This window comes from Marinobacter nauticus ATCC 49840, assembly GCF_000284615.1.
Taxonomy (GTDB): domain Bacteria; phylum Pseudomonadota; class Gammaproteobacteria; order Pseudomonadales; family Oleiphilaceae; genus Marinobacter; species Marinobacter nauticus.
Window position 1 is genome coordinate 2933372 of record NC_017067.1, and the last position, 225774, is coordinate 3159145.

The 225774-nt window shown below is 57.6% G+C and carries 220 protein-coding genes and 1 pseudogene (2 of these 221 only partly in view); 97 read left to right on the top strand and 124 right to left on the bottom strand.

All coding sequences use genetic code 11. The features are described 5' to 3' along the window. From MARHY_RS13600 to MARHY_RS13605, 3 genes are all read left to right on the top strand, one after another. On the top strand, positions 1-449 hold the final stretch of the coding sequence (locus MARHY_RS13600) for an NAD(P)/FAD-dependent oxidoreductase (RefSeq protein ID WP_041654924.1). The gene continues 712 nt to the left of window position 1, outside the view; only the last 449 of its 1161 coding nucleotides appear in the window; its start codon lies beyond the left edge, outside the window; its stop codon occupies positions 447-449. Positions 450-582: 133 nt separating this feature from the next. Continuing rightward, positions 583-849 (top strand): EAL domain-containing protein, encoded by a 267-nt coding sequence (locus tag MARHY_RS18630; RefSeq protein ID WP_081496573.1) that lies wholly within the window; start codon positions 583-585, stop codon positions 847-849. A gap of 479 nt (positions 850-1328) precedes the next feature. Continuing rightward, positions 1329-1733: a hypothetical protein gene (locus tag MARHY_RS13605; RefSeq protein WP_224849668.1), complete on the top strand. Its 405-nt coding sequence runs from the start codon at positions 1329-1331 to the stop codon at positions 1731-1733. Between the two features lie 20 nt (positions 1734-1753). On the opposite strand, the gene MARHY_RS13610 is transcribed toward MARHY_RS13605, so the two are convergent. Beyond that, positions 1754-2659, bottom strand: a complete 906-nt coding sequence (locus tag MARHY_RS13610) for a DMT family transporter (protein ID WP_011786375.1) — start codon at positions 2657-2659, stop codon at positions 1754-1756. Positions 2660-2779: 120 nt separating this feature from the next. Here MARHY_RS13610 and MARHY_RS13615 point away from each other — a divergent pair, with 120 nt between their 5' ends. After that, positions 2780-3712, top strand: a complete 933-nt coding sequence (locus MARHY_RS13615; protein WP_041654925.1) for a helix-turn-helix domain-containing protein — start codon at positions 2780-2782, stop codon at positions 3710-3712. Between the two features lie 21 nt (positions 3713-3733). Here MARHY_RS13615 and mtgA read toward each other — a convergent pair whose 3' ends face one another. The 3 genes from mtgA to MARHY_RS13630 all read right to left on the bottom strand — a co-directional run bounded on the left by mtgA (position 3734) and on the right by MARHY_RS13630 (position 7574). Next, positions 3734-4441 carry a monofunctional biosynthetic peptidoglycan transglycosylase gene (gene mtgA, locus MARHY_RS13620; protein ID WP_011786377.1) on the bottom strand — a complete coding sequence of 236 codons (708 nt, stop codon included), beginning with the start codon at positions 4439-4441 and terminating at the stop codon, positions 3734-3736. 11 nt (positions 4442-4452) lie between these two features. Then, entirely contained in the window at positions 4453-6192 is a 1740-nt protein-coding gene (locus MARHY_RS13625; protein ID WP_014422306.1) for an N-acyl-D-amino-acid deacylase family protein, read from the bottom strand. A 77-nt stretch (positions 6193-6269) separates the two neighbouring features. After that, the gene (locus MARHY_RS13630; protein WP_014422307.1) at positions 6270-7574 is read right to left on the bottom strand and encodes an MFS transporter; all 1305 of its coding nucleotides are present in this window, start codon (positions 7572-7574) and stop codon (positions 6270-6272) included. A 185-nt stretch (positions 7575-7759) separates the two neighbouring features. Here MARHY_RS13630 and MARHY_RS13635 point away from each other — a divergent pair, with 185 nt between their 5' ends. Both MARHY_RS13635 and MARHY_RS13640 read left to right on the top strand, forming a co-directional pair. After that, positions 7760-8521, top strand: a complete 762-nt coding sequence (locus MARHY_RS13635; RefSeq protein WP_014422308.1) for an SDR family NAD(P)-dependent oxidoreductase — start codon at positions 7760-7762, stop codon at positions 8519-8521. A 7-nt stretch (positions 8522-8528) separates the two neighbouring features. Continuing rightward, a complete protein-coding gene (locus tag MARHY_RS13640) occupies positions 8529-9176 on the top strand; it encodes a TetR/AcrR family transcriptional regulator (protein WP_041654928.1) in 648 nt (215 codons plus the stop codon). Here the strand turns inward: MARHY_RS13640 and MARHY_RS13645 are convergent. From MARHY_RS13645 to MARHY_RS13660, 4 genes are all read right to left on the bottom strand, one after another. Next, positions 9158-9649: a hypothetical protein gene (locus MARHY_RS13645; protein WP_014422310.1), complete on the bottom strand. Its 492-nt coding sequence runs from the start codon at positions 9647-9649 to the stop codon at positions 9158-9160. The genes MARHY_RS13640 and MARHY_RS13645 overlap by 19 nt on opposite strands. After that, a complete protein-coding gene (locus MARHY_RS13650; RefSeq protein WP_011786381.1) occupies positions 9649-9978 on the bottom strand; it encodes an ElaB/YgaM/YqjD family protein in 330 nt (109 codons plus the stop codon). Before MARHY_RS13650 ends, MARHY_RS13645 begins: the two co-directional genes overlap by 1 nt. Before the next feature lie 148 nt (positions 9979-10126). Continuing rightward, complete coding sequence (locus tag MARHY_RS13655; RefSeq protein WP_014422311.1) at positions 10127-11842, bottom strand: sensor domain-containing diguanylate cyclase; 1716 nt, start codon at positions 11840-11842, stop codon at positions 10127-10129. A gap of 77 nt (positions 11843-11919) precedes the next feature. Continuing rightward, on the bottom strand, positions 11920-13236 hold the full coding sequence (locus MARHY_RS13660; protein WP_014422312.1) for a methyl-accepting chemotaxis protein: 1317 nt from the start codon (positions 13234-13236) through the stop codon (positions 11920-11922). A 194-nt stretch (positions 13237-13430) separates the two neighbouring features. On the opposite strand from MARHY_RS13660, the gene MARHY_RS13665 reads away from it, so the two are divergent. Next, positions 13431-14834: an ethanolamine ammonia-lyase subunit EutB gene (locus MARHY_RS13665; protein ID WP_014422313.1), complete on the top strand. Its 1404-nt coding sequence runs from the start codon at positions 13431-13433 to the stop codon at positions 14832-14834. Between the two features lie 2 nt (positions 14835-14836). Next, positions 14837-15661 carry an ethanolamine ammonia-lyase subunit EutC gene (gene eutC, locus MARHY_RS13670; RefSeq protein WP_014422314.1) on the top strand — a complete coding sequence of 275 codons (825 nt, stop codon included), beginning with the start codon at positions 14837-14839 and terminating at the stop codon, positions 15659-15661. A 6-nt stretch (positions 15662-15667) separates the two neighbouring features. Here eutC and MARHY_RS13675 read toward each other — a convergent pair whose 3' ends face one another. The 4 genes from MARHY_RS13675 to MARHY_RS13690 all read right to left on the bottom strand — a co-directional run bounded on the left by MARHY_RS13675 (position 15668) and on the right by MARHY_RS13690 (position 17766). Further along, positions 15668-16054 (bottom strand): DUF2750 domain-containing protein, encoded by a 387-nt coding sequence (locus MARHY_RS13675; RefSeq protein ID WP_041654930.1) that lies wholly within the window; start codon positions 16052-16054, stop codon positions 15668-15670. A 36-nt stretch (positions 16055-16090) separates the two neighbouring features. Continuing rightward, positions 16091-16729, bottom strand: a complete 639-nt coding sequence (locus tag MARHY_RS13680) for an SDR family oxidoreductase (RefSeq protein ID WP_014422316.1) — start codon at positions 16727-16729, stop codon at positions 16091-16093. 68 nt (positions 16730-16797) lie between these two features. Next, positions 16798-17130 carry a ribbon-helix-helix domain-containing protein gene (locus MARHY_RS13685; protein ID WP_011786387.1) on the bottom strand — a complete coding sequence of 111 codons (333 nt, stop codon included), beginning with the start codon at positions 17128-17130 and terminating at the stop codon, positions 16798-16800. A gap of 54 nt (positions 17131-17184) precedes the next feature. Further along, positions 17185-17766: a DJ-1/PfpI family protein gene (locus tag MARHY_RS13690; RefSeq protein ID WP_014422317.1), complete on the bottom strand. Its 582-nt coding sequence runs from the start codon at positions 17764-17766 to the stop codon at positions 17185-17187. 159 nt (positions 17767-17925) lie between these two features. Here MARHY_RS13690 and MARHY_RS13695 point away from each other — a divergent pair, with 159 nt between their 5' ends. Continuing rightward, positions 17926-18594: a glutathione S-transferase gene (locus MARHY_RS13695; protein WP_014422318.1), complete on the top strand. Its 669-nt coding sequence runs from the start codon at positions 17926-17928 to the stop codon at positions 18592-18594. 24 nt (positions 18595-18618) lie between these two features. On the opposite strand, the gene MARHY_RS13700 is transcribed toward MARHY_RS13695, so the two are convergent. The 4 genes from MARHY_RS13700 to pdxR all read right to left on the bottom strand — a co-directional run bounded on the left by MARHY_RS13700 (position 18619) and on the right by pdxR (position 21856). Beyond that, positions 18619-19074, bottom strand: a complete 456-nt coding sequence (locus MARHY_RS13700) for a GatB/YqeY domain-containing protein (protein WP_011786390.1) — start codon at positions 19072-19074, stop codon at positions 18619-18621. Positions 19075-19157: 83 nt separating this feature from the next. Beyond that, a complete protein-coding gene (locus MARHY_RS13705) occupies positions 19158-19895 on the bottom strand; it encodes a ZIP family metal transporter (RefSeq protein WP_014422319.1) in 738 nt (245 codons plus the stop codon). Between the two features lie 26 nt (positions 19896-19921). Continuing rightward, positions 19922-20377 carry a DUF4112 domain-containing protein gene (locus MARHY_RS13710; protein ID WP_022992816.1) on the bottom strand — a complete coding sequence of 152 codons (456 nt, stop codon included), beginning with the start codon at positions 20375-20377 and terminating at the stop codon, positions 19922-19924. Positions 20378-20428: 51 nt separating this feature from the next. Next, positions 20429-21856 carry a MocR-like pyridoxine biosynthesis transcription factor PdxR gene (pdxR, locus tag MARHY_RS13715; RefSeq protein WP_041655591.1) on the bottom strand — a complete coding sequence of 476 codons (1428 nt, stop codon included), beginning with the start codon at positions 21854-21856 and terminating at the stop codon, positions 20429-20431. A gap of 188 nt (positions 21857-22044) precedes the next feature. Between pdxR and MARHY_RS13720 the strand changes: the two genes are divergently transcribed. Together MARHY_RS13720 and MARHY_RS13725 are read left to right on the top strand one after the other, a co-directional pair. Further along, a complete protein-coding gene (locus MARHY_RS13720) occupies positions 22045-22557 on the top strand; it encodes a pyridoxamine 5'-phosphate oxidase family protein (protein ID WP_223268785.1) in 513 nt (170 codons plus the stop codon). Between the two features lie 77 nt (positions 22558-22634). After that, positions 22635-23087, top strand: a complete 453-nt coding sequence (locus tag MARHY_RS13725) for an MgtC/SapB family protein (RefSeq protein ID WP_011786395.1) — start codon at positions 22635-22637, stop codon at positions 23085-23087. A gap of 19 nt (positions 23088-23106) precedes the next feature. Here MARHY_RS13725 and MARHY_RS13730 read toward each other — a convergent pair whose 3' ends face one another. From MARHY_RS13730 to MARHY_RS13775, 10 genes are all read right to left on the bottom strand, one after another. Next, on the bottom strand, positions 23107-24267 hold the full coding sequence (locus MARHY_RS13730; protein WP_014422323.1) for an AI-2E family transporter: 1161 nt from the start codon (positions 24265-24267) through the stop codon (positions 23107-23109). 153 nt (positions 24268-24420) lie between these two features. Then, positions 24421-24582: a PFL_1563 family small protein gene (locus MARHY_RS18860; protein WP_022992820.1), complete on the bottom strand. Its 162-nt coding sequence runs from the start codon at positions 24580-24582 to the stop codon at positions 24421-24423. Between the two features lie 125 nt (positions 24583-24707). Beyond that, complete coding sequence (locus tag MARHY_RS13740; RefSeq protein WP_041655593.1) at positions 24708-25982, bottom strand: SO2930 family diheme c-type cytochrome; 1275 nt, start codon at positions 25980-25982, stop codon at positions 24708-24710. A 97-nt stretch (positions 25983-26079) separates the two neighbouring features. Further along, positions 26080-27672, bottom strand: coding sequence for a parallel beta-helix domain-containing protein (locus MARHY_RS13745; RefSeq protein ID WP_041654935.1), 1593 nt, complete (start codon positions 27670-27672; stop codon positions 26080-26082). A 219-nt stretch (positions 27673-27891) separates the two neighbouring features. Continuing rightward, positions 27892-28935 (bottom strand): AraC family transcriptional regulator, encoded by a 1044-nt coding sequence (locus MARHY_RS13750; protein WP_041654937.1) that lies wholly within the window; start codon positions 28933-28935, stop codon positions 27892-27894. Between the two features lie 76 nt (positions 28936-29011). Continuing rightward, a complete protein-coding gene (locus MARHY_RS13755; protein WP_226374338.1) occupies positions 29012-29887 on the bottom strand; it encodes a bifunctional transcriptional activator/DNA repair enzyme AdaA in 876 nt (291 codons plus the stop codon). A 149-nt stretch (positions 29888-30036) separates the two neighbouring features. After that, entirely contained in the window at positions 30037-30465 is a 429-nt protein-coding gene (locus tag MARHY_RS13760; RefSeq protein ID WP_041654939.1) for a hypothetical protein, read from the bottom strand. Beyond that, complete coding sequence (locus tag MARHY_RS13765) at positions 30462-31352, bottom strand: hypothetical protein (RefSeq protein WP_158011892.1); 891 nt, start codon at positions 31350-31352, stop codon at positions 30462-30464. Before MARHY_RS13765 ends, MARHY_RS13760 begins: the two co-directional genes overlap by 4 nt. Positions 31353-31457: 105 nt before the next feature. Beyond that, on the bottom strand, positions 31458-33215 hold the full coding sequence (radD, locus tag MARHY_RS13770) for a DNA repair helicase RadD (protein WP_014422332.1): 1758 nt from the start codon (positions 33213-33215) through the stop codon (positions 31458-31460). Positions 33216-33277: 62 nt separating this feature from the next. Further along, positions 33278-34153, bottom strand: a complete 876-nt coding sequence (locus MARHY_RS13775) for a metal-dependent hydrolase (protein WP_014422333.1) — start codon at positions 34151-34153, stop codon at positions 33278-33280. 181 nt (positions 34154-34334) lie between these two features. Here MARHY_RS13775 and MARHY_RS13780 point away from each other — a divergent pair, with 181 nt between their 5' ends. After that, positions 34335-34613 carry a YebG family protein gene (locus MARHY_RS13780; protein WP_014422334.1) on the top strand — a complete coding sequence of 93 codons (279 nt, stop codon included), beginning with the start codon at positions 34335-34337 and terminating at the stop codon, positions 34611-34613. Between the two features lie 36 nt (positions 34614-34649). Here the strand turns inward: MARHY_RS13780 and MARHY_RS13785 are convergent, their stop codons facing one another. Further along, the gene (locus MARHY_RS13785) at positions 34650-35132 is read right to left on the bottom strand and encodes an FKBP-type peptidyl-prolyl cis-trans isomerase (RefSeq protein WP_011786404.1); all 483 of its coding nucleotides are present in this window, start codon (positions 35130-35132) and stop codon (positions 34650-34652) included. A 96-nt stretch (positions 35133-35228) separates the two neighbouring features. Here MARHY_RS13785 and MARHY_RS13790 point away from each other — a divergent pair, with 96 nt between their 5' ends. From MARHY_RS13790 to MARHY_RS13800, 3 genes are all read left to right on the top strand, one after another. After that, the gene (locus MARHY_RS13790; RefSeq protein WP_014422335.1) at positions 35229-35831 is read left to right on the top strand and encodes a DUF938 domain-containing protein; all 603 of its coding nucleotides are present in this window, start codon (positions 35229-35231) and stop codon (positions 35829-35831) included. A gap of 195 nt (positions 35832-36026) precedes the next feature. Next, complete coding sequence (locus MARHY_RS13795; RefSeq protein WP_014422336.1) at positions 36027-36575, top strand: DUF2975 domain-containing protein; 549 nt, start codon at positions 36027-36029, stop codon at positions 36573-36575. A gap of 4 nt (positions 36576-36579) precedes the next feature. Further along, a complete protein-coding gene (locus MARHY_RS13800) occupies positions 36580-36795 on the top strand; it encodes a helix-turn-helix domain-containing protein (RefSeq protein ID WP_014422337.1) in 216 nt (71 codons plus the stop codon). Positions 36796-36910: 115 nt separating this feature from the next. Here MARHY_RS13800 and MARHY_RS13805 read toward each other — a convergent pair whose 3' ends face one another. After that, on the bottom strand, positions 36911-37249 hold the full coding sequence (locus MARHY_RS13805; RefSeq protein WP_041654942.1) for a thioredoxin family protein: 339 nt from the start codon (positions 37247-37249) through the stop codon (positions 36911-36913). 86 nt (positions 37250-37335) lie between these two features. On the opposite strand from MARHY_RS13805, the gene MARHY_RS13810 reads away from it, so the two are divergent. The 5 genes from MARHY_RS13810 to MARHY_RS13830 all read left to right on the top strand — a co-directional run bounded on the left by MARHY_RS13810 (position 37336) and on the right by MARHY_RS13830 (position 41141). Then, complete coding sequence (locus tag MARHY_RS13810) at positions 37336-37680, top strand: PBPRA1643 family SWIM/SEC-C metal-binding motif protein (RefSeq protein ID WP_014422339.1); 345 nt, start codon at positions 37336-37338, stop codon at positions 37678-37680. A 28-nt stretch (positions 37681-37708) separates the two neighbouring features. Continuing rightward, positions 37709-38149, top strand: a complete 441-nt coding sequence (locus tag MARHY_RS13815) for a DUF3010 family protein (RefSeq protein WP_014422340.1) — start codon at positions 37709-37711, stop codon at positions 38147-38149. A gap of 162 nt (positions 38150-38311) precedes the next feature. Next, a complete protein-coding gene (locus tag MARHY_RS13820; RefSeq protein ID WP_014422341.1) occupies positions 38312-39259 on the top strand; it encodes an ABC transporter substrate-binding protein in 948 nt (315 codons plus the stop codon). Positions 39260-39361: 102 nt separating this feature from the next. Next, positions 39362-39919 (top strand): nucleoside 2-deoxyribosyltransferase, encoded by a 558-nt coding sequence (locus MARHY_RS13825; RefSeq protein WP_041654945.1) that lies wholly within the window; start codon positions 39362-39364, stop codon positions 39917-39919. A gap of 40 nt (positions 39920-39959) precedes the next feature. Continuing rightward, positions 39960-41141, top strand: coding sequence for an AAA family ATPase (locus tag MARHY_RS13830; RefSeq protein WP_014422343.1), 1182 nt, complete (start codon positions 39960-39962; stop codon positions 41139-41141). Between the two features lie 69 nt (positions 41142-41210). On the opposite strand, the gene MARHY_RS13835 is transcribed toward MARHY_RS13830, so the two are convergent. Both MARHY_RS13835 and MARHY_RS13840 read right to left on the bottom strand, forming a co-directional pair. Further along, a complete protein-coding gene (locus MARHY_RS13835; RefSeq protein ID WP_041654948.1) occupies positions 41211-41777 on the bottom strand; it encodes a hypothetical protein in 567 nt (188 codons plus the stop codon). Between the two features lie 48 nt (positions 41778-41825). After that, positions 41826-42155 carry a YMGG-like glycine zipper-containing protein gene (locus MARHY_RS13840; RefSeq protein ID WP_014422345.1) on the bottom strand — a complete coding sequence of 110 codons (330 nt, stop codon included), beginning with the start codon at positions 42153-42155 and terminating at the stop codon, positions 41826-41828. Positions 42156-42491: 336 nt separating this feature from the next. Between MARHY_RS13840 and MARHY_RS13845 the strand changes: the two genes are divergently transcribed. The 3 genes from MARHY_RS13845 to MARHY_RS13855 all read left to right on the top strand — a co-directional run bounded on the left by MARHY_RS13845 (position 42492) and on the right by MARHY_RS13855 (position 44392). Next, positions 42492-43052 (top strand): LOG family protein, encoded by a 561-nt coding sequence (locus tag MARHY_RS13845; RefSeq protein ID WP_014422346.1) that lies wholly within the window; start codon positions 42492-42494, stop codon positions 43050-43052. A 427-nt stretch (positions 43053-43479) separates the two neighbouring features. Continuing rightward, positions 43480-44055 carry a hypothetical protein gene (locus MARHY_RS18770; protein ID WP_014422347.1) on the top strand — a complete coding sequence of 192 codons (576 nt, stop codon included), beginning with the start codon at positions 43480-43482 and terminating at the stop codon, positions 44053-44055. A 31-nt stretch (positions 44056-44086) separates the two neighbouring features. Beyond that, a complete protein-coding gene (locus tag MARHY_RS13855) occupies positions 44087-44392 on the top strand; it encodes a hypothetical protein (protein WP_147423436.1) in 306 nt (101 codons plus the stop codon). A gap of 413 nt (positions 44393-44805) precedes the next feature. Here MARHY_RS13855 and MARHY_RS13860 read toward each other — a convergent pair whose 3' ends face one another. Beyond that, complete coding sequence (locus MARHY_RS13860; protein ID WP_014422349.1) at positions 44806-45108, bottom strand: hypothetical protein; 303 nt, start codon at positions 45106-45108, stop codon at positions 44806-44808. Positions 45109-45134: 26 nt separating this feature from the next. Then, positions 45135-45575, bottom strand: a complete 441-nt coding sequence (gene trxC, locus MARHY_RS13865) for a thioredoxin TrxC (RefSeq protein ID WP_014422350.1) — start codon at positions 45573-45575, stop codon at positions 45135-45137. A gap of 147 nt (positions 45576-45722) precedes the next feature. Between trxC and MARHY_RS13870 the strand changes: the two genes are divergently transcribed. Together MARHY_RS13870 and MARHY_RS13875 are read left to right on the top strand one after the other, a co-directional pair. Further along, positions 45723-47207, top strand: coding sequence for a glutamate-cysteine ligase family protein (locus MARHY_RS13870; RefSeq protein ID WP_014422351.1), 1485 nt, complete (start codon positions 45723-45725; stop codon positions 47205-47207). Continuing rightward, a complete protein-coding gene (locus MARHY_RS13875) occupies positions 47204-48244 on the top strand; it encodes a M14 family metallopeptidase (protein ID WP_226374340.1) in 1041 nt (346 codons plus the stop codon). Before MARHY_RS13870 ends, MARHY_RS13875 begins: the two co-directional genes overlap by 4 nt. A gap of 105 nt (positions 48245-48349) precedes the next feature. Here MARHY_RS13875 and MARHY_RS13880 read toward each other — a convergent pair whose 3' ends face one another. Genes MARHY_RS13880 through puuE form a run of 3 tightly spaced genes read right to left on the bottom strand, consistent with a single transcriptional unit; the run spans position 48350 to position 50642 of the window. After that, on the bottom strand, positions 48350-48841 hold the full coding sequence (locus tag MARHY_RS13880) for an ureidoglycolate lyase (RefSeq protein WP_014422353.1): 492 nt from the start codon (positions 48839-48841) through the stop codon (positions 48350-48352). 20 nt (positions 48842-48861) lie between these two features. Continuing rightward, complete coding sequence (locus MARHY_RS13885; protein ID WP_014422354.1) at positions 48862-49710, bottom strand: bifunctional allantoicase/(S)-ureidoglycine aminohydrolase; 849 nt, start codon at positions 49708-49710, stop codon at positions 48862-48864. Then, the gene (gene puuE / locus MARHY_RS13890; RefSeq protein ID WP_228703065.1) at positions 49710-50642 is read right to left on the bottom strand and encodes an allantoinase PuuE; all 933 of its coding nucleotides are present in this window, start codon (positions 50640-50642) and stop codon (positions 49710-49712) included. Before puuE ends, MARHY_RS13885 begins: the two co-directional genes overlap by 1 nt. A 286-nt stretch (positions 50643-50928) precedes the next feature. Here puuE and MARHY_RS13895 point away from each other — a divergent pair, with 286 nt between their 5' ends. Beyond that, the gene (locus MARHY_RS13895; protein WP_014422356.1) at positions 50929-51678 is read left to right on the top strand and encodes an aspartate/glutamate racemase family protein; all 750 of its coding nucleotides are present in this window, start codon (positions 50929-50931) and stop codon (positions 51676-51678) included. A 129-nt stretch (positions 51679-51807) separates the two neighbouring features. After that, a complete protein-coding gene (locus MARHY_RS13900) occupies positions 51808-53178 on the top strand; it encodes an NCS1 family transporter (RefSeq protein ID WP_041654952.1) in 1371 nt (456 codons plus the stop codon). Positions 53179-53243: 65 nt separating this feature from the next. On the opposite strand, the gene MARHY_RS13905 is transcribed toward MARHY_RS13900, so the two are convergent. Continuing rightward, entirely contained in the window at positions 53244-53978 is a 735-nt protein-coding gene (locus tag MARHY_RS13905; protein WP_050999049.1) for a GntR family transcriptional regulator, read from the bottom strand. Positions 53979-54077: 99 nt separating this feature from the next. Continuing rightward, positions 54078-55130: an NAD(P)-dependent alcohol dehydrogenase gene (locus MARHY_RS13910; protein WP_041654954.1), complete on the bottom strand. Its 1053-nt coding sequence runs from the start codon at positions 55128-55130 to the stop codon at positions 54078-54080. A 537-nt stretch (positions 55131-55667) separates the two neighbouring features. Between MARHY_RS13910 and MARHY_RS13915 the strand changes: the two genes are divergently transcribed. Further along, entirely contained in the window at positions 55668-56576 is a 909-nt protein-coding gene (locus MARHY_RS13915) for a bestrophin family protein (protein WP_041654957.1), read from the top strand. An 11-nt stretch (positions 56577-56587) separates the two neighbouring features. Here the strand turns inward: MARHY_RS13915 and MARHY_RS13920 are convergent. Both MARHY_RS13920 and MARHY_RS13925 read right to left on the bottom strand, forming a co-directional pair. Then, a pseudogene (locus tag MARHY_RS13920) lies at positions 56588-56911 on the bottom strand (DCC1-like thiol-disulfide oxidoreductase family protein); the annotation flags it as partial. Positions 56912-57132: 221 nt separating this feature from the next. After that, the gene (locus tag MARHY_RS13925) at positions 57133-57651 is read right to left on the bottom strand and encodes a calcium:cation antiporter family protein (protein ID WP_014422363.1); all 519 of its coding nucleotides are present in this window, start codon (positions 57649-57651) and stop codon (positions 57133-57135) included. A 180-nt stretch (positions 57652-57831) separates the two neighbouring features. Here MARHY_RS13925 and MARHY_RS13930 point away from each other — a divergent pair, with 180 nt between their 5' ends. Continuing rightward, positions 57832-58119 carry a type II toxin-antitoxin system ParD family antitoxin gene (locus tag MARHY_RS13930; protein WP_041654958.1) on the top strand — a complete coding sequence of 96 codons (288 nt, stop codon included), beginning with the start codon at positions 57832-57834 and terminating at the stop codon, positions 58117-58119. Positions 58120-58420: 301 nt separating this feature from the next. Then, the gene (locus MARHY_RS13935) at positions 58421-59245 is read left to right on the top strand and encodes a DNA adenine methylase (protein WP_014422365.1); all 825 of its coding nucleotides are present in this window, start codon (positions 58421-58423) and stop codon (positions 59243-59245) included. On the opposite strand, the gene MARHY_RS13940 is transcribed toward MARHY_RS13935, so the two are convergent. The 15 genes from MARHY_RS13940 to urtA form a co-directional block, all read right to left on the bottom strand. Then, a complete protein-coding gene (locus tag MARHY_RS13940; RefSeq protein ID WP_041654961.1) occupies positions 59242-60480 on the bottom strand; it encodes a hypothetical protein in 1239 nt (412 codons plus the stop codon). The genes MARHY_RS13935 and MARHY_RS13940 overlap by 4 nt on opposite strands. A gap of 1 nt (position 60481) precedes the next feature. Further along, complete coding sequence (locus MARHY_RS13945) at positions 60482-62014, bottom strand: DGQHR domain-containing protein (RefSeq protein WP_014422367.1); 1533 nt, start codon at positions 62012-62014, stop codon at positions 60482-60484. 1151 nt (positions 62015-63165) lie between these two features. Next, complete coding sequence (locus MARHY_RS13955; protein WP_014422371.1) at positions 63166-63741, bottom strand: HupE/UreJ family protein; 576 nt, start codon at positions 63739-63741, stop codon at positions 63166-63168. Positions 63742-63784: 43 nt separating this feature from the next. After that, complete coding sequence (gene ureG, locus MARHY_RS13960) at positions 63785-64423, bottom strand: urease accessory protein UreG (RefSeq protein ID WP_011786432.1); 639 nt, start codon at positions 64421-64423, stop codon at positions 63785-63787. A gap of 25 nt (positions 64424-64448) precedes the next feature. Then, the gene (locus MARHY_RS13965; RefSeq protein WP_041654970.1) at positions 64449-65177 is read right to left on the bottom strand and encodes an urease accessory protein UreF; all 729 of its coding nucleotides are present in this window, start codon (positions 65175-65177) and stop codon (positions 64449-64451) included. Continuing rightward, positions 65149-65712, bottom strand: a complete 564-nt coding sequence (ureE, locus tag MARHY_RS13970; RefSeq protein WP_014422373.1) for an urease accessory protein UreE — start codon at positions 65710-65712, stop codon at positions 65149-65151. Before ureE ends, MARHY_RS13965 begins: the two co-directional genes overlap by 29 nt. A gap of 62 nt (positions 65713-65774) precedes the next feature. After that, positions 65775-67478: an urease subunit alpha gene (gene ureC, locus MARHY_RS13975; RefSeq protein WP_014422374.1), complete on the bottom strand. Its 1704-nt coding sequence runs from the start codon at positions 67476-67478 to the stop codon at positions 65775-65777. Next, positions 67475-67792 (bottom strand): urease subunit beta, encoded by a 318-nt coding sequence (locus MARHY_RS13980; RefSeq protein ID WP_014422375.1) that lies wholly within the window; start codon positions 67790-67792, stop codon positions 67475-67477. Before MARHY_RS13980 ends, ureC begins: the two co-directional genes overlap by 4 nt. 11 nt (positions 67793-67803) lie before the next feature. After that, positions 67804-68106, bottom strand: a complete 303-nt coding sequence (ureA, locus tag MARHY_RS13985) for an urease subunit gamma (RefSeq protein ID WP_014422377.1) — start codon at positions 68104-68106, stop codon at positions 67804-67806. Positions 68107-68131: 25 nt separating this feature from the next. Beyond that, positions 68132-69028 (bottom strand): urease accessory protein UreD, encoded by an 897-nt coding sequence (locus MARHY_RS13990; RefSeq protein WP_014422378.1) that lies wholly within the window; start codon positions 69026-69028, stop codon positions 68132-68134. Next, positions 69025-69723 carry an urea ABC transporter ATP-binding subunit UrtE gene (urtE, locus tag MARHY_RS13995; RefSeq protein WP_014422379.1) on the bottom strand — a complete coding sequence of 233 codons (699 nt, stop codon included), beginning with the start codon at positions 69721-69723 and terminating at the stop codon, positions 69025-69027. The genes MARHY_RS13990 and urtE overlap by 4 nt, the downstream gene beginning before the upstream one ends. Next, positions 69723-70547: an urea ABC transporter ATP-binding protein UrtD gene (gene urtD / locus MARHY_RS14000; RefSeq protein WP_014422380.1), complete on the bottom strand. Its 825-nt coding sequence runs from the start codon at positions 70545-70547 to the stop codon at positions 69723-69725. The genes urtE and urtD overlap by 1 nt, the downstream gene beginning before the upstream one ends. Next, positions 70544-71677, bottom strand: coding sequence for an urea ABC transporter permease subunit UrtC (gene urtC / locus MARHY_RS14005; RefSeq protein WP_014422381.1), 1134 nt, complete (start codon positions 71675-71677; stop codon positions 70544-70546). Before urtC ends, urtD begins: the two co-directional genes overlap by 4 nt. Positions 71678-71680: 3 nt before the next feature. Then, positions 71681-73285 (bottom strand): urea ABC transporter permease subunit UrtB, encoded by a 1605-nt coding sequence (urtB, locus tag MARHY_RS14010; RefSeq protein WP_014422382.1) that lies wholly within the window; start codon positions 73283-73285, stop codon positions 71681-71683. A gap of 78 nt (positions 73286-73363) precedes the next feature. After that, positions 73364-74665, bottom strand: a complete 1302-nt coding sequence (gene urtA, locus MARHY_RS14015; protein ID WP_011786443.1) for an urea ABC transporter substrate-binding protein — start codon at positions 74663-74665, stop codon at positions 73364-73366. 704 nt (positions 74666-75369) lie between these two features. On the opposite strand from urtA, the gene MARHY_RS14020 reads away from it, so the two are divergent. Together MARHY_RS14020 and MARHY_RS14025 are read left to right on the top strand one after the other, a co-directional pair. Then, the gene (locus tag MARHY_RS14020; protein ID WP_023008528.1) at positions 75370-75645 is read left to right on the top strand and encodes a ComEA family DNA-binding protein; all 276 of its coding nucleotides are present in this window, start codon (positions 75370-75372) and stop codon (positions 75643-75645) included. Between the two features lie 100 nt (positions 75646-75745). Then, positions 75746-76690: a DMT family transporter gene (locus tag MARHY_RS14025; RefSeq protein ID WP_041654974.1), complete on the top strand. Its 945-nt coding sequence runs from the start codon at positions 75746-75748 to the stop codon at positions 76688-76690. 27 nt (positions 76691-76717) lie between these two features. On the opposite strand, the gene gloA is transcribed toward MARHY_RS14025, so the two are convergent. Further along, positions 76718-77266 carry a lactoylglutathione lyase gene (gloA, locus tag MARHY_RS14030; protein ID WP_011786447.1) on the bottom strand — a complete coding sequence of 183 codons (549 nt, stop codon included), beginning with the start codon at positions 77264-77266 and terminating at the stop codon, positions 76718-76720. Positions 77267-77419: 153 nt separating this feature from the next. Here gloA and MARHY_RS14035 point away from each other — a divergent pair, with 153 nt between their 5' ends. From MARHY_RS14035 to MARHY_RS14055, 5 genes are all read left to right on the top strand, one after another. Further along, complete coding sequence (locus tag MARHY_RS14035) at positions 77420-78076, top strand: GntR family transcriptional regulator (protein ID WP_014422387.1); 657 nt, start codon at positions 77420-77422, stop codon at positions 78074-78076. Between the two features lie 187 nt (positions 78077-78263). After that, positions 78264-79280, top strand: coding sequence for a DUF6160 family protein (locus MARHY_RS14040; protein ID WP_014422388.1), 1017 nt, complete (start codon positions 78264-78266; stop codon positions 79278-79280). A gap of 64 nt (positions 79281-79344) precedes the next feature. Then, entirely contained in the window at positions 79345-80403 is a 1059-nt protein-coding gene (locus tag MARHY_RS14045; RefSeq protein ID WP_023008531.1) for a lysylphosphatidylglycerol synthase transmembrane domain-containing protein, read from the top strand. Continuing rightward, positions 80400-82631, top strand: a complete 2232-nt coding sequence (locus MARHY_RS14050) for a glycosyltransferase (protein ID WP_014422390.1) — start codon at positions 80400-80402, stop codon at positions 82629-82631. The genes MARHY_RS14045 and MARHY_RS14050 overlap by 4 nt, the downstream gene beginning before the upstream one ends. An 87-nt stretch (positions 82632-82718) precedes the next feature. After that, positions 82719-83666 carry a YbgA family protein gene (locus tag MARHY_RS14055; protein ID WP_041654977.1) on the top strand — a complete coding sequence of 316 codons (948 nt, stop codon included), beginning with the start codon at positions 82719-82721 and terminating at the stop codon, positions 83664-83666. A 66-nt stretch (positions 83667-83732) separates the two neighbouring features. Here MARHY_RS14055 and MARHY_RS14060 read toward each other — a convergent pair whose 3' ends face one another. The 3 genes from MARHY_RS14060 to MARHY_RS14070 form a co-directional block, all read right to left on the bottom strand. Then, positions 83733-84464 (bottom strand): DUF481 domain-containing protein, encoded by a 732-nt coding sequence (locus MARHY_RS14060; RefSeq protein ID WP_014422392.1) that lies wholly within the window; start codon positions 84462-84464, stop codon positions 83733-83735. A gap of 23 nt (positions 84465-84487) precedes the next feature. Next, positions 84488-85507, bottom strand: coding sequence for an oxygen-dependent tRNA uridine(34) hydroxylase TrhO (gene trhO / locus MARHY_RS14065; protein ID WP_011786454.1), 1020 nt, complete (start codon positions 85505-85507; stop codon positions 84488-84490). Positions 85508-85629: 122 nt separating this feature from the next. After that, positions 85630-86358, bottom strand: a complete 729-nt coding sequence (locus tag MARHY_RS14070; RefSeq protein WP_011786455.1) for a DsbA family protein — start codon at positions 86356-86358, stop codon at positions 85630-85632. A 123-nt stretch (positions 86359-86481) separates the two neighbouring features. Here MARHY_RS14070 and MARHY_RS14075 point away from each other — a divergent pair, with 123 nt between their 5' ends. Further along, complete coding sequence (locus MARHY_RS14075; RefSeq protein ID WP_041654979.1) at positions 86482-87447, top strand: NAD(P)H-dependent flavin oxidoreductase; 966 nt, start codon at positions 86482-86484, stop codon at positions 87445-87447. On the opposite strand, the gene MARHY_RS14080 is transcribed toward MARHY_RS14075, so the two are convergent. The 6 genes from MARHY_RS14080 to MARHY_RS14105 all read right to left on the bottom strand — a co-directional run bounded on the left by MARHY_RS14080 (position 87430) and on the right by MARHY_RS14105 (position 94432). Further along, on the bottom strand, positions 87430-88023 hold the full coding sequence (locus MARHY_RS14080) for an acyl carrier protein phosphodiesterase (RefSeq protein WP_014422394.1): 594 nt from the start codon (positions 88021-88023) through the stop codon (positions 87430-87432). The two genes, MARHY_RS14075 and MARHY_RS14080, sit on opposite strands and share 18 nt — an antisense overlap. Positions 88024-88026: 3 nt before the next feature. After that, on the bottom strand, positions 88027-89529 hold the full coding sequence (locus MARHY_RS14085) for a DUF5666 domain-containing protein (protein WP_041654981.1): 1503 nt from the start codon (positions 89527-89529) through the stop codon (positions 88027-88029). Positions 89530-89568: 39 nt separating this feature from the next. Beyond that, positions 89569-89970, bottom strand: coding sequence for a hypothetical protein (locus MARHY_RS14090; protein WP_014422396.1), 402 nt, complete (start codon positions 89968-89970; stop codon positions 89569-89571). Beyond that, a complete protein-coding gene (locus tag MARHY_RS14095) occupies positions 89967-90812 on the bottom strand; it encodes a DUF6502 family protein (protein ID WP_014422397.1) in 846 nt (281 codons plus the stop codon). The genes MARHY_RS14090 and MARHY_RS14095 overlap by 4 nt, the downstream gene beginning before the upstream one ends. Positions 90813-90891: 79 nt before the next feature. After that, positions 90892-92322 (bottom strand): DUF5666 domain-containing protein, encoded by a 1431-nt coding sequence (locus tag MARHY_RS14100; protein ID WP_041654983.1) that lies wholly within the window; start codon positions 92320-92322, stop codon positions 90892-90894. 169 nt (positions 92323-92491) lie between these two features. Next, positions 92492-94432, bottom strand: coding sequence for a methyl-accepting chemotaxis protein (locus MARHY_RS14105; RefSeq protein ID WP_041654984.1), 1941 nt, complete (start codon positions 94430-94432; stop codon positions 92492-92494). Positions 94433-94615: 183 nt separating this feature from the next. Between MARHY_RS14105 and MARHY_RS18775 the strand changes: the two genes are divergently transcribed. Then, the gene (locus MARHY_RS18775; RefSeq protein WP_011786463.1) at positions 94616-94792 is read left to right on the top strand and encodes a DUF6435 family protein; all 177 of its coding nucleotides are present in this window, start codon (positions 94616-94618) and stop codon (positions 94790-94792) included. Positions 94793-94825: 33 nt separating this feature from the next. On the opposite strand, the gene MARHY_RS14110 is transcribed toward MARHY_RS18775, so the two are convergent. Beyond that, positions 94826-95170 carry a chaperone modulator CbpM gene (locus MARHY_RS14110; protein WP_041654986.1) on the bottom strand — a complete coding sequence of 115 codons (345 nt, stop codon included), beginning with the start codon at positions 95168-95170 and terminating at the stop codon, positions 94826-94828. Positions 95171-95181: 11 nt separating this feature from the next. Beyond that, positions 95182-96141, bottom strand: coding sequence for a DnaJ C-terminal domain-containing protein (locus MARHY_RS14115; RefSeq protein WP_014422401.1), 960 nt, complete (start codon positions 96139-96141; stop codon positions 95182-95184). Between the two features lie 255 nt (positions 96142-96396). On the opposite strand from MARHY_RS14115, the gene MARHY_RS14120 reads away from it, so the two are divergent. The 7 genes from MARHY_RS14120 (at position 96397) to MARHY_RS14150 (ending at position 103684) form a co-directional block, all read left to right on the top strand. Continuing rightward, positions 96397-97170, top strand: a complete 774-nt coding sequence (locus tag MARHY_RS14120) for an SGNH/GDSL hydrolase family protein (protein ID WP_050999021.1) — start codon at positions 96397-96399, stop codon at positions 97168-97170. A 67-nt stretch (positions 97171-97237) separates the two neighbouring features. Then, the gene (locus tag MARHY_RS14125) at positions 97238-98260 is read left to right on the top strand and encodes a hypothetical protein (RefSeq protein WP_014422403.1); all 1023 of its coding nucleotides are present in this window, start codon (positions 97238-97240) and stop codon (positions 98258-98260) included. Between the two features lie 57 nt (positions 98261-98317). Further along, positions 98318-99553, top strand: coding sequence for an MFS transporter (locus MARHY_RS14130; protein ID WP_014422404.1), 1236 nt, complete (start codon positions 98318-98320; stop codon positions 99551-99553). Between the two features lie 90 nt (positions 99554-99643). Continuing rightward, positions 99644-100345, top strand: a complete 702-nt coding sequence (locus MARHY_RS14135) for a DUF3348 family protein (protein WP_226374341.1) — start codon at positions 99644-99646, stop codon at positions 100343-100345. Further along, positions 100342-102414 (top strand): DUF802 domain-containing protein, encoded by a 2073-nt coding sequence (locus tag MARHY_RS14140; protein ID WP_014422406.1) that lies wholly within the window; start codon positions 100342-100344, stop codon positions 102412-102414. Before MARHY_RS14135 ends, MARHY_RS14140 begins: the two co-directional genes overlap by 4 nt. Beyond that, positions 102414-103067: an OmpA family protein gene (locus MARHY_RS14145; RefSeq protein ID WP_041654988.1), complete on the top strand. Its 654-nt coding sequence runs from the start codon at positions 102414-102416 to the stop codon at positions 103065-103067. The genes MARHY_RS14140 and MARHY_RS14145 overlap by 1 nt, the downstream gene beginning before the upstream one ends. A 2-nt stretch (positions 103068-103069) precedes the next feature. Next, the gene (locus MARHY_RS14150; protein ID WP_041654991.1) at positions 103070-103684 is read left to right on the top strand and encodes a DUF2894 domain-containing protein; all 615 of its coding nucleotides are present in this window, start codon (positions 103070-103072) and stop codon (positions 103682-103684) included. A 45-nt stretch (positions 103685-103729) separates the two neighbouring features. Here the strand turns inward: MARHY_RS14150 and MARHY_RS14155 are convergent, their stop codons facing one another. The 10 genes from MARHY_RS14155 to tkt all read right to left on the bottom strand — a co-directional run bounded on the left by MARHY_RS14155 (position 103730) and on the right by tkt (position 119720). Then, positions 103730-104683: a transglutaminase family protein gene (locus tag MARHY_RS14155; RefSeq protein WP_014422409.1), complete on the bottom strand. Its 954-nt coding sequence runs from the start codon at positions 104681-104683 to the stop codon at positions 103730-103732. A 10-nt stretch (positions 104684-104693) separates the two neighbouring features. Then, complete coding sequence (locus tag MARHY_RS14160; protein WP_014422410.1) at positions 104694-107198, bottom strand: circularly permuted type 2 ATP-grasp protein; 2505 nt, start codon at positions 107196-107198, stop codon at positions 104694-104696. Positions 107199-107287: 89 nt separating this feature from the next. After that, the gene (locus MARHY_RS14165) at positions 107288-110590 is read right to left on the bottom strand and encodes a transglutaminase family protein (protein WP_014422411.1); all 3303 of its coding nucleotides are present in this window, start codon (positions 110588-110590) and stop codon (positions 107288-107290) included. Positions 110591-110625: 35 nt separating this feature from the next. Next, positions 110626-111564 carry an alpha-E domain-containing protein gene (locus MARHY_RS14170; protein ID WP_041654995.1) on the bottom strand — a complete coding sequence of 313 codons (939 nt, stop codon included), beginning with the start codon at positions 111562-111564 and terminating at the stop codon, positions 110626-110628. Between the two features lies 1 nt (position 111565). Continuing rightward, on the bottom strand, positions 111566-113026 hold the full coding sequence (locus MARHY_RS14175) for a circularly permuted type 2 ATP-grasp protein (protein ID WP_011786477.1): 1461 nt from the start codon (positions 113024-113026) through the stop codon (positions 111566-111568). 14 nt (positions 113027-113040) lie between these two features. Then, a complete protein-coding gene (locus tag MARHY_RS14180; protein ID WP_014422413.1) occupies positions 113041-114102 on the bottom strand; it encodes a zinc-binding metallopeptidase family protein in 1062 nt (353 codons plus the stop codon). Between the two features lie 231 nt (positions 114103-114333). Beyond that, positions 114334-115398: a class II fructose-bisphosphate aldolase gene (fba, locus tag MARHY_RS14185; protein ID WP_011786479.1), complete on the bottom strand. Its 1065-nt coding sequence runs from the start codon at positions 115396-115398 to the stop codon at positions 114334-114336. Positions 115399-115445: 47 nt separating this feature from the next. Further along, positions 115446-116600 (bottom strand): phosphoglycerate kinase, encoded by a 1155-nt coding sequence (locus tag MARHY_RS14190; RefSeq protein WP_014422414.1) that lies wholly within the window; start codon positions 116598-116600, stop codon positions 115446-115448. Positions 116601-116691: 91 nt separating this feature from the next. Further along, positions 116692-117720: a type I glyceraldehyde-3-phosphate dehydrogenase gene (locus MARHY_RS14195; protein ID WP_014422415.1), complete on the bottom strand. Its 1029-nt coding sequence runs from the start codon at positions 117718-117720 to the stop codon at positions 116692-116694. Further along, positions 117720-119720 (bottom strand): transketolase, encoded by a 2001-nt coding sequence (tkt, locus tag MARHY_RS14200; protein WP_041654997.1) that lies wholly within the window; start codon positions 119718-119720, stop codon positions 117720-117722. The genes MARHY_RS14195 and tkt overlap by 1 nt, the downstream gene beginning before the upstream one ends. A 236-nt stretch (positions 119721-119956) precedes the next feature. Here tkt and MARHY_RS14205 point away from each other — a divergent pair, with 236 nt between their 5' ends. From MARHY_RS14205 to MARHY_RS14235, 7 genes are all read left to right on the top strand, one after another. Beyond that, positions 119957-120958 carry a metalloregulator ArsR/SmtB family transcription factor gene (locus MARHY_RS14205; RefSeq protein ID WP_041655001.1) on the top strand — a complete coding sequence of 334 codons (1002 nt, stop codon included), beginning with the start codon at positions 119957-119959 and terminating at the stop codon, positions 120956-120958. A 143-nt stretch (positions 120959-121101) separates the two neighbouring features. Further along, entirely contained in the window at positions 121102-122292 is a 1191-nt protein-coding gene (gene metK, locus MARHY_RS14210; protein ID WP_023008553.1) for a methionine adenosyltransferase, read from the top strand. A gap of 73 nt (positions 122293-122365) precedes the next feature. Beyond that, positions 122366-123760, top strand: a complete 1395-nt coding sequence (ahcY, locus tag MARHY_RS14215; protein WP_011786485.1) for an adenosylhomocysteinase — start codon at positions 122366-122368, stop codon at positions 123758-123760. Between the two features lie 12 nt (positions 123761-123772). Next, positions 123773-124642 (top strand): methylenetetrahydrofolate reductase [NAD(P)H], encoded by an 870-nt coding sequence (gene metF, locus MARHY_RS14220; RefSeq protein WP_011786486.1) that lies wholly within the window; start codon positions 123773-123775, stop codon positions 124640-124642. Between the two features lie 204 nt (positions 124643-124846). Further along, the gene (locus tag MARHY_RS14225; protein ID WP_011786487.1) at positions 124847-125605 is read left to right on the top strand and encodes a transporter substrate-binding domain-containing protein; all 759 of its coding nucleotides are present in this window, start codon (positions 124847-124849) and stop codon (positions 125603-125605) included. 71 nt (positions 125606-125676) lie between these two features. Further along, on the top strand, positions 125677-126348 hold the full coding sequence (locus MARHY_RS14230) for an amino acid ABC transporter permease (protein ID WP_031210002.1): 672 nt from the start codon (positions 125677-125679) through the stop codon (positions 126346-126348). 13 nt (positions 126349-126361) lie between these two features. Continuing rightward, a complete protein-coding gene (locus MARHY_RS14235) occupies positions 126362-127108 on the top strand; it encodes an amino acid ABC transporter ATP-binding protein (RefSeq protein WP_011786489.1) in 747 nt (248 codons plus the stop codon). A 9-nt stretch (positions 127109-127117) separates the two neighbouring features. Here MARHY_RS14235 and MARHY_RS14240 read toward each other — a convergent pair whose 3' ends face one another. Further along, the gene (locus tag MARHY_RS14240; protein ID WP_023012220.1) at positions 127118-127606 is read right to left on the bottom strand and encodes a DUF2505 domain-containing protein; all 489 of its coding nucleotides are present in this window, start codon (positions 127604-127606) and stop codon (positions 127118-127120) included. A gap of 199 nt (positions 127607-127805) precedes the next feature. On the opposite strand from MARHY_RS14240, the gene MARHY_RS14245 reads away from it, so the two are divergent. From MARHY_RS14245 to MARHY_RS14260, 4 genes are all read left to right on the top strand, one after another. After that, on the top strand, positions 127806-129155 hold the full coding sequence (locus MARHY_RS14245) for an adenosylmethionine--8-amino-7-oxononanoate transaminase (RefSeq protein ID WP_011786491.1): 1350 nt from the start codon (positions 127806-127808) through the stop codon (positions 129153-129155). An 11-nt stretch (positions 129156-129166) separates the two neighbouring features. Further along, positions 129167-129901: a 16S rRNA (uracil(1498)-N(3))-methyltransferase gene (locus MARHY_RS14250; protein ID WP_011786492.1), complete on the top strand. Its 735-nt coding sequence runs from the start codon at positions 129167-129169 to the stop codon at positions 129899-129901. Positions 129902-130053: 152 nt separating this feature from the next. Continuing rightward, a complete protein-coding gene (locus MARHY_RS14255) occupies positions 130054-131283 on the top strand; it encodes a DUF445 domain-containing protein (RefSeq protein ID WP_011786493.1) in 1230 nt (409 codons plus the stop codon). Between the two features lie 90 nt (positions 131284-131373). Next, entirely contained in the window at positions 131374-132423 is a 1050-nt protein-coding gene (locus MARHY_RS14260; RefSeq protein ID WP_041655005.1) for an HDOD domain-containing protein, read from the top strand. Here the strand turns inward: MARHY_RS14260 and MARHY_RS14265 are convergent. Continuing rightward, positions 132406-133761, bottom strand: coding sequence for a YihY/virulence factor BrkB family protein (locus MARHY_RS14265; protein ID WP_014422423.1), 1356 nt, complete (start codon positions 133759-133761; stop codon positions 132406-132408). The genes MARHY_RS14260 and MARHY_RS14265 overlap by 18 nt on opposite strands. A 125-nt stretch (positions 133762-133886) precedes the next feature. Continuing rightward, positions 133887-134822: a D-2-hydroxyacid dehydrogenase gene (locus MARHY_RS14270; RefSeq protein ID WP_041655007.1), complete on the bottom strand. Its 936-nt coding sequence runs from the start codon at positions 134820-134822 to the stop codon at positions 133887-133889. Positions 134823-134896: 74 nt separating this feature from the next. On the opposite strand from MARHY_RS14270, the gene tmpT reads away from it, so the two are divergent. From tmpT to MARHY_RS14290, 4 genes are all read left to right on the top strand, one after another. Then, positions 134897-135556, top strand: coding sequence for a thiopurine S-methyltransferase (gene tmpT, locus MARHY_RS14275; RefSeq protein ID WP_011786497.1), 660 nt, complete (start codon positions 134897-134899; stop codon positions 135554-135556). 258 nt (positions 135557-135814) lie between these two features. Beyond that, positions 135815-137737: a PrkA family serine protein kinase gene (locus tag MARHY_RS14280; protein ID WP_011786498.1), complete on the top strand. Its 1923-nt coding sequence runs from the start codon at positions 135815-135817 to the stop codon at positions 137735-137737. Positions 137738-137757: 20 nt separating this feature from the next. Continuing rightward, complete coding sequence (locus tag MARHY_RS14285; protein ID WP_022990879.1) at positions 137758-139053, top strand: YeaH/YhbH family protein; 1296 nt, start codon at positions 137758-137760, stop codon at positions 139051-139053. Next, positions 139050-140609 carry a SpoVR family protein gene (locus tag MARHY_RS14290; protein WP_014422426.1) on the top strand — a complete coding sequence of 520 codons (1560 nt, stop codon included), beginning with the start codon at positions 139050-139052 and terminating at the stop codon, positions 140607-140609. The genes MARHY_RS14285 and MARHY_RS14290 overlap by 4 nt, the downstream gene beginning before the upstream one ends. Here the strand turns inward: MARHY_RS14290 and MARHY_RS14295 are convergent. The 3 genes from MARHY_RS14295 to MARHY_RS14305 are packed head-to-tail and all read right to left on the bottom strand — an operon-like array spanning position 140576 to position 142994. After that, positions 140576-141937 (bottom strand): sensor histidine kinase, encoded by a 1362-nt coding sequence (locus MARHY_RS14295; protein ID WP_014422427.1) that lies wholly within the window; start codon positions 141935-141937, stop codon positions 140576-140578. The two genes, MARHY_RS14290 and MARHY_RS14295, sit on opposite strands and share 34 nt — an antisense overlap. Further along, entirely contained in the window at positions 141937-142608 is a 672-nt protein-coding gene (locus MARHY_RS14300) for a winged helix-turn-helix domain-containing protein (protein ID WP_014422428.1), read from the bottom strand. The genes MARHY_RS14295 and MARHY_RS14300 overlap by 1 nt, the downstream gene beginning before the upstream one ends. Continuing rightward, positions 142608-142994 carry a PepSY domain-containing protein gene (locus MARHY_RS14305; RefSeq protein ID WP_036148083.1) on the bottom strand — a complete coding sequence of 129 codons (387 nt, stop codon included), beginning with the start codon at positions 142992-142994 and terminating at the stop codon, positions 142608-142610. The genes MARHY_RS14300 and MARHY_RS14305 overlap by 1 nt, the downstream gene beginning before the upstream one ends. Before the next feature lie 149 nt (positions 142995-143143). On the opposite strand from MARHY_RS14305, the gene MARHY_RS14310 reads away from it, so the two are divergent. Next, positions 143144-143608: a hypothetical protein gene (locus MARHY_RS14310; protein ID WP_014422430.1), complete on the top strand. Its 465-nt coding sequence runs from the start codon at positions 143144-143146 to the stop codon at positions 143606-143608. 52 nt (positions 143609-143660) lie between these two features. Here the strand turns inward: MARHY_RS14310 and MARHY_RS14315 are convergent, their stop codons facing one another. From MARHY_RS14315 to MARHY_RS14330, 4 genes are all read right to left on the bottom strand, one after another. Further along, positions 143661-145019 carry a TrpB-like pyridoxal phosphate-dependent enzyme gene (locus tag MARHY_RS14315; protein WP_031210004.1) on the bottom strand — a complete coding sequence of 453 codons (1359 nt, stop codon included), beginning with the start codon at positions 145017-145019 and terminating at the stop codon, positions 143661-143663. Positions 145020-145120: 101 nt separating this feature from the next. Further along, on the bottom strand, positions 145121-145858 hold the full coding sequence (locus MARHY_RS14320; protein WP_022990872.1) for an LrgB family protein: 738 nt from the start codon (positions 145856-145858) through the stop codon (positions 145121-145123). Next, positions 145851-146231 (bottom strand): CidA/LrgA family protein, encoded by a 381-nt coding sequence (locus MARHY_RS14325; RefSeq protein WP_011786507.1) that lies wholly within the window; start codon positions 146229-146231, stop codon positions 145851-145853. The genes MARHY_RS14320 and MARHY_RS14325 overlap by 8 nt, the downstream gene beginning before the upstream one ends. Positions 146232-146234: 3 nt before the next feature. After that, complete coding sequence (locus MARHY_RS14330) at positions 146235-147128, bottom strand: bile acid:sodium symporter family protein (protein WP_014422434.1); 894 nt, start codon at positions 147126-147128, stop codon at positions 146235-146237. Between the two features lie 215 nt (positions 147129-147343). On the opposite strand from MARHY_RS14330, the gene MARHY_RS14335 reads away from it, so the two are divergent. Next, on the top strand, positions 147344-148765 hold the full coding sequence (locus MARHY_RS14335; protein ID WP_014422435.1) for a WS/DGAT/MGAT family O-acyltransferase: 1422 nt from the start codon (positions 147344-147346) through the stop codon (positions 148763-148765). Positions 148766-148777: 12 nt separating this feature from the next. Here the strand turns inward: MARHY_RS14335 and MARHY_RS14340 are convergent, their stop codons facing one another. Beyond that, complete coding sequence (locus MARHY_RS14340; protein WP_014422436.1) at positions 148778-149401, bottom strand: TetR family transcriptional regulator; 624 nt, start codon at positions 149399-149401, stop codon at positions 148778-148780. A 195-nt stretch (positions 149402-149596) separates the two neighbouring features. Here MARHY_RS14340 and MARHY_RS14345 point away from each other — a divergent pair, with 195 nt between their 5' ends. Both MARHY_RS14345 and MARHY_RS14350 read left to right on the top strand, forming a co-directional pair. Next, a complete protein-coding gene (locus MARHY_RS14345; RefSeq protein WP_041655011.1) occupies positions 149597-150703 on the top strand; it encodes a ferredoxin reductase in 1107 nt (368 codons plus the stop codon). A 45-nt stretch (positions 150704-150748) separates the two neighbouring features. Then, a complete protein-coding gene (locus MARHY_RS14350) occupies positions 150749-151822 on the top strand; it encodes a fatty acid desaturase family protein (protein WP_014422438.1) in 1074 nt (357 codons plus the stop codon). Between the two features lie 69 nt (positions 151823-151891). Here MARHY_RS14350 and MARHY_RS14355 read toward each other — a convergent pair whose 3' ends face one another. Genes MARHY_RS14355 through MARHY_RS14365 form a run of 3 tightly spaced genes read right to left on the bottom strand, consistent with a single transcriptional unit; the run spans position 151892 to position 152996 of the window. Beyond that, entirely contained in the window at positions 151892-152329 is a 438-nt protein-coding gene (locus MARHY_RS14355; protein WP_011786513.1) for an RrF2 family transcriptional regulator, read from the bottom strand. A gap of 27 nt (positions 152330-152356) precedes the next feature. Next, positions 152357-152749 (bottom strand): YbaN family protein, encoded by a 393-nt coding sequence (locus MARHY_RS14360; RefSeq protein ID WP_014422439.1) that lies wholly within the window; start codon positions 152747-152749, stop codon positions 152357-152359. Between the two features lie 13 nt (positions 152750-152762). Then, a complete protein-coding gene (locus MARHY_RS14365) occupies positions 152763-152996 on the bottom strand; it encodes a hypothetical protein (RefSeq protein WP_014422440.1) in 234 nt (77 codons plus the stop codon). Between the two features lie 216 nt (positions 152997-153212). Between MARHY_RS14365 and ytfE the strand changes: the two genes are divergently transcribed. From ytfE to moaA, 3 genes are all read left to right on the top strand, one after another. Beyond that, positions 153213-153896, top strand: coding sequence for an iron-sulfur cluster repair protein YtfE (gene ytfE, locus MARHY_RS14370; protein ID WP_014422441.1), 684 nt, complete (start codon positions 153213-153215; stop codon positions 153894-153896). Beyond that, positions 153889-156174: a nitric-oxide reductase large subunit gene (locus tag MARHY_RS14375; RefSeq protein WP_041655012.1), complete on the top strand. Its 2286-nt coding sequence runs from the start codon at positions 153889-153891 to the stop codon at positions 156172-156174. The genes ytfE and MARHY_RS14375 overlap by 8 nt, the downstream gene beginning before the upstream one ends. Before the next feature lie 151 nt (positions 156175-156325). Then, a complete protein-coding gene (gene moaA, locus MARHY_RS14380) occupies positions 156326-157318 on the top strand; it encodes a GTP 3',8-cyclase MoaA (RefSeq protein WP_014422443.1) in 993 nt (330 codons plus the stop codon). Here moaA and MARHY_RS18780 read toward each other — a convergent pair. From MARHY_RS18780 to MARHY_RS14450, 15 genes are all read right to left on the bottom strand, one after another. Further along, positions 157296-157433: a hypothetical protein gene (locus MARHY_RS18780; protein WP_157680649.1), complete on the bottom strand. Its 138-nt coding sequence runs from the start codon at positions 157431-157433 to the stop codon at positions 157296-157298. The two genes, moaA and MARHY_RS18780, sit on opposite strands and share 23 nt — an antisense overlap. A gap of 80 nt (positions 157434-157513) precedes the next feature. Continuing rightward, complete coding sequence (locus tag MARHY_RS14385) at positions 157514-158104, bottom strand: nitrous oxide reductase accessory protein NosL (RefSeq protein WP_014422444.1); 591 nt, start codon at positions 158102-158104, stop codon at positions 157514-157516. A gap of 22 nt (positions 158105-158126) precedes the next feature. Continuing rightward, positions 158127-158957 carry an ABC transporter permease gene (locus tag MARHY_RS14390; RefSeq protein WP_011786517.1) on the bottom strand — a complete coding sequence of 277 codons (831 nt, stop codon included), beginning with the start codon at positions 158955-158957 and terminating at the stop codon, positions 158127-158129. Continuing rightward, positions 158954-159886 (bottom strand): ABC transporter ATP-binding protein, encoded by a 933-nt coding sequence (locus MARHY_RS14395; RefSeq protein WP_014422445.1) that lies wholly within the window; start codon positions 159884-159886, stop codon positions 158954-158956. The genes MARHY_RS14390 and MARHY_RS14395 overlap by 4 nt, the downstream gene beginning before the upstream one ends. After that, positions 159883-161151, bottom strand: coding sequence for a nitrous oxide reductase family maturation protein NosD (locus MARHY_RS14400; protein ID WP_041655013.1), 1269 nt, complete (start codon positions 161149-161151; stop codon positions 159883-159885). The genes MARHY_RS14395 and MARHY_RS14400 overlap by 4 nt, the downstream gene beginning before the upstream one ends. 71 nt (positions 161152-161222) lie before the next feature. Then, positions 161223-163118, bottom strand: coding sequence for a TAT-dependent nitrous-oxide reductase (nosZ, locus tag MARHY_RS14405; protein ID WP_022990859.1), 1896 nt, complete (start codon positions 163116-163118; stop codon positions 161223-161225). An 83-nt stretch (positions 163119-163201) separates the two neighbouring features. Beyond that, positions 163202-165310: a transcriptional regulator NosR gene (gene nosR, locus MARHY_RS14410; protein WP_050999023.1), complete on the bottom strand. Its 2109-nt coding sequence runs from the start codon at positions 165308-165310 to the stop codon at positions 163202-163204. 141 nt (positions 165311-165451) lie between these two features. Next, positions 165452-165853: a hypothetical protein gene (locus MARHY_RS14415; RefSeq protein WP_011786522.1), complete on the bottom strand. Its 402-nt coding sequence runs from the start codon at positions 165851-165853 to the stop codon at positions 165452-165454. A 57-nt stretch (positions 165854-165910) separates the two neighbouring features. Further along, a complete protein-coding gene (locus MARHY_RS14420) occupies positions 165911-166660 on the bottom strand; it encodes a Crp/Fnr family transcriptional regulator (protein WP_014422450.1) in 750 nt (249 codons plus the stop codon). A gap of 152 nt (positions 166661-166812) precedes the next feature. Then, entirely contained in the window at positions 166813-167619 is an 807-nt protein-coding gene (locus MARHY_RS14425) for a peptidylprolyl isomerase (RefSeq protein ID WP_041655016.1), read from the bottom strand. Between the two features lie 65 nt (positions 167620-167684). After that, positions 167685-168365 (bottom strand): respiratory nitrate reductase subunit gamma, encoded by a 681-nt coding sequence (narI, locus tag MARHY_RS14430; RefSeq protein WP_014422452.1) that lies wholly within the window; start codon positions 168363-168365, stop codon positions 167685-167687. Positions 168366-168384: 19 nt separating this feature from the next. Then, positions 168385-169125, bottom strand: coding sequence for a nitrate reductase molybdenum cofactor assembly chaperone (gene narJ / locus MARHY_RS14435; protein WP_023008578.1), 741 nt, complete (start codon positions 169123-169125; stop codon positions 168385-168387). A 10-nt stretch (positions 169126-169135) separates the two neighbouring features. Next, positions 169136-170713, bottom strand: coding sequence for a nitrate reductase subunit beta (gene narH / locus MARHY_RS14440; RefSeq protein ID WP_014422454.1), 1578 nt, complete (start codon positions 170711-170713; stop codon positions 169136-169138). Beyond that, entirely contained in the window at positions 170710-174453 is a 3744-nt protein-coding gene (locus MARHY_RS14445) for a nitrate reductase subunit alpha (protein WP_041655603.1), read from the bottom strand. The genes narH and MARHY_RS14445 overlap by 4 nt, the downstream gene beginning before the upstream one ends. Before the next feature lie 130 nt (positions 174454-174583). Next, positions 174584-175843, bottom strand: coding sequence for an MFS transporter (locus MARHY_RS14450; protein ID WP_022990853.1), 1260 nt, complete (start codon positions 175841-175843; stop codon positions 174584-174586). 185 nt (positions 175844-176028) lie between these two features. On the opposite strand from MARHY_RS14450, the gene MARHY_RS14455 reads away from it, so the two are divergent. The 3 genes from MARHY_RS14455 (at position 176029) to ubiT (ending at position 179209) form a co-directional block, all read left to right on the top strand. Beyond that, complete coding sequence (locus MARHY_RS14455; RefSeq protein WP_014422457.1) at positions 176029-177885, top strand: histidine kinase; 1857 nt, start codon at positions 176029-176031, stop codon at positions 177883-177885. 28 nt (positions 177886-177913) lie between these two features. After that, positions 177914-178573, top strand: coding sequence for a two-component system response regulator NarL (narL, locus tag MARHY_RS14460; RefSeq protein WP_011786531.1), 660 nt, complete (start codon positions 177914-177916; stop codon positions 178571-178573). A 90-nt stretch (positions 178574-178663) separates the two neighbouring features. Further along, positions 178664-179209 (top strand): ubiquinone anaerobic biosynthesis accessory factor UbiT, encoded by a 546-nt coding sequence (ubiT, locus tag MARHY_RS14465; protein WP_022990852.1) that lies wholly within the window; start codon positions 178664-178666, stop codon positions 179207-179209. Here the strand turns inward: ubiT and MARHY_RS14470 are convergent. The 5 genes from MARHY_RS14470 to ubiU all read right to left on the bottom strand — a co-directional run bounded on the left by MARHY_RS14470 (position 179184) and on the right by ubiU (position 185038). After that, complete coding sequence (locus MARHY_RS14470) at positions 179184-181172, bottom strand: putative bifunctional diguanylate cyclase/phosphodiesterase (protein ID WP_022990851.1); 1989 nt, start codon at positions 181170-181172, stop codon at positions 179184-179186. The genes ubiT and MARHY_RS14470 overlap by 26 nt on opposite strands. An 89-nt stretch (positions 181173-181261) precedes the next feature. After that, positions 181262-181624, bottom strand: a complete 363-nt coding sequence (locus tag MARHY_RS14475; RefSeq protein ID WP_011786534.1) for a DUF488 domain-containing protein — start codon at positions 181622-181624, stop codon at positions 181262-181264. 83 nt (positions 181625-181707) lie between these two features. After that, positions 181708-183039, bottom strand: a complete 1332-nt coding sequence (locus tag MARHY_RS14480; protein WP_041655604.1) for a ferredoxin reductase family protein — start codon at positions 183037-183039, stop codon at positions 181708-181710. 90 nt (positions 183040-183129) lie between these two features. Next, positions 183130-184029, bottom strand: a complete 900-nt coding sequence (locus tag MARHY_RS14485) for a U32 family peptidase (RefSeq protein ID WP_022990848.1) — start codon at positions 184027-184029, stop codon at positions 183130-183132. Positions 184030-184042: 13 nt separating this feature from the next. Then, entirely contained in the window at positions 184043-185038 is a 996-nt protein-coding gene (gene ubiU / locus MARHY_RS14490; protein ID WP_014422462.1) for a ubiquinone anaerobic biosynthesis protein UbiU, read from the bottom strand. A gap of 283 nt (positions 185039-185321) precedes the next feature. Between ubiU and MARHY_RS14495 the strand changes: the two genes are divergently transcribed. Beyond that, the gene (locus MARHY_RS14495) at positions 185322-187340 is read left to right on the top strand and encodes a methyl-accepting chemotaxis protein (RefSeq protein ID WP_014422463.1); all 2019 of its coding nucleotides are present in this window, start codon (positions 185322-185324) and stop codon (positions 187338-187340) included. 76 nt (positions 187341-187416) lie between these two features. Here MARHY_RS14495 and hemN read toward each other — a convergent pair whose 3' ends face one another. Then, positions 187417-188826: an oxygen-independent coproporphyrinogen III oxidase gene (gene hemN / locus MARHY_RS14500; protein ID WP_014422464.1), complete on the bottom strand. Its 1410-nt coding sequence runs from the start codon at positions 188824-188826 to the stop codon at positions 187417-187419. Positions 188827-189003: 177 nt separating this feature from the next. Here hemN and MARHY_RS14505 point away from each other — a divergent pair, with 177 nt between their 5' ends. Together MARHY_RS14505 and MARHY_RS14510 are read left to right on the top strand one after the other, a co-directional pair. Further along, positions 189004-190536 carry a cryptochrome/photolyase family protein gene (locus MARHY_RS14505; RefSeq protein ID WP_014422465.1) on the top strand — a complete coding sequence of 511 codons (1533 nt, stop codon included), beginning with the start codon at positions 189004-189006 and terminating at the stop codon, positions 190534-190536. Between the two features lie 89 nt (positions 190537-190625). Beyond that, the gene (locus MARHY_RS14510; RefSeq protein WP_022990843.1) at positions 190626-191882 is read left to right on the top strand and encodes a type 2 periplasmic-binding domain-containing protein; all 1257 of its coding nucleotides are present in this window, start codon (positions 190626-190628) and stop codon (positions 191880-191882) included. A gap of 16 nt (positions 191883-191898) precedes the next feature. Here MARHY_RS14510 and MARHY_RS14515 read toward each other — a convergent pair whose 3' ends face one another. Next, a complete protein-coding gene (locus tag MARHY_RS14515; RefSeq protein ID WP_014422467.1) occupies positions 191899-193587 on the bottom strand; it encodes an HAD family hydrolase in 1689 nt (562 codons plus the stop codon). A gap of 68 nt (positions 193588-193655) precedes the next feature. On the opposite strand from MARHY_RS14515, the gene MARHY_RS18635 reads away from it, so the two are divergent. Continuing rightward, positions 193656-193796 (top strand): DUF2256 domain-containing protein, encoded by a 141-nt coding sequence (locus MARHY_RS18635; RefSeq protein WP_011786546.1) that lies wholly within the window; start codon positions 193656-193658, stop codon positions 193794-193796. Further along, on the top strand, positions 193796-195313 hold the full coding sequence (locus tag MARHY_RS14520) for an FAD-binding domain-containing protein (RefSeq protein ID WP_041655021.1): 1518 nt from the start codon (positions 193796-193798) through the stop codon (positions 195311-195313). The genes MARHY_RS18635 and MARHY_RS14520 overlap by 1 nt, the downstream gene beginning before the upstream one ends. Here the strand turns inward: MARHY_RS14520 and MARHY_RS14525 are convergent. Together MARHY_RS14525 and MARHY_RS14530 are read right to left on the bottom strand one after the other, a co-directional pair. Then, on the bottom strand, positions 195293-195793 hold the full coding sequence (locus MARHY_RS14525; RefSeq protein ID WP_050999024.1) for a universal stress protein: 501 nt from the start codon (positions 195791-195793) through the stop codon (positions 195293-195295). The genes MARHY_RS14520 and MARHY_RS14525 overlap by 21 nt on opposite strands. After that, the gene (locus MARHY_RS14530; RefSeq protein WP_041655023.1) at positions 195765-197384 is read right to left on the bottom strand and encodes a BCCT family transporter; all 1620 of its coding nucleotides are present in this window, start codon (positions 197382-197384) and stop codon (positions 195765-195767) included. Before MARHY_RS14530 ends, MARHY_RS14525 begins: the two co-directional genes overlap by 29 nt. Before the next feature lie 104 nt (positions 197385-197488). Between MARHY_RS14530 and cadR the strand changes: the two genes are divergently transcribed. After that, positions 197489-197953 (top strand): Cd(II)/Pb(II)-responsive transcriptional regulator, encoded by a 465-nt coding sequence (gene cadR, locus MARHY_RS14535; protein ID WP_041655025.1) that lies wholly within the window; start codon positions 197489-197491, stop codon positions 197951-197953. Between the two features lie 64 nt (positions 197954-198017). Then, positions 198018-198659 (top strand): cation diffusion facilitator family transporter, encoded by a 642-nt coding sequence (locus MARHY_RS14540; protein WP_041655027.1) that lies wholly within the window; start codon positions 198018-198020, stop codon positions 198657-198659. Between the two features lie 5 nt (positions 198660-198664). Here the strand turns inward: MARHY_RS14540 and MARHY_RS14545 are convergent, their stop codons facing one another. Both MARHY_RS14545 and MARHY_RS14550 read right to left on the bottom strand, forming a co-directional pair. Then, positions 198665-199123 carry a DUF6174 domain-containing protein gene (locus tag MARHY_RS14545; RefSeq protein WP_041655029.1) on the bottom strand — a complete coding sequence of 153 codons (459 nt, stop codon included), beginning with the start codon at positions 199121-199123 and terminating at the stop codon, positions 198665-198667. Next, positions 199108-201255: a M12 family metallo-peptidase gene (locus MARHY_RS14550; RefSeq protein ID WP_014422474.1), complete on the bottom strand. Its 2148-nt coding sequence runs from the start codon at positions 201253-201255 to the stop codon at positions 199108-199110. The genes MARHY_RS14545 and MARHY_RS14550 overlap by 16 nt, the downstream gene beginning before the upstream one ends. Before the next feature lie 154 nt (positions 201256-201409). On the opposite strand from MARHY_RS14550, the gene rrtA reads away from it, so the two are divergent. Further along, a complete protein-coding gene (gene rrtA, locus MARHY_RS14555; RefSeq protein ID WP_158011893.1) occupies positions 201410-201949 on the top strand; it encodes a rhombosortase in 540 nt (179 codons plus the stop codon). Here rrtA and MARHY_RS14560 read toward each other — a convergent pair. Further along, a complete protein-coding gene (locus MARHY_RS14560) occupies positions 201909-202835 on the bottom strand; it encodes an AEC family transporter (RefSeq protein ID WP_011786555.1) in 927 nt (308 codons plus the stop codon). The genes rrtA and MARHY_RS14560 overlap by 41 nt on opposite strands. 190 nt (positions 202836-203025) lie before the next feature. Here MARHY_RS14560 and MARHY_RS14565 point away from each other — a divergent pair, with 190 nt between their 5' ends. The 6 genes from MARHY_RS14565 to MARHY_RS14590 all read left to right on the top strand — a co-directional run bounded on the left by MARHY_RS14565 (position 203026) and on the right by MARHY_RS14590 (position 208592). After that, complete coding sequence (locus MARHY_RS14565) at positions 203026-203475, top strand: c-type cytochrome (RefSeq protein ID WP_022990832.1); 450 nt, start codon at positions 203026-203028, stop codon at positions 203473-203475. 10 nt (positions 203476-203485) lie between these two features. After that, a complete protein-coding gene (locus tag MARHY_RS14570) occupies positions 203486-204901 on the top strand; it encodes a cbb3-type cytochrome c oxidase subunit I (protein WP_011786557.1) in 1416 nt (471 codons plus the stop codon). A 61-nt stretch (positions 204902-204962) separates the two neighbouring features. Further along, the gene (locus MARHY_RS14575) at positions 204963-205913 is read left to right on the top strand and encodes a 4Fe-4S binding protein (RefSeq protein WP_014422478.1); all 951 of its coding nucleotides are present in this window, start codon (positions 204963-204965) and stop codon (positions 205911-205913) included. Between the two features lie 16 nt (positions 205914-205929). Beyond that, positions 205930-207753: a nitric oxide reductase activation protein NorD gene (locus MARHY_RS14580; protein WP_014422479.1), complete on the top strand. Its 1824-nt coding sequence runs from the start codon at positions 205930-205932 to the stop codon at positions 207751-207753. Between the two features lie 11 nt (positions 207754-207764). Beyond that, the gene (locus MARHY_RS14585; protein ID WP_014422480.1) at positions 207765-208340 is read left to right on the top strand and encodes a cytochrome c oxidase subunit 3; all 576 of its coding nucleotides are present in this window, start codon (positions 207765-207767) and stop codon (positions 208338-208340) included. A 12-nt stretch (positions 208341-208352) separates the two neighbouring features. Beyond that, complete coding sequence (locus MARHY_RS14590; protein ID WP_011786561.1) at positions 208353-208592, top strand: cytochrome C oxidase subunit IV family protein; 240 nt, start codon at positions 208353-208355, stop codon at positions 208590-208592. Between the two features lie 77 nt (positions 208593-208669). Here MARHY_RS14590 and MARHY_RS14595 read toward each other — a convergent pair whose 3' ends face one another. From MARHY_RS14595 to MARHY_RS14615, 5 genes are read right to left on the bottom strand one after another with little or no spacing between them, the layout of a single operon-like run. Beyond that, positions 208670-208981 (bottom strand): hypothetical protein, encoded by a 312-nt coding sequence (locus MARHY_RS14595; RefSeq protein ID WP_014422482.1) that lies wholly within the window; start codon positions 208979-208981, stop codon positions 208670-208672. A gap of 34 nt (positions 208982-209015) precedes the next feature. Continuing rightward, a complete protein-coding gene (locus tag MARHY_RS14600) occupies positions 209016-209798 on the bottom strand; it encodes a CbbQ/NirQ/NorQ/GpvN family protein (RefSeq protein WP_041655034.1) in 783 nt (260 codons plus the stop codon). A gap of 13 nt (positions 209799-209811) precedes the next feature. Continuing rightward, positions 209812-210543, bottom strand: coding sequence for a substrate-binding domain-containing protein (locus MARHY_RS14605; protein WP_014422484.1), 732 nt, complete (start codon positions 210541-210543; stop codon positions 209812-209814). 1 nt (position 210544) lies between these two features. Next, positions 210545-211747 (bottom strand): cytochrome D1 domain-containing protein, encoded by a 1203-nt coding sequence (locus MARHY_RS14610; RefSeq protein WP_014422485.1) that lies wholly within the window; start codon positions 211745-211747, stop codon positions 210545-210547. A gap of 14 nt (positions 211748-211761) precedes the next feature. Beyond that, entirely contained in the window at positions 211762-212127 is a 366-nt protein-coding gene (locus MARHY_RS14615; RefSeq protein WP_041655036.1) for a c-type cytochrome, read from the bottom strand. Positions 212128-212350: 223 nt separating this feature from the next. On the opposite strand from MARHY_RS14615, the gene MARHY_RS14620 reads away from it, so the two are divergent. The 9 genes from MARHY_RS14620 to MARHY_RS14660 all read left to right on the top strand — a co-directional run bounded on the left by MARHY_RS14620 (position 212351) and on the right by MARHY_RS14660 (position 220666). Next, positions 212351-214075: a nitrite reductase gene (locus MARHY_RS14620; protein ID WP_014422487.1), complete on the top strand. Its 1725-nt coding sequence runs from the start codon at positions 212351-212353 to the stop codon at positions 214073-214075. Positions 214076-214104: 29 nt separating this feature from the next. Next, a complete protein-coding gene (locus tag MARHY_RS14625) occupies positions 214105-214569 on the top strand; it encodes an AsnC family transcriptional regulator (protein WP_014422488.1) in 465 nt (154 codons plus the stop codon). Further along, positions 214566-215102 (top strand): siroheme decarboxylase subunit beta, encoded by a 537-nt coding sequence (gene ahbB, locus MARHY_RS14630; RefSeq protein ID WP_014422489.1) that lies wholly within the window; start codon positions 214566-214568, stop codon positions 215100-215102. Before MARHY_RS14625 ends, ahbB (MARHY_RS14630) begins: the two co-directional genes overlap by 4 nt. A gap of 22 nt (positions 215103-215124) precedes the next feature. After that, positions 215125-215586, top strand: a complete 462-nt coding sequence (locus MARHY_RS14635; RefSeq protein WP_014422490.1) for an Lrp/AsnC family transcriptional regulator — start codon at positions 215125-215127, stop codon at positions 215584-215586. Continuing rightward, the gene (gene ahbB / locus MARHY_RS14640; protein WP_050999026.1) at positions 215561-216082 is read left to right on the top strand and encodes a siroheme decarboxylase subunit beta; all 522 of its coding nucleotides are present in this window, start codon (positions 215561-215563) and stop codon (positions 216080-216082) included. Before MARHY_RS14635 ends, ahbB (MARHY_RS14640) begins: the two co-directional genes overlap by 26 nt. Before the next feature lie 133 nt (positions 216083-216215). After that, complete coding sequence (gene nirJ / locus MARHY_RS14645) at positions 216216-217415, top strand: heme d1 biosynthesis radical SAM protein NirJ (RefSeq protein ID WP_014422492.1); 1200 nt, start codon at positions 216216-216218, stop codon at positions 217413-217415. Positions 217416-217425: 10 nt separating this feature from the next. Beyond that, a complete protein-coding gene (cobA, locus tag MARHY_RS14650; RefSeq protein ID WP_014422493.1) occupies positions 217426-218286 on the top strand; it encodes a uroporphyrinogen-III C-methyltransferase in 861 nt (286 codons plus the stop codon). Positions 218287-218324: 38 nt separating this feature from the next. Beyond that, positions 218325-219839 carry a cytochrome D1 domain-containing protein gene (locus MARHY_RS14655; RefSeq protein WP_014422494.1) on the top strand — a complete coding sequence of 505 codons (1515 nt, stop codon included), beginning with the start codon at positions 218325-218327 and terminating at the stop codon, positions 219837-219839. Positions 219840-219952: 113 nt separating this feature from the next. Then, the gene (locus tag MARHY_RS14660; protein WP_014422495.1) at positions 219953-220666 is read left to right on the top strand and encodes a Crp/Fnr family transcriptional regulator; all 714 of its coding nucleotides are present in this window, start codon (positions 219953-219955) and stop codon (positions 220664-220666) included. A 54-nt stretch (positions 220667-220720) separates the two neighbouring features. Here MARHY_RS14660 and wrbA read toward each other — a convergent pair whose 3' ends face one another. Next, a complete protein-coding gene (wrbA, locus tag MARHY_RS14665; protein ID WP_014422496.1) occupies positions 220721-221320 on the bottom strand; it encodes an NAD(P)H:quinone oxidoreductase in 600 nt (199 codons plus the stop codon). A 208-nt stretch (positions 221321-221528) separates the two neighbouring features. Here wrbA and trhA point away from each other — a divergent pair, with 208 nt between their 5' ends. The 3 genes from trhA to MARHY_RS14680 all read left to right on the top strand — a co-directional run bounded on the left by trhA (position 221529) and on the right by MARHY_RS14680 (position 225284). Continuing rightward, positions 221529-222188 carry a PAQR family membrane homeostasis protein TrhA gene (gene trhA, locus MARHY_RS14670; protein ID WP_041655039.1) on the top strand — a complete coding sequence of 220 codons (660 nt, stop codon included), beginning with the start codon at positions 221529-221531 and terminating at the stop codon, positions 222186-222188. Between the two features lie 95 nt (positions 222189-222283). Next, positions 222284-223435 carry an NnrS family protein gene (locus MARHY_RS14675; RefSeq protein WP_226374345.1) on the top strand — a complete coding sequence of 384 codons (1152 nt, stop codon included), beginning with the start codon at positions 222284-222286 and terminating at the stop codon, positions 223433-223435. Positions 223436-223691: 256 nt separating this feature from the next. Continuing rightward, on the top strand, positions 223692-225284 hold the full coding sequence (locus MARHY_RS14680; RefSeq protein WP_011786579.1) for an MFS transporter: 1593 nt from the start codon (positions 223692-223694) through the stop codon (positions 225282-225284). An 82-nt stretch (positions 225285-225366) separates the two neighbouring features. On the opposite strand, the gene MARHY_RS14685 is transcribed toward MARHY_RS14680, so the two are convergent. Then, positions 225367-225774 carry the 3' portion of an ankyrin repeat domain-containing protein gene (locus tag MARHY_RS14685; protein ID WP_014422499.1) on the bottom strand. Its footprint extends 219 nt past the window's final position, so the window shows 408 of its 627 coding nt (coding positions 220-627); its start codon lies off the right edge, out of view; the stop codon is at positions 225367-225369.

Below are 225774 nucleotides of genomic sequence, written 5' to 3' on the forward strand. Positions count from 1 at the left end.
TCGGTATAGGAGCCATCCCCAATGCTGAACTTGCGCAAGACGCAAACCTGGATTGCGACGGTGGTATTATAGTAGACAGCGGCATGCGTAGCTCTGACCCTGACATATTTGCGATCGGAGATTGCGCTAAAGCCGTCAACGTTTCCACCAATACACCCATCCGAATAGAAACTATTCACAATGCCATGCTTCAAGCACAAATTGCGGCGGCTCATATTTGTGGTAAACCGTCTCCGCCTGCCTCTCCTCCTCGTTTTTGGTCAGATCTCAACGGCATGAAAGTCCAGTGTATTGGAATCGCCACTGGATACGACCGAATTCAGCGGCGTCCCACAGAGAGTGACAATGCCTGTGAATTCTGGCTCTTTTCCGGAGACCGGATGATCGCAGCTGAAACGGTCAATCTTCCCACCCGGCAAGCCAAGCTATCTAAAGCTCTCTCCGGGTAAGTGTAAGCGAGATGGGATGCAACTCATTCTCATCTCTGAGATTTCTATGTGTCGAGCCTCGTGACTGAGCATATCCAGCTGCAGGGGGATTCTGGCCCTCCCACAAGCTCTGCTGTAGAGCAGGAGATACAGAATCGCCCAGCCCAGCTGTGATGGCCACAGTGACCAGTCATTCACCCGGGGCTTACCTAACGACCAGGAAAGTGGAGCAATTGCCAAAGCGATTATTCAGATGGGACATAGCCTAGGACTCGATGTACTGGCCGAGGGAATTGAGACCAAAGAGCAAGAAAACCATCTCCGAATCCTTGGCTGTGATGCGGGACAAGGCTATCTATATGCTAAGCCGCTCTCAGTCAAAAGGTGCGAGGAGTACCTACAAGTTACTGACTGGGTTTAATTGGCCCGATGGTGGTCATCGAATCAATTTGGGATCACCGAACGCTTAGTGTGCGCCGGCGTTATCGCACCATCTGAACGTTCGCTTTGCGACCTTAGCGTTGACTACGCCTTGAAAGCGCCGAGTTATGGTTTCAATAACATTCTCCACAACCGGCGAAACAATGATCAAACAGCAAAGAGTTTTCCCACAGAATCTGTGGATAACTGTGTTGGCAACCCAAGGATAGCCGGTGTGAACGGCCCAACCACAAGGCCTGGCGATGAGCGGAGGTAAAATAATCAACTCGCCCTTTGCTTCAAGGTTACCGCGCTGTGTGCAACCTGTAATCGCAGCCTTTACGAAATATCCGTAGCCTGTCTCATCACATCCACAGGTCACGGTGAAAACGCATGCTCGACAGGTTGAGAAGTATTCCAGTACGCGGTTTGTTCGCCAGGCTGTTCTCCTGGTTGTTTTTCGGATTGGCCTTCGCTCTTGTGGCAGCAACCATCGTCGATGTCTTTGAACTCCTGAATTCCGATGAGCCCTTGATGCAGGCCATGATTAATGGCGTTAACGGCAGCATTATCGCACTGGCCGTTTACGAACTGGCCATGGTGATCCGCTCGGAATACAGCGGCCGTTCAGAAACTCACGATATAGTGACTATGATGCGCCGTACCCTGCCCCGCTTCATCAGTACCGTTTGCGTGGCCATGTCGCTTGAGGGACTGATCATGATCATCAAATACAGCCAGCTTGATTTGGCGGGGAATCTCGTTTATCCGGTTGCGATTATTGCGAGTACAGCATTGTTGTTGGCCGCACTGGGTGTGTTTTTAAAAATGGCCCCCAAAGAGATCGGTGCGAACGGGTGCGATGAGTCCTGCACGACAAAGTGAGCCCACGGCAGCAGAGTCAGTCAGGTCCGTTGCTCTGGAACGCTGGTTGCGCTGACGCTCTGACGCTTGCCGGGACGAAACAACACATAGTTTCCCAATATGGCCAGCAGGGCGCCCAGCATAGCCGGCGTCGTCCACTCGAATCCCTCCAGCCAGGTGGAGACCGAAAGAGCGACAACCGGGAACAGTACCGCGGCATAGCCTGCCTTGTCGGCGCCCAGCACCTGGATGACCGTAATGTAGCAGTAGAACGCCACAATAGAGCCGGGAACGGCAAGGAACACGGTCGCTCCCCAGAATACTGAGGTGGCAGGCAGCATCCACTCTACCCCCTGGATCAGGCACCACAATCCGAGAATAAGTGCTCCATAAACCATTGCCCAGGCATTGGCCGTAAACAACGGAACCCCTGCGGCCTTCACCTTCACGCTCACCAGGTTACCCATGGAAAACCAGAAGGTTCCAGCGACCGCAAACAGTATGCTCGCGCCAGTGGCATTGCCGAGTTGGAGGTCATGCCAGAACAGCAGCGCGACACCGGTCACACCAAGGGCCACGGCGGGGTAGAGCCTCGCTGTCGGTCTGGTTCGCAACCAGAGCCAACCGTTGAAGGCATTGAACAGTGCCGCCAGAGAAAACACGACCGCCAACAACCCACTGGTCATCGATTCGGCGGCCCGATAGATCAGGAGAAAATTCACGCTGTATAGCGTCAGCCCTTGCAAAAAAAGCCAGCCATGCTGGCCAAGCGTCAACCTGCTCAGCCGCCGGGTAACGGCAAGAACCGCAAGTGCAACCACAGAAGCCATCACAAAGCGATAGAACACTGCCAAATCCACAGACGCAGATTCGACCTGCAGTCGAATCGCCGTCCAGGTCAGACCCCATATCAATACAGTCAGTCCATAATGGGCACTAATGGGCATGATTCGAATGCTCCGCATTGAATTGAAAGTTCGGGCGTCAGGTGGTCAGATTATGGAAACGAACGCGCGATAGCTTGTCAGATCCTGCGGAACCATGGATGATTCTTGCGGAGGCCTTCCATGATCGATAATCCAACGACAGCAAACCACTCACCGGTGCAAGACAGACCGGGGCAGCTGGACATTGCCGACAGCCTTCGCACGGCGGGCGTTGCGCCGCAGCGAATGATGAACCTGGAGCATGGAAAAACCCTCGCCCAATGGCAGAACCGCGAGGGTGAGGTTCGCTACGAGCGCCCTCGTCATCACGCCCTGAGCATCTACATCGACAAGGGCCAGCAAGCCCAGCGGATGGTCAACGGAAAGGCGGTCAGCCGCGGCTTTCCCGGCGCCATGTGCCTGTTTCCTGCGGGCAGCCGCTCCATCTGGCAAATCGGCGGGCAATTCGAGTTTTTCCATTTCTATTTCAATGATGTCGATGTCGCTCGATGTGCCAGTCAAACCTGGGATTCCGACCCGGATAAGATTCAACTGAACGAGCGCTACCACCGTGAGGATCCGATCCTGGCCCAGGCAGGTAAACTCCTGGTGCTTAGCGACTGGCAGGCACCCGGCCAGGCAATGGCGATGGATCACCTGGCACAGTGGCTCCTGCTACAGGTGGTCAGCCGACACGCCAGCGTCACCAAAGCACCTCCCGCAGTTACCGGGCAACTGTCCCATCAGTACCGGCGACTGTTACAGGAGCAGATTCATGCGGAACTGGACCGGCCTCTCACACTGTCGGAAATGGCCGGCTGGGTGAATCTCAGCCCCTACCATTTCGCAAGACTGTTCCGGGCCACGTTTGGCTGCGCCCCCTACCAATATGTACAGGAACAACGGCTCATCCGGGCACGCGATCATCTGCGCCAATCAACCACCAAAATCACTGCCATCGCTCTCGCCTGCGGCTTCAACGACGCCAGCCAGTTCAGCCGGGCATTCAAAGCCCGGTTTGGTATGACACCATCCCAGTGCCGGAGCGAGGCCCACTCATCAAAGAGCCGGTGAACCATAAACAACGGTTTGGCATTACCTGCCAGCGTTGATTTCGGCGAGATACCCCGCCCTCGATAACCGAGCCATCTGCCCCTCAATCCAGGCCACACGTTCCTGGACGTAAGGCGTGGGCGAAAGCACGCTCAACACGTTCGGGTTAGGAAGGACTGCAGCGAGATGTGCAGCCTGGAGTGGCGACAGCACGCCCGCCGGAATTCGGTAGTAGGCGCGGCTGGCTGCCTGTACACCGTAGATGCCCGGTCCGAATTCTGCGATGTTCAGATAGACTTCAAGAATCCGCTGTTTAGGCCAGATCGCATCAATTGCCAGTGCCAGACCCGCCTCGATGGCTTTTCGGACAAAGCTTCGATCATTCCAGAGAAACAGATTCTTGGCCGTTTGCTGCGTGATGGTACTGGCACCTCGCAAGCCCTCTCCGGCCTGATATTCAGAGACCGCCTTATGAACAGCCTTGAAATCAACCCCGTGGTGCTCCGGAAATCGCTGGTCTTCACTGGCGATCACCGCCAGCGCCATCCATTCGGATACCTCAGATATTGGCACCCATTCGTGCTGCAAAGGCTCGCGGGCATCACCCATCTGATAACCCAGCATGAAGGCCGAGGTCGGAGGGTTCACGAACCTGAACAGCAGGATAATTGAAAACATCAGCACCAGTGCGGCTACAACTACCCAGAACATCAGCCGCAGTGACTTTCTAGCAAAAGAGGCCTTGGCCATAACCTGATTAATTACCTCGCCGGGATAAACTGTCCATAGCCCATTTCACGACCGAATGACGGCGAGAATTCCTCGTCGTCGACCGCCAGCCGTCCGTTGATCAGAACCGTTTTTACAATGCCGGGATTGCGATTGACCAAACGCTGCAGATCAAAGTTTTCCATCTCGCCCCAGTGCACCTGCTCAAGGTCCTGATTGAACCCCGCCGGATCAATAACCACAACATCGGCGCGGTCCCCTTCACGAATCTTGCCCGCATCCACACCGAACCAGTCGGCCTGATCTCCCGTCAACCGATGTACGGCCTGCTCCATGGTCATGATGGGGTCTCCGTCATTGATAGACTCATGAACGAGCTTGAGCATGCGCAGTGGCAGGTTGTAGAACGCCATATTCCGAATATGGGCGCCGGCATCACTGAAGGTAATCAACGACCGGGGGTCTTTCACCAGGCGTTTGAGTACCTGTTTTCGATGGTTCCCGACGGTGGTGTACCAACGAATATTCCTGCCGAACTCCACCACCAGATCCAGGAACAGATCGACGACATGCACACCACGGGCCCTAGCCACCTCTTCGAAATTCTTGCCGATCAGGGCTGCATCGGGGCAGTCGATAATCATGGCATCACCGAAATCCCTTTGCCACACCCGGGGGCTGAGCTTCTCACCATAGAACTTCCGGAATTGTCGACGGTACGACTCGTCTTTCAGGAGATCATTACGTTCCACCGCATCTTTCAGGTCCAGCGCCATCTCACCGGCGCCAAACTCCTCGAAGAACACGACATCAATGCCATCGGCATACACGGTGAAGGGCGTCGGCAATACCTGCCAACGGAAGTCGCCCCGAAGCGCATTTGTCACCCGCGAGGTCAGTTTGGTCAGATTGGTCAGGTAAGCGCTGCCTTTGAGATCCATCTGACTGATCAGTGTTGTCTTGAGCGGTTGGCGCAACCACCCCAGACATTCACGCACGTACTGAAGGATCTGTAGTGGCGTGGCCGCATTTGGCGCCCCCTGGTGCACGCGGTTGTAGGCCCGCACCAGTTTGTTCAGGCGCGCAATCTCGCTCCAGCGCGCGTAGGTGCTGGGCAGGCTTTTGGACCACTCTCGGTCGCCATCCACCTTGTCCCACTTCAGACACATGGTCGAAAGTCCCAGGAAGCCCTCATCCAATGCCTCCTTCAACAAGCGTTCCATGGTTTTCAACTCTTCCTCGGTGGGCTGCGTTGAGAGATCCGTTGCCCGACTGAGTCCCATCACCCCCACCCGCAAATCACTGTGCCCGAGAAAGCTGATAATGTTTGGGCCCAGAGGAACCTGACGAAGATGTTCCACCCATTGACGCGGCGTCGACCAGGTCTTGTGAGCTTTCAGAATTGGCAACACCCGCTCCCTGGGTACAGTCTCGACCCGCGTAAAGATATCCGAGGCATCCTCGTAGTCGCTGCACACCATGCTCAAAGAGCAGCTCCCCACCAGCACGGTTGTCACGCCGTGACGCACAGATTCCGAGAGGCTTGGGCTTACCAGCAGTTCGGCATCGTAGTGCGTGTGGGTATCGAGAAAACCTGGCATCACCCAAAGCCCGGAGGCATCGATAACGCGCTCGGCATCGTCATGAGGAATCGGATCGGCCGTCACACGGACAACCCGGCCATCCTTGATGGCGAGGTTGCGGGTAAACGAGAGTGCCCCGGTGCCGTCGAAATAGCGGCCGCCCTTGATGATGAAGTCATATCTGGCCATGGCAAAACGCCCCTCAGGATCTTGTTGTTGTGGGAAGGCTATGAATCAGAATAGCCGAAGCTGGGGCAGATACCGTGTCAGTCCTCCGCTTTTCGGGCCTCAGTCGCAGGCACTTTCAGCATCAGCACAAACCCGATCAGCAGGAACAGCAAGATCGTACTCATGCCCCAACGCTGGCTGTCGGTAACCGACGTCACCCAACCCACCAGCAAAGGGCCGGCAAAGGCGGTTGCCTTCCCGGAGAATGCGAACAAGCCGAACATCTGAGTCTGCAGATGCGGCGGGGCCACACGGGCCAGATGAGAACGGCTGGCCGATTGCAGCGGCCCCACGAAAATGCCCAGAATCATGCCCCATATCCAGAACGCGGTGGCCCCATCCACCACCAGAATTGCGAACGCACTGCAGCCCAGGCCCACCAGCGACAGCAGGATGGTATTGCGACCACCCAGAGCATCGTCAATCCAGGCAAAGCCCAGTGCCCCCAGCCCGGCAGTGACGTTCAGGGCAATGGCAAACTGCAGCACTTCCGTGGGACTCATGTTGAACGTGCCGGCAGCGTAGACGCCACCAAAGGTAAAAATCGTCGCCAGGCCATCGGTGTACAGCATCCTCGCAATCAGAAACCGCACGATGTCCCGATACTGCCGTACATGAGCAATGGATTGTTTCAGTTGGGCCAGTCCGGCCCGCGTCGCCGCCCCCAGACCCAAACCGGTTGACGGACGATCCGGGATAAAAAAGAACGCCGGCAAGGCAAATACCAGATACCACACGGCCACCAGAACAAAGGTTGCCCGCACGTGCTCTGCGGCGTCTCGATCAAGGTTAAAAATCGTGCCGTCCGCTTCGATAAAGCCATAGAGCGCCACCACCAGACTGGCGATACCGCCCACATAACCCAGTCCCCAGGCCCAGCCAGACCACCGTCCGGTACGCTCCGGCCGAGCCAGATCCGGCAACATCGAGTTATAGAAGATGAAAGCGAACTCAGCCCCAAGTGTACCCAACCCCACCCACAGAGCGGCCGTCCAGAACTGACTCTGATCCGGCGTCACCGTCCACAACATGGCCGACGAAATCACACACAGGAGTGTAAAACTGATCAACCAGGGTTTGCGCCGGCCTGACTGATCGGCAACAGCACCGAGAATTGGAGCAAGTATGGCAATCACCACCCCGGCTATACCAACGATGTTGCCCCATGCCCGCGTGCCCGCCACTTCATCCTGAATCACTGAGACGCTGAAGTACTGGGCGAAGACAAAAGTAAGAATGATCGTAAAGAAGGCACTGTTTGCCCAGTCGTAGAGCGCCCACGACCAGAGTGCGCGTTTATTCTCCGGTCCGTTGAACGGCTCTGTTTGGAAGCGCATTGCCATTCGCTAATCTCCCTGGCGTAACTCATGATCAAGGAAACTGATTGTGGCCGCTTATGCTGCGAATGCACACCCCCGACGCATTAAAGACACGACAGATGAACGTCATTAAGTTACCAGCGGTTATTTACATCCCGCGCAAGGCAAAGTAGATTAAATAACCATTGTTCACTTAACAGGAGAGTGTCATGAACTATGTTTTGGTCACCGGCGCCAGCGCCGGCATTGGCGAAACCTTTGCCCGTGAGTTAGCCAAAGAAGGTGAAAATCTTATTCTCGTTGCAAGGCGCGAGGAGCGTCTGAGCGCACTGGCGAGCGATCTGATGCAGACATTCGGTGTATCCGTCGAAACTCTGGCAGCCGACCTCTCTTCACCTGACGGCGTTGATCAGGTGATCAAAGCAGTGGCAAGCAATCAATGGCAGCTGCGAGGCCTGATCAACAACGCCGGATTTGGTGACCGGGGCCAGTTCCACGAACTCAGCGTAAAACGTCAACTGGATATGATTCAGGTGAACGTCACCTCACTGGTTGCCCTGACCCATCACCTGATCGACAACCTGCGAAAAACCGACAACAGCTTTATCATCAACGTGGCCTCTACGGCAGCGTTCCAGGCTGGGCCGGGCATGGCGATCTACTACGCCACCAAGGCCTTCGTGCTCTCTTTCTCGGAAGCCCTGCATGAGGAACTGAAAGCCTCCGGAGTGTCTGTCAGCGCTCTGTGCCCCGGCGCGACCTCGACGGAGTTCGCGGCTGAAGCCAACATGACCAACACCCGACTGTTTAAATCAGGAGCCATGTCTACCGAAGATGTCGTCAGGGAGGCCTTAACCAAGCGAGGACAGGCCATAGTGATCTCGGGACTGCGGAACCGGTTGATGGTATGGTTAGGCAAGTTTTCTCCGCGGCTCGTCACGCGGCGTCTTGCAGGTTGGTTACAGGCGTAATGGAATAATGAAACACAGGCTTTGCGGTGGTCGACAGAGGGCGCGGAGTGACGCGGAGAAATTCGCTCGCGAGCAACACATTCTGGATGCCGCCGCAGAACTCTTTGTCACCAAGCGTTTTCACGAGCTCACACTGGCAGACGTTGCCAGTGCAAGTGGCCTGACCAAGGCCGCGCTGTACCGCTATTTTCGCAGCAAAGAGCTGCTGTTTATTGCTGTCTATAAACGCGCCTTTATTGAGCTGACGGAACATGCCCGCTCCGGGGCGCCGGTCCGACTGCCAGAAGAAATGACCACGTTACTGGTATCGCACCCGCTGTTCTGCGGTCTGACCGCAATTCTTCACGTTGCCCTGGAAACCGGGCTGACAGAACAGGAGGCACGAGAGTTCAAGTTGTTTTTGCTGGAGCAATCCCAGCTACTGGTGAACTTGATCCGGGAGACAACCGGAAAGGGCCCCCAGGCGTGTTTTCATTTCTTGATGCAGTGCCAACAGGCGCTTATTGGCTGCTGGCACATGACCCATCCTCCCGAAGCTGCGCGCAAAGCCATGCAGCAGGAGCCGCTGACGATCTTTCAGATGGCGTTTGAGCCAACCTTGAGCGCCCACCTGAACGCACTGACGCAGGCATTTCGTCAGGAAGGCGACGACTGAACCTCGTCATCACCTGAGTCCGCAGGATTGTCCGGGGAAGACTGAGCATCTTTCATCAGAACCATCCCACCCTGCAGCAACAAAGCTTTCAAACGCGGATCACCCTGTTCAACCACACCCAGTGCAAACGCCACTGACGCGGCCTCCAGCGGATTCTTCCGGATCACATCAAGCAGAAGATTAGTCGGTGAACGGGCAGCCGAAGAACTGCCACTGTCTGAAGATCCGGGCTTGCCGGGCCGGGAAAGACGGTAGAGAACCAGTAAAAGCAGTAAAAAACAGAATGTACCCGTCAATGCCATGGCCCCGGCTTCTCCCACCCAGGGAGACAGCGCCAGGGTTGCGGCATTGACGAGGAGATAGATGCCAGTAATGAGCAGGGCCAGCAACAATACGAAAAGCAGCATGAAGCCAATGATGGCCGCGACTGCTTTTCGGAGCGCGCCCTGCAACCAGGCCGAGTCAGGCATCATCAGCGATCCAACAAGCGACCCACCAACAACCCGGCCAGAAACATAAGAACAATACTGAGGAATGGACGCTCCTCAATTTTGTGTTCCACGTTTTCCACCGCTTTGCCGCTAACATCCTTTGCGCGATCAAGGGCTTCATCGCCCCGCCGCTTTACCTGGTCAAACGCTTCCCGGCTTTCGCGGCGTATCTCGTCTCGGAGATGACTGATGTTGTTCTTCTGGCCTTCAGCGACGCTTCTGGTCAGCTTGGCCATATCTTCCTGAAGACGGCGCAGATCCTCACGTACCTGTTCGTACTCATTTTGTTGACCGGATTTCGCTTCCATCATCTTGCCTCCTTATCAGTATGATTACTGCTATTTCGGCTATGGCTGCGTGTATCCAAAGCAACCACGGTCACTCCAACTCTAGCACAGGGTTCAAACAACGTGATTAGCGCTTCTTAATGTGCGGGACGCCAATAGAGGATCTCCACTCTCAGGTGGGTAGGGCCTTGCCGGCCGGACCATCATAGCCACAAACCCGGTTGCGGCCCCCGGCCTTAGCTTCATACAGTGAATGGTCGGCCCGTTTGACCGCCCCCTCCACAGATTCCAGAAGGGGGTTTACCTCAGCCACACCGACACTTACTGTGACTTGAACCACCAACCCATCGCCTCCATCAATCATCATGGCTTCGACAGCGTTCCTGATACGTTCAGCACAGCCAAACGCCTCTGCCAGATCCGCACCCGGCAGGAGAATGACGAATTCCTCACCACCGAAGCGCGCGACCAGATCCCTGTCCCGGCTGAACTGACGAAATACCGAGGCAACTTCTACCAGAACCAAGTCGCCCACATTGTGGCCATGGGTGTCATTGACCGCTTTGAAATGATCGATATCAATGGCTATAACCGACAACGGCTCACCCGAGGTCCGGGCCTGTTCCAGCACGTACTCTCCCTCCGCCATGAAATACCGGCGATTGAAGAGCCGTGTCAGAGGGTCCGTCGAGGCCTGGCGTTTCAGTTCATCCTGCTTTGACCGGATATCCTCCAACACCTTGATTCTGTAAGAAATAATGAAAGCCAGGGTGAGCGCTTCCAGAACAATACCAATACCGACTCCATGACTATTGATGTAGTTCGGTTCAACCAGACCTTTGTAATACAGAACGGCAAACCCGTTGAACACCACAAAAAAGGTGTGACCAACAAGGAAAAATTTGACCAGAGGGTGCCCCTTCCTGAACAGCGAAATGCTCACGGAGAAGGTCACTACCATCATCAGGGCGGCAAGACTGCTGGCAGGCTTCAGGGCCGTCGCGATATCAAACAGGCCGTAAACAAACGTCACCACCAGCAATGCCAGCATACCCTGAAGCACGCGATGTTCGGTGCGGAAATACTCATGTGTTTCGAAAATGGCCATCATGAACAACAGCAGGAAAATCGGCATGGTTATCAAAGAGAGATTCAGGACAAACACTGCGTCGCCGTAAGCGTTGAACGCCTTCGCCACCAAACCGTAAGACAGAGCGATCCAGACCAGGCCTGAAATCAGATAGAGTGAGTAGTAAATGTTTTCCTTCTTGCTGGTGGCGAAATACAAAAGGCCGTTATAGAACACCAGCGCCAGCATCATCCCCACCATAAGGGCAATATCGAGGTGCCCCCCGGCCAGCGCCCGCCGGGAATTCTCGTCATCGTATACCTTCAACGAGAACCACTGGTGTGAGTATGCGTGACTACGCACATACACAACCGTCGTTTTCCCGGCTTGCAGTTCGAACGGATACACCAGTGTTCCCCGATACATGGCAGGGTGGGCGTCAGCCTCATTGAGGTTAACGGAAAGCCGATTGACGACGCGTGAGGAGCGCTCTTCAACAATATCGATTGAACGAACGTGATAAGCCTTGGGAAGGTGCAGAAACAGCGAACGGTCATCAGGGCCTGGGTTGTGTAATGAAACCCGATACCAGGTCACCGCCGCCCGGGTACCGAGGGTGGTGGTGCTCATGGTCTGGTCGAAAGACTCAAGCCGAACGGTTTCATAGTCCTTCGTTTGCGATCCATCGATGAAGTATTCGATGGAAAAGTCTGTCAGCGCCACGCCTTGCTCTCCCGGCGCAACCGATTCCAGAGCAAGGGCGGGGAGAGAAACAAGCGACAGCATCAACACAACGAGCAGCAAACGGCCAAGCGCCATTGAGGGTTTCCTTACACCTGCAGGGATTCCAAGTCTAGCACCTGTCGCAATTCAGGGCAGTAGAACCTTAGGCCGAGTCAGTTGCCCAACCGGTTGGCAAATTGAGAGACAGCATCAACAACCTCACGGGCGGCCTCCTGAATCTCATTGATCACATCCCCGGCCTCGCCAACGAGCGACCGCACCTCTTCCGCCCTGGATTTTCCGGATTCGATCACACCCACCGCTCTGGAAGTCAGCTCCTGGTTACGACTGACAACCGAGGTGATCTCTTCGGTCGCTTCCGACGTCCGGGATGCCAGCTTTCTTACCTCATCGGCCACCACCGCAAAGCCCCGTCCCTGATCGCCCGCCCGGGCCGCCTCAATGGCAGCGTTAAGCGCCAGCAGATTGGTCTGCTCCGCGATTCCGCTAATACTCTGGATCAGTGCATTGATGGTCTGGGATTGCTGATCAAGTTCGCCAATACGTTCAACCGCCCGACTCATTTCGTCCGCCAGCTGCTGCATCACCGTGACCGTATTCTCCATAACTTCCTTGCCTCGCTTGGCGCTGGCATCCGTCGCTTTAGATGTGTCGTAGGCGACGCCTGCAGCGTTGGAGACTTCCCGTTCCTGAAGGACCTGCTCGGTGATCACCGTTGCAAATTTCACAACCTTGTAGAGCTCATCACGGGCATTCATCAACGGGTTATAGGAAGCTTCAAGCCAGACTTCACGGCCCGCCTTGTCAACCCGCTTGAAGCGTTCAGCGACAAAATCACCGCTACGCAGTCGCTGCCAGAACTGCTCGTAGTTTGGGGAGTTATATACTTCCGGAGGACAAAAGATGCGGTGGTGTTTTCCCTTGATTTCGTCGAGCCGATAGCCCATCGCATCCAGAAACAGGTGGTTGGCGGTCAGCACATGGCCATGGAGGTCAAACTCGATCACCGCTGTCGAACGCTGCATCGCCCGAATCAGGTTTTCGTGCTCACGAGAGGTCTCAATGGTCCGGGTAAGGTTGTTGGCGAAGATCGTGATGTGGTCCAGCTCACCGTCCCGCCGTTTGATCGGACATACCATGGCCCGGAACCAAAGATGAGTGCCTGCGCCATTCTGCACCTGCCAGGCGCCTACCCATACACGTCCTTTGCTGACCGCCTCCGTCATCAACCGGAAATGCTGGGTAGATCTCAGGTATTCGGGCACCAGATCTCTGGGGTGCCGGCCAATCACCGCATCACTGCCGGCACCAAACTCGCTTTGGAAACGCGAATTGACAGACTTGATCAGGCCACCGGAGTCCAACTCCAGGGCCATCATCTCCTCCGCGACGTCTTCAACGAGTTGCTGCAACATGTACAGCTCTTCCTTGAGGTTCTCGTTTTCTTGTTGCAGTTTTTTGCCGAACATTTGTCCAGTGCTCCTAGTCGCCCCAAACCATCAGCCAGACTGACAGTACTTCCACTTTTCAACTAACGGCTCAACCGATCTAAACTTAAGGCTTCACGCCCTTGTGACAGCATTTTCTTCCAGAAACTACAGTGTAGTTAAAGGAATCTGATCGTGGGTACGGCAGAGACACCCCAGGACCAAAGGAGAAGACCATGAGTGGCCAGTATACGTACCGTATGGGATTTCAGACCATGGATTTCAGGGACCTGGGGACCTTGATGGCAAAGGCAACGCCAGAGCGCTCAGGCGATCATCTCGCCGGCGTTGGCGCAGCGTCGGCTGAAGAGCGGGTACTGGCACAAATGTGTCTGGCCGACCTGCCACTCAAGACATTTCTGACCGACGCCCTGATTCCCTATGAAACGGATGAGGTAACCCGCCTGATCATGGACTCTCATGACGCCACCGCCTTCGCCCCCGTTTCTCACCTGACGGTCGGCGATTTCCGGAACTGGCTTCTGAGCGATAACGCCTCGCCGGAGGTGCTGGCACGACTGCGTCCCGGTCTGACGCCGGAAATGGTGGCGGCGGTGAGCAAGCTCATGCGCAACCAGGATCTGATCCTGGTTGCGCAGAAGTGCCAGATAACCACGGCATTCCGAAACACCGTCGGGTTGCCGGGGCGCCTTTCCACCCGGCTGCAACCGAACCACCCTACAGATGACATGGCAGGCATCGCCGCCAGCATTCTTGATGGCCTGCTTTATGGCAATGGCGACGCCGTCATCGGCATTAATCCAGCGACCGATAACGTGGCTCAAACCAAGCGGCTACTGACCATGGTCGACGAGGTAATCCAGCGCTACGACATTCCAACTCAGTCTTGTGTGCTTACTCACGTGACCAACACCCTCGAAGCCATCGAACAGGGGGCGCCCGTAGATCTGGTTTTCCAGTCTATAGGCGGCACCGAAGCCACCAACCAGAGTTTCGGATTCAACCTCGCCACCCTGAAAGAGGCCCAGGAAGCCGCTCTGAGCCTGAAACGCGGGTCCGTCGGCCAAAACGTAATGTACTTTGAAACCGGTCAGGGTAGCGCCCTCTCCGCCAATGCTCACCACGGCCTTGACCAGCAAACCTGCGAGGCCAGGGCCTACGCGGTCGCCCGCCATTTTGACCCGCTGCTGGTGAATACGGTGGTCGGCTTTATCGGCCCGGAATATCTCTATGATGGCAAGCAGATCACCCGGGCAGGCCTGGAGGATCATTTCTGCGGAAAGCTGCTCGGGCTGCCGATGGGTTGCGACATCTGCTACACCAACCACGCCGAAGCCGACCAGAATGATATGGATAACCTGCTGACGCTGCTCGGAGTCGCCGGATGCACATTCATCATGGGCATTCCAGGGTCAGATGACATCATGCTCAATTACCAGACCACGTCATTCCACGACGCCCTTTACGCCCGCCGTGTGCTCAACCTGAAACCGGCACCGGAGTTCGAGCAATGGTTGCGTGCCATGCAGATTTTCGAGGATTCGGATCGGGTGTCGCTGAATAACGACATACCAGCGGCCTTCCGCCACAGCCTCTCCGGCCCGCGAAGGAGAGCATAACCATGACCGACTCAAAGTTCCCGACCGTCGTTCACAACCCCTGGCGAGGTCTGCGCCAGTACACCCCAGCCCGCATCGGCCTTGGCAGGGCGGGCGTCAGCCTCCCCACAGCAGAGCTTCTTGAGTTTCAGCTGGCACATGCCCGCGCCAGGGATGCCGTGCACCATCCACTGGATATTGAGCAGTTGATCGTCGAATTCCAGCAGATACCCGAGATGTCGGCCCTGGGCCCACCGATTCAACTTCAGAGCCAGGCACCAGACCGGGCCTGCTACCTGCAAAGGCCGGATCTGGGGCGTGTTCTGAGCGAATCATCCAGCAGCCGTCTACAATCGTCGAAAACAGGCTCTGCTGAGCCCCCTGATCTGGCCATAGTGATCGCCGACGGACTGTCAGCCAGAGCCGTGCAGCAAAACGCCCCGGCGTTCATGCGCAGCTTCCTCGGGAAACTGACCCATGACGACCCTGAGTGGCGGGTTGCAGCACCCCTGCTGGTAGAACAGGGGCGCGTAGCGATTGGCGACCACATAGGCCAGGTGCTCGGGACACAACAAGTGGTGGTACTGATCGGCGAGCGACCGGGGCTCAGCTCACCCGACAGCCTCGGCGTCTACCTTACTCATCATCCCGAGCCGGGGCTGCCAGACGCCCGCCGCAACTGCGTATCCAACATCCGCCCTGCCGGACTGGGGGTGGAACAGGCGAGCGAGAAAGTGATCTACCTTCTTAAGGAAGCCAGGCGACTGGGCACCTCAGGGGTCGCCCTAAAGGATCGAAGCGAAGAAGTGGAACTGACCGTATCAGAGAGGGGGAATTTTCTGGTGTAGCCGGGATCAGAAAGATCCCGACAACACGTCCTGAAGATCCTGCTTCAGCTCTTCCGGCTGCGTTATCCATAGCTCACTGTCGGCGCCCGGAAAAACACCCACCTCAAGCCCGTCACGGCTTAACCCGGGCACCCACTTTTTGAAGAAGTCCGGCAATGAAATCGCTTTGGGGCTCAGGTCACCCGAAGGCCCTGCGTAATCTGCTGCAAAGTCCTCAGCGGGCCACACCGGGAGATACCCGACGCCATCTTCCTCCGAGACAATTTTGAGAAACTGGTTATCGCCATTGACCAGTATCCAGAGCTCGCGCTCTTCCACCACAGCGTCCAGAAAATAGTCGTAGCGTTCTTCGCCATCCATTTCCAGAATCGAGGCTAACGGGTTATCGCTCATTGCGGCTCTCTTGTTGATCATGCCGGCGGATGCGGCTTACAGGTTCGCCAGCGCATCACGCACCGGCACATCTCCAGACACTACATCAAAAACGCAATTGCCGGTATTGTCAGAATCCAGCACAGCCAACAGAACCCGGGCAACGTCCTGGCGAGGAATCTCTCCGAACGCGTCCAGTCGCTCGCTGACAGACACCTTACCGTTGCCATCGTCATTGGTAAGTCGGCCAGGGCGCACAATGGTGTAATTCAGACCACTGCTTTTCAGGTGTTCATCGGCATTACGCTTGGCACGCAGGTAATGCTGAAGCTTTTCAGGGCCTTTTTCGGGCTCTTCAGCTCGCATACTGCTGACCATGATGAAACGTTTGATGCCCATGGCCTTGGCGGTATCCACGAGGCGAATCGCGCCATCCTGATCCACATCTACTGTCTTGTCCGGACCAGTATGGGGGCCGGACCCGGCAGTAAAGATAACGGCGTCACAGCCCCGCATGGCTTCGCTGCAATCCTGCTCCAGGTCGCCAATCACCGTTTCCGTGGCACCAAGCTGCTGCAACTCCGGCCCCTGGTCTGCGTGGCGAACCAGTGCTCGTGCCTCATGCTTGCTATCCGCGATTTCCTGTAATAGAAAACGCCCGATCTGCCCGTTGGCTCCGGCAATGAATACATGCATGGGGTGCCTCCCCTGTCTGTTGTGTGAAATGAACCTACCCTACTAGCTGCGCCCGGACGGCGGATAATTCAAGGGACCGACGCGACCCGGGACTGGGCCTTACCCGATGAATGAGCCGTTATCAGGGGAACGGGACGGGCTTCGCGCTGCGCCAGATAGCGTGTGCAGCTTACACGGAGAAAGGAGGCGAAGTTCTCTACTTCACCTCTCAGTTCCATCACCTCTTCGTGGAGTTTGGTGATGAGCTGATTGGTGGTCATGCCGTCCACTTCGGCAATCTCCCGGAGAATATCCCAGAACTGGTTCTCAAGCCGAAGCGTTGTGACCACCCCCCGGATACGGAGAGAACGGGACCGACTTTCAAACAGGATCGGGTCGGCTTTCACATAGAGTTCACACATGAAGTCGGTCTCCTGTGATAACGGCAGCCTCCAGCGGAGGCTGCCGGGTTAAGACTAGATCGAGATCTCAGCACCAAGCAGTTTAGCAAACGCTGACAGCCATGCCGGATGGGCAGGCCAGGCCGGAGCCGTCACCAGGTTGCCCTGAACGTGAGCCTGATCGACCGGAATGTCCATGTAACGACCACCCGCCATTTTCACATCGGGCCCACAGGCAGGATAGGCACTGCACTCGCGCCCCTCCAGCACTCCGGCGGCGGCCAGGATCTGGGCGCCATGACAAACCGACGCAATGGGTTTGCCCGCGTTGTTGAACGCCTGCACGATCTCAATCACCCGCTCATTCAGGCGCAGGTACTCCGGGCCCCGACCACCGGGAATCACCAGCCCAGCATAGTCATCAACCTGAACCTTATCGAAATCGTAATTGAGCGCGAAGTTATGACCCGGCTTTTCGGTGTAAGTCTGGTCACCTTCGAAATCATGGATGGCGGTTTTCACGCTGTCGCCGGATTTCTTTTCCGGGCAAACCGCGTGTACTTCGTAGCCCAGCATGGTCAGTGCCTGGAACGGCACCATGGTCTCGTAGTCTTCGGTGAAATCGCCGGCCAGCAGCAACAGTTTTTTATTCGACATGTTCATTCCTCCCTGTTTGATCAACAATGCATATCCATCATGCGCCACTTTCAGCAGGGATAGGTAACAGCGGAATACTACATTTCGAGTGAACCAATCAGCCTTTTTCAGCCTACTGTACTACCCTGACCACTTATAAAACGGGAACGGAGCTTCCGAATGATCACAGTTCACCACCTCAATAATTCACGTTCACAACGCATTCTCTGGATGCTGGAAGAACTGGGCGTACCCTACGAGATCCAGCGCTATGAGCGCGACCCTGAAACCATGCTGGCTCCAGCCAGTCTCAAGAAAGTGCACCCCCTCGGAAAGTCCCCGATCATCACCGACGGAGATCTGGTGGTTGCCGAATCCGGTGCCATCATCGAATATCTGGCGCACACTTATGGTAAAGACACCATGCTGCCCGAAGCCGGAGGCCAACAGTGGCTGGATTACACCTACTGGATGCACTATGCCGAGGGCTCACTGATGCCACCGCTGGTCATGCGCCTGGTGTTTGAAAAGGTGAAGACCAGCCCAATGCCGTTCTTTATCAAGCCGATCGCCAAAGGAATTTCGGACAAAACCAACCAGATTTTTATCGGCCCGATGATCAAGACCCACCTGGACTTCGTGGAGTCACAACTGGCCAAAAACACCTGGTTTCTTGGGGAACAGCTGAGTGCGGCGGATATTCAGATGAGCTTTCCTCTGGAGGCATCCGTCGCAAGGGGCATCGTTGGTAACGACAGGCCAAACATCAAGGCCTGGGTAGCGCGGGTGCATGCGCGCCCCGCGTACCAGAGAGCACTGGAGAAAGGTGGAGACTACGACTTCGCCTGACCAGGCCGTGGTCCCAGCGCTGGCTTAACCCGCCAGCGCAGCTCGAACTTTCTTGCTCAGGTGCCCCATATCCACCCGGCCGAGCACCTGAGGCTTGAGTTCATTCATCACGTTTCCCATATCCTGCATACCGGAGGCTCCCGTCGCGTTAATGGTTTCGCGGATAAGCGCATCCAGATCGTCCTCAGACAGCGCGGCAGGCATAAACTCCTCGATGATCACCATCTCCGAGCGCTCTTTGTCTGCCAGTTCGCCCCGGCCTGCGTCATCATATTGTGCAGCGGCGTCCCGGCGCTGTTTCAACATCTTGTCCAGCACCTTCAGAACATCGTCATCAGTGAGTTCCCGGCGCTCGTCGACCTCAATCTGCTTCACCGCAGCCTGAGCCATACGCAGCGTCACCAGGCGGTCTTTGTCCTTGCTCCGCATTGCGTCCTTGACTGCGCTGGAAAGTTTTTCCTTAAGTGATGTATCCGCCACGGTTAGTCTCCTGTTCTGGGATAATAAAAAAGTAAACAACGCATGAAGGGCAGAATGATAGCCAAACTACGCCGGAACGTCCCCTATCCGGATAAGGCAACCTCTCCCATCACCCCAAGCAGAAAGCCTGCAAGCGCACCCAATGGTGGCGCCCAGTGTTTTTTCAGGCGTACCTGAGGCGCTATGTCCTGGAAAATGATGTAAAGAATACCCCCTGCCGCAAACAGCATGATGCCGGATACCAGACTCGGGGCATCCGACAGCAGAAAGTAGCCAAGGGCACCGGCCACCGGCCCAAGCAACGCCATCAGCGCCAGGGCACCCACAATCTTCAATCCTCGATAATGGGTTGCGTCCACCAGTTCCCGATAGGAGTTAAAGCCCTCCGGAATATTCTGCAACGCAATGATGCCGGCCAGCAGAATTCCGCCCTCACTGGACACCGAAAAAGTGGCGCCGAGGGCCATGGCTTCCGGCACAAAATCCGAAAGCATGGCCACCAACTGACTCGCCGGCGTGCCGTTGGCAGCCAGCCATCGATCCAGAAGCATAAAGCTGATACCGCCTCCGGCAAAACAGACAACGATACCCACCATGGGCAGGTTAGCCGTCCCTTCTGGCACCAGTACCAGCGCAACCGCCGCCAGCAGCGCGCCACCACCAAACGCGATCACACTGTGCCGCACCTCGGTTTCCAGCCAGCGCGGGTGAATACGCTCCACCGATGCCAGTGCTGCGCCCACAGGCATTGCAAGACCGGCCATCAATGTCAGTAGTAGTATCTGCATAAGGCCATTGGCCTGAAGTGCGTCCAGCATCATGCTCTATCCATAGTCAGTTCGGGTATTCAAAGAATGAGCGACAAACCACCGGTTATCACGGCAAACAGAATCGACAACCCAATCAGCGTTCCCCAGGGGAACGGCGGTGGCGGTGGTTCAATCGCCAATTCCTTCTCAAGATAGTTTCTCAGCAGTCTGGTATTGCGAGTATTCGCCTTATACACGGCATCAAAGGCATCTCCCACCACCGGCAACAGGCCACCCAGAAAATCGATGACCATATTTCTGAGCATTCTTAACTTCACAGCCTTGCTGGCGCCCGCCCGTTGCGCTTCTACCAGCACATAGCCCGACAGGATCAGGCCAGCCATATCACCAACCACCGGTAACAGCCCGATGATGGCCTCTATGCCAATCCGGAACCTGGTAAATGGAAGGCCGATGCTGCTGTCCATCAGACGACTGAACCGGTCAAGACGATTCAGAATGGCGCGCTGTCTCGCCTCGGATGGTGTTGTCATGCTGCTTCCCTTTGCTATTCCGACGGATTTTGAGTCAATTACAAGCTGCGGTTACATCCGGGTTAACGCGCTTCTTAGGATGCTGACGCAGTCCTCCATTTCCCGCTCACTGGCACTGGCAAACCCCATGACCAGACCGGATGATGCGGTTTCTCCGATGTAGTGCGCACTCAAGGGCGTGCTGCCAAAGCCTTGTTTCCTCAGCCATCCACTCAAGGCTGAGTCATCAAACCGGCCTTCAAGCACCAGATGCATACCCGCACTCTCGGCCACCGGTTGCACCAGATTGCCGAGTTTCCTCTGCACCGCGTCCTGGAAGTACTGCCATTTGTCCCGATACAACTGACGCGTCCGGCGAACGTGCCGAACAAACTGGCCACTCTCCATAAACTCGGCAATAGTGGCCTGAATCAGCAAGGGCGTTTCGCCACCACTGACCTGTTTGGCCCAGAGCACCGGCTCCACTACTTCCTCCGGAAGAACGACATATCCCACTCTTAATGCCGGCAGCAGCGTTTTGCTGAAACTTCCCACGTACAGTACCGGCGCATTGTCGAACATACCCTGCACCGCCGCAAACGGCTTGTTGAAGAAATGAAACTCGCTGTCATAGTCGTCTTCCACTATCCAGCAATCGTTCTGCCGAGCCCACTGCACCAGGGCCATCCGTTGGGAGAGGTCCAGAATCCCCCCCATGGGATATTGATGGGTGGGGGTGCAGAACAGCAACCTGGCGGAGCCCAGATGTGGCAACGCGGTCACATCAAGAACCTGATTTTTCAGGGGAATGGGCACCAACGGATTGCCAAGGCGCCCCAACGCATTGCGGGCACCTCGATAGCCCGGATTCTCGCATAGGACACGATCGCCGGGACTCAGAAACACATCCGCCAGCAACGACAAGGCCTGCTGCGCACCATTGGTGATCACAATCTGATCGGCATGGCAACGCACGCCACGCGACGTTCGGAGGTAGTTCGCAATGGCCGTCCGCAGCGGCAGGTAGCCCTGAGTGCTGTCATAACCGCGAAGCCCCCGCCGGCTTTCCTGATGGTGCAGCACGCGGTTCCAGGCGTTGACGGGAAAGGCGTCCAGATCCGGCAGGCCGGGCTGAAATGGCAGGCAGGCATCTTCCGCTCTGCGGGGAGTCCCACGCACCCTGTCTGGCAGTGAAGGCAGTCGGAAACTCCCGCCGGAGGGTATTTTCAATTTTTTCCCAGCCGGTTCGATAGCCGACCCGATATCCTCGTGAACGAATACTCCCCTACCTGCCTGGCTCTGAAGGAAGCCTTCTGCTTTCAACTGATCGTAGACCGCATTCACTGTGTTCCGACTGACGCCAAGATCCTCCGCCATCTGGCGACTGGACGGCAACCGGTGTCCCGGAGGATAGCGTTGAGCCAGAATCCGATCAGCCAACTGTCGATAGAGCTGAAGTTGCAGAGGTTGGTCAGCATCAAACCGAATATCATCAATCACAACCACTGGTCCTATAAAAAAACACAATCTGGGTCTTTTGAGGGTATCAGAAGTGACGTGAAATAGAACGCAACTGTCCAACCTACAACCTTGAGGACCAGCGAATGAATCAGCCAGATACTCAACTAGCCTCACCTCTCACGTCCTGCCCAAGGAGCACCGTGAGGCGGGCCACCAAAAGAGCGTCGGTGGACCGCCAGGTTGCCTACACGCTGATTGACCGACTCAAAACCGCGCACCTGGGCTTTGTGGAGGACGGCGAGCCCCGCATCATCCCGATTACCGCCTGGCGAATGGATGACCACCTGTACGTTCACACCCTTAATGGAGGCCGGTTGTCAAAACGCCTCGGCTCGGGCCAACTCCTTTGCATCTCGTTTGCCGTCACCAATGAATGGGTTTTGACCAAGTCTGCGTACCACCACAGCGCCAACTACGAATCTCTGGTGTTGTTCGGCCGCGCCCAGCTCGTAGAGGATACTGCAGAATTCGACGCCGCATTCCGGGCCATCATCAACCAGATTGAGCCAGGGCGTTGGGAGCAGGTACGGGCACCGAACCAGAAGGAGCGCCGGGCAACCGCTCTGTTCCGGATACCGATTGAAGAAGGCTCATTCAAGAGCCGGACTGGCGGCCCCAATGAAGATCCCGAGGATATGGGATTGCCAATATGGCACGGAACCGTGCCGGCAATAACCTGATAGAAGGACGATCCCGGCCTCACCTGCTAATCTGCGTGAGCAGATACAAACAAAATTGAAAGACCAGGAGACGAGCCGTGCTGGAAAGCGAAATCCCTTTAATGGACATGGTCATTCGACTGCTTATGGCGGCTGGCCTGGCACTGGTGCTTGGGCTTGAACGTGAACTACGAGGGAAGCCAGCGGGACTGCGATCGCACATGCTCGTCTCCGTGGGGGCATCCGCATTCATCATGATGGGCATGCACATTTTGCTCGCCACGGCGGAAGGCGACCCTTCTGCCCGAATAGACCCCACACGCATTGTCGAAGGCGTGATTGGCGGCATTGGCTTTCTGGGCGCCGGCAGTATCATCCAGAGCCGCGGCAATGTTCAGGGCATTACCACGGGAGCCTCCATCTGGGTATCCGGCGCCATTGGCGTAGCCTGCGGCCTTGGCACCCTGGCCCTTGCCAGCATGGTGACGGTGCTTTCACTGATTATCGTGGTCGTGCTTGGCCGATTCGAGCGAGAAGTCATCAAGGATTGAAGCTGTGGTCACACCCGAATCATTTACCCAACAACTCCCCTACCGGACGAAAGTTCACCACATGATCGCACACGGACTTTGCGATCATGAGAATGGGCGTAGCCACAATCAAGCCCACTGGCCCCCACAACCAACCCCAGAACAACAACCCGATAAAAATGGCGACGGCATTCAAACTGGAGACGTAACTCGTCAGCCACGGCATCAGCAGATTCCCCTGAATACTGGTGATGACCAGCGATGTAAGCGCAACAATCACGGCAGTATTGAGCTCGCCGAACTGCAGGAATGCGGCCACCCCAGAGCCGACCAGAACCAGGAAAGGCCCCAGATACGGCACACCACTGGCAATACCAGCCACGACGCCCCACAGCGCCGCTTGCTCAACTCCTAATAGCAGGAATGCCAGCCAGGTGAGAATGCCGACAAAAAGCGCACTGATGACCATGACAAAAAGGAACCGGCGTACCTGGTGATGCAGCTCGTTCATAATTCGTGCCGCCTTGCGCATACGCCGGAACGACGGACCGGATATTCTAACGATCTTGCGCCGGTATAGCTTGCCGACGGAAAGCAGGAAAAACACCAGTAAAAGCACAGAAAACATCTGGGAAATCAGCACTAATGTGGCCGGCGAGTTGCGGATCACGTAATCACGAACGTCCATCGGCTCGTCCACCAGCCGCACGGGTGTCACGCCGGCCTGAACAGCCGGTTCCTCCTGGCTTTTCTCGGCGGTTTCCTCAATCTGCTTGGCGGCAATCTGCGCTTTCTCCATGATGCTTTCTTCATCCTCGGACGCAGACGCATCTTCACGCTGAAGCTCCTTGATGGCCTGGGGAATCTTGTCCAGCATGGCCATGGCTTCCTGCTTGAGCGGCACACTTGCCGCCGCCAGAATCGCTATCAGTGCGCAAAGAACCAGAGCTGCACCCAATGGACGGGGTATGTGAATCCGATCCAGTGTCGCCACCAGCGGATCCAGGGCGTAACTGATCAAAACTGCGACCACAAGTGGCAGCAGAACAGGCTGGGCCCAGTCGATAAAATACAGGGAGGCGATGCTGGTCAGCACAATCAACGACATGCTGCGGATATTGATGGCTTCAATCAGGGCCGTGGTTGAGTCCTGTTCACCCGAACCCGACCCGACACCCGGGCTTTCCTCGTTGTGACTCATAACCGCAGCTATGCCTCATATCAGATCCATGATTCAGAAGAGTGTAGCTTGCCTGCTGTCGGCTAGTGGTTACGATATTTTATGACGTGGTTCGACTGATATGAGTGGCACATAAACAAAAAGGCAGCCGAAGCTACCTTGTTTGAAAATCTCTTAATTACTCTTCAGATTAATCTGCTTCGGGCCAGCCGAGGTCAACTGCGAACTTTTACCTTTAGCCACATACTCAACGCGCCCACCGGACTTTAAAAAGGCAGCCGTCTGCTCTTCAATCTCTGCAGACGTTAAAACAACTTTGACGACTTTCTTGCTCATGAGATTTCCCCGATTGGATATCGGCCTGTTCGCCAATATCAAAGCGACAGTGTATCTGAAACAGGAAATAATTGCCGGGGGAGTGTGCAATACCAGTCCCCCGGCGCTCATGCTCCACCATGTTTCTAAGGCACCGGGGAGCAACTCGCCAGAGGCAACTGATTGATCCAGCTACGAATCAGAAGAGCTCCCTCCTGGTGAACCGTACTCCGGCCAAGCTCAGGCATCTTGTGTCGGCTATCCGTGGTTTCGATGCGGAACTGCAGATACGATTCATCGGCATTGCCAGGGATAACGTCATAGGGATAGCCGTCTTTCCCCCCCGCTACCGGATCTTTACAGACACCAAATTTGCCAGGTGCATCCGCATAACGGCGATTGTACTCGAGCTGAACACCGCTGCTGCCCGCCGCACCGGCGTAGCCCTCAGGCAAGGTAAGATCAGCACGGTGGCAATGAGCACAGTTGATGTCCAGATAGGCTCGGGCCTTGTCATTCAGCTCGCTGTCACTGAGCGACGCCACATTCGTCTCATCATTGAATACCGCAGCTTTCTCTACGCTGTTGAAATCCGAGGGTAATCCAGACAGTAACTCGCCTTCCGCCCAGTACTGAAGCTGGTTGTATACCGTGCCATCCGGATAGGTGAAGTCCTTGTTCAGATAGCGGGCCTTGGGACCAATGGGCAGGAAAATCTGCTCTCGTTGATCGTCCGGGCCCGTCAGGTTCGGAACGATGGAATGGCAAGACGTACAGTCCGCGGCTTTGGGCACCGCATAATCGAACGTCAGCGTCTGCCCCTGATTGTTGATGGTGGACAGATCCGTCAGCCGCTTACCCGCAATGGCCAGGGTGGCATCGGTCTCTGATGACCAATAATAAGGCAACGCCATCCAGCCGTCGGTCCGGTGGATCAGCAACCGGGTCTCGATCACCAGTTCGTCGCCATCTCGCATCGCGGTGTTGGCCGGTAAGGCAAAGGTTTTGGTAATCACAGTGCCGACCGGGAAATCCAGAGCTTCAGATTCGTCAAAGCTGACGGTTTTGCCCTCAGGCACAAACACAAACCGATACTTGGTGGTGTAGTCCGAGAATAACGCCGTAGAAAGATCGTAGGGCACCCCGCCCCGGGTTGGTCCCGCTGTCGGGTCACTGGCATCGGTAAACAGTTTGTAGTCGGAAAGATTCGGGCACACTTCGGTCATCAGCGCATCCCAGTTCACACCTCGGGTTTGCGCATCGCAACTCCCCTTTGCACCGGACGGTGCACCGGCGCCTGCATTCAGGGCGGTACTGGCGGGGCTGTCGCCATCGTCTGAAGACGAGCCGCCGCCACCACAGGCGGCCATCAACATTGACGCCATCAGCGCCGCGATCATTGGGTTCTTATTGTTTCTCATCTGAAATGCTCTCTTGCCACGGAAGGGGCCGCCAGGCTGTTCTGGCGGCCCCTTCCTGTCTTGATGGATGCGGGCAATCATGAATCCGGCGTTGCGCTTAGAGCGCGCAAGCCGCTTCTGCCAGGTCATCACCGGTACAGCCGTAGATGTTGTTGCGGAAATTCACCACGGCAGGTGCCAGTCTCGGCTGGACACAACTCAGGTAGGTATTGTTGACCATCTGATCAATCAACAGATGCGGCAACGGGTTACCGTCACCATCCACCTGCGTCACATCAGCAGGGTCGTCGGGGTATACCAGGCCGGTGTTGACCTCATCGTAGGCCGGGGCCGGGTTAGCGTTGATATTGCTGTTGGCGCAGATCTGGTCGCCAGCACCATACGGATCATAGTTCACGCCATCCGCCTGAGCGTCCGGACCAACCAGTGCATTGAATCCCGCCAAATCACCGGTGTTGGAGAGCAGTTCCCCAATACCGTCGTAGAGGATAGCCGGGAAGGTCTGGGGCGAGCCCTTGCTGTTCATATTGGAGCCGTAGCCATCAATGATGGGTTGCAGCAAGGCTCCCTGTGGGTCATCGCCGTTACGGGCAATGGTATTGTTGTGCAGGTACACGTTTTTGAGGGTTGGGCTCCAGCCGTCACCCATGGTGGCACCGTAGTTGGCGGGGTAGTTGGCCAGATCATCATTCACCAGCAAGTAGCTGGTAATGGCGACGGCCGTTGTAGCGTTGTCCGTAAGCTGATTGTTGTACATCTCCACATCGCTGGTGGCGAGGATCAGAGCGCCAGTACCAGGCGGCACCAGCCCGACCACGCCGGCCCCGACATTGGCTGCGTTGTTGCTGTAGGCGTGATTATTGAAAATCCGGACGTTACCGCCATAGGCTTTATCCAGCCCCGGCAAATCAAACACCAGAATACCGCCGGAATTGCCCACCGCGATGTTGTTGTAGACGTCAGCCATGGTGGAATTCTCAATTTCGATACCAGCCACGTTTTGCTTGGCCGTGTTATTGCGAACAACAATGTTCTCAGACTGACCAACATAGATTCCGGCATCCGCCGATCCGAAGGCATAGTTGTTCTCCAGCAACACGTTCTGACTCTTGAGCGGATACAAGCCATAGGCACCATTGTTAGCCTCAAGCTCGCCCTCCCATACGGTGGCGGTGTACGTCATGTGAATGCCATTGACGTTGGTGGCCTTGATGCCGTTCTTGGGTGCCTCGTACACCGCCATATCACGCACGGTAATGCCATTCCCGCCCTGGAAACGAAAGGCGTCATCACCATTGGAAGTGCTGAAATCGAGAACAGTTTCGTGAATACCATGCCCGGTCAGTGTTAACCCGCTTGCGCTGTTCACAACGATGCTTTCGGTCACCACAAATCGTCCTTTTGGCAACACCACAAGAGCATCTTCAGGCAGATCAAAAAGGGCGACCGACAAGGCTTCCGTAATGTCATCCCCATCAACGGCGTCGGGAGCCACCAGGATCGCATCACCCGGGATCGCAAACCCGGACGTGGTAACTGCGAGCGGAGAACTGGCTTCGCCACCGGCTGACTGCCCGTCGGCACCATCCTTGCCGTCTTTGCCATCGTCGCCGTCACAGCCGGCAAGCAAAAGCCCCCCGGACATGGCGGTAATAAGGAGTAGTTTTTTGAACGTATGAGACTGGCGCATCGTATCCTCGGCTGACCGTGTTGTTTTTATTGAAGCGCTCCCCTGAGGGGCGGCGTGCAAATTGACATTAAGCAAGGTCAAACCGGTACGCGAGAACAACCGATATGCAGAAAAGCACAAGGCCTGTGCAAATTCTTCAAAGGCTTGTGAGACAGGGGCTGAAGGCAAAAAGAACTGAGACTGTGCAAAACCTGAAATGACACAGATTGCAGGATTTAATCAGGATTTGTCGGTTCCCTCCAACTGCTGGCGAAACTCTGTCGGCGTGGTGCTCATAATGTCCCGAAAGGCTCTGTTGAAGGAACTCAGGGTTCGGTAGCCGACATCCAGTGATATATTGAGAACCGGCGTTTCCGGTTCACTCTGCAATCGCTCTGCGGCATCGGCAACCCTGAGCTGGTTTATGTAGTCATTGAAATTACGGTAGCCGAGTGTCTGGTTAATGACCTTGCGAAGTCGATACTCCGGTATTTCAGTCGCTTCCGACAGCTTCCTGAGGGTCAGTTTTTCGGTTCGGTAGAAGCCTGAGGCCATAAGCCGGCCAAGCGCCCCGGAATCCTGGGACTGCTGCACGGAAGGCCCGTCCGGTGCCTCAACAGGCGGCCTCTGAACCTCGGCGTCAAACCGGGTTTTCGCCGGTTGATCATGGTCCACCAGCTCCATGATCCCACTGCGGGCAGTCACCAGGCAGATTAATGCGGCGAACGCGGCAAGCCCTGTAATAATCCCGCGAATGTATTCGTGGTAGATCCCGAAGTTAAGACTCACTGTCGCCACACCAACGGCGCTGCCAATGATCAACAGAAAAGCGAGCCTTGCCTTCCGACGGGTCTCAACCAGATCATTTCGCCAGTATCGCACCACAAAACTGAGCCCATGCAGCACCACCACGTATTCAAAAAACTGCCCTAACCGCCAGCCGAAAAACACCGCCACAGCGGGCGATTCCCCGGGTACCACGAAGGGCCGGGCCAACGCGGGGGCAATAAAACTGTATAGGGCCATAGCGCCCCAGACGGACCTCAGGCGCGGACGCGGAGCAAAGATTAACTGGCACAGCAACCAGAACAGGCCTGGTAAGGCGGTTTGAAGATCAGACGTAATCCAGCGCCACTCTCGGGGAATCAGCGGGTCAATCAGAAACGCGGCAGACGTGAGGGTCACCAGGAGAAACACCCGGCCTACCAGCAAGTGTCGGAAGTCCCTCAGGGTAATTACAAAAAGCGGCAGCAGGCAACCAAGCCCGAAGCCCGTCAGAAGCATCACGGTTTTTCACCTTTTATTGTTATTTATCTATGTCACGGCTCTATCAGGACGACCAGTTTACCCCAACGTCCACTTAATCGCTCCGGCGCATACGCTCCGCATCCAACAACGCCTGCTTTCGCTCCAGACCCCAGCGATAACCGCCAAGGCCACCATCCCCTCGCAGTACCCGATGGCAGGGAATCAACACGCCAATCCGGTTCTTGCCACAAGCCGACGCCACGGCCCGCACCGCCCTGGGCTTGTCGATCCTCGCGGCCACCTCGCTGTAGCTCAGGACATCGCCCTCGCGGATACTCAACAGAAACTGCCAGACTTTTACCTGAAACGCGGTGCCTCGCATATCCAACGGCAAATCCGGCCGTGGGGCTCCCGCACTGATATGCTGATCCAGGGCTTCCATCCAGGCATCAAGTTCCGGGGCGTTCCGGGCTGGTGAGGCGGTCAGCTCAGCCTCAGGAAATTCCGACCTCAATCGGCCCACCAGCGACGCTTCATCGTCACCGAATTCCACAAAGCAAACACCCCTATCCGTGGCCGCCATCATCATCAGCCCCAGTGAGGTGGTTCGGCCGGCATAGACGATGACTTCACCCGCACCACCGGCCCGATAGGTCCTGGGCGGCATACCGATGCTACGGTTCGCTTCCCCATAGACACGACTGACCGAACCAAACCCGGAGGCGAATATCGCGTCCGTCACTTTACTCCCGTCTTTCAGGGATTGCTTGAAGCGCCGCATACGGACGGCATCCTGATAGGCTTTTGGAGAGACACCAAACGCCGCCTTGAACTGTTTCTGTAAACGGGACGGTGACAGAGCGGCCACCTTCGCCAGGCTCGAGAGCGTGAGTGCTTCATCGGCGTGCATCTCAATGTGCTGTGCCACCCTGACCAGCCTGGCCACCCGCGCACTCTCCCCTGCCGCAGAGTCGCCGACGCCTGTCATCCAATCGCTATCCTGTTCCGGGGAGCGGGACATCTCATCACCCTTTTAATCATGGTCGTAGCGATGAGTAAAACCGACTTCGCCAATGGTTTCCATCCGATTGTTGCCGCCGTTGGTTTTCGGTTCTGCCCCCCTGACAATGGCAGGCCCTAGCTCGAGACGGTTTGACACGCTCCCAAACCCTGCGCCTTCACGTACTCACAAAACGCCTCGACATCCGGGTTGTGGAATTCGTCCGAGATAAACTCGCTGGGAATCAGCCCCTCATCCCAGCGCGTTGTCACCAGTGTCACCTCAGGGGTGGCGTGATCGTCTGAATAAATGCGGACCACTGCCGTGGTTTGATGAATGTACAGGTCCCGGAGTGGTCGGCTGCAACGCAGGCTGTCTGCAGGCTGATCGGCATGGCACTGATACCCCGAGCCGGTGAAGAAATCACGGGCAACCGACAACAGCTCCCCTGCTTCCTGCCCGGCAGACGACGATAGATGAATGGAACGGGGCACGTCCCCGATCACGTTGGTGCAACCCGACAGCACAAGCCCTCCGGCAATCACCAATGATGTGAATACCCTCATCCCTTAACGTCCTCCCTCAGCAGGAGGAGGGCTCCCTGTAAATCCAGCTCATACAGATCGATAGACCAGGTGGCATCCAATGCTCCATCCGCCCCGAGATCGATTTCCGCTTTGAGGAAACGACCTTCCAAACCAATGAAGTCGATGTAGAGACGACTGTTGCCGTCTGAAATGACGCTCCGCAACTCTCCGCCCTGTTCCTGAGACAGTTCAAAACGGCCTTGATCAGAGGCCGAAAGGTACCCCTGCCACTGCAAGGTTCTCAGGCCTGCATCCTCGTATGAAAGAGCCGCATCAAGCTCGAAGACGGGCTGTTCCGCGCCAGGCCCTCGCTCCGAGTTTACGAACTCACTTTCGTAGCCCGAATCGCCAACCCGGGAGAGCACATAAATTCCACTGTAGGCATGGGGCTCAGCCTCATCGGAAACAGCAATTGAGAAGTCATCCACCTCGACCACATACGCCGTCGAGGCCGGATTCCAGTATACGCCCAAATCACCTTGATACAGGGAGCCATCAGGCTTCTTGCAGTTCTCGAAACGGTAGCGCGACCCCGGAAGAGTGTTGCCCTGAAGATCGGTGACCGGAGATTCCACCTCATTCTCAAGGTTCACCTTTCCTTGCTCGCAGATGCCCAGTCGAATCGAGCTCCACGGCAGAAGCCCCTGATAGGTGATCGCAAAGCGATTCAATGCGAGCGTTTCAAGGGCAGCCTGCGCAGCTCGGCGACTGATGGCCTCAGCATTGTCCAGAGAAAGCGTTCCGGAAACCGGCTCAGGAGAACTGACAGGCGCGTCACTCGACGACCCCGAACCACCGCAACCCACAACGGCCAAGAGCGACCCCACCGCTAAACAACCACGCACCCAAGGATAGATCGTCGACAAAACAGCACTCCTTACTGAAACTGATTTCCATTTAGTGAGCAAGCATTCTACCCCAGATCTCGCACAATCGTGGTGCGAAAATCTCACGAACACAGCTAAAGCTCGTCAATACGCCTTACGATACTGCCCCCGATAATCGAAGATTCGCTCCTGCACTTGCCAGTAATGCTTCTGCTTGCGAGCAATCACGAAATCCGGCACGGGTAAGAGCACCTGCATATCCAGCACCTCATTTGCCCGGACAAAGACTTTCGGAGCCTGGCCATTGGCAAACCGTCGGCCAAACAGCTTGTTGAACACGGCGCGCTGGCCTGGCTTGCTGAAATCGAAAGACTCCCGGAGTTCCTCCCCGTCTTCTCCGTGGTAGGTCATCCGAAGTTTCTGGCCTTCTCCCGCCAGAGAAATGCCGGCACAGCGGATGACCATGGCATCCTTGAGCTTCAGGGCATCCCGAAGCTGATCATCCGGATCGATAATCGCCTGGTGGCAGTGCCCGCAGTTGCGGGCAGCGATGTCGTTCTCGCCACCGCAATGTGGACATTCCTTGAACCGGAACCGGTAGTCGCATTGCTGTGGCCGCCCAGCGTCATCTTCTATGGATTTCAGCAGGCCCTGGCACCGACGGCCATAGTGCTCAACGACACGACCGTCGCTGTCGGTTTTGCCCCAGAAGATGTTGGCAAAACCGCAGCCCGGGCAGAACACCTGCACCGGTTCACTGTCAGGGTTGGGCTTCGGCTCCCCAACTTCCGGGTGGTGCAGGTTGACATGATTGCCGGCGTAATCAATCACCAGGCAATCCTGTTTCCCCTCATCCAACCGCAGGCCTCGGCCGACAATCTGCTGATACAGGCTTACCGACTGAGTAGGCCGCAAGATGGCGATAAGGTCCACATGGGGAGCATCAAACCCGGTCGTCAGCACAGACACATTCACCAGGTACTTCAACTGCCGTTGCTTGAAGCGCTGGATCAGCTGGTCGCGATCTCGCAGATCAGTCGCGCCGGTCACCAGGGCGGTTTCCTGCTCGGGCAAATACCTGGCAATTTCCTGCGCGTGCTGCACTGTCGCCGCGAAAATCATCACCCCCTGGCGCTCGGCCGCCATCTCCATCACCTGTTCGATGATGGCACGTGTCACCCGCTGATGTTTGCTCAACAACTGGTTGACGTCTTTCTCGGCGTATTCGCCAAAGCGGTCCTGCGTGAGTGCGGAGAAATCGTATTGGGCCACAGCCGCGTTAACCAATTCAGGCCGGGTGAGGTAACCACGGTTGATCATGTAACTCAGGGGCAATTCGTAGATGCAGTGCCGGAAAGGCTTGTCCTGCTCGTCATCGGAGCCACGAACAAACCCCCGGTAGTGGTAACGATAGATCCATCCCATGGCCAGGCGGTAGGGCGTGGCGGTGAGCCCAAGCACCTTCAGGGAGTCATTCTGCTGCCGTAAGAGCTCGATGATCCGCTGGTACTGGCTGGTTTCCTCGCCACTCACCCGGTGGCACTCATCGATAATAACCAGCGAGTATTCATCCCGGAACTGGTCCAGATTCGCCGCCACCGACTGCACGCTGGCAAAGGTCACCTGATGGTGGTTCTCCTTGCGTTTCAGCCCGGCCGCAAAGATCCCCCCCGACAGACCATAACTCTGATACTTGGCGTGATTCTGCTCCACCAGTTCCTTCACATGGGTCAGGACCAGAATCTTTCGGCGCGCAAGGCGAGCCAGCTCGGCAATTACCAGGCTCTTGCCGGCACCGGTCGGCAGCACAATGACCGCAGATTCATCCGATTTACGGAAGTGGTTCAGCGTGGCGTCGACGGCTTCCTGCTGATAGGGCCGAAGCTGGAAAGGAGCATTCATGTTGCCGGACTTAGATCATCAACCCAGTGAAAAGTCCGACATGGTAGCAAATGCGGTGACCGTCAAGCCGCCTTTTTCATCACCGGAGCGAGCCATTTCCGTTTGGCTTTCTCCACCAGATCACGGGCATCGTGATTCCAGGGATGAAAACCGGGGCTGTAGTACTTGAAGTAAGAGGGCAGGAGTTTGCGGAATACACCTGGCTTGCCCCACATGTAATTGAGACCGTTCGCCCAGGATTTCAGATTGAACAACTGGCCGTCCTCTTTCATCAGTTGAATCAGATGAATACCGCTGGAGACTGGAAACAGCACGCTCACCACCATCATCTCCGACAGTCGGACAAACTCGCTACCTCCGATGGTCTTATACACGTCGAACGCCACCGCTTTGTGCTCGGATTCCTCAATCGCGTGCCAGGCCCAGATGGGGGCCATACGCGGGTCCATCTCTTCCAGAGCGTCATATTTCAGGAGGAATTCCTCTGCCATCAGTGCCGTGAAATGCTCCACCGCCACCGTATGGGCCAATTGGCGCTCCGGGCTCAGGCGCTTGCGCAGCACATTCATCAGCCACAGCACCTCGCGCTCAAGGCGTTTGAGGTTGATGCCGCGCGCCTGCATGTATCCGTTCAGGGCCTCGTGCTCTTTTGAGTGGTGCGCCTCCTGGCCGATGAACGCTCGCACCGCCGCCTTCAGTTCCGGGTCTGTAATCTCTTTCTGGTAATGGCGCACGGAGTCGATAAAAAACCGCTCACCGGGCGGAAAGCTCGCCGACAAGGCCGCCAGCAACAGCGTTTTGGCCGGATCACTATCCCACCAGTACTTAGGCACGTCTTCCGCCAGATCAAAATCCGGCTGACGGACTTCGGGAAGGGGCGCCTTGGTTTTGGGAGGCGGCGCGGGTTGAGTACCGGCGATGGTTGTTCTGGCGTTCATTTCAGGACTCCGGAGCTGATGTCTGACAATCCATCATACGGGGGCCAGGTCCGGCGCTGGAACAGCAAAAGAGGACAGGATGACGCAGCAAAATACTGTATAAATATACACTATTCGTGATAAGCTGCGATTTCATTAACGGTCTTACCAACCATCATTACCCCGGAGGCGATGGCATACCATGGGCGTAAAAGCACTCTACTATTCCGAGAGGGACGGACTGGACATGGCACTGAAGAACCCGGACAAAATGTTGTTTTCGTCCAAAGCAGAAGCCGATGCCCGAGACAAGGTTCTTGAACTGTCCGAAGAGATTACCACCTTCCTGCAACGTAAGGTCGGCGGCCTGTCTGAAGAGCTGGCAGAACAGTGCGCCCTGGCCATTGCGGAAGAAAAAGACTTGTTCACCAAGGCACTGAAAAAGCCGGAACTGCTGAACGAAACCGTCGAGGCCGAGTAACCCCCGGCCCGACTGGCGGTGATCAGCTGCTTCTAATTAATGATGATGACCGCCCGGGCCGTGAACGTGGCCATGGGCGATCTCGTCGGCCTCTGCCGCGCGCACCTCAATGATCTCGATATCAAAAGTGAGGGTCTTGCCAGCCATCGGGTGGTTGGTATCCACATCCGCAAACTTGTGGCCAACCTTGGCAACGAGCACATGGCGTGGCCCGTGTTCGGTCTGTACCTGAGCGATCATGCCCGGCTTCCAGCGCTTGGCGCCTATCAGATGTTTGATGGGTACTCGCTGGATCGCATCCGGCTTGCGGGTGCCATAAGCCTTGTCCGGTGACACCGTCACACTGAACGTATCGCCCGCTTCGCGGCCTTCCAGAGCGTCTTCCAGCCCCCGAATAATGCCACCATGGCCGTGCAGGTAGGCATTTGGCTCTCCGCCTCGGGAGTTTTCCACTTCATTGCCCTGTTCGTCTCTCACGATGTAATGAAACAGGACCACTTGATTCTTTTCGATTGGCATAGCGTTCTCTGCAATGATGAAAGGCGCCCATTATAGCTGCCTCATGGCCAAAACACCGTTTTATGATACCGTTCAAGGGAAAGGAGAGACGCATTCATGAATAGCCACCTGCCCTATTCCCAAGCCTGCGAAAACAACAAAGCGCCCATCCTGGAAAAGCTGCGCGAAATTTTCAACGCACCGGGCACCGTGCTGGAAATAGGAACCGGCACCGGCCAGCACGCCGAGCACTTCGCTGCGGCTCTGCCTTACCTGCAATGGCAGCCCACCGACCACCCCAGAGCGGCGCACCTGGCCGTTGCCCGACTGCAACAGGCCGCCTTGCCCAACGTCCTCCCAATCCTTGAGCTGGACGTAAACCAAATGCCATGGCCTGTGTCCGCCTGTCGATGGGCATTCTCAGCAAACACAGCTCACATCATGGCCTGGGAGGAAGTTGAAACGATGTTTCAAGGCGTCGCCGCCTGCCTTCAAAAAGACGGTGCGTTCTGCCTGTACGGGCCGTTCAAGCATAACGGCAAGTTCACCAGCGACAGCAACCGGACATTCGACCAGTCACTCAAAGCGAAAGCCTCCCACATGGGCATTCGGGATATCGAGGCGCTGTCAGAACTCGCGCAAGACGTCGGCCTGCAGCTTCACGACGACCATGCCATGCCCGCAAATAACGAGTTGCTGGTGTTCGTTCGCAGCGCCTGAGCTCAAAAAACCGCTCGCCGAGGAGATTCGTTACCAATAGCAACGCAATGTACTCCGGGGGCGCTGCCAGGGCTAACCACCGAGCAAACTGAACATTAACTCGATATTTTTTTATTGTTTATCGATAATTTTTTATTGCATGAACAGGTGAGAGTATCTATATTTCTCCTCGACCACACGTTAAGGAGAACCGCCATGGAAAACATCCAGAAGTACAGCCGCCGGGTACGGCGCGTCCTGCAGGGACTCTTCATTCTCGCCCCCCTGCTCACTCTCTATTACTGGCTAACGGTGAACACCGGCATGGACGCGCTATTCCGCTCCGGCATCATCGAAACCGACCTCGACCCGATGATCTTCGCTAGCGAGCCCCTCACGATGACCACCCGGTTTTTGGCTTTTCTGGCAAGCATGCTGCCCTGCGGGATTCTGATGTATGCCCTGCAACAACTGATTCACCTGTTCAGGCACTACGAAAACCAGGAAATCTTCACTCTGGCAACAGCCACCCACTATCAGAAGCTTGGCTATGTCTTCTTCTACTGGGCCGCCGGGGCCTTCCTGTACAGCGGACTGATCTCTGTCATCCTGTCGTTCAACAACCCACCCGGCGAGCGCGTGCTCAGTTTGACCTTCACCGGGATCGACCTGCTTTCCATTCTGTGCGGTTTCGTTGTGCTGATCATTTCCTGGGTCATGAAGGAAGCACAGAAAATCGCCGACGAGCACATGCACACGGTCTGACAACATGAGCATAATCATTGAATTGGACGTTATGATGGCAAAGCGGAAGATGCGCCTGAAAGAACTCGCCGAGAAGGTAGGGGTGACCGAGCAGAACCTCTCGATCCTCAAGAACGGGAAAGCCAAAGCCGTGCGCTTCTCGACCCTGGACAAGATCTGCGAAGCGCTGGATTGCCAGCCCGGTGACATTCTGGTGTACCAGGCAGGCGACGAAGGTTAAATGCTTTCGTTATTCCTGCCCCAAGACTGCCCCGACCTCTCGCTCAGCAAAAGGCCAGTGCACGATATCTTGAGGAGTCACGTGAGAAAGCCTACCAAATCACCGTAACACAAGGTCAGCCCTGGAATATTACCCGATACGGCCGCTCCAGGGCTGCCCGCACCTCGCCGATTGAAAACACCCGGGCGAATTCCGCAAATCGCTGCCCCTCAAACCATAACTGCACCACCGGCAGCGAGAAAATACCCTGAGCCGCACACAGCGCACCGGCTGATGCCTGGCAATCAATGTAGGCAGTTACCAGCTTCGGGAACTGTTCACTGGAAAGGCGTTCCAGTTGGGGCTTGATAGCCCGGCAGACGCCACAACTTGCCCCGCCATAGAGCAGCAATACCGCAGGGTTGGACTGCAACAGTGTTGAGAGCTCGTCGTCCGAGCAGACGTTTTGCATCATCTATTCCCTATATCACTATTTCCGCAAGCGTGATAAAAGATTGCGCCCGGCCGTCGCCTGGGTATTCTCTCCTTCAGGATATCAGCATGTCAGATAAATTTTTCTATAAAGGTCGGCAAGACGCCCGCCAGCACCACACGGCTTACGGCGGCTTTCAGACAAACGCCAGCCAAAAGAGCGGCAGCAAGAAGTACCCACTAACGCTGGTGGTTACCAGTGAAGCACGCAAGAAAGAAGTTGAAGCCCAGGTGACCGAGGCGAAACTTCACGCAACCATCTCCGTTGATACCCGCGAGGGCGCCGTTGAATCCGTCAACGAGCTCACCGCTATCCTGAATAAAACGGGAACAGTCACCACAGCAAAATCTCCCTCCCGCAACGACGCCTGCACTTGCGGTAGTGGAATCAAATTCAAGAAATGCTGCGGCTGAGAGTAACCGGGGCATAGGGGGCATTATTATGATTGTATGCGGAGTAGAACTGACCGGCAGCGATGCGGTGGTGTGTATGCTGAATATGGACCGGGGCCAATTCAACCTGCCCGACTGCAAAGTACGCAAACTCTCGCTACCCAAAAACCACAGCCGGGACGACCTGAAAACGTTTCAGGCCACCTTTGCGGCGCTGATGGCCGATTGCGGCGTGGCCACGGCTGCCATCAAGGAGCGGATGCAAAAAGGCAAGTTTGCCGGTGGCGCCATCAGCTTCAAAATGGAAGCCGCCATTCAGTTGATTGCCGACTCCGAGCTGAACGTGACCCTGGTGCCCCCGGCCCTGGTCAAGTCCACTCTGGCCAACAACCCTGTGCCCATCGCCTTTGCCGACACAGGCCTGAAAGCCTTCCAGGAAAACGCTTTTATTACCGCCTACGTCGCCCAACTCAGCGGCACCAACAGATAACCGAACCTCCGGCTACACAGCCGACACTCACTTCAAGCCCTCCCCAAGTGCCTAATTTTCAAACCTGAATCATTAGGCACTCTCATATCAATCTGGTTCACTTTTCGGTACTATCCCGCGCCAATTTTTTTATTAATTGAACGTTCAATTAAAGGATGTAACATGCGAACGATTTTTCTCCTGGTAATGCTTGCGTGGGTCTCAGTTGGGACAAAGGCTTACGCCGCCGGACAATGCGAGCAGATACAGTTCGGCATTGTGGACTGGACAGACGTGAAAGCGACCACCGCCGTGGCGTCGGAACTGTTGCAGGCGCTGGGCTACAACGTGGAGATGTCCAGCCAGTCGGTGGCAGACACGTACCAGGGCATGGCCAATGGCGACATCGACGTGTTCCTGGGCAACTGGATGCCCAGTATGGCGCCCGTGGCCGATCCGCTGATCGAAGCCAACAAGGTCGAACGGCTGGGGCCTAACCTTCAGGGAGCAAAATACACGTTGGCGGTTCCACAGGCGGTCTACGAGGCCGGCGTAAAAAGCTTTTCCGACATCGCCCGATTCAAGGACAAGTTTGATCACAGCGTGTACGGCCTGGAGAAAGGTAACGACGGTAATCAGCTCATCCTCGATATGATCGAAACCAACGCCTTTGGCCTGGGCGAATTCAACCTGGTTGAAACCTCCGAGCGCATCATGCTGGCCCAGGTGAATGGCAAGATTCGCGACAAGGAATGGATTGTATTCCTGGCGTGGGCACCTCACCCCATGAACGAGCGGTTCGATATTGTGTACCTGGATGGCGGCGATGAGTACTTCGGCCCGAACAAGGGTGGTGCTACGGTCTACACCAACACCCGTGCCGGATTCAGCGAAGACTGCGCGAATGTGGCGCAGCTTCTGGAGAACCTGGAATTCTCACTGGCAATGGAAGGCCAGGTAATGGACATGATTCTGAACCAGTTTGTTCCGCAGGAAAGGGCCGCTCGCCACTGGATGTACCAGAACCCAGACGCTGTTGAAGTCTGGCTGGAGGGCGTGACACATCGCGACGGAAGCCCGGCTGACGCCAACGCCATCGCACAGTCCATGAAGCTGACGGTGAATAACTGAGTGTTGCAGTAAGACGACAAAAGCCTCCTGCTGGGGGCTTTTGTGTTCATGGAGACTCGTAAGTACACTCGTTCGTTAACCGAAACGAGAGCCAAAGTTCACATGGCAAAACCCAAACGCATCTACCTGGCCGGCCCGGAAGTGTTTTTCCCACACGAGGAACACAACGCCATCGTCGCCGAGAAAAAGCGCCTGCTTCGCGAAGCCGGCTATGAAGGCATAGACCCACTGGACACCGCCATGACGTTTTCCGACCAGGAAACGAAACCGGCGCGCGGCCACCGAATCTACCAGGCCAACCGCGAACTGATGGACAGTTGCGACGCCATCATTGCCAACCTCACCCCCTTCCGCGGCATCAGTGCGGACCCGGGCACGGTGTTCGAAGTTGGCTACATGATCGGCCAGGGCAAAGCTGCTTTCGGATTCACAATGGACTGCAGGCACTACCGTGAACGCGCGGGCGCAGCCGATCGGGATGAACTGGGCCACAGCATTGAAGACTTCGAGATGAGCGATAACCTGATGATCGAGGGGGGCATCAAAGAGTCCGGTGGCCAGCTACTGGTGGCAGAGCAGCCCGGCGAACACCGGTTTTTCTCGGCTGAACTGTTCCGCCGTTGTGTTCAGGCGCTGATAGACTACTCCCACTCCAGGTAATACTCATTCGCGCCATCAGGACACAGGTTTAATCCGGATCATGATCAAAGCCTTTGCCGTTTCCAACTATCGCAGCCTCAGAGACGTGGTCGCGCCGCTGGCGGGCCTGAACGTTGTTACCGGTCCAAACGGCTGTGGCAAATCAAACCTCTATAAATCGTTGCGCCTGCTGGCGGAAACGGCAAAAGGCAACCTGATTTCCTCCCTGGCGGAAGAAGGCGGCCTGGACTACACCTTCTGGGCAGGGCCCGGCGAGTTCTCAAGGGAGATGCGGGACGGCTCAGCGCCCGTTCAGGGGACCGCCGGGAACACCCCATCCCGCCTACGGCTGGGGTTTGCCGGCGAAGAATTCGGCTACGCGATTTCTCTTGGGATTCCGGCCTCTACGGGGTTTGCAGGTTATCAGGAACCCAGCATGTTTCAGCTCGACCCTGAAATAAAACGCGAATGTATCTGGGTGGGTGATGTCTGCCGCCCAAGCAGTTGTCTGATTGATCGCGTCGGGCCGGTTGTCAAAGTACGTTCAGGGCGGAAATGGGAGGTCTACGACACCCGGCTAAACACCTATGAGAGCATTCTGAGCGAGATCAGTGATCCTGTGGCTGTACCTGAAGTCCATGCCGTCCGGCAGGCCATCAGGCAGTGGCGCTTTTACGATCAGTTCCGCACCGATCAACACTCCAGCATCCGCACCCCGCAAATCGGAACCCGTACACCGGTGCTGGACCACAATGGCCATAACCTGGTCGCAGCCCTGCGTACCATTCACGAAATCGGCGACCGGGAGGGCCTGCACAGCGCTATTGAAGATGCCTTTCCCGGAGCGAGGCTCGGGTTCAGCACAGACGCAGGCAACCGTTTCGTCCTGGAATTTGAGCAGGCCGGCCTGCTCCGCCCCCTGAATCAGGCCGAGCTTTCTGATGGCACCCTTCGCTACCTGCTGTTGGTCGCCGCGCTGCTCACACCCCGCCCACCATCACTACTGGTGTTGAATGAACCAGAAACAAGCCTGCATCCCGACTTGCTTCCGGCCCTCGGCCGACTGATCATTCGCGCCTCGCGGGAAACCCAGGTGTGGGTTGTTTCCCATGCCCCTCGACTGGTAGCCGCTCTGGAAGCAGACGACGATTGCCATTCCATCGCACTGAACAAAGAGCTGGGTGAAACCCGCATTCTTGGCCAGGGGCTTCTGGACGCGCCCCCCTGGAACTGGATGGATTGACGATGCGGAGAGTCACTAACCCGCTTCATTTAAAGCATAGTCAGCAGCCAGAGCCTCCAGCGTCCTGAATCAGGGGCACGGCCAGTGACGGGACAAATCGAAAAACACACGGCCTTCCAGCTCCGGAACCCTGGACTCGATGACCGTAAAACCGGTCGTGGACTGCAGAACCGGCGCCTGGGCGGGCATTCCTGAGTGTATGGTGACAGAAACAGGCTTCCCCTCCAGTGTCGCGAAAACGTGCCCCTTCGCCGTCCGTAATCGAATCCGGCATGCCGCCCGGTCAAATGTCCAGGTGCCGGTAACGTCACTATCCGACAACGGCTCGTACGTCACGCTCTCAAAAACCACCAGTTCGCCTTCGGGATTCGGCACCTCCGGCACACTGGCCTGCAGCGAGGTCAGGGTGAAGAGCGAAGCTTGCTCCGCTCCGCCTCTAACACTCTCAGCTCCCCCAGCCAGAAAAAGCCGGTACCGGTCCCGCTGAAACGTCGTGGTCATCATGCTGAAAGGAGTGAGTTGCCCGGTTGTCGCGCCAGGGGGTGGCGCCCGGTGTATCGGATCGTTCGACTTCCGGTACATCTGGCACCCGGACAAAAGGCCAAGCATCAATACCCATGCGGTTATACGAATCATGCCCGCCCCAGAGCAGACGCGTTACATTTCGTCAGCAACTCAAGCGTCTCAGCAGTTACCCTTTTTCGCCTGGCCTGGTGGGCAGAAATGGCCACGAGACTTCCGGTAAGACCCGCGATCATCGTCATACCGGCGGCGATCATAATCATAATCGCGATCGTGGTCCCGTTGGTCCCGGGTGGTCACGGCCGTTCCCGCTGCCGCACCGACAGCACCGCCAAGAATCGCTCCGTCTCTGCCACCCACCTCGTTGCCGATGGCGGCCCCCAGTGCGCCGCCAATACCTCCACCCAGCGCGGCGTCGGCGGTATCACCCGCAACGGCACCCAACGAGGTGGCACTCAGAGACAGAAAAACGAGCAGTGATTTCATATTCATGATGTAAATCCCATGGTTCAGGTGGTCTGACTTGTCCTGTATCGCCGGTGGGAGAGCCTCTTCTCAGCGCCCCACCAGGCACCTGTCAGTTTTGAACCACTCGAGAATATCAGAAACACACGAGACGCCACCTCTTACATTTTATTTATACTTCAACAGGTTACGAAGCCTTAACAACTGGCTTGCGGGTTCGGATGCACGATCAACGGCTAGACTGGGCAGACCGGAGGCGGCATTCTATTAGGCTCCGGCACTTAAAGACGCCCGGACCAACCACAACAGAGTGAAGAACTCACTCACCCCTCTGAACCGAATCGATGGAGCCTCGTAAGACCCATGAGAATTGCCGTATTTTGTGGTTCAAGCATTGGTGAAAACCCGGAATTCGCCCAGGCAACACGTGCTCTGGGGCACTACCTGGCAATGAACGGAGTGGATCTGGTGTACGGCGGTGGCAACGTCGGCCTGATGGGCGTGGTCGCAGACGCCTTTCTGGAAAAGGGCGCTCAAGTGTACGGAGTGATTCCCGAGTACCTGAAAGACCGGGAGCTGGCCCATCAAGGCCTCACCGAGCTGAAAATTGTTGCTGATATGCACGAAAGAAAAGCCACCATGGCCCGAATGGCCGATGCCTTTGTGGCTCTGCCCGGCGGCGTCGGTACCCTGGAAGAAATCTTCGAAGCCTGGACCTGGGCTCAACTCGGCTATCACGCAAAACCCTGCGCCTTTTACAACGTCCACGGTTTCTACGATAAATTGTTCGAGATGATCTCGAACATGACCGATTCCGGCTTCCTGAAACCGCACCATGCCGAGATGATTATCCACACGGATAACGAAGCGCAGCTGCTCTCGGCCATCCAGTCCTACCAAACACCCAAACTGAAGTGGAGCTGAACCGGCGGGCCGAACCAAACCCCGGAAGACCGGGACGACCGTCGGCCTGATTCCTGACCGGCTTTATCACGAACTTTACTCACAAAACCTGTGGATAACTGTGTTGGAAACCTCGGATTAAGCGCCCTGAAGCCCCGCAGCAAAAGGGCTCCGGAAAATTGATGCTAAAACGGGCAATCTCGTGACGATCCACCTGCCATAGCGTTCTTTGATGATCAGAAACTTCATGGTACGGCACCTTCGTCCCGATTCTTCCTAGCGAATACCGTCAAGTTTAGGACACCCGAGACACTCCAGAAATAAAGCTGCCCAGTATTCAATGAGTCGACCTCCCCATCAATATGACGCCAGGGCGCCCCTTTCCATCACACCATCCAAACAGTAACCTTGCATCCAAAGGACTGAAAATCCCCAAAGGAACCGGACAATGAAACGTTTTATTGCAACTGCTCTCGCGTTGCTTCTCTGTCTTTCAGCAGCGGCCTGCGCATCCTCTTCGAATCTCATTAAGCTCGAGGCTCCTGAGCCGCGAACCGAAACAGCCGTAGTCACCATCGCCCGAGCAGGCCACCCCGTCAGGCTCCCTCTGGAGTCCCTTGCGAACTCATCATTTATTGGCAGCGACGGAGAAATGATCTTATACGCCGGCAACAAAAGTCTCTTTGCCACAGTGGTCACGCCGGAGGACTGGGGCAATCCATCCGTTCAGATGAACCAGGCACCAGACTTTATCTTCCGACGCGACCTAAGTTCCATTCAGGACGCTGAGTTTCGGAAAGAGCTTGAAGGCATAATCAGCATGACGCTGGAGCCCGCGGAGGAGAAGGAAAACAGTTTGGTAACCGTTGGCGAAATCAACGTTTACATTGCCTTCAACCCCGCAAAAACCACCATTATGCTCACCTCACCGCGAAAGCCGGACCTTTTTACCCAGCTGGTACTGAACAACTTCAGCTGGCAAGACATCGAAAACGAAATCCTGAAAGGAATCGGGGGACAGTAAAATGCTTACGAGGCAAGAGAAAGATGACCTCATGACGGTCATCAACATACTCTTCGACGATAACCAGTTGCGGGGCTTGAAACCGAACCTGAACGAACGTACCGCAGAGGTTGTCGAGCAAGCTATGGAAGAACTGATCAAATGTAACAACAGCATGAAGGAACTGGTGACCGGATTAACAATGGGGATTTCCGTGTTTACCCGAGGCTGGCTGAAGCACTCGTTGGATAAGATCGCTCAGGCACTTCGCGACAAACAGCTCCAGTTCGATGGGATGGCATGCCGGCATCAAGTTTCGGCTAATTTCAGGACGGAGATTTATCGCTCCGCTTTTTAGGCTCACATACTCATTGCCGTTCGCTCCGGCGAGACATGGGAAATAGATCTGACCCGGTTACAGCCGGGCTAATCGCCCTGACCTGTCCGGGCATCAGCGCCCCCTTACACAGGAAATCCATGCATTGGCATAAGAGCCCTTTTGAGACTTTGAAAACATCTAGTCAACACGTCATTGTCCCTTGATGACGTCAACAACTGGGGAACTGGGCAGCAAGCAATGTCGGCACCGTCCCTTGTTGGTAGGTATGCCGCAGACTTTACTCACAAAAACTGTGGATAACTGTGTTGGAAACCTAAGGTTAACTAGGCAACACCCTTGAGCCACGGGGGCTCAGGAATGCTGATGCAAAAACGGACGATAGCAATGAATCTGCCATAGCGTTCTCCGATCATCAATTGAATTGATTCAGCTTAGGGCACAAGAGGGTAGGCCGCCCTCACCTGCCTCATCACAATCCTGGCATCCTCCGGCTTCAAACCCTGCTTTCGCAATTGCGGCATCACCATCGCGCCCACCTTCTGGCAACGGGAGCTATCAATTCCGTGCTTTTGAAACACATCGGCAATGGCCTGTGGTTGGACATCCGGATTGGCTTTCAGCAGGTTGCCGATGTCGATGGCACAGCCCTGCTCTTCAGGGGCAGTGTTCTGTTTACTACGCCAGATCAGGACAGCCACGATGGCGACGAAAACACCGATGATCAGAAACTTCATACTAAGGCACCTTTGTCCCGGTTTTCCTAGCGAATACCCTGCGATTGCAGCCACTGACTGATCTGGGCCTGATTCATGGCGCCACTCTGGCGCGCCACCTCCCGGCCGTTCTGGAACAGAATCAGGGTCGGTATGCTGCGAATCGCAAACTGACCGGCCGGCCCGGGGGCTTGTTCCGTATTCAGCTTGGCAAAGCGCACTTTCCCGCGCCAGGCCTTCGCGGCCTGCTCGAACTGGGGCGCCATCATTTTGCACGGGCCACACCAGCTGGCCCAGAAATCCACTAACACGGGCAGATCGCTACGCCCGGTATGGGTAGCAAAGGTCTGCTCCGTTAGCTCCAGACCCTGATCCGGCCAAAGCGGTTGTTTGCAGGCGCCACAATTGCCGCCGGAGGACAACTTGTCGGCCGGTACGCGATTCACTTTGTGGCAATGGGGACATACCAGGTGTCGAACGTCAGTCATGATGAACAGGCCTCTGATTGGCTGATGGTAGAAATAATCAGGGCAGGAGAAGAGAAATCAAGCGGCACGAAAAATCGCATCTCAAGAACACGCATCAACCGCTTTCCGCTACTATCAAAGTAAGTCGGTGTCAAAGGCTCAAGCGCCATGGGACTGTCGATAAAACAATCGGAATTTACAGCGGAAGAATTTGACCGTTTTTCGGCCAAGGTGCGAACGGACCTTACCGCACTCACCCGCCTTCTGGACCGGCCCGGTTTTGGTGAGGGGGCATCCTCCATTGGTGCCGAAGTCGAGTTCTACATCGTAAACCCGAACCTGCATGTTCAGCCGATCAACACAGACATCGCCGCCAGCGTTCAGGACCCACAACTGACTGTTGAGCTCAACCGGTTCAATCTGGAATACAACCTCAGCCCCCAGGCCTTCAAGGGTGCCCCCTTTGCCAGAACCGAGCAGGAACTGCTCAAGACCATGCAGCGAATCAACCAGCACGCCGCCCCGTTGAATGGCGAACTGGTGGCCATCGGCATTCTGCCCACGTTGCGCCAGTCCGATATGGGCGCGAAGGTGATGACAGACGAACCCCGCTACCATGCGCTATCCAGGGCATTGATCCAGCAACGGGGCGAGCCCTTCAGCATTCATATCGGTGGCAACGACGTTATCGACCTGCAAGCAGACGACGTCACCATGGAAGGGGCAACCACCTCATTCCAACTGCACTGGCGCGTTCCGGCCCACCGCTTTGCCGACTACTTCAACGCCGTGCAGCTAGTAACGCCCATTGCGCTGGCTCTGGCCAGCAACTCGCCCAGCCTGTTTGGCCACCACCTCTGGGACGAAACCCGTATCGCACTGTTCAAACAATCCGTCGACAGCCGCTCGCCCAACCACAGGACCTGGAAACACCCGCCTAGGGTCTATTACGGCAACGGCTGGGCACGCAGCGCCTGGGAGCTGTTTGCCGCCTCGGCCTCCCTGTATCCGCCCATCCTGCCATTGATGTCGGAAGAAGACCCAATGGCCGTCATTGATCGGGGAGAGGTACCGGAACTGGCCGAGCTGCGACTGCACCATGGCACCACCTGGCCCTGGAACCGCGCCATTTTTGATCACACAGAGGGCGGCCACCTGCGCATCGAGATTCGTTCCATGCCGGCCGGACCAACGGCGGTGGACATGTGCGCCAACGGGCTGTTCGTGATCGGGGCGGCGTTGGCGGTACTCGAGGATATCCGACACCTGACATCGATACTTCCCTTTCATTACACCGAACACAATTTCTATCGTGCCGCCAAATACGGCATCGGAGCCGACATCATCTGGCCCCATAAAGACCAGGTACAACTGCAGGATACGCCCCTGTTAAACGTTGCCCGCGACCTGCTCCCCCGCGCCCGGGAAGCCTTGCAACGGATCGCAGTGGACGAGGCGGAGATCCACCGCCTGCTGGGCATCATCGAAGGCCGCATCCAAACCCGGATGACCGGCGCCCGGTGGCAGCGACAGGTCACTGAGTCTTTTTTCCGGTCCCAGACTACCGACGAGGCGTTCAGGAGTATGCTGTCTGTTTACATGGGCCATCAGAAGACAAACACACCACTGCACGAATGGACCTTGTCACCATGAGCCGCTCGAACATTCTGGATTATCTCAACAACCCGTCTCCCCAGACCCTCGGCCGCTCGCCCCTGGAGTGGCTGGACCGGCTGCAACGGCCCACGGTGGTTCGCGTTGCTGGCCGCGACCCTTCCAGAACCCGGGCCATGGCAACCCTGCTTCACGGCAACGAACCCTCAGGGCTGTTCGCCATTCACCGATGGCTACTGGAGCAGCACACCCCGGAGGTCAATCTGCTGTTCCTTCTGGCCGGCGTGCGCTCCGCGAAAATTCCGCCGGTATTGTCGCTGCGGCAAGTGCCAGGCGGACGTGATCTGAACCGGTGCTTCAAAGAACCGTTTGCAGGAGAGGAAGGCGCCATTGCCGAGGCCATGCTGGCCGAGCTACAGACAGCCAACCCCGAGTGCCTGCTGGATGTGCACAACACCTCAGGCACCGGCCCAGCCTTCGCCGTGACCATCACCAATGACGCCGCCCACCAGGCGCTGGCGTCGCTCTTTACCGACCGACTGATCATGACGGATCTTCGCCTGGGGGCATTGATGGAGTATTCCGAGCAGGAGGTGCCCACCGTCACCATCGAGTGTGGCGGGGCCCAGGATGATCACGCCCACCAACTGGCGTACGAAGGGCTGGTTCGCTATGCCTCACAGCCAGACGTGCTATCGCTGGAAAAAGCGGAATGGAACGTTGCGGTACTGCGCAATCCGATTCGAGTGGAGCTCTCGCCCGATGCGACCATCGAGTATCGGTTGACGCCCAGCGGGCAGGCGGACCTCACGTTTCCGCCCGATTTCGAGCACCGCAATTTCGGGATTGTGTCGCCGGATGAGCCGCTTGGATGGGTTGGGCAAAAAGGCCTGGACGTGCTCACGGCGATCAGCCACAACCGGGCCGAGAACATGGAACAGGTACTGCAAATCAGGGATGGGCGAATCTACCCCGCCCAGGCCCTCAAGGCCTTCATGATCACCACCAACCCGGTGATTGCGAAGAGCGATTGCCTGTTCTATGCCGTCAAAGCCACGGGCGATCCTATTTTTTAGACCATAGCGGGCTGCTTTTGATCGTAGCCGAAGGACATGCTCGCCAGGAGGCGAGGTAACACCCACTCACGGATTGATGTACGACAAACCTGGCCAAGCGTAGGATCAATCCAGGTTGACGACTATCTCGACCGGGTGCTCATCACAGTTATGCCCTGGCCCACCCCGGTCAACAACGAGAAACTCACCCTCGCGCTCCAGCACCGAGTGCACCGCATGCCAGGTGCCTGCGCGATAATTAACACCCTGACGTCCGTCGGTTACGAACGCGCGTACGGCGTCGGGATCAATACCCTCACCCGGCGGAGCCACAACAACCAGAAAACGCTCACCGTGCATGGGAATGAACGCCTGGCTTCCCAATGGATGCCTCTCCAGGCAGTCAACCTGCAATGGAACCTGTACCGGCTGGCTTACGAAAATACTGATCATCGGCCGGCCGCTCTCGCCCAGTATCTCAACACCAGCCAGATCATGATGGCGCTGGGTGCGGCCACCGTTGATGGGGAAAGAGTTTGTGGCACTCCGGCTGTCAATCACATCGCCAAAGGGTGCGAAGACTTCCGGTGTCAAAGGCTGGGCGGTCAGTTTCAGCATGATGGTGTTCCCTTTGCTTTTCAGCGAGCGCCAAAGCCACTGAGCTTCATGTGGCGATTCACGTCTTTGTACAGCAGGTACCGGAAACGGCCCGGGCCACCGGCATAGCAGGCCTGGGGACAGAACGCCCGGAGCCACATGTAGTCACCGGCTTCCACCTCCACCCAATCCTTGTTGAGCAGGTAAACGGCCTTGCCTTCGAGCACATACAACCCATGCTCCATCACGTGGGTTTCTGCAAAGGGAATCACGCCCCCTGGCTGGAAAGTCACGATATTCACGTGCATGTCGTGGCGCATATCGCTCTGGTCCACAAAACGCGTGGTGGCCCAGCAGCCGTTGGTATCCGGCATCTCGATGGGCTCGATGTCGGCTTCGTTGGTCACGAACGGCTCTGGATAGTCAACGCCATCCACCGCTTCGTAGGCCTTTCGAATCCAGTGGAACCGAACCGTCGAGCCAGACTCGTTGCGCACCGCCCAGTCACTACCCGGCGGAATGAATGCATAGCCACCCGGCGCCATCTGATGCGTTTCCCCTGCCAGGGTCAGCGTCATCTGGCCTTCCACCACAAACAGAACGCCCTCGGCTCCGGGATCAATCTCCGGTCGCTCGCTGCCTCCACCCGGAGACACCTCCATGATGTACTGCGAGAAGGTCTCGGCAAATCCGGAGAGCGGGCGGGATAAAACCCACAGACGCGTTTTTTCCCAGAACGGCAGGTAACTGGCAACGATGTCCCGCATCACGCCTTTCGGGATGACGGCATACGCTTCAGTGAACACGGCGCGGTCCGTCAGCAGCTGTGTCTGAGGCGGATGCCCGCCGGTCGGTGCGTAGTAGGGAGAGGGATTGTTCCTGTCGATCATCAGAGTGCTCCGGATTCAAAAGGATGGTGCTCTGCCCAATGCCGGGCAATATCCACACGGCGTGTCACCCAGACACGGTCGTGGGACTCAATATGGTCAAGGAAACGCTGAAGCCCACGGAAGCGGCCCGGCCGGCCAATTAACCGGCAATGCAGCCCTACCGACAGCATCTTCGGCGTTTCCCTGCCCTCTTCGTAGAGAACGTCAAAAGCATCACGCAGGTATTCGAAGAAGTGATCTCCGGTATTGAAACCCTGCGGTGTTGCGAATCGCATGTCGTTGGTGTCGAGGGTGTACGGCACCACCAGATGATTATGGGACCCGCCGGCGGAATCCTCTTGCTGAACCCAGAATGGCAAGTCATCGCCGTAATAGTCGGAGTCGTACAGGAAGCTGCCCTCGTCCATCAGCAGGCGACGGGTGTTCGGACTGTCCCGGCCGGTATACCAGCCCATGGGTGTTTCGCCGTATAGCTCCCGGAATATCTCGATGGCACGGCGCATGTGCTCACGTTCGATGTCCTCCGGAATGTTCTGGTAATGAATCCACCGCCAGCCATGGCAGGCCACCTCATGGCCCAGCTCACGGAAAGCCTGCGCCACCTCCGGATGACGCTGCAGCGCCATCGCCACCCCAAACACCGTCAGCGGGAGACCACGGCGTTCAAATTCTTTGAGCAGACGCCAGACCCCGACCCGGGAGCCGTATTCGTAGATCGACTCCATGCTCATATGACGGTCTTCAAACGGTTCGGCACCCACAATTTCAGATAGAAAACGCTCGGAGTGGCTATCACCATGCAGCACGCAGTTCTCGCCGCCCTCCTCGTAGTTGAGCACGAACTGCACGGCCACTCTCGCCTGGCCCGGCCAGCGAACCTCCGGAAGGTCACGGCCATAGCCGATCAGGTCACGGGGGTAATCCGTTGTCATACTCATAACTACACGTCCTCAACTCAATACAGGAACTTGATTTCGGGGCTTGTGGTTTTAAATTGCCACAAAATTGTATACAAAAAAATCTGTTTTTGTGGAAATTTTACGGGACACAAGGCGGTAAAGCGCTTGCCAACCCCCCAAAATAGCCTCCCAAGTGCCCTGAAAAATCTGAGAATTGCCATTTTTCTGCAACAAAAACTTGCACCCTCCCCGGATGTCGCTCTAAATTGTGTACAATTACTTATTGTTTTGTTCACCATAAAATCGAATCGGGGAAACTATGCACATCCGAATCATCAACCCCAACACCACACGCGGCATGACCGAGACCATCGGCAAAGCGGCCGAAAACGTGGCGGCACCGGGCACGCGAATTACCGCAACCCAGCCCGACAGCGGCCCGGTCTCTATTGAAAGCCACTTTGACGAAGCCATTAGCGCCGTCGGTGTTGCCGAAGAGGTCCTGGCCGGCGAACGGGGTGACGACCCTGTTGATGCCTACATCATCGCCTGCTTTGGAGACCCCGGCCTTCTGGCAGCGCGGGAGCTGACCCGGGCACCCGTTATCGGCATTGCCGAAGCGGCCTTCCATGTGGCCACCATGATCAGTACCCGCTTTTCCGTTGTCACCACCCTGGGACGCACCGGCATCATTGCCGAGCACCTTCTGGAGAGCTACGGCTTCAGTCATCACTGCCGTCGGGTTCGGGCCGCAGAAATCCCCGTGCTGGACCTGGAAGACAACGCAGACGCCGCCCTTCAGCGCCTGATTGAAGAGTGTCTGCGGGCAAAAGAAGAAGACAACATTGGCGCCATTGTGCTCGGTTGTGGTGGCATGGCCGACCTCACCGATCACATCTCCGAGGCCGTCGGTCTGCCGGTTGTTGAAGGCGTCACGGCCGCTGTGAAATTGTCGGAAGCCCTGGTTGGACTGAACCTGGGCACCAGCAAACACGGCGACCTGGCGTTCCCGCGACCGAAGCCGTTCGTCGGTCGCTTCGAGAGTTTCTCTCACCTGAATACAAAATAAAAAAAGACATCACCGCCAAGAGATCTGATGCAGTCCCAACTATAAAGCCCCATCAGAACCACAAGGGGCACCCACATCTACACCGGTAACGGCGTGGACAACGACACTGCATGCACAACGAGGAAGACCATGAGCACCTCTCAAACACAGACCCATTTTGATGCTTCCTACCAGGAAGCACCCGACACTGACACCAAGGCGCTCGGGGCAGAATCCCTTGCCCCCCAGAAAACCCGCATTATGGGGCGCACATCCTACCTGCTGGCCTGGTTCGGTGGCTGCGTTTCCATCGGCACCTTCACCATGGGGTCCAGTGTGGTTGGCACGCTGAACCTGCTGCAGGCCTCGCTGGCCATTGCCATTGGTTGTTTCATTATTGGCGCAGCCCTGGCCCTGAATGGCGCAGCCGGCTACAAATACGGCATTCCCTTTATGGTGCAGGCCCGCAGCGCCTTCGGTTTCGGCGGCACCCGCCTGCCGGGGCTGGTTCGGGCGGTCCCTGCCATCGTGTGGTATGGCTTCCAGAGCTGGATTGGTGCCGGGGCGCTGAACATGGTCTCTACCACCCTGTTTGGCTTCGATAACCTGGTCTTTTTCTTCATCGCCTTCCAACTGCTGCAGATCGCCCTCTCCGTGACCGGCTTTCAGGGCATCAAATGGCTGGAGAACGTGGGCAGCGCTTTCATTCTGGCCTCCCTCGTCTACATGTTCTACAGCACGGTCCAGCGCTACGGCGACACCCTGTCGGCGAACCTGCTGACTATGGAAGGCTCCTGGGGCCTGCCATTCTGGGGTGCCACCATGCTGTTCCTGGGCATCTACAGCACGATGATTCTTAACGTGAGTGACTACGCCCGGGAGCATAAACAAGGCACCGGCCCCGGACTGCTGACCACCATCTACTCCATGTCCATTCTGCCCTGCACGCTGTTCATGGGCCTGATCGGCTACATGGTGTCGGAAGCCACCGGCATTGCCGACCCGATTCAGGTGTTCGCCAACGCGGTAGACAACAAGCCGCTGCTGATGACCACCCTGATGTTCATTGCTTTTGCACAGGTCACCACCAACGTGCTGAATAACGTGGTGCCGCCCACCTATGTCCTGATGGACGTGTTCAAGCTGACCTTCCGCAAGGCCACCATCATCGTTGGTCTGCTGGCGTTCGCCACCTTCCCCTGGGAACTGGTGAAAGACGGCTCTGCGGCTGGCCTGCAGATCTTTGTTCAGACTTACTCCGCGTTCCTGGGGCCGATCTTCGCCATCCTGGTGGTGGACTACTACCTGATTCGTGGCCGCACCCTGAACCTGGACCACCTCTATAACCCCCACGGCCCCTACAAGGGCGTGAACTACGCGGCTCTCATTGCCACCGCTCTGGGCGCGATCGTTGCCCTGAGTTTCTCGGCGGTGTCCTGGTACGCCAGCCTGATCCCGGCCGGGCTGAGCTATTACCTGCTGATGAAACACTGGCCCGCCTGCCAGCGCTTCCGCGACTGATCAGGCACTACCCAAGCACCATAAAAAAACGCCCCGCTCTGGAGCGGGGCGTTCTGGTTTCAGCCTCAGGCATCAACTGCAAATATGTCGCGCAGGTCCGGGGTTTCCTCGGGCTCTTCAAAAATCGACAACGACGCTTCGATTGACTTCAGGTGTCGCTCCATGAAGTCACTGGCCTTTGCCCCGTCGCCGGCGGCAAGGAAATCAATCAGGTTGTCGTGGTCGTGGGATTCACAGCCCAGGTGACCGGCATTGCCATACACTGCCAGAATCAGGGAGGAGCGGGAGGCCAGTTGACCCACAAAACCCGCCAGAGTCTGGTTACCGGAAATCTCGGCAAGACGGGCATGAAAGGTCGCCGAGAGCTTGATGGCGGTTCGCTGCTCTCGGTTTCGGAGCGCTTCCCGCTCCTGCTTTGCCATCTCACGCAGCTCCTGAATGTCTTCTTCGGTGATGCGTTTTGCCGCCGCCTCCATCAGGGCGCACTCCACCATCAGGCGGGCCTCGAACACATCCCTGGCTTCATCGACAGACGGCCGGGTGACACTAGCGCCCCGCATCGGTGTGAGGGTAACCAACTGCTCAAGAGCAAGGCGCTGCAGTACTTTCCGGATGCCGGTACGGCTGACACCAAACACGTCCGCCAGCGCGTCTTCACGCAGACGGGCGCCGGGCTTCAGCCGATGTTCAATAATAGCTTCAGATATTGACCGATAGATGGCATCCAGCCCCTTGCCCCCGGCTTTTCCGGTCCCGGAGCCAGCTCCCTGGCTCCGTCCACTTGAGGTAGTCTCCGCCATCTGCCGGCTACCGCTCATTCCGCTCTCCCCTGGTGGATAATCCAATTTCGCCCTCCATTGTATACGTTCTGTATGCAGGAGGGCGACTGGCGGGGAGAATCAGCCTTCGACGGACAGCGCCGACATATCCATCACATAACGGTGCGCAATATCACCCTTGCTCATCACCTCGAAGGCATCGTTGATCTGATCCGGGCGAATCACTTCACAGATCGGATGGATGTTGTGCTCACCGCAGAAATCCAGCACTTCCTGGGTTTCCTTGATGCCACCAATCAGGGAGCCGGCAACCCGGCGACGCCCCATGATCATGGGCACCGACATGAACCCCTTCATGGGGCCCACCTGCCCGACGATCACCAGCGTGCCGTCGATATCCAGAAGCGGGGTATAGGGTGTTACATCGTGCTCCACCGGAACGGTATCGATGATCAGATCCATGGACGCCGCCGCAGCTTCCATGGCGGCTTCATCGGTTGAGGCCAGAATGCCGGTCGCGCCGATGGAGCGGGCTTCTTCCTCTTTTTTCTTCGAGCGGCTCAACACGGTAACTTCCGCACCCATCGCCACTGCCAGCTTGACCGCCATGTGGCCGAGACCACCCAGGCCGATCACACCAACCCGGCTGCCTTCCCCGATGTTCCAGGTGCGCAACGGCGAGAAAGTGGTGATACCGGCGCACAGGATGGGCGCAGCGCGGGACAGATCCAGGGTTTCCGGAATACGCAGCACAAATTCCTCACGCACCACGATGTGCTTCGAGTAGCCGCCCTGGGTGATTTCACCGGAGATGCGATCCGGCGCGCCGTAGGTGGGCGTCATACCGTGACGGCAATACTGCTCTTCACTGTGGGCACACTGGTCACACTCCTGACAGCTATCCACCATGCAGCCAACGCCCACCTGGTCGCCCACTTTGTAATGGGTAACCTCCGGACCGACTTCCAGCACCCGACCGACAATTTCGTGACCCGGCACCAACGGATAGGGCTGGGGGCCCCAGTCGCCGTTCACCGTGTGAAGATCCGAGTGACACACACCGCTATAAAGAATCTCGATCGCCACATCGTTTGCCCGCAAGGCACGGCGCTCAAAGTGGTAAGGCACCATTTCCGCATCAGAAGAATACGCCGCATAACCGACCGTTTTCATGGGATCTCCTTGCATAATTTCTGGAATGAACAGGAAAATGGGCAACGCGAAGTGCATTGTCCAAGGTATGGGAACATTTTACGGTTCTGGCACTGAAAGGTGCTGTCCGATCCTGTCTGATACTTGCCTGATTCTCTCCACCCCCGGCAAAAGACAACCAACAGCCCCGGCGCCAGACGGTCTCCATGTGTTTCGGTTTTCCGAAGTTTTTTTATAGGAATGCGCCCCAACCTATTAGGTTGCAATTCAAATAAACCATCAGAGGGAATCTTGATGACACAGATTATCGAACAATTTCTCGAAGTTTCGAGCACTTACCTGCTATCACCCTGCGACAGTGACTGCTGCCACAAATCCGCCGCCTGATCGGGTTGCCCCTGAAACCACAGGGTAATGCCAGGCAACGGCCAGAGTGCTGCCCCCTCGTTTAAAAAAGCTTACCCTCTTGTGTAACGAGTGGGTTCTCCGTAAAAAGGCATAGGAATCACAGCGGCCAACCCTCAGGCAAGGCCATCATCCATCCCAGGAGTGTTAACCGTGATTGTTCGCGAGCGCCCCGGCCCACTCCGGCTGTTGCTGGCCTGGAAAGGGTCTGTTGTCCCCCACATTCTGCCGCACATTGTGCTTACGGGAATGTTTGCAGCCGCAGTTACCTGGGTTTCGCGCCACCACTACCTCGACGGCATGGTCGACTACACACTTCTGCCGTTCACGATCATGGGCATCGCCCTGTCCATCTTTTTAAGCGTGCGCAACACCGCCACCTACGACCGCTGGTGGGAAGCCAGAAAACACTGGGGGCATATGGTGTACGAATTTCGCAGCCTGGCGCGGACTGGCACCATTTACCTGAGCCCGGAGCGACGCCGGGAGCTTCTAACCCGATGCCTCGCTCACGCTCACCTGCTGCGCGGCCAATTGCGGGGAGAAGATGTACGGTCTGACCTGCCCGGGTCACTGGCGCCGGAACTCATTGACCAGGCCCTGAGCACCCGCAACCCCGCCGCCTTCATGCTGCACCGGGCCGGAGACGTACTCGCCGAAGCCCACAAGGCGGGCGATCTGGATTCTGTAGCAACCGCGGCCTTAGACCAGCACCTTCATGGCCTCGCGGGCATTCAGGCGGCCTCGGAACGCATTGCCCTCACCCCGTTGCCCTTTGCCTACACCCTGCTGGCTCACCGCACGGCGTATGTGTTCTGCTACCTGCTCCCGTTCGGTCTGGTAGGCGTCGCAGGCTGGTTTACGCCGGTGTTCACCGCCATCGTGGCCTACACGTTTTTCGGGCTGGATCGCCTGTCTGAACAGCTTGAGTTTCCCTTTGGCCGACACACCAACGACCTGCCGCTGGATGCCATCTGCCGCATTCATGAAATCAGTGTTGCCGAAGCCCTGGGCGACCCGGCACCCGAACCGCTGCAGCCGGTCAAATACCAGTTGCAGTAAGGGCCCGGCGGTTACAACGGCATGCGCCCGGTTCGCTCCAGCCGCTCGCTCACCCATTTGTGATACAGCTTCGCCAGCGCTGGCCGAATTACCGGCAAGCCAATCAGCCAGGCGAGCGGTTTCAGCAGCCAGACCCGCGACATCAACAGAATATAGGCATCCAGTTCCCGGTGGATGTTGCCCTGGCCATCTTCCACATGGAGCTCCTGAAGCGCGGCTTTCGGGTCTATACCACGTTCCTCCAACTCCTCATCACGGCCGGTGATATCCACCCACTCCACCGATTCGCCGGTCCTGCCCGCGAGTCGTTCATAGAGCCTGCGATCCTTGACACAGCTTGGGCAGGCGCGTTTCGATCACTGTCTGGCTCGCATGCTTTTCGTTCGTGAGTCTCAGATAGCTCATTGCTAATGGATGACGCCGCTATTCAGCCAGCAAACATCAGCACCACACCAAGCCCGTAGAGCACCGGGAACTCGGTCCAGAGACGGCTCAATGATGGCAAGCTGCTCTCGCTCTCCGGCTCGTCCTGCCGGGTATCACTAGTAACGGAGGGCTACCACATGGGGTTGTCGCCGGCACCCTGTATGAGCCGGGTGCCATAGAAATAGAAGCCCAGCAGTATCGGGGTAACTGGATGGATGTTCCAGACGGTCACATCCGGCAAGGTCGGCGCCAGAAGGAGCAATGCCAGGAGCCCGATCAGCAGTCCGTTCTGCATCATGTTCGGCGCCGAGGCCGCCGCGTGTTCCAGGTTTGCGCGACGGTAGACCATATCGGCAATAGCCAGGAAAAAGGTCTGTACCGCGATGCCCCCGAGAGCATTACTCACAGCCAACTCTGGGTGCCCGCGGTAGGCTGCTGTTACCGAGAGCACCGAACCACTGAGGGACGTGGCTGCCCCCAGAAGCACGGCTCCAGCGGTTGCCTCACCCAGCCCGGTCCGGTCGGCGAGCTGGTCGACCACCCGTGTGATGCGTGTGCCCGCAATCGCAATGACCAGCGCACAGACGCTGAAAACCACGATGCTCTGTGACAGCGTCCAGCTGTCCAGATCCATGATCGGCAATGTCATCCTCCTGTTGCCCCTGAAGCCTGCCGCGCAAGCAACGCGAAACGCGCGCCAGCTTACCGAAATGACCGCATTAATAGATCTGTCCCGGCTTTCCCATAGGTATCACAGTTATCCCACCCCTAGACAGCAAACCCATGCATTGGCATATTATGCCAATCCAGCGCTGACAGGATGACTCTCATGGCGACGAGAAACATAGTGCTCACGGACCATCAATCCCAGGTAGTCGATCACCTGGTTGCCTCGGGCCGTTATCAAAATGCGAGTGAGGTACTTCGAGCCGGCCTGAGAATGGTCGAAGAAGCCGAGTCCCGATACGTCACGAAAATGAATGACCTCAGAGCCGCCATTGATGCGGGCCAGAAAGACCTGGAGGCTGGCAGAACCAGAGCATTCACGGGTGACGAGTTCGCTACGTACCTTTCTGGGCGTGCTAAGCAAGCCTTCAGGAAAAAACAGGGTGCTTGATTACTATGAAACCATGGAACGTTGTTTTCACAGAAGCTGCTAAAGCCGATCTCGACGATATTCTCAAGACCAACCTAGAATGATTCGGCAAACTGCATATTACGACCATCAGCTCTAGAACACAGATCTGCCCGGATTTCGACAAAGATACGCGAAACTAACATTTATCTTGGTACTAAAAGTACTCGATTCAGGAACCCAACGGAGCAAGAACTCTGGCGAGCCATCAGCTTCATTAGTCCAGAGTCGGACTTTACGATATAATTTCGCAAAAGCTTGAACGCACTACTAAGGACACTAATTGATTAAAATCAATAAGACTCCGCCGAAACCTTTCTTGAAGTGGGCCGGAGGTAAGCGATGGCTTACCCAAGGCAATTTCAATGTTTTCCCGGCGGACTTCAACACCTACATCGAGCCATTCCTAGGAGGTGGCGCTGTCTACTTTCACTTACAGCCTGAAAATGCAATATTATCTGACTTAAACAATGAATTGATATCTACTTACAAAGCGATAAAGGAAAACCAAGAGCTAGTTGTAAAGCATTTAAAAAAACACCACTCAAACCATAGCAAAGAATACTATTACAAAGTTAGATCAGAAAAGCCTAGATCTATCTTCACACGCGCCGCTAGGATGCTCTATCTCAATCGCGCTTGCTGGAACGGTTTATATAGAGTCAACCTTAAAGGTGAGTTCAATGTCCCTATTGGCACAAAAACCAACATTCTCTTTGATATTGATAATTTCAAAATCACTTCTAGCTCGCTCAAGAATGCTACGCTACTTAGCAATGACTTTGAAGAAACCGTAAATCTCGCTGGTCCTGACGACTTTGTTTTCGTGGATCCCCCATATACTGTAAAACACAACTGCAATGGCTTTATAAAATACAATGAGAGCTTATTCTCGTGGAAAGATCAAATACGCCTCCGGAACGCCATAGACCGCGCAGTAACAAGAGGAGCCAAAGTTCTCTTACTTAACGCAGCCCACCAATCGATTGTTGACTTGTATGACGGCTTCAACCAAATCACCCTTTCTAGAAAGAATGCACTATCGGGAGACTCAAGATATCGCGGAAGATATGAGGAGCTTGCTATCATTTGCGGGTACAATATCTAAAACTCAATCCCCCAACAAAGGCTCGCTTTTAACTGCCCTGCGCGAGATGCACTTTCTGGTTCCTCAAGCCAAACCCGTCTAAGATTTAATTCTGCCACTTCAACCGCTGCATCCGCGAAGCTCTCAGAACTCCCTGCAACATCTTCTCTCGACACATCGTCATGTAATACACCAGATTCTTCCAGCCATCTCCGAATCCATTCTAGAGCTTGCTGGCATTTGCTTTTCGATAAATTAACGTTCAGCTTATTAGTTGCAAAGCGTGCTAATATAAACGCCCTTGCAACAACATTCTTTACGTCAGTACTACTAGATGCAGCGATATCGAAGAGATCAAACCTACTATCATCTTTATCGAAATCAAAATGCATTCGTAAAGACTCTATCGGAACTCCGGTATCCTTGCTAAGCTGTTCCAGTGTACTTTCTAGCTTCCTGTCAAACTCTGATTCTTCATCCTCAGCACCGGAACTATAGTCCTTGCAAGCGCCAGCTAACAAATATTGGGCATAAATCTTTTCAAAATATAACTGACCATCACTGCCAGTTGAAGACAAATGGCTCCAGATTAACGAAAGCAACTCCCCGTGCTTTTTCGAGTCCGAATCACCAATGCCGTTATAAACACGATAAACCTGATAGCTCGATCTATTGCGAGATGTGTGGTCTTTATCGAAGTTGAGCAGTTCATAACCCCATTTAAGAAGGCTCTGACTAGGGCTCTGCCTCAAATTAAGAGAGTTATAAACGTCAAAAAGGGTGACTGAAGGCAATACTTTAAGCGAAGTGAATGCTTCAACAGTATCAGGACGCTTACACCAGTCGTGCCAAACATCTCTCACAAACTGATGGGTCTTCACCCTACGTGCCCTTCGCTTTTGATTTGAATCTATGAAATAACTCTTATTTTCCTTGTTTGCGATCCCTGTAGCAGCCAGTAGCGAATTTGCAGAGCGAAGCTCTGAATAATAGGCCATGTGAATAGCTATATCATCTTGGCAACCAAGCATTGCCAAGATCGCTTGCGATAGATACTCCCACGCTTCCAAGCAATGCTCGATTTGTCTTGCAGCGAGATCGGCTTGCATTTCACTTACTACGTTCGATGAGGATTTTTGATCTACCAATATATCGCCGAACTTTAACTCTGGAAACCCTTTCAAGGATGCATCCAACAACGCTTCTTTAGCAGCTTTAATTGCGAACTGCACATCTGGATCTGTCTTTCTAGCCATTTTATTTAGCCTTAACCAAAACGCTACCAACGGCCTTAGCTATTTCCCTAACTTTCTGATCATTCTCGTATTCGGTCAAAACATGGACCAAATCAAGGAGCAAGTCTCCGTATCCGCTACTGCCTCGATATGAAGCTTGAATTTTCTTTTTTTCTCGATCTAGTCCTGGAGCCGTAGAAAGCCTCCAATCGAAATTATCAACTAGCGTAGATGAAATTGTTTTTATCGCATGATTTGCAACATTCAGCTTTTGAAATGATTTAAGTGCCTCTATAACAGCTTCTTCTGTCGGCTCTCCACTTTCAACTCTCCACTTATCTAGTTCAAAATAGTCCGGTTCGTGCTGAAAGATCGCATTAAAAATACTGTGAATTGCCCTCACACCTTGATCGGTTGCAATCAAGGTATGAGGGCCAGCAAACGCCGGATGCAAATCCTCAAAAAGACTAGCTTGCGATTCATTTTCGAGCGATTTAGCCCAAGCGGCATCTGTACGTTTAGTCGCCGATGCTACCGCGCTCCAAATTTTTATGAGAAAGGCTGCCTGCTGTGCTCTATTCCAAGGAATAACCCTTCCTAGCTGACCCAATGAGCCAAACAGACCACCAATTTTATCTCCCTCGACCCACTTTTTGATGAAACTACTATTCAGAGATCTAATAAATGCCGCATTCGACACATGCCCTCTAACCCGCTTTCCATGCAATTCAATTCTTCCATTCCACGGGCTCAGTGAATGCGACCAGAGAATCTCCGTCATTTCTTGAGATCTATGCTCTTGATATATTTTTATTGATTCAGACTGATCAAGCCACTCTTGTCTTCTCAATTCCGGATATAGGTCAAATGCAAGGCTCGCGTTAATCTTTTTGGGCTCAACATTTATTGTCCAAAAAAGGTACGCCTGCCAACCTAGTGATAAGTTATTAAATACTACAACGGGGACATCATAATCTCCCTCATAGGCACTACTATAATCAGAAGCAAAAAGACGATGTTGTCCGTCAATTATTTCGATAGGCTCAACAAAATCATCTTTTCCAAGCCTATATTGCTCGACCTCAGAAATCGATGGAAACTCCATACTAGAATAATCACCATCATTGATAGTAACTTCAACCTCTTTCGGCACAGTCACCATCTCACCGTTTCGGAAACGAGACTCTCCAGCCGGAATAATATTGACAATTATTGCATTTGGTAACCAGCCCGGGTTAATCAACTGTTCATGCTCTTCTGGCGACAAGCCTGAACTAGTAGATAGTGGGTAACCATACTTTACATATCTATTGATTTTTCGGGAGCGAATTTCCTCATGAGCACGCTGATATCCATGAATAGCGTTGGGATCTTTACGTTGCTCCACATCTCGCTTCGTCACGCCAGCGAGCGCTCGAAGCTTTTCAAGAGAAATTGCACCTACAAAAAAATGATCTGAAGGTTTTCCGAGACCTTTCTCATCATCCCAGTGAGCCTTATCCCATGTTCTTAACCACTGGTTTACACGAATTAAAGGTATCTTCTCTCTCGACATAATTAACCCAGAATAAATTAATTAAATAGACTAGTTTCAGAATTATCGAAGCGATTATCTCGGGCAGCCATAAATTAAACACATGGCAGACATAACCCACAATACTTGAGGGCACTTTCGTTTTGATCCACTTTTGTCTTACCCGTCCTACATCCATCGCCAAGCAACGTCATTTTTTTTTGCGCGATCGCTTAAAGGCCACGCAGGGCCCTGAGGAGCTACCCCTGCACCACGACCTCCTACCATAGCCTATGAATTTACTCGCGTCTCGCCCGATTACAAGATTTAAGACCCTCGCGTAGAAATTCTCTGACAGAGGTCTCTATCGACAACTATCTGATAATCTGCTTGGGCTATCTGAACTGCAGAAAGCGCGCCAGCATTTCTCTGCGTTGCTTACGTTTCCTTAAAACTGAAGCCGTGTTAGAGCAGTATCTGAGTTTGAGATCATATTCCAAGATTAGTTTGAGCTTCCTCAATTTAAACTGCGGAGTTCCTTAAATCCCTTGCACTGCCGGCGAACTCAGTCTATCCACATAGTTCATAACGGTCACTTGGGGGTACATTTGACGTTCAACGAAAGAGCATATTGCCATACAGTCAGACACTTCCTAAGCAATTCATTCGACAAACTCTTGATTCCCCTATCTGCATACTTCTGCACAACGAGTAGAACTGCGAGTCCATCCTCGTCAATCACCCTTCGGATAGCCTCCCTAATCGGAGCCAAAATGTTCGGCTGCCCCCTCGCCCGACTCATCCCAAACAAGCATCTCTGACACAATCATCAGGTCCCTTCCAATCGCCACAAGCGTTGGGAATTTTCTTACTAATTCCCTAGCAAGGCCAGGTCAGTGCGAAGGTCTTCTTCAGCGATCAGCAGGGGAAATATCCACATTCCCTGAGGAACACAGCCAATGCCGAGGCTTGATCTACCCTCGCTTTTCATTTTGGTCGGTTCCAGGTCTTGCGCAAATTTGATGCTGCCGCTTTTGGTGGTTTCCTCCCCCATAACGCATTTCATCAGGGCGGTTTTGCTCACGCCTTTGCGGCTTTCGCAGTGAACCTAGGACACCTCTTTTGAAAGGAAATATAGAAAAAGCCGCGCGGTTTCCCGAGCGGCTTTTTCGTTTCTGCAGGGAATTACAGAATCAGGTAGCAGCCAGGTACGCTCCCGCCACAGCCAGAACTCCCCCAACGCCCCGACTAAACCGGCTATCCGCCCTCAGCATCAGACTACCCAGCCCACGGCCAACCAGCGTGATGGCCAGTGTGGCGATGGAGAAACCGACCAGGTAGGCCGCCAATGTAGCGCCTTCCGGCATTTCCGCCCCATGCGCAAAACCGTGAAACAGCATGAACGCACCAACCAGGGTGCCACCCACGGCGGTTGGCAGTTTGGCCAGGGTGGCGATGAGGATGCCCGCCACCAGTACCGAGAAGGTGATGCCGGTTTCCACGCCCGGCAGGGTCAGGCCGCCCCAGGCCAGGGCTGCGCCGAATACCATGCCGCCGATCACGAAGGCGGGGGTGGCGTTTTTCATGAGCTTGCTCTGGCGCACGCTCCAGAAGCCAATGGCGGCCATGGCCAGCAGGTGGTCCAGGCCCAGCATGGGGTGCAGCAGGCCGCTGGTGAAGCCGCCTTCGGTGTGGCCGGGGTGGGCCATGGCGGTGGCGGAGGCGGTCAGCAGCGCGGCGGTGGCGAGAAGTTTTGAAGTCAGTTTCATGGTGTTGCTCCTGGTGGTTCTGTAATCGTATTGGTTCGTTTGCTCAGGCCATTTCGGCCAGTTTTTCCGGGCGCCTTTCCGGCAGCATGCCCCGCTCCAGAATGAAGCTGATGATGGTGTCCAGCCCTACCCCGTCGTACAGATTGGTGAACACGAAGGGGCGTTCGCCGCGCATCTTTTTGCTGTCCCGTTCCATTACGTCCAGGGAGGCGTGTACCTGTTCGGCAATGTCAATCTTGTTGATGATCAGCAGGTCGGATTTGGTGATGCCGGGGCCGCCTTTGCGGGGGATTTTGTCGCCGGCGGACACGTCGATCACGTACAGGGTGAGGTCGCTCAGTTCCGGGCTGAAGGTGGCGGAGAGGTTGTCACCGCCGGATTCCACCAGCACCAGTTCCAGGCCCGGGTGGCGGCTTTGCAGGTCGTCAATGGCGGCCAGGTTCATGGAGGCATCCTCGCGAATGGCGGTATGCGGGCAGCCGCCGGTTTCCACGCCCAGGATGCGGTCTGCGGCCAGGGCTTCGTGGCGCAGCAGGAAGTCTGCGTCTTCGCGGGTGTAAATGTCGTTGGTGACCACGGCGATGTCGTAGTGGTCCCGCAGGGCGGTGCATAGCTGGCGCAGCAATGCGGTTTTACCAGACCCGACCGGGCCGCCGACGCCTACTCTCAGACAATGTGTCATGGCTGTATCTCCTTGATGTTTTTATTCAGCTTCTGAAAAGCCGTGAATACTGGGTTTCATGCAGGGCACTGCCGAGCGCGAGGCCCGGCAGGATGGGCCCGAGTTCGTGGTCTTGCCGTGCCAGCGCCTGGTCGGTGGTAATCACCAGGGCCGGGCGCAGTTGTTCGATAATCCGTTGGGCGGCGGTGTGGCCCAGGGGCAAAGCTTTGCAGGCCACCGCCAGCTGGTTTTCCAGCCAGGCCCAGGCAAAGCCCAGCAGGGTTTGCCGCACCGGCACCCGGCGTACCTGGGCGGCCCAGGCAAACAGGGTGATGTAGCCGGGCTCGGCCGGAATCAGGGTTTGCTGCGGCAACAGGTTGAGGTTGCCCAGCAGGGTTTTCAGGGCACCGCCCAGGCGGGTGTCTTCGTCGCTCAGTTCGGCGGTTTCCCGGGTGGCGTGCAGCCACTGGTTCCAGTGCTCGATGGTGGCGCCGTCGTCGTTCGCCCAGGCGGTTTGCAGCCGGGCCAGTAAGGGCAGCTCACACCGGCTGAGGCCGTCTTCCAGTACGCCTTCAATCCACTGGGCCAGTTCCGCTTCGTTGTTCACCCAGCCCAGCTCAAAGGCGCTTTCCAGGCCCTGGGACCAGGCAAAGGCGCCGATGGGCAAAGCCGGGCTGACCAGCTGCATCAGCCCCAGCAGGGCCAGGTCGCCGCCGGGTTCGCCCTCACCCGCCATGGCTGCCGGCTCAGTGGGTGTGTTTGTGGCCGTGAGCATGGGTATGTCCAGCAGCGTGAGTGTGGTCATGGCTTTCACCGTGCGAGTGCGCGTGGGAATGGCCATGGCTATGACCGTGCGAATGGCCCTGGCCGGCCTGGTTATAGGCTCCGGGTTCCGGGTCGAAGGTGGCGGTGTGGTGCACCACGGTGGCGCCCAGGCGTTCGGCCAGTTCTTCCAGTACGTGATCGGGCGGGAAGCGCACGAAGGCGCCCTGCTCGTCTTCACCAATCGCCAGGGTGACGTGGCGGTTGCCCAGGTGGTAACACAAGCGGGCCAGCGGCAGGCCGGTTTCTACGCGGGCGGTGACCACCGGCTCTTCCGCGGCGCGAATGCGGATGATCTCGCCGGATTTCGCTTCCAGCAGGTCGCCGTCTCTCAGCACCGGGCCACGGTCCAGAAACAGGCCCACGTCCAGGTTGGTTTCGGTGGTGGCCCGGAGGCGGCCGCGAATGCGCAGTTCGTAGGGCAGCACCAGGTTGTCGTGGATTTCGCTGGCGTCTACGTGGGTGATGCGTTTAGTCAGTTCCAACATCCGTTCGTTCCTCTCAGAACAGCCTTGAGCTGTGTTGATTAAGCAGCCTTGAGCTGTATTGACTAAAAAAGGTGATAGCGCTGGGCCAGGGGCAGTTCTGTCGCCGGCTCGCAGGTGAGCAGTTCGCCATCGGCGTGCACTTCGTAGGTTTGCGGGTCTACGGTCAGGTGCGGGCAGGCGTCGTTCAGTTTCATGTGCTGCTTGCGCACGTCCCGCACGCCTTTGCAGGCGGAGAGGGGGCTGTCCAGGCCCAATTCTTCACCAATATTGGCGTCCAGCGCGGCCTGGCTGACGAAGGTCAGGCGGGTGGCACTGGCTGCCTTGCCGAAGGCGCCGAACATGGGGCGGTAATGCACCGGCTGCGGTGTGGGAATAGAGGCATTCGGGTCGCCCATGGGGGCGGCGGCAATCATCCCGCCCTTGAGGATGCAGGCTGGCTTCACGCCGAAGAATGCCGGGCTCCACAGCACCAGGTCCGCCAGTTTGCCCACTTCAACAGAGCCCACATCATGGGCAATGCCGTGGGTAATGGCGGAGTTGATGGTGTACTTGGCGATGTAGCGTTTGGCGCGGAAGTTGTCGGCGCCGCGCTCCTGGTCTTCCGGCAGCAGGCCGCGCTGCACTTTCATCTTGTGGGCGGTTTGCCAGGTTCGGCAGATTACCTCGCCCACCCGGCCCATGGCCTGGGAATCCGAGGAGATCATGGAGATCACGCCCATGTCGTGCAGGATGTCTTCCGCCGCGATGGTTTCCCGGCGGATGCGGGAATCGGCGAAAGCCACGTCTTCCGGGATGTTCGGGTCCAGGTGGTGGCACACCATCAGCATGTCCAGGTGTTCGTCGATGGTGTTCACGGTGTAGGGCCGGGTCGGGTTGGTGGACGACGGCAGTACATAGTCCTTTGAGCAGGCGGTAATGATGTCCGGGGCGTGGCCGCCGCCGGCGCCTTCGGTGTGGAAGGTGTGAATGCAGCGGCCTTTAAAGGCGGCCAGGGTGTCTTCCACAAAGCCGGATTCGTTCAGGGTGTCGGTGTGGATGGCCACCTGAATGTCGTACTGGTCGGCCACGGTCAGGCAGTTGTCGATGCTGGCCGGGGTGGTGCCCCAGTCTTCGTGCAGTTTGAGGCCGATCACGCCGGCTTTTACCTGCAGCTCCAGCGCTTCCGGCAGGCTGGCGTTGCCTTTGCCCAGAAAGCCAATATTCATGGGCAGGCTGTCCACGGCCTGCAGCATCTTGCCGATGTGCCAGGGGCCCGGAGTACAGGTGGTGGCGTTGGTGCCGGTGGCCGGGCCGGTGCCGCCGCCGAGCATGGTGGTCACGCCGCTCATCAGGGCTTCTTCTACCTGCTGGGGGCAGATGAAGTGGATGTGGGGGTCGATGCCGCCGGCGGTGAGGATCTTGCCTTCGCCGGCGATGATTTCGGTGCCGGGGCCGATGACGATGGTCACATCTGGCTGGGTGTCCGGGTTGCCGGCTTTGCCGATGGCGGCGATGCGGCCTTTCTGGATGCCTACATCGGCTTTGACGATGCCCCACCAGTCGAGGATGAGGGCGTTGGTGATCACGGTGTCCATCACCGCGTCGTCGCAGCGCTGGCTCTGGCCCATGCCGTCTCGGATGACTTTGCCTCCGCCGAATTTTACTTCGTCGCCGTAGTGGGTGTGGTCTTCTTCTACTTCTATCCACAGCTCGGTGTCGCCCAGGCGGACGCGATCCCCTACGGTGGGGCCATACATGTCGGCGTAGGCTTGTCTGCTGATTTTCATTTTGTGTCCTCCAACGGCCCCATCACTTCCGCCCGGAAGCCATAAATTTCGCGCGTTCCGGCAAACGGAATCAGCGTCACGGATCGGGTCTGGCCGGGCTCAAACCGAATAGCGGTGCCGGCGGCCACGTCCAGGCGATAGCCGCGGGCCTTGGCGCGGTCGAAGTCCAGGGCGGGGTTGGCTTCGGCGAAGTGGTAGTGGGAGCCGATCTGCACCGGGCGGTCGCCGGTGTTGCCGACGTCCAGCTGGATGCGTTCGCGGCCGGCGCAGAGTTCGATGTCGCCGTCTTTGAGTTGGTATTCACCGGGGATCATGTGTCTGCTCCTTAGACGATGGGGTTGTGAACCGTCACGAGTTTCGTTCCGTCCGGGAAGGTGGCTTCCACCTGAACTTCGTGCACCATGTCAGCCACGCCGTCCATCACGTCTTCGCGGGTGAGGATTTCGGTGCCGGCGCTCATCAGTTCGGCCACGGTGCGGCCTTCGCGGGCGCCTTCCATGATTTCGGCGCTGATCAGGGCCACCGCTTCGGGGTAGTTCAGTTTCAGGCCTTTGGCTTTGCGGCGTTCGGCCAGCAGGGCGGCGGTGAACAGCATCAGCTTGTCTTTGTCTCTGGGGGTGAGTTCCATGGATGACTCCGTTGTCTCTTATGCGTCAGGTAAGCCAGATTCTGGGTGTATGGGCCGGTACGCTGGCGAGCATGGGGCGCAGCAGGTGCCAGGCCTGTTCGCACAGGGCCCAGGCTTCGTTGCGTTCGGTACCCAGGTAGCGCAGGAGCAGCACGCCCCGGCGCCGGGTCACGGCCCAGCGGTTGTGGTCTGGTAACTGTGCTCTCAGCAATTCGATGGCGGCAGCTTCGTCGTCCAGGCCGACCGCCCAGAGGGTGGCCTGCACAGTGGCGCCGCCCTGGCCCCAGGGGCCGTTGAACCGGCGGTGTTTCGGGTCCAGCAACTGGCGCTCCAGCCACAGCGGCTGGCCGTCCAGGCTTAAATGGAAACGCTGTTCCAGTTCGCCGGTGGCAAACGGCAGGTCGCTGGCCGGGCGGCCCAGCGCGAGCACTTCCCAGCCCAAGGTTCGGGCGCCGGTTGCCAGTTCAATGCTGGTGGTTTGCAAACCACGGGAGCCGTCGAAGGCGATGGTTTCCTGGGGCAGGTATTCCAGAATCGCATCTTTGGCTACCTGCAACCGGGTGTGCTGGCCCCAGGCCACGCCATGGCTGTCGGCCTTGTACAGTTTCGCCGCGGCCGGGGTGGTCAGAAGCGCGTGGCCACCTTCGGCCACAGAGGCTTCAATGCGCAGTTCGTCGCCGCTCACCAGGCCACCCGGGGGGTGCAGCAGGTACACATGGCAGCAGCCGGTTTTGCCCTCCGGGTAGAAGGGGCGCTGCACCCGCAGTGGACCATGGTGGCGCCGGCGCACCAGCCGGGTTACCGGCGTCGGTTCGCTCTCGGCGCGGGCTTCAAAGCCCAGTTCCAGGGCCGCCGCCCAGCGCCGTTCGGTGTCGAAACGGTGGCCGGAGGCGTGGCGGTCGATGGCTTGGTAGGCGGTCATACGGTCAGGTGCTGTTTGATGAGTTCATCGGTCAGCCCGGCAATATCGCCTTCGGCCACGCGCCGGCCCCGGTCGAGGATGGCAAAGCGGTCGGCGTATTTGCGTGCGAACGGCAGTTTCTGTTCCACCAGCAGCACGGTCAGGCCGTCTTCTTCAATCAACCGTCGAATCACCTCGCCAATCTGGGCCACGATGTTGGGCTGGATGCCCTCCCCCGGCTCGTCGAGGATCAGCAGTCTCGGCTCAATCACCAGTGCCCGGCCAATGGCCAGCTGTTGTTGCTGGCCGCCGGAAAGGTCGCCGCCCCGGCGGTGTTTCATTTCTTTCAGCACCGGGAACAGCTCGTAAATGCGCTCCGGGATTTGCTTGCCGCCATCGGCCCGCACCGCCAGGCCGGTGCGCAGGTTTTCCTCCACGGTCAGCAGCGGGAAGATCTGCCGGCCCTGGGGCACGTAGCCGATGCCCAGGCGGGAGCGGTCTTCGATTTTCTTTTTGGTGAGTTCCACATCCCGGGCAAACTCGATGGAGCCGCTTTTCACGGTTTCCTCGCCCATGATGCATTTCATCAGGGTGGTCTTGCCCACGCCGTTGCGGCCCATCACGCAGGTACACTGGCCCTGGGGCACGTCCAGCTCCAGGTCCCAGAGGGTGTGGCTTTCGCCGTAGAACTGGTTGAGCTTTTCAATCTTGAGCATCAGGCCTCCTCCCCCAGATACACCTTGATCACGTCCGGGTCGTTGGAGACCTGGTCCATGGTGCCTTCAGCCAGCACGCTGCCCTGGTGCAGTACGGTGACTTTACGGGCGATGGAGCGCACAAAGCCCATGTCGTGTTCCACCACTACCACGGACTGTTTGCCCGCGAGGCTGGTGAGCAGTTCAGCGGTGCGTTCCATTTCCTGTTCGGTCATGCCGGCCACGGGCTCGTCCACCAGCAGCAGCCGGGGTTTCTGCATCAGCAGCATGCCGATCTCCAGCCACTGTTTCTGGCCATGGGAGAGGATGCCGGCGGGCTTGTCGCGCAGCGCCTGCAAGCCGATCATTTCCAGGATTTCGTCAATCCGGTCCCGGTATTCCGCGGTCATGATGGCAGTCAGGGTGGGTAGGATGCGTTTGTCGGCGGCCATGGCCAGTTCGAGGTTTTCGAATACAGTCAGGGCCTCGAACACGGTGGGCTTCTGGAACTTGCGGCCAATGCCCAGGGTGGCAATGTCCGGCTCGTTCATGCGCAGCAGGTTGTGGCGGCTGCCGAACCACACCGAGCCGGTATCGGGCCGGGTTTTACCGGTGATGATGTCCATCATGGTGGTTTTACCCGCCCCGTTGGGGCCGATGATGCAGCGCAGCTCGCCGTCGTCGATGGTGAGGTTGAGGTTGTTGATGGCCTTGAAGCCATCGAAGCTCACGCTCACGTCTTCCATGTACAGGATCGGGCCGTGGCGCACGTCAACCGGCGAGGCCACGGGGGTGAGAAACTCAAATACCTGATCCCGGTTGGCAAGTTGTTCAAAGATGCTCATGCGGTGGCCTCCTGAGCGCCGGGTTGGTCCTCGTCCTTCTGGCGGCGTTTCTGCAACAGCCCGGCAATGCCCTTGGGCAGGAAAACCGTCACCAGAACGAACAGCGCGCCCAGGGCGAACAGCCAGGCGTCCGGCATAATGCCGGTGAACACGGTCTTGGCGTAGTTCACCAGCAAGGCGCCGATAACCGCGCCATACAGGGTGGCGCGGCCACCGAGGGCAACCCACACCACGATTTCGATGGAGAACAGCGGCGAGAATTCGCTGGGGTTGATAATGCCCACCTGGGGCACGTACAGCGCGCCGGCCACGCCCGCCAGCATGGCGGAGACCAGGAACACGAACAGCTGCACCCGTTCCACCCGGTAGCCGAGGAACCGGGTACGGGCTTCAGCGTCGCGGCAGGCCACGCTGACCCGGCCCAGCTTGCTGGTCACAATGGCACGGCACACGACATAGCCCACTGCCAGCGCGATGCCGGTTGCCAGGAACAGGCCAAGCCGGGTGGCATCGCTGCGCAGGTCAAAGCCAAGGATGTCTTTGAAGTCGGTCAGGCCGTTGTTGCCACCGAAGCCCATCTCGTTACGGAAGAATGCCAGCATCAACGCAAAGGTCAGCGCCTGGGTGATGATGGACAGGTACACGCCGGTTACCCGGGAGCGGAAAGCCAGGAAGCCGAACACCAGCGCCAACAGGCCCGGGGCCAGCAGCACCATGATGAAGGCGAACCAGGCCATGTCGAAGCCCTGCCAGTACCAGGGCAGCTCCTGCCAGTTCAGGAACACCATGAAATCTGGCAATACAGGATCGCCATACACGCCGCGATCCCCAATCTGGCGCATCAGGTACATGCCCATGGCGTAGCCGCCGAGGGCAAAGAAGGCGCCATGGCCCAGGCTGAGAATGCCCAGATATCCCCACACCAGGTCCACTGCCACCGCCAGCAGCGCGTAACAGAGGTATTTGCCCAGCAGGGTAACGGTGTAGGCGCTTACGTGCAGGGCACTGTCTTCCGGCATAAACAGGTGCAGGAAGGTAACCACCACCAGGGCGGCGAACAGCACACCGAGGAAAAGCTGGGTGGAACGCTCCTGGAAGGGCCGGAGCAGCCAGGTTTGTGATGTCGCCATAACTCAGCCCTCCGCCGCACGGCCTTTCTGCGGGAATAGCCCGCGTGGCCGCTTTTGAATGAACAGGATGATCAGCACCAGCACCATGATTTTGGCAAGGACCGCCCCCGCCCAGGGTTCCAGCAGCTGGTTGATGGTGCCCAGGGAAAGCCCGGCAATGAGGGTGCCCCAGAGATTGCCCACGCCACCGAACACCACCACCATGAACGAATCGATGATGTAGTTCTGGCCCAGGTTGGGGCCGACGTTGGTGATCTGCGACAGGGCCACGCCCGCCAGCCCGGCCACGCCGGAGCCGAGGGCGAAGGTCATGATGTCCACTTTGGTGGCTTTGATGCCCATGGAGCGGGCCATGGCCCGGTTCTGGGTAACAGCACGGACTTCCAGCCCCAGGCGGGTCTTGCGCATGATCAGCATCAGCCCGGCGAATACCACCAGGGCAAAGCCGATCACGTACAGGCGATTCAGGGTGAGCGACAACGCCTCGTTCACCATGATTGAGCCGCTCATCCACTCGGGCGTGACCACGGTGCGGTTGAGGGGGGAAATCACGGTACGCACCAGTTGCTGAAGAATCAGGCTAATGCCGAAGGTGGCCAGCAGGGTTTCCAGCGGGCGGCCTTTCAGGTACTGGATAACGCTGCGCTCAATGGCGATGCCCGCCAGCGCCGCCACCAGGAAACCGGCCGGGATGGACAGGATCAGGGCCAGGCCGGGCTGGCCCGGGAACAGCTGCTGCATGCCCCAGGTGGTGTAGGCCCCGAGCATGATCAGCTCGCCATGGGCCATGTTGATCACGCCCATCACACCAAACGTGATGGCCAGGCCGATGGCGGCCAGCACCAGTACCGAGCCGAGGGACAGGCCAAAATACAGGGTCTCGGCAGCGCGGTTGAGTTTCAGTTTCTGTTCAATGCTGGCCAGGGCTTTCTCGGCCGCAGCCGCCAGCGCGGGGTCATCGCTGTTAACGGCATTATTCAGGGCGGCACGCACGGTCGGGTTCAGGCTGCCGGACAAAGTGGCAACCGCCTCAACATCGCCCTGCTCCACCTGGTAAATGGCCAGGGCATTGGTGAGCATGTCACGCACCTGGCCGTTGTCTTCCACCTGCAAACGGGCCTGGAGCTGTGTGGCCAGCGCTTCATTCACTTCGCCCAGCAGATTGCGCGCGGCATCGAGGCGTTGGCCAGGGTCGGCCACGGTCAGGTCGATCATCGAGAGGATGCCCTCGATGTCGGCCCGCAGGGCGTTGTTCACCCGCAGGCTTTGCAGATCCCGGCGCGACATTTCACCCAGGTCTTCGCCGGTCAGGGCGTCGGCGATCTGCCAGTTACGGCCCCGGTTATTAACCACAATTACCAGGGCACCGGTGTCTTCAATCATCGCGAGTTTGCCGTCGCGAACGGCTTCCAGCCAGCCCCGGGCGCGTTCATCGCCGGTTTCGGAGAGGGCTTTGAGTAAGTCGGTTTTTTCAGCTTGCCCGGCTTCTACGAGCCGTTTCAGCAGCGCTTCGGGCGCATTCGTCTGCGCCTGGGCATTCGCCAGTGTGGCCCCTAGGGCCAGACAGACAGCCAATACCATCCTGGCGAGCAATCGGTGAATGCTCATGATTCATTCCTGTTGGCTTGGGAATTCGGGAGCGGTACCGGGCAGGCTCAGGCCTGCCCGGCTGTGCCCGGTTGGAGCTTAGTTGGAGGCCACGTCAGCCGAGCCACCACCGCACTTGCCGGTGACCACGTTGAAGTTGCCGCAGCGCAGAGGCGCTCGCCAGTCACTGATCAGGTCCTTGGAACCTGGCAGGAAGTCAGACCAGGCATCGCCCGCCACGGTAGACGGTGTTTCCCAGACCACGGAGAACTGGCCGTTGTCCTGGATCTCGCCAATCAGCACCGGCTTGGTGATGTGATGGTTCGGCATCATGGTGGCGTATCCGCCGGTGAGGTTCGGTACGCTCACCCCGATGATGGCGTCTTTCACTTCATCCACGTCGGTGGTGCCGGCTTTCTTCACCGCTTCAACGTACATGTTGAAACCGATGTAGTGGGCTTCCATCGGGTCGTTGGTCACGGCGGCATCGTCGCCCTTGTAGGCAACCCAGGCGTCGATGAAGTCGTAGTTGGCGTCGTTATCCACGCTCATGAAGTAGTTCCAGGCAGCCAGGTGGCCAACCAGCGGAGCGGTGTCGATGCCGGAGAGTTCCTGTTCACCCACGGAGAACGCAACCACGGGAATGTCGGTGGCGGAAATGCCCTGGTTGCCCAGTTCACGGTAGAAGGGCACGTTGGCGTCGCCATTGATGGTGGAGACCACGGCGGTCTTCTTGCCGGCGCTGCCGAACTTCTTGATGTCAGACACGATGGTCTGCCAGTCAGAGTGGCCGAAAGGCGTGTAGTTGATCATGATGTCGCCGGCGGCCACGCCTTTATCTTTCAGATAGGTTTCCAGAATCTTGTTGGTGGTGCGCGGATAAACGTAATCCGTGCCCGCCAGAACCCAGCGCTCAACACCCAGGTCGTTCATCAGGTAATCCACCGCAGGAATCGCCTGCTGGTTGGGGGCCGCACCGGTGTAGAACACGTTTTCAGACGATTCCTCGCCTTCGTACTGAACCGGGTAGAACAGCAGGCCGTTCAGTTCCTCTACCACCGGCAGAACGGATTTACGGGACACCGAGGTCCAGTTACCGAAGATAACGTCGACCTTTTCTTTCTCCAGCAGCTCACGGGCTTTCTCCGCGAACAGCGGCCAGTTGGAAGCCGGATCAACCACCACCGGCTCGAGCTGGCGGCCAAGTACGCCACCGGCTTCGTTCTGCTTTTCGATCAGCATCAGCATGGTGTCTTTCAGTGCGGTTTCACTGATGGCCATGGTGCCGGACAGGGAATGGAGAATACCGACCTTGATGGGATCTTCGGCGGCAACAGAATTCAGGGAGACAGACAGCGCCAATGCAGAGAGGCCCAGTTTCACGTGTTTTTTGATGCTCATGTTGTGCGTCCTTTTCGTTGGTTTTGGGTCGTCAAACGCAAACAGCCAATTGCATTCGCCGTTCCAACAACCAAAAAAGCATTTATAAAACATAACGTTAAAAAACAAAAAACATACCCGAACCGGCTCTGCAATGAATTGGTGCGCCGTTTCAGGCCTCAATCCGGTGCCTCGGCCAACCCGCCGCCCTCAATTGGTGCAGAGCAGGCAAACCCCACTGCACCATCTGGTAGCGCGCAGATTTTCAGGCAATAAATTGCCCGCAAAAATACCCTGAAAACAATGAATTCAGGTTCACCGCAAAGCTCACAGCTCTGTGGGATATCTCGCACAAACCGTCTGGCGGATGTCCGATTTTCCGAAATTTCATCTTCCGTAGAATGAGCATTGTCAGGGATGACAAGCCAGCACGGACGTTGGCTCACGGATGAGAACTCCACGGATTCGGAGTTGCCCGATGGATCAGGGCTACAGGGATGACTGCAAGGATGAAGTGCTCAGGATGATGCGCAGCCTGATGGATCAGGCAGGGGTCAGCCACGGAATTTGGGGACTACACGGACAGTAGTCCCTTTCCGTGCACTAAACCGCCCTCGCACCCACCCTCCCCTTTTTGTTCTGCACCGTTTCGAATCACCAATACTCTCAATGGGTTGTCGTACCTGACTGTTCATAACAACGTTATTACAATCAGGAGATCACCGATGAAACCAACCTCATTTCTGGCCACCCTTGTTCTGTTTTTCAGCCTGATCACTGGCTCTGCCGCCTTCGCCAGCGAGCAGCCCGCCGTGAACATCAACACCGCAGATGTAGCCACTCTGGCGTCTCTGAGCGGTGTCGGTGAGAGCAAAGCCCAGGCCATTATTGACTACCGCGAAGCTAACGGCCCCTTTGCCAGCATTGAAGCACTGGCCGATGTGAAGGGTATTGGTGCGCGTACGGTTGAAAAGAACGCCGACCGCCTCGCCGTGAAATAACCCCCCGGGGCAGCCTCGCTGCCCCTCTCCTTTCCCTTATAGCGCCACGCACTTACCGCTGATACCCTTGCCTGTTTGTTTCTCCAACCGGCAGTTTGTCATGATCCACGGAGCACTTCTTATTGCCCTGGCCTCTTTGCTCTGGGCCACTACAGGGATTGTCGCCAAGTTTCTGTTCAACGGTACGGAACTGGAGGCCATCACCCTCGGTTTTTTGCGCCTGGTGGTTGCGCTGCCATTCTTCTGGCTATTGATGCGGCGCGAGCAACGGCAGCTGGTGGCCCGCAACCCCGGCCAGACGGTGACCGGCAGCTCTTTGCGCTCTCTCAGCGGCAAGGCCATGCTCACCCTCACCGCCCTGGGGCTGTTCCAGGCGTTCTATCAGGGCAGCTATCTGCTGGCGGTGGATCTGACCGGGGCAGGCATTGCCACCCTGATATCCCTGTGTCTGCCACCCGTTCTGGTGGCCATTCTGGCTGCCCCATTGCTGGGCGAGAAACCAGGGCTGCTCACTATCCTGGCCGCGATTGCCGCGATTCTGGGCACGGGCATGCTAGTAGTCAGTGACATGGACACCGCCGGCACCCTGCGACTGGCAGGCATTCTGATGGCACTGCTGGCGGCAGCGGTATACACCGGCTTCACCCTGACCAGCCGCTACAACTCAACGGGCACACCGGTGTTTACCACCGCCTTTATCTGCTTTGGTACCGCCGCACTGCTGCTGTTGCCGGTGGTGGCCCTGAGTGGCGGCTTTGCGGGGCTGGAGACGATGGGGCTAAAGCACTGGCTGATGGTGCTGTACATTGGCGTGGTGCCCACCTGCATTGGCTATCTGCTGTTTTTTACCGGGATGAAAACCACGCCGGCAACGGTATCCAGCATTGTCGTCGTGCTCGAACCTTTGTTTATTGCCTTGCTGGCCTGGCTGATTCTGGGAGAGGAACTGGGGCAGATTGGCGTTGCGGGCGCGTTCATTCTGACGGTGGCGGTGATTGTCGCCTCGCGCTATGGCAAGGCGCCCGGCGCCAGTCAGGAAAGCTGAACGCCGGGGTCAGGAACAGCGTAGTGATCAGCTGTCCTTGCGCTGTTTCTCCAGCATGTCTGGCTGCAGGATCTCAATCCAGTAGCCATCCGGGTCTTTGATGAACGCCAGGCCTTTCATTTTGCCGTCGTCGGGCTTTTTCACGAATTCCACGCCCAGCTTTTCGAAGCGCTCACAGGCAGCGTAGACATCGGGCACGGCAATGCCGATGTGGCCGAAGCCCTGGGGCTCATCATTGCCGTTGTGGTAGGCAAAGTCGGCATCGTCTTCGGTGCCCCAGTTATGGGTAAGCTCCAGCATCGCTTCCCGGCCAAAGGTGTAGGTAGTCCTGTGACCATCATCGTTTGGCACAAACTGAGCCTGCTTGTCGTCCAGGTAACCCAGGAAGTAGAGCGTGAACTTCATTTCCGGGAAATCCAGCTTGCGAACCAGGCGCATGCCCAGTACCCGGGTGTAGAAGTCCATGGAACGCTCAGGCTCCTTGATGCGCATCATGGTCTGGTTAAAGACATAGCCTTCGGTTTCGGGAACGGGGTCATCGTACAGGCCCGGGGCCTGCTCAAAATGCTTGGGCATGTTGGTTTCCCTTACGTTTGGAGGATTCAAACCCTATACCTGCGTGCGCCACAGGCAGATTTCAAGGTAGTGACCGGCATTACTCCGGCTGTGCTACACTCCCGCCGTTCCACGTTTGTCTAACAACCCGACAGCGAGCAGACAGAGCCCCCTATGGACTTTCAGGTGCCCAATACTCTGGCAGAGCAGATTGCCAATTTCCTGGCCGAACGCATCATGACCGGGCAGATCCGTCCCGGAGAGCGTATTCAGGAAGCCACACTGGCCTCAGAACTGAAAGTGAGCCGGGCATCAGTGAAAGAGGCACTCTATACCCTGGAGCGATGGCATCTGGTGGAAATCACACCACGGAAGGGAGCCTCTGCCACCCAGCTGAATGCCGAGTACGCGTCGGAGCTCTATGACGTCTATATGCATTTGCTGATGATGCTGGCCTCACGCCTGTGCGAGCGCTGGCAAGAGGCAGACAAAGACCGTTTACTGGTGGCGGTTTCGCAGGTGGTCGAACGGATAAAAGAGCCCCAACCCGATATCACCCGGGTGGTGGAAGCCAGCTTTAATGTGATGGAAGCTTGCTGCCAGGTTGTCGCCAATCCCTACCTGACCGAAGCGCTGTCCAACTTCAAACCTGCCGTAAGCCGAACCTATTACCTGGGGGCAGACCGTTACCGCAAGGGCCTCGCGACCACCAGTACGTTTTTCTCGGAGTTGCCGCAGGCGGTGTTGGCGAGAGATGCGACCAAAGCCACTGAGTTGATCCGGGGCTTCGCCGAACATCAGAAAAACCTCATCCGCCAGGCACTGGATTGAAACACCGGTCACGACTGTTCAGGTTGTGACCAGCCTCACAGATCACCCCCGCCTTCAGGCTTAAAGTAACAATGTGTAACTTTTAACGACCGCAGCTCTGGTTGTGTTGTCCCTGCGGCTGATCAGCACACGTCAGGTGTTCTGAAGCAATCAATAACAACAAATCGTCGAACGAACCGGGGCCAACATGTCTTTTCTCATTCCTGAGGCCAGAAAATCCCTCGCCTGCCTGAGTCTGATGGCCGGTGCCTCATTAGCCGTGCCTGCCATGGCCGAATTCCAGCCGCTGGATGACACAACCCTGGCGGGTGTGACTGGCCAGGCCGGTGTAACCATTGAACTGGAAACCAAGCTCAATATTGATCACCTGATCTGGACCGATGAAGGCTCCCTGGGAATCAACGGCCTGAGATTGTCCGGCCAGAACGATACCGTGCTGGACAACATGAAGCTGACGATTGATATTGCGGGCAGTGGCGAAGTTCTGGAGCACGGTTTCTCCGAGATAGCACGCCGCGCCAACGCCGGCCTGCTCGATACCAGTAATCCCGATGTCGCGGACGCGCTGGCGAAATACTCGGTTGGCGGCAGTTTCGGCAAACAGTTCGACAACGGCGACCTGGTGATCCATCTGGGGGCCAGCGATTACGGCGACCCCACCAGCCTGACCGACTATCTGCAGGCGGTGGATTTCGAACTGGCCATCGACAGCATCACCACCACCGGCAGTGAAGGCAGCGCCAGTCTGTTCTCAAACATCCTGCTGCAGGGCTACATCGGCCCCACCGATCTGGTTATCCGCAATAACGGCGGCGCCACGCGCACCCTGGCCAATGGCAACGTGGTGTCCGGCTCCGAACTGCAGCTCGATACCCATTTCGAAATCAGCAACGGTAGCCTGAACTGGGACGCAGCCGACGTGATCCTGCTGTTCAACTTCGCCGCCGTTGGCATTGAAGGGCTACAGATTCATAACCGCCGTGGCGCGGATACCCTGGGGCACTTTGGTATGGCCCATGCCAAGGCTAACCTGTCCCGGGGCACCAGTGCCGCTTCTGGCAAAGAAGGCCTTTCTGTACACGATGTGGAATTCCGGGCTGATATCGACATGCCGGTATTCCGCATGGGTGACACCAGCATCGGCTCGGTTCAGTTCACAGACTTTGCCATCACCAACACCAATCTGATGGTTTACGGTCACTAAGCCAAACTGGACAAGCACTGCCCTGCACAGGGTACACTGCCCGCCACCAACAGACGGGCAGAGCATGACCAACAGCACTGACAGCAACTACCAGAAACGGACTTCCTGGCGACGGCTTACGGCCTTCGCCCTATTGTTCCTGGTCATGACCGGCGCCGGCCTGTATGCGGTCTACGACCGCTTCGCCGGCCGCAGTTTCCAGTTCGACGATCGCCTGCTTTCTCCCACTCTGCTGTTGCCGGTCGCGGCCCTGCTGCTGATCTACTTCATGGCCGATGGTCTGCGCCTGCACTACACCCTCAAGGCGCTGGGGCACCGGCTGCCATTGCGTAAGATCTTCCGGCTGGTGTTCATTAATCTGTTTTTCTCCAACGTAACGCCCATGGCCACCGGGGGCGGGTTTGCCCAGATCTGGTATCTCACCCGCCATGGGGTGCCCGTGGCCCGCGCCACGGCGGCCACCACTATCCGCACGGTACTCGCGGTGGCGTTCATTTTCTCACTGACACCGGTCTTTCTATTGAGTCTGGAGGCCCTGGACGGCGGCATCTGGTCGTCCGGTATCGGCACCGCACTGGCGGTGTTTGTGTCGCTCTATCTGGGATTCTTTGCCGTGCTGCTGTTCCGGACACGCTGGATGATCCTGCCGTTGAGCGCTCTTGTCGCAGGCCTGCGCAAGGCACATCTGATCAACCACCGCCGGCACGACCGCTGGCAGTTCAAATTACGGCGGGAAATGCTGCGGTTTGCCCTGTGTTTCAGCGAATACCTCCGTGGCGCGCCACGGGACGTACTGCTGTCGGTAGTGTTCACCGCCGTGTTCCTGCTCAGCCTGTTCAGTTTTCCCGCCCTGCTGATTCACGGCCTGGGCTATGAGGTGGATTACCTGACCACTCTGGGCTTGCTGGTGGTAACCACCTTCATCATGTATTTCTCCCCCACTCCCGGGGCCTCTGGCATATCGGAAGGCGTGTTCGGCAGTTTCTTCCGGGATATCCTGTCGGGCAATCACCTGGTGCTGGTCACTATTGCCTGGCGTTTTCTCACTATCTACCTGGGCATGCTCATCGGTTTGCTGGTGATGCAGAGGGAACTGATCAAAAGCCACCGGAGGCCGGAATGATCCGTCGTAACCCGCTTAAACTGCTGTTCTATCTGTGCCTGGCCATTGTGGTGGCGCTGGTGGGCTACAAGGTATACCTGAATTTCTTCAAACAGGACTTTGAGGCCCTGCACAGCGAGCAGGTTGAACGCATCCACCAACGCACTCCGCCAGGCTCCGGTATCCGTTTTGCGGTGGTGGGCAACATCAACAATTCCGTGGGCATCTTCGAGCGCCGGTTTATCCCGACCCTGAATCAGGCCGGTGTGGACTTTCTGGTGTCGTCCGGCAATGCCGTGAGCGGCGGTGGCGAGGATAAATACCGGGCACTGTATGGCACCCTGAGCCACCTGGACATTCCCTATCTGCTCACCTTCGGCCCACACGAATACGAGAATTTTGGCAGTTTCCGGTTTTATGATCATTTCGGGCCCCATTTCTACAGTGTGCGGGCCGGTAATACCCGACTGATCTTCCTGGACAGCACCGGGAAAACGCCCTGGCGCTGGCAGATGCGCTGGCTCCGGGATCTTCTGGCCCACGACACCAGCAACGCACACATCCTGTTTATTGGCCACCCGCTTCTGCAACCGGAAACCCCAGCCCTGTTCGACGATGAAGACGACTACCTGCAACCTCCCGCCTTCCGGGAGGAGCTGCTGCAACTGATTCGGGAGCAAGGCATCGACCTGGTGTTTTCGGCCAACCTGTCGCTCTTTGACGAGCAGGTGGTGGATGGCACGCCCTACATCACCACCGGGGGTGCCGGCGGGCTGGTGCTGAATACGGAGGATAGCTTCTACCACTACGTGGACGTACGGGTCTCTCCAGACGGTGACGTCAGCTACCAGATGGAGCGTCTGGAAGTGGGCCAGCATCCGGTCTGGAAGCGGCTGGAGAGCTTCTGGTTCTTCGTGTATTCCCTGTTCTACACCGGCTATCTGAACTTCATCCTGATCGTCTCGGTGTTTTTGGCGCTGACCATCAAGCTTTACCAGGTTATCTTCATCGGCAAGGACTACTATCCGGATTACGACCTGGACCCCACCCCGTGGCTCGAAAAGCCGTTGCGGGTCACCATGTTCACCAACAACTATCTGCCTTTCATTGGCGGAGTTCCAATTTCCATTGAACGGCTGCGCCGTGGCCTGGAACATCTGGGAGATAGCACCCAGATTGTCGCGCCCCGGTATCGCGACCAGCCCAGTCATGAAGATGCGGTAGTGCGGGTACCATCACTGCTGGCCATGGGTGAGAAACGGGAATTCCGTCTGGCCAATATTTTCCTGGCCCGTATCCGCAAGCAGGTGCGGGCCTTCCGGCCGGATGTGATTCACCTGCATCATCCGTTCTGGCTGGGTAGCCTGGGGCTGTTTATGGCCCGTCAGCTTCGTATTCCGGCCATCTATACTTACCACACCCGTCTGGAGCACTACGCTCACTTTGTCCCCCTGCCCGGGATGCTGTTCCGGAACCTGATTTCCCACGCTCTGATCAAACGCTTTGCCAACCGCTGCGATGGCGTGATCGTACCGACTTACTCCACCGAGGAATACCTGCGGATGATCGGGGTGACCACACCCACCTTCGTACAACCCACTGGTATCGAGTACGAGCGTTTCCAGGCTGTGAAGCCCGCAGATGTGGAGACACTCCGGAAAAAACTGGCACTGAGCAACGAGAAGGTCTTTATCAGCGTGGCCCGTCTTTCCAACGAGAAGAACATCGACTTCATGATCGAAGCCATTGACCGGCTGCGGCAGGAGAGCGACGTGCCATTCCGGTTTCTGATGATTGGCGATGGCCACCAGAGGGACCGGCTACAGAAGAAAATTGACAGCCTGGAGCTGGGCTCTCACTTTACCCTGGTGGGCGCGGTTCAGCCGGAGGAGATGGCGCTCTGGTACAACCTTGGCGATGCCTTCCTGTTCGCCTCCAAATCCGAGACCCAGGGCATGGTCATTCTGGAAGCCATGTCTGCCGGGCTGCCGGTCGTGGCGGTTCGCTCCAGCGGTATTGAAGATGTGGTTCGGGACGGCCTGAACGGCTACAAGACTCCGGAGAACCAGGCCCGCTGGATTGAGAAAGCCCAACGGCTGCTTGAGGACGACAAACTGCGCACCGAGCTGTCGGACAAAGCCCGGGCCTTTGCCGAGGATTATTCCATCGAGCAATTTGCCCGGGATGTCCGGGGCATTTACGCGACCAGCCTGGCTGCCCGGGAGAAACGCAACAAAACGTCTTCATGAGTACCTTGGGTGCATTGCTCTGATCGGTTTACACTGAATCAACGTAAGCGGTATCAGTAACGTCACTTTTGTGTATTGGAGAAGCCTGTGAGCGGTATACCGGTTGGCATCAGCACTTGCCTGTTGGGCAAGGAAGTTCGGCACGACGGCGGCCACAAACACTCCCGCTACTGCACCCAGGTGCTGGCAAAGCACTTCGAGTTCCGCTCTATCTGTCCGGAACTTGAAGCCGGCCTTGGCGTTCCCCGCCCCGCCATTCATCTGCGGGAGCATGAAGACGGTCTTCATCTGGTGGAAAGCAAGGGCAGCAAAGACCACACCGAAGGCATGCAGAACTTCATTGCCGAGGTGCTACCCTCACTGGCCAACCTTCGCGGCTACATCCTGATGGCGAAATCGCCCAGTTGCGGCATGGAACGCATCAAGATCCACAACGCCGAAGGCAGTTTCATGCACAGGGATGGCCGCGGCATGTTCGCCGAGGCGCTGATGAAAGCCTACCCGCTGATGCCGGTGGAAGAGGAAGGCCGCCTGCACGATGACATGCTGCGGGAGAACTTCATTGAACGGGTATTTGCCTACGACGACTGGATGCAGAACGTGGCAGGCGAAAACCTGACCAAGCAGGCGCTGATTGATTTCCACACCCGCCACAAGTTTACGCTGCTGGCCCATTCAGAAAAGATCTACCGGCAACTGGGCCCGATGCTGGGCGACCTCAAATCCGAACCTCTGGAACAGATTGCCGACCGCTACACCCATCAGTTCATGGAAGCCATGACCCAACGGGTAAGCCGTGGCTCGCATGTGAATGCCATGCAGCATCTGCTGGGTTTTCTGAAAGAAGGCATGTCGGCCGAGGAAAAAACCGTTCTGCTGGAGCAGATCGAAGCCTACCGGCGCGGTGAGATACCTCTGGTGGTGCCCATGACGCTGCTGCGCCTGGCCCAACGCAAGGAACCGGTAGACTACCTGCACTCCCAGAAATACCTGACGCCCTACCCGGACGAACTGGGCCTGAGAAACAACGTATAACCCCAAAAACAAACGGGGCAGAGGATTCTTCCCCTGCCCCGTTTTTGTTTGTGGCTACCGGGTGTGTCAGAACCCGTACAGCAACGACAACGAGGTTTCTGTGTCAGTCTTGTCAGTACCGGCGGGTGCATCGGATACATGCTTTACCCGGAACGCAGCTTTCATCGACAGCGAACCCACGATACTGGTTTGCAGGGACGTTTCGGACTGGCTGATGGTGTTGTTCTCATCCAGTCCGATTTCGGTACTGAGCTTCTGCCGGAACAGGGCGGTGTCGGATAAGGCGTAGTCGAAATGGGCGGCTAATCTTGCGATCGCTTCCTTTTCGGCGTCGTCGCCATCGTCATTCACCCCTTCAAGCTTGTTATACCGATAACCCAGACCCGCCGAAAGGTCGAGGAACGATCGCTCTCCCACCTGCCAGACGCGGTTTCCGTAACCAGTGCTCAAGGTAGACTCGAAATCGTAACCGGAGAAACGATCGTCTTCCCAGGAACCTCTGACAAACCAGTATTGTTGCTCATCGAACTTGTAGTCGGATTCCAGCGCAACCTGATACTCCTCTGCCGTGGTTTCTTCATCGGCTTCAGTGTACCGGGAACTGAACTCGCCGGTATTCCGCCACATCGTTGTCTCATGTTTGAGAGCCAGCCGACCATTCACCTTGGTTTCTTCGGTGTTGCCAGAGGTCAGCAAAATGCCAAGCTCAGCCTCACCTTCGACGTTGCCGCTTTCCTGGGCCCAGGCCACGGGGGCCACCACCAGGCAGGCAACCGCCAGGGGTTTTCTGATCAACATACTGTCTCCTTACTCAGGGGCTGTTAATTCACAGCAGACTTACGCTGCTTTTCCCCCTCCAGACTCCTGCGCGCCTGTGCTTCCCGTTCGGCCTTCTTGCGGGCCTTTCGCTCAGCAATAATGCGTGCGGCCTCGCCGCCGACGTGTTCTTCTCCCCGCTCACGGGCCAGGCGCATCTGGCGCTCACGCTCCTTGAAACGGGCTTTCTGTTCTTCGGTCAGGCTGTCGATGCACTGGTGGCAACTGACACCCTGTTCATATTCCGGGCGCTGCTTGTCGGCCTCGGTAATAGGCCGACGACAGGCGTGGCACTGGTCGTATTCGCCACGTTCCAGGTTGTGATTCACCGTTACCCGGTCGTCAAATACGAAACACTCACCCTGCCACAGACTCTGCTCCTGGGGAACCTCTTCCAGGTACTTCAGGATGCCGCCCTTGAGGTGATACACCTCTTCGAAGCCCTGCTCTTTCAGATAAGCCGTAGACTTCTCGCAGCGGATACCGCCGGTGCAGAACATGGCAACTTTTTTGTGCTTCTGCGGGTCGAGGTTCTGCTTCACATACTCGGGAAACTCGCGGAAGGTGTCAGTGGCCGGATTGACGGCGTTTTTGAAAGTGCCGATCTCGACTTCGTACTGGTTACGGGTGTCGACCAGGACAACGTCCGGATCAGAGATCAGATCGTTCCATTGTTGCGGCTCCACGTAGGTGCCGACAATCCGCTTCGGGTCGATGCCATCGACGCCCATGGTGACGATTTCTTTCTTGAGTTTGACCTTGGTGCGTTTGAACGGCTGGATATCGACGAAGGATTCTTTGTAGTCGATGCCGTTGAAGCGGTCGTCTTTGCCAATCCACGCTTTCACAGCGTCGATGCCTTCTCGGCTGCCGGCGATGGTTCCATTGATGCCTTCGCGGGCCAGCAGCAGGGTGCCGTGCACGCCTTTTTCCAGCATCAGGTTCAGCAAGGGCTGGCGTAGATCTTTGTAATCATTGAGGACTGCGAACTTGTAGAGCGCGCAGACGACGATTTCGTTGCTCATGGTTTTCTCCTGCGGGCCGGATCGTAAATCCGGAGCATGATTTGATATTTGTCACGGCCGGTGGGCGCGAGGGGGCAAAGTTTAATCAACCAGGCCCCCGATGCAAGTTGCGGATGGCCGCATTACTCCGCTTTGGCCAACTCCCGTTCTACAACCGCCGACAACTGGCCCCAGCCGGGCCGGGTCAACTGAATATTGTCGACCATGACTGTGGGCGTGCTGGCGACCCGGAGCTGGACAGCCACTTGCAGGCTCTGTTCGACAGCTTCCCGGTGCAGTTCGGTTTCCATGCAACGACGGAAGCGGCGTTCTTCCAGGCCGAGGTCGTTGGCGTAGCGGGTGAAGGTGGCCGTCGGATCGTTGGAGCCACTCCAGTCCAACTGGGAACCGTATAGTTTGTCGTGCATGGCCCAGTACTGGTCCTGATCACCCGCACAACGGGCGGCCAGGGCGGCGGGCATGGCGTTCTGGTGCTGGCGCAGAGGCAGGTCGAAATAGACGAAACGGACTTTACCTGACTCCACATATTCTTTCTTGAGGCGCTGGCTGGCTTCGGCGAAGCGGGCACAGGCCGGGCACTGGTAGTCGGCGAACTCGCGGACGACAACCGGCGCGTCTTCGTTGCCAACGGAGACGCCGTACTGGTCGACAATGGCCGGGAATTCGTCGGCGTTGGGGGCCGCCACGGGAAGTGCCTCGGAGCTGGGTGCCGGTGGTTTGGTGACGAAATACAGGCCGGCAATGACGGCCACCCCGATCACCAGTGACAGGACGATGATCAGTGATTTGCGGCCCTGCGTGTTGCGTGGCGAGGGGGCGCCGGTCTGTTTACGTCGTTTTGCTTCACCCATGACGGGCTCCTTGTCTGGAGGTTAATAACACACTATCTCAGAAAACCGGTTTCGCGGCTCTGCGGGAACAGGCTAAGATCCCCCATAGCTTGAGAAAGTTCCAATAAAAATCAAGGACTCAACATGCCAATTCCCGCACAGCTCCAAAATCAGCTTCGTCTTCCGTTAATTGCCGCCCCCATGTTTCTGATTTCCTCACCCCGCCTGGCCTTTGCCTGTTGCAAAGCCGGCATCGTGGGCAGTTTTCCAGCCCTGAACCAGCGCAGCAGTGAGGGTTTTGAGCAATGGCTGGTGCAGATGAATGACGAGCTGGCGCAATGGCAAGCGCAGCAACCAAGCGCGACAACCGCGCCCTATGCCGTGAATCTGGTGGTGCACCGCACCAACCCGCGCTGGCAAGCGGATCTTGAACTGTGCGTAAAGCATCAGGTGCCAATTGTCATTACCTCCCTGGGCGCGGCCAGCCAGGTGGTGGAAGCCGTGCACAGTTACGGCGGGCTGGTATTCCACGATGTCACCAATCAGAAACACGCCCGCAAGGCGGCAGAAGCCGGGGTGGATGGCATCATTGCGGTCAGCGCCGGCGCCGGTGGCCATGCCGGTACCACCAACCCGTTTGTACTGGTGCATGAAATCCGTGAGGTGTTCGATGGCACCATTTTGCTGGCCGGCGGTTTGTCTCACGGAGAGGATCTGTTGGCAGCCCAGGCGCTGGGGGCAGATCTGGCCTATATGGGCACACGGTTTATCAATACCGAGGAATCCGAGGCAGAGGATGCCTATCGGAACATGATCATCGAAGCCGTATCAGCGGATATCATCCATACCCCGGCGGTGTCCGGTGTACCGGCCAGCTTTATGCGCCAGAGCCTGGAGGCCGCTGGCTTTGATATGCAGAAGCTGAACCAGGCCGGCGATGTGAATTACGGCGAGAAGCTCAAGCCCATGGACGATGAGGCCAAGGCCTGGAAGACCGTCTGGTCCGCCGGTCAGGGTGTGAGCCAGATTCATGATGTGGTGTCTGTTGAGGCCCTGGTTCAGCGATTGGAAGAGGAATATCAGCAGGCCCGTTCACGCCTGATGGGATGATTCCGGATAGCGGTTGGCGAAGGCCTGAAGTTCCGGAAAGAAGGCCAGAAAATGTTCCTCCAGTTCCGATTCATTGGCCCGGATTTCGTCGATGATGCCGGTAAACCGGTTGGCAAAGCGGATTCGGCTGGCCACGCGATCGAGGGCATAGCCGATGTTGTCCAGATCCTGATAGGCGCCAAACCAGTCATGCTCGACCATGCGACGGGTCACCACCGCCATGTTGTCGGGCATCAGCGCCTGGTGGCTTTGCAGTTCCTGGTATACGGTCCGGATAAAGGTATTTTTGTCCCAGTCACTGAACTGTTCCCAGTGCCGGAGCAGAAAGTGGTCGTAGAGGATATCCAGAGCCACGCCGGCAAAGCGCCGGCGCTCCCTTGAGAACAGGCTTTTACTGGCCAGCACCTGCGGATGCTGATCGGTGAATACATCAACCGCCAAGTGGTGCCGCACGCCCTCGAGCACCGGCGACGGCACATGATCCCAGTCCAGCCCCCGGGTGAAATCCCCGAGAATACTGCCCACTCTCGCCTCCGGTGAGTCCGGGGCGAGGAAGGTGTGGGCGAGGTGGTTCATGGCTCAGTCTTCGCTTTCCAGTTCGATTTCATCGGCCACGAAGTTGCCCGGTGTTGGCTCACGATACTCTACTTCAAGTACCGGCCGCTGCCCGGCATCGAAGGCATCAATCAACTCGTCGCGGCTGGTGCCTTCAAACTGGGTATCTATCGTGGTTTGCACATCAATTCCCAGTACCGTGAACACAGTCCCCTGCACGTGCGTGAGCTGACCCTGGCTTTCATATTCACGATCCGCCGCTGGCCCATTGTCTTCCTCATTGCGCTCAACCTTTATCGCTTCAAGCACAACGCCAGAGCCGGACTGCCGCTCAATCCCTTCCACTTCCAACTGATAACTGCCGTTCAGGTCCGCCAGTTTCAGACGCAGATCGCTGTCATCGTCGGTGATGATCGTCCGTGGCGTGAGCTGCACCAACACACCACCAACCCGGAAGGTCTGGTCGTTGAAGTTGAGCGTGTTGACGTCGAGGACACCGTCTACTGACGCGTTGCCCTCCCGAGCTTCAATTTCTTCAGCCAGTACGGAGCCATTGTCCTGGAAATCCCCCTCAACCTGTATCAGCATGCCGGCGGTCAGATCCGAGGCCGACAAACCATCATCAAACTCGGTGTTATCGTCGACAAAGACGATCAGGCCGTTGATGTGGAAGGATCGGGTCGATGCGTTGTAGTCGGTGCTCACAGGGCCTGAAAACTCAATGTCATCGCCGGAGCCCCGACGGTAGCGACGGGTTTCGCCTTCGTCGATTTCCCGGGCAATCAATACGCCATTGGAGATCGTACCTTCGGCCTCCACCAGCAGAAGATCGGCCAGATCGGCTTCCGTCAGCGACCCGGCGAACGCGCTGTCAGTGTAAGAGACCGACTGCCCGTTAATGCTGAACTGATTCAGATTCAGCTGCAATGAACCCTCGTCAATGCGGCCTTCAATCTCTACGTTGGTTTCGTCCTGCGTCATCAAACCAATGTGGCTTGCCCGGTACCGGCCGTTGGGGTCCGGCTCACGCCAGCCACTGATGCGCACGAAAGCGCCGTCTGCCAGGGTTTCAAGCGCAATGTCCTTGAACACCGTCTGCTGGTCGGCAACCACAGTCTGTCCGTAGATGGTGAACTGCACCGATTCGACCATACCGTCGGCATCCAGGGTCTGGGTCAGATTGGCGACAAGACCACGGAAGGTATCGTCGTACTCGACCGACTCCGCATTCCCCCGGCCATCAACCCGCCACTCGCCTTCGATCCTCAGGATCATGCCTTCCTGTAACTGGTCTTCACGCTCAATGCCGTCATCACTGCTGACGCGACCATCCGTCTCAAACTTCACGCCATTGACGAAGACACTGCCGAAACCGGAAACCGGCCCAACGCTGGAGCCAGTGCCTCGGATGCCGCCGTCGGCAACGTCGACACCACCGCCACCACCGCCGCAGGCACTCAACACGCCGAGTGCGATCGGTGCGGCGGCCAGTTTCAGCATTCTGTGAAGCGTTACTGCTCTGAACATTATTCTCTCCTGCAGGCCATCCGGGCCCGCCACTGATTGTCAGCTGTCGTTGTGGCGTCGTCGTAGCTTGTCGATGTCAACAAAATCATCGTAATTGCCCAGGCTCAGTGAACCGGTAGCACCCCAGGGAGCATAAGCGCTTCTCTTTAACAGAACGTGACCGCTCTCCAGGGTTTCCACAATGCCCTTTCGAAGCAGTTCCGCAAGCACGACAGAAGGCACCAGGTTTGGGTTGGCAATTTGCACCAGGTCAACAAAGGAATGGGGTTCATGGGGCGTTGCAAGCACCACCCTCGGGTGGTTCTGCTCATCCAGGAAATGCTCGGAACTCAGCCAGTATCTCACCACCTGACGGGCGCCCGGTGAAAGCAGCATGCTGACCAGTTCGGTGGTTTGCCAGCGCGGGGGCTGTCCGGTCGGGACATTAAGAGCCATCATCATTCGTCTCCGCTCTTGTTCGTCTGAACCGGCTCTTCAAAATAGAAAATGCTGACGCCGGTCCGTACCGATTCGCCGCCCTCCTGGCCGGATACTCCCCGGTCGTGAGGCCCTAACCAGCTGTCCAGATCTTCCAGCAGGGCCTGGGACTGCCTTGCGGCTTGTTCACGCCACGCAGTAATCACCTCTGGTGGTATTTCATTATAGGTCAGGGTGCGCTGGAACAGCGGCTCACGCCCGACATCCCGACTCACCAGATTGTGATCAATAGTGGCTACAAGATCAGATACGTCCTCTCCGAAGATCTGGAGCATTTCTTCGCTGTCTCCGGCCGGCACATACGCCCGCTGTTTCAGGATCAGGAACCCAGTATCCGGCTCAACCGCGACTACCCCAACCCGCTGGAGCTCATCCAGTACCGCTCTGGGAGTCATATCGCCACTGTATTTTCGAACCAGCTCACTGAAGCTCCCGGCGCCCTCGAATGCCAGCACCGCGGGCTGTCCATTCGCTGCCTGATAGGTCTCATCGTGCACCCATCCGGACACCACACGCGACGCGCGATTGGCATGAGAGGTTCGTTCACTGACCGGGCTTTGCCCCGCCAATATCTCTCGTTGTTTTCGCACTTCTTTGCGGGTAAGGCCTGTCATCACTGCCGCTCTGGAATCGGTTGGTTTGCGGCGCCCGTCAGAGAAATCCTCCAACGCAGCCTCCACATACGCCCTTTTCACCAGCTCAGAGAACTCGCCGAACGGAACGCCATTGCGCAACAGCAGTCTGGCCATCGGGCGCAAAATGCGGAACAGCGCTTGGTGCAGGGGATTGGATTTGGCATCAGTCATGTTTGGGATTGTATTCCCATCTTGCCCCGGAAAACCAGACACAGGTTGCGGTATCCCCCGCAACCTGTGTCCTTCGACCTCAGTTTTCGGGGTTTGCGGTCAACACATACTCTCCGCCGATGGTCTGGTCGTACTCAACCTCGGCTTCATCACCAACCTGAAGACCCGCAACGCTGAAGCCATTCAGCAGGATTTCCAGATTCATCACCGTCACCGACGTATCGGAAATGGCATCGATTCTGGCCTCCAGCTCAAAGTTATCATCTTCGTCGCTGTCTTCCCGCTCAATGGTGAAGGCTTCAAGGTGATCAGTACGCTGACGACCTTCAACCTCAACATAGTCCCCAACGCTGAAGGCGTTGATGTCATCAACCCGATTACGCAGGTCGTTATCGCTGTCATCGTCGTCGATCAGGGTATTGGCGGTGAGTTGAACGCGAACGCCACTGACCACCAGCAACTCATTGTCCAGATCGATCTGCTGGATGATGCCGTCCAGTTCCGCATCGCCTTCCCGGCCTTCCACTTCTTCCGCCAGCAGAGTGTTGTTGCGGAAATCACCCTCGACTTTCACGAACACGCCATCCTGAAGGCTGCCCTCGCTGATGTCGTCAAACTCAGTCTCAGCATTCAGCTGAACCAGCACGCCATTAATCCGGAAGGTGCGGGCAGACGCATCGAAATCGTAGATATCACCGGAAATTTCAACGTCGTCGTTATCGTCGAACAGGTCGTCCTCATCATCAATTTCCTCGGCAAGCAGGACATCGCCGTCTGCGTTGAGCTGACCTTCCACCTCAACCGCAAGCCCGTTCTCCAGTTGGTCCAGACTGAAGTCGTCATCCGCAACTGCGCTGGTGTAATCCACTGTGAAACCGTTGATGGTGAAGGTCTGCAACTGCGCATCCAGGTTCTGGACCACGCCTTCAAGTTCAGCTTCATTCACATCGTCAAAATCCGAGCCCAGCAGACGCGCACCCACGAAGCTGGCCCGGAAACTGCCGTCATCCAGCCGCCAGCCGCTTACCCGAACCCGATAGTTGGCAGGCGCGGCCGCAAGCTCAACCGGTGTGGCTCCGCGGAATACCGTCTGGTTGTTAAGCACAACCACCTGCCCCAGCAACTCCAACTGACCGGTGCTGGCGGTGGCATCCCAGGTTGCCGCAACCAGTGGTCCCCTCAGGGTATCGTCATAGAACACGGCGTCGGCCTGGCCCTGGCCCCGCTCGTCCCAGTCACCTTTGATTTTCAGCACCATGCCTTTTTCAAGCTGGCCCTCACGTTCGATGCCGTCGTCACTGCTAACGCTGCCATCGGTCGCAAACCGGGTTCCGTTGACATACACGCTACCAAAACCGGTCACCGCACCAACGCTGGTGCCCTCGGCATTGCCACTCGCCCCCACCGAACCGGAGGAGCCGGAGCCACCGCCACCACAGGCGGCCAGACCGCCGGCCAAGGTACCAACCAGAACCAACTTGATCGCTTTTGAAAGTCCGTTGCGCTTCATCTTCCTTCTCCCGACTGATTTGACAGAATCCGGCGCATTTTTCAGCGCCACAATAATTGGGATATTTTTCCCAAACAATTAAATGGGAAAATAATCCCAAATTTTCAATTTGTCCAGTCAGGAAAGATGAAAATTTCGTGAATCGTTTCTGGAAACGTGTCCGGGTCTGCTAGACCCGGAACTGGGATGCCTTTGTTTGCAGGGCCGACAGGGTGCTTGCTATTTCACCGCTGGCCTCGTCCGATTGCGTTATGGAATCAACGGTTTCCCGGGAGGAATCGGCGATTTCACGCACGCTGACACTGACTTCGCTGGCGTGCCCACTCTGATCTTCCGCCACCCCGGAGATCTCAAGGGCCCGCTGCTGAAGGCTGGCCAGCAGTTGGTTAATGCGGTCGAAGTGCTCATCGGCCCGGTGGAACTCGGTTGAGGATTCCGCGACCTGACCGGACACATCGTTAATGGTGCTGACGGCCTGACGACTGCCCTGCTGCAACCTTTCGATAATGGCCTGAATCTCGGTGGTCGACTCCTGGGTTCGGCTGGCCAGAGTGCGTACTTCATCAGCCACCACCGCAAACCCTCGACCGGACTCGCCAGCCCGCGCCGCTTCGATGGCGGCGTTCAGTGCCAGCAGGTTGGTCTGCTCCGCGATAGCTCCGATCACGGACAATACCGAGCCAATCTCTTTGCTCTGGGTATCCAACTGATTGACCGCCGCGACCGCCTGCTCAACGTTCCGCACGACGCTGTCGAGACGATCACGCACTTCTCGGGAGATCTCCGCCGTGGCCGCACTTTCGGCGCTGACATTCCGGACTTCGCCGGCGATATCCTGCACATCACCGGCGACTTCGGAAATGCTGCGCGACATCATCTCCATGGTGCCGGAAACCTGGGCGACACCCTGCTCCTGACGATTCACCGCGGCCACGGCGCGGCGACTGATATCCCGCTGGGCCTGCGCCTGGCCGGCGGCGGACTCTGCCGACGCCTTGACGTCTGAGACCAGTTCCTGGATCCGAGCAATAAACCGGTTTACTCCGTGCCCCATTTCGGTCAGTTCGTCATTGCCTTTAAGGGAGACTCTCCGGGTGAGATCGGCTTCGCCATCGGCAATCCCCCAGATCGCCTGGCTAAGGCGGTAAACCCTGGGCAATACGCCGCCGCCCAGCACCAGGGCCACAAGCACAACAAGGGTTACGACCGACACCACCGCCAGAAGCGACAGCTTGGTGGACAGGCTCTCGGCTTCGTCATTCAATGCCTGCACGGTGTTTTCCATGCTCGTGCGGGTTTCTGTGTCCATGGCTGCGAGCTGCTGTTGTAACCGCTGGTTTACCTGCTCCGTTTCGGTGCCAAGTGTCTCCCTGAGTGCATCAATACTGTCCGCAATGGTTGCTCCGAATTCCGCCTCGAGCTGAGTCAGGTCACGATTGATGCCCTCAAGCGACAACCCAAGTTTCAGCTCGCCGATGGCCGAACCCTGTGGCGCAATATCCGCGCTGATGATCACCACATCGGGATCCCGGCTGGCAGCATCCAGGACCCGATTTGCAGCACCACGACCTTCCCCCTGCTCCATAAGAGTGCGAACACGATCGTCCGTGCGATCCACATAGCGGGTCAGACGCTCACCGTATTGATCGTAATAAATCGCAAACAGAACAGACTCCCTGGCATCGGCCAGTTCCACCAGGTCGGTCAGGCGTGGGATGTCACGATCCCAGATCAGAGGCGCAGCGACGGCAGCCAGCACCTCGGCAAGCCCCTGGGCTTCCGCCATAACGGCTGTACGAACATTACCGGCCACACGCTCCTGCTGCTCGGTCTGCTGGCGGGTGAGTTCCGCGGAAAGTTCGTCGGTGGTTTTCTGGCGCATGCGCTCAAGCCGGCCCCGGACATCTTCCCGGGTTTCACCAAACGAGGCGCTGACATTATTGCTGCTGGCTTCCAGCGCGGTGCCTGCGGTTTCGACCAGCCGCTCAACCTGGTTCGATATCAACCATTGGCTGACAACGACCTGTATCAGGCCAGCAACCAGAAGCACAATGAACACCGGCCGCAACAGACGACTGGTCACGAGGTGTTTGAAAAAACGTATGGACATAGGGACTCCGCTAGTGTTCGCGCGCAAAGCATCCTGCACACCGACAGCCGGCTCCCTGCCGAGTTTCTGTCTTTATGTATAGCAAAAGGCGGGCCTATGTGGGCAGCAATCCAGGTTCTAGAGTGAACTACGCCGGCCCGACAGCGTATATGCTGAAACACTGAACAAGAGGAGAAGCCAGCCATGCTGGGATTTCTGAAGGGCGACCCGAAGAAAAAACTGCAGAAAGCCTATGAGGAAAAGCTCGCCAAGGCGCTGCATGCACAGCGTAATGGCGATTTGCGTAGTCACGGCACGCTGATGGAGGAGGCGGAAAAGATTTACGCCGAAATACAGGCACTGGAAAAGTCCGGGCGCTGAAACAGGCGTTCAGCCCCCGGGACAATAATACGCCTACTCGCCCATCAGTTGACGAATGCGCTGGTTCAGACGGTCCACCTCCCGCCGCATGTCCTGAACTTCATCCAGCAGCTCCAGCGACATCGCCAGCCCCGGCAGGTTGAGTTTGAGATCCCGCTGCAGGCGCAGCGCTTTCTGCAGGCGACTCAGCGCGGCCACGTCGAATTGCCACTGGCGCATTTCCGGCACCTCGTCCAGTGGCTCAATGACCCCATAATCCACCAGTTTGATCACAAACTCTGCATGGCAGTCCCCGCGTTCGCAGATTTCCCGAAGCGAGAAGGTGCTGCCATCGGTGTCGGTGACTTCCACCGTCAGAATCCGGTCTTTGCTCGTCATGTTCGCCTCCCTCACACGTGCAGCTTGCTGCGCGGATTAAAGCCTTTCTCCAGCTCAGCCAGCTTCTCGTAGAGTGCTTCAGCTTCCGCCGTGTGCTGTTCCGGCATGGCCACTTGCAGTACCACAATCTGGTCGCCCGGATGTTTACCCGGGAAGCCTTTGCCCTTGAGCCGGAGTTTCCGCCCGCTGGTGGCCCCCTTCGGAACCTTCACATTCACCTTTCCGCTCACCGTTGGTACTGTGACCGTCGCACCCAGGGCGGCCTCCCACGGGGAGATTGGCACAGTAACCAGCACATCCCGGCCCTCAATGCTGAAGTGCGGGTGGGGCGCCAGTTCCACTTCGATAAACAGATCGCCAGACTCACCGCCACCAACGCCGGGCGCGCCCTGGCCTTTGAGCCTGATGTGCTGCCCTTCCCGCATGCCCGCGGGGATCTTTACTTTCAGGGTCTTCTGACGTGGTATCAGGCGGCCCTGGTCATCCGGTTCATGAACCGTAAACGACACCTGTTTCTCGCAACCGTTAAAGGCCTCTTCAAGAAACAGGGCCAGCCGGGCATGCACATCCTCACCCCGCATTCTCATGCTCTGGCGAAAACCGCCACCACCGAAGCCTCCACGCCGGCCTCCGCCGAAGATTTCCTCAAAAAAATCACTGAACTGACGAGCGTCGGCCTCTGTGTATCCTCCGCCGCCAAAGCCGGAGGCACTCTGCCAGCCCGGTGGCGGCTGGAATGAACCATCGTCTCGGGTACCGTACTTGCGCAACTGGTCGTACTCGGCCCGTTTCTCCGGGTCCTTCAGTACTTCATACGCTTCGCCCACTTCTTTAAAACGGTCGCTCGCATCGGCCTCTTTGCTGACATCCGGGTGATATTTCCGCGCCAGCTTTCGGTAAGCCTTCTTGATTTCCTCGGGCGTGGCAGACTCACTCACACCGAGGACGGCGTAATAGTCTTTGAAATCCATGGCGCTCCTCGCATCTGAGCAAATAGGTTTCTCTGATTACCTATATTTGACGCTGATGGAAAAAATACAAGCCAGTGCTGACCGCCACTTGAGACAGGTCAAGCACTGAGAGGTGGTTCACAATGACCGACTGATGGCCGGATCTGACAACTCCGAAGCCTCTTCTCCCATTCTGCAAACCAGCGCCCATGGACGATATTGAAAGGGCAGTACCCATAGACGGACCGTCTATCCCTTACACAAGGAGTTCAAACAATGACAATTAATGAACACCGTTCGTTCCTGCCCGATCTCCTGGGCAATACCCTCAAACCAGCCGTGGCACTTGGCGCAGCACTGCTGTTTACCGGCTGCAGTGAACTCGGCTATCTGCTCAGTAACGACAAGGTGACCGACGCCGATAACGACCAGGTCGTTTTCGTTGGTGATTCCATCTTTGCCCTCTCCGGTGAAATCCAGAATCAGCTGGAAGCAAAAGCCGGCGAAACCTTCCGGCGCTACACGGTCTCCGGTGCAGAGCTGTCCGGTGAGCTGATTGCCCCGTCTATTCCCAATCAGTTCCGGGAAGCCGTCACAGACAACCCGGATATCAAAACCATTGTCGGTGATGCCGGCGGGAACGATATTCTGATTCCGGCGATTGCCTTCAACTCCAACAACTGCAAGACACCCTGGTGGCGCTTCGGGCGCCTGAGCCAGCAATGCCGGGATTTCATCGATGATATCTATGTGGAAGGCGTGGATTTCCTGAACGAGATGGCGGAAGCCGGCGTTCAGAAGGGCATTCTTACCGGCTACTACTACACCAAGAACGGCCTGTTCCGGCTGGATGACATGAAAGAGGCGGTGGACTACGGCAATGCCACACTGGCCCGGGCCTGTGAAAACTCGGTACTGGACTGCACATTTGTGGATCCGCGCTGGGTTATCAACGACCGCGACATCATCTTTGATGGTATCCACCCGGCGGATAGCGGTTCGAAAAAGATCGCTGATCTGATCTGGCCGAAACTGCAACCACTCCTCTGAGCCCAGGTGTCCCGGCCGAACGGCGGCCGGGACCGCATTCGGCAAAACCAATAGCAGGACCGCTGCAATGAAACCACTCAATTCCGTATTGGCGCTCGGTGCCCTGGCCTTAGTGATTGCGGGCGGTTTTCATTACTGGCCCGAGTCATCAGAGCCGGCGGCTATGCAAGCGCCCAATGGCTCCACCCGGTCGCGTGCGGCAGCGACGTCCGCCGCCGAGCCAACCCAAAGCGGCGACCAACGCGTTGTTGAACTGGCCGTTAAGTACCTGGAACTGTACGGCGACACCATCACCGAGCCGGCCACCCAGGCACGTCTGTATAACGAACGCCGAAACCTGTTGGCGCGTTATCCGGATTCCGGTGACGAGCTTTTCCAGTCCGCCATCACCACGGCCTTTCCAGAACTGGCCGACAGCATTTTCGCGTTATTGGCCAAGCTGGACCTGTACAACCGGTGGCTCGACAATCACGAGCTTCGTTTACAGGGGTTGCCGGACATGGAACGCTACGCCGAGCTCTGGCAGCAACGCGAAGCGATTTTCGGCCCCCTGGCAAGCCAGATCTGGGCCGAGGAGCAGAACCCGGTGGAAGCCAAATCGGACCAGTTCCAGCAGACTCTGGCGCGGCTGGACCAGGCCAACCAGATGCCACTGACCGAACTGGCTCACCAGCTACAGACCACCGCAGACGAACTCTATGGTGCCGATCTGGCCCGGCAACTGGCGGGTTCCGGTGCGACCGGCCACGCCCTGTTCTCCATGGACAGCGTTCAACAGCAACTCGCCAGCCTGCCTGCAGACAAACGCCAGCAAGCCATCAACGCTCTGCGCCGTCAGATAGGCTACTCCGAAGAGGCCGTTCGCCAGTTGGCCGAGGAAGACCAGCGCCGGGAGGAAAAATGGCAGAAAGGCAAAGCTTATATGGCCGAAAGACGCGCCCTGGAGAACCGCCTGAACGGCGATCAACTGGAGGCTGCGTTAACGGATCTTCGCCAGGAACATTTCGGGTTTTCTGCCCCGACCATCGAACGGGAAGAGGAAGAGGGCTTTTTCCGGTTTGAGCGCGAACGCCGCTACGGCTTGAATTAGCAAGCTAACGTCCATCCTCATAATCGCTTATAGCCGTTAGAGCACCCAATCCTGACAATGGCGGACTTTCTCTTCCCTGATGGAATCAAGGAGATCAGATTGAGCGCCGCCACCCACAATCCCGATTCGGGCCTTCCGACCTGGCTGATTGTCTTTGCGCTGGCGATGGGCGGCTTTGGTATCGGTACCGGTGAATTCGCCATTATGGGATTGATGCCCAATGTTGCTCAGGATCTCGGCGTTTCTGAACCACAAGTAGGCCATCTTATCTCCACCTATGCGCTGGGCGTGGTGGTCGGTGCGCCCATTCTGGCCATTCTCGGCGCGCAACTGTTCCGGCGGCAGTTGCTCATACTACTGATGTCCTTCTACGCGCTGGGCAACCTGGCCAGTGCCCTGGCCAGCAATTACGAATCCCTGCTGGTTTTCCGGTTTATCGCCGGACTGCCCCATGGCGCCTACTTTGGTGTTGCGGCCCTCGTGGCAGCCTCACTGGTGCCGGTACACAAGCGGGCCAAGGCGGTGAGCCAGATCATGATGGGGCTGACTCTTGCACTGCTGATCGGCAATCCCCTGGCCACGGTGATGGGGCAATCCATGGACTGGCGCTATGCCTTTGGTTTTGTTGGCCTGGTGTCTTTACTCACCGCGGTGCTGGTAACCCTGTTCCTGCCCAAAAATCCTCAGGAACAAAGGCACAGCCCGTTAAGCGAAATCCGCGCCTTTAACAAACCACAAATCTGGTTTGCACTGGCCATTGGCGCTATCGGTTTCGCAGGCATGTTCGCTGTGTTCAGTTACCTTGCCCCGACACTGCTGGAAGTCACTCGAGTGGATGCTGCCTGGATTCCCGTGGCCCTGGTGGTATTCGGGTTGGGCGGTTTTGTGGGCAACCTGCTTGGTGGCTGGTTGTTTGACCGGCTGCAATTCCGGGCCGTTGGCGTGATCCTGGTATTCAGCGCCATGATTCTGAGCGTCTTTCCTTCTGCCACAGGCTCATTGCCCGTCTTGCTCGTGGTCTGTTTCCTGACCGCCTTGATGGTGGCCCTGGGCCCGGCGCTGCAAACCCACCTGATGGATGTGGCAACCGGCGCCCAGACTCTGGCGGCTGCCTCCCATCACGCCGCGTTCAATCTTGCCAATGCCCTGGGCCCATGGCTGGGCGGGATGGCCATTACCGCCGGCTTCGGCTGGCAGTCCACTGGCTACGTAGGAGCTGCAACCGCCGTAGCCGGGCTGATGATTTTCCTGGTTGCCTGGCGCCGGCCTGAGCCGGTGCCTGAGGCCAGATAGGCGCTCATTTCTCACGCTACAGTCATTATCATTCACTCCGCTTAGCCAGTAGAATAGCGAGCTTTGAACGCTACCTGTGCGGAAACCGGAGTGAAACCCCAGCCAATGCCCTCGCAACCTCTGGCAAATACTGGTCCCAGAGCCAGGCTATTGCGCCAACTGGATGATTCAGCGACAACGCTGGATGGCAGCCAGTTGCCCTGCTTTGCAGAGCGACTGAGCCGGCTGTTCGGCCTGGGCGACACCATGACCCTGGATGCGGCCATTGGTTATCGGGCGAAACAGCCAGGCACGCCTCAGGGCGCCGTGGTAGACCGGTTAACCGAGGAGCTGACGACGATACGCAGGGCACTGGTTCAGCGTATTCGCGGGTTTGGCTCAGATCTGGAGTTTGATGGTGAACCCGAGCTTGAAGCCGCTCTCAATGCCTGGCTCGCACTCCAACGCAAAGTGGCGGCCAACAGCCGTCAGTTGCGGGACAAGGTTCGAAAATCGATGAAAGATCAGGGCCCGAAGCTGGCCCACCTGGCCGAATTGGACGCCGTGTTTGATCAAACGATGGCCGGGTATACCGCACAGTGTTTTTCCCATATTCCCAAGGTACTTGAACCACGATTCGAGCACCGATCGACCACCCCGGAGCAAAGCCCTACCCCGGCCACAACAGCCGACTGGTTCCACCGTTACTGCGAGGAAGCGCAGTCTTTGTTACTCGCTGAACTGGATGTTCGGCTGGAACCGGTTCTGGGTTTGCTGGAGGCTTGCCACAAAGAGGTTAACAACACCCCATGAGTAAACTGTTCTTTACCCTGGCGTTTGCCATCGGCCTGGCCGTGGTAGCCTGGATTGGTGCCGGATTTGTCGGTTCCGACCTGCTGGCGCTGGCGTTTACCGGGCTGATTGGCGCCGTTTACTGTCTCGGCTTTGGCGAACTGGTGAATTTCCGCCGACAGACCCGCGAACTGAACGCACAGGTTCATCAGTTACCTGAAAGCCAGGAGCAGGTTAACCACTGGCTTGGCACACTGCCCGCTCCGATGCAGTTCCCGGTGCAACGGCGAATCGAGGGCCATGCCGCCGCATTACCCGGCCCGCAACTGACACCCTACCTGACCGGCCTGCTGGTGATGCTGGGCCTGCTGGGCACCTTTGCGGGCATGATTGTGACCCTTGGCGGCGCCGCCTCGGCCCTGGATAACAGCACCGAACTGAGCGCTATTCGCAGCGCACTGGCCGCTCCGATTGCCGGCTTGAGTCTCGCCTTCGGCACCTCCATTGCCGGCGTGGCCGCCTCCGCCATGCTGGGGCTGGCCTCTACCCTGAGCCGCCGGGACCGGTTGCAGGCGTCCCGCGCCCTGGATAGTGCGCTGCGAGACAAGCTGCATCATCTATCTACAGATCATCAACGCCACCAGGCGTTTCAGGCACTGGAAAGCCAGGCCAAAGCCCTGCCCGAAATGGCCTCGGCCATGGAACGCATGACGGCGCGCATGGAGCAACTTGGCCAGCAACTGGAACAGTCCCTGACTCACAACCAGCAGGAATTCCACAGCACGGTCGGCCGCCACTATCAGACCCTGGCCGACTCCGTAGCCAACTCCCTGACAACGGCATTGGACAACACTGCAAAGCAGGCGTCAGAGCGGATTGAGCCCATAGTTGTCCAGGCCCTGGAGCAACTTCAGAAGGATGCTCACGGCCTGCAACAAAGCTGGGCAGATAATGCCCGTGAACAACTCACGGAATTGATCTCCGGGTTTCAGGCAGTTACCACGGAGGCGGGCGAACGCTGGCAGCAGAATCTGATTGCACAACAGGCCCAGAACCAGGAGACGGTGGCGACCCTCTCAGAGCAGAACGAACAAAGTCAAAGCCAGTTGCAGGAACAACTCCACACCTGGCTTGGCGCCATCAACGACCAGCACCAAACCTGGCTCAAGGAACAACAGCAACAACTGGTACAGAGCTGTGAACGCCTGAACAATGCCGGAGCTGAGGTGTCGCAACACTGGCAGGCCGGTCTGGCCCGACAGCAGGCTCAAAGTGACGACATGCTGGCAGCGTTCAATGAGGCGCTGACTCAATACCAAAGCCATTTCCAGACCAGCAGCACCGGGTTGATTGAGCAGCAACAGGCCGGGCTGGCGGAACTGCTCAGCACCGTTGGCGCTCAGCTCGATCAACTCCGGGAACAGGAAAGCGAACGAGCCCGGGCTGCAAACGAGCGAATGGAACAACTGGAAGCCACAGCAGCACGCCACCTGAGTGAGCTGGGCACTGCACTGGAAGCGCCCATGACCCGCCTGATTGAGACGGCTTCGGAAACACCGAAGGCCGCCGCCGAGGTGATCCGACAGCTGCAGTCGGAAATCGCCCGCAACAGCGAGCGGGAAAACGAGCTGCTGGAGGAACGCCAGCGACTGGTTCAGGAGCTGGACACCCTGCTGGAGAACCAGCGCAGCACCGCTGACAGTCAGCGGGAGGCGGTGGATACGCTGATCCGCGGCGCCGGCGAAACCCTGACCGGCATCAGCGAGCGCTTCAACACCCTGATCCAGGAACAGAGCCAGCAACTGGGCAAACTGGGCAACGACATTACCGGCAGCAGCCAGGAAGTCGGCGCCCTGAGCGATGCGTTCATGCAGGCCATTGAGCTGTTCAGCCAGTCCAACCAGCAGGTCATCGCCGGCCTGGCGGACATCCAGGCAGCGCTGGACAAGGCCGGCACTCGACACGATGAGCAGCTGGCCTACTACGTCGCCCAGGCCCGCGAAGTGATTGATCTCAGCGTCAGTGCCCAGAAAGATGTGATTGATGCCGCTGCGGCACTGCGCCGGGCAGAATCCAGCGAGGCCGGGTGATGGAACAGCTGGAAGGCGGCGAACAGCAATCGGCACCGGTCTGGGCCATTTTCTCGGACCTGATGGCTGCTTTGGTGGGTATTCTGGCGCTGATTCTTGTGTGGGTGATCGGCATTCAGCTGGAGCTCAGCCAGTCCCTGGCCGAGGAGATCGAGAAGCGGGAAGCCGAAGAGCAGCGCCGGATGGCCCTGGAGCAAGCTCTCGAAGACCCTCTCACCAAAGGTCTGGTGACGTTCCGCGATGGCCGTATCGGCATCAGCGGGAACGTATTGTTCGAGCTGAATTCAGATCAGTTGCAGGCCGAAGGTGAAGAAGTACTGCATTCACTGATTCGCCCGTTACAGGCCTACCTGGAACAGCACGATGAACTGCTGATGGTGAGCGGATTCACCGACGACTTGCCGATGCATCCGGGCAATCGTTATCAGGACAACTGGGGCCTGTCGGCTCAGCGGGCCCTGACGGTTACCCGAACCCTCACAGAGCTGGGTTTGCCCAATGACCGGGTATTCGCTGCCGCCTTTGGTCCTCACCACCCGGCAGTACCCAACGTCGATGCCGAATCCCGGGCCCAGAACCGGCGGGTGGAAATCAGTACCGTGCCAAGGGCGCCTTCGTCGGCTGAGAATACTGAAACCGGGGAAGGTGATTGACCATGAGCGAAGCCCCCGGCCCATCCTTGCTGGAAAGCCTGAGGCAAAACGGCGCCGATCAGAATGACCCGGTTCGGTTCCGCTATCTGGAGTCTTTCGAGCGAAGACTGCGCTCAAAGGGGCTGCATAAGGGAACGACGCACTGGCGGAAGCTGGAACAGGCGATATCGGACTATCAGGCAAGGCTGGACAGTGCCGGGCAGCGCGATGAGCCCACACCCGATGTCGGCGGCAATTCGCCTCTTTCCGGGTTGCTGGACCAGCTGAATGAAACCCCGGAGGCATCGGTTGAAGCGCCGCAATCGGTTCTGGAACAACGGGTATTCGGACCGTCGCCACAAGACCCGCCAAAGGCACATCCAGCTTCAGCACCCAATAACCCGCGCCCCCTGAAAGCCATGATCAGAGCCCAGGCGAACCAGGGCCATCACGTTATTGCCGAGCGAATTCGACACGCCATTGAAAGCACTCCGAAAGAAGCGGGGCCTATGAACGCGCATCGGTTGGTAAGCCGGGCTATTGCTGAAATGCAGACGTTGTCACCGGAGTATCTGGCACGATTTGCTCGTTACACCGATACGTTGTTGACGTTGGAGCGGCTGGCGAGAAAGGGCTAGAAAAACGCTTTTGTTCCAGCCCTGGCAATGAATGACGACCTCAACTCAGGGAGAGAGTTCTTCCAGGTAGGTTTCTCCATCTCCGTATAGCGAGGCAAACTCCTCCTCCGGAACAACGGTCACAGCAATCTCCGGTTCATGGTCACCACCGCCCAGCAACACGCCCCGCATCGGCGTTATATCGGAGAAGTCTCGCCCCCAGCCGAGGGTAATGTGCTCCAGGTCGGGCCTCAGCGCGTTGGTGGGGTCCAACTCCAGCCAACCGAAATCCGGCACGAACACCGCTACCCAGGCATGGGTGGCATCGGCACCGACCAGCCGCTCCTTTCCTTCGGGCGGGTGAGTCAGGATATAACCACTCATGTAACGGGCCGCCAGTCCCACCGAACGCAGGCAGGCGATCATAATATGGGAGAAATCCTGGCAGACCCCACGACGGGCCTTGAACGCCTGCTCCACAGGGGTGAAGGTTTCGGTCGCCGTCGCATCGAAGCGGAAGTCGCGATGGATCATCCGCATCAGGGCATCCGCTGCTTCCACCAGGGGGCGTCCGGGGAAAAATGCCTCGCGTGCATAAGCGGCGTACTGGGAATCGATGGGTACGTTGGTGGACACAAACCGGAACGCCGTGGCTTCGAGATGTTCCGGCGAAAACGTCCTGTCCGCCCGATACCGCAGGCTGTCACGCACGCTTTCCCAGGGTACTTTTGCCGCAGTTGCCGACGGTTTCGGTCGATCGCGCAGTTCCACCCAGAACTCGCTGATGATCTCCAGATAGTCGTGATCACCAGTGAAATGAATCTTGGTAATCCGGTTGCCAAAGCAGTCCAGGAAGGAACGACGTGCCGATGGGTCCGGTGAGATCGCCAGGTGATGCTCAAGATTCCGCTGCCAGGGCAGCGCTCGTGGCGTCAGCCTGAGCAGGTGATGAGACTCACCCACCACCTGGTCGTAGTGGTAGAGGGTCTCATGACGCACATGGTAACGGACAAATGTCATGACAGGCGCCTTAATCCGCTTTCACCGGCCGGTCGGAATACCGGGTGTGAATAAAACACTGCCGTTGGATTTCATCCGATACACGATAGGCTTCTGACCGGATATCACACAAGAGCTCTGCCAGAGCTTCGCAGGCCTGATCCGGGTGCTTGCGCTCAAACGGGTGCAGATCCAACCCTTGTAAACGACGCAGGGAGTCATTCAGATCAGGGGAAAACAGCTGTCCGGTTTTCTGACCCATTTCGGGTAAATCCTTCTGCAACTGGCGCAACTGGAACATCACAGAATGGGGGTTGCTCGCGTCGATCACAATGGTGTGAAGCACCCCCAGAAGCTCTGGCGTCCGGCGATATCGGGTCCGGTAGGTCACTTCCGAGTTTGCTACTTCCAGCAGCCACTCCAGCATGGCGTTACGACTGAAGCGGTCACTGAACAGCGGCACACAAATCAGGGTGCACAGATTGGCCAACCGCTCCAGGCGCCGCCCGATCACCAGGAAAACCCAACTGGCGTCCCGCGTGATGTCATCCATGGCAAATCCAGCCAGCGATATGCAATCCAGCAACACCAGATTCAACGCCCGGATCGATTGTTCTGGCGTCGCCGGCGCCGGACTGAGAGGTTTCCCCACCCGGTTGAGTGTGTGCCAGTTGTCTGTGGACAACCGGTCCCGGACCTGACTGGCATTGAACAGCAAGGCCTGGATGATCGACGCAATCGACCCCGGGGATTCCTGGTCACTTACTGCTCTCAGCAAGGCCTCGGGGAGGGGCTCGGGTACGACATCTTTTTCCGGCTCAGGAAGCGTACCGAATTGCTCGGCCGCCTGCTGGAGCCCTAGCAGAGCCTCCTCGCTGGCCTGATCGTGCCCCGACAACCGGTTGAACGCTGCCCTCAGCAAGCGAGCCGTGCCTTCCGCCCGCTCAGAATGCCGGCCCATCCAGAACAGATTTTCGCCCACACGGGACGGCGTGTCCCGCTCGCCATCCAGCAGGTCGGAAACCTGCAACCGTTTCTTGATCAGCGATTTGGATGGCGCAGTGTAACGCGACTGTACCCAGGTATCCTTCGACAACCCGCCCCGCTGCATGGAGATGACCTCCACGCCCTCATCCATGGCGACACGGGTCAATCCACCGGGCATCACCCGCCAGCCGGAGGGCGTGGCCGCCGCGAACAGGCGCAGGCCAATAGACCGGGTTGCCAGCGGCTGGTTCTGATCACCCTTCCAGACCGGGGCCTGAGAAAGGTGAACCAACTCCTGCCCGACAAAAGCATGGGGGTGGGCATTCATCTTCTTGATGAGTGCGGTCCGTTCTGCCCCCTTCATCTGATAACCGAACACCGGCTCCATGCGCATACTCGCAAATGCCGGTTTGATGACCAGTTCATCGAGGTGCTCAATGACATAGTCCAACGCGGGTTTTTCACCACACCACCAGGAGGCCACGGATGGCATAGCCAGAGGTGAACCCAGCAGTTTTTTTGAAATCTCCGGCAGAAAACCGAACAGCGCCGCACTTTCAAGAACGCCGGAGCCCAGGGCGTTTGCCATCAGCACTTTGCCGGCTCGCACAGCACCCAGCAAGCCGGGGATACCCAACACGGAATCGGCACGGAGTTCCAGCGGATCACAAAAGCCATCATCGAGCCGGCGATAGATGGCATGCACACGACGCAGGCCCTGAAGTGTTTTCAGGTAGACCGTGTCATCGCGCACGGTGAGATCCTGACCTTCCACCAGAGGTAAACCGAGGTAGCGGGCAAGAAATACGTGTTCGAAATAGGTTTCGTTAAAACGGCCCGGTGTCAGAAGCACACACAACGCGGTCTCATTTCGCGCCGGAGACATGCTCGCAAGACTGTTCTGGAACCCCTGGAAGAATTCCGCCAGGTTGGTCACTGGCAGGTTGTGGAAGGGCGCGGGGAACGCCCGGGAGATGACCAACCGGTTTTGCAGGGCGTAACCCGCCCCCGAAGGGGCCTGGGTCCTGTCCGCCATCACCCACCAGCCGCCATCCGGCGCCCGCGCCAGATCCACCGCATAAAGGTGAAGGAAGCGGCCACTCACCGGCTGTATGCCCTGGCAGGGCCATTGAAAACCCGCCTGACCGTAAACCAGGGCCGGCGGCATCAAGCCCTCTTTGAGCAACGCCTGATCGCCATACAGATCGCCCAGAACGCTGTCCAGCAGTTCAGCTCGCTGGGCGACCGCTTTCGAAAGCCATTGCCACTCATCCGCGCCCAGCACCAGCGGCAGCAGATCGACTTCCCAGGGCCGGGTATCGCCACGGGGATCCTCGTAGACGTTGTAGGTTACCCCGTCTTCGGCAATCGCGCTGGAAACCGCCTGAGCCCTGAGATTGAGACCGGCAACCGACTCAAGGTTCAACTGTTGCAACAACGGCCGCCAATGGGGCTTTGGCCCGGAACCCAGTGAACCAAGCTCATCAAACCGATCCGGCACCGGATGGTACTGGCGGAGGATGTCCGTTACTGCGCGCTGCTTCGCCACCGTGAATTCGGGCTCCGTTAGTCAATGAGCTGGAAGCATAGCCGCTTTCCAGCCCCCTGAGCCAGTATCAAACGGTAAGTTCCCACATGTTATTTGTGATACCGCAAATCCAGGGTGAAAGGGAACTCCCGGTGCTCCGGCACCGGCCGCAGGGGTTGCCGGCCTGAGCTGTGCCCCATCCGGAAGAAACGCGCCATACGACGGCCTTCAGCCTCGAACGAATTCACCGGCAGCGTCTCGAAATTCCGGCCACCGGGATGGGTCACGTGATACTCACACCCGCCCAGGCTGCGTTCGTTCCAGATGTCCACGATACCAAACACCAGCGGCCCATCCACCCCGATGGTCGGGTGCATGCACTGCGACGGCTGCCAGGCCCGGTAACGGACCCCGGCGACCGACTCGCCCACCATGCCGGTAGGCTGAAGGGGCAGAGGCACCTGATTGCAGGTGATCTGGTAGCGATCCGGGGCAGCACCGCGCACCCTCACCTGCAGACGCTCCAGGGAGGAATCCACATAACGGGCAGTGCCACCAATTGCACCGTGCTCACCGGTGACGTGCCAGGGTTCCAGAGCAGATCGCAGTTCAAGGGTGATGCCCTTGACCCTGTAGTCGCCGATCCGGGGGAACCGGAACTCGAAATGGGGCGCGAACCACTCGCTTTCCAGCGGGTAACCACGGGCCTTCATATCGTCGATCACATCTTTGAAATCCTGCCAGACATAGTGGGGCAGCAGGAACCGGTCGTGCAGTTCGGTACCCCAGCGCACCAGCCCTGACGGCTTGTAGGGTTGCTCCCAGAAGCGTGCCACCAGCGCCCGCAACAGCAGCTGCTGGGTCAGGCTCATGCGGGCATGGGGCGGCATCTCGAAGGCCCGCAATTCCAACAGGCCGTGGCGCCCACCGGGGCCATCCGGGGAATAGAGCTTGTCGATACAGAACTCGGCCCGGTGGGTATTGCCGGTTACGTCGGTGAGCAGGTCACGGAGCAAGCGGTCCACCATCCAGGGCGCGATTTTCTTGCCGACCGGGCATAACCGCTCCATCTCCTTGAAGGCCAGCTCCATTTCGAACACGTGGTCGTTACGGGCCTCGTCAATCCTGGGGGCCTGGGAACTGGGGCCAATGAACAGGCCGGAGAACAGGTAGGACAGACTGGGATGGTTGTGCCAGTAGCTGATCAGGCTGCGCAACAGATCCGGGCGCCGCAGGAACGGAGAGTCCTCGGCCTTTTGCGAACCCAGCACAAAATGGTTGCCGCCACCGGTACCGGTATGACGGCCGTCCATCATGAACTTCTCAGACGTAAGCCGGCATTCGTAGGCGTCTGCATAGAGCGTCTCGGTCTGCTCGACCAGCTCATCCCAGGTCTTGACCGGCTGCACATTCACTTCGATCACTCCCGGATCCGGGGTAATCCGGAAATGACTTAACCGTGGGTCGGAGGGTGGCTCATAGCCTTCCAGCAAGACCGGCTGCCTGAGCTCTGCGGCGGTTTTCTCGATAGCCGAGACCAGCGCAAGATAAGGCTCCAGCTCCCCCAGCGGCGGCATAAAGACGCGAAGGATGCCCTCCCTGGGCTCAACACACAGGGCCGTGCGGACAATCTCGGGTGCCGACTTGCCTTTGGCCGGCGGCTTCAGCTCCGAAGACGGCCGGCCAGCCTGGCTGTGGCTGTTCCATTGACGGATCTGTTCGCTGACAGGCAAGGGCCCGCGAGGGGCAAACGGGTCCTGTTCGTGGATCCAGGGGTAATCGGCTTCTTCCACCCAGGGCTGGCTGTCCAGGGGCAGCCGGTGGCCCATGGGGGAGCCACCCGGAATCAGGTAGCAACGCTCACTGCGCAGGAACCAGGGTCCGGTCTCCCAGGCCTTCTCCTTTTCGGAAACACGCAGTGGCAGCACGTAGCCGACGGGCTCATCCAGACCCCGGCTGAAAATCTGCTGAAGCTGCTTCCGCTCAAGGGCATTCTCGAGCTTGGCATCAAAGGGATCGACGTTGACCGGCAGCCGTCGTTCCCGCCAAAGATAATAAAAGGCATCCTCGAACCCCGGGAACAGGCGCTTTTCATCGACACCCAGTTCCGTCGCCAGGGCCGACAAAAACCGGTGAGCCTCCTCCGGGCCTGCCTTGCCTTCCGTGCGTTCGTCCGCCAGCCAACGCTCGTCATGCCAGATCGGCTCGCCATCCTTGCGCCAGAAACAGTTCAGTGACCACCGGGGCAGCGGCTCTCCCGGGTACCATTTGCCCTGGCCGAAATGCACCAGCCCACCGGCACCATAGCGGTCCCGCATCCGGTGGTAGAGCTCAATGGCCTTCTTGCGCTTGGTAGGTCCCATGGCCTCGGTGTTCCACTCCGGCTCATCACGGTCGTGATTGGCCACGAAGGTAGGTTCACCGCCCTGGGTCAGGCGCACATCCAGCTCGGTCAGGCGCTGGTCCACCTCATGCCCCAGATCCACAATGCGTTGCCACTGCTCCTCGGTGTAGGGTTTGGTCACTCGCGGCGCTTCCCAGATGCGCTGGACGCCCATCTGATGCTCGAATTCAACCTCGCAATCCTCCACCATGCCAGAGATGGGCGCGGCCGAGGACGGATCCGGGCTGCAGGCCAGCGGAATGTGCCCTTCCCCGGCAAACAGGCCAGATGTGGGATCAAGCCCAACCCAACCGGCGCCGGGCAGGAACACCTCGCACCAGGCGTGCAGGTCAGTGAAGTCTTCCTCCGCGCCCGAGGGGCCGTCCAGCGCTTTCAGGTCTGCCTTGAGCTGGATCAGGTAACCGGAGACAAACCGCGCTGCCAGGCCGAGGTGCCGAAGTGTCTGGACCAGTAACCAGGTCGAATCCCGACAGGATCCGGACCCTTTTTTCAGGGTCTCTTCCGGCGTCTGTACGCCCGGCTCCATCCGGATCAGATAATCAATCCGGTTGGCAAGCCGCTGATTTACGCCCACTAGGAAATCCACGCTGGGCGTTTCCTTGCGGTCTATGGTGGCCATCCACTTCCGGAATTCCGGTGTTGCCGGCAGTTTCTGCAAGTAAGGCGCCAGCTCCGCCGTCTGCCATTCCTCATAGTCGAAGGGAATGGTCTCCGCCCGGGGTTCCAGAAAGAAATCGAACGGGTTGATCACGGCCATCTCGGCAACCAGGTCCACCGTGATCTTCAGTTCGTCGGTCTTTTCCGGAAACACCAGCCGGGCCAGATAATTGGCCTGCGGGTCCTGTTGCCAGTTCAGGAAGTGACCTTCGGGCTCAACCTTCAGCGAGTAACTGAGAATCCGGGTGCGCGCATGTGGACAAGGTCGCAAACGAACAATCTGAGGGCCCAGGGTAATCGGGCGCTCGTAGCGATAATGGGTGGTATGACTCAGGGCAACGTGAATCGACATGGAACCTATCTCGCACGGGAATAGTGTTGGGAGTTTCAGGCTGTCTCGTAGACAGGAAACCAGGTCTCTGCAATGTCGTCGTGAAGCTCACCGATCTCCAACTGCAGGCTCTCCAGAAACAGGATCACGTCCTCCTTGCGGATTAACGCGTCCACGTCGCCTTCACGGGTGTGGCGAACCGCCTGCAGTGCCGTGCGCAGCGGAATTTCGTTCCTGGGCAGGCGACTGAGGGCACCGGCCACTTCGCTGAGACTGTGCAGCACCGAGCGCGGGAAGGGTTCGTTCTGCAACAGGAAGCGAATCACCAGAGGCCCACTGACCTTGCGTCGCACGTTGTGACGGTACATCTGGAAGGCACTCTGGTAGCGCAGAACGCTGGTCCACAAGAGCCCGCCGTAGGTTTCGGTGCCATCCCAGCCATCGAGGAACTGTAAGGCACCCACCTCAATCTGTCGCGTGGCCATGTCTGCCCGCTCAAGGTTGCGCCCGACCCGGATGAAGTCGTAGCCCTCGTCATGACTCATACACCCAGCCAGCAGGCCGTTGAGCATCTGGCAGCGGCCAACGATTTCGTTCAGGAATTCGTATCTCGCCCGTTTACCTATCCCCTGATCCATGTGCTCCTGGATGTATCGATAAAGCTCATTGATGACTTCCCAGGCGTCGGTCGGCACCTGATCCCGTGTGGTACGCACATTCTCCCGGGCGGCCTTGATGCAGGAAGCAATGGAACTCGGGTTGTAGCTGTCTGCCATCAGAAACTTCACACAATTGCGCTCATCTGCCTTCTGATGGTGCTGATCGAACAGGGCTTCCATGCCGGTAACCGCTACCAGGCTCTTCCAGGACAGCTGGGTTTCCCGCGGCATATCCAGCGCCAGGGAATTGAAAGCCATGATCATCCGGGCGCTGTTCTCGGCCCGTTCAAGGTATCGGGCCATCCAGTACAGTCTTTCCGCTACACGTGACAGCACATCAATTCTCCTCGTCCACGATCCAGGTATCCTTGCTTCCACCGCCCTGGGAAGAATTCACCACCAGGGAGCCCTTGCGCATCGCCACCCGCGTGAGCCCGCCGGCGGTAACGTAGGTTCGCACGCCCTGCAGCACGAAAGGCCGAAGATCCAGGTGTCGGGGCGCCAGGCCCTCGTCGCACAAAGTTGGAGCCACAGAGAGACTTAGCGTGGGTTGGGCGATGTAGTTGCGCGGGTTCTTCTTGATCAGACGGGCGAATTCGGTGCGCTGCTTCTTGGTGGAATGCGGCCCCACCAGCATGCCGTAACCACCGGACTCATTCGCCGGTTTGACCACCAGCTCGTCCAGGTGCTCGAGCACATACTCCTGGTCCTGCTTGTTCACGCACATATAAGTCGGCACGTTGGGGATGATCGGCTCCTCATCGAGGTAATAGCGGATCATGTCTGGCACAAAGGCGTAGATCACCTTGTCATCGGCCACACCGGCACCGGGCGCATTGGCCAGGCCAACCTTGCCATTGCGCCAGGCTCGCATCAGGCCCGGCACGCCCAGGGTAGAGTCTGCCCGAAAGACTTCCGGGTCCAGAAAGTCGTCATCAATGCGCCGGTAGATCACGTCCACGCGCTCCAGGCCCTCTACTGTGCGCATGTACACGCAGTCGTCTTCACCAACGACCAGATCAGCCCCCTCCACCAGCTCGGCCCCCATGCGCTGCGCCAGGAACGAGTGCTCGAAATAGGCCGAATTGAAAATCCCCGGGGTGAGTACTGCAATTCTTGGATGATCCTGGGGCCTTGGAGAAATCGACGCCAGCATGTCGAACAGCTGGTTAGTGTAGTCATCCACCGGCAGGATACTGTTGTTGTCGAACAGTTCCGGGAACACCCGCTTGGTCAGTTGGCGATTCTCCAGCATGTAGGAAACACCGGACGGAACCCGCAGGTTGTCCTCAAGAACATAGACCTTTCCGTCCTTGTCCCGCACCAGATCCGATCCGCAGATGTGGGCCCAGACCCCCAGTGGCGGTGTAAAGCCACGGCACTGCTCGCGGAAGTTTTTGGAGTTGGCGAACACGTACTTGGGAATGACCTTGTCTTTGACGATATTCTGGTCGTTGTAGATATCGTTAATGAACATGTTGAGGGCCGTCAGGCGCTGGGCCAGCCCTTGTTCAATGTTTTCCCACTCCCGGAGCGAGATCACCCGGGGAATGATATCGAAAGGCCAGGCCCGGTCGATATTCTCGCCCTCGCTGTAGATGGTGAAACTGATCCCCATCTCCAGTATCGCCAGTTCGGCAGCCTGCTGGCGCGCCTGGATCTCCTCGGACCCGAGATTGCCCAGGTAGTCGGTAATCGCCGTCGCGGCTCGTCTGGGCTTCCCTTTGGCAGCGATCAGCTCATCGTAGAAGTCGTTGGGATCGTAGTTTTTCCAGTCAATCGCTTTGTTCTTTTTCATTCGGGATCCTTTCATTAACGTCCGTGAGCGATCTGGTGCACCAGACGGAGCTTCTCCACCACCGCAGGCGCCAGCACAAAGGGGTAGGCGTCGTCGTGCCCCATGCTTCGGTTCAGGCTGTTGAGCGCAAGCGTCAAAGGCAACCAATGCCTGATCAGCGCATCGAAATCACCGGTCTGACAGGGGTCGAAGGCAGGGCCTGTTTCGCCGCTTGTTTCCTCGGGCTGCAAGGTATTCACACGCAGACCGAGCTGCCAGGCGGTTTCCAATGTATCCACCATATGCAGATAATGTGCCCAGGTCTCTGCCCAGTCCTCCCAGGCATGGCTGCTGGCATAGGCGCTGATGTATCGGCTTTGCCAGTCAGAGGACGGGCCGTATTGGTAATGCTGGTCCAGCGCTTGCCTGTAGTCCCTGGTCTCATCACCAAAAAGGTCCCGGAATTTGCCAAGCCACGGGCTACTCCGGACAAGCAGATCCCAGTAATAGTGTCCGGACTCATGGCGAAAATGCCCTAAAACAGTGCGATACGGCTCGGCCATCTGGTTGCGCATCCGCTCGCGTTCCACCGGGTCTGCTTCGGCAATGTTGATGGTAATGACGCCATTGGCATGGCCTGTCGTTACTTTTTCACGCTCGTCAAACATAGCCGGCTGATCGGCCAGAAAATCGAATGCCAGCCCAAGCTGATCTTCGTTCCGGGGTTCGCACGGGAGTCCCAGGCGCAATACGGAATACACAAGCCGCCGTTTATCTTTTTCGAGACGACGCCAGAGGTCATTGTTCTTCTCGATGCTGAGATCCGGGATTGTGCGATTCAGGCGACAGGCAACACAGAAGGTATGCGGATCGGTTTTGGGGATCAGCCAGTTACAGGCTCGCTGATTCTGATAGTTGTCACACAACCGGTAGAGATCACCACGCGCGACCGTCGCCCAGGTGTTATCGCCTTCCGGCTCGATCGCCAGCAAATCCATGACATCCGGGGCAAAGCCCAGGTCAGCTCCGCAATGAGTACAGCGACTGTTTTCAAAGTAAAGCAGGTTGGCACATCGACCGCAGTGGAACAGCTTCATTGGAAGGCATCCTTGGCCAATACCGGCAAGAGCTTGCTTTCAAGTATTGGCCATCCAGGCCAAAACGCAAAAAACTGCCGTTAAGCAATACCAATCTTCGGAGCGACAACCCTTGCCGTCGGCATCCTGTTCTTTGTTGCAGCGATAAGTGCGGGGATCAACACGGACGATGGGTTTTCAGCTCACCCATCATAAAAAAGCCCCCGGAGGGCGGGGGCTTCAAGACGGGGCTTACTTGACCTTCGGGTCCAGCTCGCCAGCCGCATAACGTTCGAACATCTGTTCGAGGTTCAGCGGCTTGATCTTGCTGGCCTGGCCGGCACAGCCGAAGGCTTCGTAGCGGGCGACACAGATATCGGTCATGGCAACCATGGTGGCCTTGAGGAATTTTCGCGGGTCAAATTCCGCCGGGTTCTGAGCCATGAAGCGACGAACAGCACCGGTAGAGGCCAGGCGCAGGTCGGTGTCGATGTTGACCTTGCGCACGCCGTGCTTGATACCTTCGACGATTTCTTCCACCGGTACACCGTAGGTTTCCGGGATCTCGCCACCGAATTCGTTGATCACTTTCAGCCACTCCTGAGGTACGGAGCTGGAGCCGTGCATGACCAGGTGGGTGTCCGGGATGCGGGCGTGGATGGCTTTGATCTGGTCGATGGCCAGGATGTCACCTGTAGGCGGACGGGTGAACTTGTAGGCGCCGTGGCTGGTGCCGATGGCGATAGCCAGTGCGTCGACCTGGGTTTTCTGCACGAAGTCAGCGGCTTCTTCCGGATCAGTCAGCATCTGGCTGTGGTCCAGGGTGCCTTCGGCACCGATGCCGTCTTCTTCACCGGCCTGGCCGGTTTCGAGGGAGCCCAAGCAGCCCAGTTCACCTTCTACGGAGACACCACAGGCGTGGGCCATTTCAACAGTGCGACGGGTCACGTCGACGTTGTATTCGTAGCTGGTCGGGGTTTTGCCGTCTTCACCCAGGGAGCCGTCCATCATCACGGAGCTGAAGCCAAGCTGGATGGAGCGCTGGCACACGGCCGGGCTGGTGCCGTGGTCCTGGTGCATAACCACGGGGATGTGCGGCCATTCTTCGATGGCGGCCAGGATCAGGTGGCGCAGGAAAGGCGCACCGGCGTATTTGCGGGCACCAGCGGAGGCCTGGACAATGACCGGGGAGTCGGTTTTGTCGGCCGCTTCCATGATGGCGCGCATTTGTTCGAGATTGTTTACGTTAAAGGCTGGCACACCGTAACCATGCTCGGCGGCGTGGTCCAGAAGTTGCCGCAGCGAAATCAGGGCCATGGGTTGTCTCCTTCGTTGACTTTTTAATGGTTAAATTCTGTTTTGCTTCAGACTTGGGAGTCTGCTTCGGCTGGCGGCAGGGTTTTACCTTCCACGAATTCGAGGAACGCGCCGCCGCCGGTGGAGATGTAGGAAATCTTGTCAGCTACGCCGTATTTGTCAACGGCTGCGACGGTGTCGCCGCCGCCGGCCAGGGAGAAGGCGTCGCTTTCGGCGATGGCCTGGGCGAGTGCCTTGGTGCCATTGCCGAACTGGTCGAATTCGAACACGCCAACCGGGCCGTTCCACAGGATGGTTTTGGCGTTTTTCAGCAGTTCAGCGAACTGGCCGGCGGTTTCCGGGCCGACGTCGAGGATCATGTCGTCGTCGCTGACGTCGGAGATGTTTTTGGTGGTCGCCGTGGCGGTTTCAGCGAATTCGCTGGCGACCACCACGTCAACCGGCAGCGGGATTTCCACCCGGCTGGCGATGTCTTTGGCGGTGTCGATCAGGTCGTGTTCGCACAGGGACTTGCCTACCGGATGGCCGGCTGCGGCCAGGAAGGTGTTGGCGATGCCGCCACCAACGATGATCTGGTCACACACTTTTTCCAGGGCGTTAAGCACGTCCAGCTTGGTGGAGACTTTCGAGCCACCAACGATGGCAACGACCGGCTTGGCCGGGTTATCCAGGGCTTTGCCGAGTGCTTCCAGCTCTGCTGCCAGCAGCGGGCCGGCGCAGGCTTCGGGGGCAAATCGGGCCACACCGTGGGTGGAGGCCTGGGCGCGGTGAGCGGTGCCGAAGGCGTCCATCACATAGATGTCACACAGGGCGGCGTATTGCCTGGCCAGCTCTTCATTGTCTTTCTTTTCGCCTTTGTTGAAGCGAACGTTTTCGAACAGCACTACTTCGCCGTCGGCCACTTCAACGCCGTCCAGATAATCCTTGATCAGGCGGACTTCCTGGCCCAGCAGGGTGCCCAGGTGTTCGGCGACCGGTTTCATGGAGGAGGCTTCGTCGTACACGCCTTCTTCCGGGCGGCCCAGGTGGGACATCAGCATGACTTTGGCACCGGCGTCCTTGGCGGCCTTGATGGTGGGCAGCGAGGCGCGGATGCGGGCATCACTGGATACTTTGCCGTCTTTGACCGGGACGTTCAGGTCTTCACGAATCAGAACCCGCTTGCCGGCGAGGTTCAGGTCAGTCATTTTCTTGATGGCCATAATCAGGTTCCGTAGTTATGGGTTCAAAGGTGCAAATTTTAAGCCTAAGGCTGGAGCCTGACTCCCTTCGGGATCAGCCCCACGTTATTCTTCAGGTTTTGCTCAACCAGGTTCTGCTGACATCCAGCATGCGATTGGCAAAGCCCCACTCATTGTCAAACCAGCACAACACTTTAACCATGGTGCCGCCGGTGACTCGGGTCTGCCCGCCGTCGACCACGCCGGAATGGGAATCATGGTTGAAGTCAGAACTGGCCAAGAGTTCATCGGTATAGCCGAGGATACCCTTCAATGAGCCTGCGGATGCACTGCACAGCAACTGATTCACTGTGGCTATGTCGGTCGGCTCACGCACGTTAACCACCATGTCTATAGCAGAGACATTCAGCGTTGGCACGCGCATGGCAACCGAGCTGAAACGGCCTTCCATATGAGGCAACAAGCGCTCGATACCGCGGGCCAGGCCAGTGTCCACGGGCACAATATTGTGCAGGGCACTTCGGGTACGGCGCAGGTCCTGATGGTGGTAGGCATCGATGACCGGCTGGTCGTTCATGGCGGCGTGAATCGTGGTGGTGCTGCCCTGCTCTACGCCAAAGGCATCGTCCAGGACCTTGATGACCGGTACCAGGCAGTTGGTGGTACAGGAGCCGGCAGCTACGATCACGTCCTGACCGTTCAGGTCCCCGTCGTTAATGCCGAAGACCACCGTGCGGTCAACACCCGGATCGCCCGGCTGGGAAAACAGCAGGCGCCGGGCACCGGCTTCAATATGCTTTTCCGCCGTGGCCCGGTCAGAATAGGCGCCGGAGCATTCCAGCACCAGATCCACATCCAGCAGTCGCCAGGGCAGTGCCTCGGGTTCAGGATGACGCAATACGCGGATGCGGTCGCCGTTCACAACCAGGTTATCGCCATCCACGGCCACCTCACCGTGAAACCGCCCGTGGGTGGAGTCGTATTTGGTGAGGTGGGCAATGGTGTCGATATCCGACAACTCGTTGATCGCGACCACCTGCAGATGGTCGCGATAGCCGTTTTCATAAAGGGCCCGCAACACGCACTGGCCGATGCGGCCGTACCCGTTGATGGCAATTCGAAACGGCGTTGCGTTGGTCATCAGGCGTCCAGCAGTTCGTCAGCCACTTCCAGGATGTTGTCTACAGTAAAGCCGAACTCCTTGAACAACTCACCGGCCGGCGCAGATTCACCAAAGGTGGTCATGCCAACGATGCGACCGTCCAGGCCCACGTACTTGTACCAGTAGTCCGCAATGCTCGCTTCAATGGCGATGCGGTTGGTGACTTCCAGCGGCAACACCTGCTGTTTGTACTCGGCACTCTGGGCATCGAATACGTCCGTGGACGGCATGGATACAACACGCACCGCTTTGCCCTGCTCACGCAGCTTGGCTGCAGCGTCCTGGGCCAGGCCCACTTCGCCGCCGGTGGCGATGAGAATCAGCTCCGGCGTGCCTTCGCTGTCAGACAGGATGTAACCACCTTTCGCCACATTCGCCAGCTGCTCGTCATCGCGCTGCTGGTGCGGCAGTCCCTGACGGGAGAAGACCATGGCCGTCGGGCCATCCTTGCGCTCCAGGGCCGCTTTCCAGGCCACCGCAGACTCCACGGTGTCGGCCGGGCGCCAGGTGCTCATGTTCGGGGTGGTGCGCAGGCTGGCCAGCTGTTCGATAGGCTGGTGGGTCGGGCCATCTTCACCCAGACCGATGGAATCGTGGGTGAAGACAAAGATGGAGCGCTGCTTCATCAGTGCGGCCATGCGCACGGCATTACGGCAGTATTCCATAAAGATCAGGAAGGTGGCGCCGTAGGGCACGAAGCCACCGTGCAGAGCGATACCGTTCATGATGGCCGCCATGCCGAATTCGCGCACACCGTAATAGATGTAGTTGCCGGAGGCGTCTTCCTTGGTCACGCCTTTACAGCCCGACCAGATAGTCAGGTTGGAACCGGCCAGGTCGGCAGAGCCACCCATCAGTTCCGGCAGCAGCGGGCCGTAGGCGTTCAGGGAATTCTGGGACGCCTTACGGGAGGCAACGGTCTCGCCCTTGTCCTGGCATTCCTGGATATAGGCCTGGGCTTTTTCGGCGAAATCTGCCGGCAGATCACCCGCCATGCGGCGTTTGAACTCGGCGGCCAGTTCCGGCTCGGCCTTCTCATAGGCCGCAAATTTCTCTTCCCAGGCACTCTGTGCAGCCTGGCCTTTTTCTTTGGCATCCCACGCGGCGTAGATCTCGGACGGCACCTCGAACGGGCCGTGCTGCCAGCCCAGGGCTTCGCGGGTCAGAGCGATTTCATCGTCACCCAGCGGGGCACCGTGACACTCTTCCTTGCCCTGCTTGTTGGGGGAACCGAAGCCGATAATGGTCTTGCAGCAAATAATGGTGGGCTGTGCGGTGTTAGCACGGGCAGCTTCAATGGCCGCACGGATGGCATCGGAATCGTGACCATCAACATTGGGGATAACCTGCCAGCCGTAGGACTCGAAACGCTTGGGCGTGTCGTCGGTGAACCAACCCTCTACTTCACCATCAATGGAGATGCCGTTGTCGTCGTAGAAGAACACCAGTTTACCCAGGCCCAGGGTGCCGGCCAGAGAGGCGACTTCGTGGGAGATACCTTCCATCAGGCAGCCGTCGCCCAGGAATGCGTAGGTGTAGTGGTCAACAATGTCGTGGCCCGGACGGTTGAACTGAGCGGCCAGTGCCTTCTCTGCAAGCGCGAAGCCAACAGCATTGGCGATGCCCTGCCCCAGCGGGCCGGTGGTGGTCTCGATGCCCGGGGTATAACCGTATTCCGGATGGCCCGGTGTTTTTGAGTGCAGCTGACGGAAGTTCTTCAGGTCATCAATGCTGACGTCGTACCCGCTCAGGTGCAGCAGGGAATACTGCAGCATGGAGCCATGGCCGTTAGACAGCACGAAGCGGTCACGGTTGGCCCAGTGCGGGTTAGCCGGGTTGTGGCTGAGGTAATCGTTCCACAGCACCTCGGCGATATCCGCCATACCCATGGGCGCACCCGGGTGGCCGGACTTGGCTTTCTGAACCGCATCCATGCTCAGCGCGCGAATGGCGTTGGCGAGATCTTTACGGGACGGCATTGACAATTCTCCAGTGTTTTTCAGGAAAAGACTTCAAGCTGCAAATACTGCTCAAAAAGAAGGCGCGTATTTTCGCCGATTAGGGTATGCCGGGGCAAATCCATATGTAGTGGTTTTCCGATGAAGCCGGCACAAAATCACCAAACCGACTGATTTCACAGAACTCATAAATCTATATCAAAAAATTTTGATATGGCTATTGATCGACCAACCGAACGCCCCTACACTTGCCAACCATGACCTCACTCAATGCACATGCGAACGAATTGTCCTCTGTGGACGTACTGGCCCCGATCTTCAAGGCGAGCGGCGACCCCCTGCGCCTGGAAATCCTGCGGGTGCTGCGGCGGGACACCTTCGGTGTGCTGGAGCTGAGCCAGATGTTCGACATGCGCCAGTCCGGCATGAGCCATCACCTGAAAGTGATGCACAAGGCCGGCTTGCTGGAGCCCCAGCGGGAAGGCAATGCCATTTTCTATCGTCGACCGCTGAATCTGGACAGTGACAAACTGGCCGACCAGGCCATCCGCCAGATTTTCGAAACCGTCGACAGGGTTGCCCTGCCCCGGCATCTGGACGAAAAAATTGAAGCCATACGAGAGCAGCGGGCGGGACAGTCCCAGGCCTTTTTCTCCCGGCACTCCGAACAATTCCGGGAACAGCAGGAGCTGATTGCAGCCTTTGACCTTTACGCCGAGCCTACCGCGGAACTGATTCGCAAGCGTGCAGCGAGGCAGTCATGGCTGAGCGTTCTGGAAATCGGACCGGGTGAAGGCGGGTTCCTGCCGGTACTGTCGGAGCTGTTCCAGCATGTGGTTGGCCTGGACAACAGCAAAGACATGCTGGCCAAGGCGACGCGCACCTGCATAGAGGAACACCTGAACAACGTCGACCTGATCGAAGGCGTGACCGACACCCTGCTGGCGCGGGGCGACGCCTTTGACCTGATTGTAGCCAACATGGTGCTGCACCATGTGCCCAGCCCGGCGGACATTTTTCTGGACGCCGCCGCCCTGATGAACAGTGGCGGTTGTCTGGTCGTCAGTGATCTGTGCAGTCACGACCAGGACTGGGCCAAGGAAAACTGCGGCGACCTGTGGCTGGGCTTCGAGCCGGAAGAACTGACTTCCTGGGCGGCCGACGCCGGGCTGACCGCCGGCGAACAGCTGTTTATTGGCCTGCGCAACGGGTTCCAGGTACAGGTAAGAGAATTCTGGAAGAGTACGGAAGCGGCGTAACCAATCGCCGTCACAGGAATATCAAAAACTTTTGATATGGGTGTAGGTAGTTTTACGTATGCCCTGAAAACAACCAAGGCAGCCGGTAGGTCAAACAGGACGGAGCCGGTACGAATTTGCAATCGCTCAAGAGGAGCACACCTATGTCTGACTACAACATCTTCACCTCCGAATCGGTCTCCGAAGGCCATCCGGACAAACTGGCCGACCAGATTTCCGATGCGGTACTGGACGCCATCCTGACCGACGATCCGCACGCACGCGTGGCCTGCGAAACCATGGTCAAGACCGGCGTGGCCATCGTCGGCGGTGAAATCACCACCAGCGCCTGGGTCGATCTGGAAGACCTGGTTCGCGGTGTGATCAAAGACATCGGCTACACCTCCTCTGAAGTAGGCTACGACGGCGACACCTGTGGTGTGATCAACATCATCGGCAAACAGTCCGTCGACATCGCCCAGGGCGTTGACCGCCAGAAGCCGGAAGACCAGGGCGCAGGCGACCAGGGACTGATGTTCGGCTACGCCAGCAACGAAACCGACGTGCTGATGCCGGCGCCGATCACCTTCTCCCACCGCCTGGTTCAGCGCCAGGCCGAAGCCCGCAAGAGTGGCCTGCTGCCGTGGCTGCGTCCGGACGCCAAGAGCCAGGTCACCTGCCGCTACGAGAACGGCAAGGTTGTGGGTATCGATGCTGTGGTTCTGTCTACCCAGCACGACCCCGACGTCACCCAGGCCGACCTGAAAGAAGCGGTGATGGAGCTGATCGTCAAGCACACCCTGCCGGCTGAACTGCTGCACAAAGACACCCAGTTCCACATCAACCCGACCGGCAAGTTTGTGATCGGTGGCCCGGTGGGTGACTGTGGCCTGACTGGCCGCAAAATCATCGTAGACACCTACGGCGGCATGGCCCGTCACGGTGGTGGCGCCTTCTCCGGCAAAGACCCCTCGAAGGTTGACCGTTCTGCTGCCTACGCCGGCCGTTACGTCGCCAAGAACATCGTCGCCGCCGGCCTGGCCGAGAAGTGCGAGATTCAGGTGTCCTACGCCATCGGTGTAGCCCAGCCGACCTCCATTTCCCTGAACACCTTTGGCACCGGCAAGATCAGCGACGACAAGATCATCGATCTGGTACGCGCACACTTCGACCTGCGCCCGTACGCGATCACCAACATGCTCGACCTGCTGCACCCAATGTACCGGGCCACCGCAGCTTACGGCCACTTCGGCCGTGATCCGTACGAGATGACCGTCGGCGGCAAGACTTTCACCGCGTTCCCGTGGGAGAAGACTGACCGCGCGGCCGCGCTGAAAGACGCTGCAGGCATCTGAACAGACCATTCTGGATAAATGGGCGTATTCCACTCCAACGAATACGCCCAAACGAAACTGACAGGAGAACACCATGAGCACTCCGGCCGAAAAACTGAACGACTTCCAGGACTACAAAGTTCGGGACATCACCCTCGCCGACTGGGGCCGCAAGGAAATCAAGATCGCCGAAGGCGAAATGCCCGCCCTGATGAAACTGCGCGAGAAGTACAAAGCGGAGCAGCCGCTGAAAGGCGCCAACATCATGGGCTGCATCCACATGACCATCCAGACCGCCGTGCTGATCGAAACGCTGGTGGAGCTGGGCGCCAACGTACGCTGGTCATCCTGCAACATCTTCTCCACTCAGGATCAGGCCGCTGCCGCCATCGCAGCGCAAGGGATCCCCGTGTTTGCCTGGAAAGGTGAAACTGACGAAGAATACGAGTGGTGCCTGCACAAGACCGTAGGTGCGGACGTAGACGGCTGGGAGCCGAACATGATCCTGGACGACGGCGGCGACCTGACCGAGCTGCTGCACAAGGAATACCCGCAGGTGATCGCCAAGTGCCACGGCGTAACCGAGGAAACCACTACCGGCGTACACCGCCTGCAGGAAATGCTCCGTGACGGTACCCTGAAGATCCCGGCGATTAACGTCAACGACTCGGTGACCAAATCCAAGAACGACAACAAGTACGGTTGTCGTCACAGCCTGAATGATGCCATCAAGCGTGCCACCGACCACCTGCTGTCTGGCAAGAAAGCGCTGGTCATCGGCTACGGCGACGTGGGCAAAGGGTCCGCTCTGTCCCTGCGTCAGGAAGGCATGATCGTCAAAGTCACCGAAGCGGATCCGATCTGCGCCATGCAGGCCTGCATGGATGGTTTTGAAGTTGTGTCCCCCTACATTGACGGCGTGAACACCGGTACCGAGCAGGGCATCAACAAGGATCTGCTGGCCAACACCGACCTGCTGGTAACCACCACCGGTAACGTCAACGTGTGCGATGCCAACATGCTGAAAGCGCTGAAGAGCGGCGCCGTGGTATGCAACATCGGGCACTTCGATAACGAAATCGATACCGCCTACATGCGCAAGAACTGGGAGTGGGACGAGGTCAAGCCGCAGGTGCACGTGATCTACCGCGACAAGGCCAGCAACGACCACCTGATCCTGCTGTCGGAAGGCCGCCTGGTGAACCTGGGCAACGCCACCGGTCACCCGTCCCGCATCATGGACGGCTCCTTCGCCAACCAGGTGCTGGCGCAGATGTATCTGTTCGAGCGCAAGTTTGCCGACCTGCCGGAAGATTCCAAGGCCAAGGGCGTTTACGTTCAGGTTCTGCCCAAGCAGCTGGACGAGGAAGTGGCCCGCGCCATGGTGGAAGGCTTTGGTGGCGTGATCACCAAGATGACTCCAGACCAGGCGAAATACATCGGTGTACCGGTCGAAGGCCCGTACAAGCCGGAAAGCTACAGGTACTAATCGGACACAAACATGGAATCCCAGAAGCAATTCAAACGCCGCTTCAGTTTCGAGTTTTTCCCGCCCAAGACCGATCAGGGCAAGGAGAAGCTGCAGGCGGTGCGTAACCAGCTGGCCGAGGTGAACCCGGATTTCTTCTCGGTCACCTTCGGAGCGGGCGGCTCCACCCGGGACCGCACCATCGAGACGGTGCTGAACCTGCACCAGCAGGGCATCTCCACGGCACCGCACCTCTCCTGCGTGGGCGGTACCCGGGAAGAAATCGGTGAGCTGCTGGATGTGTATAAAGAGAACGGCATCAACCGGATCGTTGCCCTGCGCGGCGATATGCCATCGGGCATGGGCGCTTCCGGTGAACTGCGTTACGCCAACGAACTGGTGGAATTTATCCGGCAGCACAGCGGCGATCACTTCAACCTGGAAGTGGCCGCTTACCCGGAGTTTCACCCTCAGGCCCGCAACGCCGAAGAAGACCTGAAGAACTTCGCACGGAAAGTACAGGCCGGTGCCAACAGCGCCATCACCCAGTACTTCTTTAATGCCGACAGCTACTTCTACTTCATCGACCGTCTGGAGCAGATGGGCGTCACCATTCCGGTGGTACCGGGCATCATGCCCATCGTCAACTTCTCCAGCCTGGTGCGGTTCTCGGACATGTGCGGCGCGGAGATCCCGCGCTGGATCCGCAAGCAGTTGGAAGCCTACGGTGACGACACGGACAGCATCCGCAAGTTCGGTGAGGAAGTGGTCACTGAAATGTGCCAAAAACTGCTCAAGGCCGGGGCTCCAGGGTTGCACTTTTATACCCTGAACCAGGCTGAACCCAGCCTTTCCATCTGGAAGAATCTGGGCATCAGCGACCGGGAGAAAATCGCGTTCTGACACGCCTTCCCGGCCGCTGAAGAGAGGGGCTACGGCCCCTCTTTCCTTTCATAACCGCCTGATTTCCTGCAAATCCTGTCTTCATAGTCTAAACTGTATCTGATGCATCCCCATCAACGCTCCCTGTGATGCACGGCCACAAAGAGTGCTTTCACAGACTGCCTTACCGGGCAGACGGGGCATAAAAAACAGAAAGGAGAAAGCATGAGCACGAAATGGCTGAAAACACTGGGTGCTGGTCTGGCACTGTCTGTAGCCGCAACCTCAGTCAGCGCAGAGACCCTGCGCGTGGTCACCGACCCAAGCTTCGTCCCGTTTGAAATGATGGACCAGGAAACCGGAGAAATGATCGGTTTCGATATGGAGATCATTGCCGAAGTCGCCGAACGTGCAGGCTTTGATTACGACCTCAACACCATGGACTTCAACGGCATTATCCCGGCCCTGCAAACCGGCAACGTGGATATTGCCATCGCCGGCATCACCATTACCGATGAGCGCGAGGAAATAGTCGATTTCTCCGACCCTTACTACGATTCCGGTCTGCGTATCCTGGTGAGCCAGAACAACGACAACGTTGATGAAATGTCGGACCTGGAAGGCATGAAAGTCGGCACCAAGATTGGCAGTACCAGCTATGACTTCCTGATGAAAAGCCTGGACGACAACGACGGTGTAACGCCTTACCCCGGCAGCTCGGACATGTACATGGCGTTGATGTCCGGTGCCGTTGATGCGGTTTTCTACGATGCCCCAAACGTTGGCTACTTCGCCAGCACCCGTGGCAAAGGCAAGGTCAAGACCGTCGGCCCCCTGTATGAAGGCCAGCAGTACGGTATTGCCCTGAAGAACGGCAGCAAATGGGTCGGCCCGGTTAACGAGGCCCTGGCAGAAATCAAGGAAGACGGCACCTACAAGACCATTTACGAGAAATGGTTCGGCCCCATGCCTGAAGACAAATAACCCGCCACTCGAACCGGCCGGGGCACACAATGCCCTGGCCGATTCCTCCCAACCCAACGGAGAAACACACTGTGGAATTCCAGTTTCAGTTTGACTGGCAGGCGGCCATCAATTCCATTCCCTACCTGGCCAAGGGTATTCCCTACACCCTGATGATTTCCTTCGGTGGCCTGGCCATCGGTTTTGTTCTGGGCATCGTGTTCGGCCTGCTCAGCATCAACAAGAATTGGTTCTTGCGCTGGCCCGCCACTGCCTACATCGAGATTTTCCGCGGCACCCCCATCCTGGTACAGGTGCTGTTTATCTTCTACGGCCTGCCCGACCTGGTTGGCGGCCCGATCGACCCGCTGACAGCCGGTATTGCCGCGATCGCCCTTAACTCCGGTGCCTATATCTCCGAAGTCGTCCGTGGCGGCGTGCAATCCATCGACAAAGGCCAGACCGAAGCCGGTCTGTCTCTGGGCCTGTCACGCTCCCAGACTTTCTGGAACATTGTCTGGCCCCAGGCCTTCCGACGCATGATTCCGCCCCTGGGCAACCAGGCCATCGTCAGCATCAAGGACACCTCACTGTTCTCGGTCATCGGCGTGGGCGAACTGGTACGCCAGGGCCAGGTGTACATTGCCAATACCTTCACCGCATTCGAGGTGTATTTTGTGGTGGCCATCATGTACCTGGCCATTACGCTGTCCCTGTCACTGATCCTGCGGCTGCTTGAGCGCCGTGGTGTCGCGTCTGCCTGAAGGAGCCCGAGCAATGACACAGATTGTAAAAATGAAGGGCATGAACAAATACTTCGGCAAACTGCATGTCCTCAAGGATATCGACCTGACCGTGGAACAGGGTGAAGTGGTGGTGATCATAGGCGCCAGTGGCTCCGGTAAATCCACCCTGATTCGCTGCGTGAATGGCCTGGAAGAATACGAATCCGGTTCGCTTGAGGTGGATAACCACCCTCTGGCCCCGAAAGGGGGGAATCAGAACAGCCTGGCGGAAATCCGCAAGGAAGTGGGCATGGTGTTCCAGCAGTTCAACCTGTTCCCGCACCTGACCGTGAAAAAGAACATCATGCTGGCGCCCATGAAGGTGAAAAGAACGGCCGAAGTGGTTGCCAACGCCACCGCCGAACGCCTTCTGGAACGTGTAGGCATCGGCAACCAGGCCGATAAATACCCCAGCCAGCTATCCGGCGGCCAGCAACAGCGGGTGGCCATCGCCCGGGCTCTGGCCATGGAACCCAGGCTGATGCTGTTCGACGAACCCACGTCAGCGCTGGACCCGGAAATGATCGGGGAAGTACTGGATGTCATGAGGGAGCTGGCCAGAGAAGGTATGACCATGATGGTCGTCACCCATGAAATGGGCTTCGCCCGCGAGGTGGCCGACCGGGTGATTTACATTCACGAAGGCCAGATTGTCGAGGAAGGCAAACCCGACGAGGTGTTCGATAACCCTCAGAATGAGCGCACCCAGGCATTCCTGTCCCGGGTACTGGCTCACTGACCCTCGCGTTTAAAGCAACTGGCGGATGACGTCATACTCACGTTCAATCTTGGCGTGGGAGTCATCCGCCAGAAACTTCGCAATCTTCCGGCCCAGAAACGGCACCTCGCACAGCACCGACAGGCTCACGTAGTTGATACAACGGTCGCCGTTGCCCAACAGCCGCATCGCGCCCTTGATCTTCGCCGGCACGCCGTCAATGCGCACCCGAAACTCGCAGTGCCACTCGTCATCGTCTTTGCGGAACCAGTGCTCTTCCTGCCGCACCCGGTTCCATTCCCGGTGGAAACCGGAAAGCACACCCGGCACCGGTGCCGAGGCGGTCATTTCCCGCTCGATCACCAGTTTGGCCGACATTTCGTCCTTTTTCAGCTCGGTCACCTTGAGATTGCGGGCACCCAGTTGCTCGTTTTTGTTGCGAATATGCGCCTCATCGAAGAAACGCTCGATCACCTGATCAAGCCCCCGCTCGTAGGGGTGCTCCAGATTGAGTTCCATGATTACCTCCGAACCTGTCTTACCCCTATTGTTGCGGTCGCCCGGCGTGGCAACATTGGCCGGGCGGGCAAGCAAACCGGGCAAGCAAGCCAGACCGATTGGTTCACATTCTGGCGCTGTTAAGCGATGGCCCGGGCAAGTATCATGTGAGGATTTTAACAAACCGAACAAACGGCCCGGGAGCTGACAGGAGACTACAATGCGCAATGCCGATCTGGTCGCACGGGATCTTAAATCCGTGTGGCACCCGTGCACCCAGATGAAAGACCACGAAACCCTGCCCCTGATCCCCATCAAACGGGGCGAAGGTGTCTGGCTGGAGGACTTTGAGGGCAACCGCTACATCGACGCCGTCAGCTCCTGGTGGGTTAACCTGTTCGGCCACGCCAATCCGCGCATCAACTCCGCCATTCAGGAACAGATCGGTCAGCTCGAACATGTGATTCTGGCCGGTTTCAGTCATGAGCCAGTGGTTAATCTGTCGGAGCGGCTGATCGAGGTAACGCCGGAAGGCCTGAACAAGTGTTTCTATGCCGACAATGGTTCCTCGGCCATCGAAGCCGCTCTGAAGATGAGTTACCACTACTGGAAAAACCACGGCAAACCGGGCAAAAAGAACTTCGTTAACCTCAGCAACAGCTACCATGGCGAAACCCTGGGCGCGCTGGCCCTGGGCGACGTGGCCCTGTACAAGGACACCTACCAGCCGCTGCTGATGGAAGTGCTGACCGCCCCCTCACCGGACGCCTACAACAAAGAGCCGGGCGAAACCGATGAAGAGTACGCCCTGCGCCAGTTCGAGGCCATGGACAAACTGCTGGCCGAGAAACACGACGAAATCTGCGCTGTGGTGGTGGAGCCGTTGATCCAGTGCGCCGGTGGCATGCGCATGCACCACCCGGTTTACCACACCAAACTGCGGGAAGCCTGCGACCGTTACGGGGTGCACCTGATCGCGGATGAAATTGCCGTCGGCTTTGGCCGCACCGGTACGCTGTTCGCCTGTGAACAGTCTGGTATCACCCCCGATTTCATGTGCCTGTCCAAAGGCCTGACCGCCGGCTACCTGCCGTTGTCCGTGGTGCTCACCACCGACAACGTCTACAACGCCTTTTACGACGACTACGAAACCATGCGCGCCTTCCTGCACAGCCACAGCTACACCGGCAACCCCATCGGCTGCGCCGTCGCCCTGGCCACGCTCGACATTTTCCGGGATGAGAACGTCATCGAAAACAACCGCCAGCTGTCCCGCTGTATGGCCGAGTCCGTTGCCCATCTGGCCGACCACCCGAACGTGGGCGACATCCGCCAGCACGGCATGACCATGGCCATTGAAATGGTTAAAGACAAAGCCAGCAAAACCCCGTTCCCCTGGCAGGAGCGCCGTGGCATCAGAGTGTATAAGCATTCACTCACCCGCCAGGCCTTGCTGCGCCCCCTGGGTAACGTGCTGTACTTCATGCCGCCCTACGTGATCACCGAAGAACAGATTCGCCATCTGGCTCAGGTGGCCACCGAAGGCATCGAAATCGCGGTCAAGGACTGAGAACCGCCGCCATGAGAATCCCACGCATCTTCACCGACAGCCCCCTGGCTGTCGGCGGCCAGTGCCAGCTGGACGACAACGCCGCCAACCATGTGGGCCGGGTCCTGCGCATGCAGGCAGGCCAGGCACTTCTGCTTTTCAACGGTGACGGTCAGGACTATCACGCCACCATTACCGAAGCCGGAAAGAAACACGTGCAGGTGGCAGTCACGGAAGCCGCTGAAAACGAAACAGAATCTTCCCTCAGAGTAGTACTGGCACAGACCCTGTCCAAGGGCGACCGCATGGACTACGCCGTACAAAAAGCGGTGGAAATGGGCGTGAGCGAAATCGTGCCACTGACTACCGAACGCTGCGACGTCAAACTCAAAGGCGACCGGGAAGACAAGCGTCTTCGCCACTGGCAACAGGTTGCCATCAGCGCCGCCGAACAGTGCGGCCGTGCCAGGGTTCCGGAAATACAGCCGGTTATGACCGTGCAACAGTGGCTGGAACACGCCCGGGCCTGTGACTTGCGCCTGGTGCTACACCATCGCACCGAACGGTCCCTGAACACCCTCGAAAAGCCCTCCAGCATCGCCCTGATGATCGGCCCCGAAGGCGGCCTGACCGCTGAAGAAATTGCCCTGGCCGAGGACAACGGTTTTCTGCCCGTTGCCCTGGGCCCCCGGGTACTGCGCACCGAAACTGCACCCGTTGCCGCCATCGCCCTGTGTCAGTGGCTCTGGGGGGATATCGGCTCCTGAGACAGGCGGGTGACTATTCATGGCGTCACGTCCTGGCATCCCAGTCATTGACAGAGCTGTCGGTGCACAACATTATCTTGTCTGACAAAAAGTGGGCGGGAATGCCACCTTGTATGGGCGCCTGCACCCAAGAAAACAATTAAGAGCCCAGGATGATAAACCTACTTACCAATCCGGAATTTTGGCAATACCTCAGCATTCCCGTGATCGCCGCCCTCATCGGCTGGAGCACCAACTGGCTCGCCATCAAAATGACCTTCTACCCTCTGGAGTTCATCGGCAAGCCACCGCTTCTGGGCTGGCAGGGCATTATTCCCTCCAAAGCCCGCAAAATGGCCGCCAAAAGCGTGGATGCCACCATTTCCAAAATCGGTACCGTCCAGGAGATCTTCGAACAGATCGACCCAAAAGTCCTGGCCGCCCACATCATCTATACCGTCGACCCCCGCATCGAGGAATATGTCGACGAACTCATGCTGCGGGAATACCCCACCTTCTGGGAAAACCTGCCCGCCTCGGCCCGCAAAATGGTCTATGACCGGGTACGCAAATCCACCCCGCAACTGGTCGACAACCTGGTTGAAGACATCTCCGACAACATTGAAGACCTGCTCGACATCAAAGGCATGGTCATCGAGCGCCTGGCCCGGGATAAAAAGCTGCTCAACCGGATATTTCTGGAGTGCGGTGACGTGGAGTTCCGCTTCATCATCAATTCCGGCCTCTACTTCGGCTTTCTGTTCGGCATTATCCAGATGGGCGTGTGGTACCTGTACCCGGCCATCTGGGTGTTGCCTCTGTTCGGGCTCCTTGTGGGCTGGGCCACCAACTGGATTGCGCTGAATGTAATCTTCCGGCCCCTGCATGAACACAAGGTCGGCCCTCTGCGAATCCAGGGCCTGTTCCTCAAGCGCCAGCCAGAAGTGGCAGAATCCTTCTGTCATATCGTGACCCACGAGATACTGACCGTGGGCAACATCATCAATGCCATCCTCGAAGGACCCAAAGGTGACCGCGCCCGCAACATGGTGAAAAAGCACATCAAACCGCTGGTGGATGAAACCGCAGGCATGGGCAAGGCCCTGACCCAGATGGCATTCGGCCCCACGGGTTTTGCCACCCTGAAAAATCAGGTGGGTGAAAAAGCCATCGCGATATCCCAGAGTTCCTTCAACAACCCCGTGTTCGAGCGAGACCGGGCCCGGGCAGTGGAGTCCATTATGGTGGAGCGGATGAATGCCCTGTCTTCGGAAGAATTCCAGGATCTGCTGCGCCCGTGCTTCCAGGAAGACGAGATCAAACTGATCCTGGTGGGCGCCTTCCTGGGTCTGGTGGCCGGTGTGTGCCAACTGGTCTTTGTCTTTGGCGAGTCCTTTTTCTGATCGTTGTCAGGGCTGGGCAGGGTTGCATTACGCTACTATACTGGCCAGATAACCAGTCCATTCTTTATACACGCTATGCGGAGGCAAGGGATGCCGGGCTTTTTTTCCTGGATATCAGGCCTGTTCAACAGCACTCAATCCGTCCCACAGGCTGCCTCCGAAACCCGGCTTTTTAATCCTTCCAGCACCAGCCAGCCCGGCAATAGCAACGATGAAGGCGACATTGTTGGCCAACTGGAAGACCACCTGTTCACCTGGCTGCTTGATGTGGAACCCGCGCGCCTTCGTGCCGGCACAGATAGTGGCGAAAAGGAACTGGCCGAGCTCGAGCGGCGCCTGCAAATGAACGAAATGGAAGAACTGCCCAGGAAGCCTGGCAGTTTACCCATGCTGATGCGAGCACTGTCCAATGAAGCCACCGAACGCAAAGAGCTAACCCGCATCATTCTGAGTGACCCGTCACTGACCGACCAGTTGCTCCAGGTGGCCAACAGCCCCTACTTCCGCCCGAGTGAACACGTCATAGAATCCGTTGACCAGGCGGTGTTCGTGCTGGGTGTGGACGGCATCCGGAACGTGATTGCGGCGGCGGTGATGCGCCCCATGATGGCGGCCAGGAACAGTCGGGAAGCGCTGTTCGCACAACGGTCCTGGCGCTGGGGCCTGACCTGCGCACGGGCGGCGGAAATGATTGCGAAGATTCACAGGGATGACACCAGCGCCCACTTCATGGTCGGCCTGTTGCCAGCCTTGGCCTACATCACCATTCGCCGGGAACTGGGGCGTATCTGCCGCACCAAAGGCTCAGGCAATGAACCGGAACCGGCCATACTGAGACAGGCTCTGGCCCGTTATCAGTGGGCCACCTGCCAGTTACTGGCCAATGTCTGGAATCTGCCACCCAAATACCATGCCTGGCTGCTGTCGGCGGAACGGCCGGCGCCGCGGCAGGCCCACTCCGCACTGACCGACGGCCTGCTTCTGGGCACCCGGGAAGTGCTGCGCCATGCCCGCCAGAGGAACCTGTCAGAAGAGAATCTGATTCGTATTGTGCACCTGTCCCCGGAGCAACTGGGCAGGGTACGTACGGTATTGCTCAGAATGCTCCAGGAAGGCAAAAGCTCACAGGTTCGGACCTGACTCCGGTGCTTTGACAATATCCGCACCGGGCGGTGTACCGGCATTCAGCAGGCTGGCAAAGCTGACATCGTCACTGGTGGGCGCAAGATCGATCAGTTCCCTCGGCATGGCCCCGGCAGGCAGGCGATCCACCACCCGGTCTTCGTCCTTGCGCACGGCCCGCAGCACGCTACCGACCGTAATCAGATCCAGTGTTCGCCCTGGAACCAGCTGATCGCCATCGCGCCCCGCCAGATTCAGCAACCCGGCGCGGATCAGCTTGTCGCTGATCTTGCGGGTGACTTCGCCGGGAATCCGCAACTGCTGCTCCAGAGACTCCTGCTGAGGCGCCGGTTCGCCGCGGCTGAACGGCTTGGCCACCATCCACATCAGGGCAAGCCCCACCCGCTCCTGCAATTCCGGCGCCAGCTGGACATTCCGCCGCTTGGCTACGGCCCCCGGGTTTTGCAGATAGAAGGCCAGACTGGCGCCGAGCAGCAGGATCATCCAGTTCAGATACGTCCAGATCAGCAGAATGATGCCGACCGCAAAACCGGAGTAGATGGCCGCATACTTGGCCGAGCCGGCCACGAACGAGGCAAACAGCATGCCGCCAGCCTGCCAGGATACGCCGGCCACCAGCCCGGCGATAAACGCATAGCGCAGCTTCACCCGGGTGTTCGGAATAAAGATGTAAACAAAGGTGAACGCGCCCACCACCAGGAAAAACGGTGTAAACCGACTGGCAAGGACAATCAACGAACCAAACGGTTCGATGGCCATAAGATTCTGCGCGATTTCTGAAGAGAAGATGGTGGCGGTTACCCCGATAGCCGAAACCATCAGCAAGGGGCCTACCATGATGACGCTCAGATAGTTACTGAAACGCTGCGCCATGGAGCGCATTTCCGGCACCCGCCAGATCATGTTGAACGAGCGCTCGATTTTCTGAACCAGGGAAATGACGGTGTACACCAACAGGGCCAGACCCACCGAGCCCAGCACACCGACTTTCATATTATCGACAAAACCCAGGATTCGCTCAGCCACCTCCACACCCTGTGGGCCCATCGGCTGGAAGAACTGGTACAGGAATGGCTCCATGCGCTGGTGCACACCCAGCGCTTTCAGCACGGAAAAGCTCAGGGCGAGCAACGGCACAATGCTGAGCAACGTGGTGTAAACCAGGCTCATGGCGTGCAGTGTCAGCTGACCACTGATCACATCGCGGATCAGGGCATAAGCCGAGCGCCCGGATTTATACAGCCAGGTCCAGGGCCAAGTCTGCGGTGGGTTGGAATTGGACAGTATCCAGTCTTCAGCAGCCTGCAGCCGCTCTTTCATCTGGGTGGAAGCCACGTAACATCCTGCTTGTCAGTGTTTCTTCAAGCTTATCAGGCAGCTGTCAGTAAACAACCCGGAAACCGGGTATTTTTTGTACACCCGGACAAACCCTCCTGATGGTGGGCTTCCTTCACCCGACTTCAGGTAACCGACGCCAGATTACGCGCCGTAATCTCCACAATTCGCTGCCGCGCCTCCTGGCTCGCCCAGGCCGAGTGCGGGGTTAAAATCAGGTTTGGAACATTGTCTGCCAGCAGCGGATTACCATTGCGGGGAGGTTCTTCGGTTAACACGTCAAAGCCCGCACCGGCAATATCGCCATTCCTCAAGGCGTCAGCCAAAGCCGATTCATCAACCAAGCCGCCTCTACTGGTGTTGATCAGCAGTGCCGACGACTTCATAAAACCCAGTTCCCGGGCGCCAATCATGTTGCGGGTTTCTTCTGTCAGCAGGCAGTGCAGTGATAGCACGTCAGCCTGCACCAACAGTTCATCCAGCGGAATTCGAGGGTAGCCATCCACCTCGCCAGGCTCTTGGCCGGGCCGGCAGCCGAGGACGATGTTCATGCCAAACGCCTTTGCCCGTTCCGCCACACCCTGGCCAAGATCGCCGTAGCCGACAATGCCCAGAGTTTTGCCTTCCAGCTCCATAATCGGGTAGTCCATCAGGCAGAACATATCGCTTTTGGCCCACTGGCCGTTGCGGGCACCCCGGTTGTAATCCAGCAGCCGGGTGGCCAGTGCCAGGATGAGAGCCATGGTGTGCTGAGCCACGGTGGAACGGCCATAATTGGTAACGTTCGTTACCTTGATGTCGTGGGCCTTGGCCGCCTCCAGATCGATGTTATTGAGACCGGTTGCCACCACCGCGATGGTTTTCAGTTCCGGGCAGGCTTCAAAATGTTCACGGCCCAGCACAACCTTGTTCACCAGCACCGTATCAAAGCCCTGAATCCTTTGAATCACCTGCTCGGGGTTGGTGCGCGGGTGGCAGGTCAGTCCACCGGTCATGTTTTCAATGGGGCTCAGATCCACATCCTCACCCAGCGTTGCGGCATCCAGAAAAACGGCTTTCATACTTTTCTCCTGACTCATCGACCCCACAGATTAAGGTAGACTGAGGAAAACGATCAATCTCCGGGAGGCTACCCATGGAACACGAATTCTGGCACGAACGCTGGGCAAAAGACCAAATCGGCTTCCACGAAGGCACGGTTAATCAGTACCTGCATGACCACTGGCCCGAACTGGCAGGCAACGGCACCGACGCCGTGTTCGTTCCCCTGTGCGGCAAGGCCCATGACATGTGGTGGCTGCACGATCGCGGGCATCCGATTATCGGTGTGGAGTTAAGCGAGGTTGCCTGCAAGGACTTTTTCGAGGAAGCGCAGGAGAAAGCCAGCGTTCACCCGGGCGAACCCTTTACCACCTTCCGCCATGACGACCTGCAGATCTGGTGTGGGGATTATTTCCAGCTGGTGCCGGACGACCTCAAACACATTCGCCTGGTGTACGACCGGGCTGCCCTGATCGCCCTGCCCCCGGAAATGCGCAAGAGCTATGTCAATCATCTCACCGCTATTATTCCGGACGACACCAGAATCCTGCTGATCACGCTGGATTACGACAGTTCGGAAATGCAGGGCCCTCCGTTCAACGTTACCGACGACGAAGTGTTCAGGCTCTACGGTGAGGATTATGAGATCAATCAGGTGCTGAAACGGGACATGGCCCGTGACAACCCGTTTGCCAAACGCCGGGGCCTGAGAAACGGCGCCACAGAGAGCGTATTTACCCTCGTCAAGAAATAACCTTCGATCATGGGCGGTAAGCGAGGGACTTACCGCCCGTAACATAATTTAATGAACCTAATTTGACTGCTCACTGTCCAACCCCCGAACTCTGAACTAAGCTCAGATTAAGCAGGCCGGAAACCTCCGGATAACGTATACCTGCTTAACACCATCCCATTCATTCCTTAACCAGACACACCGCCGGGACAGGCGGCGAAACAGCAACGGGGACATTGCGTGAATTTATAACAGGCAAGAGTAAGCGAGGGGCCATCTATGAGCATTCTGCAGCACTTCAAAGACCGGTATGAACAGACTCAGGAGGAGGAATACTCCCTTGAGGAATACCTGGAGATCTGCAAAAAGGACCCAACGGCATACGCCACCGCCGCGGAGCGGATGTTGATTGCCATCGGCGAACCAGAACTGATCGATACCTCCCGTGACCCCCGCCTGTCACGCATCTTCTCGAACAAAGTCATCAAGCGTTACCCCGAATTTGACGAGTTTTACGGCATGGAAGATGCCGTCGAAAACATCGTTTCGTTCTTCCGCCACGCAGCCCAGGGTCTGGAGGAGAAGAAGCAGATTCTCTACCTGCTCGGCCCCGTTGGCGGCGGTAAGTCTTCCCTGGCCGAGAAACTCAAGGCCTTGATGCAGAAGGTCCCCTTCTACGCCATCAAAGGCTCTCCGGTAAACGAAAGCCCGCTAGGCCTGTTCGACCCGGCCGAGGATGGCCCGATTCTGGAAGAGGAATACGGCATTCCCGGCCGCTACCTGAAAAACATCATGTCACCCTGGGCAGTCAAACGCCTGCATGAGTTTGGCGGCGACATCAGCCAGTTCCGGGTGGTTAAACGTTACCCCTCCGTGCTGGACCAGATCGGTGTATCCAAGACCGAGCCGGGCGACGACAACAACCAGGACATCTCGGCCCTGGTGGGCAAGGTCAACATCCGCATGCTGGAGGACTATTCCCAGGATGATCCGGATGCCTACAGCTTCAGCGGCGGCCTGTGCAAAGCCAACCAGGGGCTGATGGAGTTTGTGGAAATGTTCAAGGCACCGATCAAGGTGCTGCATCCGCTACTGACGGCCACCCAGGAAGGCAACTACAACACCACCGAGGGCATGGGCTCGGTGCCCTTCGACGGCGTGATCCTGGCCCACTCCAATGAATCCGAGTGGCAGACGTTCCGCAACAACAAGCACAACGAAGCCTTCCTGGACCGGGTGTACATCGTCAAGGTGCCCTACTGTGTGCGGGTCACTGAAGAGATTGAAATCTATCGCAAGCTGCTGAAGCACAGCTCACTGTCCGGAGCGCCCTGCGCACCCGACACTCTTGATATGCTGGCCCAGTTCTCGGTGTTGTCGCGGATCAAGGAGCCGGAAAACTCCAGCATCTTCTCCAAAATGAAGGTATACGACGGCCAGAGCATCAAGGACACCGACCCCAAGGCCAAGTCCATCCAGGAGTACCGGGATGCTGCCGGGGTGATGGAAGGCATGGACGGTCTGTCTACCCGCTTTGCCTTCAAGATCCTGTCAAAGGTATTCAATTTCGACACCACCGAGATTGCCGCCAACCCAGTTCACCTGCTCTATGTGCTGGAAAAGCAGATCGAACAGGAACAGTTCCAGCCGGAGTTGCAGGAAAAATACCTGCGCTTCATCAAGGAATACCTGGCGCCCCACTACGTCCAGTTTATCGGCAAGGAAATCCAGACAGCGTATCTGGAAAGCTACAGCGAGTACGGCCAGAACCTGTTCGACCGCTATGTCACCTATGCCGACTTCTGGATTCAGGATCAGGAGTTCCGGGACCCGGAAACCGGCGAGATTCTGGACCGCTCCTCCATCAACGACGAGCTGGAGAAAATCGAGAAACCGGCGGGCATTTCCAACCCCAAGGACTTCCGCAACGAAGTGGTCAACTTTGTGCTGCGGGCCCGGGCCAACAACGGTGGCAAGAACCCGTCCTGGCTCAGCTATGAGAAGCTGCGCAGCGTGATTGAGAAGAAGATGTTCTCGAACACCGAAGACCTGTTGCCGGTGATTTCCTTCAATCCGAAGGCCAGCCAGGAAGACCAGAAAAAGCACAAACAGTTTGTGGAACGCATGGTTGACCGTGGATACACCGAGAAACAGGTTCGCTTGCTTGCCGAGTGGTACCTGCGTGTTCGGAAATCCCATTAACGGCCAGCGGGAGCAGTACCATGGGTATGACCCACATTGTTGACCGGCGCCTGAACGGCAAGAACAAGAGCGCAGTGAACCGGGAACGGTTCCTGCGCCGTTACCGCCACCACATCAAGAAGGCGGTGTCGGATGCCGTGCAGAAGCGCTCCATCACCGATATCGAACGGGGCGAGAAAGTAAGCATTCCCACCCGGGATATTGACGAACCTATCTTCCACCATGGCCACGGTGGCCGGCGAGAGGTGGTGCACCCCGGCAATCAGGAATGGGTGGCCGGGGACACCATCCCCAAACCCGAGAGCGGCGGTGGCCAGGGCCAGGGGCAAGGCCAGGCCAGCCCGGACGGAGAAGGCATGGATGAGTTCGCCTTCCAGATTACCCAGGAAGAGTTTCTCGACTTCCTGTTCGACGATCTGGAGCTGCCCAATCTGGCCCGGAAAAAACTCAAGGACACCGAAGCCTTCAGTTATGTACGCTCGGGCTTCACCACCCAGGGAGTGCCCGCCAAGCTGGATGTGGTGCGTTCCCTTCGGGGCGCCCACGCGCGGCGTCTGGGCCTGGGCGGCGCACGCAAGAAAAAGATCCGGGACCTGGAAAAACAGCTCGAGGCGCTGAAAAGCGCGCCGAATGATCTCGATCCGGCCTTCAGCCATGAAGACCAGATCAAGGTGCTGGAAGAGGAAATTGCGCGGCTGAAAGCCAACGTCAAACGCATTCCCTTCATTGACGAGATCGACCTGCGCTACAGGCAACACCTGAAGCAGCCCAAACCCGCCACCAGTGCGGTGATGTTCTGCCTGATGGATGTATCCGGTTCCATGACCCAGATGCACAAGGACATCGCCAAGCGCTTCTTTATCCTGCTGTATCTGTTCCTGAAGAAGAACTACAAGAAAATCGAAGTGGTGTTTATCCGCCACCACACCAGCGCCAAGGAAGTGGACGAAGAAGAGTTCTTCTACAGCCGGGAAACCGGGGGCACCATTGTCTCCAGCGCCCTTAAACTGATGCACCGGATCGTCGAAGCCCGATACTCGCCAGCGGAATGGAACATCTACGCCGCCCAGGCATCCGACGGCGACAACTGGAACGACGACTCACCCATCTGCGGCAAACTGCTGTCTGAGCGAATTCTGCCGCTGGTTCAGTACTACTCCTATATCGAAATCACACCCCAGGATCACCAGATGCTCTGGTACGAATACGAGAAGATCATGGAGCAGTTTCCCCAGAGCTTTGCCATGCAGCAGATTGCCGATCCTGGAGACATTTACCCGGTCTTCCGACAGTTGTTCGAGAGGAAAGCGGCATGAGCAGCCTGATTGATCGCCCGAACGCACCGGAGAGCGAACAACCCAAGGCAGGTACGCCCATTTCCACCAGTTCGGAATGGACCTTCGAACTGATCCAGAAATACGACGAGGAAATTGCCAAATGCGCCGCCGAGTTCGGACTGGACACTTACCCGAACCAGGTTGAAGTGATTACCGCCGAGCAGATGATGGATGCCTACAGCTCCGTCGGCATGCCGGTGGGCTATCATCACTGGTCCTTCGGCAAGCAGTTTCTGCAAACCTCCAAGGGCTATCAGCGGGGCCAGATGGGGCTGGCCTATGAGATTGTGATCAATTCCAATCCCTGTATCGCCTACCTGATGGAAGAGAACACCCTGCCCATGCAGGCCCTGGTGATTGCCCACGCCAGCTATGGCCACAACTCGTTCTTCAAGGGCAATTATCTGTTCCGCACCTGGACAGACGCCAGTGCCATCATCGATTACCTGGTGTTTGCCCGGCATTATGTGTCGGAGTGCGAGGAGCGACACGGTGTGGATGCGGTGGAAGAGATTCTCGACTCCTGCCACGCACTGATGAACTACGGTGTAGACCGCTACAAGCGCCCTGCCCCGATTTCGGCCGCCGAGGAGGCCCGCCGGCAAAAGGAGCGGGAGGAATACGAGCAACGCCGCATCAACGATCTGTGGCGAACCATCCCCAAAGCAGAGGACGACGGGAACCCGGTTCGCCGCAGGCCCCGATACCCGGAGGAGCCTCAGGAAAACCTGTTGTACTTCATCGAGAAAAACGCGCCGCTGCTGGAAACCTGGCAGCGGGAACTGGTGCGCATCGTGCGCAAGCTGGCCCAGTATTTCTATCCACAGCGCCAGACCCAGGTGATGAACGAGGGCTGGGCCACGTTCTGGCACTACACGCTGTTGCACCGGTTGTACGACAAGGGGCTGGTGAACGATGGCTTCATGCTGGAGTTCCTGCAAAGCCACTCCGCCGTGGTATACCAGCCCCCGTTCAACAGCCCATGGTATTCCGGCCTGAACCCCTACACCCTGGGTTTCTCCATCTTCACCGACCTTAGACGTATCTGTGAAAACCCTACCGATGAGGATCGGGAATGGTTCCCGGACATTGCCGGTACAGACTGGCTGGAAACCCTGCATTTCGCCATGCACAACTTCAAGGACGAGAGCTTTATCCAGCAGTTTCTCTCACCGAAGGTGATGCGTGACCTGAAGCTGTTCGCCATCGAAAGCGACGACCGGGAAGACCACTACACCGTCACCGCCATTCACGATGAGCCAGGCTATCGCGCGCTGCGGGAAAAGCTGGCCCGACAATACAACCTCAGTTACCGGGAGCCGAACATTCAGGTATGGAGTGTGGATATTCGCGGTGATCGTTCGTTAACCCTGCGACACATCCCGGTAGACCGGGTGCCGCTGGGCAACGAAACTGATGAAGTGCTGAGGCACGTACATCGGCTCTGGGGCTTTGATGTGCACCTGGAAAGCGTGGATGAAGGTACGCTGGTGGAGGAGCATCACTGCCCGCCGCGGGCCTTGGACGATGAGTGAGATGGAAAGCGCACGCTGGCCTGTAACCCTCCGAGGGGAGATCGGGCCAGGGTCAGCGTGCCGCCATACAGTTCAGCCAGCTCTTTGACGATCGCCAGGCCCAGGCCGGAACCGGACCGGGTTTCATCCAGCCGGGTGCCCCGTGTCAGAGCCTGCTCGATATCGGCGTCAGACAAACCTGGGCCGTCATCTTCCACCATCAGCGCCAGACCATCCGGCAAGCCTTCAACCCGAAACTTTACCTGACTTTCCGCCCAGTTGATGGCGTTTTCCAGCAAATTGCCTGCAATTTCCTGAAGATCCTGCTGCTCAAACCGAACAGCGCCCGTATCGCCCAGGTCGCTTTCGAGGGTAACGCCACGGCGTTGCGCGAGAGTATTGAGTGCCGACAGCACCGGCTCCAGGGTTTCACCAAGATCCACACGCCCCAGGGCGGCCGGTCCGGCCGCTGAAGCCCTGGCCAGATGATGGCGCACGGCGTCGTCGATGCGGCTCAGTTCGGTACGGAAAGCGGTTTTCTGCGCTGGCGGCAAACGATCACTCAGGGTGGTAAGCACAGATACCGGCGTTTTCAGGGCATGGGCCAGATTGCCCGCAGCCGAGCGCCCCCGCTCAATCAGTATCTGATCCCGCTCAAGCACCTGATTCATGGCCTCGGAGAGCCGCGCAAGTTCTTCGGGCAGATCACTGGTCAGTGAACGGGTCTGGCCGGACTCCATGGCCCGGAGATCCCGCTCCAGGCGCCGAAGTGGTGCCAGGCCCCAGCGGATCTGCAACCCGATCATCACCAGTAACAACGTACCGAGCGTGGTCAGCGAAACCACCAGCAACCGGTTGAAGCGCGCAACCTGGGCATCGAGCTCCGCCTGGTCGGCCGCGACAGACACAGATAACCAGCCTTCGAAAGCCGGTAACTGGACATCCCGCTCCACTATCCGAAGTGTCTGGCCACGCGGCCCCGGGGCCTGGGCCCAGTCCGGCCCCCGGCCACTGATCTGTGGCAGTCGCTGATCCCACAGTGACCGTGAGGTGATCACCCGCCCGCTGTTGTCGTTCACCTGCCAGTACCAGCCGGAATACACCCGCTCGAAGCGCGGATCGCCCAGTTGCGGGCCGGGGGTCAATTCGCCGGTCTGAGGGTCAGACTCAATGCCGGCAATTACCACATTCAGGAACGATAACAGGCGCTCATCAAAGGACTGGCTCAGGGTCTGGCGAAAGTTCCAGGCCAACACGGTACCGGCCAGCGGCAACACCACCAAAACCAATACCAGGGCAGACACCAGCATCCGCAGCGCCACCGGCCAGCGGCGCAGACGTGTCAGCATCAGGATGGTTCTCCGTGGCCGTTCATGCGATAGCCCTGGCCACGGATGGTCTCGATAGCCTGGGCGCCGAGTTTGCGCCGCAACCGGCTGACCTGGACATCGATAACATTGGAATCCGGCTCCTGGTCGCCGTCATAGACATGTTCGGACAACTCGGTGCGGGACACGATTCTGGGCGCGGCGTGAATCAGATGCGATAACAGCCTGAACTCCTGGGCCGTGAGTGAAACCGGCATACCAGAGCGGGTGACCTGCCCCGCGTGGGTATCCAGAGCAATGTCACCCACGGTAATCACCGGGTGGGCGTGGCCGTGGGACCGGCGCACCAGGGCCCGCAGGCGGAACAGGATTTCTGCGGTTTCAAAGGGCTTGGTGACATAGTCATCGGCACCGGCCGAAAACCCCGCGGCTTTATCGGACCAGCGCTCCCGGGCGGTCAGAATCAGCACCGGCAGATCAATACCCCGCTCCCGCCAAACGGCCAGCCACTGGGTGCCATTGCCATCCGGCAAGCCCAGGTCCAGTACCACCGCATCGTATCGTTCGGTGCTCACCAGAAAGTCGGCCGTGCGGCCTTCCCCGGCGACTTCCACCAGCAGCCCGGCATCCCGCAAGCTACCGGCCAGCCCTTGTGCCAGCGCGGCATCGTCTTCCACCAGAAGAATTTTCATCAGCGTTTCATGCCCTGGATATTCCTGCCCTCTATCTCCAGAACCTCTCCGGTCCGGGCATTGATCTCAAACTCCACCACCTGGCCTTCCGGGCCCAACAACTCGATCTCGTAGAGGATCTCACCATCGTCTTTCTCGATATCTACATCGATCACGTCTCCGCGCCAGTCGCGGCCAAGGCTGTCCAGGATTTCGCTCAGGGGTTTGATACGGCCGGCCTCAACCTCATGGTGCAGGCGCCGCCAGTCGTCGTCATCATCGGCACAGGCCACCTGGGCAAACGGCAGCGCGCTCACCGCAAACAGAGTCAGCATCAATACCCGGAACACCCGGCGTGAAAACCGGTCTGCGGGTAACAGCGATGAATGTAAACGAGGTCTGGTCATGGTGTTTATGGTGACAAAAGCCAGATGAACGAATCATGAATGAGCCTATCACGATGCTGAAAGCCCTGCCCCGTTAATCTGGGCTCAAGCTGGTAGCCAACCGGGCAGAACCGGCAGTTTTTCAAACACAGACAAGCAAGGAGAACACCATGAAAAAGACTCTGACCATCGCGCTGATCAGCGGCCTTGTCGCAGCCCCCGCAGCCTTCGCCAAAGGCAGCTTTGACGATGCGGACCGCATGCTTCAGGTTGGCAACAACTACGGTATCAGCCATTTCCAGAGCATCGAATTTGACGACGACCATGATAATGAAATCGAGCTCGAAGGCTGGATGGGCCAGGACTGGTTCGTGGAACTGGACCTGAACGGCAACGGCGACATTGACCGGGAGCAGCGCCGCAAAGCCAAAGGCGAGATCTACGGTGTGAGCGCGGACGATGTGCGCTCTTATCTGAAAGCCGCTCAGCAGCAGGGAATGGCCACTATTGAGGAACTAAAGGTCAATCGCAATGGCGATATTGAAGTGGAAGGCGATGATGAAAACGGTGCGGAACTGGAATTGAAGTTCCGGATCGGAAGCCTGGAGCCATTGAAGATCGAAAGGGACAAGTGAGCAGGAGGCCGCAACCCGGTCAGGCACAGTGCCTGACCGGGGGCAAGTTCAATCAGACGCTGACCGAGGGCAGCCCCGACAACGCCATAGCCAGCTCCTGCTCGCCGTACTCATGGTCGCTCAGTTCACCGGCAAAATACGAGGTATAGGCCGCCATATCGAAATGCCCGTGACCACAAAGGTTGAACAGGATCACTTCCTCCTTGCCCTCGCGCTTACACCGCAACGCCTCGTCAATCGCACCCTTCACGGCATGATTGGCTTCAGGAGCCGGTACGATCCCTTCGTTGCGTGCAAACAGGACACCCGCCTCAAAGCATTCGCGCTGAGTGTAGGAAACAGCATCGAACAGTCCCAGCTCCTTGGCGTGCGACACCATCGGAGCCATGCCGTGATAGCGCAGGCCGCCAGCATGGAATCCCGGCGGTGTAAAACCTGATCCCAGGGTATGCATCTTGGTGAGTGGTGTCATTTGTGCCGTATCGCCGTAGTCATAGGCGTATTTACCTCGGGTCAACGTCGGACACGCTGAGGGTTCAACCGCGACAATCCGGGACTTCTCCCCGCCTCTCAACGCATGGCCCATGAACGGGAAAGCAATACCCGCGAAATTAGAGCCGCCACCGGTGCACCCAACGATCACGTCTGGCCAGCAATCGGCCATCTCCATCTGTTTCATGGACTCCAGGCCGATTACGGTCTGATGCAACAGGACATGGTTCAGCACGGAACCCAGAGCATACTTGGTGTGCGGATCCTGAACGGCCAGCTCCACCGCCTCGGAAATAGCAATACCAAGACTGCCGGTGTGGTCGGGGTTTTCCCCCAGCACTCGACGACCAAACTCTGTCATTTCTGATGGTGAAGCCACGCAGTTAGCCCCGTAGGTCTCCATCACCGCACGGCGATAGGGCTTCTGGTTGTAGGACACGCGAACCTGGAACACGGTCACATCAATGTCGAACAGGGAGCCAGCAAACGACAGCGAGGTCCCCCACTGACCAGCACCAGTTTCTGTCGTCAGACGCCGAATACCGGCCTCCCGGTTGAAAAAGGCCTGCGGAATCGCGGAATTGGGCTTGTGACTGCCCGCAGGACTGCCACCCTCGTACTTGTAGAAGATCTTGGCCGGGGTGCCCAGGGCTTTTTCCAGCCGATGCGCCCGAAACATGGGCGCCGGCCGCCACATTCGATAAACATCGCGAACGGGCTCCGGAATCTCCACTTCCCGTTCCGTGGTCATTTCCTGTTCAATCAGCGACGCAGGAAACAATGGCTCCAGATCCGTTGGACCGACCGGCTGCTTTGTTCCCGGGTGGAGAACGGCAGGCAGGGGTTCGGGGAAATCCGCCTGCAGGTTGTACCAATACCTGGGCATCTGTTCTTCGTCGAGCAAGAACTTGGTTTGCATGGTGTTAAGACCCTGATGTTGTGCCAATGATTGGCTGAGCATAGCCATTCCAGACAGACATAAAAAGAGTGTACAGCGGCGCCCCGGAAAGAACTGCGCGTTTACATGGGCAACCAGTTTTCCAGCATGTCCACCAGCCAGGGCACGAGCAGCGCCGTGGCGAATGCCGAAAGCGCCATGGCCAGGCCTGAAAACGCGCCCATCTGGGAACTGACCTGGAATGCCCGGGCGGTACCAATACCATGGGCCGCCACGCCCATGGCAATCCCTTTTGCGGTGTCATCTTTCACGCGCAACCATTCAAACAGTTTGGTGCCCAGCACCGCACCGGTAATTCCGGTCAACACCACCAGCACCGCCGTGAGCGACGGCAAACCACCAATCTTCTCGGAAATACCCATGGCCACCGGTGCCGTTGCCGATTTAGGCGCCAGCGACATCTGGATTTCCAGGGAACCCCCCAACAACCTTGCCAGGCCCACCGAACTGCCAGCAGCAATAACCACCCCACTGATCAACGATATCGCGACCGGCAACCAGAGTTGACGGAGCCGTCGAAACTGCTGATACAGAGGAACCGCCAGTGCCACCGTTGCCGGCCCCAGCAGAAAATGCACGAACTGACCGCCCTCAAAGTAATCGCTGTATGAGGTGCCCGTTGCCAACAACAGGAGAATCAGCATCGCCACCGAAGTAACGACGGGATTGGCCAGCGGGTTGGAATGTGTTTTCAGATAGAGCCGGTAGGCCAGCCCGTAGGCCACCAGAGTAATGGTCAGCCCTAGCAGTGGCGACGCCGACAGGTAGACCCAGATGTCGCGCAAACCCGGTTCATTCATGCTGCCCACCTTGTTCTGAAACGGAACGGACAAACCAGCGCGTCGTCAGTTGCATAATCAACGCCGTGGCAACCATGGTGATCACCGTGCTCAGAAACAGAGCCAGGGTGATCGGCAGCCACTCATCCGCTATACGCCCGAAATGCGTCATCATCCCCACGCCCGCAGGCACGAATAGCAGAGACAGATGGCTCAGTAACGCGCTGGAGGCTTCGCTCAGGGAATCCGGGGCACTACCTCGGATCATCAAGGTAACGAACAGCATGACCATGCCAAGCACCGGCCCCGGGATCGGCAGCCCGAGAAGTCGTACCAGAATCTCGCCTGTCAGTTGATAAACCAGCAGTAACGTCACACCGTTCAGAAACTTCATCAATCAGGCTTCCCCAGCTGCATGTGCCACGTTGCTTTTGGGAATCACCTTCCGGCCATACATTGCCAGCAGGAAGCCAATGGGGAACATAAGCACACCGTAAACGGCAGCGGGAATCGACATGGTGCTGGACTCCAGCAACGTGAGGGTGACCATCAAACCAATGGTGCCGTTCTTCACACCGAGCTCCACTGCCACCGCCAGGGATTCCCGCTGGGTCAGTCCGGCCACCCTGCCCGCCAGCAAGCCCAGGACGATACCGGCGACATTGAGGGCAATAGTGGAGGGGCCTGCCTGTTTGAGCAGATCCCACATCTGGTCCCGAACGCCATAGAGCAACGCCACAATCAGCACCGCCAGCACGATGCCACCAAAGATGCTGACCAGGCTCTCGGCCTTGCGCGCAAGCTCCGGTCTGCGGGTTCGCACCAGCATGCCAATGGCCACCGGCAGCAGAACAATGACCACGAGCATGGCAATGGTCTTGCCCACCGGCAGCGAGATGCTCTCTTCGGTGCCCATGAAATGCTGCAGCGCCATGTTGGTAAACAGTGGCAGGGTAAGAATGGTGATCAGGCTGGCGGAGACCGTCAGCACGATGGAAAGCGCAATATTACCCCGGGCCAGAAGCACAAACAGGTTAGACGTGGTACCTCCGGGGCAGGCCGCGATGATCACCAGACCAACGGCAATGGCCGGCGACACACCGAACAGATATGCCAGCCCGAACGCCACCACCGGCATCAGGAGAATCTGGGCGAAAGTGCCCACAATCATGCCCTTCGGATACACCGCCACCTGGCGAAAATCCCTCAGGGTAAGCGTCATACCGATGCCGATCATGATAATGAACAATGCGATCGGCAAACCTGCCGAGATTAGCGGGCTGGATTCCACAAAGCCTCCGAATATTCTTGTTGTTAGTTCCTATGGCCTTAGAAATTAGCACACGAACCTTCTGACCGGGAGCCCGGCTTCGCGACATTATGTAACCGTGAAACCCTGCAAAAAGATGGGAGCCCAACCCCGGTTTTGATCGTGTGAACCTACCGATATCAGTATACTTGCAAGAAACAACCAAAACACAAATGACTGGCGGAGAATGACAAGGAATGAAACGTCTCGGAACCCTGGACGCCTCCTGGCTGGCGGTTGAATCTGAAGACACCCCGATGCATGTGGGTACGCTTCAGATTTTCTCACTGCCGGAAGGCGCACCAGAAACCTTCCTGCGTGACATGGTCACTCGAATGAAAGAGGCCGGCGATGTGGCACCACCCTGGGGATACAAACTGGCCTGGTCTGGTTTCCTCGGGCGCGTGATCGCCCCGGCCTGGAAAGTCGATAAGGATATCGATCTGGATTATCACGTCCGGCACTCAGCCCTGCCTCGCCCCGGCGGGGAGCGCGAACTGGGTATTCTGGTATCCCGACTGCACTCTAACCCCCTGGATTTTTCCCGCCCTCTTTGGGAATGCCACGTTATTGAAGGCCTGGAGAATAACCGTTTTGCCCTTTACACCAAAATGCACCACTCGATGATTGACGGCATCAGCGGCGTGCGACTGATGCAGAGGGTGCTCACCACCGATCCCGAACGCTGCAATATGCCACCGCCCTGGACGGTACGCCCACACCAACGCCGTGGTGCAAAAACCGACAAAGAGGCCAGCGTGCCCGCAGCGGTTTCCCAGGCCATGGACGCCCTGAAGCTCCAGGCAGACATGGCCCCCAGGCTGTGGCAGGCCGGCAATCGCCTGGTGCATTCGGTTCGACACCCGGAAGACGGACTGACCGCGCCCTTCACTGGACCGGTTTCGGTGCTCAATCACCGGGTTACCGCGCAGCGACGTTTTGCCACCCAGCATTATCAACTGGACCGGCTGAAAAACCTGGCCCATGCTTCCGGCGGTTCCTTGAACGACATCGTGCTTTACCTGTGTGGCACCGCATTGCGGCGCTTTCTGGCTGAGCAGAACAATCTGCCAGACACCCCGCTGACGGCTGGTATACCGGTGAATATCCGGCCGGCAGACGACGAGGGTACGGGCACCCAGATCAGTTTCATGATTGCCTCGCTGGCCACCGACGAAGCTGATCCGTTGAACCGCCTGCAACAGATCAAAACCTCGACCCGACGGGCCAAGGAGCACCTGCAGAAACTTCCAAAAAGTGCCCTGACCCAGTACACCATGCTGCTGATGTCACCCTACATTCTGCAATTGATGTCAGGTCTCGGGGGGAGGATGCGACCAGTCTTCAACGTGACCATTTCCAACGTGCCCGGCCCGGAAGGCACGCTGTATTATGAAGGAGCCCGGCTTGAGGCCATGTATCCGGTATCGCTAATCGCTCACGGCGGCGCCCTGAACATCACCTGCCTGAGCTATGCCGGATCGCTGAATTTCGGTTTTACCGGCTGTCGGGATACGCTGCCGAGCATGCAGAAACTGGCGGTTTATACCGGTGAAGCTCTGGATGAGCTGGAATCGCTGATTCTGCCACCCAAGAAGCGCGCCCGAGCCCGCAAGTAATCCAGGACGGGGTCAGTCGCTTTGCCAGTGACCGGCCCCGACAAAAATCATCTGCAGGAATCGAGTGGTGCGTTTTCGCACCTGGCCGATCTGATAATCGTCGTCTTCGGAAATGCTGAGCAGATCGGTCAGACTGAAGGCGACGGTGCGCACCACCAGATCACAGGTCATATCCAGATCGGCATCGCTCAGGTGCTCCATGAGCCGGAGCCGGCGTAAGTCATTGGCCAGTTCGCTGGCAAAAAACCGCATCTCGCTGCGAATCCCTTCCTGAACGGCCCGGCTCTCGCCTGCCAGCCCCTGCGCCATAAACAGAAAAAAACTGCGGTTGGCCTGGGCATGGGCCACAAAGATACCCACCGATTCCTCAATCAGCTTGTCGGCCTGCAACACGTTGGCCCTGGCCTCCCTCATCATCCGCCTGAGGACCAGCCCGAGCTCGTCCACCAGCTGCAAACCCAGGTCGTCCATGCTGCGAAAGTGACGGTAGAACGACGTTGGCACCACGCCGGCCTGCCGGGTCACTTCCCGAATACCCAGGCTGGCAAAGTGTCGCCCCTTGCCCACCAGAGTCAGCGCTGCGTTCATCAGCTTCTCTCGGGTTTCGCCGGGCCTGCGTTTCGGTCTGTCTGCCATAGTCTTCCTATCACGATAGTTGCGGTAACAAGTGTACACATCTGACGGCAGAAAAGTCCGCAAAACTTGTCATTTCGAGCCAACGAAGCGCCCCCCTGGTTGTTACGGCAACCCTCACTGTGTACAGTCGTACACATAAGTGAACAAGTGTACACATCGTTACCAACGATCAGGTACAAACCTTGGAGAAAACCTATGTTGGCAAAAATGAACCAGACCCGCGCCATGCACTGGCTTGCCCGACAGCTACTGAATCGAAGCAACCCTGCCAGTTATTTTGATCCACTGGCGGAGGCCATCAATCCCATGTGGATACAAGCGTACACACCTGCACGGGTAGAGCGCATTCTGGTCGAAACTCACGACACCAAGACTTTTGTGCTCCGGCCTGCCAGCCGATGGAGTGGCTTTCATGCCGGCCAGCACGTGAACATCTGTGTAGATATTGATGGTGTGCGACGCCAACGCACCTTCAGTCTGTCCAGCTCCCCCCTGCTCTGGCAGAACGACGGCGTGGTCACACTGACCATCAAACGCCTGCCAGGAGGGCTGGTGACCAACTGGCTGCATGATCAGTTGGAAGAAGGCGCGGTGCTGGGCCTGACCGAAGCCTTTGGCGACTTTCTGATGCCAGCCATGCCCAAACCGGTGCTGTTTATTGCCGGGGGCAGCGGCATTACGCCGATTCTAAGCCTGCTGGAGACCATGGCGGCAGAGCACTTCCGGGCACCGGTCACGCTGCTCTACTTTGTTCGCACTCAGGAGGACGTGATCGCCAGTGAAAAACTGGAAGCACTGGCGGCAAGATACTCGGCACTCTCGGTCCGTATTATATGCACCCACGAAACCGACGAGCCGCGCTACCTCAACGACGCCGACCTGGATTCCGTGCCCGGTCTGAAGGCCCGCGAGGTTTATCTGTGCGGACCGGGCGGGCTGATGGATCTTGCCAATGACCTGCTTTACCAGCGCGGTCTCGGCGAAGAGCAGATTCACTGTACGTTTTTCGCCCCTCCGATCTCCTCCCCTCTGGGTGATGAAACACTCGGCGGCGAAGTGAGTTTTGCCCGCGCGGACCTCAATGTGGACTCTTCCGGCGATGCCACACTGCTGGAGATCGCAGAAGCCGCGGGCCTCAAACCTCAATACGGCTGCCGCATGGGCATTTGCCACCAATGCAGTTGCCGAAAAACCAGCGGCACCGTGATTAACCGGCTGACGGGTAAAGCTTCCGGTCCCGGAGAGGAAAGCGTTCAACTCTGCATTTCCGTACCCCGTGGCCCGGTGACTCTGGAAGCCTGACACACAGAATTCGAGCGCGGCCTCATACAGCCGCAAGGAGACCTTATGATCAAACTTGATGAACAACAGCTCAACGAGCTTCAGAAAGATCTGGATACAGTACGCGATGAAGTATTGGCCGATCTTGGCGAGCGGGATGCCCGCTACATTCGCAAGATCGTTCGCCTGCACCGCGCCCTTGAAGTAGGCGGCCGGGTGATGATGCCCTTCGGCTTTATTCCGCCGGTGTTTGTGGCGGCAACGGCCACCCTCGGCGTGGCCAAGATTCTGGAGAATATGGAAATTGGCCACAACGTGATGCATGGCCAGTACGACTGGATGAACGATCCCACCCTCAACTCACAGACCTACGAGTGGGATACGGTGTGCACCAGTGAATCCTGGCGCCGTACTCACAATTACGAGCACCACACCTACACCAACATCATCGGCAAAGACCGGGACTACGGTTATGCGGTGCTACGCCTGAGCGACGAAGAGCCCTGGAAACCCTGGCACACGTTGCAGTTCATCAACTACATCTTGCTGAGCGTGTTCTTTCAGTGGGGTGTAGGTTTACATGAACTGGAAACCGAGAAGCTACGTCGCCGGGAGATTTCCTGGCGCGAGAAAGTGCCGTTCCTGAAAGACTTTTTCCGTAAAGGCGGCCGCCAGGCATTCAAGGATTATGTCTTCTTTCCATTACTGACTCTACCAGTGGCCCCTATCGTGCTGGCCGGCAACGTCGGGGCTAACCTGATCCGGAACCTCTGGGCCTCAACGGTGATTTTCTGCGGTCACTTCACTCAGGATGCAGAAACCTTTACAGAGCGGGAATGCGAAGGTGAGAGCAAGGGCCACTGGTATCTGCGCCAGCTTACCGGCTCTTCCAACTTTACGGGGGGCCGCTGGCTGCACATTCTGAGTGGACACCTGAGCTATCAGATCGAACATCACGTGTTTCCGGATCTCCCAGCGCACCGCTATCCTGAGATTTCCGAGCGGGTGCAGGAAATCTGTCGCAAACACGGCATTCACTACAACACGGGCTCATTTATGAGCCAGTATAAAACTGTGTTGCAGAGAGTCCTGCGATATTCACTGCCGGAACGGAGATCCGCGAACCCCGTAAACGTATAATTCTGGATACTCGTTTGAAGCCTGGTAGGTCTGACGCACTGCACAAAGAGCAGTGCGTCAGTTCAGCAATCAAGCAATCTGGAGCAGTCGCAACAGCTGTGGTCGGTGGTGGTCCTGAATCACGTCGGCGAGCGTGTATCGATCAAGCACCTCAAGGAAGGCTTTCAGGGCTTCACCAAACATGGATTTAAGTCCGCATACCGGAGTGATCTTGCAGGCATTTTTGGAGGAAAAACATTCCACGATACTGAGGTCCTGCTCGGTTTCACGCACCAGGATTCCGATATTGATATCCTGCGGCGCCATATGCAGCCTCATTCCGCCCTTCTTGCCACGGATAGTCTCGATGTAGCCTTTCTTGTTGAGTTGGTGAACCACCTTCATCAGATGATTCTTGGATATGTCGTAGCTGTCGGCAATTTCCTGAATGGTCGCCAGACGATCACCCTCTGCAGCCAGATAGATCAGCACTCTGAGTGAGTAATCGGTATAACGGGTGATGTGCATTCATGACTCCAAAATGACCGAAAAACATCAGTAGGATGGCCGGCTCAGCATATAGCCGGCAACACCCAGTAAAAACAGCCCCGAGACAGCCAGTACCAGAACCGGCGATCCAAGCCAGACCAGCATGCTCCAGCTCAGCCCCATCATGGCAAAGGCCAGCAATTTGGCTTTGCGTGGAATGGCACGCCGGGCGCGCCATTCTTCAATCGCCGGGCCGAACGTCGGGTGCTCTTCCAACCATTGGGCAAAGGCCGGGGAGCTCTTGCTGGCGAAAAAGGCCGCGAGAATAACAAAAGGGGTTGTTGGCAAAAGCGGCAAAACCACACCCGCTGCCGCCAACCCCACACTCATATACGCAAGAATCCGGAAACCGGTTTTACCTGGCTGTGCGCCCATGGCGTGGGCCTCTTGACCGTTCATAACTGCATCTATTCTACCGTGATTCAGTGTACAGGTCTCCCCAGTTTACTGAGGAAGTCAGCCTGGCGACGTAAGCAATCTTTACCCCTACCGCAAAGAACAAGGTTCCCATATGGGCCGCAATCTGCGCAGGTAACGCCAGGGCTTCCGCCAATGGGTAGGCCAGTACCACCGTGATCAACAACCCCATAAACGACACCAACACCCCGGCGTTGGATATGACCAGCCATTTCTCAAAATGTTCCATAGCAATCCCAATAACATAGATACGTTCTACATTTTTATACTAGAGGCCGAGCGATCAAAAATCAACCAGCAACCACTGAAACTTTAAAAACTTTGCCATCAAAGATTCCGGGAGACTACGCACCCAAGATTTTTTAATTGACATACCAGATGAATCAATAAAGAATCACCCATTAAGATTCATCTTAAATAAATCTTTAAGGGAGGAGATGAGACCATGAATCTGACAGAACAGCCAATCGGCCAGCTGGCGCGGGACATTCCCGGCGCCTCTGCGGTACTGCATCGCCACAAGCTGGACTTCTGCTGCGGAGGCAACATCTCTCTGGCAGACGCCGCTATTGCCAAGGGGCTGGACCCCGACGCTCTTGCCAGCCAACTGGATTCACTGAGAATCAGGATGGAAAAGAACATACCCGCGGAGAAAATCGGTAACGAGGATCTGATTGAACATATCCTCACCCGCTATCACGATGTTCACCGCGATCAACTGCCTGAGTTGATTCGTCTGGCGCAGAGAGTTGAGCGGGTCCACAGCCAGCATCCACGTTGCCCCAGCGGCCTGAGTGCCCACCTAGAGAGCATGCAAGCCGAACTTGAAGCACACATGCAAAAGGAAGAACAGATCCTGTTTCCGATGATAGCGCGCGGAATCACCGGCATGGCCGCAGGGCCGGTATCGGTCATGCGCAGCGAGCATGACGATCACGGTAATGCGCTCGCCAGAATTCACAACCTCACCTTCAAACTGACCCTGCCCGAGGGCGCCTGCAATACATGGCGAGCCCTGTACTCCGGCCTGACCGAGCTGGAGAACGACCTGAAGCAACACATTCACCTGGAGAACAACGTGTTGTTCCATCGCGTGGACGGCCAGCTGGGAGGTGCCCGCCATGGCTGAGTACCGGAAACTCTGGTGGATTCTGATTGGTATCCTGGCAGTCACGTTTACCCTGCTCGGCTACTTTGGCCGGGAGGTCTACCGTGAAGCCCCGCCCATCCCCGATCAGGTGGTCTCCGCCAGCGGAAAATCCCTGATGACCGAGGACAGCATCCGCGACGGTCAGACGGCCTGGCAATCCATGGGAGGCATGCAGGTAGGTTCGATCTGGGGACACGGCGCCTATCAGGCACCGGACTGGACCGCTGACTGGCTTCACCGGGAACTGGAGGCCTGGCTGCAAATCGCAGCACAGGAGGAATTCGGCGCCGACTGGCACAGCCTCAGTGGCCAACAACAGAATGCACTTCAGTATGACCTGAAAACCGAATACCGCACCAACAGCTATGACGATGCGACCGGCACTCTTCGGATTTCGGAACGCAGAGCCCGTGCCATTGCCGAGACCGCGGACTATTACAGCCGGCTGTTCAGCGATGCACCCGAGCTGCAGGCTACCCGTTCAAATTACGCCATGAAAGAGAACACCCTGCCCAGTGCGGAGCGACGGCAGCGGATGACCGAGTTCTTCTTCTGGACCGCCTGGGCTGCAGCCACCGAGCGCCCGGGAAGCGATGTCACCTATACCAACAACTGGCCGCACGAACCCCTGATTGATAACAAGCCCAGTGGTGAAAACATTGTCTGGTCGGTGATCAGTGTCATTCTACTCATTGCCGGTGTCGGTGGCTTGATCTGGGCGTGGGCTTTCCTGCGCAAGCATGAAGAGGAGGAGCCGGCGGCACCATTGAAGGACCCAATCAGCGCTGTCGCACTCACCCCCTCACAAAAGGCCTTGGGTAAATACCTGTTACTGGTGGTCGGTTTGTTCACTTTCCAAGTCATGCTTGGCGGCTTCACCGCGCACTATACGGTGGAAGGCCAGGGTTTCTACGGTATCAATACATCAGAATGGCTGCCGTATTCGTTGGTCAGAACCTGGCATATCCAGGCCGCGCTGTTCTGGATTGCCACCGGCTTCCTGGCTGCCGGGTTGTTCCTGGCCCCAATCATCAACGGTGGCAAAGATCCAAAGTTCCAGAAACTGGGGGTCGATGTGCTGTTCTGGGCCCTTGTAGTGGTAGTTGCCGGTTCGTTCATCGGTAATTTCCTGGCGATTGCCCAGATTATGCCGCCAAACCTGAGTTTCTGGCTGGGCCACCAGGGCTATGAATTTGTTGACCTGGGCCGCCTGTGGCAGATCGGCAAATTCCTGGGCATTGTGTTCTGGCTGGTGTTAATGCTGAGAGGCATTGTTCCGGCGCTTCGCCAACCGGGAGACAAGAACCTGCTGGCCCTGCTGACCGCGTCGGTGGTGGCCATTGGCCTGTTCTACGGCGCAGGCTTCTTCTATGGAGAGCGAACCCACATTTCCGTCATGGAATACTGGCGCTGGTGGATTGTGCACCTGTGGGTGGAGGGCTTCTTTGAGGTCTTTGCCACTGCCGCGCTGGCCTTTATCTTCTGTAGCATGGGGCTGGTGTCTCGCACCGTAGCCACCTCAGCCAGCCTGGCCTCGGCAAGCCTGTTCATGCTCGGTGGTGTTCCCGGTACCTTCCATCACCTTTACTTCTCCGGCACCACTACCCCGGTCATGGCGGTGGGCGCCACCTTCAGTGCTCTGGAAGTGGTACCCCTGGTTGTCCTCGGCTACGAGGCCTGGGAAAACTGGCGGCTTAAAACCCGCGCTCCGTGGATGGAGAACATCCGCTGGCCACTCATGTTCTTTGTCGCCGTTGCCTTCTGGAACATGCTGGGCGCCGGGGTGCTTGGCTTCATGATCAACCCGCCGATTGCGCTTTACTATATCCAGGGGCTGAATACGACACCCACTCATGCCCATGCCGCACTGTTTGGTGTTTATGGCTTCCTGGCTCTGGGATTCTCGCTGCTGATACTGCGCTACATCCGTCCGCGCATCGTGTTTGACGAGCGGTTGATGAAGATCGGTTTCTGGTGGCTGAACATCGGCCTGGTCCTCATGCTGTTCACCAGCCTGCTGCCGGTCGGAATTATCCAGTTCCTTGCCAGCGCCAGTGAAGGACTCTGGTACGCCCGAAGTGAAGCCTTCCTGCAAAGCGACATACTGCAGACCCTGCGATGGATTCGCACCATTGGCGATGTGGTGTTTATTGTGGGAGCACTTGCGGTCACCTGGCAGATGGTAAAAGGGATATTCTTCCCGGACCTGGTGCCGCTGGAGAGCGCTTCAGAAACCGCCGTTACTGAACGCGCGTAGTCGGTTTCCTGCTGTGACAACGGGGCCCTGTGTGGCCCCGTTTTTCGTTCGGCAGGGGGATTACCCCCCGAGAGGTATCGGATTGAGTTGGGTTATCTGTGATACTTTGGCTATCCTTTAACCATATGATTCAAGACAGGGTAACCTGCCTATGCCGCATGCCAAGCTGACCGATCGATTTGGCCGCACAGTAAATTACGTTCGCCTGTCGGTGACCGACCGCTGTGATTTCCGCTGCGTGTATTGCATGGCAGAGGACATGACCTTTCTGCCGCGCCAACAGGTATTGACTCTTGAAGAGATCGCCCGGCTGGCACGGAACTTTGTTGCTCTGGGGACGGAGAAGATCCGGCTGACCGGCGGAGAGCCTCTGGTGCGCCGCGATATCCTCGAGCTGGTACGCGAAGTCGGCACTTATGGCCTCCGTGATTTCGCCATGACCACCAACGGCAGTCAGTTGCCCACCATGGCGGAACCATTGCGTAAGGCCGGTTTGCACCGTCTCAATATCAGTCTGGATTCCCTGGACGCTGATAAATTCCGCGCCATTACCCGCACCGGTAATCTCAGCCAGGTTCTGGATGGTATTGATGCCGCCAGGGACGCAGGCTTCCGTGGTATCAAGTTGAACACGGTGGTGATGAAAGGCCGCAACGACGAGGAGATTCCGGAGCTGATTGAGTTTGCCCGTCAAAAGCAGGTGGACATCAGCTTTATCGAGGAGATGCCACTGGGGGAGATTTCAGAGCACGACCGTGGTTTGGCCCTGTGCACCAGTGAGGAGGTGCGCGACATTATCCGCAGGCGCCATGAGCTGATTCCGGCAACGGAGGATTCCGGTGGCCCCGCGCGTTATTTCCGGATGCCGGACAGCGAGGTTCGCGTCGGGTTCATTTCGCCGCATTCCCACAATTTCTGTTCGACCTGCAATCGGGTTCGGGTGACGGTGGAGGGGCGGCTGCTGCTGTGCCTGGGCAATGAGCATTCAGTGGATCTTCGCCGGGTGTTGCGGGGGCATCCGGTGACGGATGACAAGCTGCAGGAGGCGATCATCAAGGCCATGGATCTGAAGCCGGAGCGGCATCATTTTTCCAGCAATGGGGATGTGCAGATTCTTCGGTTTATGAATATGACTGGCGGCTGACCTTTTCTGCAAACTGATAAACGTAGCCTGCTGACTCTGGCGTTTGATCAGGTGCGGGTAGCCTTTCCAAAAAACGCTCCTTCGGCACATCCATGTGGCGCTTCTGCTCCGCCATCCTTGGCTCCGCAAATTTTTGGAAAGGCTACCCGCACCTGACCTTTAGAGCACTGGAGTAATCGCCAAGGAGCCCATGTTTTAATGGGCCATTTCAGACTCTCCGTTTACGTCATGGTCTTCATGCATACCAGCCATATCATCCATCCCGCTCATATCGTGCATCGTCATACCATTATTCAGATGCTCCAGCGTGACGTCGGCAAACGCCAGTACGTTGCCGCCGTGCTCGGCCGCGAAGTCTGTGGCGTCGGTTTTGTTGGCGAACGAGGCCAGGGTTGGGCCCATGGCGCCGTTGAGGTTTGAGCCGACCACGTAGAAGGCCTCGCGGGCGTCGATCAGGTGGGTGTCATCCGGGCTGTCCCAGTGGCTTTCGGCCATGTTGTGGACGTAGAGGGTGTGATCCCGGTTTTCGTTTTCAGGCTGCAGGAACCAGGCGAACATGTCTTTGGTGGAGCAGAATTTCCGGATGTTCTGTTCTCGCTCGGTAAAGGCCTGGCCTTTTGGGCCCGGGAAGTTAGTGATGACCATGCCGCAGACATGGCATTCGTCGCCGGATTCAAAGTGGACCGGGTCGGGTTTTTCAACGATCTCGGGTTCATCTCCGGAGCAGCCGGCCAGGAGAGTGGCTGTGAAAGCGGCGATGAGCCATTTGGTTGCTGGGTTTGCCATGTTTGTGTGTCTCCGGTCAGGATCAGATTCGTCGGTTTTTGAACAGTAACAGTGCGCCGGCCAGGGGTATGGCGCACCAGAGGATAAGGCCCAGCCAGAGGCCCGCCGCACCGATGGGCAGGTCTGTACCCAGGCTGAGTACACCGCTGAGTTGACCGCTGTCGCCGAAGGCAACGATGTTGAGCAAGCGGTAGATGTCAGTGGGGTTGAGCATCAGCAGCCAGGGCAGCAGTTCGGGATTCAGTTTGCCTTCACTGGCCACCAGGGTACCCAGCAGCATCAGGTCGAAGATCAGTACGAAGAAAAACCAGATCGCCAGGGCCAGCCCGGCAGCAACCGGTTTCTCGCTCACCCGCACGCTCACCAGGTAGGCCAGTGCGATAAAGCCCCAGCCCAGCAAAACGGTAGAGCCCACAAAACGCCCCATGGCCACCGCCAGGGCGGCAATGGCGACATCTTCCACCAACACGGCGATGGCAATACCAGCCACACCGAAGCCTATGATGGTGGCCAGCGCCAGGGTCAGGCCGTGGCCGAGGAATTTGCCCAACAGTAACTGGCTTTTACTGAGGGGGTAGGTCATCAGCAGTAACAGGGTGCCGCCCTCCTCTTCCCCCACGATGGCGTCGTAGGCCAACAACAGTGCAATCAGCGGGATCAGGAAGATCCCCAGGCTGGCCAGGCTGGCAATGGTCGCAGGTGTGGAGGCGTAGCCCACCTGCCCGGAGGCGGCGGCACCGAACCAGGCGATGCCCAGTGCCAGGGTGGCGAACACCAGGGAGATGGCAACCAGCCAGCGATTGCGGAAGCTGTCGCTCAGTTCCTTACGGGCGATGGTCCAGATGGCGTTCATTGGCCTCCTCCCCGGTGAGCCAGGCCACCCGAGCCGATAAAGTGCACGTAGATGTCTTCGAGGCTGGGCTGATGGATGCCCAGGTCTGCCACTTCGCCGGAGGCCATCAGGGTCTTGATCAGTTCCATTTTTTCCTGGGGTCTCACGTCTACCTGCAATCGTCCGTTTTCACTTTTCATCATCAATCCGGCGCGCTGCTCTGCCTGGTCAATGGCTTTTTCCAACGCCGACAGGCTCGTGGCAGGCTGCAGAGTCAGGGTGACCGGCATGTTCGCCTGTCGCCGCAGCGACGGCAGGTCTCCAGATGCTTTCAGGGCGCCTTCGGTCAGAATCGCGGCCCGATCAATGTATGGCTCGACACCTGGCAGTACATGGGAACAGAGCACAATGCCCGCCCCCTCATCCCGAAGCTGGCGCAACAGGCGGTATAGGTCCGCCGTTGCAACCGGGTCCAGGCCGACGGTGGGTTCATCCAGCATCAACAGCCTGGGCTTTCCGAGCAGGGCCTGAGCCAGGCCAAGACGCTGGCGCATCCCTTTGGAATAGGTTTTGGTGCGGGCGTCCATGGCGTCTCCCAGGCCCACTTGCTCCAACAGTTCAGGCACCTGCTTCAGCGGTGCGCCTTTGAGGCGGGCAAAGTGGCTGAGAATCTCCCGGCCGGTCAGCTGCGGGTAGAACATCACGTTCTCCGGCAGGTAGCCGATGTGCTGGGTTACCTGGGGATCGCCAGCCGAGCCTTCCAGCACGGAAACCTTGCCCTCGGTGGGCTGCATCAGGCCCAGGATAAGCTTGATCGAGGTGGTTTTACCCGCGCCGTTGTGGCCGAACAGGCCCAGAATTTCCCCCGGCTCCAGCCGAAGATCTACCCCGTGCAGCACCGTGGCCTTGTCGTAACGGTGACTGACGTTCTCCAGTCGAAAACAGTTCATCGGATCTCCGATTGCAGGTGGTCGGGAATTCGCATCAAAGGATGGGGGTCACTCACCCCGGCAGACTTCACTACTGGGAAGGCATCCTGGACCCAACGCAGGGTATCCACCGCCGGGCTGAACATCAGTACTTTGGCCTCCGGATACTTCCACAGCAGTCGATCCACGTTGTCGTTCGGTTCATAAGGCACATCGCCGAGGCCGTCCTGATTTCGATCCCAGCCCAGGTAGTCACTCCAGTAGTTGCCTTTGCCATCCTCGGCCCAGAACTGGGTGCGAGTGGCCACGTACTTCACCTGGCGCTGGTTTTCCACAAAGGCGTTGTTGAACACCTGGTTTTCCTCGGAACCCGCAGTGAGATGAATACCGATATTGCTGTGGCCGAAATAGTTGCCTTCGAAGGTGTTGTACAGCGAGTTGTAGATAAACACCGCTTTACCCTCGGCACCGGAAATGACCACTCCGGCACTCTGACCCTGGGACACTCCGGTGACCACGTTATTGCGCAACTCGGAGTTGGTAATGAAGTTCATCAGAATGCCGTAGTTCTCGTCATTCTCGGAACGATTATTGAATACCTTCAGGTACTTGCTCTGCATCAACGCATACCCGGTACGCGTACCCCGCGTGACGTTGTTTTCCAACAGGTTATGCATCGAATACATGTAATGAATGCCGTACCGGAGGTCACTCATCACATTGCCGCGAATGGTATTTCGGTTCGCGGTCTCGATATAAATGGCATCCCGGGTCTCACTGATATCGTTACCTTCAATCAGCGCACCCGTGGTGTTGAACAGGTGAATGCCATTGCCACGATCCTGGGACCGCAAGCTGGTATCACCGCGAATGTGATTCTCCCGCACGGTCACATCCGGTGTTGCATCCAGCCACACGCCGAATGCCGGGCCCTGGAGACGGTTGTTTTCCACCACCGAACCCTGCGCTTCGCGGGCCACGAAAATTCCCGCATCCAGTTCGTTCAGGTCTTTGCCCCAATTGCGAACCTGGCAACCGGAAAAGGTGATCGCCTCTGCCAGAATCTCAACCGCATTGCCCTGCCCGCCACCGTCAATCACCGTTTCCGGAGCGCAGGACACAGATACCCCGGGCACCCTGATAGCCAGTGGAGACAGAGTTTCCGGAGGAAGTTGAAACGACGAGCCCGGGGCCAGGTTATCCAGCTCTTGCTGCAGGTCCGCGTTGGCGGAGAGCGCAAACAGAGCGACTGACAGGGCCACTCCATAACGCAATAGTTGATACATCAATAGATCTCGGGATAGTGATAAGCAACCAGGGGCCCCGAAAACGGGACCCCAAGTCAGGCAACTCTCTATCAGGCCTTTTCGACGAGCATCCGCCCGCCCATCTCCATGTGGAGAGCATGACAGAACCAGTTGCAGTAGTACCAGTAAACCCCTGGCTTACCTGCCGTAAAGGTCACGGAAGCGGTCTGCTGCGGGCTGATCTCCATACTCACACCATGGTTCACCATACAGAAGCCGTGGGTCACGTCCTCAACCATATCGAGGTTGGTGATATACACAGTGACTTCATCACCCTCCTTCACCTTGAACTCGGTCATACCGTACTGAGGCGCAACGGAGGTCATGTAAACACGTACCTTGTTGCCATCACGGATGACCTTGTTGTCGGATTCCAGAGTCACACCGTCCTTCTCCGCCTGGGCACGACAGCTGGCGAAGTAGGGGTCGTTGCGCTCGTAGATCTTCTTGGTCTTGATCTGATCACGACGTACCAGGATACAGTCATGCGGCTCGGCATAGGTCGGGCCATCGTGGACCAGTTTCATTTCCTCACCGGAAATATCGATCAGCTGATCGTTCTCAGGATGGAGCGGGCCAACCGGCAGGAAACGGTCTTTCGAGAACTTGGACAGAACAACCAGCCATTTGCCATCAGCATCGCGGGATTCAGTCAGCGATGCGTGGTTGTGGCCCGGCTGATACTGCACGTCCAGCTTCTGACGGATGTAATTTACCTTGTCACCGTTGTAGTGCTTGATGGCATCGGCAATATTCCACTTGCACACCTGGCTGTCGATAAACAGCGTGGTGTAGGCATTGCCACGGCCGTCGAAGGTAGTGTGCAAGGGTCCGAGACCCAGCTCCGGCTCGGCCACGATGGTGTCGCGCAGTTCGATCTTGTCTTCGAACAGATCGTCCAGTTTATCAATGGCAATCACGGATACCGTTGGTGACAGCTTGCCGTTGGCAATGAAGTACTTGCCATCGGGAGAGGTGTTCAGACCGTGCGGGTTCTTCGGCACAGGAATATAGCGGGTGAATTCGGATTCGCCTCGGCCGTCGACAACCGGCACCTTGGAATCGCCAATGGTCTTGAAGTTGCCGGCTTTTACCGCTGCAGCAATGCGCTCCACATTGAACACAACCACCCAGTCGCGGTCGTTACGCATGGTGCCCGCAAGATCAACGGCACGCTCTGAGTTGTAACAGGTAGAAGCAGCGTACTTGCCGGTGTAGTCGGCATCGGTGTTATCCAGGTTACCGTCAACGATGACCTGCCAGGCTACATCCATGGTTTCTGCGTCGATGGCGGTGAACATGGTGTAGCTGTTGTCCAGGCTGAAATCCGTACCGTCGTTGGGCTGCGGGATGACGAACTCGGCGTTACAGAACACGTAGTTGGTCTTGGGTACTTTCTGCAGGCGCAGACCATGGATGGCCTGAACGTTCGGGATGTGGGTAATCTTGTCCGTCTTCATGATATCCAGACGGATACGGGCAACCCGGGTGTTGGCCTTGTCGTTGATAAACAGGTACTTACCATCGTAACGACCGTCAGTCATGGAAATGTGCGGGTGGTGGCAGTCGCCGTTCAGGTACTGCTGATCACCGCCCAGGATTTCCTTACTTTCATTGGTAATACCCCAACCCGTTGCGGAATCCACGTTAAATACCGGAATACGCATCAGTTCACGCATGGAGGGCACGCCAAGCACGCGCACTTCGCCCTGGTGGCCACCACTCCAGAAACCGTAGTACTCATCCAGCTCGCCCGGGGCGACGTGAGCCTTGTTGCGGGCTTCTTCAGCAGCTGCAGCCCAGGTCTCACGGGACATGACCGAGGTGCCCAGACCGGTTGCACCAGCGACACCGGCCAGCGCAGCCGCACCCATAAAGCGACGACGGCTCAGACCACCTTCGGAAACCTCCGGCGTGTCCTTGGTCAGATCATCTCTTTTTTTCATAGCATCCAACTCCGTTATTGGTTATGGCGGTTATTGCTTCTCATGACGTTACCGGGGCCTTATGGCTGGCTCCTCGGGACTACTCAGTTCACCTGCACCACCGGAATTTCCTCTGGGTGGCCGGGTGCGTTGTGACCACGGCGCTTGCCACGGCGCTTCACAATCAGCGGCGGGCACTTGTGGTCGTCGAAATAGGTCATCTGACAATCCAGGCAGTAGTGGCACTCCATGTAATTGATGTGTCCATCCGGATGGATCGCCTGGACTTCGCATTCCTTGTCGCAGAGACGGCAGGGGTTACCGCATTCCTTGCGACGTTTGAGCCAGTCAAACACCCGCAGTTTGGTGGGCAACGCCAGGGCGGCACCCAGCGGGCACAGGTAGCGGCAGTACACCTTGCGGGTGAAGATATTGACCACCAGCAACAGCACGGCGTAGGTCACAAACGGCCAGGTGCGGTCAAAATGCAGGGTAATAGCGGTCTTGAACGGCTCCACTTCAGCCATGCGCTCGGCAGTGGCCATGGACTCCAGAGAAATACCAAACAGCACCAGCAGGATGATGTACTTGATGGCCCACAGGCGCTCGTGCCAGGCAAAAGGCACGGTGTACTGCGGTACCTTGAGCTTGCGGGCGATTTCATTGATCAACTCCTGCAGGGCGCCGAACGGGCATAGCCAGCCACAGTAGACCGCCCGACCCCATAGCAGGACGATGCCAGCCACCACGGCCCAGAGCACGAACATGATCGGATCGATCAGGAAGGTTTCCCATTTGAAGCCGCTGATCAGGCTGTTCACAAACGTCAGCACATTGACGATGGAAAGCTGACCCAGGGCATACCAGCCAATGAAGAACAGGGTGTAAACCAGGAAGCCGTGGCGAATCCAGCGCATCATCTTCGGCTTCTGTACCAGCCAGTCCTGGAAGAACAGGATGAACAGCAGCACGGCGATACCCAGCCCCAACACGGTGATCTGGAACTGCTTCTGGTACCACACCTGAATCCACAGCGGCTGGTTTTCAAGCCACTCTTCGTCGGTCAGAACCGGTTCCGGGCGGGTGTAGTACTGGTCTGGCAACTGGTACTCCAGAGGGAACACCTGGAATTCACTGTCCAGCGGGCCGGTCTGGCGCTTGACAGTCAGCTCCAGCGTCCAGGGCGTGCCAGGATCGAAGTTGTACTGCTGGCGCACGATAAAGATCGCCATTTCCGAAAACTCGGGCATCCCCTCACCGTAAACGTCGCTGAGCCGATGGAAATCGAGATCCCGGAAGTTGAAGGTGTCGCCAAACTGGCGGATCTGCACCCGGTCAAAAATGCCGCCCCGTACGTAGCCAGAACCTTTGAAGGAGTATTCACCGTTGGCCATCACCGCGATGGCATGTTCCCCCTCCTGGAGCTCCGACATCAGCCACTGGTATTGGTTTTCACCCAGAAGGTTGCGGCCAATGGTCGGCGCATCCAGATAAGCAGCGTAGAGCTCGATCAGGATGTCATCGCGTTCGCCCGCGTCTGCAGTTTCGATGCCCTCGGCAGGGGTCCCCACAAAAGAGTCGTCGACCTGCCCTTTGGTCAACACCAAGCGGCGAATGGAACCGTCACCGGTCAACTCCTGCCAGGACTTCTCCTGAAACTGTTCCGAGTTCACATTGGCCATGGGCGGACGGTTGCTTTTGCCACCTTCAATCAACCCAATCTCGACCCCCACCCGGTGGGCAGTGCGCATGATGACTTCGTTAATAACCATCACGGTGACCGTAGCGCCGGACAAGCCATCCACCGCCACCTTGCGTTCGGTAGACGTGCCACCAACGGTCACCCGCTGGTCAGCTTTCAGACCGGTGTACTGGTCAGTGAACTCATGCATCTTGCTTTCGGGGATACCCACCAGCAGGATGGGTTCATCGTGATGTATGACTTTAGCGGCACGAATTTCTCCGGCGGTATCGAGTACCACCATGGCATTCAGGGGTTTGCCGGAATAGGCGGGGGTCTGGACAAAGTCCAGGGACTGGTAGGCGTAGCCTATAAGCTCCTCACCGGAATACACCTGCTGGATGGCACGGTTGCCCTCCATCGGCTGGAGTTCTGTCGCTTCCGGAAAGTCTTTTTCGATGAGCTGGCGTCCGGCCGGAGGGCTGTATTCCGATAACGGCTGGGCCCAGCTCAGCGGAGCCGCAAGTATCATCAAGATGGATAGGACACAACGGAGGACGTTTCTCACTACAACTCCCAATACCCCATGGATTACATCAAGGGTCGTTCAATTTTGAGGAAAATCAAATACCTCTTTGAGGATAGTCCTCGGCCCACCAGAGGCGCCTTGAGTTCAGTCAAGGCTAATGGCGTGGCCGGCTTTATTGAGGGGAAGGTAGTTACCCAGATGCCCCATGCGGATGCTTTCCACCATCATCGTCAGGGGTTGCTGAGCTTCATCACTGGAAGGAGCATGGCCGCCACGGCCCGACATGGCCGCGACAAAGACCATGTCCCAGTCCTGGCCTGTCGCGCGGGATTCCTCCGCCAACACATCGAAATAAGGAACCTCATCGGGGGTTTTGTCGACACAGATGACCGGCGTCAGTGCGCCACCCTCGCCGCGCTCAAAAGCAGCCCGTTCTGCCGCACTGGCGTCGTCTGGTAATTCGGCTTTGCAAAAAACGAACAGAAAGCGCTGGGGCTCCGGTTCTTTCCGGCTGGCCTGAACAAGATCCTGGTAACTGCTGATCATCACTATCCCCTGGTGTTCAAGGCGGTCAAAAAAGCCGGGCCCGGAGGCCCGGAGAGGCTATTGGCTGATAGCGATCAGCCGCTGAGGGTCGGAAATAAAGAGCTTGCTGCGATTCACTCTGATCAAACCATTTGACTTGAGATCTGCCAGTATTCTGGAGAAAGTCTCGGGCTGCATGGCCAGGCGTGAAGCCACCAGGCATTTGGGCAACGGCAACTCGACTTCGCCACCTTCTTCCGCGCCGTTCGGCAGCAAGTCAATGAGGTAACGAATCAAACGGTCCCGGGCATTCTGGACGGTCATGATCTCAAGATCGTGGAATCTGGACACCGCACGCATGGCGTAGTGGCTCAGGGCCGCCTGGGCATACTCGGGATTCCGATCCAGCAATTCCCGATAAGCTTTAACCGGGATCATGAGCACTTCGCTGGACTTCAGGGCCTCCGCGTAGCAGGCATACCTGGGCGGATTGGCGTAGATCATGACTTCAGCAAAACAGTCTCCGGGTGCAATACTGTCCAGGGTTCGGTCTACGCCGGAGGAATCGAGGCGATACAGACGCAAGCGACCAGAAATCACAAAGAAGAAGTGATGAGCCGGCATATCCTGACGGTACAGCAGCTGGTGGTGACCGAGTCTGAGCCGGCGTGATTGCTGGATCAGACTATCGAGGTCTTTCGGGCGCAGATTGCAGAACAGGGCATGGCTGCGAAGCGCTTCCAGGCTGTCTTCTTCATCAAGTGGTTTGTTGATGGCGACAAGCACCGGCTTGGTATATCGCTGTTCCGCAGTTTGTGTCATGGCCATGGTTGTACCCTCTCTGCATATTCATGCATTCAAAATCTTATTTTAAATACTAGAAGGATACTGATGAAAAATCGCTCCCCCGATGGGGGTATCCTTGCGGTTATTCCTGGGTAATTGACTTAGCTCAATTATTCGCTTTGCTAACCAAGCAGTCATTGCATCAAGGGTGAATCCGGCAGCTCCAGATCAACGCCCTCCACACCGGTTTCCGCAGCCAATACCTGGAGATATTGCCGGAATGCCCGGCGGGTCACGCTTTCGCTCAGGTACTGGCGAATCTGAGGTTTTACATGTTCATAAGGCAGCAGTTCGCCGTTGATTCGCTGGTCTACTCGAACGATGTGCCAGCCATAGCGGCTTTCGATCAGCTCGGGGTGGAGGCCTTCGTTCAGGCTCAGGACCGGGCGTTCGAATTCTTCGACGGTCTGGCCTTTGCTGATCTGGCCGAGGCTGCCGCCCTGGTGCCGGGATTCGCAGGCGGAATACTGTTTAGCCAATTCGTTGAACTGCGAGCGGCCGTCCAGGAGGGCAGACAGCAGCTGTCGGCCAGCTTCTTCCTGACGCATGCGCTCTTCAATATCATCCGGAGCGGCAGCCAGCAGTATGTGGCTGACGGCCATGATGGTAGGGCTGCAGAAGCGGCCGGGATTGGCGGCGTAGAAGCGTTCGCAGTCCTGTTCGCTCGGGTCTGGCACTTTGAGCTCGAGTTCCAGCACCCGGGCTATCCGGTCTTCTTCGTCTTCGATGCTGTCCAGGTTCAGGCGGCTGGCCTGTTGCAGTAACAATTCACGGATGGCAAGGCTTCTGGCTGCTTCGTGCCAGGCTTCCGCCAGCTCTTCCGCGGGGTGGTGCTGCATTTCCCGGGCGATGTCGTCTACGTGGATGAGAATCTCACCCACGTAGACCGGCGGGAACTGGTTTCTGGGTTTGCCGGCTTCGCCGGTGGGGATCAGTTGCATGGTGCGACTCTCCGTCAATCAGTTTGCCAGCCTCCCTCCCGGAAAGAGAGGGTGGCTGTATCCGTTCAGGCGCGCTTGCGAACCACCTGGTACTTCCGCCCGAAATACTCCACTGGCACGCTAAGCATGTGCACCAGTCGGGTGAACGGGAAGAGTACGAAGATGGTCAGGCCCAGGAAGATGTGGGTCTTGTAGATCCAGTGCACGTCGGCAATGTAGGCGGCGATGCCAGATCCTTCCAGGGTGAACACGCCCTGGGCCCAGGCGGAGAACTTGAGCATGGTGCTGCCGTCGAGGTGGCCCATGGTGGGCAGGATGGTGAGCATACCGAGGACCAACTGAACCACCAGAATGATGATGATCATGTTGTCAGCGAAGGTGCTGCTGGCCTGAACCCGCGGGTCGGTCATACGACGCCAGGCGAGCATGCCGCCACCGATGATGGCCATGACGCCGGCGATACCGCCCACCAGGATCGCCATCACCTGTTTCTGGCCCGGAGTGATGATCCACTCGTAGGCCCAGTGCGGAGTAAGCAGGCCCACCAGGTGGCCGAAGAAGATCACCAGTACGCCGACGTGGAACAGCACGCTGGCCATCACCATGTTTTTCTTGCGCAGCATCTGGCTGGAATGGGCTTTCCAGGTGAACTGGCCATGGTCATAACGCGCCCAGGTACCGACAAACAGTACCAGCAGGGCGATGTAGGGATAGATTCCGAACAAGAGTGTGTTGATATAGGACATTGTCTTTTCCTCCTGCGCCTCAGGCGCGCCCTGCCGGACGGGGCGTTGCGTCCGTCATCAGCTGATCACTCAGGTGAATGGTCTGGGTCTGTTCCAGTTCGCGGCGGCGCTGTCCAACCACGCCACCGGTGCCACAGGAGCTGCCCTGGTCATCCACAAATTTCACCATTTCCTCTTCCCAGACCTTGTCCAGTGCTTCGGGGGTGTCGTCGCGCTCTTCCGAGGCAACGAGCTGCGCCAGTTCCTGGCGGTCGGCCTTGCGGCCGGACAGCACCAGCAGGGAATCCATCGCAACGTGGTAGAGGCTTTCACGCTGGTACAGGCGCTCTCCAAGCAACCCCAGAATGTGGTGAATATCTTCCAGCCAGTTGCGGATTTCCTCCCACGGCCGGGTGGAAAGGTATTCCAGAAACAGCGGCAGGTAATCCGGCAGTTCCCTGGCATCAATTTCCAGGCCGTTGGCCCGGTATTGCTCCATCAGGTCCACCATGGCCTGGCCGCGATCGCGGGATTCGCCGTGCACATGTTCAAACAGCAGCAGGGAGGTGGCCCGACCGCGATCGAACGTGCCCACGTAGGCTTCCTGAAGATCCATCAGGTCACCATCGCAGAGGCGATCAATACAGGTCAGCAGTTGTTCCTTGTTTTGCCGCGGCAGCCGGCTGTCCTCCAGGACTGCGGCGACCAGGGCGTCTTTGGATTGCTGCAGTTCTTCGGTGGGGTACTCCAGTACCCGCGCCAGTACTTTTAAAAGTTGCATCGCGGCCTCCTCAGTCCTGCAGCTGCTTCGGGTCAACCTGCTTCACGGTCGCCAGCTTGCTGACCATGCTGGTGGTCTGCTTTTTGCCGCCGAACAGGCTGAAATCGCTGTCACCACCGTTGCAGCCATCGCCGAAGCTGAAGCCACAACCACCGCGCTCGCCATAAGCGGTCGCATCCGGGAAGGCTTCCTTGGCCAGCTCACGATGACTGGTCGGAATCACGAAACGGTCTTCGTAGTTGGCGATGGCCAGGTAGCGGTACATCTCATCGGCCTGGGCCTTGGTCAGACCACACGCTTCCAGGGCTCGCAGGTCTTCCTTGCCTTCCACGGTTTCGGCGCGCTTGTATAAACGCATGGCCATGATCCGCTTCAGGGCCAGTACGATGGGCTTCTCATCACCGGCGGTCAGCAGGTTCGCCAGGTACTTGACCGGGATCCGCAGGCTCTCGATCTTCGGCAGTACGCCGTCGAACTCAACCTTGCCGGCTTCCGCCGCAGACTGGATCGGGCTCAGGGGCGGCACATACCAGACCATGGGCAGGGTGCGGTATTCCGGGTGCAGCGGCAGGGCCAGCTTCCAGTCCACCGCCATCTTGTACACCGGGCTCTGCTGGGCAGCTTCGATCACATTCATCGGGATGCCGTCTTTCTTCGCCTGCTCGATCACTTTCGGGTCGAACGGGTCGAGGAAGATTTCCAGCTGCTTCTCGTACAGCTCGTGCTCGCCCGGGGCGCTGGCCACTTCTTCAATGCGGTCTGCGTCATACAACAGCACACCCAGGTAGCGGATCCGGCCAACGCAGGTCTCGGAGCACACGGTGGGCATGCCGGCTTCGATACGCGGATAGCAGAAGATGCACTTCTCGGACTTGCCGGTTTTCCAGTTGAAGTAGATCTTCTTGTACGGGCAGCCAGAGACACACATCCGCCAGCCGCGGCACTTGTCCTGGTCGATCAGCACAATGCCGTCTTCTTCCCGCTTGTAGATGGCACCGCTCGGGCAGCTGGCAACACAGGCCGGGTTCAGGCAGTGCTCGCACAGACGCGGCAGGTACATCATGAAGGTGTTTTCGAACTGGCCGTAGATGTCTGCCTGCACCTGGTCAAAGTTCTTGTCCTTGCGACGTTTGGCAAACTCGGTGCCCAGGATTTCTTCCCAGTTCGGACCCCATTCGATCTTCTTCATGCGCTGGCCGGAGATCAGCGAACGTGGCCGTGCGACCGGCTGGTGTTTGGTGTCACCGGCGGTGTGCAGGTGCTGATAATCGAAGTCGAACGGCTCGTAGTAGTCGTCGATTTCCGGCAGGTCCGGGTTGGCGAAAATGTTCGCCAGCACCCGGAACTTGCCACCAATGCGGGGGCGGATCTTGCCGGAGCTGTCGCGCATCCAGCCGCCCTTCCACTTATCCTGGTTCTCCCACTCTTTCGGGTAGCCGATACCAGGCTTGGTTTCAACGTTGTTGAACCAGGCGTATTCCATGCCTTCACGGCTTGTCCATACGTTTTTGCAGGTGACGGAACAGGTGTGGCAACCAATGCACTTGTCCAGGTTCAGCACCATGCCGACTTGGGAACGGATTTTCATTTTACAGCCTCCTGAGCATAGTCATTGCCTTCACCGTCGAGCCAGTCCACGTTCTTCATCTTGCGGACCACCACGAACTCGTCCCGGTTGGAACCTACGGTGCCGTAGTAGTTGAAGCCGTAGGAATACTGGGCATAGCCACCAATCATGTGAGTCGGCTTAGGACAAACCCGGGTAACCGAGTTGTGAATACCGCCACGGGTCCCGGTGATTTCGGAGCCGGGTATGTTCACAATCCGCTCCTGGGCGTGGTACATCATCACCATGCCGGGCATCACTCGCTGACTCACCACCGCACGGGCGGCAATGGCGCCGTTGGCGTTAAACAGTTCGATCCAGTCGTTGTCTTCCACGCCGATCTCTTTGGCGTCGTCTTCACTCAGCCAGACAATCGGGCCGCCACGGGACAGGGTCAGCATCAACAGGTTGTCACTGTAGGTGCTGTGGATGCCCCACTTCTGGTGCGGGGTGATCCAGTTCAGCGCTTTCTCGGGGTTGCCGTTACTGCGCTGGTTGATCATGCTGCCTACGGCTTTGGTGTTGATGGGCGGGCGGTACACCAGCAGGCTCTCGCCGAAGGCGCGCATCCACTCATGGTCCTGATAGAACTGCTGACGACCGGTCAGGGTGCGCCAGGGAATCAGCTCGTGCACGTTGGTATAGCCGGCGTTGTAGGACACGTGTTCATCTTCCAGGCCAGACCAGGTGGGACTGGAAATGATCTTGCGCGGCTGCGCCACGATGTCCCGGAAGCGGATTTTTTCCTCTTCCTTGTTGGTAGCCAGATGAGTGTGATCCAGGCCGGTGAACTCGGACAGCGCCGCCCAGGCTTTGACCGCCACCTGACCGTTGGTTTCCGGCGCCAGGGTCAGGATGACCTCAGCGGCATCAATGGCACTCTCGATCTTCGGGCGACCTGCGTTGGCACCCTCAAGGTGGGTGTAGTTCAGGTCCTTCAGGAAGTTGACTTCCTTCTCGGTGTTCCAGTTGATGCCCTTGCCACCGTTACCCAGCTTGTCCATCAGCGGACCAAGGGAAGTAAAGCGGGCGTAGGTGTTCGGGTAATCCCGCTCCACCGTGATGAAGTCGGGCGCGGTCTTGCCCGGAATCAGGTCGCACTCGCCTTTTTTCCAGTCTTTCACATCGAACGGCTGGCCCAGCTCCGCCGGCGCGTCGTGCAGCAGCGGCAGGGTAACCACGTCTTTCTCGACACCCAGATGCCCCTCGGCAGCCTTGGAGAAGGACTTGGCAATGCCTTTGTAGATTTCCCAGTCACTGCGCGCTTCCCAGGCCGGATCGGTGGCAGCGGTCAGCGGGTGGATGAACGGGTGCATGTCGGAGGTGTTCAGGTCGTTCTTTTCATACCAGGTTGCGGTCGGCAGAACGATGTCGGAATACAGACAGGTGGTGGACATACGGAAGTCCAGGGTCACCAGCAGGTCGAGCTTGCCTTCCGGCGCCTGGTCGCGCCATTTCACTTCTTCCGGTTTGGCGCCACCCTCGACACCCAGATCCTTGCCCTGCAATCCGTTCTTGGTACCCAGCAGGTACTTGAGCATGTACTCGTGACCTTTACCTGAGGAGCCCAGCAGGTTGGAGCGCCAGATGAACAGGTTACGCGGGCAGTTTTCCGGCGCTTCCGGATCTTCACTGGCGAAGGCCAGAGATCCCTCCTTCATGGACTTGGCCACGTAGTCCGCCACCTCCATACCGGCCTTCTCGGCTTCCGCGGCAATGGTCAGCGGGTTTCGGTTCAGCTGCGGCGCAGACGGCAGCCAGCCCATGCGCTCGGCGCGTACGTTGTAGTCGATCAGACTGCCACCGAATTTGGACTTGTCTGCCAGCGGCGACAGGATTTCATCCACGCCCAGTTTCTCGTAGCGCCACTGGCCGGAGTGAGCATAGAAGAAGGAGGTGGAGTTCATGTGGCGTGGCGGGCGCTGCCAGTCGAGACCAAAGGCCAGCGGCTGCCAGCCGGTCTGCGGGCGCAACTTCTCCTGACCCACATAGTGGGCCCAGCCACCGCCGCTCTGGCCGATACAGCCACACATGATCAGCATGTTGATCAGGCCGCGGTAGTTCATGTCCATGTGGTACCAGTGGTTCATACCGGCACCGACGATGACCATGGAGCGGCCCTTGGTCTTGTCAGCGTTGTCCGCGAACTCACGGGCGATGCGGATCACTTTCTCGGCCGGTACGCCGGTGATCTGCTCCTGCCAGGCAGGCGTGTACGGCTTCACTTCGTCATAGGACGTGGCGCCATCGTCGTCACCCAGGCCGCGGCTGATGCCGTAGTTGGCGACCATCAGGTCGTACACAGTCACCACGCGACCTTCGGTGCCATCCGCCAGCTGAACCTTGCGGGTACCCAGCTTGTGCTTGAGGATGTCCTTGAACTCCACGTGGTTGTAATGGTCGTGTTCGATACCTCCGAAATACGGGAAGGCAACGTCCACAACCTCGTCGTGCTTTTCCACCATGGACAGCTGAAGGTTTACATCGGAGCCTTTGGCGGTCTGCTTCAGGTTCCACTTGCCCTTCTCACCCCAGCGATAACCAATGGAACCATTGGGTGCGGTGAGCTCACCGGAGGCTTCGTCAATCGCGATGGTTTTCCATTCGGGGTTGTTCTCTTCACCCAGTCCATCCACCAGGTCACTGGCACGCAGGAAGCGGCCCGGTACGTAGCTGCCGTCGTCTTTCTGTTCCAGCATGACCAGGTAGGGCATGTCGGTGTAGCGACGAACGTAGTCAGTGAAGTACTCGCTGGGCTTGTCAACATGGAACTCTTTGAGGATCACATGGCCCATGGCCATGCCCAGAGCGGCGTCTGTACCCTGCTTCGGGTTCAGCCACTCGTCAGACAGCTTGGAAACTTCCGCATAGTCCGGGGTAATGGCAACGGTCTTGGTGCCCTTGTAGCGTACTTCGGTGAAGAAGTGGGCATCCGGGGTACGGGTCTGGGGTACGTTGGAGCCCCAGGCGATGATGTAGCCGGAGTTGTACCAGTCGGCGGATTCCGGCACGTCGGTCTGCTCACCCCAGGTTTGCGGAGAGGCGGGCGGCAGGTCGCAGTACCAGTCGTAGAAGCTCATGCAGACGCCACCGATCATGGACAGGTATCGGCTGCCCGCTGCGTAGGAGACCATGGACATGGCGGGAATCGGAGAGAAACCGATGATACGGTCCGGGCCGAACTTCTTGGCAGTGTAGACGTTAGAGGCGGCAATCAGCTCGTTGACTTCGTCCCAGCTGGAACGGACAAAACCGCCCATACCACGGCGAGGCTTGTACTCGGCGGTCTTGGCGGGATCTTCAACAATAGAGGCCCAGGCTTCCACCGGGTCATTGAACTGGATACGGGCAGCACGCCAGAGCTTCATCAGGCTCTTGCGCATCAGCGGGTATTTCAGCCGGTTGGCACTGTACATGTACCAGGAGTAGCTGGCGCCACGAGGGCAACCACGGGGCTCGTGGTTGGGCAGATCCGGGCGGGTGCGGGGATAATCGGTTTGCTGGGTTTCCCAGGTAACCAGCCCGTTCTTCACGTAGATTTTCCAGCTGCAGGAGCCGGTGCAGTTCACGCCATGGGTGGAGCGCACGATCTTGTCATGCTGCCAGCGCTGGCGGTAGCTGTTCTCCCAGTCGCGGTTCACTTCGTGGGTTTCACCGTGACCGTTGGAGAACGATTCGCGGTTCTTCCTGAAGTAATTCAACTTGTCGATCAAATGACTCATGGTCTCTCTCTCCATCAACCCGTTTGCCGGATCGTTGTTCCGAATGGAGACCATTGTGTGGGATCAAACCCCTGAAATCTGCGTGGTTACTACCACATAACCCGGGTGTACCACCCTGTGGGTAGGCGACCTATAACCCGGGTTGGAGAAGCATCTTTCGCTCCTCTCTGCGGGCATGTCGGGAGAAAAGCAGCAGGCTGACACTCAGCAACAGGAAGAGAATCATGAATACGGCCGTACGCACGCCCAGCCAAAGGTTCAAGCCACCAAACGCAACTGGCAGGACAAACGCAACGGCACAGGCGCTGACCAGCAATACACCGGCAAACAGGGACGCTTCCTGTCGGTTGGCCAGAATCACCATACGCTGAAGGGATCCCATGGCGGTACCCATGGCCACCCCCAGAATCACGACCAACGTGCTTTCAAGGACAACAGGCAGAGCGAACTCCACAACCAGCTCCTCTTCCACGCCGGTAATGAACAAAGTCATTGGGGGATAAGACAGCACCACGAGTGCCATCAGACAACCCGCCAGTGCCCGCGTCGCAACCCGGGCGGAACCGAAATGATCGGACAAGCCTCCACCGGCCACCTGAGCTACCGCACCGGGAATGACAAACCATTGCGCCAGGCGGGCCCCGGAATCCAGCGTAAGACCATACTGGCCTGAGAGGAAATCCGGAAGCCACAACGCCAGCGCAAAGAAACTGCCGGCAACCACACCGAAATACAAACACAGGGGTAGATTCCGACCCTGCCGGATCACCCCGAGAATTTCCCTGGCTGATCGTTCACGGCTTTCGTCTTCCTCACCCGTGGCGTCGGTCAGCATAATCAATAGCGCGATCACCAGAAGCAGGGTAATGAGGTAGGCCAGAGGTACACCCTGCCAGGAGAACGCCTCATGGAACAGCGGCACCAGATAATAGTTGAAACCTGCTCCGGTTACCCCGGAGCCAAAAACGCCGAGTACGAGACCCAGCCGCCTGGGCTGGCAATGACTGACCACGAACTGCAGGCCGGCGCCGTAGAAGCCGCCAGCCAGCCCCAGCCCGGCGGCGGCAATAAGGTAGCCAATGTAGGTGTTCGTCAGCAGCAGTATCCCCATGCACACAGCAAGACCGCACAGACACAAAAGCATGACTTCACGGGCACCATATCGCTGCGCCGCAAGCCCGGCCGGAATCGCCAGGATAGCGCTGACCGCCATGGGCATGGCCAGCAGAACCCCAAACTGTAAACTACTCAGCCCCAGATCGGCTCGGAGATGCACACCGGCAACCGCAAACAGGGTCCAGCAACCGGCAGCCACCACAAAGCCAGTCAGCGCCAACGGCAACACTACTGCCAGAGATGCTAACCTCTCCTCATCCCGTTCCGATTGCATTACACGCTCCCTGAATCCCATTCTTTAGTCTCAACTTTTGCCTGAGCAAGGGTCAAAGGCTATGATGGGTTATAAACCATTGGGGTAATTGACTATCCTCAAGGAGGTATCACGATGGCGCGTTATCCACGATAATTTAGCTGTCTGTCACTACTATCCACGTTCCTTGAGTCCTGACGCTTTCCATGACCTCCAGAAGCCCGCTAGTAAACCGACTGGCAGTTGTTATCGGCGCCATCGTGCTGACGGCCATTGTCAGCATGGCCACCACTCTGGCTGTGTCCAACAGCATTGAGGGCAATGCCACTGCTATCAACCTTGCCGGTTCACTGCGTATGGGAGCATTCCAACTGGCGGCAAGATCGGCCTCTGAAGATCCCGTAGAAAACACTGACACCCTTGATCAACGCATTGAGGAGTACGAGGACAGGCTCAGGGATCCCGCCATCATCCGTTCCATTCCCCGCACCGATGATCATCCCCTCGTCGAACAATATAAAACCGTGGAATACGGCTGGGCCAATCAGCTCAGGCCGTCACTGGAGAGCCACCAGACTGGCGCCCCTCTATCCGCCGAAATGATCACGACAGTGGAGAGCTACACGGTAGAAGTGGATCGCTTGGTCTCCATGCTGGAACAACGCACCGAGGCCCGAATCGACCTGCTGCACCTTATCCAGATCATCAGCATGGTGTTCTCGGTATTGATTGTGCTCGCCCTGTTTCTGGACCTCAAAAACCGGATTCTCAGGCCCCTGCGAAAACTGGTGAGCATTGCCACCGCCGTGGGCGAACAGGATTTCAGCCACAAAGCCGATCTCAAAGGTTCCGATGAGCTGGCACAACTGGGCCAGGCCTTTGACCAGATGACCAGTGAACTGGCGCTGACCTACTACGAGCTTGAAAGCCGCGCCCGGCAAAAAACCGAAGAACTTGAAATCAGCCACGCGGCTCTGCAGGTAATGCACTCCGCCAGCCGGGGGCTATTCGCCAATCATGATCTGTGCAGTGGCGCCATTCCGATGCTGCAGGACCTGGAGCAGTTGCTGGGCATCGGTCCCATCCGCCTGTTCCTGCATGACAAGGAATCGGCAGAACCGGTGGAGGCCATTACCACCGCCACACCCAAACGCCCCTTCTATTGCCGGGATCACCATTGCAATGCCTGTCTGGTAACCCCCGAGGTCTATGATGAGATGCCGCTGGAAAACAATGATGGCCGGCGGCTGTTGCTGCCCATCCGCACTCCCGGGCAGTTGCTGGGCACACTGGAGGTCTGGTATCCGGCTGAAAAAGGATTACCGGAGACCTCGCGCCGCCTGCTGGAAACCCTCACCGACCAGTTGGCAACTGCCATTTTCCTGGAAAAACAGATCACCGAAGAACAACAGCTGACGCTGGCAGAAGAGCGTACGGTGATTGCCCGGGAGTTGCACGATTCCCTGGCACAATCGCTCTCGTATCTGAAAATGCAGGTGACCCGTCTGCGCCGGCTGAACATTGATGGCGAGCAGAAGCCCATCCACGACGATATCCTGGATGAACTGAGTACCGGCCTGAACAGCGCCTACCGCCAGCTGAGGGAACTGCTGGCCACCTTCCGGCTGAAACTGGATACGCCGGATCTGGCGACTGCGCTGCGCAAAACCATCGACGAATTCTCAGAGCGCCTCGGTAAACCGGTAGCGTTTGAATACAACCTGCCGCCCCAGACGCTGTCGCCCAATGAGGAAATCCACACCCTGCAGATCATTCGTGAAGGGCTGGCCAATGCGGTCAAACACGCCGATGCCACTGACATAGCAGTAAAAGTAGTGTTCGATTCACCACAAGTGCGGGCCAGCATACAGGACAATGGCAAGGGATTACCGGGTGGCGACCAGCCCGTGAACCACTATGGCCTGATTATTATGCAGGACCGTGCCCGCACACTCGGCGGCAAGGTTAATGTGCGAAACAGGGATGAAGGCGGCGTGGAAGTCGCGCTAACATTCGTACCCAAGAGCCGCAACCTGATTCCAACGGAAACTACGCCGGCCTGAGCCGAGCGCAGGACAAAAGAGAGAACCAATGTCTGAGACACCCGCAAGCATTCTGTTGATCGACGACCACCCGCTGCTGCGCCAGGGCATCAAGCAGCTGATCGGCATGGAAGACGACATGGAAGTGATTGGCGAAGCCAGCAATGCCGCCGATGGCATCCGTCTGGCCACCGAGCTGGAGCCGGACCTGATCCTGATGGACCTGAACATGCCGGAAATGGACGGCATCGAAGCCCTGAGAAAGCTCAGGGAACAGAATGTCAGCTCGCGCATCGTTATGTTTACTGTCTCAGACCAGGAAGACGATGTGGTCGCGGCATTGCGGGCGGGCGCCGACGGTTACCTGCTCAAAGACATGGAGCCCGAGGACATGATCGCCCAGTTGCACCAGGCGGCGGTGGGCAAGATGGTGATCAGTGACCGCCTCACGACCCTGCTGGCTGAAGCCCTGCGTTCCAACAAACCGCAGCAGACCAGCCGCCCCGACTTCGACAGCCTGACGCCGAGGGAGAAAGACATTCTCCGTCTGATTGCCGAAGGCCTGTCCAACAAGATGATCGGGCGTAAACTCGACATCAGTGACGGCACTGTCAAGGTCCACGTCAAGCACCTGCTGAAAAAGCTGAACCTGCGCTCGCGGGTGGAAGTGGCCGTCTGGGCAGTCGAGGAAGGTCTGCACAAGGGCTGACTGTTCATTCCCCTGAGTTATATCAAATCCGTTTATTGCGGTTTGAGGTAGGCTCTCCCTATCTGTTTCATGATTCCAGGAGAGCCTGCCATGCTGCATACCCTGCCCAGTTTCGGCAAATTGCCCACACCACCCGGGTTCGCGCAGCTGCAACGCCTGAGCAACCAACTCCAGCACAATCCCCTTGCGGGCCAGACCATAGCCGTCATCCAGGAGTATGCCCCTTCACCGGTGCCACTCCTGAACGGCATTGATCAGCGAATTCCCCTCCCCCTGAAACAACTGGCAGCGGAAGCACCCCTCAACCGGCTTTTCTCGGACGCCATTGCAGAAGGTGAATTCGACGATTTCGAGGGACGTCGAATCCGCCTCGAAATCAATGGCGGCCAGCCAGGCATTACCCTCGGTTACTGGGCCGGGCGCCTGCGGGTGCTGAACGGACCCGGTGAAGCCACCATCCGGGGGTCCGTTGGTGCATTCCGTACATTGGCGGAGCGAAAGCAAGACCCCGATCAGTTGTTCTTCCAGCGCCGGCTGGTTATCGAGGGGGATACTGAACTGGGGCTGGCCCTGAAAAACCTGCTCGACAGCCTGGACTGGCATCTGCGGCTCAGGGATTTTCTGAAACCCTGGTAAGCGCCCATTCCGGGAACGTTCTCCAACGGTTAATCCAGGCAGGGATCAGGGTCGCTTCAATGGGCGGAGATATAGCAAATCCCTGAGCGCATTCGCACCCGAGGCTCAACAGAATCTCACCTTGCCTGACACTTTCCACGCCCTCCGCAACCACCTGCTTCCCGAAAACCCGTGACAGACCGATCACCCCCTGAAGAATCGACAGGTTTTCACCGTTATCCTCAATGCCGGATACAAACTCCCGATCGATTTTCAGAGTATCGACAGGAAGGCGCTTGAGATAAGACAACGATGAGTAACCAGTACCAAAGTCATCCAGGGAGAAGGTCACCCCAAGCTCACAGCAATCCGCAATGGTCTGTACGGCTTTATCCAAATCCCCAAGGGCAGCGGTTTCCAGGATTTCCAGATCTAGCCTGACAGGGTCAACCCCCGGAAACGCCGACAGGATTTTGTTCAGGTGCCCGGCAAAGTTATCAGACTGAAGATGGTTGGCGGCGATGTTAACACTGACATTGACCCTGACACCCTCTTGCTCCCAGCGTTGTATCTGCAGCAGAGAGTTTCTCAACACCCATTCACCAACCTGAATATTCAGCCTGTGATGCTCAATGGCGGGCAGGAAGTGGCTCGGAGGGAGCAGCCCTTCCCGGGGATGTTGCCACCGGATCAGCGCTTCAACGCCCAAAACCTCTCCAGTCCGGAGATTAACCTTGGGTTGGAAATAAAGCCGGAACTCATCCTCGTTGAGCCCCCTGCGGATGTCCTCCAGTAACAACTGACGGGCTCGATACTGGCTCCGCTCGCCGGCATCAAGATAAAGCCAGCCACTGCGCATCTCGTGTTTTGCCCGATACAGGGTATTATCCGCCTGCCTCAGCAAGCTGTCTGCGTCCTCAACGGCGCCATCCGGAAACAGGACAACACCAGCCGTAAACCCCGCGGAAACCTCAACACCGTCGAGTTCAAATGGCTGACTGGCCGTCAAACGCAGAGCTTCCAGCCGCGACTCGGCTTGGCTGGCATCCGGCAGCAACAATGCAAACTCATCACCACCTGTTCGCGCCAGGCAGGCATCCGCCGGGATCGCATCCAGCCACCGCCGGGACAGCAAGCCGAGCAATCGGTCTGCCGCATCTTCTCCGAGACAGTCGTTGAGATCCTTGAAATTATCAAGATCAATAGACACCAGGGCTGCCGAGTTCTCAGCTCTCACTTCATCTGCAAGGTATTCACGAACTCGTCGGACGATGCCGTTTCGGTTCCAGAGGCCGGTCAAGGCATCGGTATAAGCGAGCGTTTCCAGATGGTGCTGATATTCTCGGGCTTGTTCTTCCAGGGCCTGATTCAGCCTTTCATGCTGTATTCGGGACAGCTCGTCTTCGGCCCTCAAGCGGGCCATTTTCTCCCGCATTAACTGAATCGTGCTGGATGAAAGCTTTCCGTAAATTTCCAGCAGCGCGTTGACCAGCACCGAGGCGGAACCGCTCAGCTCTGCATCGACCCGGTTTTTTGCCTCACTGACTTCCAGGCCTTGCTGAACCAACTCAACCGTCAGAGCCATTCGGCGATCTGATTCGAGGATATGGAAGGCTAACCAGCGTGTGAGGAAGTCAAACAGTCTGGTTAATACCTCTTCCTGAGGTTCGCGGCTGTTGCGCAGCTCCTCAACCTGCGCAAAAAACATCTGATGTGAATCGCGGTGGCTTTTCGCCATCGCTGCTTCACTGAGGGTTTTGTTCCAGATCGTTTCCTCGTATTCAAAATGAAACGCCGCGTAGGAAAGCAACTCATCAAGAATCTGATCGGGCGTCAACTCGGAGGTGTCCGACGCAAAGTGCCACGCCAGTCGATTCAGGATATTGACCAGCACCTTGTGCTGTTGATCAATATCATCAATGCCGGTCTCGAAATTCCGGTTCCAGGGGAAGATTTCGAAGGCATTCGGCACATTATTGGTCACAGAAGGACTCCCAAAACGGCAACCACCGTCTTGAGCATAGTTCAACTGCCAATAAATGTAGTTGTTTTAAATCAGAGAGCGGAGCTGTCTCAGAGCTGGTCGCTCAACGCAAAATCCCGCAACGCCACCGCATTATTATGGTCGGTATCTTTGGCGGCAAATACCAGCGTGACGCGTTTGTGCTCCTTGAGGATCTGCCGGAACAAATCCAGGTCCTCTGCGGCCCCATCAGACTTGAGCTCTTTGAAGTAGCGGTCTCGAAACCCGGGCCATCTGTCCGGGTCATGGCCGAACCACTTCCGCAATTCTGAAGATGGCGCAAGCCCTTTCAGCCAATGGGCAATGTCTGCGTCTTCTTTGGCAACGCCCCTGGGCCAGATGCGATCCACCAGAATACGCGGGCCATCTGAGCGGGCAGCGTGGTCGTAGGCTCTTTTCAGGCGGATATCCATAGAAACCTCCCAACCGGCTAATGGTGTCCTTGAGCCTAGCCTTCACCCCTTATGAATTCAAAACCCGCCATGACATAACGCATTTACCGCATCTCAAAAAACTCCCGATGCATCCGCCGGGCAGGCAGGCCCCATCTGCGGAATTCGTTGAACAGGGTCCGGGCCATGCCCACCGGGCCGCAGAACCACAGGCTGGCGCCTTGCCAATCCGGCACCGCATCGCGAATTTCCTCCGGTGTCAGTCGGCCTTCGGTACGACTGCATCGAATAACCAGGTTAACGCCCGCGGCTTCGGCATCCGCCCGCAGCTTTGTCAGAGCCTCCTCGCTGACATCGGCAGTGGGGTGGAACAGGTAGATAGTACGATTATCCGGTTTGCTGGCCAGGCGCCCCATCCGGGCAATAAACGGAGTAATGCCGATGCCCGCGCCTACCCAGATCTGAGTGCGGCAATCATCTTCAAAATCAAAACCGCCATAGGGCCCCTCCAGTGTAACTGGCATGCCCTCGCAGATCCGGTGGCTGGCCCGGCGGGTATGGTCCCCCAGTTCCTTGACCACGAATTTCAGACATCGGGTTTCCGGGTTCCAGTCTGAAGCAATGGTATAAGGGTGAGGGCCCTCCGCAGCATCCGACGTAATAAAGGCGAACTGCCCGGGGTTATGGACGGACCAGCCCTGCTCAACCCTTACCAGAAACTCGAAAACTCTCAGCTCCGGATATCGGGTTACCGAAACCACCTCCCCCGGCACCTTCCGGACCTTGCCCGGCCAGCCAAGCAGCAGTAAAACCGCTGCGATACTGCCGGCGACAACAGCGAACTGGGTCAGCCAGCCAATCGGCGCTGCCCAATAATCAAACTTCATCAGGATAAAGCTGTGCCAGGCCAGGGGCAGAAAGACCACCGCCAGCAGTTTGTGTGTTTTACGAAACAGGTGATAAGGAAAGGCTTTTACCAATGCCAGCACAATCAATACGGCCGCGGCGTAGAAAGCCCATTCTCCCAGGGTTTCTGCCAGCCCCCGCTGCCCCCTGAACCAGGCTTCCAGGCCGGCGAGTTGCTGTCCGGCCCCTTTGCCGGCCGGCTTCTCCAGCCAGCCCCAGCCCACCATCCACTTGGTGCCCTTGGCCCACCACCAATGCAACGTAGCCAGCACCAGTGAACCAATGCCCAGCCATTTGTGCAGCCGGTACACCTTGTCCAGGCCACCAACCCAACGCTCCAGAGACCGGAGACGCAGTGCCAGCACCAACGCAACTGCCATCATCACTACGGCCAGAATGCCGGAAAACTGCACAAACACAGAGCGGAACGGAAAGTAAGCGAAGGGGGAAACCCACAGGCTGTCGGAAACAAACCACAGGACGCTGACCAAAGCAGTCAGGCCCCAGAAAAATAGCGGGACGCGAGCCATAACAATAAACCCCAATGCAGTTTGAGTACCCTAGCAAGCTACTCCTGGTACATCGGCTATCTATTGACCTCAATCAACGCTCAACGGGCTTTACACAGACTTTACGATCAGATCCATTCCCGGCTTGCCATACCAGTACCCGTTGCAGGGTGGCGCTTCTACCAGCTGCAGCGGGTCGGCGACCGGCACTTCCCCCCGGCGTACCTGATCAAAGCGTTTGACCACTTGGTCCATACCTTGATGCTCCGGGCTCAGCCGCACGGTACTGACACCCATACGCTCCATCTCCGGTAGTTCCCTCATCAGGTCGTAGCGCGAGCCGGAGAGCGTGGAAATGCCATTAATCCGGAACAGCTCCTGGCTTTCCCGGGAACGTAGCTCCATGCCATCAGGATGCTCCAGACAACGGAATTCGCAGTTGTCTTTAGGCAGGTTGTAATGACGGGCAGTGAAACAGCGGGACGACCAGGCCAATGGCAGGAAGCCCCAGGAAAATACCTCGGCGGGCAGATCCAGACCTTCGCCCTTCAGCTCGCTGATCAGCTGCTCCAGGGTTTCCTTGCCCAGTTCCACCGGCAGGTTCCAGCCCTGCAGACCCTGCCTGGCGAGGATCTTCAGGGTGGCCGTGTTGTAGATGTTCATGGACGGGCCGGTAACAAACGGAATCTTGTTGCGGATCGCCACCTGCAGGGCACTCTGGTCGTTGGCCTCCACCAAAAACTCATCCTGTTCGCAAAACCGACGAAGTCGCCGCAGATCCGCTTCGGATTCGATCAGCGTCAATGTGGAAAGCACCACGTTCTTGCCACAAGCCTTCAGATCCCGGGCCAGGTCGAGCCAGTCATCGGGCTTCAGTTCCCGGCGGCGGGAGCACACTACTTCGCCAAGATAGATGGTATCTACTGGCCACTCCGCAGCGTTAGCGTAGAAATCGAATACGGACTGCTTGGTCCAGAACCACAGAATCGGGCCAAGAGAGAGTTTCATCATAGCGGGCAAAACCTTATTTCCACTTGCGATGGTAGGCCCCGATGGTGGTCAGGCCACCCTCGGAAAGACCGGCGAGAGTGCGGTTCCAGGCACTGTCTACAGCAAAGCTGTCAGGGGTGGCCTGAACCCGGTCCAGGGCCTGGCGCCAGGTTCGGGCAACCTCTGCAATGTAGGCCGGGCTGCGCTGGCGGCCCTCGATTTTTACTGCGCTGATACCCAGCCCCTTCAATTCCGGCAGAAGATCTAAGGTATTCAGGCTTACCGGCTCTTCGATGGCATGGTACACGCTGCCCTCCACTTCAAACCGGCCCTTGCACAGGGTTGGGTAACCGGCGGATTCACCGGGGCCATAGCGATCAATGAGCACTTCATTCAGGCGGGATTCCAGCCCCTGAGAGGTTTCCTGCCAACGCACCGCCTTGGCCGGCGAACAGGCACCCCGGGTGTTGGGGGATTCATCCGTGAGGTAAGAAGACAGGTAGCAGCGACCCTCCGCCATAATGCACAGACTGCCGAAGGCAAAAACTTCCAGCTCCACTGGGCTATGCTTGGCCACACCCCGAACCTGATCCAGAGACAGCACGCGCGGCAGCACTGCCCGGCGGATATCGAAGTTGTCCTTGTAGAACGACAGGGCCTCATGGCTGGTGGCAGAACCCTGAACCGACAAATGCCGGGGGATATCCGGGTGCCTGTCTGCAGCGTAATCCAGCAGTCCCATATCGGCCAGGATAATGGCATCCACTCCAAGGCCGGCGGCACGATCCACCGCGGCTTTCCAGTGTTCCCAGCCATCCGGTTGCGGATAGGTATTGATGGCACAGAACACACGACTGCCTTTTGAATGAGCGTACTCAATGCCCTCGGCTGCACGTTTGTCGTTAAAATTCAGGCCAGCAAACTGGCGGGCGTTGGTACTGTCCCGGAAGCCGAAATAGACCGCATCGGCTCCATTGTCCACGGCGGTTTTAAGGGCGGGAAGGCTACCAGCCGGGCATACAAGTTCCATGGTTTTCTCCGCTGAGCACGTTGCCGTGCACCTTACCGGTCAGCGACTTAGCCCACCTTGACCTTTGTCAGCGGATTGACAGAAACCTGTCAAATACCCCTTTGGTAATACTCTACGCATTAACCCCTACCTGAACCAAAACTGCATAAAACTCATTGCTTTAACGTTTTATTACAAGCACTTACATGTGGAAATCTACCCCCTCAGGTACCCCAAGGCGTCAATGGTCTGAACTGCTACACTTATCCACAATGGACGCCATTCTCAATGATGAGGCCCTCCCATGACTTTTATCAACAACCTCTCCATGCGAGGCAAGCTGATTACTTTGGTGCTGCCTGCGCTGCTGGTCATTGTATTTTTCGCGGTCCAGAGCATCTCCCGTAATATGGATGACCTGGACAACATGCAACAGCTCAATACCTTGGTTCAGTTGGCTGAGCTTGGGGATCCGCTGGTTGAGGAATTGCAGAAAGAACGGGGCCGTTCGGCCGTGTTTATTTCCAGCGCCCCGGATTCTGACGGCGAGCGCGAGGCAGCCCGCAACCTTCAATCCCAGAGACAAAATACTGACAGGAACCTGAGCGCCTACCAGAACGGAATCAAGGCACTGGCTGAAGAAGCCCGTTTTGACGGCAGCATTCAGGCAAGCGTCGACAAATTCCAGCGGGACATTGGCAATCTAATCAGTCTGCGCAGGGATATTGATAACCGGGTGTTGGCTGGTGCCGAATCCGGCGCCCGCTACACCAGCCTGATCATGGAAATCCTTAACCGTATTCCGTTGCTGGTGCGCCGGGCATCTGAGCCCGAGCTGGCCCGGCAGATCAATGCCTACCTTGCCCTTGCCGAAGCTGCCGAAATGGCAGGCCGTGAACGGGCTGCAGGGGCGTCACTGGTGCGCAGCGGCAACTTCGACCTGCCTGCCGTTGGGCAAATAGCGGCCCTGTCAGGGCGTCAGCAAGCGTATTTCCAGACCGCAATCACCATGCTGAGTGCAAATTCGGATATCCGTGGTCGGATTGAGTCATTTCCCGAAACCGCCGAGCACCGAAAAATGCTGGATCAGCGAGATATGCTTCTGAGCAGCCCTTCCGGTATGTACGGCCTGGAAGCCAGTGACTGGTTTTCAGCCTCTACCAACCGCATACAGGCCATTAACGGCATCCGCACTGATATGCTGTCACAGGTTGAAGCACTGGGCACCGCTGGCGTGAATGCCGCCAGAAGCAATCTGATCTGGGCATCGGCCATTGCCGCGACGTCAATCCTTCTGGTGGTTCTGTTAATGACCGTGATTATTCGCGCCATTCATCAGCAGGTGAATCAGCTGCTGGAAGGTGTTCGAAACGCCATGGACAACAAGGACCTGTCGCAGGCGATTCCGGTCTCCAGCAAGGACGAGACTGGCACCATAGCCGAGGCAATCAATGAACTGTTTGGCCGTTTTAGCGAGGCCTTGCTGCAAATCGACAAGGCAAGCGTACAGCTGGCCACAGCCACCGAGGAAACCAGCTCAACCGCGGGCCAGAATTCCTCACAGATCAAGAACCAGCAACAACAGATTGAGCAGGTGGCCGCTGCCACCGAAGAAATGTCGGCAACCTCAGAGGAGATTTCTCACAACACCCAGCAGGTGGCGGACGCCTCCAGTCGGGCTATGGAGAAAAGCCAGACCGGCGAGAAGGTGCTGCACACCAGTGTCTCCCAGATCCGGGAACTGGCGAAGTCAGTACAGGACGTCAACCAGGTTATCGAAGAACTGGAACAACGCAGCACGACCATCAGCGATGTGGTTGATGTTATCCGGAAAGTGGCCGACCAGACCAATCTGCTGGCGTTGAATGCAGCGATCGAAGCCGCCCGGGCGGGCGAGCACGGACGAGGCTTTGCGGTAGTGGCGGATGAGGTTCGCACACTGGCGCAGCAAACCCATGAATCCACTACCCAGATCGAAGATATCATCAACGGCTTCAAGACCATCACCGACAACGCCAGCCGTTCAATTATCACCAGCCACAAACTGGCCGACCAGACCAGCGCGCAAGCCTCGGAGATGGAACAGACCTTTGCTGACATTCTGATGGACGTGAATAGCATTTCCGATATGGCGACCCAGATTGCCACTGCGTCGGAACAGCAGGTTGCGGTCACGCGCGAACTGGCGGGTAATATGGAATCTGTAAGCGAAGCTGCCCTCCTGACCCTGACCGGCTCCCAGGAAATCACCGAGGTCACCCAGGAACAGGCGCGGCTGGCCCGACAGCTACAGGATCTGGCCAATGAGTTCAAAGTGGCCTGATCAGAAAACCCTCCACGACAACGCAAGAGGGCTGCCATGTGGCAGCCCTCTTGCGTTTGTGCTCATTGTTCTCCAGTCAGATAATTCTGGAGAACCGCTGGCTCGCCCCTTCCTTGCGGTACAGATCGAAGATCTGGCAAATGGCCCGGATCAGTAGGCGACCGGCTGGCTGAACCTGCAGCAAAGAACCGCAATCCGCAATCAACTCGTCCTGAATCATCGGCTTCAGGCGGTTCATTTCATCCGCGAAATAGCGGTCAAAATCTTCATTCCACTGTTCGGCAAACTGCTTGCGGTCCAGTCGGAACTGGCAGATCAGCTGGCCGATCACCCAGCGTCGGATGCGGTCGTCGCGGGTCAGGCCCACGCCACGAATAATCGCCAATTGGCCAGCATCGATGGACGCCTCCCAGGACGGCAGGTCGTGGTTGTTCTGGAAGTAGGCATCGTCGGTCTGGCCAATGGCTGATACACCCAGGGACACCAGGTCACAATCCGAGTGAGTGGTGTACCCCTGGAAGTTCCGATGCAGGCGGCCTTCGCGCTGGGCTACCGCCAGGCTGTCGTCCGGCTTGGCGAAGTGGTCCATGCCGATGTATTCGTAACCAGCTTCCAGCAAACGGTTGATGGTGTTGTGCAGAATCGTCAGTTTCTGCTGCGGACTGGGCAGTGTATCGGCCTGAATCCGTGTTTGCGGATAGAAACGGTCCGGCAGATGCGCGTAACTGAACACCGAAAGCCGGTCCGGCGACATCTCGATCACCGATTCCAGGGTTTCGGCAAAGCTTTCCGGAGTCTGGTACGGCAGGCCGTAGATCAGATCCAGGTTGATGGAGCGGAAGCCGATGCGGCGCGCTTCGTTCAATACCGACTCAGTCATGTCCCGGGGCTGGATACGGTTCACCGCCTTCTGCACTTCCGGATTCACATCCTGTACGCCCAGGCTGATACGGTTGAAACCCAGCTCCCAGAGGGTGGACAGAGTATCTTCGTCCACTTCCCGGGGATCGATTTCGACACTGTAGTCCCGATCGTCGCCGGACTGCAGGTTAAACAATTCACCGTAACCGGCCATCAGGTGTTGCATCACATCTCTGGGCAGGAAGGTAGGTGTACCACCACCCCAGTGCAGTTGCTTGACCGGGCGGTCGGCACCGAACAGTTTCGACTGGATGGCCGCTTCTTTCAGTACCCGCTCCACATAGGGCATGGCCTTGTCGCGCTTCTTGGTGATCACCTTGTTGCAGGCGCAGTAGTAGCAAAGGTGCGCACAGAACGGCAGGTGAGTATACAGCGAGATGGGCCCGCCAGCGGCCTTGCTGCGGCCAGCCGCCTTGACCATGTCTTCAATGGAATAGTTCGGGGTGAACTCCACCGCTGTTGGATAGGATGTGTAGCGAGGTCCGCTCAGATCATAACGGCGGATGAGCGCCTCATCCCAGATGAAAGCGGGCAGATTGTTTGCTGCAGCGGTATCAGAAGCCATAGTAAAACTCTAACGTCGAATAGGATCGGCATGCCGGAAAGCGTGCATTATGCCTGACCGGCGGCCGGCACGATTTGATGCGAATCAGCTGAGTGTACCAGCATACCCAATGAACCACCCTTGCGCCCATGGCGTATTCTGCCTACCTCTAAAGGATAAACTCAGCCGGAGCCCGTCATGGCCAATCTCATCCTGATCCTGGGTGATCAGCTCAGCCACCGTCTCTCTGCCCTTGAGGGCGCAGACAAGGACAACGACCTGGTCGTGATGGCCGAGGTCCACAGTGAAGCCAGCTACACCAACCATCACAAGAAGAAGCTGGTGTTCATTTTCAGTGCCATGCGGCACTTTGCCGATGCACTGGAGGAGGATGGCTGGCGGGTTCACTATCAGCGCTATCACCCGGACAATCCGGCACAGTCTATTGAACAGGTAATAGCGGAGCTGGTGCGGAAATACCAACCGGAGCGAATCATTACGACAGAATGTGGTGAGTGGCGTTTACACGAACAGATCAGCCGCTGGCACAAAACACTGGGCATCCCAGTGGAAATCCGGCCAGATACCCGCTTCGTCTGCAATATTGACGAGTTCGCCCACTGGGCCGAAGGCCGAAAGCAGCTGCGCATGGAATTCTTCTATCGAGAGATGCGCAAAAAAACGGGTTTGCTGATGACCTCCGAAGGCCAGCCCGAAGGTGGCCAGTGGAACTTCGACACCGACAACCGAAAGAAATGGGCCGGCAAGCCTCCCGCCCCGGCCCCGTTCCGCGAGGAACCGGATGCCATCACCACCGAAGTGATTGAGCTGGTAAACGAATACTTTTCAGAGCATTTCGGCACCACGGAAAATTTCCACTACGCCGTTACCGCCGAACAGGCGCAGGGAGCGCTTGCCCACTTTATCGACTTCGCCCTGCCCTGCTTCGGCGACTACCAGGATGCCATGTCAGACAACGAAGACTGGCTATTCCATTCCATCCTGTCCCCCTATCTCAACACCGGCTTGCTGGATCCCATGGAGGTGTGTGAAGAAGCGGTACGGGCCTGGCACGCCGGCCGGGCGCCGCTGAATGCTGTGGAAGGCTTTGTCCGCCAGATCATCGGCTGGCGGGAATTCGTGCGCGGCATCTATTGGCTACTGATGCCCGGTTACGCCCGGGAAAACCGTTTGGGCAACAGCCGTGAGCTGCCCTGGTTCTACTGGACCGGCGATACAAAGATGCGCTGCATGCACAAGGCCATCAACGCCACGGCCCGCAACGCCTATGCCCACCACATCCAGCGACTGATGATCACCGGTAACTTTGCCCTCCTGGCCGGGGTGAAACCGGAAGCCATCTGTGACTGGTACCTGGCGGTGTATATCGACGCCTTCGACTGGGTGGAGCTGCCCAACACCCTGGGCATGGTAATGCACGCCGATGGTGGCTACCTGGGCTCCAAGCCTTACGCCGCCAGCGGCAAATACATCCAGCGCATGTCTGACCACTGCCAGAACTGCCACTACCGGGTGCAGGACGCTACCGGAGACCGCGCCTGCCCGTTCAACAGCCTGTACTGGCACTTCATTGACCGGCACCGCGAGGATTTTGCCAACAATCCACGAATGACCATGATGTACCGGAACTGGGACAAGCAGAAGCCAGAGCGGCGGGAAGCCTTGCGGGCAAGGGCAGACTGGGTTCTGGCCAATATCGAAACACTGTGATCCGACTACGCCAAATGAGGTACGGAAAAGCGGGATTATGACTGCTATGCTCATACCATTGTCAGCAATCTGGACGCTTGAGTGCGCACATGGATGCCCGCAGCCTGATTATCGGATTGAGCCTTGTTATGGCCTCATTGAGCGTGAGGGCAGACCACCATGGCTTCAGCCTGTATACCTTTCTGGCACCGCCTTACCAGTATGCGGAACCCCAGATTCCGGTGGTTACCGGTGAAACCACGGAAACCATCCGCTGCGCCCTGAACAAGTCCGGATTTCAGGCCAGGATCAGTCTGATGCCGCAAAGCCGGGCCCGTTACTCGCTGGAACGCAACCTGGTGGACGGCTACTATGCCGTCGGGTCATCCGAGGAACTGGACCAATCCGCCGTTCGCTCGCACCCGGTCGCCCTGGAAAAATGGCACTGGTTCTTTACCGCCGAAGCCAAACCGGACCCCGGCACTGCAAGAATTGGCGTGGTCGGTGGCAGCAATGAAGCCATCTGGCTGGAAGACAATGATCTGAAACCGTTTATCACGGTTACAGGGGCTGAGCAGCTTCCAGCGCTTCTGGTACGAAAGCGGATTGATCTCGCTCTGATGGATCAGCGTGCCATGAACTACCTGCAGGACCAGAAATCCGGGGTAGATTGGTCACTGAATTCTGATTTTGTTCGGTATGCGCCTTTGCACCTGTATGTGAGCTCTCGCTTTTCTGCGAACCACCCTCGCTTCCTGTCCGGATTTAACGCACACCTTGCCGGCTGTGCAATGCCCAGTATGCAATTGTCCGAACAGGAAGCGTCCGAGGTTCAGAGGCTGGCGCAAGCACTGATGGCTGATCTCTCTGGCAACATCAATCTGACCAATGCCATCTACCAGGGGCCGACCTATGACAACCTGACCGATATCCTGACCAAGGACACGCTCTGGCAAGCGCTGGCACCCCACCATCCGACACCGCTGGCTGGCGAAATACTTGAGCTGCCGGCTTCCCGGGCAATGACAGCCTGGCAGGCCAGCCACTCGCCACTCGTTACCGAGGTACTGCTGACTGACAAAGCCGGGGCGCTGGTCGCCATGAGCCGCCTGTCCTCAGACTACTGGCAGGGCGACGAGCCCAAGGTTCAGGAAATCGCCCTTGAAACCGACCGAGGCGTTGAGAGAAAGCGCGACATGTGGATTTCGCCGATTCGCTACGATGCCTCCACCGCCCGTTTCCAGGTGATGGTCAGCTTTCCGGTGCCGCTGAATAAACTCAACAACGGACTCGAAGGCGTGCTGGTACTCGGGCTCGACATCGAACACGCTCTTCACAATCCCCCCGCCCCCGGCTCGGTAGAATAACCAACATCTTCCAGAGTCAGGGAGGCCCGACTTCGCAGGCCAGCACCAGAGCCCAGAACTCGGAGAAATCGTTAACCACTACATCCGGTTTGTCCGGGTGTTTGTGAGTACCGGGAAAAATCCGGTTCAGCCACGGCAAATCCCACTGGGCGCCGTTGAAGAACACCGCGGTCATACCGGCCCGTTTGGCCGCAATGATGTCAGTGGTAGAGTCGCCCACGTACCACACACTGGGGTCCGGTGGGTAATCCAGCTTCTGCACTGCCAGCAGCAATTGATCCGGGTGGGGTTTGCGCAGCGGGGTATCATCACCACACACGTTAACGTCAAACAGGTGTGTCCAGCCGGTATCTTCCACCGCCGCCAGTTCGTGCTCGAAAAACTCCCGGTCGCGGTTGGTGATCACGCCCACCAGGATACCCAGCTTGCGCAGCCCTTCCAGCATTTCCCGCACCCTGGGCTCGAAGGCTTTCACGGTGCCGTAGTGATTCCGGTAGTGATGATTAAAGGCTTTGTGGGCAATCTGCTTGGCGTCCTGATCCTCACCGAACAGCACTTCAAAAATATCGGTGCGGGAGATTTTTCGATCAGCCTTTACCTTGGGATGCAGTTTGGCGAACTCTCGCACGTATGCCACCAGGCGGGCATCTTCCGGGGTTTTGCTGTCTTCCGGCGCCACCATCCGGTCCATCAACCCCAGCTTGTGGAAATCCGGCAGCATGTCATCCACCGCGTGGTACATGGCATCAAGGGTATCCACCAGAGTAGCGTGCCAGTCGAACAGGATCACCGCCGGACGAATCAGTTTCACCACCGCCGGGTGCCAGTCAGGCTCGATGCGGGGCTCCGGCCGCTCTGGCGCCGGGAAAGGTTTCGGGCGCACCTCTGCCGGGCTGGCGACAAACGCTTCGGAATGTTCACGTTCCAGCAGGGCGAGTAAATCCATCAGATCTTCAAAGCTGTCGAGAACAGCGGTCGGGGCGTCTCGCTTGGTGAACCAGCTGCTGATCCGGTCCTGCTCCCAGCAGGCACCGTTGTAGAACACTCCAGCCACACCGGCATGGTGGGCGGTAAGCATGTCCACATAACTGTCCCCGATGTACCAGGCGTGTTCATCCGTTTGGATCGACAGCTTTTCAAGCGCTTTGAGGATAACCTCCGGATCCGGCTTGTATTCAGTGACGTCATCAGCACACACGGTGGCATCGAACAAATGCAGCCAGCGGCCTTCGTCGACAATCTGCAACTCCCTGTCCAGGAACTCCCGGTTGCGGTTGGTGCACACCGCCAGCTTGATGCCCAGGGCTTTCAGGGCCGACAGATACTCATAAGCGCCCGGCTGAAACGGTTTCACCTGGCCGAAGTACTTCCGGTAGGCCTGGTTGTAGGCTTTATGGGCGACCAGCTTGGCAGCCTTGTTCTCACCAAAGATGGCGTTGAAAATATCCGTTCGGGAGAACCGGCGCTCAGCCAGAATCCGCGGGTGCAATCGGCGGTAGATGCGAATGTAACGCACCAGCCGGGCATCGTCTTCGGTGCGGCACTGGTCTTCAGGCAGCAACTGTTCCACGAGGCCCAGCTCTTCCAGTTGCGGTAACATCTCCTCCATGGCGCTGAACATGGCATCATGGGTATCCACCAAGGTACCGTGCCAGTCGAAGATCAGGACCGAGGGTGGCAGGATATTGTCGTCGAATCGGGACATGGCAAAACCTCTGGAAGCTCAGTCACGTATATCCACACACCTCTTTCAGTTAAACCCATAAACCGCCCATGCACAAAAAACCGCACTTACCTGAGAAAATCTGCCCGGCCTGCCACCGCCCTTTCACCTGGCGCAAGAAGTGGGCAAAGGACTGGGACCAGGTGAAATACTGCAGTGAGCGTTGCCGGCGCAACCGGGGGCCGCACTGATGGCAGTCGTGGTCTGGTTCAAACGGGATTTACGGGTGGAGGATCACGGCCCACTTTACGCCGCTGTGCAATCGGGGCAGCCGGTGGTGCCCTTGTACGTGGTGGAGCCGGAATACTGGCAGCAACCGGACACCTCCCGCCGGCAGTGGCAGTTCGTTGCGGAGTCTCTCGAATCCTTGCGCAAGCAGTTAAAACGCCTGGGCAGTGATCTGCTGATTGCTCACGGGGAGGTCATCAGAACCCTGGATGACCTGAAACAGCAGTACGGCATCACACAGGTGTTCTGCCATCAGGAAACCGGCGGGGACTGGACCTTTCAGCGGGATAAAGCGGTGATTGCCTGGTGCCAGAGCCAGCAGATTGAGTTCCGCGAATGGCAGGGCTTTGGTGTCGTTCGGCGACTGGTCAACCGGGACGACTGGGACCAGCACTGGAACCGGATCATCAAAAGCACACGCTTGCCTGCACCTGAGGCGATCCATTCACCGGACACCTCGGGCTGGCCACAGAGCTTACCCGTACCCACTAAGCTTAACGGGGGCCCGTGCCCGGATCGTCAGGCCGGCGGCAGCGAGCGGGCCATTGCCCTGCTGGATTCGTTTCTGGAACGGCGATGCGTGGGTTATCAATACAACATGTCGTCGCCGCTTACCGCACCTCGCGCCTGCTCACGGCTCAGCCCTCACCTGGCCTGGGGCACCATCAGCCTGCGGGATGTCTATCAGCAGTCAAAAGAGACCGGAGACCACCGCAACACTTTGCCCCGCAAGAAGAAAAGCCTCACCAGCTTTCGCTCAAGGCTGCACTGGCATTGCCACTTCATCCAGAAGCTGGAGGATGAACCGGAACTGGAATTCCGTGCCATGCATCGGGAACTGGAGCACCTGAAAACCGGACCAAACAACAGCGAGCGACTGCATCGCTGGCAGGAGGGCCAGACCGGCTGGCCGCTGGTGGATGCCTGCATGCGCAGCCTGGAGCACACCGGTTGGATCAACTTCCGCATGCGGGCCATGCTGATGGCGGTGGCCAGTTATCAGCTTTGGCTTCACTGGCGGGACCCGGCACTGCACCTGGCTCGACTGTTTACCGATTTCGAGCCCGGCATTCACTATCCCCAGGCCCAGATGCAATCGGGGCTCACCGGCATCAACGCCCTGCGCATATACAACCCGGTGTTGCAAAGCCAGAAACTGGATCCGGAAGGTGAGTTCATCCGTCGCTGGATACCGGAGCTGGCCGGCGTCCCGGCGGAAATGATCCACACTCCTTGGCTGATGACGCCGGCCCAGAAACAGCGCTTTGGTGGCAATACCTATATTTCACCGGTCTGTGATCATGAGCAGGCAGCACGGGTGGCTCGCAAGGCGGTCGGGGAGTTCAGGAAGCAGCAAGTGAGCCAGACAGAGACGGACCGGGTTCTCAACCGTCATGGCAGTCGAAAGGGGCCGACACAGAACCGGCCCAGGACTGGCAGCCAGGACTCTGAACCGGCATCACAGCTCCCTCTTTTCTGATCCCAATGGACAAGGGCCTTCCTCGCTCTCGACAGGTCCGTCGCTCTCGTTTTTCTCCATACTGGGAAGCACCAGCACCGCACAAGGGGCATTGACCGACACATACTCCACCGTTGCCTTGCGCAACGGCCAGTGGCTGCCACCGCCACGGGAGACCAGAATCATCAGGTCTGCACACAGCTGGCCGGCCAGTGCCACCAGTTTCTCACCGGCCGAACCGGCCACCACGTGCAGGATCGCCTCCCGGTTCAGGGGCAGGTATTTCCGGGCCAGCAGATCCAGGTGGTGCCGCACCTGTTCTTCTTTGTCTTCCGGTGCTTCTTCGGTGACGTGAGGAAAGAAACCGCTGCCACCCGGGTTGAAGACACTGGCCAGGTGCAACTCGCCCCCCTCCTCCAGAAGATTCAGGGCCGCTTCCAGTGCACGCTTGCCCTCCCCGTCGTCTTTCGGATCAATCGCGATCAGCAGCTTCCGGTACATAACCTTTCTCCTGTTTGGGTTCAGAATCGGCTTCCACTTCCGGGAAGGCGCGGCCTCGCACCAGCTCATCCACACTGTAGCCGCGATAATCGGCGTGCAGAGCACGATAGAGGGACACCGCCATAAACACCAGCAGAATACAGAACGGTAAACCAAGTGAAGTGATCACGTTCTGCAGAGCATCCAGCCCGCCGGCAAGCAACAGAGTGGCCGCAATTACCCCCTGGGCCGCCGCCCAGAAAATCCGTTGGCGAATCAGCGAAGGCTGCTCGTCCCTGCGTGTCAGCATATCAATCACCAGGGAGGCGGAGTCCGATGACGTGGTAAAGAAAATGACAATAATGACCACACTCAGAGCAGAAGCCGCCTCCGCCAGTGGAAAAACATCAAGAAATGCAAAGATGGCCACCGACGGATCCCTCTGCACCTGATCTGCCAGTGCCACCAGGCCATTCATCTCAACGTTGATGGCAGAGAGACCAAAGATGCCGAACCACACCAGCGTAAACGCGGTTGGCGCAAACAGTACGCCGGCTACGAACTCCCGAATGGTTCGCCCACGGGAAATCCGGGCAATGAAAATACCCACATAGGGCGCCCAGGAAATCGTCCAGGCCCAGTAGAACAACGTCCAGTTGCGTTGCCAGTCCGACTCGCGAAAGGTTTCTGTCCAGAACGCCAGCCAGGGCAAGGCATCAAAATAATCACCCACGCTCTGAACCATACCTTCGGCAATAAACACGGTAGGGCCCACCGCAAATACAAACAGCAGCAAGACAATCGCCAGCAGAATATTCACCTGGGACAGCCGCCGAACTCCTTTGTCCAGGCCTAGCGCTACCGAGGTCGCTGCAATGCTGGCAATAACCGTGATCAGCAGAACCTGAACCCAGCCCGCGGAAGGAACACCGAACAGGTAATTCAGTCCACTGTTCAGCTGCAACGTGCCCAGCCCGAGCGACGTCGCCACCCCGAACAGCGTGCCCAACACCGCGATAACGTCCACCGCCCAGCCCCATGGACCAAAGGTGCGCTCACCAAGAATCGGGTAGAACAGGCTGCTGATACGCATGGGAAGGCTGTGGCGATAGGAGAAATAGCCAATGGCCAGCCCCGGCATGGCAAAGATGGTCCAGGTGTGAAGGCCGAAATGATAGAGGGCAATGGTCATGGCGTCGGTAGCGGCCTGCTCGGTGCCGCCCTGCACACCATCGAATGGCGGATTGGCAAAGTGGGACACCGGCTCAGCCACCCCCCAGAACATGAGGATAGTGCCAATGCCAGCAGCAAACAGCATGGTGAACCAGGTGAGATTCGAGTAGTCCGGCCGACTGTCATCCGCCCCAAGGCGAATGCTGCCGTAGCGACTGAGCGCCAGACCAAGAAGAAAAATCAGAAGCGAAGACACCGCCAGGATATAGAACCAGCCCAGGTTACGGGCCATCCATCCGGTCAACTGCCCGAAACTGCTGGCCACAGCCTGGTCAAAAGGAATCGCCAAAGCCACAAACAGCGCGGCAATAGCAGCTGAGCTAAAGAACACTCCGGGTATTGTCTGCAAGCCCAGTCGGTGTTGCAGGCGCTCCAGCACAGTCGCCTCCTCATTCCATGAAACCACCGCGCCACTGTACCATAGTGACAGTATCGTCTTCGGGCTGAGAGTTGACCGATGTCAGGCATTCAAGGGAATACATCATGAAAATTGGAGAGTTGTCCCGGCAGGCCGGTGTTCCGGTAGAAACTATCCGTTATTTTGAAAAAATCGGGCTGATGGCCAAGCCAGAGCGCGGCGAAAACGGATATCGCTATTATCGTCAGGAACACCTCGACCGCCTCCTGTTCATCCGGCGCTGCCGCAATCTGGACATGGCGCAGGACGAGATTCGTGAACTCATCCGGCTGGCTGAAAAACCCACTGCCGATTGCTCAGACGTCAATGCTCTGCTGGCTCGACACCTGTCACATGTGCGGGCCAGGCTCAACGAACTGAAAAGCCTGGAACAGATGCTGGTCAACCTACAGAACGCCTGTTCAGACCCGCGGACCATCCGGGAATGTGGGATTCTGGGCGGGCTCAGCGACGAATTGGCCACCCTCCCGGAACCCACCGCATCGGATAACCATGTACCAGGCACTCATGGATCAGGCCATCATGATTAGCAGGTGTTGACCCTGTAGCAACTACAGGGTTTTTAATGGAGACACTTAAACATTGGAGGTCTCTATGGCGTGTTCCTGTTCTGCACCTGAACCCAAAACTCCCGCTCCGGGGTTCCGAAAAGCGCTTTGGCTGGCGCTGTGGGTGAATCTGGTGATGTTTCTGGTGGAAGGCTTCGCCAGCCTGCAATCCGGGTCCGTTTCCCTGATGGCCGATGCCATCGATTTCTTTGGCGACAGCGCCAACTATCTGCTTTCTCTGAGCGTTCTGGGAATGGGGATGCTCTGGCGCGGGCGGGCGGCTATGGTAAAAGGTCTGACCATGGCCGTGTTCGGACTGGTTGTCTGGGGCCGGGCCGTCTGGGTACTGCAAAGCGGCATCACGCCCGAGCCACTGACCATGGGCATGGTGGGGCTGCTGGCGCTTGCCGCCAACGTGTTTGTTGCCGTGATGCTGTTCCGGTTCCGGGACGGTGACTCAGACATGCGCTCGGTCTGGCTTTGCAGCCGCAACGACGCTATCGGCAATATGGCCGTTATGGCCGCCGCACTGGGCGTGTTCGGCACCGGCAGTGCCTGGCCAGATCTGATCGTCGCAGCCATCATGGGTACGCTGGCCGTCACCGCCGGAGTTAGCGTGGTTCGCCATGCCCGCGCCGATATCACCGACGCGAAGCGTGACGCACAATTGCAGGCCAGCGAGACCTGACTCCCTCAGAAAGGCTGGAAATCTGATAGACGGTAGGAGAATTCATCGTCTGCGATGAATGGGCTACCGTCCACTTCCAGCCGTACCGGGAACCCATAACGTTGATCGTACTCAGCGACCAGGGTTTCTGCACTGTGCCGGGCTTTATCAATAACACCCAACAAACCATCAATGGTCAGGCGCCTGGGGTCCAGAATATCCGGATGGTTGATCGGCTGTTCCAAACCTTCAACATCGATCACCGTTCCCTCGCGCACAGTCACTCGCATGGGCTGGAGCAGGTCGGGCGGGCAGAAACAGGTTTGCCACACCGTAACCTCGTAACTGTCGATACCATGGGTTTGCCAAACGGCCTGAGCCTGTTGAAAATCCAGCACCGGGGTATTGTCTTTGCCGGCGCCGGCACAACCCGCCGCCAGCAATGACACCAGCACCAGGCCTGTGCAGGTTATCTGACGTTCCACCACCGCCTCCTTCTGACGATCACGGCAGTCAGAGCAACCAGCAACCACCCCGCGCCCAGGCTGCCACCGCCACCCGATGAACCGCCACCCTGGTCTTCGTCGGTCGAGGTTTCCTCGAGCTCCGGCATGATTGCCGGAACCGTCTCACTGCTGGCAAACTGACCACCGTTGATAGCAACCAGTCGGTATTCGTAGGTATATCCCGCCACCGGTGTCTCATCGACATAGCTCTCGGTACCGTAAGGAGCCGTTGCCAGCAACTGCCACGGGGTATATTCAGTTCCTGTACGGCGGCGTTCAATCCGATATCCGGTCTGAGGGCCAACATTCTCGGTCCAGGCCAGCAGCACACGGCCCGCCTCGGCCACAGCGGTCAGCCCCTCGGGAGCAATAGGGGCGTTGTTCCAGCTTATGCTCGCTGAATTGCCGGGCAATGAACGCACGCCCTCCAGCACGGCCACCACGCGATAGGCATACTCACCAGTCGCGATCAAAGACGCATCGCGGTACTGATTCGTGCCCGCAGCCAAGGTCACAGACAGGTCGGAATAGGCGGTCTCGCCAGGGGCCATACGTTGCACAACATAGCCAGCTTCTGTGGTCTCGCTTGGTTGCCATTGCAGAAACGCACTCCGGGCCTCCGGTGTCACCACCAGGTCACCAGGTGCCGCAACCGCGGTGGGCGCCACCTCAAAACGGCTTTCCAGCGTATTGTTGGCCGGCTGCAAATCCAGTACTTCACCACTCAAGCTGATCAGGGAGACCCGTTGATTCAGGGTCAGATTGGCTTCGGTGCCTGAATATGCCTGAATCGCGAGCTGGTGTCCCTGAGCATCGGGGATAAGATCGGAACAGCTATAGGACCGGGATGAGATCTCACAAGGCACACTGTCAACGGTGACCATCTCCAGCCGGGTGTCTTTGCCCGACAGTTCGCCCGTCACTTCCAGCCGGTCTGCATTTTCAGAAGCGCTCTGATAGCCAATATCAAAAAAGGCCTGGAACTGGCTCTGTCCCGGTACCCTCTCAGGATTTGTTGTTACTGCCGTGAGCATGGTATCGGCCGGAAAATTGAAGCACTGTTCCAGCGCCGGTTGCTGGTTAATGGTATTAATCAGGTTGGTTTCAGAACACGACGAAAACCGGGTCGCATCCGGGTTTGCCCAGGGGCTCATGATGAATCCGGTCGAACAGCTGTTCTGCTGCTCATCATGATTGGCACCGAAATTATGACCGAGCTCATGGGCAACGACGACAGCGGTCAGCACGTTGGAGTCAAACGCATTGGTGACGCCGGTACCGTAACCGTTGCCATCACACAGAGTGCCCACCCAGGCCAGCCCGGCCGTGCTTCCATCAAAATCCCTTCCGCTCACCAGATGCAACAGGGCGCGCCGATTCTGCTGAAACGGAAGATTGCCGCCGGCCACCTGGGTCTGCACATCATCCAGCAGATCATTCGCTGAAGTGGATGTAGTGAAGGTATTCGTCTTCAGGAAAGTAAGACTCAGGGTGTCCAGGCCAATACCAAACTGCTCGAAATAGAACCCTTCCACCAGATTCAGAATACTGACGGCCCGGTCCTGGAAATCATCGGGGAAACGTTGCTGGAATTCGAGATCGAACACCACCTCCAGCTCCAGCAGCAGGCAGGCTCCTTCTACCCGGCTGTCGCAGAGGCTGTCGTAGCTCGCAGACACCGCCTGCGCCATCATTGGCGTAAGAACACGATCAGGAGCAATAACGGCACTGCTGTGTACATGGTCAACACCGCAGCTGGGAGCGACATCAAACCCAAAGCTCTTAGTGACCAACTGCTGACTGTCCTGCCGGCCACCAATCACATGCATACGCCCAAACAGGTAGGCCATACCTTCCCAGCCATTCTGCAGGCGAGACACCCTTACCCAGCTGTCCGGGTCGACCGCCACCTTACCCTGGAAGTGGCGGCCCGAGGCGAGTGCCTGGTGCGCCCCCAGGGCTGAGACCAACCGATTGTTGGCTTGCAGCTCAACTTCGTAATCCTGGCCATCTATCCACAACTCCAGTGACTCCGAAGCACTGGCATGAATTGAAAACAACAACAGCCAGACATGAACCAGTATCGGGAAAAGGTACAGCAAACGTCTCACGGGCGAATCCTTTTCTGTTAAGGCAATTGGAATTCGCGCAAACTAATAGGCTTGGCAGGGCGAGACCAGCCCGAACCAGTAACAATCTGCATTTATGAGAGACATGTCCCGCATGAGGGTTCGAGTGGTTAACAGGTCGGCACTCTTGTTATGCATGGTGCTTGTATTTTCATTTTTTCTTCCACCGCAATTGTTGCAGTGGCAACCGGACACAATCACATCCGGACAGTGGTGGCGCTTGTTTACAGGTCACCTGGTTCACCTGAACGTGAACCATCTCCTGTTGAATCTGGCAGGCGTGCTCATTCTCGCTCTTCTGTTCCCACGCTTCCTGCCTGCCGACAGGTTACTCTGGATCACACTGCTGATGGCCGCAGCGATCTCCCTGGGGCTATTGTCGCTCCGGCCAGACCTGGCCAGCTATCGAGGATTCTCCGGCTGTATCCACGGCCTGGCCGCAATTCTGGCAATGAGAGGGCTGAAAACGGATCGCTGGTTTTCCATCATACTGCTTGCAGCACTGTCCGTGAAACTTGTATTGGAAGGCGTTGGACTGGACCGTTCCGAGACCACGGCCCTGATTGGAGGGCCGGTAATCTGGGAGGCCCATGCACTGGGTTTCGCTTCCGGACTGCTGATTGCCGGAGCCGGCTTTATCCGGCGCCGAACGCCAAAGCAATCATCACTGGAATAAAACCGAGGGCAAACAAGGTACTGAGCAACGTAGTACCCGCTGCCTGCCTGGGTGAGGCCTCCAGCAAAGTCGCAATCACCACGGTATTGGCGGCAATCGGTGTGATGGAAATCAGGAAAATGGCCTGATGCACCGCCGGCTCGTAGATTCCCAGAAGCGCTGAATCCACCCACCAGAACACAATAGCCACCAATGGCCAGATCACAAACTTGCCGAAAAAGGCCAGCGCCGTGAACCGAGGGTTGCCGGCCAGCCCCCGGAAGCTTGTAATGCCCATGCCGATTATCATCATACCGAGAATGCTGTAGGCACCTCGCAGGTTATCAAACAGCGGCACGAAAATATCCGGAATGCCTATCCCGGCCAGATTCAGGACCACCGCTGCCAGAAAGGCATACACCGAAGGCAGCTTAAGCACCCGCCACAGTGCATCCTTGATGCTGTACCGGCCCCTTGCGGCAAGATAGAAGCCAACGGAATTCTCAAAAAGCGTCGTACCCAGCATACAGACAATATAAAGCCCCAGCCCCTCTTCCCCGAACAAAAGCAATGCGACTGGCACCCCGAAGTAACCGGTGTTACCCGAGCCTACGCACAGGGGAATTATGTTTGCACTGCCATCGGACAGCGCCTTTTTGGCCAGTTTCAACTGAACCAGCCCCAGTACCGATGACGTTCCGAAAACAAGGAAGGGGAGCAGAATCACCTCAGGGCTCAGCGGCGCCGCCATTACGCCGGAAAACACCACTGACGGTGTGACGATGTAGAGCATGATGCCGGCTATATGTCGGCCACTGGCTTCCAGGAACCGACCCGCTATCCAACCCAGTGCAACGGTGACATAAAGCGGAAGAAGTTTAAGCAGCAGGGCCAGGGCGGCAGACATGATCTCTCCGGGCGTAAAACCTTGAAAATACAACCAGCGGGGCAGTCTACCACCTACCCATCAAGAGGTAACTCCCCAGCGCAATAGAGAAACCCGGGATCATCTTTGATAATCATCAATAGCATTAGGGATGCATCTTTATATCCTAGTGGGGCAGTCAGGTATTCGTAACAACCAAGGAGAGAGACCAATGGCCGAGCGCTTTACCAAAAGCATGGCCAGGAACATATATCTGGGGGGAAGTGCCTTCTTCGTCCTGCTGTTCCTGGCCCTGACTTTTGACACTCAGCTGCGTGCTATGCCCGAGCGGGATAACCGCGACGAGCTCACCGAACAGGTGGTGCGCGGCAAACATCTGTGGGAAGAGAACAACTGTGTCGGTTGTCATTCCATCATGGGCGAAGGCGCTTACTTCGCTCCCGAACTGGCCAACGTGTTTGACCGCCGTGGCGGCGGTGATACTGAGGTCTTCAAGGCATACATGAAAGCCTGGATGAACGCCATGCCCACGAATATTCCGGGCCGGCGCCAGATGCCGGATTTCAATCTGAGTGATTCCGAGATCGAAGACCTGGCCGCTTTCCTGGAGTGGACATCCAAGATCGACGACAACGGTTGGCCACCCAACATCGAGGGGTAAGGGAGCAGATATGAAATACGAATCTCAAAGGGTCGCCATGCCCTACTTCATCTTTGCCCTGATTCTGTTTGCCGGCCAGATTGTGTTCGGCCTGATTCTGGGTCTCCAGTACGTTGTCGGTGATTTCCTGTTTCCGGAAATTCCTTTCAACGTTGCGCGGATGGTGCATACCAACCTGCTGATTGTCTGGCTGCTCTTCGGCTTCATGGGCGCCACCTACTACATGGTTCCGGAAGAAGCCCAGACCGAACTGCACAGCCCCCTGCTGGCGTGGATTCTGTTCTGGGTGTTCGCGGCAGCTGGCACGCTGACCATCCTGGGCTACCTGTTTGTGGACTACGCCACCTTGGCAGAAGTCACCATGAACAAGTTGCTACCCACCATGGGCCGGGAGTTCCTGGAGCAACCCACGATAACCAAGATCGGTATCGCCGTGGTCGTGGTGGCGTTCCTCTATAACATCGCCATGACCGCGCTGAAAGGCCGCAAGACCGTGGTCAACATCGTACTGATCACCGGCCTGGTAGGCCTGGCCGTATTGTGGCTGTTCTCCTTCTACAACCCCGGCAACCTGGCCACCGACAAGTACTTCTGGTGGTTTGTGGTCCACCTGTGGGTAGAAGGCGTGTGGGAACTGATCATGGGTGCCATTCTGGCCTATGTGTTGATCAAGCTCACAGGTGTAGACCGCGAAGTAATCGAGAAGTGGCTGTACGTGATCATCGCCATGGCGCTGATTACCGGCATCATCGGTACCGGGCACCACTTCTTCTGGATCGGGCCGCCCGAGTACTGGCTCTGGCTGGGTTCTGTGTTCTCTGCACTGGAACCGCTTCCGTTCTTCATGATGGTGGTCTTCGCCTTCAACATGATCAACCGTCGCCGCCGCAACCACCCGAACAAGGCCGCGATGCTGTGGGCCATGGGTACAACCGTCATGGCATTCCTGGGCGCTGGCGTGTGGGGCTTCCTGCACACCCTGGCTCCGGTGAACTGGTACACCCATGGTAGCCAGATTACCGCAGCCCACGGCCACATGGCCTTCTATGGCGCCTACGTAATGATTGTACTGACCATCATTTCCTACGCCATGCCAATCATGCGCGGTCGCCCCTACGGCAACAGCAATACCGCTCAGATTGTGGAAATGTGGGGCTTCTGGCTGATGACCATCTCCATGGTGTTCATCACCCTGTTCCTGACCGCTGCCGGCGTCCTGCAGGTTTGGCTGCAGCGTATTCCGGAAAGCGGTGAAGCGCTGTCCTTCATGGCAGGCCAGGATCAGATCGCCCTGTTCTACTGGATGCGATTTGTCGCCGGTGCCTTCTTCATGGCCGGCCTGGTGGTGTACTTCGGTAGCTTCTTTATCAAGGGCGAAGCGAGCCCGGCTGAGGAAGTCCGGGGGCCTGCCACGGCAGACGCCTGATAAAGCCTGATCGCCGGGGCCTTCGGGCCCCGGCAGATTCCCGAGATCCTGGACAACCTCTGTGCATGCGCAAACCGTCAACCCGAAAAACACCCTTCAGCAGAAGCGCCTGATTACCCGCAGCGCTTTCTTCCTGCTGTTTTTGTTTGCGCCCGTACTCAATATTTTTCGTTATGACCTGACCGAAACCCGATTCATTCTGTTGGGTTTTCCCCTGTCGTTTAACCTTAATCTGGACTGGGTCGCCCAGAGCACCCCGGCCGAGGTGGCTGGCCAGATTCTGTTCTGGTTTGTATTGCCCATCCTCGTGCTGGTACCACTGGTGCTCTGGATTGCCTTCAAGTGGGGCCGCCTGTATTGCGGCTGGCTGTGCCCGCATTTCTCCGTGGTGGAAGCCATCAACGACGTGATGACCCGCATAACCGGCCGCCCAACCCTCTGGGAAGCCCTGAAAAAAGGCAGCACGGGCAAAGCCATTCACTGGGCCGGCCTGACCCTGGCGTGCGCGCTCATTGGTTTTTCCTGGGCCCTGGCACTACTTTCATACCTGCTGCCACCCATGCCCCTGTATACCGACCTGGTGACCGGCCAACTTGGCCTGTACCCGGGCATTTTCCTCGCGGTAGCCACCGCGGTGTTTACCTTTGATTTCCTGTTTGCCCGGCACCTCTTCTGCAAATACGGCTGCGCAGTGGGACTGGTACAAAGCATTGCCTGGATGACCAACGGCAAGGGCCGGGTAGTGACTTTCGACACCAAGCGCGCTGCCGCCTGCCGCGATTGCACCAAGGCCTGCGACGAGGCCTGCCCCATGCGACTGCCCACCCGCAGCCATAAGCGGGCGAAATTCAGCTGTACCCAGTGCCTGCAGTGCGTGAGCGCCTGCCGGGAAGTACAGAAAGACAACCCCGAAGGCTCCCTGCTGACCTGGGAGCCCGGCGAACCTGGCAAACAGACCGTACTGATTCCTGTGCGCCAGGTGGAATCCACCCCGCGACAATCACGGGCCTGAACGACGAGGACACGAGATGGAAGAGTGGGTCGGACTGAAATGGCACGACTACGTAACCCGCCAGGCCATGGGCGAATTCCCCGAGTATGCCGTGCATCTGAAAGACGAAGCCCGCACACTCGGTGTCATGTTCCGGGCCATGGGCGGAGACCCTGCGCTGAGTCTGGTGACTGCTGAGCCCCGGCATTTCCAGATTCGCCGGCGATTCCTGCAAAAGCTGGCTGGCACCCACCGCAAATTTGAACTGGCCTGGCGCGATGAAGAAAGCCTGCGCCTGCCAGACAGACTGGCCCTGTTCCCATCCCGCAAAGTGAACCGGGAGCTGTACCTGTGGCTGGCGGCTCTGGCTTCACTCGGCGAAATCCACCATCACAGCTGGCTGCACGGCAATCAGGCCATGGTGCAGGAACTGCTGAGCCGCTGGCCGGGCCTGGAGCCCATGTACCAGCGGCTGGTAAAACACACGCTGCAGTGGCGCCCAGAACCAGACAGCCTGCGTGGCAACGAAGCCAAGCGCGAGGCGGCCATTCGTCAGGCCCTGATTCACCCGGGCAGCGTAGACGACCTGCCAGAAGCCCTGACCGACCCCTGGCCGGTGGTACTCTGGCTCTACCCGGTGCTGGGCCGGGGCAAACTCAAAGGCCAGATCATTGGCGACGACAACACCATGTCCAAATCCGGTGGCCTGGCTAAAAAACGGAAACGCAGACGTGCCGAACGCGTGGACGCGTTCGACAAGGATCAGGGGCTGATGCTGTTTCGACTGGAAAGCCTGTTTTCCTGGTCTGAATTCATTCCCATCGACCGCGCCGGCGATGACAGCGAAGAAGAAGACGCCGACGCCGTGGCCGACGACATGGACATGATTTCCGTCTCCCAGGACCGTCGCGAAGCCTCTTCCGCCATTAAGTTCGACCTGGACCTGCCCTCGGAAGAAAACGACGACCTGCGCCTGGGCCCGGGCATTCATCTGCCGGAATGGGACTGGCGCCGCCAGGATTACCGGGCAAAATTCTGCTGCCTGCAGCCACTGCTCAGCAAAGACGCCACGCCCTCGCCGCTGCCAGCGCACCTGAATCGCTCCGCCCGGACCCTGCGCCGCCAGTTCAGCGCGCTGAAACCTCTGCGCCAGTGGGAACGCCGGCAGCTGGAAGGGGAAGAGCTGGACCTGGACGCATGCCTGGAACGCATGGTGCAGCACAAACGCGGCATTGGGGAAGTGGATCAGAAGCTTCTCCGCCAGTGCAAGCAGAACCAGCGGGACCTCGCCTGCCTGGTGCTTACGGATATTTCCCTGTCGACCGATACCTACATCAATAACCACCAGCGGGTGATCGACATTGCCCGGGATGGCCTGCAACTGCTGAGCGAGGCGCTCACCGCCAGCCGTGACCCGTTTGCCCTGTTTGCCTTCTCCTCAAGGCGGCGGGACCACATTCGCTTCCACCACATCAAGAGTTTCGACGAGCCTTACAACGACACCACAAGAGGCCGTATCCAGGCCCTGGAACCGGGCTACTACACCCGTATGGGCGCCGCCATCCGTCAGTCCATAAAACTGCTACAGACCCGGCCAGAGCACCAGAAAATCCTGCTTCTGCTGACCGACGGCAAACCCAACGACCTGGACCTGTACGAAGGTCGCTACGGCGTGGAAGACACCCGCATGGCCGTACAGGAGGCCCACAAGGCAGGGCTGACACCGTTCTGCGTGACCATCGACGAAGAAGCCAACGAATACCTGCCCTACGTGTTCGGCAGCAGCAACTTCGTGGTGATCAAAGACCCGACCCAACTGCCCGGTCAACTACCCAAGCTATACATGAACCTGACCCGTTAACGGAGAACGCAATGGCTGATGCTCACGCCGCCCACAGGCGGCATCTGCCCGGTGACATCGCGGTATGGTTTTTCATCTTCGCGGAGCTGGCCGTGTTCGGCATCCTGTTCATCGGCTACGGCGTGGCCCGAAGCCTGGACCCGGCCACCTTCTCCGCCGGCAAGGAGGCCCTACATCCCTGGACCGGACTGATCAACACCATTGGCCTGATCACCGCCAGCTACCTGGTCGCCCTGTCCGTTCATCGCCTGCGGGACCGAAAAGCCGGCACAACTGCCCTGCTCTGGGCCGCCATCGCGGCCTCGTCTGTTTACACCTTCGGCAAGCTCTACGAATACGCCGATCTCTACGCCAACGGCTACAACCTGGGCACCGACACCTTTTTCATGTTTTATTTCTTCCTGACGTTCTTCCACTTCATGCACGTGGTGCTGGGCCAGATCATCCTCGTCGTGCTGGCGGTAAAGGTGAAAAAAGGCGACTACAACGGCGACGACATGAACGGCATGGAGTCCGGCGCCTCCTACTGGCACATGGTCGACCTGGTGTGGCTGGTGCTGTTCCCGATGCTCTATGTCCTGGCCTGAGGAGACTTTCTGATGCTAGTGGTCTATATCGCGCTGATGATCTGTACGATGACGCCAGTTTTGGCCTTGCAGGCCGGTGCGGACATGTCGGTTTTGGTCTGGCTGGTGTTTGGGCTGGTGATCGTAAAAGCGGTTTTACTCGTTGATCACTTTATGGAAATGAAACATGCCCCCTGGGGCTGGCGTATGGCAGCTCAGGGCTGGGCGGTTGTCGTTGTCTCGGTTCTGGCAGGAATTCACCTGGCAGGCTAATAGCACACGCCGCGGAATCCCGTGAGAAGGATCGAACGGCGGGGTCGGGTAGGTCCTGCCTTGCACCAAACCTCAAGTTACAACAATCGCCGCGGAAACATAGGCGGCTTGTTGCCGATTGCCTGAGCCAGGGAAATCATTCCCCAGAGTACGAACGACGTGTGCAGCACCACTGCCCAGACGATTGCGTAAGTCCAGAACAAACCGGTGTTGCCGTAAATAAACCAGCAAACAGCAACCCCCGAACTGATCAGCATAGCTCCCAGTATCGACATATAAACCGCCGCCTTGCTATGAGCCCGCCGCAACGCATGCGCATCACCGGACTTCATGGCAATCGTCATCAAGACAACGAAGCCGATAATCGGCAACGCCAGCAGGTTCAGCAAATACCAGATAACCGGAGCAATCGCCCCGGGCGGTTCAGTCTTCGGACTGCCCGAATACGGCATACACCACCTCCATCAGTGCATTCACAGTCACCGCATCATCCGATAGCGGCTCGATCATCCCGGCCCGGCAGGCTTCGATGTGGGGCATACCGGATGCAACCAGGTAAGCCGTGTGAATCAGCAGGCGAGTAGACGCCGCTTCTTCCAGGTCGTGATCTTTCAGCTTGCGCAACGAGGTTGCCAGCCCCACCAATTGCTTCGCCAGGTCGGCATCGCAACCGGACTCCTCCTGCACGATGGTCTGCTCCACATCCGGCGTCGGGTAATCGAAGCTCATGGAGACGAACCGCTGCCGGGTACTGGGCTTCATGCCCTTCAGCAGGCTCTGGTAACCCGGATTGTAGGACACCACCAGCATGAATCCGGGGGCGGCTTTCAGCAGCTCTCCGGTGCGCTCGATGGGTAACTCCCGGCGGTCGTCCGCCAGCGGGTGCAGTACCACCGTGGTATCCTTTCGTGCTTCCACCACCTCATCAAGGTAGCAGATTCCGCCTTCCCGCACCGCCCGGGTCAGCGGGCCATCCTGCCAATAGGTGCCGTCCGGGCCGATCAGGTGCCGGCCAACCAGATCAGAGGCGGTAAGGTCATCGTGGCAAGCAACGGTATAGACCGGTCGACCAAGCTTCTCCGCCATGTAACGGACGAAGCGGGTTTTTCCACAACCGGTGGGGCCTTTGATCAGTACCGGCAGACCGTTTTCGGCGGCGGCGGTGAACAGTTCGACTTCATTGCCGGCGGGTTGGTAGAAGGTCATAAACAGCTTCCTTTTATGGCTGGGAATCGGGCGTGGCAAAGCCGTGCACCCATTCCGGAAAAAGATTGAATATCTGGCGATCGTCGCTGCGCTTCAGCTGCAGCAATGCCTTCAGACACGGCTGCAATTCAGGATTCGCGCTGTCTGTTTTAGCGTTGGCATACCAGCCAGCACCACGGACCGGCTCGCCCTGCCAGGTGATGGCCAGGCCCTGGGATTCCAGAAACGGCGTAACCAGCCCAAGTTCAGAGACCGACGCATGGGTGTTGTTATGCAGCAACAAACCCAGGGCCGAGTTGAAATCCCCCGCTTCGTATCGCTGGCCCGGTTTCGGGGTTACACCCACCGAGGCCAAAGCTCGCAAAGCCAGACGACCGGATACCGGATCGCTTCCAGCGACCAAAGACACATCCCGGTCGTCCAGTTCTTCCAGCGACCGCACCCCAGCAGTTTTACGGGTTACCCAGACCGGAACGGGGTAGTTGCCAAAGGCATTGACGGCGTCCAGCACACGCCGGTTATCAGAACCATCGGGCCGGTAAACCAGGTCACTGTCGCCGGCCCGATTGAACAGCAGCTCGGCCTCACAGTCCCGGGCCTCGAGATAGCGCTGCAACCGATAACTGGCGACCGTGGTTGAGCGCGCCTCCGTCATCACCTCAACCCGCACGGAACCATACTCCTGAGCCGCGCCTGCGTTACTGGCCAGCATCAGAAACAGCCAGGTGCCGATCGCTGGTTTCATCTCAAAGACCCAGCTGATGCGCCCGGTTGGTAAAGAAGATTCCGGATGGCTTCCGCGCCGGCAGGGTAGCCACCTCTTCAAGAGTACGGGTGTTATAGACAGTCACCCGATCACTGTCCCGGGAAGAGACCCATACTTCCTCACCACGCGGGGTGAATTCCATGTGCAGTACGGACTTGCCCGGCTCCAGGGTGCGAATGATTTCCCGGGTGCGGGAATCAATCACCTGCACCACATCGTTCTTCGGGTGGGCAAAGCTGACCCAGATCTGGCGGTTGTCCGGACTGGCCATCACAAACACCGGCTGGCCCTGCACCGGAATGCGCTGCACCATGCTCCAGCCTTCCATCTCCGCCACCAACACTTCGTGGCGACCGACGGCCGGCACAAAGGCATAACCGTCGGCGATGGCCCAGCCCTCCAGATGCGGCATCTTGTACACAGGCAGGCGCTGCTCACCCTTGCCGTAACCCGGCAGAATGGTCTGTGCGCCCTGTGCCGGCTCCCACAGATCCACCATCGACAAGCCGTCTTCCCCGAACAGGCCGGCAATGTAGAAGCGGCCATCGGGAGTGATAAGGGCGTCGTAGGGTTCTTTGCCGGCGTCATGGCGGGATACGCCGGGCGGATTACTTTGCATATCCACGGTCCAGATTTCACCGGCCTCGAACAGGCTGAACACAAACTGGTTGCCCGGGGCATCCACCAGGCCCACCGTCTTGGACTGATCCTGCTCGCCCTGGGCGTTGGTGTAAAACGCCGGAATTTCCGCCACGGTATCCAGGGTCTCACTGTCGAAAATGTTCACGCCACCGGGCTCGTAATTGGATACCGCCACGTAACGGCCGTCCTGCGAAATAGCCCCGCCGATGCTGTTACCGGACTGGATCACCCGGTCAGTCACCGTGCGGGTTAGCAGGTCGACTTTGGTGAGCCCGCCATCACGACCAAAGACATAACCGTATCGGGCATCCCGCGAGTACACCACTGAGGCGTGAGACAAATCGCCCAGCCCTTCTACCCGGCCCAGGATTTCGTGTTCGGAGTGGTCAACCACCAATACCGAGCCTGTGGCCCGTTCGATGATCAAACCCAGGTCACCTGTGCCGCGAAGCTCAACAGGCGGAGATGCCGACAGGGATTGGCAGCCGGTGGTTACGGTGGCGGCGATGATCAGTGCAATCGGTGCAAACAGACGTTTCATCGTGGGTCCTTCGGTTATCGGCTTCGGGAAGAATCGGCTTCGGGGGCAATCAAGGCGCCAGATTTCAGCTGCCGGCTGATCCAGGCAATTTCCTGGTCGCTCAGCAGAGCTTTCCAGGGTGGCATGGCCGTACCGGGAACGCCCTCCCGGATGATGGCCGCAACGGCTGTCTCTGGCAGGGCGTCGATATCCTCAGGCCGTAAGGGCGGGCCAAGGCCACCTTTCAGTTTCAGGCCATGGCAGGAGCCACAATCCTGAATGACAAAATTGGCCAACTCATCCTCGGTTTCCGGTGCCCCGGCAACAGCGCCTGCCGACAGCATCAGGGCGGTAGCCAATACACCCACTTGCCAGCAAACGCCCAGTGCGGACCGTTTCATCAGCGCTCTCCTGAAGGATCACAGCCATGCTGCAATCCCAACAATTTCATGGCCTTGATATTGATTAAATTTTTGGCAGGTATCCAGTGATCTTTAGGCATACGCCATCTACCACCTGCGAGGTACTCTCTTGAAAACCAGCATCTTTCTGACATTAATCAAGGTTCATAAGCCATAACAAGAGAAACCTAGGAGTACTCTTGAACCCCAAGGAGAGAACCTGATGAGAGTAACCAAACTGATGATCAAGCCGCTGGCACTGGCAGTGGCCATTACGTCGTTGGGCGTAATGAACGCACAGGCCGCCCCGAAAGACCCTGACAAGTCCACCATGGCCTATGAAGGCACCCCCAGTGCGGTAGAAGCGGAATCTGCCAAGATTGTTCGCTCCCCCGGTGCGCCGGATCTGACCGATGCGGAATTCGAGAAAGCGAAGCAGATCTACTTCCAGCGCTGCGCCGGCTGTCACGGCGTACTGCGTAAAGGCGCCACCGGTAAGCCGCTGACTCCGGACATCACCCAGGAGCGCGGTATCGACTACCTCAAGGCGTTTATCAGTTACGGCTCCCCGGCCGGTATGCCGAACTGGCTGACCTCCGGTGACTTCGATGAAGAAACCGTGGAACTGATGGCCAAGTACATCATGCACGAGCCTCCCATGCCTCCCGAATTCAGCCTGGCTGACATGAAGGAAACCTGGGAAGTGATCGTTCCGCCGGAAGACCGGCCGACCAAGCAAATGAACGACCTGGACCTGGAAAACCTGTTCAGCGTCACCCTGCGTGATGCCGGCCAGATCGCCCTGATCGACGGTGATTCCAAGGAGGTCGTGAAGATCATCGATACCGGCTACGCGGTACACATCTCCCGGATGTCTGCCTCCGGCCGCTACGTGATGGTTATCGGTCGTGACGCCCTGATCAACATGATCGACCTGTGGATGGAAGAGCCTAAAACCGTCGCCAAGATCAAGGTCGGTATGGAAGCACGCTCTGTCGAAACCTCCAAGTACAAGGGCTGGGAAGACAAGCTCGCCATTGCCGGCACCTACTGGCCACCGCAGTTCGTGATCATGGACGGCGACACCCTGGAGCCCAAGAAGATTGTGAGCACCCGGGGCATGACCGTAGGCGACCAGGAATACCATCCTGAGCCTCGGGTAGCTGCCATTGTCGCGTCCCACGCCCATCCGGAATTCATCGTCAACGTGAAGGAAACCGGCAAGATCATGCTGGTGAACTACGAAGACATGGAGAACATGAACATCACCTCCATTGATGCAGCAAAATTCCTGCACGATGGCGGCTGGGATGCCAGCATGCGTTACTTCCTGACAGCGGCCAACAACTCCAACAAGATTGCGGTTGTGGATGCTCAGGATCGTAACCTGGAGGCGATTGTTGATGTTGGCAAGATTCCGCACCCCGGTCGTGGCGCCAACTTCGTTGACCCCGAGCATGGTCCTGTCTGGGCGACTTCTCACCTGGGTGATCAGACCATCCAGATGATCGGTACCGACCCGGAAGGCCACCCGGACAAAGCCTGGAAGGTGGTCCGCACCGTGGACGGCCAGGGTGGTGGCTCACTGTTCGTGAAGACCCATCCGGAGTCTACCAACCTTTACGTTGACACGGCCCTCAACCCAGCGGAAGCCGTCAGCCAGAGCGTCGCCGTCTTCGACATCAACAACTTTGATGCCGGCTATGAGGTGCTGCCGATTGCCGACTGGGCTGATCTGGGCGAAGGTCCCAAGCGCGTGGTTCAGCCGGAATACAACAAGGCGGGCGATGAAGTGTGGTTCTCTGTCTGGAATGCACAGGACAAGAAATCCGCCATCGTTGTGGTTGACGACAAGACACGCAAGCTGAAGAAGGTGATCAAGGGTGACTATCTGGTTACCCCGACAGGTAAGTTCAACACTTACAACACCCAGCACGACGTGTACTGATCCCGGCCCCGGCCCGGAGGAGCAATCTGATGAGACTGGATGCGGCAGACAGACAAATGATCGACAGTTACCAGCGTAATCTGCCGGTCTGCGAACGCCCCTACGAGGAAATGGCCCGGGCACTGGGCCTGACCGAGGAGGAGGTTATCCAGAGACTGTCTGCCCTGCAGGAACAGCAGGTGCTCAGCCGGGTCGGACCGGTTTTCGAACACAGCCAGGCAGGCGCCAGCCTGCTGGCTGCCGTGGCCGCGCCAGAAGAACAGATGGATCTGGTGGCGGCCCGGATCAACCGTGCCCCGGGGGTGAATCATAACTACGCCCGGGAGCACACCTACAACCTCTGGTTCGTGATGACCGCTCCGGATGAAGACACCCTGGAGGAACGGCTGGACGAACTGGAACACCAGTTGAAGCTGCCAATGCTGAGACTGCCAATGGTCGAGGGTTATCATATCGACCTGGGCTTTGACATCGACTGGGAGGCATTACCATGAACCTGCCAGCCACCGGCCCGAACTACAGCTACCTGTTTGATACCGAATCCATTAGTGCCTGGGGCCTGCTGAGGTTACGCGAGCAGCTGGAAAACGGCCTCCCCCTGACACCTCGCCCCTATCAGACCCTGGCCGAGCGCACCGGGCTGTCCGAACAACAGGTTATGAACGCTGTCAGCCAGTGGCAGCAGCAGGGCCTGATCAAACGCCTGGGGCTAGTGGTCAAGCATCGCACACTGGGCTATCGGGCTAACGCCATGGTGGTCTGGAACGTACCGGACGATCGGGTTTCGACGCTCGGCAATGCCATGGCAGCCGACGCTTGTGTCACCCTCTGTTACCAGCGCCCAAGACGCCTGCCAGACTGGCCCTACAACCTGTTCTGCATGATTCACGGCGTCAGTCGCGAACGGGTTCTGAATCAGCTCGCTGGTCTGATTGAGCAACACGAGTTGAGCAATGTGGATCACGCCATCCTGTTCAGCAACAAAGCCTACCTGCAGCGCGGAGGCCGTTATGTCAGCAATTGCTGAGCGTTCAAAGCCATCAGACCACATGCCTGTACTACCCGAATTCACGCCCCTGGAGCGTGCCATCATCAACCGCCTGCAATACGGCCTGCCACTTACGCGAACCCCCTACAAAGACGTGGCCGATGAATTGGGTGTATCAGAAGTAACTCTGCTGAAGCACCTCCAGGCATTGCTGGACAACGGGACCCTGACTCGTTTTGGCCCGATGTTTCATGCTGGCGAAATGGGCGGCGGCCTGACGCTCGCGGCCATGCGCATTCCGGATGAAGATTTCGCCAATGTGACCGAGCAGGTGAACAGCTTCCCCGAGGTAGCCCACAACTACCGCCGCGAGCATGAGTTGAACATGTGGTTTGTTCTGGCCACGGAAACACCGGAAGGCATTGACGAAACCATCAAGCGGATTGAGTTACTTACGGGCTACCCGGTCTACAACATGCCCAAGGAGCAGGAGTTCCATGTCCACCTTCACTTTGAAGTCTGACCCGGTGCTGAGTAACCGGGATCGTGAACTCATCGTTGCCACCCAATCCGGATTACCGCTGGTTTCCGACCCTTGGGCCGAACTGGGAAAACAGCTCGACATGCCCGCAGACGAGGTGCTGTCACGTTTTCAACGAATGCAGGAAGCCGGGGTCATCCGGAGAGTCGCGGCGGTACCAGATCACTACAAACTCGGGTACCGGTTCAATGGCATGACCGTGTGGGATGTCCGGGATGATGCAATCGCCGAACTCGGCGAGAAAGTCGGCTGCCTGCCCTTTGTCAGCCACTGCTACCGCCGACCAAGACACCTGCCCTACTGGAGCTTCAACCTCTTCGCCATGGTGCATGGGATCAGCCGCGAGGAAGTCGAGCACAAGGCAGCCCAAATCCGCGAGGTACTCGGCGACGCCTGCACCGGACACACCATCCTGTACAGTTCCGCCATCCTGAAAAAAACAGGATTACGACTGAAAAAACAAACAGATAAGCAGTAGCACGTACCTCCTGAAGTACTCCATCAAAGGTATGGATACCCAGCGCCCGCAGGGGGATAGTTAGAAGGGCAGAGAGCCGGTAAAGGCCCGCCCGGAGAGGCAAGAAAGCCACTCCCGATGAGAGAGAAAAACTATGTTTCGCATGACCCGCTACATCAAGAGCCTGATGAACCCGGTACCGGTGCGCCCGGTCCCCAAGCCCAGCGGCCCGGTGGTAATCTGGAACCTGATCCGCCGTTGCAACCTCACCTGCAAGCACTGCTATTCGATTTCAGCGGACATCGATTTCAAGGGCGAACTCACCACCCAGGAAGTCTACAAGGTGATGGACGACCTGAAAGCCTTCGGCGTACCGGTACTCATCCTCTCCGGCGGCGAACCCCTGATGCGACCCGACATCTTTGATATTTCCCACCGGGCTAAAGCTATGGGCTTCTACGTGGGCCTGTCCACCAATGGCACCCTGATTACCGAAGACAACATCAGCAAAATCGCCGAGGTGGGCTACGACTACGTAGGCATCAGTATCGACGGCCTGGAAACCACCCACGATGAATTCCGCCAGAAAAAAGGCGCCTTCAAAGAGTCCATGCACGCCGTAGCCCTGTGCAAGCAAGCCGGCATCAAAGTGGGCCTGCGCTTCACCCTGACCCAGGATAACTACCCGGAACTGCCGGCCATGCTGGAGATGCTGGACGAGCACCAGATCGACAAGTTCTACCTGTCGCACCTGAACTACTCCGGCCGGGGCGGCCGCAACAAGAAGCGGGATGCCTGGTACGACATGACCCGCGATGCCATGAACCTGCTGTTCAACCACTGCCACGACGAACTCAAGCGCGGTATCGAGCGGGAGTACGTCACCGGCAACAACGATGCTGACGGTCCCTTTCTGATTGAGTGGGCCAAAGAGCATTACCCGGACCAGGTCGACGCCCTCACCCAGCGGCTGACCAACTGGGGCGGCAACTCCTCCGGCGTAAATATCTCCAATATCGACAACCTCGGCGTGGTGCATCCGGACACCTTCTGGTGGGATCACAACCTGGGCAACGTGCGGGAAACCCCGTTTTCGAAGATCTGGTCGGAAACCACCGATCCGCTGATGCAGGGCTTCCGCCAGCATCCGCGCCCGGTAAAAGGGCGCTGCGCAGACTGCAGATACCTGAATATCTGCAACGGCAATACCCGGGTACGGGCTTACAACGTGTCTGGCGACTTCTGGGAGGAAGATCCGGGCTGCTATCTCACCAACGAGGAAATCGGGGTAGTTGATAACACCCCGCGACGGGTCGCCGCTCCGGTGATCGAAATCCCGGTTCACAATCTTTAAGGAACGCGCCATGACCACAAACCCGCGAAAAAAATGCCTGGTGGAGTTCCAGCTTGCGGAACAACCTCTGCGGCCGGGAGAAGTTGCTATTGTCGGTGCCGGGCCGGGTGACCCCGGGTTACTCACGCTGCGCGCGCTGATGCTGATTCAGCAGGCCGATGCCGTTGTTTATGATCGCCTGGTTTCCCCGCAGATCATGGAACTGGTGAACCCCCGTGCTGAACGCATTCATGTGGGCAAGGCCAGCGGGTGCCACTACGTACCCCAGGAAGAAACCAACGAACTGCTGGTGCAACTGGCCATGAAACAGCGGCGGGTAGTGCGCCTGAAAGGCGGCGATCCATATATTTTTGGCCGCGGCGGAGAAGAAGCTGAGTTCCTGGTGGACAATGACATCGATTTCCAGGTGGTGCCCGGCATTACCTCTGCGGCGGGGTGCGCCTCTTACTGCGGCATTCCTCTGACCCACCGGGATTATTCCCAGAGCGTGACCTTCGTCACCGGTCACCGTAAGGCTGACCAGACTCTGGAACTCAACTGGCCGGTACTGGCCGCACCAGGGCAGACCCGGGTGTTCTACATGGGCCTGCACAATGCACCGACCATTGTTCGCGAACTGACGGCCCACGGCCTTTCAGAAAACTGCCCGGTGGCTCTGGTGGAGCGCGGCACCACACCACTGCAACACATGACGGTCACCACCCTGAAAGACCTGGTAGACACCATTGATCGGGAAGACTTCCAGCCCCCCACCCTGATTATTGTGGGCGAGGTGGTGCAACTGGCTGACAAGCTGACCCGCCCGGCCCAGGCAGGATGGAACAGCGCCCTGACCAAGCCTGCCGTCACAGCCGGCCAACGGCCCGCCTGAACGAAAAACGTTATCTGACCAACCGGGAGCTGTAGCTGGTGAACCTGAACCAAGCCCGAGCAAACCTGACCACAACCCTGCTGATCGCTGGCGCCCTGATCGCGGGCCCGGCCCTGGCCGAACAGGCCAATAACCACAGCACAGAGACCCTTTACCTGCAGCAATGCGCGGCCTGCCACGGCCCGGACAGGCTCGGTGGCATGGGCCCTGCGCTGCTGCCCGAGAACCTGGGCCGGCTGAAAAAAACCGAGGCCGAACGGGTCATCCGGGAGGGGCGGCCAGCCACGCAGATGGCGGGCTATAAAACCATCCTTAACGATCAGCAGATTGCGGAACTGACCGATTTCATCTATCAGCCCCCGAGCCACGAGCTGAAATGGGGTGAGGCGGAAATCCGCAACAGCCGGGAAGTCAGCCACCCCCAGGGCTCACTGCCGGATGAGCCAGTGTTTGAGGCGGACCTGATGAACCTGTTCCTGGTGGTAGAAATCGGCGATCACCATGTCACTCTGCTCGATGGCGACAAGATGGAGCCCATCCACCGCTTTCCCAGCCGCTTCGCCCTGCACGGCGGCCCCAAATACAGCCCGGACGGCCGTTATGTGTACTTTGGCTCCCGGGATGGCTGGATCACCAAGTACGACATCTACAATCTGAAAGTCGTGGCCGAGGTTCGCGCCGGCATCAATATGCGCAACATCGCGGTTTCCGCTGACGGAAACTATGTGCTGGCAGCCAATTACCTGCCTCACACCATGGTACTGTTCGATGCCGCCGACCTGGAAATGCTGGACTTCATCCCGGTCGAAAACGATGCTGATGAAAGCTCCCGGGTAAGTGCCGTCTACGCCGCACCGCCCAGAGACAGCTTTATCGCAGCCCTTAAAGACATCCCCGAAGCCTGGGAGGTCACCGTCGAAAACCGTGAAGCGAAGGTGCGCCGGATGACCACCGACACCTTGCTGGACGACTTCTTTTTCGACCCCGGATACCAGCACCTGATCGGTGCTGCCCGGGATGGCAAACACGGCGTGGTGATCGACCTGGATACCGGCAAAACCTCGGCTGAACTGCCGCTGCCCGGCATGCCTCACCTGGGTTCCGGCATTACCTGGGAGCATGAGGGCCGCCGGGTAATGGCCACCCCCCACTTCCGGGCCGGCGCCATCTCCATTATCGACATGGAGACCTGGGAAGTGATCAAGACTCTGAAGACCGAAGGCCCGGGATTCTTCATGCGCAGCCACGAGAATTCCCGCTACGCCTGGGCAGATGTGTTCTTCGGCCCCAATGCTGACAAGGTACATATCATCGACAAGCAGACCCTGGAGATCGTCAAGACGCTTCAGCCGGAGCCAGGCAAGGTAGCCGCTCACGTGGAATTCGACCGCCATGGCGAGAAGCTGCTGCTGAGCATCTGGGATAATGATGGCGCCATCATTGTCTATGACGCAGATACCCTGGAAGAGGAAAAACGCATTCCGATGAACAAGCCGTCCGGCAAGTACAACGTCTGGAACAAAATTCATTACGAGGAAGGCACCAGTCACTAGTATCCAGTCTGGCCTTATCGACTGAGTAACACAGGCTTAATGGTTTAAGTCATTTAGAATGTAGCTTTCATGGTAGGATAATTGACCTAAGCTAATGCAGCCGGGGTCAAGATATGAACAGCAGTTTCAGGCCGCCCGCGGCCTCCGCACCATGCCTGCTGGGTAGCGACAGTGATGATCTGATTCATTACAGTGTCGCACCCGCCGAAGTGGCACTCCTGAATGGCCTGAGCCACGCCTTCGGTATCTGCCTGAACGAAAATCGGGATAACCCGGAGGCCCGGTTTCTCAATCATCTTGCCAGCCTGTTTCAGCAACAACGGGTAGACCCGGAAACCCCGCTGGAAAAACACGACCGTCCCTGGGGCAATGTCTATCTGGTTCAGTACGGCATCCTCCGATTGTTCCGGGAATCCCCGGCCGGCAAGGTCGCCGTCCATCATTTCTTTTCAGAGGGTGACCTGATCTGGCCGGTCTTTGGTCGCAGCCGCACGGTTCGCAATACCTTATGCCTGACCAGTGTTCTGCCTGCCACCCTGTGGGTAGCTGATTTTTCGGCGTTCCGTTCGGCCATCCAAAGCTACGGCGATGGCCAATGGCACAAGTTTGCCCTGGTACTGACAGAGGAAATCGCAGAACTGACCAGCATGCGGGAATACCGAAAACACACCATGTCGGCCCGGGAACGCTACCAGCTGCTGCTGGAGGAATATCCGGAGCTGGTCAAGCGTGTGCCGGATAACCAGCTCGCTTCCTGGCTGGGTGTGGTGCCAGCCACCTTCTCCCGCCTCAAGACCGCCTTTGCCAATCAAAGTAAAAACCCATAAAAAAGCGGCGGAACTCTGTCCGCCGCCAATACCTGAGTTCACTTCCTGCTGCAATTAACCGTGCAGCTTGATCGCCAGTTCCGCCACGTGCTTGCCCTGGAAACGGGCAATGGCCAACTCTTTCTCACTGGGCTGGCGGCTACCATCACCGCCGGCAATGGTCGAGGCGCCATAGGGCGTGCCGCCGTTCACTTCTGAAATATCGAAGAATTCCGGTATGCCGTAACCCAGCGGCACCAGCACCATGCCGTGATGAGCAAGAGTGGTCCAGAAGGAGGTAATAGTCTGTTCCTGACCACCGCCGGTGCCGGTGGAGGTGAAGACGCTGCCGACCTTGCCATGGAGCTTGCCCTCAGCCCAGAGGCCACCGGTCTGGTCCAGGAACGTACGCATCTGGCCGGCCATGTTGCCGAAGCGTGTCGGGGTACCGAAGATAATGGCGTCGTAGTCTGCCAGTTCTTTCGGGTCCGCCACCGGGGCGCCCTGATCGGCCTTGCCACCGGCATTCAGAAAGGCTTCATCGGCCATGGTCTCCGGAACACGCTTGACAACAACATCGGCCCCATTAACACCGCGAGCGCCTTCGGCCACGGTATTGGCCATGGTCTCGATGTGCCCGTACATGGAGTAATAAAGAACAAGAATTTTCGCCATCGCAACAATCTCCTGTGTGTGCGTTCGATGATTCAAAGCCTAACTGCTCTGTCGGCAAGACAAAAACGGAAGTTTTCCGGCAGGTCTTTCAGTTTTTCTGAACGAAGTCACAGAATGTTCATGGGCCACGATTTGCGTACACTTGTACGCTGAAATACCCTATACTTTCGTTGAATCGCAATTTCCCCATAAGGCAATTATCCAAACCATGACGCACAGCCAGCCAGATTCCGTTCATCACAGGATAGAAGAGTGGATTAACAGCGCCACCCACGGTATTGGAGCCCTGCTGAGTGTGGTAGGGACGGTCGCCCTGATCGCAGGCGCCAGCCAACTGGGGGATGTCTGGAAGATTGTCAGTTTCAGCGTATTCGGTGCCTCACTGATTCTGTTGTACATGGCGTCCGCGCTCTACCACGGCGCCCGCCATCCGCGCCTGAAAACGGCCTTCAAGACCCTGGATCACTGCGCCATTTTCCTGCTGATTGCCGGTACCTACACACCCTTTCTGCTGATCAACATGCGTGGCACCACCGGCTGGACCCTGTTTGCCGTCATCTGGTCCCTGGCGCTGACCGGCGTGGTACTGAAGGTGATCTTCAAAAACCGTTTCAAACTGGCACGGGTAGGTATCTACATTGCCATGGGCTGGCTGATCACCTTCGCGTCATCCGACCTGGTGGCCAACCTCAGTGAGACGGCTCTGCAACTGACCATCGCTGGCGGCATTGTCTATACCGCCGGTGTAGCCTTTTACCTGGCCGATCGCATCCCTTACATGCACGCGGTGTGGCACCTGTTCGTCATTGGCGGTAGTGCCTGCCATTTCAGCGCTATCTATTACGGGGTTCTTCCTCATTCCGTCTGAATGCGTGGCCGTCACGCACCGTTAGCAAAGCATTGACCACAACCCATCCAACGTTGACACTCCGACTCAGTCGACTCATTACTCCGGATGACATTGTGGCACGCTCAACACAACCCAATATGCACAGCTTTTGGCTGTTTTTCCCGGCGGCCTCGCTCTGGGCGGCTACTGTGGTTCCATTGTCCATCTACGCAGCGCTATCCGGCTATGGGTGGCCCCCGGGGCTGATTGGTGCGGGCCATGGCCATGAGCTGATTTTTGGTTTCGCACTGGCATTGATCGCCGGTTACACACTGGGGCCGCAACCCCGACGCGCCCTCGTTCTGCTCTTTGGGCTCTGGTTAGCGGCCCGGCTTGCCTGGCTGCTGGCACCCGAAACGCTCTTCGCACAGTTACTCAGCCCGGCTTTTGCGTTGCTGCTGGCATGGCACGTGGTGCCGCGGTTTCAGGCGGCCAAGAAATGGCGCAACAAAATTGCCGGCCCGCTGATTCTCGTACTATGCCTGATGGCTTTGATCTACTTTCTGACAGAAACCGGCCTGCCGTTGCCGGACACCCGCCGACTGCTACAAACCACCATCCTGGGCCTGCTACTACTGATGACGTTTATGGGCGGAAGGATTATTGTACCGGCCGTGGCCGGGTCTCTGGAGAAACGGGGCGTCCCCCTGGAAGCTCGGGTACAACCCCACATAGAAGGAGCGCTGCTGGTCGTCCTGCCAATCGCCATGGCATTGATGCTGTTCAGTGCCACCGAACAACTGGCCGGCGCTCTTCTTCTCGCCGCCAGCGCACTTGTCGTTACCCGGATTGTCCGCTGGAAGCTCTGGCACTGCAGTAACCGGCCCGACCTGCTGGTGCTGGCCCTTGGCTATCTGTGGCTGGCCATCGGCTCGGCGTTCGCAGGCACTCACCTGCTGACCGAACGGCCGGCTCTTCCCGCGCTGCACCTGATTGTGGTCGGAGCGCTGGGGACACTCTCGGGGAGCGTGATGCTTCGACTGGCCTGGCAGCGGGCACGCCGGACATTTCCGCCAGCATGGCAGGTTACCGCCATCGCGATACTGGTGGCAGCCGCCACCATAAGCCGCTACCTGGCGGGGGCCACGCCCTACTCCCAACCTGAACTTCTATGGTTCTCTTCCGGCTGCTGGGCTCTGACCTTTGCAGGCGTCGCCGGTCAGGTCATGGCCCTATATCCGCTTGCGCAAAAACCCGGCACGGCCCGCCATAGCCACCGGAAATGATTGGCTACCTCTACTGCGCCAACTCGAAAAGCAACTACTACCTACGGCATACCACCAACATAACCTTATGTTTTAAAAGGCCTTTAAAGCAGGCCGCGCCTTTCGAAAAGAAAGCCGGATTGGTAGATCACCTTGCCGACAACCTTCCTTGATATTTATCAGGAATGAAATACCCACCTCGTTTGCAAAATGACTCCAACGCCGTGACAGCCACTGATTCCGGTGGCTCCGGGTCTAAGAAACGAGGAGCTTAACCATGGCAAAAACCAACGCCGACATTGAACACTGGGATGTCGAAAGTGAGGAGTTCTGGGAGCGGGAGGGCAAGAAAGTCGCCTCCCGCAACCTGTGGATTTCTATACCCAGCCTGCTGATGGGATTCGCCATCTGGCTGATGTGGGGAATGATCACTACCCAGATGAAAAACCTGGGTTTTTCTTTCACCGTTGAACAACTGTTCACACTAACGGCTATTGCCGGTTTGTCCGGTGCAACCCTGCGAATTCCTGCGTCGTTCATGATCAAGATTGCCGGCGGCCGCAACACCGTTTTTCTGACCACGGCATTGCTGATGATCCCGGCGTTCGGCACCGGCGTCGCCCTGATGAATCCAGACACACCGTTCATCGTGTTCCAGGCGCTGGCACTGCTGTCCGGTATTGGCGGTGGTAACTTTGCCTGCTCCATGAGCAACATAAGCGCGTTTTATCCCAAGAGTAAACAGGGTTACGGGCTGGGCATGAACGCCGGCCTGGGCAACTTCGGCGTGACCACCATGCAGATTCTGATCCCTCTGGTGATGACCGTCGGAGTGTTCGGCGCCCTTGCCGGCGACCCCATGCAGCTGCAAAGCCCAAGTGGCACTCTGATTGGGCGCATTGAGGCCGGCACCGACACCTGGATCCAGAATGCAGGCTTCATCTGGTTGGTGTTTCTGATTCCGCTGGCCTTCGCGGGCTGGTTCGGCATGAACAACCTCAAGGTGGTGACTCCCAATCCTGGCAGCCCAATATCAGCATTCGGCAAGATACTTGGCCTCTATGGCGTTGGTCTGCTGACCTCTATCGCCGGCGTCTGGGCCCTGTCAGTCATGAATATGTGGCTGGCCCTGCCCATCACCATCGTGCTGACCGTGGCGCTGCTCAGACTGATCCCAGGTGACATCAAGCCCAACATAAAGAACCAGTTTGCCATCTTCAGCAACAAGCACACCTGGTCCATGACCGTGCTTTACATCCTGACTTTCGGTTCTTTCATCGGCTTTTCTGCCGCCCTGCCGCTGTCCATCAGCGTCATCTTCGGCAACATGATGGAAGTCGGAGCGGATGGCGCCATGACCCGTGTAGTCAACCCGGATGCACCCAGCGCTCTGACCTGGGCCTGGATGGGACCATTCGTCGGCGCTCTGATTCGTCCGGTCGGAGGCTGGATTTCCGACAAGATGGGCGGTTCCATCGTTACCCAGATCATCTCGGTGGTGATGGTTGTCGCTTCGGTCGCCACCGGCTACGTGATGATGCTGGCCTACAACTCAACTGATCCGAACAGCTACTTTGCCCTGTTCCTGATCCTGTTCATTGTGATGTTCGCCGCCAGCGGTATTGGCAATGGCTCCACCTTCCGCAGCATTGGTTTCATCTTCAACCAGCAGCAGAAGGGCCCGGTACTTGGCTGGACCTCAGCAATCGCCGCCTACGGCGCGTTCATCGCTCCTCGGGTGATGGGCCAGGAAATCCAGGCCGGCACCCCGGAAGTGGCCATGTACGGGTTCGCAGTGTTCTATGCGGTGTGTCTGGTGGTTAACTGGTGGTTCTACCTGCGCAAGAACGCCTACATCAAGAATCCGTAACAGCAAGAATCCAAGCGTTAGACCTCTGCTTGCCGGCCCCACAAGGGCCGGCTTTTTTATGGCGGCAGGGAACGACCAATGATCAGCGTTTCTCCGCGGCTTCGGGCTCACAACCCAGAGCAGTGAGCACCTGCTGCATGGGCTCCCCCTCCCCGGCACTTGCCTCCAGCGCCAGATCCCTGGCGCTCTTGCCCGATTTATTAACCAGCTCCGGATCTGCCCCGGCAGAGAGCAGCAACCGAACCAGTTCCGGATTGCGGTTGCGCACAGCCATCATCAGCGCGGTCTGCCCGTTTTCGTATTCCTGGATGTCAGGATCGGCACCTCTGGTCAGTAGCAGGCGTACAGCCTCCGGACGGCTGGCAATCACCGCCCCCATCAGAGCCGTATAGCCGGTTTTTTCCGTATGGTTTATATCCGCGCCATGATCCAGCAGGAAGGCAAGAATATCCGTATGACCACGGGAGGCAGCCCTCATCATGGCCGTCCA

What these genes read in the sequence shown, in the direction of transcription:
- MARHY_RS13610 (WP_011786375.1), bottom strand. Translation starts at nt 2,659, where the DNA reads ATGCCCATTAGTGCCCATTATGGACTGACTGTATTGATATGGGGTCTG.
- MARHY_RS13615 (WP_041654925.1), top strand. Translation starts at nt 2,780, where the DNA reads ATGATCGATAATCCAACGACAGCAAACCACTCACCGGTGCAAGACAGA.
- mtgA (WP_011786377.1), bottom strand. Translation starts at nt 4,441, where the DNA reads ATGGCCAAGGCCTCTTTTGCTAGAAAGTCACTGCGGCTGATGTTCTGG.
- MARHY_RS13625 (WP_014422306.1), bottom strand. Translation starts at nt 6,192, where the DNA reads ATGGCCAGATATGACTTCATCATCAAGGGCGGCCGCTATTTCGACGGC.
- MARHY_RS13630 (WP_014422307.1), bottom strand. Translation starts at nt 7,574, where the DNA reads ATGGCAATGCGCTTCCAAACAGAGCCGTTCAACGGACCGGAGAATAAA.
- MARHY_RS13635 (WP_014422308.1), top strand. Translation starts at nt 7,760, where the DNA reads ATGAACTATGTTTTGGTCACCGGCGCCAGCGCCGGCATTGGCGAAACC.
- MARHY_RS13640 (WP_041654928.1), top strand. Translation starts at nt 8,529, where the DNA reads ATGAAACACAGGCTTTGCGGTGGTCGACAGAGGGCGCGGAGTGACGCG.
- MARHY_RS13645 (WP_014422310.1), bottom strand. Translation starts at nt 9,649, where the DNA reads ATGATGCCTGACTCGGCCTGGTTGCAGGGCGCGCTCCGAAAAGCAGTC.
- MARHY_RS13650 (WP_011786381.1), bottom strand. Translation starts at nt 9,978, where the DNA reads ATGATGGAAGCGAAATCCGGTCAACAAAATGAGTACGAACAGGTACGT.
- MARHY_RS13655 (WP_014422311.1), bottom strand. Translation starts at nt 11,842, where the DNA reads ATGGCGCTTGGCCGTTTGCTGCTCGTTGTGTTGATGCTGTCGCTTGTT.
- MARHY_RS13660 (WP_014422312.1), bottom strand. Translation starts at nt 13,236, where the DNA reads ATGTTCGGCAAAAAACTGCAACAAGAAAACGAGAACCTCAAGGAAGAG.
- MARHY_RS13665 (WP_014422313.1), top strand. Translation starts at nt 13,431, where the DNA reads ATGAGTGGCCAGTATACGTACCGTATGGGATTTCAGACCATGGATTTC.
- eutC (WP_014422314.1), top strand. Translation starts at nt 14,837, where the DNA reads ATGACCGACTCAAAGTTCCCGACCGTCGTTCACAACCCCTGGCGAGGT.
- MARHY_RS13675 (WP_041654930.1), bottom strand. Translation starts at nt 16,054, where the DNA reads ATGAGCGATAACCCGTTAGCCTCGATTCTGGAAATGGATGGCGAAGAA.
- MARHY_RS13680 (WP_014422316.1), bottom strand. Translation starts at nt 16,729, where the DNA reads ATGCATGTATTCATTGCCGGAGCCAACGGGCAGATCGGGCGTTTTCTA.
- MARHY_RS13685 (WP_011786387.1), bottom strand. Translation starts at nt 17,130, where the DNA reads ATGTGTGAACTCTATGTGAAAGCCGACCCGATCCTGTTTGAAAGTCGG.
- MARHY_RS13690 (WP_014422317.1), bottom strand. Translation starts at nt 17,766, where the DNA reads ATGTCGAATAAAAAACTGTTGCTGCTGGCCGGCGATTTCACCGAAGAC.
- MARHY_RS13695 (WP_014422318.1), top strand. Translation starts at nt 17,926, where the DNA reads ATGATCACAGTTCACCACCTCAATAATTCACGTTCACAACGCATTCTC.
- MARHY_RS13705 (WP_014422319.1), bottom strand. Translation starts at nt 19,895, where the DNA reads ATGATGCTGGACGCACTTCAGGCCAATGGCCTTATGCAGATACTACTA.
- MARHY_RS13710 (WP_022992816.1), bottom strand. Translation starts at nt 20,377, where the DNA reads ATGACAACACCATCCGAGGCGAGACAGCGCGCCATTCTGAATCGTCTT.
- MARHY_RS13730 (WP_014422323.1), bottom strand. Translation starts at nt 24,267, where the DNA reads ATGAGTCACAACGAGGAAAGCCCGGGTGTCGGGTCGGGTTCGGGTGAA.
- MARHY_RS18860 (WP_022992820.1), bottom strand. Translation starts at nt 24,582, where the DNA reads ATGAGCAAGAAAGTCGTCAAAGTTGTTTTAACGTCTGCAGAGATTGAA.
- MARHY_RS13740 (WP_041655593.1), bottom strand. Translation starts at nt 25,982, where the DNA reads ATGAGAAACAATAAGAACCCAATGATCGCGGCGCTGATGGCGTCAATG.
- MARHY_RS13745 (WP_041654935.1), bottom strand. Translation starts at nt 27,672, where the DNA reads ATGCGCCAGTCTCATACGTTCAAAAAACTACTCCTTATTACCGCCATG.
- MARHY_RS13750 (WP_041654937.1), bottom strand. Translation starts at nt 28,935, where the DNA reads ATGCTTCTGACGGGCTTCGGGCTTGGTTGCCTGCTGCCGCTTTTTGTA.
- MARHY_RS13755 (WP_226374338.1), bottom strand. Translation starts at nt 29,887, where the DNA reads ATGACAGGCGTCGGCGACTCTGCGGCAGGGGAGAGTGCGCGGGTGGCC.
- MARHY_RS13760 (WP_041654939.1), bottom strand. Translation starts at nt 30,465, where the DNA reads ATGAGGGTATTCACATCATTGGTGATTGCCGGAGGGCTTGTGCTGTCG.
- radD (WP_014422332.1), bottom strand. Translation starts at nt 33,215, where the DNA reads ATGAATGCTCCTTTCCAGCTTCGGCCCTATCAGCAGGAAGCCGTCGAC.
- MARHY_RS13775 (WP_014422333.1), bottom strand. Translation starts at nt 34,153, where the DNA reads ATGAACGCCAGAACAACCATCGCCGGTACTCAACCCGCGCCGCCTCCC.
- MARHY_RS13780 (WP_014422334.1), top strand. Translation starts at nt 34,335, where the DNA reads ATGGGCGTAAAAGCACTCTACTATTCCGAGAGGGACGGACTGGACATG.
- MARHY_RS13785 (WP_011786404.1), bottom strand. Translation starts at nt 35,132, where the DNA reads ATGCCAATCGAAAAGAATCAAGTGGTCCTGTTTCATTACATCGTGAGA.
- MARHY_RS13790 (WP_014422335.1), top strand. Translation starts at nt 35,229, where the DNA reads ATGAATAGCCACCTGCCCTATTCCCAAGCCTGCGAAAACAACAAAGCG.
- MARHY_RS13795 (WP_014422336.1), top strand. Translation starts at nt 36,027, where the DNA reads ATGGAAAACATCCAGAAGTACAGCCGCCGGGTACGGCGCGTCCTGCAG.
- MARHY_RS13800 (WP_014422337.1), top strand. Translation starts at nt 36,580, where the DNA reads ATGAGCATAATCATTGAATTGGACGTTATGATGGCAAAGCGGAAGATG.
- MARHY_RS13805 (WP_041654942.1), bottom strand. Translation starts at nt 37,249, where the DNA reads ATGATGCAAAACGTCTGCTCGGACGACGAGCTCTCAACACTGTTGCAG.
- MARHY_RS13810 (WP_014422339.1), top strand. Translation starts at nt 37,336, where the DNA reads ATGTCAGATAAATTTTTCTATAAAGGTCGGCAAGACGCCCGCCAGCAC.
- MARHY_RS13815 (WP_014422340.1), top strand. Translation starts at nt 37,709, where the DNA reads ATGATTGTATGCGGAGTAGAACTGACCGGCAGCGATGCGGTGGTGTGT.
- MARHY_RS13820 (WP_014422341.1), top strand. Translation starts at nt 38,312, where the DNA reads ATGCGAACGATTTTTCTCCTGGTAATGCTTGCGTGGGTCTCAGTTGGG.
- MARHY_RS13825 (WP_041654945.1), top strand. Translation starts at nt 39,362, where the DNA reads ATGGCAAAACCCAAACGCATCTACCTGGCCGGCCCGGAAGTGTTTTTC.
- MARHY_RS13830 (WP_014422343.1), top strand. Translation starts at nt 39,960, where the DNA reads ATGATCAAAGCCTTTGCCGTTTCCAACTATCGCAGCCTCAGAGACGTG.
- MARHY_RS13835 (WP_041654948.1), bottom strand. Translation starts at nt 41,777, where the DNA reads ATGATTCGTATAACCGCATGGGTATTGATGCTTGGCCTTTTGTCCGGG.
- MARHY_RS13840 (WP_014422345.1), bottom strand. Translation starts at nt 42,155, where the DNA reads ATGAATATGAAATCACTGCTCGTTTTTCTGTCTCTGAGTGCCACCTCG.
- MARHY_RS13845 (WP_014422346.1), top strand. Translation starts at nt 42,492, where the DNA reads ATGAGAATTGCCGTATTTTGTGGTTCAAGCATTGGTGAAAACCCGGAA.
- MARHY_RS18770 (WP_014422347.1), top strand. Translation starts at nt 43,480, where the DNA reads ATGAAACGTTTTATTGCAACTGCTCTCGCGTTGCTTCTCTGTCTTTCA.
- MARHY_RS13855 (WP_147423436.1), top strand. Translation starts at nt 44,087, where the DNA reads ATGACGGTCATCAACATACTCTTCGACGATAACCAGTTGCGGGGCTTG.
- MARHY_RS13860 (WP_014422349.1), bottom strand. Translation starts at nt 45,108, where the DNA reads ATGAAGTTTCTGATCATCGGTGTTTTCGTCGCCATCGTGGCTGTCCTG.
- trxC (WP_014422350.1), bottom strand. Translation starts at nt 45,575, where the DNA reads ATGACTGACGTTCGACACCTGGTATGTCCCCATTGCCACAAAGTGAAT.
- MARHY_RS13870 (WP_014422351.1), top strand. Translation starts at nt 45,723, where the DNA reads ATGGGACTGTCGATAAAACAATCGGAATTTACAGCGGAAGAATTTGAC.
- MARHY_RS13875 (WP_226374340.1), top strand. Translation starts at nt 47,204, where the DNA reads ATGAGCCGCTCGAACATTCTGGATTATCTCAACAACCCGTCTCCCCAG.
- MARHY_RS13880 (WP_014422353.1), bottom strand. Translation starts at nt 48,841, where the DNA reads ATGCTGAAACTGACCGCCCAGCCTTTGACACCGGAAGTCTTCGCACCC.
- MARHY_RS13885 (WP_014422354.1), bottom strand. Translation starts at nt 49,710, where the DNA reads ATGATCGACAGGAACAATCCCTCTCCCTACTACGCACCGACCGGCGGG.
- puuE (WP_228703065.1), bottom strand. Translation starts at nt 50,642, where the DNA reads ATGACAACGGATTACCCCCGTGACCTGATCGGCTATGGCCGTGACCTT.
- MARHY_RS13895 (WP_014422356.1), top strand. Translation starts at nt 50,929, where the DNA reads ATGCACATCCGAATCATCAACCCCAACACCACACGCGGCATGACCGAG.
- MARHY_RS13900 (WP_041654952.1), top strand. Translation starts at nt 51,808, where the DNA reads ATGAGCACCTCTCAAACACAGACCCATTTTGATGCTTCCTACCAGGAA.
- MARHY_RS13905 (WP_050999049.1), bottom strand. Translation starts at nt 53,978, where the DNA reads ATGGCGGAGACTACCTCAAGTGGACGGAGCCAGGGAGCTGGCTCCGGG.
- MARHY_RS13910 (WP_041654954.1), bottom strand. Translation starts at nt 55,130, where the DNA reads ATGAAAACGGTCGGTTATGCGGCGTATTCTTCTGATGCGGAAATGGTG.
- MARHY_RS13925 (WP_014422363.1), bottom strand. Translation starts at nt 57,651, where the DNA reads ATGACATTGCCGATCATGGATCTGGACAGCTGGACGCTGTCACAGAGC.
- MARHY_RS13930 (WP_041654958.1), top strand. Translation starts at nt 57,832, where the DNA reads ATGGCGACGAGAAACATAGTGCTCACGGACCATCAATCCCAGGTAGTC.
- MARHY_RS13940 (WP_041654961.1), bottom strand. Translation starts at nt 60,480, where the DNA reads ATGGCTAGAAAGACAGATCCAGATGTGCAGTTCGCAATTAAAGCTGCT.
- MARHY_RS13945 (WP_014422367.1), bottom strand. Translation starts at nt 62,014, where the DNA reads ATGTCGAGAGAGAAGATACCTTTAATTCGTGTAAACCAGTGGTTAAGA.
- MARHY_RS13955 (WP_014422371.1), bottom strand. Translation starts at nt 63,741, where the DNA reads ATGAAACTGACTTCAAAACTTCTCGCCACCGCCGCGCTGCTGACCGCC.
- ureG (WP_011786432.1), bottom strand. Translation starts at nt 64,423, where the DNA reads ATGACACATTGTCTGAGAGTAGGCGTCGGCGGCCCGGTCGGGTCTGGT.
- MARHY_RS13965 (WP_041654970.1), bottom strand. Translation starts at nt 65,177, where the DNA reads ATGCTCACGGCCACAAACACACCCACTGAGCCGGCAGCCATGGCGGGT.
- ureE (WP_014422373.1), bottom strand. Translation starts at nt 65,712, where the DNA reads ATGTTGGAACTGACTAAACGCATCACCCACGTAGACGCCAGCGAAATC.
- ureC (WP_014422374.1), bottom strand. Translation starts at nt 67,478, where the DNA reads ATGAAAATCAGCAGACAAGCCTACGCCGACATGTATGGCCCCACCGTA.
- MARHY_RS13980 (WP_014422375.1), bottom strand. Translation starts at nt 67,792, where the DNA reads ATGATCCCCGGTGAATACCAACTCAAAGACGGCGACATCGAACTCTGC.
- ureA (WP_014422377.1), bottom strand. Translation starts at nt 68,106, where the DNA reads ATGGAACTCACCCCCAGAGACAAAGACAAGCTGATGCTGTTCACCGCC.
- MARHY_RS13990 (WP_014422378.1), bottom strand. Translation starts at nt 69,028, where the DNA reads ATGACCGCCTACCAAGCCATCGACCGCCACGCCTCCGGCCACCGTTTC.
- urtE (WP_014422379.1), bottom strand. Translation starts at nt 69,723, where the DNA reads ATGCTCAAGATTGAAAAGCTCAACCAGTTCTACGGCGAAAGCCACACC.
- urtD (WP_014422380.1), bottom strand. Translation starts at nt 70,547, where the DNA reads ATGAGCATCTTTGAACAACTTGCCAACCGGGATCAGGTATTTGAGTTT.
- urtC (WP_014422381.1), bottom strand. Translation starts at nt 71,677, where the DNA reads ATGGCGACATCACAAACCTGGCTGCTCCGGCCCTTCCAGGAGCGTTCC.
- urtB (WP_014422382.1), bottom strand. Translation starts at nt 73,285, where the DNA reads ATGAGCATTCACCGATTGCTCGCCAGGATGGTATTGGCTGTCTGTCTG.
- urtA (WP_011786443.1), bottom strand. Translation starts at nt 74,665, where the DNA reads ATGAGCATCAAAAAACACGTGAAACTGGGCCTCTCTGCATTGGCGCTG.
- MARHY_RS14020 (WP_023008528.1), top strand. Translation starts at nt 75,370, where the DNA reads ATGAAACCAACCTCATTTCTGGCCACCCTTGTTCTGTTTTTCAGCCTG.
- MARHY_RS14025 (WP_041654974.1), top strand. Translation starts at nt 75,746, where the DNA reads ATGATCCACGGAGCACTTCTTATTGCCCTGGCCTCTTTGCTCTGGGCC.
- gloA (WP_011786447.1), bottom strand. Translation starts at nt 77,266, where the DNA reads ATGCCCAAGCATTTTGAGCAGGCCCCGGGCCTGTACGATGACCCCGTT.
- MARHY_RS14035 (WP_014422387.1), top strand. Translation starts at nt 77,420, where the DNA reads ATGGACTTTCAGGTGCCCAATACTCTGGCAGAGCAGATTGCCAATTTC.
- MARHY_RS14040 (WP_014422388.1), top strand. Translation starts at nt 78,264, where the DNA reads ATGTCTTTTCTCATTCCTGAGGCCAGAAAATCCCTCGCCTGCCTGAGT.
- MARHY_RS14045 (WP_023008531.1), top strand. Translation starts at nt 79,345, where the DNA reads ATGACCAACAGCACTGACAGCAACTACCAGAAACGGACTTCCTGGCGA.
- MARHY_RS14050 (WP_014422390.1), top strand. Translation starts at nt 80,400, where the DNA reads ATGATCCGTCGTAACCCGCTTAAACTGCTGTTCTATCTGTGCCTGGCC.
- MARHY_RS14060 (WP_014422392.1), bottom strand. Translation starts at nt 84,464, where the DNA reads ATGTTGATCAGAAAACCCCTGGCGGTTGCCTGCCTGGTGGTGGCCCCC.
- trhO (WP_011786454.1), bottom strand. Translation starts at nt 85,507, where the DNA reads ATGAGCAACGAAATCGTCGTCTGCGCGCTCTACAAGTTCGCAGTCCTC.
- MARHY_RS14070 (WP_011786455.1), bottom strand. Translation starts at nt 86,358, where the DNA reads ATGGGTGAAGCAAAACGACGTAAACAGACCGGCGCCCCCTCGCCACGC.
- MARHY_RS14075 (WP_041654979.1), top strand. Translation starts at nt 86,482, where the DNA reads ATGCCAATTCCCGCACAGCTCCAAAATCAGCTTCGTCTTCCGTTAATT.
- MARHY_RS14080 (WP_014422394.1), bottom strand. Translation starts at nt 88,023, where the DNA reads ATGAACCACCTCGCCCACACCTTCCTCGCCCCGGACTCACCGGAGGCG.
- MARHY_RS14085 (WP_041654981.1), bottom strand. Translation starts at nt 89,529, where the DNA reads ATGTTCAGAGCAGTAACGCTTCACAGAATGCTGAAACTGGCCGCCGCA.
- MARHY_RS14090 (WP_014422396.1), bottom strand. Translation starts at nt 89,970, where the DNA reads ATGATGATGGCTCTTAATGTCCCGACCGGACAGCCCCCGCGCTGGCAA.
- MARHY_RS14095 (WP_014422397.1), bottom strand. Translation starts at nt 90,812, where the DNA reads ATGACTGATGCCAAATCCAATCCCCTGCACCAAGCGCTGTTCCGCATT.
- MARHY_RS14100 (WP_041654983.1), bottom strand. Translation starts at nt 92,322, where the DNA reads ATGAAGCGCAACGGACTTTCAAAAGCGATCAAGTTGGTTCTGGTTGGT.
- MARHY_RS14105 (WP_041654984.1), bottom strand. Translation starts at nt 94,432, where the DNA reads ATGTCCATACGTTTTTTCAAACACCTCGTGACCAGTCGTCTGTTGCGG.
- MARHY_RS18775 (WP_011786463.1), top strand. Translation starts at nt 94,616, where the DNA reads ATGCTGGGATTTCTGAAGGGCGACCCGAAGAAAAAACTGCAGAAAGCC.
- MARHY_RS14110 (WP_041654986.1), bottom strand. Translation starts at nt 95,170, where the DNA reads ATGACGAGCAAAGACCGGATTCTGACGGTGGAAGTCACCGACACCGAT.
- MARHY_RS14115 (WP_014422401.1), bottom strand. Translation starts at nt 96,141, where the DNA reads ATGGATTTCAAAGACTATTACGCCGTCCTCGGTGTGAGTGAGTCTGCC.
- MARHY_RS14120 (WP_050999021.1), top strand. Translation starts at nt 96,397, where the DNA reads ATGACAATTAATGAACACCGTTCGTTCCTGCCCGATCTCCTGGGCAAT.
- MARHY_RS14125 (WP_014422403.1), top strand. Translation starts at nt 97,238, where the DNA reads ATGAAACCACTCAATTCCGTATTGGCGCTCGGTGCCCTGGCCTTAGTG.
- MARHY_RS14130 (WP_014422404.1), top strand. Translation starts at nt 98,318, where the DNA reads ATGGCGGACTTTCTCTTCCCTGATGGAATCAAGGAGATCAGATTGAGC.
- MARHY_RS14140 (WP_014422406.1), top strand. Translation starts at nt 100,342, where the DNA reads ATGAGTAAACTGTTCTTTACCCTGGCGTTTGCCATCGGCCTGGCCGTG.
- MARHY_RS14145 (WP_041654988.1), top strand. Translation starts at nt 102,414, where the DNA reads ATGGAACAGCTGGAAGGCGGCGAACAGCAATCGGCACCGGTCTGGGCC.
- MARHY_RS14150 (WP_041654991.1), top strand. Translation starts at nt 103,070, where the DNA reads ATGAGCGAAGCCCCCGGCCCATCCTTGCTGGAAAGCCTGAGGCAAAAC.
- MARHY_RS14155 (WP_014422409.1), bottom strand. Translation starts at nt 104,683, where the DNA reads ATGACATTTGTCCGTTACCATGTGCGTCATGAGACCCTCTACCACTAC.
- MARHY_RS14165 (WP_014422411.1), bottom strand. Translation starts at nt 110,590, where the DNA reads ATGTCGATTCACGTTGCCCTGAGTCATACCACCCATTATCGCTACGAG.
- MARHY_RS14175 (WP_011786477.1), bottom strand. Translation starts at nt 113,026, where the DNA reads ATGAAAAAGAACAAAGCGATTGACTGGAAAAACTACGATCCCAACGAC.
- MARHY_RS14180 (WP_014422413.1), bottom strand. Translation starts at nt 114,102, where the DNA reads ATGAAGCTGTTCCACTGCGGTCGATGTGCCAACCTGCTTTACTTTGAA.
- fba (WP_011786479.1), bottom strand. Translation starts at nt 115,398, where the DNA reads ATGGCCCTGATTTCGCTGCGGCAACTTCTGGACCACGCCGCCGAGCAT.
- MARHY_RS14190 (WP_014422414.1), bottom strand. Translation starts at nt 116,600, where the DNA reads ATGGCCATCAAGAAAATGACTGACCTGAACCTCGCCGGCAAGCGGGTT.
- MARHY_RS14195 (WP_014422415.1), bottom strand. Translation starts at nt 117,720, where the DNA reads ATGACCAACGCAACGCCGTTTCGAATTGCCATCAACGGGTACGGCCGC.
- tkt (WP_041654997.1), bottom strand. Translation starts at nt 119,720, where the DNA reads ATGCCGTCCCGTAAAGATCTCGCCAACGCCATTCGCGCGCTGAGCATG.
- MARHY_RS14205 (WP_041655001.1), top strand. Translation starts at nt 119,957, where the DNA reads ATGACCTCACTCAATGCACATGCGAACGAATTGTCCTCTGTGGACGTA.
- metK (WP_023008553.1), top strand. Translation starts at nt 121,102, where the DNA reads ATGTCTGACTACAACATCTTCACCTCCGAATCGGTCTCCGAAGGCCAT.
- ahcY (WP_011786485.1), top strand. Translation starts at nt 122,366, where the DNA reads ATGAGCACTCCGGCCGAAAAACTGAACGACTTCCAGGACTACAAAGTT.
- metF (WP_011786486.1), top strand. Translation starts at nt 123,773, where the DNA reads ATGGAATCCCAGAAGCAATTCAAACGCCGCTTCAGTTTCGAGTTTTTC.
- MARHY_RS14225 (WP_011786487.1), top strand. Translation starts at nt 124,847, where the DNA reads ATGAGCACGAAATGGCTGAAAACACTGGGTGCTGGTCTGGCACTGTCT.
- MARHY_RS14235 (WP_011786489.1), top strand. Translation starts at nt 126,362, where the DNA reads ATGACACAGATTGTAAAAATGAAGGGCATGAACAAATACTTCGGCAAA.
- MARHY_RS14240 (WP_023012220.1), bottom strand. Translation starts at nt 127,606, where the DNA reads ATGGAACTCAATCTGGAGCACCCCTACGAGCGGGGGCTTGATCAGGTG.
- MARHY_RS14245 (WP_011786491.1), top strand. Translation starts at nt 127,806, where the DNA reads ATGCGCAATGCCGATCTGGTCGCACGGGATCTTAAATCCGTGTGGCAC.
- MARHY_RS14250 (WP_011786492.1), top strand. Translation starts at nt 129,167, where the DNA reads ATGAGAATCCCACGCATCTTCACCGACAGCCCCCTGGCTGTCGGCGGC.
- MARHY_RS14255 (WP_011786493.1), top strand. Translation starts at nt 130,054, where the DNA reads ATGATAAACCTACTTACCAATCCGGAATTTTGGCAATACCTCAGCATT.
- MARHY_RS14260 (WP_041655005.1), top strand. Translation starts at nt 131,374, where the DNA reads ATGCCGGGCTTTTTTTCCTGGATATCAGGCCTGTTCAACAGCACTCAA.
- MARHY_RS14270 (WP_041655007.1), bottom strand. Translation starts at nt 134,822, where the DNA reads ATGAAAGCCGTTTTTCTGGATGCCGCAACGCTGGGTGAGGATGTGGAT.
- tmpT (WP_011786497.1), top strand. Translation starts at nt 134,897, where the DNA reads ATGGAACACGAATTCTGGCACGAACGCTGGGCAAAAGACCAAATCGGC.
- MARHY_RS14280 (WP_011786498.1), top strand. Translation starts at nt 135,815, where the DNA reads ATGAGCATTCTGCAGCACTTCAAAGACCGGTATGAACAGACTCAGGAG.
- MARHY_RS14285 (WP_022990879.1), top strand. Translation starts at nt 137,758, where the DNA reads ATGGGTATGACCCACATTGTTGACCGGCGCCTGAACGGCAAGAACAAG.
- MARHY_RS14290 (WP_014422426.1), top strand. Translation starts at nt 139,050, where the DNA reads ATGAGCAGCCTGATTGATCGCCCGAACGCACCGGAGAGCGAACAACCC.
- MARHY_RS14295 (WP_014422427.1), bottom strand. Translation starts at nt 141,937, where the DNA reads ATGCTGACACGTCTGCGCCGCTGGCCGGTGGCGCTGCGGATGCTGGTG.
- MARHY_RS14300 (WP_014422428.1), bottom strand. Translation starts at nt 142,608, where the DNA reads ATGAAAATTCTTCTGGTGGAAGACGATGCCGCGCTGGCACAAGGGCTG.
- MARHY_RS14305 (WP_036148083.1), bottom strand. Translation starts at nt 142,994, where the DNA reads ATGACCAGACCTCGTTTACATTCATCGCTGTTACCCGCAGACCGGTTT.
- MARHY_RS14310 (WP_014422430.1), top strand. Translation starts at nt 143,144, where the DNA reads ATGAAAAAGACTCTGACCATCGCGCTGATCAGCGGCCTTGTCGCAGCC.
- MARHY_RS14315 (WP_031210004.1), bottom strand. Translation starts at nt 145,019, where the DNA reads ATGCAAACCAAGTTCTTGCTCGACGAAGAACAGATGCCCAGGTATTGG.
- MARHY_RS14320 (WP_022990872.1), bottom strand. Translation starts at nt 145,858, where the DNA reads ATGAATGAACCGGGTTTGCGCGACATCTGGGTCTACCTGTCGGCGTCG.
- MARHY_RS14325 (WP_011786507.1), bottom strand. Translation starts at nt 146,231, where the DNA reads ATGAAGTTTCTGAACGGTGTGACGTTACTGCTGGTTTATCAACTGACA.
- MARHY_RS14335 (WP_014422435.1), top strand. Translation starts at nt 147,344, where the DNA reads ATGAAACGTCTCGGAACCCTGGACGCCTCCTGGCTGGCGGTTGAATCT.
- MARHY_RS14340 (WP_014422436.1), bottom strand. Translation starts at nt 149,401, where the DNA reads ATGGCAGACAGACCGAAACGCAGGCCCGGCGAAACCCGAGAGAAGCTG.
- MARHY_RS14345 (WP_041655011.1), top strand. Translation starts at nt 149,597, where the DNA reads ATGTTGGCAAAAATGAACCAGACCCGCGCCATGCACTGGCTTGCCCGA.
- MARHY_RS14350 (WP_014422438.1), top strand. Translation starts at nt 150,749, where the DNA reads ATGATCAAACTTGATGAACAACAGCTCAACGAGCTTCAGAAAGATCTG.
- MARHY_RS14355 (WP_011786513.1), bottom strand. Translation starts at nt 152,329, where the DNA reads ATGCACATCACCCGTTATACCGATTACTCACTCAGAGTGCTGATCTAT.
- MARHY_RS14360 (WP_014422439.1), bottom strand. Translation starts at nt 152,749, where the DNA reads ATGAACGGTCAAGAGGCCCACGCCATGGGCGCACAGCCAGGTAAAACC.
- MARHY_RS14365 (WP_014422440.1), bottom strand. Translation starts at nt 152,996, where the DNA reads ATGGAACATTTTGAGAAATGGCTGGTCATATCCAACGCCGGGGTGTTG.
- ytfE (WP_014422441.1), top strand. Translation starts at nt 153,213, where the DNA reads ATGAATCTGACAGAACAGCCAATCGGCCAGCTGGCGCGGGACATTCCC.
- MARHY_RS14375 (WP_041655012.1), top strand. Translation starts at nt 153,889, where the DNA reads ATGGCTGAGTACCGGAAACTCTGGTGGATTCTGATTGGTATCCTGGCA.
- moaA (WP_014422443.1), top strand. Translation starts at nt 156,326, where the DNA reads ATGCCGCATGCCAAGCTGACCGATCGATTTGGCCGCACAGTAAATTAC.
- MARHY_RS18780 (WP_157680649.1), bottom strand. Translation starts at nt 157,433, where the DNA reads ATGGCGGAGCAGAAGCGCCACATGGATGTGCCGAAGGAGCGTTTTTTG.
- MARHY_RS14385 (WP_014422444.1), bottom strand. Translation starts at nt 158,104, where the DNA reads ATGGCAAACCCAGCAACCAAATGGCTCATCGCCGCTTTCACAGCCACT.
- MARHY_RS14390 (WP_011786517.1), bottom strand. Translation starts at nt 158,957, where the DNA reads ATGAACGCCATCTGGACCATCGCCCGTAAGGAACTGAGCGACAGCTTC.
- MARHY_RS14395 (WP_014422445.1), bottom strand. Translation starts at nt 159,886, where the DNA reads ATGAACTGTTTTCGACTGGAGAACGTCAGTCACCGTTACGACAAGGCC.
- MARHY_RS14400 (WP_041655013.1), bottom strand. Translation starts at nt 161,151, where the DNA reads ATGTATCAACTATTGCGTTATGGAGTGGCCCTGTCAGTCGCTCTGTTT.
- nosZ (WP_022990859.1), bottom strand. Translation starts at nt 163,118, where the DNA reads ATGAAAAAAAGAGATGATCTGACCAAGGACACGCCGGAGGTTTCCGAA.
- nosR (WP_050999023.1), bottom strand. Translation starts at nt 165,310, where the DNA reads ATGATACTTGCGGCTCCGCTGAGCTGGGCCCAGCCGTTATCGGAATAC.
- MARHY_RS14415 (WP_011786522.1), bottom strand. Translation starts at nt 165,853, where the DNA reads ATGATCAGCAGTTACCAGGATCTTGTTCAGGCCAGCCGGAAAGAACCG.
- MARHY_RS14420 (WP_014422450.1), bottom strand. Translation starts at nt 166,660, where the DNA reads ATGGCCATGACACAAACTGCGGAACAGCGATATACCAAGCCGGTGCTT.
- MARHY_RS14425 (WP_041655016.1), bottom strand. Translation starts at nt 167,619, where the DNA reads ATGCAACTGATCCCCACCGGCGAAGCCGGCAAACCCAGAAACCAGTTC.
- narI (WP_014422452.1), bottom strand. Translation starts at nt 168,365, where the DNA reads ATGTCCTATATCAACACACTCTTGTTCGGAATCTATCCCTACATCGCC.
- narJ (WP_023008578.1), bottom strand. Translation starts at nt 169,125, where the DNA reads ATGCAACTTTTAAAAGTACTGGCGCGGGTACTGGAGTACCCCACCGAA.
- narH (WP_014422454.1), bottom strand. Translation starts at nt 170,713, where the DNA reads ATGAAAATCCGTTCCCAAGTCGGCATGGTGCTGAACCTGGACAAGTGC.
- MARHY_RS14445 (WP_041655603.1), bottom strand. Translation starts at nt 174,453, where the DNA reads ATGAGTCATTTGATCGACAAGTTGAATTACTTCAGGAAGAACCGCGAA.
- MARHY_RS14450 (WP_022990853.1), bottom strand. Translation starts at nt 175,843, where the DNA reads ATGCAATCGGAACGGGATGAGGAGAGGTTAGCATCTCTGGCAGTAGTG.
- MARHY_RS14455 (WP_014422457.1), top strand. Translation starts at nt 176,029, where the DNA reads ATGACCTCCAGAAGCCCGCTAGTAAACCGACTGGCAGTTGTTATCGGC.
- narL (WP_011786531.1), top strand. Translation starts at nt 177,914, where the DNA reads ATGTCTGAGACACCCGCAAGCATTCTGTTGATCGACGACCACCCGCTG.
- ubiT (WP_022990852.1), top strand. Translation starts at nt 178,664, where the DNA reads ATGCTGCATACCCTGCCCAGTTTCGGCAAATTGCCCACACCACCCGGG.
- MARHY_RS14475 (WP_011786534.1), bottom strand. Translation starts at nt 181,624, where the DNA reads ATGGATATCCGCCTGAAAAGAGCCTACGACCACGCTGCCCGCTCAGAT.
- MARHY_RS14480 (WP_041655604.1), bottom strand. Translation starts at nt 183,039, where the DNA reads ATGGCTCGCGTCCCGCTATTTTTCTGGGGCCTGACTGCTTTGGTCAGC.
- MARHY_RS14485 (WP_022990848.1), bottom strand. Translation starts at nt 184,029, where the DNA reads ATGATGAAACTCTCTCTTGGCCCGATTCTGTGGTTCTGGACCAAGCAG.
- ubiU (WP_014422462.1), bottom strand. Translation starts at nt 185,038, where the DNA reads ATGGAACTTGTATGCCCGGCTGGTAGCCTTCCCGCCCTTAAAACCGCC.
- MARHY_RS14495 (WP_014422463.1), top strand. Translation starts at nt 185,322, where the DNA reads ATGACTTTTATCAACAACCTCTCCATGCGAGGCAAGCTGATTACTTTG.
- hemN (WP_014422464.1), bottom strand. Translation starts at nt 188,826, where the DNA reads ATGGCTTCTGATACCGCTGCAGCAAACAATCTGCCCGCTTTCATCTGG.
- MARHY_RS14505 (WP_014422465.1), top strand. Translation starts at nt 189,004, where the DNA reads ATGGCCAATCTCATCCTGATCCTGGGTGATCAGCTCAGCCACCGTCTC.
- MARHY_RS14510 (WP_022990843.1), top strand. Translation starts at nt 190,626, where the DNA reads ATGGATGCCCGCAGCCTGATTATCGGATTGAGCCTTGTTATGGCCTCA.
- MARHY_RS14515 (WP_014422467.1), bottom strand. Translation starts at nt 193,587, where the DNA reads ATGTCCCGATTCGACGACAATATCCTGCCACCCTCGGTCCTGATCTTC.
- MARHY_RS18635 (WP_011786546.1), top strand. Translation starts at nt 193,656, where the DNA reads ATGCACAAAAAACCGCACTTACCTGAGAAAATCTGCCCGGCCTGCCAC.
- MARHY_RS14520 (WP_041655021.1), top strand. Translation starts at nt 193,796, where the DNA reads ATGGCAGTCGTGGTCTGGTTCAAACGGGATTTACGGGTGGAGGATCAC.
- MARHY_RS14525 (WP_050999024.1), bottom strand. Translation starts at nt 195,793, where the DNA reads ATGTACCGGAAGCTGCTGATCGCGATTGATCCGAAAGACGACGGGGAG.
- cadR (WP_041655025.1), top strand. Translation starts at nt 197,489, where the DNA reads ATGAAAATTGGAGAGTTGTCCCGGCAGGCCGGTGTTCCGGTAGAAACT.
- MARHY_RS14540 (WP_041655027.1), top strand. Translation starts at nt 198,018, where the DNA reads ATGGCGTGTTCCTGTTCTGCACCTGAACCCAAAACTCCCGCTCCGGGG.
- rrtA (WP_158011893.1), top strand. Translation starts at nt 201,410, where the DNA reads ATGGTGCTTGTATTTTCATTTTTTCTTCCACCGCAATTGTTGCAGTGG.
- MARHY_RS14560 (WP_011786555.1), bottom strand. Translation starts at nt 202,835, where the DNA reads ATGTCTGCCGCCCTGGCCCTGCTGCTTAAACTTCTTCCGCTTTATGTC.
- MARHY_RS14565 (WP_022990832.1), top strand. Translation starts at nt 203,026, where the DNA reads ATGGCCGAGCGCTTTACCAAAAGCATGGCCAGGAACATATATCTGGGG.
- MARHY_RS14570 (WP_011786557.1), top strand. Translation starts at nt 203,486, where the DNA reads ATGAAATACGAATCTCAAAGGGTCGCCATGCCCTACTTCATCTTTGCC.
- MARHY_RS14580 (WP_014422479.1), top strand. Translation starts at nt 205,930, where the DNA reads ATGGAAGAGTGGGTCGGACTGAAATGGCACGACTACGTAACCCGCCAG.
- MARHY_RS14585 (WP_014422480.1), top strand. Translation starts at nt 207,765, where the DNA reads ATGGCTGATGCTCACGCCGCCCACAGGCGGCATCTGCCCGGTGACATC.
- MARHY_RS14590 (WP_011786561.1), top strand. Translation starts at nt 208,353, where the DNA reads ATGCTAGTGGTCTATATCGCGCTGATGATCTGTACGATGACGCCAGTT.
- MARHY_RS14600 (WP_041655034.1), bottom strand. Translation starts at nt 209,798, where the DNA reads ATGACCTTCTACCAACCCGCCGGCAATGAAGTCGAACTGTTCACCGCC.
- MARHY_RS14605 (WP_014422484.1), bottom strand. Translation starts at nt 210,543, where the DNA reads ATGAAACCAGCGATCGGCACCTGGCTGTTTCTGATGCTGGCCAGTAAC.
- MARHY_RS14610 (WP_014422485.1), bottom strand. Translation starts at nt 211,747, where the DNA reads ATGAAACGTCTGTTTGCACCGATTGCACTGATCATCGCCGCCACCGTA.
- MARHY_RS14615 (WP_041655036.1), bottom strand. Translation starts at nt 212,127, where the DNA reads ATGAAACGGTCCGCACTGGGCGTTTGCTGGCAAGTGGGTGTATTGGCT.
- MARHY_RS14620 (WP_014422487.1), top strand. Translation starts at nt 212,351, where the DNA reads ATGAGAGTAACCAAACTGATGATCAAGCCGCTGGCACTGGCAGTGGCC.
- MARHY_RS14625 (WP_014422488.1), top strand. Translation starts at nt 214,105, where the DNA reads ATGAGACTGGATGCGGCAGACAGACAAATGATCGACAGTTACCAGCGT.
- ahbB (WP_014422489.1), top strand. Translation starts at nt 214,566, where the DNA reads ATGAACCTGCCAGCCACCGGCCCGAACTACAGCTACCTGTTTGATACC.
- MARHY_RS14635 (WP_014422490.1), top strand. Translation starts at nt 215,125, where the DNA reads ATGCCTGTACTACCCGAATTCACGCCCCTGGAGCGTGCCATCATCAAC.
- ahbB (WP_050999026.1), top strand. Translation starts at nt 215,561, where the DNA reads ATGTCCACCTTCACTTTGAAGTCTGACCCGGTGCTGAGTAACCGGGAT.
- nirJ (WP_014422492.1), top strand. Translation starts at nt 216,216, where the DNA reads ATGTTTCGCATGACCCGCTACATCAAGAGCCTGATGAACCCGGTACCG.
- cobA (WP_014422493.1), top strand. Translation starts at nt 217,426, where the DNA reads ATGACCACAAACCCGCGAAAAAAATGCCTGGTGGAGTTCCAGCTTGCG.
- MARHY_RS14660 (WP_014422495.1), top strand. Translation starts at nt 219,953, where the DNA reads ATGAACAGCAGTTTCAGGCCGCCCGCGGCCTCCGCACCATGCCTGCTG.
- wrbA (WP_014422496.1), bottom strand. Translation starts at nt 221,320, where the DNA reads ATGGCGAAAATTCTTGTTCTTTATTACTCCATGTACGGGCACATCGAG.
- trhA (WP_041655039.1), top strand. Translation starts at nt 221,529, where the DNA reads ATGACGCACAGCCAGCCAGATTCCGTTCATCACAGGATAGAAGAGTGG.
- MARHY_RS14680 (WP_011786579.1), top strand. Translation starts at nt 223,692, where the DNA reads ATGGCAAAAACCAACGCCGACATTGAACACTGGGATGTCGAAAGTGAG.